Annotated in this window: 158 protein-coding genes, 4 tRNA genes and 3 pseudogenes; 96 read left to right on the top strand and 69 right to left on the bottom strand. The window is 71.6% G+C overall.

The window, feature by feature from the left end; translation table 11 throughout:
- The 13 genes from AB0F38_RS01990 to AB0F38_RS01930 form a co-directional block, all read right to left on the bottom strand.
- A partial coding sequence (locus AB0F38_RS01990; RefSeq protein ID WP_361885174.1) for a hypothetical protein occupies nucleotides 1-242 on the bottom strand: 242 nt, incomplete at its 3' end.
- A gap of 230 nt (nucleotides 243-472) precedes the next feature.
- Nucleotides 473-1,255 carry a TIGR03936 family radical SAM-associated protein gene (locus tag AB0F38_RS01985; protein ID WP_361885172.1) on the bottom strand — a complete coding sequence of 261 codons (783 nt, stop codon included), beginning with the start codon at nucleotides 1,253-1,255 and terminating at the stop codon, nucleotides 473-475.
- Nucleotides 1,256-1,638: 383 nt separating this feature from the next.
- The gene (locus tag AB0F38_RS01980; RefSeq protein ID WP_361885170.1) at nucleotides 1,639-3,564 is read right to left on the bottom strand and encodes a TIGR03960 family B12-binding radical SAM protein; all 1,926 of its coding nucleotides are present in this window, start codon (nucleotides 3,562-3,564) and stop codon (nucleotides 1,639-1,641) included.
- Nucleotides 3,565-3,615: 51 nt separating this feature from the next.
- Nucleotides 3,616-5,142 (bottom strand): CYTH and CHAD domain-containing protein, encoded by a 1,527-nt coding sequence (locus AB0F38_RS01975; RefSeq protein WP_361885168.1) that lies wholly within the window; start codon nucleotides 5,140-5,142, stop codon nucleotides 3,616-3,618.
- A gap of 51 nt (nucleotides 5,143-5,193) precedes the next feature.
- Entirely contained in the window at nucleotides 5,194-6,384 is a 1,191-nt protein-coding gene (rodA, locus tag AB0F38_RS01970) for a rod shape-determining protein RodA (protein WP_361885166.1), read from the bottom strand.
- A complete protein-coding gene (gene mrdA / locus AB0F38_RS01965; RefSeq protein WP_361885164.1) occupies nucleotides 6,384-8,549 on the bottom strand; it encodes a penicillin-binding protein 2 in 2,166 nt (721 codons plus the stop codon). The genes rodA and mrdA overlap by 1 nt, the downstream gene beginning before the upstream one ends.
- A 37-nt stretch (nucleotides 8,550-8,586) precedes the next feature.
- Nucleotides 8,587-9,246 (bottom strand): rod shape-determining protein MreD, encoded by a 660-nt coding sequence (mreD, locus tag AB0F38_RS01960; protein ID WP_361885162.1) that lies wholly within the window; start codon nucleotides 9,244-9,246, stop codon nucleotides 8,587-8,589.
- 11 nt (nucleotides 9,247-9,257) lie between these two features.
- Nucleotides 9,258-10,316 carry a rod shape-determining protein MreC gene (gene mreC / locus AB0F38_RS01955; RefSeq protein WP_361885160.1) on the bottom strand — a complete coding sequence of 353 codons (1,059 nt, stop codon included), beginning with the start codon at nucleotides 10,314-10,316 and terminating at the stop codon, nucleotides 9,258-9,260.
- Nucleotides 10,317-10,413: 97 nt separating this feature from the next.
- Nucleotides 10,414-11,433, bottom strand: a complete 1,020-nt coding sequence (locus AB0F38_RS01950) for a rod shape-determining protein (protein ID WP_361885158.1) — start codon at nucleotides 11,431-11,433, stop codon at nucleotides 10,414-10,416.
- A gap of 291 nt (nucleotides 11,434-11,724) precedes the next feature.
- Nucleotides 11,725-12,138 (bottom strand): nucleoside-diphosphate kinase, encoded by a 414-nt coding sequence (gene ndk / locus AB0F38_RS01945; RefSeq protein WP_033299402.1) that lies wholly within the window; start codon nucleotides 12,136-12,138, stop codon nucleotides 11,725-11,727.
- 85 nt (nucleotides 12,139-12,223) lie between these two features.
- The gene (locus tag AB0F38_RS01940) at nucleotides 12,224-12,580 is read right to left on the bottom strand and encodes a DUF4233 domain-containing protein (protein WP_361885156.1); all 357 of its coding nucleotides are present in this window, start codon (nucleotides 12,578-12,580) and stop codon (nucleotides 12,224-12,226) included.
- A gap of 3 nt (nucleotides 12,581-12,583) precedes the next feature.
- Complete coding sequence (locus AB0F38_RS01935) at nucleotides 12,584-14,107, bottom strand: folylpolyglutamate synthase/dihydrofolate synthase family protein (RefSeq protein ID WP_361885154.1); 1,524 nt, start codon at nucleotides 14,105-14,107, stop codon at nucleotides 12,584-12,586.
- A 124-nt stretch (nucleotides 14,108-14,231) separates the two neighbouring features.
- On the bottom strand, nucleotides 14,232-16,853 hold the full coding sequence (locus AB0F38_RS01930; protein ID WP_361885152.1) for a valine--tRNA ligase: 2,622 nt from the start codon (nucleotides 16,851-16,853) through the stop codon (nucleotides 14,232-14,234).
- A 138-nt stretch (nucleotides 16,854-16,991) separates the two neighbouring features.
- On the opposite strand from AB0F38_RS01930, the gene AB0F38_RS01925 reads away from it, so the two are divergent.
- Nucleotides 16,992-17,984, top strand: coding sequence for a hypothetical protein (locus AB0F38_RS01925; RefSeq protein ID WP_361885150.1), 993 nt, complete (start codon nucleotides 16,992-16,994; stop codon nucleotides 17,982-17,984).
- 73 nt (nucleotides 17,985-18,057) lie between these two features.
- Here AB0F38_RS01925 and clpX read toward each other — a convergent pair whose 3' ends face one another.
- From clpX to AB0F38_RS01900, 5 genes are all read right to left on the bottom strand, one after another.
- The gene (gene clpX / locus AB0F38_RS01920; RefSeq protein WP_056785577.1) at nucleotides 18,058-19,359 is read right to left on the bottom strand and encodes an ATP-dependent Clp protease ATP-binding subunit ClpX; all 1,302 of its coding nucleotides are present in this window, start codon (nucleotides 19,357-19,359) and stop codon (nucleotides 18,058-18,060) included.
- Nucleotides 19,360-19,514: 155 nt separating this feature from the next.
- Complete coding sequence (locus tag AB0F38_RS01915; RefSeq protein ID WP_019992624.1) at nucleotides 19,515-20,198, bottom strand: ATP-dependent Clp protease proteolytic subunit; 684 nt, start codon at nucleotides 20,196-20,198, stop codon at nucleotides 19,515-19,517.
- Nucleotides 20,199-20,286: 88 nt separating this feature from the next.
- On the bottom strand, nucleotides 20,287-20,892 hold the full coding sequence (locus AB0F38_RS01910) for an ATP-dependent Clp protease proteolytic subunit (protein ID WP_164494208.1): 606 nt from the start codon (nucleotides 20,890-20,892) through the stop codon (nucleotides 20,287-20,289).
- A gap of 275 nt (nucleotides 20,893-21,167) precedes the next feature.
- Nucleotides 21,168-22,571 carry a trigger factor gene (gene tig, locus AB0F38_RS01905; RefSeq protein WP_361885147.1) on the bottom strand — a complete coding sequence of 468 codons (1,404 nt, stop codon included), beginning with the start codon at nucleotides 22,569-22,571 and terminating at the stop codon, nucleotides 21,168-21,170.
- A 163-nt stretch (nucleotides 22,572-22,734) separates the two neighbouring features.
- Nucleotides 22,735-22,811 (bottom strand) — tRNA-Pro (locus AB0F38_RS01900).
- 168 nt (nucleotides 22,812-22,979) lie between these two features.
- Between AB0F38_RS01900 and AB0F38_RS01895 the strand changes: the two genes are divergently transcribed.
- Nucleotides 22,980-23,053: transfer RNA gene (locus AB0F38_RS01895), tRNA-Gly, on the top strand.
- Nucleotides 23,054-23,184: 131 nt separating this feature from the next.
- Here the strand turns inward: AB0F38_RS01895 and AB0F38_RS01890 are convergent.
- Complete coding sequence (locus AB0F38_RS01890; protein WP_361885145.1) at nucleotides 23,185-23,379, bottom strand: hypothetical protein; 195 nt, start codon at nucleotides 23,377-23,379, stop codon at nucleotides 23,185-23,187.
- Nucleotides 23,380-23,858: 479 nt separating this feature from the next.
- Here AB0F38_RS01890 and AB0F38_RS01885 point away from each other — a divergent pair, with 479 nt between their 5' ends.
- On the top strand, nucleotides 23,859-25,049 hold the full coding sequence (locus AB0F38_RS01885) for an acyltransferase family protein (protein ID WP_361885143.1): 1,191 nt from the start codon (nucleotides 23,859-23,861) through the stop codon (nucleotides 25,047-25,049).
- Between the two features lie 48 nt (nucleotides 25,050-25,097).
- On the opposite strand, the gene AB0F38_RS01880 is transcribed toward AB0F38_RS01885, so the two are convergent.
- Complete coding sequence (locus tag AB0F38_RS01880) at nucleotides 25,098-25,598, bottom strand: HD domain-containing protein (protein WP_361885141.1); 501 nt, start codon at nucleotides 25,596-25,598, stop codon at nucleotides 25,098-25,100.
- 149 nt (nucleotides 25,599-25,747) lie between these two features.
- On the opposite strand from AB0F38_RS01880, the gene AB0F38_RS01875 reads away from it, so the two are divergent.
- On the top strand, nucleotides 25,748-26,926 hold the full coding sequence (locus AB0F38_RS01875; RefSeq protein ID WP_361886713.1) for a cation:proton antiporter: 1,179 nt from the start codon (nucleotides 25,748-25,750) through the stop codon (nucleotides 26,924-26,926).
- Between the two features lie 116 nt (nucleotides 26,927-27,042).
- Here AB0F38_RS01875 and AB0F38_RS01870 read toward each other — a convergent pair whose 3' ends face one another.
- The 3 genes from AB0F38_RS01870 to AB0F38_RS01860 all read right to left on the bottom strand — a co-directional run bounded on the left by AB0F38_RS01870 (nucleotide 27,043) and on the right by AB0F38_RS01860 (nucleotide 29,816).
- Nucleotides 27,043-28,188, bottom strand: coding sequence for a PP2C family protein-serine/threonine phosphatase (locus AB0F38_RS01870; RefSeq protein ID WP_361885139.1), 1,146 nt, complete (start codon nucleotides 28,186-28,188; stop codon nucleotides 27,043-27,045).
- Between the two features lie 253 nt (nucleotides 28,189-28,441).
- Nucleotides 28,442-29,251 carry a DNA-formamidopyrimidine glycosylase family protein gene (locus AB0F38_RS01865; protein ID WP_361885137.1) on the bottom strand — a complete coding sequence of 270 codons (810 nt, stop codon included), beginning with the start codon at nucleotides 29,249-29,251 and terminating at the stop codon, nucleotides 28,442-28,444.
- Nucleotides 29,252-29,327: 76 nt separating this feature from the next.
- The gene (locus AB0F38_RS01860) at nucleotides 29,328-29,816 is read right to left on the bottom strand and encodes a ribose-5-phosphate isomerase (RefSeq protein ID WP_361885135.1); all 489 of its coding nucleotides are present in this window, start codon (nucleotides 29,814-29,816) and stop codon (nucleotides 29,328-29,330) included.
- A 243-nt stretch (nucleotides 29,817-30,059) separates the two neighbouring features.
- On the opposite strand from AB0F38_RS01860, the gene AB0F38_RS01855 reads away from it, so the two are divergent.
- Nucleotides 30,060-31,499 (top strand): amino acid permease, encoded by a 1,440-nt coding sequence (locus AB0F38_RS01855; protein WP_361885133.1) that lies wholly within the window; start codon nucleotides 30,060-30,062, stop codon nucleotides 31,497-31,499.
- Nucleotides 31,500-31,748: 249 nt separating this feature from the next.
- Here the strand turns inward: AB0F38_RS01855 and AB0F38_RS01850 are convergent, their stop codons facing one another.
- Nucleotides 31,749-32,342 (bottom strand): biotin transporter BioY, encoded by a 594-nt coding sequence (locus tag AB0F38_RS01850; RefSeq protein ID WP_361885131.1) that lies wholly within the window; start codon nucleotides 32,340-32,342, stop codon nucleotides 31,749-31,751.
- 266 nt (nucleotides 32,343-32,608) lie between these two features.
- Between AB0F38_RS01850 and AB0F38_RS01845 the strand changes: the two genes are divergently transcribed.
- The 5 genes from AB0F38_RS01845 to AB0F38_RS01825 all read left to right on the top strand — a co-directional run bounded on the left by AB0F38_RS01845 (nucleotide 32,609) and on the right by AB0F38_RS01825 (nucleotide 37,040).
- Nucleotides 32,609-34,033, top strand: a complete 1,425-nt coding sequence (locus tag AB0F38_RS01845; protein WP_361885129.1) for an amino acid permease — start codon at nucleotides 32,609-32,611, stop codon at nucleotides 34,031-34,033.
- Nucleotides 34,034-34,196: 163 nt separating this feature from the next.
- The gene (locus AB0F38_RS01840) at nucleotides 34,197-34,868 is read left to right on the top strand and encodes a CatB-related O-acetyltransferase (protein ID WP_361885127.1); all 672 of its coding nucleotides are present in this window, start codon (nucleotides 34,197-34,199) and stop codon (nucleotides 34,866-34,868) included.
- Nucleotides 34,865-35,020, top strand: a complete 156-nt coding sequence (locus AB0F38_RS01835) for a hypothetical protein (RefSeq protein WP_361885125.1) — start codon at nucleotides 34,865-34,867, stop codon at nucleotides 35,018-35,020. The genes AB0F38_RS01840 and AB0F38_RS01835 overlap by 4 nt, the downstream gene beginning before the upstream one ends.
- 222 nt (nucleotides 35,021-35,242) lie before the next feature.
- Nucleotides 35,243-36,301: a glycerophosphodiester phosphodiesterase family protein gene (locus AB0F38_RS01830; RefSeq protein WP_361885123.1), complete on the top strand. Its 1,059-nt coding sequence runs from the start codon at nucleotides 35,243-35,245 to the stop codon at nucleotides 36,299-36,301.
- Nucleotides 36,302-36,398: 97 nt separating this feature from the next.
- On the top strand, nucleotides 36,399-37,040 hold the full coding sequence (locus AB0F38_RS01825) for a superoxide dismutase (protein ID WP_361885121.1): 642 nt from the start codon (nucleotides 36,399-36,401) through the stop codon (nucleotides 37,038-37,040).
- 167 nt (nucleotides 37,041-37,207) lie between these two features.
- On the opposite strand, the gene AB0F38_RS01820 is transcribed toward AB0F38_RS01825, so the two are convergent.
- Nucleotides 37,208-37,858 carry a DsbA family protein gene (locus AB0F38_RS01820; RefSeq protein ID WP_361885119.1) on the bottom strand — a complete coding sequence of 217 codons (651 nt, stop codon included), beginning with the start codon at nucleotides 37,856-37,858 and terminating at the stop codon, nucleotides 37,208-37,210.
- A gap of 142 nt (nucleotides 37,859-38,000) precedes the next feature.
- On the opposite strand from AB0F38_RS01820, the gene pepN (AB0F38_RS01815) reads away from it, so the two are divergent.
- The 4 genes from pepN (AB0F38_RS01815) (at nucleotide 38,001) to pepN (AB0F38_RS01800) (ending at nucleotide 48,524) form a co-directional block, all read left to right on the top strand.
- On the top strand, nucleotides 38,001-40,580 hold the full coding sequence (gene pepN / locus AB0F38_RS01815) for an aminopeptidase N (protein ID WP_361885117.1): 2,580 nt from the start codon (nucleotides 38,001-38,003) through the stop codon (nucleotides 40,578-40,580).
- 572 nt (nucleotides 40,581-41,152) lie between these two features.
- Nucleotides 41,153-44,461 (top strand): S8 family serine peptidase, encoded by a 3,309-nt coding sequence (locus AB0F38_RS01810; RefSeq protein ID WP_361885115.1) that lies wholly within the window; start codon nucleotides 41,153-41,155, stop codon nucleotides 44,459-44,461.
- Nucleotides 44,462-44,665: 204 nt separating this feature from the next.
- Nucleotides 44,666-45,694 carry an aspartate-semialdehyde dehydrogenase gene (locus AB0F38_RS01805; RefSeq protein ID WP_361885113.1) on the top strand — a complete coding sequence of 343 codons (1,029 nt, stop codon included), beginning with the start codon at nucleotides 44,666-44,668 and terminating at the stop codon, nucleotides 45,692-45,694.
- Between the two features lie 253 nt (nucleotides 45,695-45,947).
- Nucleotides 45,948-48,524: an aminopeptidase N gene (gene pepN, locus AB0F38_RS01800; RefSeq protein ID WP_361885111.1), complete on the top strand. Its 2,577-nt coding sequence runs from the start codon at nucleotides 45,948-45,950 to the stop codon at nucleotides 48,522-48,524.
- 322 nt (nucleotides 48,525-48,846) lie between these two features.
- Here pepN (AB0F38_RS01800) and AB0F38_RS01795 read toward each other — a convergent pair whose 3' ends face one another.
- The 3 genes from AB0F38_RS01795 to AB0F38_RS01785 all read right to left on the bottom strand — a co-directional run bounded on the left by AB0F38_RS01795 (nucleotide 48,847) and on the right by AB0F38_RS01785 (nucleotide 51,559).
- Nucleotides 48,847-49,056, bottom strand: a complete 210-nt coding sequence (locus AB0F38_RS01795; protein ID WP_361886710.1) for a hypothetical protein — start codon at nucleotides 49,054-49,056, stop codon at nucleotides 48,847-48,849.
- 82 nt (nucleotides 49,057-49,138) lie between these two features.
- Nucleotides 49,139-51,268, bottom strand: a complete 2,130-nt coding sequence (gene malQ / locus AB0F38_RS01790; RefSeq protein WP_361885109.1) for a 4-alpha-glucanotransferase — start codon at nucleotides 51,266-51,268, stop codon at nucleotides 49,139-49,141.
- Entirely contained in the window at nucleotides 51,269-51,559 is a 291-nt protein-coding gene (locus AB0F38_RS01785; protein ID WP_361885107.1) for a hypothetical protein, read from the bottom strand. It abuts the gene before it with no gap.
- 320 nt (nucleotides 51,560-51,879) lie between these two features.
- Here AB0F38_RS01785 and AB0F38_RS01780 point away from each other — a divergent pair, with 320 nt between their 5' ends.
- Nucleotides 51,880-54,873 carry a beta-N-acetylglucosaminidase domain-containing protein gene (locus tag AB0F38_RS01780; protein WP_361885105.1) on the top strand — a complete coding sequence of 998 codons (2,994 nt, stop codon included), beginning with the start codon at nucleotides 51,880-51,882 and terminating at the stop codon, nucleotides 54,871-54,873.
- Here AB0F38_RS01780 and AB0F38_RS01775 read toward each other — a convergent pair.
- Nucleotides 54,855-55,445, bottom strand: coding sequence for an HNH endonuclease (locus AB0F38_RS01775; protein ID WP_361885103.1), 591 nt, complete (start codon nucleotides 55,443-55,445; stop codon nucleotides 54,855-54,857). The genes AB0F38_RS01780 and AB0F38_RS01775 overlap by 19 nt on opposite strands.
- 319 nt (nucleotides 55,446-55,764) lie before the next feature.
- On the opposite strand from AB0F38_RS01775, the gene AB0F38_RS01770 reads away from it, so the two are divergent.
- The 18 genes from AB0F38_RS01770 to AB0F38_RS01685 all read left to right on the top strand — a co-directional run bounded on the left by AB0F38_RS01770 (nucleotide 55,765) and on the right by AB0F38_RS01685 (nucleotide 82,571).
- On the top strand, nucleotides 55,765-56,826 hold the full coding sequence (locus AB0F38_RS01770; RefSeq protein WP_361886707.1) for a mechanosensitive ion channel family protein: 1,062 nt from the start codon (nucleotides 55,765-55,767) through the stop codon (nucleotides 56,824-56,826).
- A gap of 186 nt (nucleotides 56,827-57,012) precedes the next feature.
- A complete protein-coding gene (locus tag AB0F38_RS01765; RefSeq protein WP_361885101.1) occupies nucleotides 57,013-58,227 on the top strand; it encodes an ROK family transcriptional regulator in 1,215 nt (404 codons plus the stop codon).
- A gap of 51 nt (nucleotides 58,228-58,278) precedes the next feature.
- Entirely contained in the window at nucleotides 58,279-59,613 is a 1,335-nt protein-coding gene (locus AB0F38_RS01760; protein WP_361885099.1) for an ABC transporter substrate-binding protein, read from the top strand.
- 6 nt (nucleotides 59,614-59,619) lie between these two features.
- Complete coding sequence (locus tag AB0F38_RS01755) at nucleotides 59,620-60,561, top strand: sugar ABC transporter permease (protein WP_361885097.1); 942 nt, start codon at nucleotides 59,620-59,622, stop codon at nucleotides 60,559-60,561.
- Nucleotides 60,562-60,564: 3 nt separating this feature from the next.
- Nucleotides 60,565-61,464 (top strand): carbohydrate ABC transporter permease, encoded by a 900-nt coding sequence (locus tag AB0F38_RS01750; RefSeq protein WP_361885095.1) that lies wholly within the window; start codon nucleotides 60,565-60,567, stop codon nucleotides 61,462-61,464.
- Nucleotide 61,465: 1 nt separating this feature from the next.
- A complete protein-coding gene (locus AB0F38_RS01745; RefSeq protein ID WP_361885093.1) occupies nucleotides 61,466-62,731 on the top strand; it encodes a 6-phospho-beta-glucosidase in 1,266 nt (421 codons plus the stop codon).
- Entirely contained in the window at nucleotides 62,722-63,696 is a 975-nt protein-coding gene (locus tag AB0F38_RS01740; RefSeq protein ID WP_361885091.1) for a BadF/BadG/BcrA/BcrD ATPase family protein, read from the top strand. Before AB0F38_RS01745 ends, AB0F38_RS01740 begins: the two co-directional genes overlap by 10 nt.
- Nucleotides 63,697-64,004: 308 nt before the next feature.
- Nucleotides 64,005-65,393 carry a hypothetical protein gene (locus tag AB0F38_RS01735; RefSeq protein ID WP_361885089.1) on the top strand — a complete coding sequence of 463 codons (1,389 nt, stop codon included), beginning with the start codon at nucleotides 64,005-64,007 and terminating at the stop codon, nucleotides 65,391-65,393.
- A gap of 11 nt (nucleotides 65,394-65,404) precedes the next feature.
- Nucleotides 65,405-66,436, top strand: coding sequence for a glutamate ABC transporter substrate-binding protein (locus AB0F38_RS01730; RefSeq protein WP_361885087.1), 1,032 nt, complete (start codon nucleotides 65,405-65,407; stop codon nucleotides 66,434-66,436).
- Nucleotides 66,437-66,482: 46 nt separating this feature from the next.
- The gene (locus tag AB0F38_RS01725) at nucleotides 66,483-67,820 is read left to right on the top strand and encodes a hypothetical protein (RefSeq protein ID WP_361885085.1); all 1,338 of its coding nucleotides are present in this window, start codon (nucleotides 66,483-66,485) and stop codon (nucleotides 67,818-67,820) included.
- Nucleotides 67,817-70,585: a tetratricopeptide repeat protein gene (locus AB0F38_RS01720; protein WP_361885083.1), complete on the top strand. Its 2,769-nt coding sequence runs from the start codon at nucleotides 67,817-67,819 to the stop codon at nucleotides 70,583-70,585. The genes AB0F38_RS01725 and AB0F38_RS01720 overlap by 4 nt, the downstream gene beginning before the upstream one ends.
- A gap of 2 nt (nucleotides 70,586-70,587) precedes the next feature.
- Nucleotides 70,588-71,973, top strand: coding sequence for a protein phosphatase 2C domain-containing protein (locus AB0F38_RS01715; RefSeq protein ID WP_361885081.1), 1,386 nt, complete (start codon nucleotides 70,588-70,590; stop codon nucleotides 71,971-71,973).
- A 124-nt stretch (nucleotides 71,974-72,097) separates the two neighbouring features.
- Complete coding sequence (locus AB0F38_RS01710; protein ID WP_361885079.1) at nucleotides 72,098-73,462, top strand: VWA domain-containing protein; 1,365 nt, start codon at nucleotides 72,098-72,100, stop codon at nucleotides 73,460-73,462.
- Between the two features lie 126 nt (nucleotides 73,463-73,588).
- Complete coding sequence (locus tag AB0F38_RS01705) at nucleotides 73,589-74,872, top strand: FHA domain-containing protein (protein ID WP_361885077.1); 1,284 nt, start codon at nucleotides 73,589-73,591, stop codon at nucleotides 74,870-74,872.
- Between the two features lie 74 nt (nucleotides 74,873-74,946).
- Nucleotides 74,947-75,351 carry a globin gene (locus AB0F38_RS01700; protein ID WP_361885075.1) on the top strand — a complete coding sequence of 135 codons (405 nt, stop codon included), beginning with the start codon at nucleotides 74,947-74,949 and terminating at the stop codon, nucleotides 75,349-75,351.
- A gap of 164 nt (nucleotides 75,352-75,515) precedes the next feature.
- Nucleotides 75,516-78,839 carry an ABC transporter permease gene (locus AB0F38_RS01695; RefSeq protein ID WP_361885073.1) on the top strand — a complete coding sequence of 1,108 codons (3,324 nt, stop codon included), beginning with the start codon at nucleotides 75,516-75,518 and terminating at the stop codon, nucleotides 78,837-78,839.
- Between the two features lies 1 nt (nucleotide 78,840).
- Nucleotides 78,841-81,606, top strand: a complete 2,766-nt coding sequence (locus AB0F38_RS01690; protein WP_361885071.1) for an FtsX-like permease family protein — start codon at nucleotides 78,841-78,843, stop codon at nucleotides 81,604-81,606.
- The gene (locus AB0F38_RS01685) at nucleotides 81,603-82,571 is read left to right on the top strand and encodes an ABC transporter ATP-binding protein (protein ID WP_361885069.1); all 969 of its coding nucleotides are present in this window, start codon (nucleotides 81,603-81,605) and stop codon (nucleotides 82,569-82,571) included. Before AB0F38_RS01690 ends, AB0F38_RS01685 begins: the two co-directional genes overlap by 4 nt.
- Nucleotides 82,572-82,581: 10 nt before the next feature.
- Here the strand turns inward: AB0F38_RS01685 and AB0F38_RS01680 are convergent, their stop codons facing one another.
- From AB0F38_RS01680 to AB0F38_RS01650, 7 genes are all read right to left on the bottom strand, one after another.
- Complete coding sequence (locus AB0F38_RS01680; protein ID WP_361885067.1) at nucleotides 82,582-83,268, bottom strand: hypothetical protein; 687 nt, start codon at nucleotides 83,266-83,268, stop codon at nucleotides 82,582-82,584.
- Nucleotides 83,265-83,687, bottom strand: a complete 423-nt coding sequence (locus tag AB0F38_RS01675) for a thioesterase family protein (RefSeq protein ID WP_361885065.1) — start codon at nucleotides 83,685-83,687, stop codon at nucleotides 83,265-83,267. Before AB0F38_RS01675 ends, AB0F38_RS01680 begins: the two co-directional genes overlap by 4 nt.
- Before the next feature lie 2 nt (nucleotides 83,688-83,689).
- Complete coding sequence (ettA, locus tag AB0F38_RS01670) at nucleotides 83,690-85,354, bottom strand: energy-dependent translational throttle protein EttA (protein ID WP_361885063.1); 1,665 nt, start codon at nucleotides 85,352-85,354, stop codon at nucleotides 83,690-83,692.
- Nucleotides 85,355-85,549: 195 nt separating this feature from the next.
- Nucleotides 85,550-86,998, bottom strand: a complete 1,449-nt coding sequence (locus AB0F38_RS01665; RefSeq protein ID WP_361886706.1) for a Cys-Gln thioester bond-forming surface protein — start codon at nucleotides 86,996-86,998, stop codon at nucleotides 85,550-85,552.
- A 243-nt stretch (nucleotides 86,999-87,241) separates the two neighbouring features.
- Entirely contained in the window at nucleotides 87,242-87,667 is a 426-nt protein-coding gene (locus AB0F38_RS01660; RefSeq protein WP_361885061.1) for a single-stranded DNA-binding protein, read from the bottom strand.
- A gap of 216 nt (nucleotides 87,668-87,883) precedes the next feature.
- Nucleotides 87,884-89,797: a GTPase gene (locus tag AB0F38_RS01655; protein WP_361885059.1), complete on the bottom strand. Its 1,914-nt coding sequence runs from the start codon at nucleotides 89,795-89,797 to the stop codon at nucleotides 87,884-87,886.
- Nucleotides 89,794-91,437 (bottom strand): GTPase domain-containing protein, encoded by a 1,644-nt coding sequence (locus AB0F38_RS01650; RefSeq protein ID WP_361885057.1) that lies wholly within the window; start codon nucleotides 91,435-91,437, stop codon nucleotides 89,794-89,796. The genes AB0F38_RS01655 and AB0F38_RS01650 overlap by 4 nt, the downstream gene beginning before the upstream one ends.
- Before the next feature lie 318 nt (nucleotides 91,438-91,755).
- Between AB0F38_RS01650 and AB0F38_RS01645 the strand changes: the two genes are divergently transcribed.
- The 4 genes and pseudogenes from AB0F38_RS01645 to AB0F38_RS01630 all read left to right on the top strand — a co-directional run.
- A tRNA-Arg gene (locus AB0F38_RS01645) sits at nucleotides 91,756-91,828 on the top strand.
- 209 nt (nucleotides 91,829-92,037) lie between these two features.
- Nucleotides 92,038-92,307, top strand: a complete 270-nt coding sequence (locus AB0F38_RS01640; RefSeq protein ID WP_361885055.1) for a type II toxin-antitoxin system prevent-host-death family antitoxin — start codon at nucleotides 92,038-92,040, stop codon at nucleotides 92,305-92,307.
- Entirely contained in the window at nucleotides 92,297-92,755 is a 459-nt protein-coding gene (locus tag AB0F38_RS01635) for a type II toxin-antitoxin system VapC family toxin (RefSeq protein ID WP_361885053.1), read from the top strand. Before AB0F38_RS01640 ends, AB0F38_RS01635 begins: the two co-directional genes overlap by 11 nt.
- A gap of 113 nt (nucleotides 92,756-92,868) precedes the next feature.
- Nucleotides 92,869-93,088 (top strand): annotated as a pseudogene (locus AB0F38_RS01630) (VOC family protein); the annotation flags it as partial.
- 170 nt (nucleotides 93,089-93,258) lie between these two features.
- Here AB0F38_RS01630 and AB0F38_RS01625 read toward each other — a convergent pair.
- Nucleotides 93,259-94,059: an HAD-IIA family hydrolase gene (locus tag AB0F38_RS01625; protein ID WP_361885051.1), complete on the bottom strand. Its 801-nt coding sequence runs from the start codon at nucleotides 94,057-94,059 to the stop codon at nucleotides 93,259-93,261.
- Nucleotides 94,060-94,194: 135 nt separating this feature from the next.
- On the opposite strand from AB0F38_RS01625, the gene AB0F38_RS01620 reads away from it, so the two are divergent.
- From AB0F38_RS01620 to AB0F38_RS01595, 6 genes are all read left to right on the top strand, one after another.
- Nucleotides 94,195-95,481 (top strand): phosphoribosyltransferase, encoded by a 1,287-nt coding sequence (locus AB0F38_RS01620; RefSeq protein WP_361885049.1) that lies wholly within the window; start codon nucleotides 94,195-94,197, stop codon nucleotides 95,479-95,481.
- 542 nt (nucleotides 95,482-96,023) lie between these two features.
- Complete coding sequence (locus AB0F38_RS01615) at nucleotides 96,024-97,547, top strand: sugar ABC transporter ATP-binding protein (RefSeq protein ID WP_361885047.1); 1,524 nt, start codon at nucleotides 96,024-96,026, stop codon at nucleotides 97,545-97,547.
- Nucleotides 97,544-98,596, top strand: coding sequence for an ABC transporter permease (locus AB0F38_RS01610; protein WP_361885045.1), 1,053 nt, complete (start codon nucleotides 97,544-97,546; stop codon nucleotides 98,594-98,596). Before AB0F38_RS01615 ends, AB0F38_RS01610 begins: the two co-directional genes overlap by 4 nt.
- A complete protein-coding gene (locus tag AB0F38_RS01605) occupies nucleotides 98,580-99,623 on the top strand; it encodes an ABC transporter permease (RefSeq protein ID WP_361885043.1) in 1,044 nt (347 codons plus the stop codon). The genes AB0F38_RS01610 and AB0F38_RS01605 overlap by 17 nt, the downstream gene beginning before the upstream one ends.
- Before the next feature lie 40 nt (nucleotides 99,624-99,663).
- Entirely contained in the window at nucleotides 99,664-100,749 is a 1,086-nt protein-coding gene (gene rhaS / locus AB0F38_RS01600; RefSeq protein ID WP_361885040.1) for a rhamnose ABC transporter substrate-binding protein, read from the top strand.
- A gap of 20 nt (nucleotides 100,750-100,769) precedes the next feature.
- The gene (locus AB0F38_RS01595) at nucleotides 100,770-101,084 is read left to right on the top strand and encodes an L-rhamnose mutarotase (RefSeq protein WP_361885038.1); all 315 of its coding nucleotides are present in this window, start codon (nucleotides 100,770-100,772) and stop codon (nucleotides 101,082-101,084) included.
- Nucleotides 101,085-101,265: 181 nt separating this feature from the next.
- Here AB0F38_RS01595 and AB0F38_RS01590 read toward each other — a convergent pair whose 3' ends face one another.
- From AB0F38_RS01590 to iolC, 9 genes are all read right to left on the bottom strand, one after another.
- Nucleotides 101,266-102,858, bottom strand: a complete 1,593-nt coding sequence (locus tag AB0F38_RS01590; RefSeq protein ID WP_361885036.1) for a von Willebrand factor type A domain-containing protein — start codon at nucleotides 102,856-102,858, stop codon at nucleotides 101,266-101,268.
- A 125-nt stretch (nucleotides 102,859-102,983) separates the two neighbouring features.
- Nucleotides 102,984-103,871 carry an ABC transporter permease gene (locus AB0F38_RS01585; RefSeq protein ID WP_361885034.1) on the bottom strand — a complete coding sequence of 296 codons (888 nt, stop codon included), beginning with the start codon at nucleotides 103,869-103,871 and terminating at the stop codon, nucleotides 102,984-102,986.
- Complete coding sequence (locus AB0F38_RS01580; protein ID WP_361885032.1) at nucleotides 103,868-106,522, bottom strand: alpha/beta fold hydrolase; 2,655 nt, start codon at nucleotides 106,520-106,522, stop codon at nucleotides 103,868-103,870. Before AB0F38_RS01580 ends, AB0F38_RS01585 begins: the two co-directional genes overlap by 4 nt.
- A 125-nt stretch (nucleotides 106,523-106,647) precedes the next feature.
- Nucleotides 106,648-107,334 carry a DUF4291 domain-containing protein gene (locus tag AB0F38_RS01575; protein WP_361885030.1) on the bottom strand — a complete coding sequence of 229 codons (687 nt, stop codon included), beginning with the start codon at nucleotides 107,332-107,334 and terminating at the stop codon, nucleotides 106,648-106,650.
- Nucleotides 107,335-107,422: 88 nt separating this feature from the next.
- Entirely contained in the window at nucleotides 107,423-108,922 is a 1,500-nt protein-coding gene (mmsA, locus tag AB0F38_RS01570; protein WP_361885028.1) for a CoA-acylating methylmalonate-semialdehyde dehydrogenase, read from the bottom strand.
- Between the two features lie 13 nt (nucleotides 108,923-108,935).
- Nucleotides 108,936-110,828: a 3D-(3,5/4)-trihydroxycyclohexane-1,2-dione acylhydrolase (decyclizing) gene (gene iolD / locus AB0F38_RS01565; RefSeq protein WP_361886704.1), complete on the bottom strand. Its 1,893-nt coding sequence runs from the start codon at nucleotides 110,826-110,828 to the stop codon at nucleotides 108,936-108,938.
- 53 nt (nucleotides 110,829-110,881) lie between these two features.
- Nucleotides 110,882-111,766, bottom strand: coding sequence for a 5-deoxy-glucuronate isomerase (gene iolB, locus AB0F38_RS01560; RefSeq protein WP_361885026.1), 885 nt, complete (start codon nucleotides 111,764-111,766; stop codon nucleotides 110,882-110,884).
- Between the two features lie 36 nt (nucleotides 111,767-111,802).
- On the bottom strand, nucleotides 111,803-112,690 hold the full coding sequence (locus AB0F38_RS01555) for a deoxyribose-phosphate aldolase (protein ID WP_361885024.1): 888 nt from the start codon (nucleotides 112,688-112,690) through the stop codon (nucleotides 111,803-111,805).
- On the bottom strand, nucleotides 112,687-113,748 hold the full coding sequence (gene iolC / locus AB0F38_RS01550; protein ID WP_361885022.1) for a 5-dehydro-2-deoxygluconokinase: 1,062 nt from the start codon (nucleotides 113,746-113,748) through the stop codon (nucleotides 112,687-112,689). The genes AB0F38_RS01555 and iolC overlap by 4 nt, the downstream gene beginning before the upstream one ends.
- Before the next feature lie 116 nt (nucleotides 113,749-113,864).
- Here iolC and AB0F38_RS01545 point away from each other — a divergent pair, with 116 nt between their 5' ends.
- Entirely contained in the window at nucleotides 113,865-114,791 is a 927-nt protein-coding gene (locus tag AB0F38_RS01545; protein WP_361885020.1) for a sugar phosphate isomerase/epimerase, read from the top strand.
- Nucleotides 114,792-114,971: 180 nt separating this feature from the next.
- Entirely contained in the window at nucleotides 114,972-115,163 is a 192-nt protein-coding gene (locus AB0F38_RS01540; protein WP_361885018.1) for a MerR family transcriptional regulator, read from the top strand.
- A 4-nt stretch (nucleotides 115,164-115,167) separates the two neighbouring features.
- Here AB0F38_RS01540 and AB0F38_RS01535 read toward each other — a convergent pair whose 3' ends face one another.
- Together AB0F38_RS01535 and AB0F38_RS01530 are read right to left on the bottom strand one after the other, a co-directional pair.
- Nucleotides 115,168-116,220 (bottom strand): zinc-dependent alcohol dehydrogenase family protein, encoded by a 1,053-nt coding sequence (locus tag AB0F38_RS01535; protein ID WP_361885016.1) that lies wholly within the window; start codon nucleotides 116,218-116,220, stop codon nucleotides 115,168-115,170.
- A 41-nt stretch (nucleotides 116,221-116,261) separates the two neighbouring features.
- Nucleotides 116,262-118,517 (bottom strand): MMPL family transporter, encoded by a 2,256-nt coding sequence (locus AB0F38_RS01530; protein WP_361885014.1) that lies wholly within the window; start codon nucleotides 118,515-118,517, stop codon nucleotides 116,262-116,264.
- Between the two features lie 159 nt (nucleotides 118,518-118,676).
- Here AB0F38_RS01530 and AB0F38_RS01525 point away from each other — a divergent pair, with 159 nt between their 5' ends.
- The 3 genes from AB0F38_RS01525 to AB0F38_RS01515 all read left to right on the top strand — a co-directional run bounded on the left by AB0F38_RS01525 (nucleotide 118,677) and on the right by AB0F38_RS01515 (nucleotide 122,475).
- Entirely contained in the window at nucleotides 118,677-119,477 is an 801-nt protein-coding gene (locus AB0F38_RS01525) for a TetR/AcrR family transcriptional regulator (RefSeq protein ID WP_361885012.1), read from the top strand.
- 89 nt (nucleotides 119,478-119,566) lie between these two features.
- Complete coding sequence (locus AB0F38_RS01520) at nucleotides 119,567-119,872, top strand: heavy-metal-associated domain-containing protein (RefSeq protein ID WP_361885010.1); 306 nt, start codon at nucleotides 119,567-119,569, stop codon at nucleotides 119,870-119,872.
- Nucleotides 119,873-120,009: 137 nt separating this feature from the next.
- Complete coding sequence (locus tag AB0F38_RS01515; RefSeq protein WP_361885008.1) at nucleotides 120,010-122,475, top strand: heavy metal translocating P-type ATPase; 2,466 nt, start codon at nucleotides 120,010-120,012, stop codon at nucleotides 122,473-122,475.
- Nucleotides 122,476-123,036: 561 nt separating this feature from the next.
- On the opposite strand, the gene AB0F38_RS01510 is transcribed toward AB0F38_RS01515, so the two are convergent.
- Together AB0F38_RS01510 and AB0F38_RS01505 are read right to left on the bottom strand one after the other, a co-directional pair.
- Nucleotides 123,037-124,335, bottom strand: a complete 1,299-nt coding sequence (locus AB0F38_RS01510; protein WP_361885006.1) for a citrate synthase — start codon at nucleotides 124,333-124,335, stop codon at nucleotides 123,037-123,039.
- A gap of 198 nt (nucleotides 124,336-124,533) precedes the next feature.
- On the bottom strand, nucleotides 124,534-126,765 hold the full coding sequence (locus AB0F38_RS01505; protein ID WP_361885004.1) for an ATP-dependent RecD-like DNA helicase: 2,232 nt from the start codon (nucleotides 126,763-126,765) through the stop codon (nucleotides 124,534-124,536).
- A gap of 563 nt (nucleotides 126,766-127,328) precedes the next feature.
- Here AB0F38_RS01505 and AB0F38_RS01500 point away from each other — a divergent pair.
- The 3 genes from AB0F38_RS01500 (at nucleotide 127,329) to AB0F38_RS01490 (ending at nucleotide 129,611) form a co-directional block, all read left to right on the top strand.
- Nucleotides 127,329-128,060, top strand: a complete 732-nt coding sequence (locus AB0F38_RS01500; protein ID WP_361885002.1) for a class I SAM-dependent methyltransferase — start codon at nucleotides 127,329-127,331, stop codon at nucleotides 128,058-128,060.
- Between the two features lie 79 nt (nucleotides 128,061-128,139).
- Nucleotides 128,140-129,012, top strand: coding sequence for a metalloregulator ArsR/SmtB family transcription factor (locus tag AB0F38_RS01495; RefSeq protein WP_361885000.1), 873 nt, complete (start codon nucleotides 128,140-128,142; stop codon nucleotides 129,010-129,012).
- Nucleotides 129,009-129,611 carry a dihydrofolate reductase family protein gene (locus tag AB0F38_RS01490; protein WP_361884998.1) on the top strand — a complete coding sequence of 201 codons (603 nt, stop codon included), beginning with the start codon at nucleotides 129,009-129,011 and terminating at the stop codon, nucleotides 129,609-129,611. Before AB0F38_RS01495 ends, AB0F38_RS01490 begins: the two co-directional genes overlap by 4 nt.
- 113 nt (nucleotides 129,612-129,724) lie before the next feature.
- Here the strand turns inward: AB0F38_RS01490 and AB0F38_RS01485 are convergent, their stop codons facing one another.
- A complete protein-coding gene (locus AB0F38_RS01485) occupies nucleotides 129,725-130,132 on the bottom strand; it encodes a RidA family protein (protein ID WP_361884996.1) in 408 nt (135 codons plus the stop codon).
- A 123-nt stretch (nucleotides 130,133-130,255) separates the two neighbouring features.
- Between AB0F38_RS01485 and AB0F38_RS01480 the strand changes: the two genes are divergently transcribed.
- Complete coding sequence (locus AB0F38_RS01480; protein WP_361884994.1) at nucleotides 130,256-130,639, top strand: helix-turn-helix domain-containing protein; 384 nt, start codon at nucleotides 130,256-130,258, stop codon at nucleotides 130,637-130,639.
- Nucleotides 130,640-130,834: 195 nt separating this feature from the next.
- Here AB0F38_RS01480 and AB0F38_RS01475 read toward each other — a convergent pair whose 3' ends face one another.
- From AB0F38_RS01475 to AB0F38_RS01465, 3 genes are read right to left on the bottom strand one after another with little or no spacing between them, the layout of a single operon-like run.
- A complete protein-coding gene (locus AB0F38_RS01475) occupies nucleotides 130,835-131,668 on the bottom strand; it encodes a sugar phosphate isomerase/epimerase family protein (RefSeq protein ID WP_361884992.1) in 834 nt (277 codons plus the stop codon).
- Nucleotides 131,665-132,807 (bottom strand): dihydrodipicolinate synthase family protein, encoded by a 1,143-nt coding sequence (locus AB0F38_RS01470; RefSeq protein WP_361884990.1) that lies wholly within the window; start codon nucleotides 132,805-132,807, stop codon nucleotides 131,665-131,667. The genes AB0F38_RS01475 and AB0F38_RS01470 overlap by 4 nt, the downstream gene beginning before the upstream one ends.
- Nucleotides 132,804-133,955 carry a Gfo/Idh/MocA family oxidoreductase gene (locus tag AB0F38_RS01465; protein ID WP_361884988.1) on the bottom strand — a complete coding sequence of 384 codons (1,152 nt, stop codon included), beginning with the start codon at nucleotides 133,953-133,955 and terminating at the stop codon, nucleotides 132,804-132,806. The genes AB0F38_RS01470 and AB0F38_RS01465 overlap by 4 nt, the downstream gene beginning before the upstream one ends.
- Nucleotides 133,956-134,066: 111 nt before the next feature.
- Between AB0F38_RS01465 and AB0F38_RS01460 the strand changes: the two genes are divergently transcribed.
- The 5 genes from AB0F38_RS01460 to AB0F38_RS01440 all read left to right on the top strand — a co-directional run bounded on the left by AB0F38_RS01460 (nucleotide 134,067) and on the right by AB0F38_RS01440 (nucleotide 143,770).
- The gene (locus AB0F38_RS01460) at nucleotides 134,067-135,131 is read left to right on the top strand and encodes a LacI family DNA-binding transcriptional regulator (protein WP_361884986.1); all 1,065 of its coding nucleotides are present in this window, start codon (nucleotides 134,067-134,069) and stop codon (nucleotides 135,129-135,131) included.
- Between the two features lie 237 nt (nucleotides 135,132-135,368).
- Nucleotides 135,369-138,554, top strand: a complete 3,186-nt coding sequence (locus AB0F38_RS01455; protein ID WP_361884984.1) for a type 2 lanthipeptide synthetase LanM family protein — start codon at nucleotides 135,369-135,371, stop codon at nucleotides 138,552-138,554.
- An 8-nt stretch (nucleotides 138,555-138,562) separates the two neighbouring features.
- The gene (locus tag AB0F38_RS01450; RefSeq protein ID WP_361886701.1) at nucleotides 138,563-138,757 is read left to right on the top strand and encodes a hypothetical protein; all 195 of its coding nucleotides are present in this window, start codon (nucleotides 138,563-138,565) and stop codon (nucleotides 138,755-138,757) included.
- A gap of 80 nt (nucleotides 138,758-138,837) precedes the next feature.
- Nucleotides 138,838-141,753 carry an AAA family ATPase gene (locus tag AB0F38_RS01445; RefSeq protein WP_361884982.1) on the top strand — a complete coding sequence of 972 codons (2,916 nt, stop codon included), beginning with the start codon at nucleotides 138,838-138,840 and terminating at the stop codon, nucleotides 141,751-141,753.
- A gap of 193 nt (nucleotides 141,754-141,946) precedes the next feature.
- Nucleotides 141,947-143,770, top strand: coding sequence for a BTAD domain-containing putative transcriptional regulator (locus tag AB0F38_RS01440; RefSeq protein ID WP_361884980.1), 1,824 nt, complete (start codon nucleotides 141,947-141,949; stop codon nucleotides 143,768-143,770).
- Here the strand turns inward: AB0F38_RS01440 and lanKC are convergent.
- From lanKC to AB0F38_RS01425, 3 genes are all read right to left on the bottom strand, one after another.
- Nucleotides 143,757-146,345 carry a class III lanthionine synthetase LanKC gene (gene lanKC, locus AB0F38_RS01435; protein ID WP_361884978.1) on the bottom strand — a complete coding sequence of 863 codons (2,589 nt, stop codon included), beginning with the start codon at nucleotides 146,343-146,345 and terminating at the stop codon, nucleotides 143,757-143,759. The genes AB0F38_RS01440 and lanKC overlap by 14 nt on opposite strands.
- A 74-nt stretch (nucleotides 146,346-146,419) precedes the next feature.
- Nucleotides 146,420-147,721 (bottom strand): MFS transporter, encoded by a 1,302-nt coding sequence (locus tag AB0F38_RS01430; protein WP_361884976.1) that lies wholly within the window; start codon nucleotides 147,719-147,721, stop codon nucleotides 146,420-146,422.
- Between the two features lie 183 nt (nucleotides 147,722-147,904).
- Nucleotides 147,905-148,051, bottom strand: coding sequence for a hypothetical protein (locus tag AB0F38_RS01425; protein WP_361884974.1), 147 nt, complete (start codon nucleotides 148,049-148,051; stop codon nucleotides 147,905-147,907).
- 310 nt (nucleotides 148,052-148,361) lie between these two features.
- On the opposite strand from AB0F38_RS01425, the gene AB0F38_RS01420 reads away from it, so the two are divergent.
- The 7 genes from AB0F38_RS01420 (at nucleotide 148,362) to AB0F38_RS01390 (ending at nucleotide 156,277) form a co-directional block, all read left to right on the top strand.
- Nucleotides 148,362-149,462, top strand: a complete 1,101-nt coding sequence (locus tag AB0F38_RS01420; protein WP_361884972.1) for a radical SAM protein — start codon at nucleotides 148,362-148,364, stop codon at nucleotides 149,460-149,462.
- A complete protein-coding gene (locus AB0F38_RS01415; protein WP_361884970.1) occupies nucleotides 149,459-150,193 on the top strand; it encodes an iron-containing redox enzyme family protein in 735 nt (244 codons plus the stop codon). Before AB0F38_RS01420 ends, AB0F38_RS01415 begins: the two co-directional genes overlap by 4 nt.
- Nucleotides 150,190-150,435, top strand: coding sequence for an aroma-sacti cluster domain-containing protein (locus AB0F38_RS01410; protein ID WP_361884968.1), 246 nt, complete (start codon nucleotides 150,190-150,192; stop codon nucleotides 150,433-150,435). Before AB0F38_RS01415 ends, AB0F38_RS01410 begins: the two co-directional genes overlap by 4 nt.
- A gap of 280 nt (nucleotides 150,436-150,715) precedes the next feature.
- Nucleotides 150,716-153,898 (top strand): adenylate/guanylate cyclase domain-containing protein, encoded by a 3,183-nt coding sequence (locus tag AB0F38_RS01405; protein ID WP_361884966.1) that lies wholly within the window; start codon nucleotides 150,716-150,718, stop codon nucleotides 153,896-153,898.
- 3 nt (nucleotides 153,899-153,901) lie between these two features.
- Nucleotides 153,902-154,798 (top strand): S8 family serine peptidase, encoded by an 897-nt coding sequence (locus AB0F38_RS01400; RefSeq protein ID WP_361884964.1) that lies wholly within the window; start codon nucleotides 153,902-153,904, stop codon nucleotides 154,796-154,798.
- Complete coding sequence (locus AB0F38_RS01395; RefSeq protein ID WP_361884962.1) at nucleotides 154,779-155,384, top strand: GAF domain-containing protein; 606 nt, start codon at nucleotides 154,779-154,781, stop codon at nucleotides 155,382-155,384. Before AB0F38_RS01400 ends, AB0F38_RS01395 begins: the two co-directional genes overlap by 20 nt.
- A gap of 107 nt (nucleotides 155,385-155,491) precedes the next feature.
- Nucleotides 155,492-156,277, top strand: a complete 786-nt coding sequence (locus AB0F38_RS01390; protein ID WP_361884960.1) for a sugar phosphate isomerase/epimerase family protein — start codon at nucleotides 155,492-155,494, stop codon at nucleotides 156,275-156,277.
- 78 nt (nucleotides 156,278-156,355) lie between these two features.
- Here the strand turns inward: AB0F38_RS01390 and AB0F38_RS01385 are convergent.
- Nucleotides 156,356-156,552, bottom strand: a pseudogene (locus AB0F38_RS01385) (EamA family transporter); the annotation flags it as partial.
- 87 nt (nucleotides 156,553-156,639) lie between these two features.
- Between AB0F38_RS01385 and AB0F38_RS01380 the strand changes: the two are divergent.
- Nucleotides 156,640-157,548 (top strand): LysR family transcriptional regulator, encoded by a 909-nt coding sequence (locus AB0F38_RS01380; protein ID WP_361884958.1) that lies wholly within the window; start codon nucleotides 156,640-156,642, stop codon nucleotides 157,546-157,548.
- Nucleotides 157,549-157,714: 166 nt separating this feature from the next.
- On the top strand, nucleotides 157,715-159,547 hold the full coding sequence (locus AB0F38_RS01375) for a glycoside hydrolase family 3 protein (protein ID WP_361884956.1): 1,833 nt from the start codon (nucleotides 157,715-157,717) through the stop codon (nucleotides 159,545-159,547).
- Between the two features lie 120 nt (nucleotides 159,548-159,667).
- Here the strand turns inward: AB0F38_RS01375 and AB0F38_RS01370 are convergent, their stop codons facing one another.
- The 5 genes from AB0F38_RS01370 to speB form a co-directional block, all read right to left on the bottom strand.
- On the bottom strand, nucleotides 159,668-161,152 hold the full coding sequence (locus AB0F38_RS01370) for a S28 family serine protease (RefSeq protein ID WP_361884954.1): 1,485 nt from the start codon (nucleotides 161,150-161,152) through the stop codon (nucleotides 159,668-159,670).
- A 77-nt stretch (nucleotides 161,153-161,229) separates the two neighbouring features.
- Complete coding sequence (locus AB0F38_RS01365) at nucleotides 161,230-161,655, bottom strand: hypothetical protein (RefSeq protein ID WP_361884952.1); 426 nt, start codon at nucleotides 161,653-161,655, stop codon at nucleotides 161,230-161,232.
- A gap of 117 nt (nucleotides 161,656-161,772) precedes the next feature.
- Nucleotides 161,773-165,561, bottom strand: coding sequence for an ABC transporter ATP-binding protein (locus AB0F38_RS01360; protein ID WP_361884950.1), 3,789 nt, complete (start codon nucleotides 165,559-165,561; stop codon nucleotides 161,773-161,775).
- Nucleotides 165,562-165,691: 130 nt separating this feature from the next.
- Nucleotides 165,692-167,374 (bottom strand): thiamine pyrophosphate-binding protein, encoded by a 1,683-nt coding sequence (locus tag AB0F38_RS01355; RefSeq protein ID WP_361884948.1) that lies wholly within the window; start codon nucleotides 167,372-167,374, stop codon nucleotides 165,692-165,694.
- Nucleotides 167,371-168,348, bottom strand: coding sequence for an agmatinase (gene speB / locus AB0F38_RS01350; protein WP_361884946.1), 978 nt, complete (start codon nucleotides 168,346-168,348; stop codon nucleotides 167,371-167,373). Before speB ends, AB0F38_RS01355 begins: the two co-directional genes overlap by 4 nt.
- 156 nt (nucleotides 168,349-168,504) lie before the next feature.
- On the opposite strand from speB, the gene AB0F38_RS01345 reads away from it, so the two are divergent.
- From AB0F38_RS01345 to AB0F38_RS01295, 11 genes are all read left to right on the top strand, one after another.
- Nucleotides 168,505-169,953, top strand: coding sequence for a PucR family transcriptional regulator (locus AB0F38_RS01345; RefSeq protein WP_361884944.1), 1,449 nt, complete (start codon nucleotides 168,505-168,507; stop codon nucleotides 169,951-169,953).
- 120 nt (nucleotides 169,954-170,073) lie between these two features.
- Entirely contained in the window at nucleotides 170,074-170,349 is a 276-nt protein-coding gene (locus tag AB0F38_RS01340; protein WP_361884942.1) for a hypothetical protein, read from the top strand.
- A gap of 167 nt (nucleotides 170,350-170,516) precedes the next feature.
- Nucleotides 170,517-171,857 (top strand): type VII secretion integral membrane protein EccD, encoded by a 1,341-nt coding sequence (eccD, locus tag AB0F38_RS01335; protein WP_361886698.1) that lies wholly within the window; start codon nucleotides 170,517-170,519, stop codon nucleotides 171,855-171,857.
- Nucleotides 171,858-171,909: 52 nt separating this feature from the next.
- On the top strand, nucleotides 171,910-173,070 hold the full coding sequence (locus AB0F38_RS01330; RefSeq protein WP_361884940.1) for a MinD/ParA family protein: 1,161 nt from the start codon (nucleotides 171,910-171,912) through the stop codon (nucleotides 173,068-173,070).
- Nucleotides 173,071-173,106: 36 nt separating this feature from the next.
- Entirely contained in the window at nucleotides 173,107-177,081 is a 3,975-nt protein-coding gene (gene eccCa, locus AB0F38_RS01325; RefSeq protein ID WP_361884938.1) for a type VII secretion protein EccCa, read from the top strand.
- 43 nt (nucleotides 177,082-177,124) lie between these two features.
- The gene (locus AB0F38_RS01320) at nucleotides 177,125-178,543 is read left to right on the top strand and encodes a DUF6177 family protein (protein WP_361884936.1); all 1,419 of its coding nucleotides are present in this window, start codon (nucleotides 177,125-177,127) and stop codon (nucleotides 178,541-178,543) included.
- Between the two features lie 119 nt (nucleotides 178,544-178,662).
- Complete coding sequence (locus tag AB0F38_RS01315) at nucleotides 178,663-178,998, top strand: hypothetical protein (protein ID WP_361884934.1); 336 nt, start codon at nucleotides 178,663-178,665, stop codon at nucleotides 178,996-178,998.
- A 54-nt stretch (nucleotides 178,999-179,052) separates the two neighbouring features.
- The gene (locus AB0F38_RS01310; RefSeq protein WP_361884932.1) at nucleotides 179,053-179,364 is read left to right on the top strand and encodes a pore-forming ESAT-6 family protein; all 312 of its coding nucleotides are present in this window, start codon (nucleotides 179,053-179,055) and stop codon (nucleotides 179,362-179,364) included.
- Nucleotides 179,365-179,444: 80 nt separating this feature from the next.
- Complete coding sequence (locus tag AB0F38_RS01305) at nucleotides 179,445-179,876, top strand: DUF6507 family protein (protein ID WP_361884930.1); 432 nt, start codon at nucleotides 179,445-179,447, stop codon at nucleotides 179,874-179,876.
- Nucleotides 179,873-182,350 carry a hypothetical protein gene (locus AB0F38_RS01300; protein ID WP_361884928.1) on the top strand — a complete coding sequence of 826 codons (2,478 nt, stop codon included), beginning with the start codon at nucleotides 179,873-179,875 and terminating at the stop codon, nucleotides 182,348-182,350. The genes AB0F38_RS01305 and AB0F38_RS01300 overlap by 4 nt, the downstream gene beginning before the upstream one ends.
- Complete coding sequence (locus tag AB0F38_RS01295; protein WP_361884926.1) at nucleotides 182,347-183,105, top strand: hypothetical protein; 759 nt, start codon at nucleotides 182,347-182,349, stop codon at nucleotides 183,103-183,105. Before AB0F38_RS01300 ends, AB0F38_RS01295 begins: the two co-directional genes overlap by 4 nt.
- A 363-nt stretch (nucleotides 183,106-183,468) precedes the next feature.
- Here the strand turns inward: AB0F38_RS01295 and AB0F38_RS01290 are convergent, their stop codons facing one another.
- The gene (locus AB0F38_RS01290) at nucleotides 183,469-183,633 is read right to left on the bottom strand and encodes a hypothetical protein (RefSeq protein WP_361884924.1); all 165 of its coding nucleotides are present in this window, start codon (nucleotides 183,631-183,633) and stop codon (nucleotides 183,469-183,471) included.
- Between the two features lie 512 nt (nucleotides 183,634-184,145).
- Here AB0F38_RS01290 and AB0F38_RS01285 point away from each other — a divergent pair.
- The 3 genes and pseudogenes from AB0F38_RS01285 to AB0F38_RS01275 all read left to right on the top strand — a co-directional run.
- Nucleotides 184,146-184,429, top strand: a pseudogene (locus tag AB0F38_RS01285) (type VII secretion integral membrane protein EccD); the annotation flags it as partial.
- A 190-nt stretch (nucleotides 184,430-184,619) separates the two neighbouring features.
- On the top strand, nucleotides 184,620-188,597 hold the full coding sequence (eccCa, locus tag AB0F38_RS01280; RefSeq protein WP_361884922.1) for a type VII secretion protein EccCa: 3,978 nt from the start codon (nucleotides 184,620-184,622) through the stop codon (nucleotides 188,595-188,597).
- Nucleotides 188,598-188,796: 199 nt separating this feature from the next.
- Entirely contained in the window at nucleotides 188,797-189,372 is a 576-nt protein-coding gene (locus tag AB0F38_RS01275) for a M23 family metallopeptidase (RefSeq protein ID WP_361884920.1), read from the top strand.
- A gap of 66 nt (nucleotides 189,373-189,438) precedes the next feature.
- Here AB0F38_RS01275 and AB0F38_RS01270 read toward each other — a convergent pair whose 3' ends face one another.
- Both AB0F38_RS01270 and AB0F38_RS01265 read right to left on the bottom strand, forming a co-directional pair.
- The gene (locus AB0F38_RS01270; protein ID WP_361884918.1) at nucleotides 189,439-192,324 is read right to left on the bottom strand and encodes a BTAD domain-containing putative transcriptional regulator; all 2,886 of its coding nucleotides are present in this window, start codon (nucleotides 192,322-192,324) and stop codon (nucleotides 189,439-189,441) included.
- A 526-nt stretch (nucleotides 192,325-192,850) separates the two neighbouring features.
- The gene (locus AB0F38_RS01265) at nucleotides 192,851-193,312 is read right to left on the bottom strand and encodes an Asp23/Gls24 family envelope stress response protein (protein ID WP_361884916.1); all 462 of its coding nucleotides are present in this window, start codon (nucleotides 193,310-193,312) and stop codon (nucleotides 192,851-192,853) included.
- 317 nt (nucleotides 193,313-193,629) lie between these two features.
- On the opposite strand from AB0F38_RS01265, the gene AB0F38_RS01260 reads away from it, so the two are divergent.
- Both AB0F38_RS01260 and AB0F38_RS01255 read left to right on the top strand, forming a co-directional pair.
- A complete protein-coding gene (locus AB0F38_RS01260) occupies nucleotides 193,630-194,787 on the top strand; it encodes an acyl-CoA dehydrogenase family protein (RefSeq protein ID WP_361884914.1) in 1,158 nt (385 codons plus the stop codon).
- A gap of 20 nt (nucleotides 194,788-194,807) precedes the next feature.
- Nucleotides 194,808-195,713: an acyl-CoA thioesterase II gene (locus tag AB0F38_RS01255; RefSeq protein WP_361884912.1), complete on the top strand. Its 906-nt coding sequence runs from the start codon at nucleotides 194,808-194,810 to the stop codon at nucleotides 195,711-195,713.
- A 138-nt stretch (nucleotides 195,714-195,851) separates the two neighbouring features.
- On the opposite strand, the gene AB0F38_RS01250 is transcribed toward AB0F38_RS01255, so the two are convergent.
- On the bottom strand, nucleotides 195,852-196,649 hold the full coding sequence (locus tag AB0F38_RS01250; protein ID WP_361884910.1) for a phosphatase: 798 nt from the start codon (nucleotides 196,647-196,649) through the stop codon (nucleotides 195,852-195,854).
- 101 nt (nucleotides 196,650-196,750) lie between these two features.
- Nucleotides 196,751-197,395, bottom strand: coding sequence for a TetR/AcrR family transcriptional regulator (locus AB0F38_RS01245; protein ID WP_361884908.1), 645 nt, complete (start codon nucleotides 197,393-197,395; stop codon nucleotides 196,751-196,753).
- 176 nt (nucleotides 197,396-197,571) lie between these two features.
- Here AB0F38_RS01245 and AB0F38_RS01240 point away from each other — a divergent pair, with 176 nt between their 5' ends.
- The 11 genes from AB0F38_RS01240 to glmS all read left to right on the top strand — a co-directional run bounded on the left by AB0F38_RS01240 (nucleotide 197,572) and on the right by glmS (nucleotide 212,564).
- The gene (locus AB0F38_RS01240) at nucleotides 197,572-199,203 is read left to right on the top strand and encodes a carboxyl transferase domain-containing protein (protein WP_361884906.1); all 1,632 of its coding nucleotides are present in this window, start codon (nucleotides 197,572-197,574) and stop codon (nucleotides 199,201-199,203) included.
- A gap of 13 nt (nucleotides 199,204-199,216) precedes the next feature.
- Nucleotides 199,217-201,259, top strand: coding sequence for an acetyl-CoA carboxylase biotin carboxylase subunit (locus AB0F38_RS01235; RefSeq protein WP_361884904.1), 2,043 nt, complete (start codon nucleotides 199,217-199,219; stop codon nucleotides 201,257-201,259).
- 17 nt (nucleotides 201,260-201,276) lie between these two features.
- Entirely contained in the window at nucleotides 201,277-202,206 is a 930-nt protein-coding gene (locus AB0F38_RS01230; RefSeq protein WP_361886695.1) for a hydroxymethylglutaryl-CoA lyase, read from the top strand.
- Nucleotides 202,207-202,213: 7 nt separating this feature from the next.
- Nucleotides 202,214-203,380 (top strand): acyl-CoA dehydrogenase family protein, encoded by a 1,167-nt coding sequence (locus AB0F38_RS01225; protein WP_361884902.1) that lies wholly within the window; start codon nucleotides 202,214-202,216, stop codon nucleotides 203,378-203,380.
- A gap of 189 nt (nucleotides 203,381-203,569) precedes the next feature.
- Entirely contained in the window at nucleotides 203,570-204,592 is a 1,023-nt protein-coding gene (locus AB0F38_RS01220) for an ABC transporter substrate-binding protein (RefSeq protein WP_361884900.1), read from the top strand.
- A 649-nt stretch (nucleotides 204,593-205,241) separates the two neighbouring features.
- Nucleotides 205,242-206,690 carry an aspartate aminotransferase family protein gene (locus AB0F38_RS01215; protein ID WP_361884898.1) on the top strand — a complete coding sequence of 483 codons (1,449 nt, stop codon included), beginning with the start codon at nucleotides 205,242-205,244 and terminating at the stop codon, nucleotides 206,688-206,690.
- Nucleotides 206,674-207,948 (top strand): lysine N(6)-hydroxylase/L-ornithine N(5)-oxygenase family protein, encoded by a 1,275-nt coding sequence (locus AB0F38_RS01210; protein WP_361884896.1) that lies wholly within the window; start codon nucleotides 206,674-206,676, stop codon nucleotides 207,946-207,948. The genes AB0F38_RS01215 and AB0F38_RS01210 overlap by 17 nt, the downstream gene beginning before the upstream one ends.
- Entirely contained in the window at nucleotides 207,945-208,493 is a 549-nt protein-coding gene (locus AB0F38_RS01205) for a GNAT family N-acetyltransferase (RefSeq protein WP_361884894.1), read from the top strand. Before AB0F38_RS01210 ends, AB0F38_RS01205 begins: the two co-directional genes overlap by 4 nt.
- A complete protein-coding gene (locus tag AB0F38_RS01200) occupies nucleotides 208,490-210,271 on the top strand; it encodes an IucA/IucC family siderophore biosynthesis protein (protein WP_361884892.1) in 1,782 nt (593 codons plus the stop codon). Before AB0F38_RS01205 ends, AB0F38_RS01200 begins: the two co-directional genes overlap by 4 nt.
- A gap of 129 nt (nucleotides 210,272-210,400) precedes the next feature.
- Nucleotides 210,401-210,676, top strand: coding sequence for a hypothetical protein (locus AB0F38_RS01195; RefSeq protein WP_361884890.1), 276 nt, complete (start codon nucleotides 210,401-210,403; stop codon nucleotides 210,674-210,676).
- Nucleotides 210,677-210,734: 58 nt separating this feature from the next.
- Nucleotides 210,735-212,564, top strand: coding sequence for a glutamine--fructose-6-phosphate transaminase (isomerizing) (glmS, locus tag AB0F38_RS01190; protein WP_361884888.1), 1,830 nt, complete (start codon nucleotides 210,735-210,737; stop codon nucleotides 212,562-212,564).
- A 223-nt stretch (nucleotides 212,565-212,787) separates the two neighbouring features.
- Here glmS and AB0F38_RS01185 read toward each other — a convergent pair whose 3' ends face one another.
- On the bottom strand, nucleotides 212,788-213,309 hold the full coding sequence (locus AB0F38_RS01185) for a universal stress protein (RefSeq protein WP_361884886.1): 522 nt from the start codon (nucleotides 213,307-213,309) through the stop codon (nucleotides 212,788-212,790).
- 823 nt (nucleotides 213,310-214,132) lie between these two features.
- On the opposite strand from AB0F38_RS01185, the gene AB0F38_RS01180 reads away from it, so the two are divergent.
- The 3 genes from AB0F38_RS01180 to AB0F38_RS01170 all read left to right on the top strand — a co-directional run bounded on the left by AB0F38_RS01180 (nucleotide 214,133) and on the right by AB0F38_RS01170 (nucleotide 216,190).
- Nucleotides 214,133-215,365, top strand: a complete 1,233-nt coding sequence (locus tag AB0F38_RS01180; RefSeq protein WP_361884884.1) for a helix-turn-helix domain-containing protein — start codon at nucleotides 214,133-214,135, stop codon at nucleotides 215,363-215,365.
- 10 nt (nucleotides 215,366-215,375) lie between these two features.
- Nucleotides 215,376-215,981, top strand: a complete 606-nt coding sequence (orn, locus tag AB0F38_RS01175; RefSeq protein WP_361884882.1) for an oligoribonuclease — start codon at nucleotides 215,376-215,378, stop codon at nucleotides 215,979-215,981.
- Between the two features lie 136 nt (nucleotides 215,982-216,117).
- Nucleotides 216,118-216,190 (top strand) — tRNA-His (locus AB0F38_RS01170).
- Nucleotides 216,191-216,436: the final 246 nt, after the last annotated feature.

The raw sequence follows: 216,436 nt of genomic DNA, 5'->3' as shown, positions 1-216,436 counted from the left end.
GCCTTACGGACCGCACGACGACGCGCACGGGCCGGCGGAGCGGCCTCGGTCTCGACAGGCGCCTCGGTGCTCTCGGCCGTTACGGCCGGCGCGGCTTCGGTGGTGGTGGCCTCGTCCGGCGTGCCGGACGGCGGGCCGGCGGGGCGGGAAGCGGCGCGGCGCCTGCGGCGCGGCGGCAGCTTGTCCCCGGGGGTGTTGTCTTCGGTGCTTCCGGCGGTACCGGGTTCGATCTGCTCGGGCATGCGGGCGGTTCTCCCGTCACGCTCCCGGGCGCCGCGCCTGATTCCGGTCCGGCACGGTTCGCTCGATGTGTGCGATACCGCCGTCCGGGGCGCGGGCGCCGCACGGGAGCTGATGTCTGGCTCGCCGGTTCCGTACGCGCTGACGCACGGCCTGGCGAAAGTCTTATGGGGCGGTGCGCGGCCCGACCCCGGTGGCTCCCGGGTCCAGGCGCTGCGCTACAACGACCGCCTTACGCGGAACCTGCACCTTCCGGCGCCGTCGCGACGGCGGGCCGGTCGGCCGTGGAAATTACGGCCGGGGCCGCGTCGCGGTCGGGCGCGAGCGGGTCGGTCACCGTGCCGGACTCCTCGTCGAAGAGCCCCTGCGCCAGCCTGGTCACCGCTGCGGGGACCGGCGGCGCCAGGTCGGCCACAGCTCGGAGACCGGACAGGACGTCGTCGGGTCGCACGGCAGGTGTCACGTGCCGAACAACCAGCCGCAGTATCGCACAGGGCCTGTCCCCGGACCTATCAGGCTGTGGATCAAGGGCCTGCAGATCGACGACGGCGGCACGGGAGTCGAAGCTCCGCATCCCGTTCTTCGCGCGACGCTGGACCTCGACGGTCTCGGCGGCCAGGAATGCGGCCACGGCCTTCCCGGCGTCCTCGACGGTGACCCCGTCCAGCCGCATCTCCCATACGGAGGCGGTCAGCCGGTCGGCGAGACCCGAGGTGCGGGCCTCCACCGCGTCGATGATGTCGAGGCCGTCCGGCATCGACGCGTCGAGCAGCTCGCGCAGTGTTCCCGGGTCCCGCGCCTCGGTGAGGGCGATCTCCAGGAACTCCGCCTCGCTGCCCGTGCCCGTGGGGGCGGCGTTGGCGTACGACACCTTCGGGTGCGGGGTGAAGCCGGCCGAGTAGGCCATGGGCACCGCGGAACGGCGCAGTGCCCGCTCGAAGGCGCGCTGGAAGTCTCGGTGACTGGTGAACCGGAGGCGGCCCCGCTTGGTGTAGCGCAGTCGGATGCGCTGCACCGCCGGTGCGGGCGGCGGGCCTTCGGGCTGTCGCTTGCCCAGTGGTTCTTCTCCTCGGTGCGGGGCGGACGCGGTGGCGTACCGCCCACGAAATACGGGGTGCCCCGGGGTGCCGCTCCGGCTCACCCCCGCTCGCCGGTTTTGTCGGCAGGCAGGGAGATCTCTGGTGCGGGCGCCGCGCTGGGGACAGTCGTTGTCCTACCCAGGGTACGCGCAGCGGACGCTTCGCGTACCCGCCCCTCCCTGACCTGCGCCGGTCCCGCCCTGCGCGCCGGGGACGCGGCGCGTGTCGTGGTCCATGCCGTACAGGACGCGACGGCCCGGCCGGGGGTTCCCGGCCGGGCCGTCGTCACCGGGCTGTCACCCGGACGGTTCCTTCGGCGCTACTTGACCACGGTGAGCGGCAGGAGCTTCTTGCCGGTGGGGCCGATCTGGATGTCCAGGTCGAGCTGCGGGCACACGCCACAGTCGAAGCAGGGGGTCCAGCGGCAGTCCTCGACCTCGGTCTCGTCGAGCGAGTCCTGCCAGTCGTCCCAGAGCCAGTCCTTGTCGAGGCCGGAGTCCAGGTGGTCCCAGGGCAGGACCTCCTCGTACGTCCGCTCGCGGGTGGTGTACCAGTCGACGTCCACACCGAACCCGGGCAGCGTCTTCTCGGCGCTCTTCATCCAGAGGTCGTAGCTGAAGTGCTCGCGCCAGCCGTCGAAGCGGCCGCCCGCCTCGTACACCGCTCGGATGACGGAGCCGACCCGGCGGTCGCCGCGGGAGAGCAGACCCTCGACGATGCCGGGCTTGCCGTCGTGGTAGCGGAAGCCGATGGACCGGCCGTACTTCTTGTCGCCGCGGATCTTGTCACGGAGCTTGGCGAGCCGGGCGTCGGTCTCCTCGACGCCGAGCTGCGGGGCCCACTGGAACGGGGTGTGCGGCTTGGGCACGAAGCCGCCGATGGAGACGGTGCAGCGGATGTCGTTCTGGCCGGACACCTCGCGGCCCTTGGCGATCACGTTGACCGCCATGTCGCCGATCTGGAGGACGTCCTCGTCGGTCTCGGTGGGCAGCCCGCACATGAAGTACAGCTTCACCTGGCGCCAGCCGTTGCCGTACGCGGTGGCGACCGTGCGGATCAGGTCCTCCTCCGAGACCATCTTGTTGATGACCTTGCGCATGCGCTCGGAGCCGCCCTCGGGGGCGAAGGTGAGACCGGACCGGCGGCCGTTGCGGGTCAGCTCGTTGGCCAGGTCGACATTGAACGCGTCGACCCGGGTGGAGGGCAGCGAGAGGCCGATCTTGTCCTCGGTGTACCGGTCCGCGAGGCCCTTGGCGATGTCACCGATCTCGCTGTGGTCCGCGGAGGAGAGCGAGAGGAGACCGACCTCCTCGAAGCCGGTGGCCTTGAGGCCCTTCTCGACCATCTCGCCGATGCCGGTGATGCTTCGCTCCCGCACGGGGCGCGTGATCATGCCGGCCTGGCAGAAACGGCAGCCGCGGGTGCAGCCGCGGAAGATCTCGACGGACATCCGCTCGTGGACGGTCTCGGCGAGGGGCACGAGGGGCTGCTTCGGGTACGGCCATTCGTCGAGGTCCATGACGGTGTGCTTGGACACCCGCCACGGCACGCCGGACTTCTTGGGCACGACGCGGCCGATGCGGCCGTCGGGCAGGTACTCGACGTCGTAGAAGCCGGGGACGTAGACCCCGCCCGTCCTCGCCAGGCGGAAGAGCACCTCCTCGCGGCCACCGGGCCGGCCCTCCGCCTTCCAGGCGCGGACGATCTCGGTGATCTCCAGGACGGCCTGCTCGCCGTCCCCGATGACCGCGCAGTCGATGAAGTCCGCGATCGGCTCGGGGTTGAACGCGGCGTGGCCGCCCGCTAGCACGATCGGGTGATCGACGGTGCGGTCCTTGGACTCCAGCGGGATGCCCGCGAGGTCCAGGGCGGTGAGCATGTTGGTGTAGCCCAGTTCGGTCGAGAAGCTCAGCCCGAACACGTCGAACGCGCCGACGGGACGGTGGCTGTCCACGGTGAACTGGGGCACCTTGTGCTCGCGCATCAGCTCTTCGAGGTCGGGCCAGACGCTGTAGGTGCGCTCGGCGAGGACGCCTTCGCGCTCGTTGAGCACCTCGTACAGGATCATGACGCCCTGGTTGGGCAGTCCGACCTCGTAGGCGTCCGGGTACATGAGTGCCCAGCGGACGTCGCACTCGTCCCACGGCTTGACGGTGGAGTTCAGCTCACCGCCGACGTACTGGATGGGCTTCTGCACATGCGGGAGCAGAGCTTCGAGCTGTGGGAAGACCGACTCGGCAGACATCTGGGGACCTTCGTGAGCTGACAGGGGTGACCATCCAGCCTACCCCGGTGCTCAGCCCCTCAGCGCCGCGCGCAGTCCGGGGTCCGACGCCCGGGCCCACACCTCGGGCAGCTCGCGTTCCCGGCCGGCCGCCGCGGCCTCCTCCTGTCCGTACAGCAGGCCCCAGGTGAAGGCGGACTCCCCCGCCCCGTGGGCCTGGATCGCCAGGGCCCGCAGCGCGTCGCGGGCGACCACGCTGTCCTGGTGGTCGCCGAGGACCTTCTGCACGGCCTTGACGCGCTTGGTGAACCTCTTGGCGGGCTTGCCCAGCGCGGGCCGGGCGGCCTCGCCCGCGTACCGCGCGCGTTTGGCGGCCTTGCGGGCCTCGTGCAGGGCGCGGTCGCGCTCCTCGCCCGGGGGCTGTTCCAGGGCGTGAGCGACACGGGTGGCGAGGCGCGCGTGTTCCTTGGTCACGGCCCGGGCCAGGACGTCTCCCGGCTCCTGTGCGGCTCCGGACCTGAGGGGCGGGTCGGCGAGGAGTGCGTCGAGGGACCGCAGGAGGTCCAGATAGCGCTGCCCTTCCAGCACGGAGATGATCCGGCTCCTCGCCTCGCCGTGCCGCACGGTGGAGGAGACCTTCAGCCGTGCTTCGACGGGGCCGAGGATCAGCGTGCCGGGCAGTGCGCCGGTCCGGGCGCGCAGCCTCTCGTCGAGCACTTCCTGGTCACGGTCGATCCCGAGTTCGGCGGCGAGCCACTTCAGCTCGTCGCCGATCGGGTCGGTGACCGTGCGGTCGAGCACCTTGCGGTACGTCCTGAAGGCGCTGCGCAGCCGGCGGGTGGCCACCCGCATCTGGTGCACGGAGTCGGGGAGGTCGCGGCGCACAGCGGGGTCGAGGTCGACGACGGCCGTGATCTGGTGGCGTACGTAGGCGAGTACGTGGTCGCCCGCGTCGCGCGGGGAAGCCGCCTTCTTCTTCTGCCGCGGCTTCTGCGGGGCGGTCTCGGCCAGTGCCCTGGCCAGCTTGGAGGACGAGGACGAGGGCCGGATGCCGGCCTTGCGCAGCCGGCGTCCGACGGCGTCGAGCACGGCGGGGTCACGGCCGTCGGCCAGCTCGACCTCCAGCTCGGTCCAGGCCGTGGCGGAGCCGCGGTCGTTCTCGGTGAGGCGCTCGGCCCGGACCTCGTCGATGCTCAGCTCGGCGAGCAGGGTGCCGTCCTCGTCGAGGAGGTGGTGGACGTCCCGGGCGGACCGGAGCCGCATCACAGGGACCACACGGGAGTCACGGACCCGGGAACGGACCAGCCCGGCGAGGTCGTCCGGCAGGGTGTCGCCGAGCGGGGCGCGGATCTCGTCGCGGATGCCGGTGGAGACGGGGAACTTGAGATGCCAGCCGGCATCGCCACCGCCGGTTCTGCGCCGGAGCGTCAGGGAACCGGCGGCCAGCCGCAGGTCCTCCGTGTCGTAGTAGACCGCGTCCAGCTCCATGAGGCCGCGGTGCTCGACGGCCGAGACCCCGGCTGCGCGGGTCAGGTCGGGCAGCCGGGTCCCGGGAGTCGTTTCGTACTTGCGCTCGATCTCACGCTTCGAGTCCGCCATACAACGAATCTATCCGTGATCCGCGCGATCATGCGGCCCGGAACGCCGCGCTCACGCCGTTATCGGCCGTTGCACCCGGATCGACTGGAGCAGCCCGATGGCCACCCACACGGCGAACATCGACGATCCTCCGTACGAGACGAACGGCAGCGGCAGGCCCGCCACCGGCATGATGCCGAGCGTCATCCCGATGTTCTCGAAGGACTGGAACGCGAACCAGGCGATGATCCCGGCGGCCACGATCGTCCCGTAGAGCTCCGTCGTCTCGCGGGCGATCCGGCAGGCGCGCCACAGGACGACGCCGAGCAGGACGATGATCAGCCCGGCGCCGAGGAAGCCGAGCTCCTCGCCCGCGACGGTGAAGACGAAGTCGGTCTGCTGTTCGGGCACGAACTGACCGGTGGTCTGGGAGCCCTTGAAGAGTCCCGTTCCTGTGAGTCCGCCGGAGCCGATCGCGATACGGGCCTGGTTGGTGTTGTAGCCGACCCCCGCCGGGTCCAGCGCCGGATTGGCGAACGCGGCGAAGCGGGCGATCTGGTAGTCGTCGAGCAGCCCGAGCTGCCAGATGGCGACGGCGCCCGTCGTGCCCGCGCCGAGCAGTCCGAAGACCCAGCGGTTGGAAGCGCCGGAGGCCAGGAGGACGCCGAGCACGATGACGGCCATGACCATGACGGAGCCGAGGTCGGGCATCAGCATGACGACCGCCATCGGGATGACCGCCAGGCCGAGCGCCTTGGCGACGGTCCGGTGGTCGGGGTGCAGCTGGTCGCCCGCGTCGACGCGGGCGGCGAGCAGCATCGCCATGCCCAGGATGATCGTGATCTTGGTGAACTCGGAGGGCTGGAGGGAGAAGCCGCCGCCGATGATGATCCAGGCGTGCGCCCCGTTGACGGTGGCGCCGAGCGGCGTGAGCACCGCCAGGACCAGCAGGACCGAGAGGCCGTACAGGACCGGGACAGCGCCCCGCAGGGTGCGGTGCCCGAGCCAGACGGTGCCGACCATCAGCGCGAGGCCGATGCCGGTGTTGAGGACGTGCCGGAACAGGAAGTAGTACGGGTCGCCGTCGGTGAGCGAGTCACGGCCGCGGGTCGCCGACCAGACCAGGAGCGAGCCGATGAGTGAGAGCGCGAGCGCCGAGCCGAGCAGCGGCCAGTCCAGCCGCCGGACGACGGAGTCGCGGGCGGTGAGCTTGGCCCAGGAGGAGCGCTCGGGGGCGTAGCGCGAGACGGAGAAGCCTGCCATCAGTCCCGCCTCCCCGGGGCTCCGGCGAGGGCCTGGGTGCCGTCCTCGGCCGGGGGCTCGGGGGTGTACGGCTTGATCTTCGGGGACTCGATCGAACCGTCCGGCTGGATCTTGGGCAGGGCCTTCTGGGGCTTGGGAAGCAGTGCCTTCGACAGGTCCTGCTTCCCGGTGGCGTCGAGCCCGTAGAGCGCGCTGTAGATGTTGCGCACGGCGGGACCGGAGGCGCCGGAGCCCGTACCGCCCTGGGAGATCGTCATGACGATCGAGTAGTCCTCGGTGTACGTGGCGAACCAGGAGGTCGTCTGCTTGCCGTAGACCTCGGCCGTGCCCGTCTTGGCGTGCATCGGGATCTTGTCCTGGGGCCATCCGCCGAATCGCCAGGCGGCGCTGCCCCGGGTCGCGACTCCCGCGAGGGCTTCGTCTATCTCGTCGCGGGTGTCTCCCTTGAAGGGCAGCTTGCCGTGCGCCCGGGGCTTGATCTCCCGGACGGTCCGGCCGTCTCCGCTGACGATGGCCTTGCCGACGGTCGGGTCGTAGAGCGTGCCGCCGTTGGAGATCGCGGCGTAGATGGTCGCCATCTGGATCGGGGTGACGAGTGTGTCGCCCTGCCCGATCGAGTAGTTGACGGAGTCACCGGCGCGCAGCTTGTAGCCCTCGAGGCAGCCTTCGTACGCGATCATCTCGACGTACGTGCCGTCCTTCTTGCCCTGCTTGCACCACGCGGTCTTGTTGGCGTCGTAGAAGTCCTGCTTCCACTGGCGGTCGGGGACGCGGCCGGGGACCTCGTTGGGCAGGTCGATGCCGGTCACCTTGCCGAGGCCGAACTGGTGGGCTGTCTTGTAGAACCAGTCGTCGGCGTTCTTCTTCGGGACGTTGCCGCCGTCCCGCTGCCATTCCTTGTGCGCCAGGCCGTAGTAGACGGTGTCGCAGGAGACCTCCAGGGCGCGGCCGATGCTGATGCTGCCGTAGCCCTGGGACTCGAAGTTCTTGAAGGTCTGGCCGCCGATGGAGTACGAACTGGGGCAGGGGTAGTTGCCGTCGAACGGGTATCCGGCGTTGACCGCGGCGGTCGAGGAGACCACCTTGAAGATCGACCCGGGGGCGGCGGTGCCCTGGATGGCGCGGTTCAGCAGCGGGAAGTTCGATTTCTTGCCGGTGAGCTTCGCGTAGTCCTTGCCCGAGATCCCGCCGACCCAGGCGTTGGGGTCGTACGTCGGCAGGGAGGCCATCGAGACGATGCGGCCGGTCTTGGTCTCCATCACGACGACGGCGCCGGAGTCGGCCTTGTACAGCTCGTTGGTGTTGCGGTCCATCTCCTTGCGGGCCGTCTCCATCGCCTTGTTGAGCTCGTACTCGGCGACGGCCTGGACGCGGGCGTCGATGGAGGTGACGACGCTGGCGCCGGGCTCGGCCTCGTCGTTCTTCGCCTGGCCGATGACGCGGCCGAGGTTGTCGACCTCGTAGCGGGTGACGCCGGCCTTGCCGCGCAACTCCTTGTCGTACGTGCGCTCCAGGCCGGAGCGGCCGACCTGGTCGGAGCGGAGGTAGGGCGAATCGGTGTCCTGGGCCTTGGTCAGCTCGTCGTCGGTGACCGGCGAGAGGTAGCCGAGCACCTGGGCGGTGTTGGCCTTGCCGGGCGCGGCGTAGCGGCGTACGGCGGTGGGCTCGGCGGTGATGCCGGGGAAGTCCTCGGCGCGCTCGCGGATCTGCAGGGCCTGCTGGGTGGTGGCCTCGTCGGTGACCGGGATCGGCTGGTACGGCGAGCCGTTCCAGCAGGGCTGCGGGGTCTCGGAGTCGCAGAGCCGGACCTTGTCCAGGAGGTCCTTGGGCTTCATGTCCAGGACGTCGGCGAGCCGGGTGAGGACACCGACGCCGTCGTCCTTCATCTTCATCAGCTCGGTGCGGCTGGCGGAGACGACGAGACGGGTCTCGTTGTCGGCGAGGGGTACGCCGCGCGCGTCGAGGATGGCGCCGCGGACGGCGGGCTGCACGACCTGCTGGACGTGGTTGTTCTTGGCTTCGTCGGTGTACTCCTGGCCGTTGCGGATCTGGAGGTACCAGAGCCGGCCGCCGAGCGTCAGGAGCAGGGAGAAGACGAGGACCTGGATGACGACGAGACGGATCTGGACCCGTTGGGTCCGGCCCGTCTCAGGAATGTTGCTCACGGGGCACCCCCGGTGGTGTTCCGGTGCTGGTCCAGCCTCACAGTCGCTTGACCCCCTTGATCCTTCCTGCGCGTGCGGCACGGTTGCGGGCGGCCTTGACGCGCAGCCCGCCCCGCTGGCTGCCGATCCGCAGCCCGGTTCCCGAAGCCAGCCAGCCCGCGGCGACGTCGCCGCCGGAGCTCTCGGCGATCGGGTCGTTCTCGGTACGTCTGGCGAGCGCCATGATCAACGGGACGGTGAACGGCGCGAGGAGCAGGTCGTACAGGACCGCGGTGAACAGCAGGCTGCCCAGGCCCACATGGCGGGCGGCCGTGTCGCCGACGAGGGCGCCGACGCCCGCGTACAGCAGGGTCGATCCGATCGCCGCGGCGACGACGAACGCCATCGGGGCGAAGGCCGACTTGAGCTGGCCGTTCTCGGGCCGGGCCAGTCCGGCGACGTACCCGATGAGGCAGAGCACCAGGGCGTAGCGCCCCGCGGCGTGGTCGGCGGGCGGCGCCAGGTCGGCGAGGAGACCCGCGCCGAAGCCGATGAGCGCGCCGCTGACGTGGCCGTACACGAAGGCGAGTCCGAGGACGACGAGGAGCAGCAGGTCGGGGGTGGCGCCCGGGAGCTGGAGGCGGGCGAGTACGGAGACCTGGACGACGAGGGCGACCACGACCAGGGTGGCGGAGAGCAGCGTCCGGTTGAAGCGCATGGGGATCAGCTCTATTCCTGCTCGTTCGCCGCGTCACCGGCGGCGGTGTCGGCGTTGCCGTCCGTGCCGGCGGCGGCGTTCCCGGAGGCGTCCGCGTCGGGCTTCTCGTTGATGTTCCCGACGACCTTGCCGCTGCCGTCGACGAGGTCGCCGTTGGGCTGGACGGTGACAGTGACGGTCGGGGTGGGCTTGGGCTTCTCCGGCTTCTTGGGCTGCTTCGGCAGCACCATGTCGCGGGGGTCCTCGCGGGGCGCCTGGACGACGATGCCGACGATGTCGAGCTTGGTGAAGCCGACGAACGGGCGGACGTAGACGGTCCGGGTGAGGTCGCCGCCGGACGGATCCACCCGCACCACTTCACCGACCGGGACCCCGGGGACGAAGGGCTTGTCCTTGCTGGAGCCGAAGGTGACGAGCCGGTCGCCCTTCTTCACCTTGGCCTTGCCGTTGAGGAACTGGACCGACAGCGGCCGGGAGCCCTGCCCGGTGGCGAAGCCGAGTTCGTCGGTCTTCTCCATACGGGTGCCGACGGTGAAGTCGGGGTCGTTGGCGAGCAGGACGGTCGCGGTGTCAGGGCCGACGGTGGTCACCCGGCCGACGAGTCCCTCCCCGTTCAGTACGGTCATGTCGCGCCGGAGACCGTCGTTCGCCCCCGCGTCGATCGTGATCGTCCAGGAGAAGCCCTGGGCCGCTCCTATGGCGATGACCTCGGCGGCCTTGATGCCGTACTGGCCGGCTCCCGCGGTCTTGAGCATGGTGTCGAGCTGGCGGACCTTGCTGCTGTTGCGGTCGTCGCTGCCGAGCCTGGTCTTCAGCGCGGCGTTCTCGTGCTCCAGGGCCGCGATCCGGTCGTGCCGGTCGTCGGAGTCCCGTACGGCGCCGATGGCGTTGCCCACCGGGTCCACCGCCGCTGCGACGCCGTTCTCGACCGGTCCGAAGACCGTGGCGGCGGCCTGCCGGGCGCCGTCCACCGGCGACTCCTCGCCACCGCGGATGTCCACCGTGATCAAAGCGAAAGCGATGGCGATCAGCAGCACCAGGAGCAGCCGGCTCTCTCGTGTGTCCCTCACGTGCGGCGGCCGTGCCTTCCTCGTCGGAATGTTCGTGCCTGTATATCAACGTTCCGCCGCACGGGGCGGCAGTGCCCGTACGGCGGAACGCCGGGTTCTATCGTCGGGGCTGGGCGTCCAGCACCTGCTGGAGTGCCTCGAACTCCTCGACGCACTTGCCGGATCCGAGCGCCACGGAGTCCAGCGGGTCCTCGGCGATGTGGATGGGCATGCCCGTCTCGTGGCGCAGCCGCTCGTCGAGTCCGCGCAGGAGCGCGCCGCCGCCCGTGAGGACGATGCCGCGGTCCATGACGTCGCCCGAGAGCTCCGGCGGGCACTTGTCGAGCGTCGTCTTCACGGCGTCGACGATCGCGTTGACCGGCTCCTCGATGGCCTTGCGGACCTCGGCGGCCGAGATGACCACGGTCTTGGGCAGTCCGGAGACCAGGTCGCGTCCGCGGATCTCGGTGTGCTCGTCCTTCTTGAGGTCGAAGGCCGAGCCGATCGTGATCTTGATCTGTTCGGCGGTGCGCTCACCGAGGAGGAGTGAGTACTCCTTCTTGATGTGCTGGATGATCGCGTTGTCCAGCTCGTCACCGGCCACCCGGATCGACTGGGCGGTGACGATTCCACCGAGCGAGATCACGGCGACCTCGGTGGTGCCGCCACCGATGTCGACGACCATGTTGCCGGTGGCCTCGTGCACCGGCAGGCCGGAGCCGATGGCCGCGGCCATGGGCTCCTCGATGATGTGCACCTGGCGCGCGCCGGCCTGCGTCGACGCCTCGATGACGGCGCGTCGCTCGACCCCTGTGATGCCGGAGGGCACACAGACGACGACCCGCGGGCGGGCCAGGTAGCGCCGCTTGTGGATCTTGAGGATGAAGTAGCGGAGCATGCGCTCCGTGATCTCGAAGTCGGCGATCACGCCGTCCTTGAGCGGCCGCACGGCAACGATGTTGCCCGGCGTACGGCCGATCATCTTCTTGGCCTCGGAGCCGACCGCGAGGATGCCGCCGGTGTTGGTGTTGATGGCCACGACGGACGGCTCGTTCAGGACGATGCCGCGCCCCCTGACGTACACCAGCGTGTTGGCAGTCCCGAGGTCGATAGCCATGTCACGGCCGATGAACGACATTGAGTTCCCCTTGTTCCCCATGAGGATGCGTCGGGCCTTCCCAAGAAGCGAAAAATGGCTTGTTCCAGGTAGGCGAGGTTGGCGCTGCGGGCGTGGAAGCTTCCATCGTAGTGCCGTATGCACGGACACAGCGCGAGGGTCCTTCGCCATGGGAGCGGAACGGCTGCCCGTTCCACCCTTGGTGACGTTACGTCGGAGGGATGCGTTCCCGCGATACCTGACCCTATGCCGAAGGGCGACCGAATTACTTCGGTCGCCCCAGGTCATCAGCGCTGATTGGCCGAGCCGAAGTCAGGAAAGTCCGGGAAAGAAGAGCTTGAGTTCCCGCTCTGCGGACTCCTCGGAGTCCGAGGCGTGGATGAGGTTCTCCCGGGTGACCGTACCGAAGTCTCCACGGATCGAGCCGGGCGCGGCGGCGATCGGGTCGGTGGGGCCGGCCAGTGCGCGGACGCCCTCGATGACCCGCTCGCCCTCCGCCACCAGGGCGACGACGGGGCCGGAGGCCATGAACTCCACGAGCGGCTCGTAGAACGGGCGGCCCTTGTGCTCGCCGTAGTGCTGCTCCAGGGTCTCCTGGTCGAGCGTGCGCAGCTCCAGCGCGGTGATCGTCCAGCCGGCCTTGCGTTCGATGCGGCCGACGATCTCGCCGATCAGCCCACGCCTGACGGCGTCGGGCTTGAGAAGGACGAGGGTGCGCTGCGTCATGTGCGGCTCCTTGCAGACTTTCGGGTGCGGTGAGGGTGAGATTACAGGGGCAGGCGTACGGCCCATCAGCCGGGTTTACGCTGCGTCATCCTCCGGCCGGAGCCTGTGCGCCGTCCTGCGCCGCCCATCGCGCCTTGGCCTCGTCGATCAAGCGGCCGTAGTGCACCGAGGCCCACCACAGGGCGGCGAAGACCACCCCGAGGATGAACATCATCGGGACGAAGAAGCCGCTCAGCACCAGCGCGATCTGGAACGCCCAGCCGAGCTGCACCCCGCCCGGCCGGGTGATCACACCGCAGAGCAGGACGGACAGCAGCATGCCGATGCCGCACACCGTCCAGACGGTGGTCATGGACAGGCCGTCGGACTTCATCGCCACGAGTCCGGCGAAGCCGATCACGAAGAACTCACCGATCAGCGTCGAAGCACAGAGCGTACGCACGGGTCAGCGCCTTCCCAGGAGCAGCCGGGCCTCGCCGACCGTGATCACGGATCCGGCCACCAGGACTCCGGCGCCCGCGTACTCGGCCTCTTCCTCGGCGAGGGTGATGGCCGCCTCCAGCGCGTCGTCGAGGCGCGGCTCGACCTGCACGCGGTCGTGGCCGAAGATCTCGACGGCCACCGCGGCCAGCTCGTCCGCGTCCATCGCGCGTGCGCTGGAGTTCTGGGTGACGACGACCTCGGCGAAGATCGGCTCGAACGCTTCGAGGAGTCCCCGGACGTCCTTGCCGTCGCTGGCGCCGACGACCCCGATGAGCCGGGAGAAGCTGAACGCCTCGGAGATCCCCTCGGAGGCGGCACGGGCACCCGCCGGGTTGTGGGCCGCGTCCAGGACGACGGTCGGGCTGGACCGCACGACTTCGAGGCGGCCGGGTGAGAGCACCGCGAGGAAGGCCTTGCGGACCGCTTCGATGTCGAGACTGCGGGCCTGCTCGGCTCCGATGCCGAAGAACGCCTCGACGGCCGAGAGTGCTACCGCGGCATTGTGTGCCTGGTGTGCGCCGTACAGCGGGAGGAAGATGTTGTCGTACTCGCCGCCGAGGCCGCGCAGCGTCAGCAGCTGGCCGCCGACCGCGACCTCGCGGGAGACGACGCCGAACTCCATGCCCTCGCGAGCCACCGTGGCGTCCACCTCGACGGCCTTCTTCAGCATGACCTGTGCGGCGTCGACCGGCTGCTGGGCCAGGATCACCGTCGCACCCTGCTTGATCACTCCGGCCTTCTCGCCCGCGATCTCGGCGGGGGTGGAGCCGAGGCGGTCGGTGTGGTCCAGCGAGATGGGGGTGACGACGGCGACCGAGGCGTCGATGACGTTCGTCGCGTCCCAGGTGCCGCCCATGCCGACCTCGACGACCGCCACGTCGACCGGCGCGTCGGCGAAGGCCGCGTACGCCATGCCCGTCAGCACCTCGAAGAACGAGAGCCGGTAGGGCTGCTGGGCGTCGACCATCTCGACGTACGGCTTGATGTCGTTGTACGTCTCGATGAAGCGCTCGGCCTCGATCGGGGCGCCGTCCAGGCTGATCCGCTCGGTGATCGACTGGACGTGCGGGGAGGTGTAGCGGCCGGTGCGCAGCTCGAACGCGTTGAGCAGGGCCTCGATCATGCGGGCCGTGCTGGTCTTGCCGTTCGTCCCCGTGATGTGGATCGAGGGGTAGGCGCGCTGCGGCTCGCCGAGCACGTCCATCAGCGCCGCGATGCGGGTCACCGACGGCTCGAGCTTGGTCTCGCCCCAGCGGCCGGCGAGCTCCTGCTCCACGGCGCGGAGCGCCTGGTCGGTCTCGGGGTCGGTGGGGCGCGCGGGGACCGCGTCGCCCTGGGGCGGTCCCGACTGGGTACGCAGCGTTCGGCTCCCGGCCTCGATCACCGCCAGGTCGGGGTCGCGCTGGGTCGCTTCGTCGACGATCTCCTCGAAGGTGTCGTCGGACTCTGACGCGTCGTGCCGGTCTGAAGGGCGGGGCTCACTCACAGGGCCAGTCTACGGATGGGTACCGGCATCGCGCGCAGCGCCCGGTGCGACGCCCCCGCACGGGCACGGCGAAGCCCCCGCACTCCCGGTCGGTCGGGGATGCGGGGGCTTCGCCCTCAGGTCATCAGCTCTGCGGCAGATTCGCCAGCTGAGCGGTGATCCGCTCGATGTCCGCCTCGGCCTTCGCCAGCCGGCCGCGGATCTTGTCGACCACGTTGTCCGGGGCCTTGGCCAGGAAGGCCTCGTTGCCGAGCTTCCCGTCGGCCTGCGCCTTCTCCTTCTCGGCCGCGCCGAGGTCCTTCGTCAGGCGCTTGCGCTCGGCCTCGACGTCGATCGTGCCCGACAGGTCGAGGGCGACCGTGGCCCCGGCGACGGGCAGGGTCGCCGTGGCGTGGAAGCCCTCGCCGGCCGGCTGCAGGCGCAACAGCTGCCGGATGGCCGCCTCGTGCGGCGCGAGTGCCGTGCCGGTGACGTCCAGCTCGGCCGGGACCTTCTGGCCGGGCTGCAGCCCCTGGTCCGAGCGGAAGCGGCGGACCTCGGTGACGACCTGCTGGACGAGCTGGATCTCCTTCTCCGCCGCGTCGTCGCGGAAGCCGCTGTCCGCGGGCCAGTCGGCGACGACGACCGACTCCTTGCCCGTGAGCGTGGTCCAGAGCGTCTCGGTGACGAACGGGACGATCGGGTGCAGGAGCCGCAGCGTGACGTCCAGGACCTCGCCGAGGACCCGGGCGGACACCTTCGCCTGCTCACCGCCCGCGAAGAACGTCGTCTTGGACAGCTCGACGTACCAGTCGAAGACCTCGTCCCACGCGAAGTGGTAGAGCGACTCGCTGAGCTTGGCGAACTGGAAGTCGTCGTAGTACGCGTCGGCCTCGGCGACGGTCTTGTTGAGCCGGGACAGGATCCACCGGTCGGTCGCCGACAGCTGCTCGACGGGCGGGAGTTCGCCCTCCACGGTCGCGCCGTTCATCAGCGCGAAGCGGGTGGCGTTCCAGATCTTGTTGGCGAAGTTGCGGGATGCCTGGACCCAGTCCTCGCCGATCGGGACGTCGGTGCCGGGGTTGGCGCCCTTGGCGAGGGTGAAGCGGACGGCGTCGGAGCCGTACGTGTCCATCCAGTCCAGCGGATCGACGACGTTGCCGAAGGACTTCGACATCTTCTTGCCGCGCTCGTCGCGGACCAGGCCGGTGAGCGCGATCGTCTTGAACGGGGCCTCACCGTCCATGACGTACAGGCCGAACATCATCATCCGGGCGACCCAGAAGAAGATGATGTCGTGGCCGGTGACGAGGACGTCGGTCGGATAGAACTTCTTGAGGTCCGGGGTCCGTTCCGGCCAGCCCAGCGTGGAGAACGGCCACAGGCCGGAGGAGAACCAGGTGTCCAGGACGTCCGTGTCCTGGGTCCAGCCCTCACCGCTCGGCGGCTGCTCGTCGGGGCCGACGCAGACGACCTCGCCCTCGGGGCCGTACCAGACGGGGATGCGGTGGCCCCACCAGAGCTGGCGCGAGATGCACCAGTCGTTGAGGTTGTCGACCCAGTCGAAGTACCGCTTCTCCATCTCCTTGGGGTGGATCGCGACCCGGCCGTCACGGACCGCGTCACCCGCGGCCGCGGCAAGGGTCTCGACCTTGACCCACCACTGGAGGGAGAGCCTGGGCTCGACCGTCGTGCGGCACCGGGAGCAGTGGCCGACGGAGTGGACGTACGGGCGCTTCTCGGCGACGATCCGGCCCTGCGAGCGGAGCGCGCCGACGATCGTGGCACGTGCCTCGAAACGGTCGAGTCCCTCGAACGGCCCGGGGACCGTGATGACGCCTCGCTCGTCCATGACGGTCATCGACTCCAGGCCGTGGCGCCGGCCGATCGCGAAGTCGTTCGGGTCATGGGCCGGGGTCACCTTGACCGCGCCGGTGCCGAACTCCGGGTCGACGTGGTGATCGGCGACGACCGGGATCGTACGGTCGGTGAGCGGCAGCTTGATCCGCTTGCCGACGAGGTGGGCGTACCGCTCGTCGTCGGGGTGGACGGCGACCGCGGTGTCACCGAGCATCGTCTCGGCGCGGGTGGTGGCGACGACCAGGGTCTCGTCGCCCTCGCCGTACCGGATGGAGACCAGCTCGCCGTCGTCGTCCTGGTAGTCGACCTCGATGTCGGAGATGGCCGTCAGACAGCGCGGGCACCAGTTGATGATGCGCTCGGCGCGGTAGATCAGCTCGTCGTCGTACATCTTCTTGAAGACGGTCTGGACGGCGGCGGACAGCCCTTCGTCCATGGTGAAGCGCTCGCGGGACCAGTCGACGCCGTCACCGAGGCGACGCATCTGGCCGAGGATCTTGCCGCCGTACTCCTCCTTCCACTGCCAGACGCGCTCGACGAACTCCTCGCGCCCCAGGTCGTGGCGGGACTTGCCCTCCTCGCCGAGCTGCTGCTCGACCTTGTTCTGGGTGGCGATCCCGGCGTGGTCCATGCCGGGCAGCCACAGCGTCTCGTAGCCCTGCATCCGCTTGCGGCGGGTGAGGGCGTCCATCAGCGTGTGCTGGAAGGCGTGGCCCAGGTGAAGCGAACCGGTGACGTTGGGCGGCGGGATGACGATCGTGTACGGAGGCTTGTCGCTCTCCGGGTCGGCCGTGAAGTAACCGCGCTCCACCCAGCGCTCGTACAGCTTCCCCTCTACCTCGGCCGGCGCGTACTGGGTCGGCAGTTCGGGGATGCTGGCTGGCTGCTGCGAAGGGTTCTCGGTCACGCGCCATAGTTTAGGCCCGTCACAGTCGTGCACTGAAACCGGTTTGTTCAGTAACGGTGTGCGGCCCGATCCCCCATGTCAGGGCCTCTTCCGTCAGGATGTCGGCAACGCATAAGCATTTCTGGAGGGGACAGCCCAATGAGCTACAACCAGCCGGGCCCGTACGGCAGCCAGCCGCCGCAGGGCCAGCCCGGTCCGTACGGCCAGCAGCCGGGCCCGTACGGCGGCCCGCCGCCGCAGGGTCCGCCGCAGGGCCAGCCCGGGTACGGCTACCCGCAGCAGGCCCCCCAGGGGGTCCCGCCGCAGCAGCCCCCGCAGCCGGGCTACGGCTACCCACAGGCACAGCAGCCGGGCCCGTACGGCCAGCAGCCGCCCGCTCCCCCGTACGGCGGCCAGCCGGCGTATCCCGGGATGCCCCCGCAGCCGGGCGCCCCGAAGAAGAAGACGGGCCTGATCATCGGCGGCGCCGTCGTGGCGCTGGCGGTCATCGCGGGCGGGGTGTACTTCTTCACCGCGGGCGGCAGCAGCAACAGCGACGTCGCGGACTCCACCAAGGGCTACAAGCTGACGCCGGCCGCCTCGGTGGACGACTACAAGCAGGACGGCACCGAGGCGACGCCCTCGAAGCCCATGACGGGCAAGGACAAGGCCGAGGCCGAGGCCATGGGGATCAAGAACCCCAACCAGGTGAGCGCCCAGTACGTGAGCGGCGGCAAGGAGAACCCGCTCACCATGAAGTCGCTCATGCTCATGGGTTTCTGGGGTGAGGTGACCGACCCCGCGAAGGTGGTCGACGGCGCGTTCCGGAACGCCGAGCTGGAGATGGCGAAGGACGAGGACAGCGAGAACGTCTCGCTCGTGGGCAGCCCCGAGGCCGTCAAGCCCGCGGGATTCGAGGGGGCGCTCATGAAGTGCCAGAGCCTCAAGACGATCAACGAGGACGCCGACGGGACGGCGGCGAAGGGCCCTGAGGAGATCATCACGCCGATCTGCGTGTGGACCGACTACAGCACGGTCGGCATCGTCGTGGGCATCGATGTCGGCGCGATGATGACGAACAAGTCCATGCCGCAGAAGGACGTGGCCGACCTCGCCGCCAAGCTCTACAACACCTCGCGCACGAAGATCTGATCCACCGCACCGCACATGCGAAGGGGCGCCCGGCCGGTGGCCGGGCGCCCCTTCGGCGTACCTGTCGCTTCCGCTACGCGGACTTCTCGTGGCGGCCGCCGTCGTCGTTCTTGCCGATCGTGCGCGGCTCGCGCGGGACCAGCGTCGGGTTGACGTTGTTGCGGACGACGTCCGGGGTGATGACCACACGGGCCACGTCCTTGCGGGACGGGACCTCGTACATCACGGACTGGAGGACTTCCTCCATGATGGCGCGCAGACCGCGCGCGCCCGTCTGGCGCAGGATCGCCTGGTCGGCGATGGCCTCCAGGGCCTCGCGCTCGAAGTCCAGCTCCACACCGTCGAGTTCGAACAGCCGTTGGTACTGCTTCACCAGGGCGTTACGCGGCTCGACCAGGATCTGGAGCAACGCCTCGCGGTCCAGGTTGTGCACCGAGGTCAGCACGGGGAGGCGGCCGATGAACTCGGGGATCATCCCGAACTTCACCAGGTCCTCCGGCATGACCTCCTGGAACTGGTCGCTCGCCTGGATCTCCAGCTTCGAGCGGATCGTCGCGCCGAAGCCGATGCCCTTGGCGCCGGCCCGCGACTCGATGATCTTCTCCAGACCGGAGAAGGCTCCGCCCACGATGAACAGCACGTTCGTCGTGTCGATCTGGATGAACTCCTGGTGCGGATGCTTCCGGCCGCCCTGCGGCGGTACGGAGGCGGTGGTGCCCTCCAGGATCTTCAGCAGGGCCTGCTGGACGCCCTCGCCGGAGACATCGCGGGTGATCGACGGGTTCTCGCTCTTGCGGGCGACCTTGTCGATCTCGTCGATGTAGATGATCCCCGTCTCGGCCTTCTTGACGTCGTAGTCCGCGGCCTGGATCAGCTTCAGCAGGATGTTCTCGACGTCCTCGCCGACATAGCCGGCCTCCGTCAGCGCCGTCGCGTCCGCGATGGCGAACGGAACGTTGAGCATGCGGGCCAGCGTCTGAGCGAGGAGCGTCTTGCCGGAGCCCGTGGGGCCCAGCAGGAGGATGTTGGACTTGGCGAGCTCGATCGCGTCGTCACGATTCGCGCCGCCGCCGTTCTCCCCGGCCTGGACCCGCTTGTAATGGTTGTACACCGCGACCGAGAGGGCCTTCTTCGCGGGCTCCTGCCCGACGACGTACCCCTCGAGGAACTCGTAGATCTCGCGCGGCTTGGGGAGCTCCTCCCACCGCACCTCGGAGGTCTCGGCGAGCTCCTCCTCGATGATCTCGTTGCAGAGATCGATGCACTCATCGCAGATGTACACACCGGGTCCCGCGATGAGCTTCTTCACCTGCTTCTGGCTCTTTCCGCAGAACGAGCACTTGAGCAGGTCGCCGCCATCACCGATGCGTGCCACGAGGTGCTTCCCCTTCGCCTGGGAGCAGCCTGGTTCAGCGGCTCCTGTGCCTCTATCCGACGGTACCTTGCCTGGCCCCCCGTTCGGGCCCCCCTTGGCACGGTTCACACGGCCGGGGCCGTGCTACGGGCATGTGCCAAGGGGAAAGACCGACGTCAGACGGACGCGCCGGCTGTGGTCTTGCGGGTGGACACGATCTGGTCCACCAGACCGTACGCCAGTGCGTCGTCGGCGGTAAGGATCTTGTCGCGCTCGATGTCCTCGCTGATCTTCTCCAGCGGGGTGGTGGAGTGCTTGGCCAGCATCTCTTCGAGCTGGGTGCGCATCCGCAGGATCTCGTTGGCCGCGATCTCCAGGTCGGAGAGCTGCTCACGGCCGGTCTGCGAGGACGGCTGGTGGATCAGCACACGGGCGTGCGGGAGCGCCATGCGCTTGCCCGGGGTGCCCGCGGCGAGCAGGACGGCGGCGGCGGAGGCCGCCTGGCCCATGCAGACCGTCTGGATGTCCGGCTTCACGAACTGCATCGTGTCGTAGATCGCGGTGAGCGCGGTGAACGAGCCGCCGGGGCTGTTGATGTAGATCGAGATGTCGCGGTCCGGGTCCATCGACTCCAGGCACAGCAGCTGCGCCATGACGTCGTTGGCCGAGGCGTCGTCGATCTGCACACCGAGGAAGATCACGCGCTCCTCGAAGAGCTTCGCGTACGGGTCGTACTCACGCACACCCTGCGAGGTGCGCTCCACGAAGCGCGGGACGACGTAGCGGTTGTCCACCTGCGGGCCGGTGTAGAGGCCGCTCGCGGAGGCGCCGGGGAAGTTGTTCATGTGGGTGTTCACCATCCTGGTGGCGTTCATGGGGGCTGGGAGTCTCGGCGTACGTCCGGCGTACGAGAGGGTGCGGCGTGGTGCCGGTCCGGGTGGGCCCGGATCAGGCGCCGGTGCCGCCGCCGCCCGGGATGCCCGACGCGACCGTGATGATCTCGTCGATGAGGCCGTAGTCCTTGGCCTCCTCCGCCGTGTACCAGCGGTCGCGGTCGCCGTCGCGGATGATCGTTTCCACGGTCTGGCCGGAGTGGTGAGCGGTGATCTCGGCCATCCGCGTCTTCGTGCGCAGCAGGTACTGCGCCTGGATCTTGATGTCCGAGGCGGTGCCGCCGATGCCGGCCGAGCCCTGGTGCATGAGGATGTCGGTGTTCGGGAGCGCGAAGCGCTTGCCCGCCGTGCCACCGGTGAGCAGGAACTGGCCCATCGAGGCCGCCATGCCCATCCCGATGGTGACCACGTCGTTCGGGATGTACTGCATGGTGTCGTAGACCGCCATGCCTGCCGTCACCGAGCCGCCGGGGCTGTTGATGTAGAGGTAGATGTCCTTGTCCGGGTCGGCGGCAAGGAGCAGAAGCTGTGCGGTGATCTTGTTGGCGATGTCATCGTCGACCTGCTGACCGAGGAAGATGATGCGCTCGCCGAGCAGTCGGCTGTAGACCTGGTCACCGAGGCCTCCACCGAGGGACGGCTCTCCGGCGGCGTAGGGCATCAGATTCGTCACGTATCCACCTGCTCGTCTCTGACGGCTCCGGCCGTCTCAGCGTCTTCGTACCGGGTGGGCCGGGACTACCCGACCCTTCCTCTTCATGGACCCTAACGCGCAGGTGGGACAACGCCATCCCGCTTCCCCAACTGTTCGCTGGGAGCGCAAGGTCAGCAGTCCGCACAAGGGTTCCGGGGCGTGCGGCCGATACGGCGACGGGCTCCGGACGCGATACGTCCGGAGCCCGTCGTGCGAATCGGATCAGCCGATCGGAACGAGGCTCAGGCCTCGGTCTTCTCGTCGGCCTTCTTCTCGTCGGCAGGAGCCTCGGTGGTGCCCTCGGCGGCCTCGACCGTCTCGGTGGCCTCTTCCTCGTCGTCCTCGAGCTCGACGACCTCACCGTTGGTGTCGACGACCTTGGCGGCCTCGACGACGACGGCGAGCGCCTTGCCGCGGGCGACCTCGCCGACGAGCATCGGCACCTGGCCGCCTTCGACGACGGCCTGGGCGAACTGGTCGGGACTCATGCCGGAGGAGGCGGCGCGCCGCATGAGGTGCTCGGTGAGCTCCTCCTGGTTGACGTTCAGCTTCTCCTTGTTGACGAGCTCGTCGAGGATGAACTGGGTCTTGATGCCCTTGATGGCCTGCTCGGAGGTCTCGGCCTCGAACTCCTCGAGCGTCTTGCCCTGGATCTCCAGGTACTTCTCGAGGTCGAGACCCATCTGGCCGAGCTGGTGGTGCTCGAGGTTGTGCTTGCGGGTCTGGACCTCGTCCGCGAGGAGCTTCTCGGGGATCGGGACCTCGGCCAGCTTCAGCAGCTCGTCGAGGACGCGCTCCTGGGCCTGGGTGGCCTGGTCGTACTGCTTGGTGTTCTCGAGGCGCTTGCGGCTGTCCTCGCGGAGCTCGGCGAGCGTGTCGAACTCGCTCGCCATCTGCGCGAAGTCGTCGTCCAGCTCGGGCAGTTCGCGGGAGGCGACGGCGGTGACCTTGACGGTGACCTCCGCTTCCTTGCCCTCGGCGGAGCCGCCCTTCAGCTCGGAGGTGAAGGTGGCCTCGCCACCGGCCTCCAGGCCGGTCACGGCCTCGTCGATGCCCTCGAGGAGCTCGCCGGAACCGATGGTGTACGAGACACCCGCGGCGACGCCGTCCTCCAGGACCTCTCCGTCGACCTTGGCCTCCAGGTCGATCGTCACGACGTCGCCCTCGGCGGCGGCGCGCTCGACCGGGTTGGTGGAGGCGAAGCGCTCGCGCAGCTGCTCCACGGCCTTGTCGACGTCCTCATCGGTGACCTCGAGTGCGTCCACGGTGACCTCGATGCCGGAGTAGTCCGGAATCTCGATCTCGGGACGGACATCCACCTCGGCGGTGAAGGCCAGCAGCTCGCCGTCCTTGAGTTCGGTGATGTCAACCTCGGGCTGGCCCAGAACGTTGAGCTCACCCTCGTTGACAGCCTCGGTGTAGAACTTCGGAAGGGCGTCGTTGACGGCCTCCTCCAGCACAGCACCACGGCCGAACCGCTGGTCGATGACGCGGTTGGGGATCTTGCCCTTACGGAAGCCCTTCACCGTGACCTGCTGGTTGATCTTCTTGTACGCCGCGTCGAGGCTGTCCTTGAGCTCCTCGAAGGGCACCTCGATGCTGAGCCGAACCCGAGTCGGGTTCAGGGTCTCCACGGCGCTCTTCACGGTTCGGTCTCCTTGGTGGCTGACTTCTTGGGGTTCTGCTGGGCCGCCGAGAGGCGGCTTCGCGGATCGAGCCCGGTACATCAGACACACGGGCACGCAATTTGCATAGTAACGGCAAGCGGGATGACTCCCACAACGCGATCTTGCCTGTGGATCCTGCTGGTGGTCGGGGTGGCCGGATTCGAACCGACGACCTTCCGCTCCCAAAGCGGACGCGCTACCAAGCTGCGCCACACCCCGTCGGTGCGACACGTAGGGTACATGCCGGGAAGCAGTGCGTCGGACGCTTTGCGGAACGCGCCTCGAAGGCGGTCATCGGGGGGACGCCGATACGGGTGTGCGCGCACCGTCCACGACCCGCTACGATGCTGTCCGTGCCGCGGTCCCCCGGACTCCGGCGCGTCCCTTGCGGGCGTAGCTCAATGGTAGAGCCCTAGTCTTCCAAACTAGCTACGCGGGTTCGATTCCCGTCGCCCGCTCCACGGAAGGGCCCGGTTCGACAGTCACTCGTCGAACCGGGCCCTTCGCGTATGCCGTGGGCCGCGCGCGCGTGCACGGCCGGCCGCTGGGGACCGGGCGTGCACCGGGGGTGGATCAGGAGCTGATCCCGCGGTCAGAAGCTGATCTGGTTGATCGTGTCGGCTATCGAGTTCATGAATCTGTTGATCGACGGTGCCATGCCCGTCGATGCCAGGAAGAAGCCGAAGAGCACGGCGACGACCGCCGGCCCGCCCTTGAGGGACCCGCCGCGGATGAGGACCACCATGATGATCCCCAGCATCAGCACCACAGACAGTGAAATGGCCACGACTGATCACACCCTTGGTCGGTCCGCCTTGCCGGCCCGGCGGCATGCGGCCGAGCACACCTCCGTCGCGACCATCGTGCCACCAACTCCCCCGTGGGTGCTGCCGGGTGACGCATCGAACTGACCGGATCGCGCCATCCTCACGCCTCCGCACGCCGGGGCGGATCCGGAGACGGGCGGCGCCCGGCAAGGGCGCCGCGACCCCGCCGGCACGCCCGTGGACCCCCTTGGCGCAAAGCAGTTCGAATACCGGCCATCGTGATCGTTTCCATATCCCCACACTTCGTTCACAGGGGTTTGCCAGGAGTTCGTGCGACGTAATTCACTCTCACCAACCGACCGCCGATATGCCCTGTTCAGGGTGGATGAATCACTATGAAACGGTCATTTATTGGTGGTTTCATTTTCGAATGGGCGGGAACACGCGATAACTCTTGGGAGTTTTACGCACACCAATCGACGGGTCTAAGGTGCCTTAGATGTTCAAAGCTCCGAGCGAATTTCAGAGGGCCCCGATCCCCGCGGAGACCCGGGAGTCGGAGCCCGGACACGAGGAAGCCCCGGCAGCCGCGAGGGTCTCCTCCCCGGCTGTCTCCACCCTCCCCAGGGCTCCCGCCCGCTCCGCCGCCCCCGCCCGCCCCGGGGCTGCCGCTCCGGCGAAGCGGCGTGACGCCTACTTCGACAATGTGAAGTATCTCGCGATCGTGCTGGTCGCGGTGGCGCACGCCTGGGAGCCGGTGATGGACGGCAGCCGCACCACGCGAGCGCTGTACATGGTCGTGTACACGTTCCACATGCCCGCCTTCATCCTCATCTCCGGTTACTTCTCACGGTCGTTCGACATGAGCCCGGCCAAGGTGAAGCGCCTGGTGACCGGGGTCGCCGTGCCCTACGTGCTGTTCGAGACGGCGTATTCACTGTTCAAGCGGTACGCCGGCGGTGTGGACGACGTGCCGGTCACCCTGCTCGACCCGCTGTTCCTCACCTGGTTCCTGATCGCCCTGTTCATCTGGCGGGTCACCACGCCGCTGTGGCGGTCGCTGCGCCATCCGCTGGCGGTCGCCCTCACGATCGCCGTGCTCGCCTCGGTGACTCCGGGCATCGGCGACGATCTCGATCTGCAGCGCGTCCTGCAGTTCCTGCCGTTCTTCGTACTCGGCCTCGTGCTGAAGCCCGAGCACTTCCGGATGGTGCGGCGGCGCGAGGTGCGCCTGCTGTCCCTGCCGCTGTTCGCGGGTTCCCTGCTGTTCGCCTACTGGGCCGCCCCGCGCATGCAGTTGGGATGGTTCTATCGCAGCAGCAGCGCACAGGAGCTGGGGGCTCCGTGGTGGTCCGGTGCCGTGATGTCCCTGGCGATGTTCGGGTGCGCGCTGGTGCTCACGGTCGGTTTCCTGGCGTGGGTGCCGCGCCGTCACCTGTGGTTCACCGTGCTGGGCGCGGGGACCATCTGCGGCTACCTGCTGCACGGCTTCCTGGTGAAGGGGGCCGGCTACTTCGGTCTGTTCGACCGCTACGAGTGGCTCTCGGGACCCGCCGGGCTGGTGGCCGTCTCCCTCGTCGCGGCTGTCGCGGTGACCGCGCTCTGCACCCCGCCGGTCCGGCGCGCGCTGCGCTTCGCCACCGAGCCGGACATGAACTGGGCCTTCCGCCGGGACGCCGTCGGGCGCTGACCCTGTCCGGATCGATCCGGTGCCGCCCCGTTCGCGGGCGGCACCGGATCAGTTCGTTCCGGGGTTGGCTTGATCCCGTTGTTCGGAGACCACTTTGCCTCCGGGGAGCCCCAACAACCCACGCACCTGCGCATATTTCTCGCTCAGCCGGGTACGGACGGCCGGTTCCAGGACGGCGAGACGGCCGGGATCCGCGTTGTGGGCAAGATCCGACTCCTTGACCAGCAGGGCGCCGGGAGTGGCGAGAATCCGCCCGGTGTACGCGACGAGGTCCTCGCCGTCCCGCTTGGTGACGGCGAGGACCATGTCCTTCACGTGCTGCGGCAAGGGGGCCTCGTCCAGCCACTGCCGGGAGAGCGCGTCGTCCTCGACGGCGTCGTGCAGCCACGCGGCAGCGATCTGGTCCTCACCGCCGCCCCGCTCGCGCACGCCGCCGGCGACCGCGGCCAGGTGCTCGACGTACGGGCGCCCCGCCTTGTCCGTCTGGGCGCGATGGGCCTCGCGGGCGATCGCCTCGACCTGGGCCAGGGTCAGATACGGGGTCGGCATGCGCCGACTGTACGCCGGGAGGGCGATTCTTCGAAGGCTCCATAGTTGCAGTGTCAATCGTTCGGTAAACTAATTACTGACGATTCCTTGACACGCTCTTGACCGAACGAAGGATCAGGCTCATCGGACACGCAGACACGCTCATCGCCATGGGCGGCGCCTTCCTGGCGGCCGCCGTCCTCGCCCGCGTCGGCGGCCGCATCGGACTGCCGACCATCCCCCTCTTCATCCTGGCCGGGATCCTGCTCGGCCCGCACACCCCCGGAGTCGTCCTCGTGGACGACCCTCACGAGCTGGAGATGCTCTCCGCGCTCGGCCTGGTGCTGCTGCTCTTCTACCTGGGGCTGGAGTTCCACGTCGACGACCTCAAGGCCGGCGGCCGGAAGATGGTGCTCGCGGGCACCGTCTACCTGATCCTCAACGTCGGCGCCGGACTCGGCTTCGGTTTCCTCCTCGGCTGGGGCAACGCCGAGGCGCTGGTCCTGGCGGGCGTGATCGGCATCTCCTCCTCCGCGATCGTCACGAAGATCCTGGTCGACCTGAAGCGGCTGAACAGCCCGGAGACCAAGCCGATCCTCGGCATCATCGTGGTCGACGACGTCTTCCTCGCCCTCTACCTGGCCGCCCTGCAGCCGATCCTGTCCCACTCCGACGGCCTCGGCGCCGCCCTGCGGGACGGTGGCAAAGCGTTCGGCTTCCTGCTGCTGCTGGCTCTCGCGGCCCGTTTCGGCACCAGGATCATCAGCAGGCTGATCAACACACGGGACGACGAGCTGCTGGTCATCTCCTTCCTGGGCGCCGCGGTGCTCGTCGCCGGGGTCTCCGACTGGTTCGGGGTCGCGGACGCGATCGGGGCCTTCATGGTCGGTCTGATGCTCGGCAGCACGACCTCGGGTGACCGCATCATGAAGCTGGTGCATCCGCTGCGGGACGCCTTCGGTGCGATCTTCTTCTTCGCGTTCGGGCTCTCCATCAACCCGGGAGACCTGCCGAGCGTGATGTGGCCGGTGCTCATCGCGGTCGCGCTGACGGTGGCGATGAATGTGCTCTCCGGCGTGTTCTCCGCGCGGGTGTACGGATTCGGCCCGCTGGAGGCGTCGAACATCTCCACCACGCTGATGGCCCGGGGTGAGTTCGCGCTGATCCTCGCCACCATGGCGGCGGGCGCGGGGCTGGACGAACGGCTCTCCCCGTTCATCGCCGGATACGTGCTCGTGCTCGCGGTCCTGGCACCGCTGGCCGCCGGACGATCCCACTGGCTCGCCCGGGTCCTGCCCGGTGGGCGGCCGAGGGACGGGGACCAGGAGAAGGTGCCGGTCCCGGCATGACGGCTCCCGGCTCGGGTGCGGGCGGCCGTCCCCGTGCCCGACACCGGGATCTTCACGTTCGAGTGACGCGGAGACTTGACCTTGACGCCAGCACCTTTTGACCGCTTTCGTGCGGTTCAGGCGCGACGGGACAACAGCAGCAGCGCGCGGTCGTCGTTGACGTCCTTCGCGCATGCCTCGATGAGGTGCCAGGCCGCGCCCTCGAAGCCCGTGGTCACATAGCGGTCGGCCTCGCCGGTGAGCCGGTCGATGCCTTCGGCCATGTCCCGGTCGGACGCCTCCACCAGGCCGTCCGTGAAGAGCATCAGCACATCGCCGGGCTCCAACGACCCCTTGACCGCGTCGAACTGCGCCCCGTCGTACACACCCAGCAGCGGCCCCTCGGCCGCCTTCTCCTCCCACTGGCCCGTGCCGGCGTGGAGTTGCAGGGCGGGTGGGTGCCCGGCCGAGAGGAGCTCGTAGTCGCCCGACTCCAGGTCCAGGACCAGATGGATGGAGGTGGCGAAGCCCTCGTCCCAGTCCTGGCGCAGCAGGTAGCCGTTGGCGGCGGGGAGGAAACCGTGCGGCGGCAGCGAGCCCAGGAGACCGCCGAAGGCGCCGGAGAGCAGCAGGGCGCGGGAGCCCGCGTCCATGCCCTTGCCGGAGACGTCGGTGAGTACGGCTTCCAGGGTGCGGCCGCCGTTGGTGCGGGCCGCGACGACGAAGTCGCCGGAGAAGGACTGGCCGCCCGCCGGGCGGAGCGCCATCTCGCGGTGCCAGCCCTGGGGCAGTCGCGGCAGGGCGCTCTGGACCCGGATCCGCTCGCGCAGGTCGAAGAGCATCGTGCCGCCGCGGCGCCACGGCACCCCCACCCTCGCCCGGAACTGGGCGAGGATCAGCCCGAAGAAGCCGCAGGCGGCGACGACCAGGACGGTGCCCGGGGTGACCCGGGCGGGCCCTTCCGCGTACGGGCCCAGCGCGATGGACTCCACGATCAGGGCGGCGGCGGCGGTCGCGTAGAGGCTCAGCAGACTGGCCGGCCTCAGCAGCAGGCCGCCCGCGACGATCGGCAGGGCCAGGGCCGTGGGCGAGCACCAGACCGGGTTGAGCAGGGTGGCGAAGGTGATCGCCGGGATGATGACCAGCAGACCGGCAAGCGCTATCCAGTCGGACCCGTCACCGCGGAAGTAGTCGACCCCGGACCTGCGCAGGGCGATGCGCGCCCGGTGCACCGATCTTCGCCACCGGGCCGGGTACGCGTCCACTCCTCCGCGACGGGCCATTGTCGGGACCCTATCCACCCGACGGCCTCCGGTGCAGGGGGACCCCTGTGACAATGTGTTCGAAATTGGGTCGCCCTTATGACTTACCCTCGGTAGCCATGGCATATGACGACGGAATCGCTCGCGTCCTCCGCCATCGGGCGGGGCTGCTTCAGGACAACTTCGAGGCCTGCCGCAGACGGTGCCGGGTGCCGGAAGGGCCGACGGGGCCGCGCGACGCCCGACCTGCACGGCGGCTCGCCCCGCGGGCAGGTCAGGCCCGCTGGCAGACAGGACACCAGAAGAGGTTGCGGGCGGCCAGGTCCGCCGTGCGGATCCCGGTGCCGCAGACATGACAGGCTTGGCGGGCCCGGCGATAGACGTAGACCTCGCCGCCGTGGTCGTCGACACGTGGGGGACGCCCCATCGCCTCGGGCAGGTGCTCGGGGCGGACCGTGTCGATCCGGTTCTTCCGCACGCCTTCGCGCATCAGTGCGCGGAGGTCGGCCCAGATGGCGTCCCACTCCCCCCGCGTCAGGTCCTTGCCGAGGCGGTACGGGTCGATGCCGTGCCGGAAGAGGACCTCCGCCCGGTAGACGTTGCCGACGCCGGAGACGACCTTCTGGTCCATCAGCAGGGCGGCCACCGTGACGCGGCTGCGGGAGATCCGCTGCCAGGACCGTTCGCCGTCCTCGTCGGTGCGCAGCGGGTCCGGGCCGAGCCGGTCGTGTATCGCGCGCTTCTCCGGGCCGGTGATCAGCGCACAGGTGGTGGGGCCGCGCAGGTCGGCGTGGTGGGCGTCGTTGGCCAGGCGGAGCCGGACCGTGTCGGTGGGCGGCGGCGCCGGCGCCGTACCGAAGCCGAGCTTGCCGAACAGGCCCAGGTGGATGTGGACCCAGGCCGATCCCTCGAAGCCCAGGAAGAGGTGTTTCCCGTGGGCGTCGACGCCGGTGAAGGTCCGGCCGTCCAGCAGTGCCGCGCTGTCGGAGAACTTCCCCTGCGGGCTGCTCACCCGCACCGGACGGCCCGCGAACCGCTCGCGGTGGTCCGCGGCGAGACGGTGGATCGTATGCCCCTCGGGCACGGCGGATCTCCTCGGTGAACCGACCGTGCCGCCGGGCGGGACCCGGCGGCACGGGAAAGCGGGGGTGCGGGCTGGTTCAGCCCTGCTGCGGGTGGTGGGCCGGGATCGGGGGGAGCTCGCCGGTGCTCTCGTACGCCGACAGCATCTCGATGCGGCGGGTATGCCGCTCCTCGCCCGAGTACGGAGTGTCCAGGAAGATCTCGACGAACCTCGTGCACTCCTCCAGCGAGTGCATCCGGCCACCGATGGCCACCACGTTGGCGTCGTTGTGCTCGCGGCCGAGCGCGGCCGTCTGCTCGCTCCAGGCGAGTGCGGCGCGAACGCCCTTGACCTTGTTCGCGGCGATCTGCTCGCCGTTGCCCGAACCGCCGATGACGATGCCGAGGCTGCCCTTGTCCGCGGCCGTCCGCTCGGCGGCACGGAGGCAGAACGGCGGGTAGTCGTCCTGGGCGTCGTAGATGTGGGGACCACAGTCGACGGCCTCGTGGCCGTGGGCGGTGAGCCACGTGACGAGGTGGTTCTTCAGTTCGTAGCCAGCATGATCGGAGCCGAGGTACACGCGCATGGTGCGAAGTGTGGCATGAACGGGCCGGGGTATCCGCCAGCGGGGTCGGGACCCACCGGACGGTCCGGGGCTCCGGTCCAGGGGCGCTGTGTGCAACGCCACGTGGGCAACGATCGGTCAAAGAAACGGATTAAGGGGTTCCGTTCCAGGTGCCGCTCGGGCTTGAATGCGTGGCCTTGCCTTTGCGGCACTCCCGCGGGGCAGGGCCGACCCACGTGATCAGAGAACGTAAGGATTCGATCCATGACGTCGCAGACGACGCTGACCGAGCCTGGCCCACAGCCCGGCGAGCCGGGCAAGCCGGACTCCCCGGACGGACTCCAGGCCGGCCTGAAGAACCGTCATCTTTCGATGATCGCCATCGGCGGAGTGATCGGCGCGGGCCTCTTCGTCGGCTCCGGCGCCGGTATAGCCGCCGCGGGGCCGGCCATTCTCCTGTCGTACGCGCTGGTCGGCCTCATGGTCGTCTTCGTCATGCGGATGCTCGGTGAGATGGCCGTCGCCCGGCCGAGCTCCGGCTCCTTCTCCGCCTACGCGGACCGGGCCCTGGGCCGCTGGGCCGGCTTCTCGATCGGCTGGCTGTACTGGTTCTTCTGGGTCGTGGTGCTCGCCGTCGAGGCCACGGCGGGTGCCAAGATCCTGGAGGGCTGGATCCCGGGCGTGCCACAGTGGGCCTGGGCCCTGATCGTGATGGTGGTGCTGACGGCGACCAACCTGGTTTCGGTCGGCTCGTACGGCGAGTTCGAGTTCTGGTTCGCCGGGATCAAGGTCGTGGCCATCGGTGCCTTCGTCGTCGTCGGCATGCTCGCCGTCTTCGGCCTGCTGCCGGGCTCGGACAATCCCGGATCGGGCCTCGCCCACCTCACGGACACCGGCGGGTTCTTCCCCGAAGGTCCGGGCGCCATCCTCACGGGTGTGCTGATGGTCGTCTTCTCCTTCATGGGCAGCGAGATCGTGACCCTGGCGGCCGGTGAGTCGCAGGACCCGCAGCGCGCCGTCTCCAAGGCCACCAACAGCGTGATCTGGCGTATCGCCATCTTCTACCTGGGCTCGATCTTCGTCGTCCTGACGCTGCTGCCGTGGAACGACCCGTCGATCGTCAAGGACGGTTCGTACGTCGCGGCGCTGAACGCCATCGGCATCCCGCACGCCGGCCAGGTCATGGACGTCATCGTGCTGACGGCCGTGCTGTCCTGTCTCAACTCCGGCCTCTACACGGCTTCCCGCATGGCCTTCTCGCTCGGTCAGCGGGGGGACGCGCCGAAGGCCTTCGCCCGCGTGAACAGGCGGGGCGTGCCGCAGGCGGCGATCCTCTCCTCCGTCGTGTTCGGCTTCGTGGCGGTCTTCTTCAACTACCGCTGGCCTGACACGGTGTTCCAGTTCCTGCTGAACTCCTCCGGCGCGGTGGCCCTGTTCGTGTGGCTGGTCATCTGCTTCACCCAGCTGCGGATGCGCGGCATCATCCTGCGTGAGTCGCCCGAGAAGCTGGTCGTACGGATGTGGCTCTTCCCGTACCTGACCTGGGCGACGATCGCGATGATCTCGTTCGTGCTGGTCTACATGCTGACCGACGACGCCGGACGCGAGCAGGTGCTGCTCTCGCTGCTGGTCGCGGTGCTGGTGGTGGCCGTCTCGCTGGTGCGCGAGGCACGCAGCCGGAAGGCACCGGCCCCGGTCGAGTGACCACCGCCCAGGCCTGACGACGGGTGTCAGGCACACCCGGGAGGCTCTCCCCCGCCACGCGATCCAGCGAGCGACGGAGGGCCTTCCTCGTGTCCGGCCCACGGGCCGCCGTGCGGACCCGCCCCGCTCAGCGGCGCGTCCCCCGCCCCGTCGCCCTCGACGGGGACGCGGCCCCCGAGGCCCAGGACGCGCGAGAGGCCCGCCGGTCCTGTCGCGGCCCGGCGAGCCTCTTCGGTGGTGCCTGTGGTGTCAGCCGCGGCGGCCGGCGAGCTTCCAGGCAGCGGGCAGCGCACCCATGGCCAGCGCGGCCTTGAGCGCGTCGCCGATCAGGAACGGCACCAGGCCGGCCGCGATCGCGGCGCTCATCGACATCCCGGTGGAGAGCGCCAGGTACGGCACGCCGACCGCGTAGATGATCGCGGAGCCGACGGCCATCGTCCCCGCGGTCCGCAGGACGGAGCGGTCGCCGCCGCGCCGGGCGAGGCCGCCGACGACCGTGGCGGCGAGCAGCATGCCCAGGATGTAGCCGAACGAGGCGCCGCCCGCGCCGGAGCTGCCCTCGGAGAACCACGGCATGCCGGCCATGCCGACCAGCGCGTACAGGGCGAGGGAGAGGAACCCGCGCCGGGCGCCGAGCGCGGTGCCGATGAGCAGCGCGGCGAAGGTCTGCCCGGTGACGGGCACCGGGGAGCCGGGCACGGGCACGGCGATCTGGGCCGCGATGCCGGTGAGGGCGGCGCCGCCGACGACCAGGGCCGTGTCCACGGCGTAGCGGTGCCGGACGGCGGGCAGCAGGTCGGCGAGGACCGCTCCGGAACGGATGGGGGCGGCAGCAGTGCTCATCGGGACTCCGCGGGTGAGGGCAGCAGGACGGGTGGGGACGGACTGAGGGTGACGTTAGCCGACGGAATATCGCTCGATCACCATCAGCCGCCCACAAAGCGGCGGTTGAGGGATTAGTGGGGTTCGAACAAATGGCGCCACGCAATCACTCCTCGGCGTGATGCTTGTCACGGTGGTGAGGATGGTGCGACTCCCCGCACGGGAAGGGCACGGAGGACGTGAGACTGTAGCTTCCCCATAAATGATCCGAGAGTGACCCTCAGCTCATGCACGATGCGTCTCCCCCCGCGCACACCCCCGGCCCGTCCGGCTCCGCTCCGCCGGAACCCGTTCCTTCCGAACCCCTGGCCCACGGCCTGAAGCAGCGCCATCTGACGATGCTCGGACTGGGCGGGGTGATCGGCGCCGGGCTGTTCGTCGGCTCGGGTGCCGGGATCGCGGTCGCCGGACCCGCCATCGTCCTCTCGTACCTGATCGCGGGCACGCTCGCGATGCTGGTGATGCGGATGCTCGGCGAGATGTCGGCGGCGATGCCCGCGTCCGGGTCCTTCTCCGTGCACGCGGAACGCGCCCTGGGCCGCTGGGCCGGATTCAGCGTGGGCTGGCTCTACTGGTTCCTGCTGGTGGTGGTCCTCGCCGTGGAGGCGACGGCCGCCGCGCAGATCGCCCACTCCTGGGTTCCGGCGGTGGATCCGTGGCTCTGGGTGCTGCTCTTCATGGTGGTGTTCACCGTGGCCAACCTGACAGCCGTGAAGAACTTCGGCGAGTTCGAGTTCTGGTTCGCCGCGCTCAAGGTGGCCGCGATCGTGGTCTTCCTGGCGCTCGGCCTGCTGGCCGTCTTCGGGGTCCTCCCCGACAGCGGTCCGGTGGGACTGGTGAACCTCACCGGTCAGGGCGGCTTCCTGCCGAACGGCTGGGCCGGCGTCGTCTCCGGTGTGCTCACGGTGGTGTTCGCCTTCGGCGGGCTGGAGGTGCTGACGATCGCGGCGGCGGAGACCGAGGACCCGGCACGCGCGGTGGGGCGTGCGGTGCGCAGCGCGATGGTGCGCATCCTGTTCTTCTACGTCGGCTCGATGCTGGTGATCGTGACCGTGCTGCCGTGGACCGCGCAGCGGGCGGGGCTGAGCCCGTACGTGAAGGTGCTGGACGCGATCGGGGTGCCGTCGGCCGGGCAGATCATGAACATCGTGGTGTTCGTGGCGCTGCTCTCGGCGCTCAACGCCAACCTGTACGGGTCGTCCCGGATGATCTTCTCGCTCGCCGAGCGCGGCGAGGCGCCGCGCGCACTGCTCAAGGTGTCGGGGAGCGGCGGCAGCGGGGTGCCGCGACGGGCTGTGCTGGCCTCGGTGGCCTTCGGCTTCGTCTCCGTGCTGCTCAACCTGCGCTGGCCTGACTCGGTGTTCCTCTACCTGCTCAACTCGGTCGGCGCGGTCCTGCTGTTCGTGTGGGGTCTGATCGCCGCCTCGCAGCTGCGGCTGCGGCGCAGGCTGGAGCGCGAGGCACCGGGTGCGCCGGCCCTGCGGATGTGGTGCTTCCCGTATCTGACCTGGCTGACGCTGGCCGCCCTGCCGGCCGTCCTGCTGCTGATGCTCACCGATGACGCGGCCCGCCCTCAGGTGCTGTGGTCGGCCGGGGCCACCGGGCTGGTGCTGCTCGTCGCGGCCGCGCGGGAGCTGCGGGCGAAGCCGTAGGCGGGTGCACACCCTTGTGTGAGCCGGGTGACCGTACGGCCCAGCGGTTGCGCGGGTGCGCTGCCTCGCGCACCGCCGTCTGTCGATGATCGCCCGGGCCGGAGCACGGCACGTCGGCCAAAACTGAGTGCATGAGGCACGGTCGTTCTGCGAGGGTGCCCCCATGAATCCCCTCCCCGCCGATCCCACGGTGCTGCACCCGATGCCCGGCCAGCCCCGGGTGGTGCAGCTGAAACCCCTGATCACCTCGGAACTGATCGAGGTCGGTGAGTACTCGTACTACGACGACCCCGATGACGCGACCGCGTTCGAGACCCGCAACGTGCTGTACCACTACGGTCCGGAGAAGCTCGTCATCGGCAGGTTCTGCGCGCTGGGAACCGGGGTGCGGTTCCTCATGAACGGCGCCAACCACCGGATGGACGGCCCGTCCACGTTCCCGTTCCCCACCCTGGGCGGCTCCTGGGCCGACCACTTCGACCTGCTGGCCGGTCTGCCGGGCCGGGGCGACACCGTGGTGGGCCACGACGTGTGGTTCGGCCACCGGTCGACGGTGATGCCGGGCGTACGGATCGGGAACGGCGCGATCATCGCCGCGGGTGCGGTCGTCACCCGTGACGTGCCGGACTACGGCATCGTCGGCGGCAACCCGGCGACGCTGATCCGCACCCGGTACGACGACGCGGACATCGCCCGGCTGCTCGCCGTCGCCTGGTGGGACTGGCCCGCCGAGCACATCACCGAGCACGTCCGCACGATCATGTCCGGCAGCATCGACGAGCTGGAGACGGCCGCGCCCGGGGCCCCGCCCGGCCGGGACGCCGAGCCCCGATGAGCACCTCGCCCGCCTCCGTACGGAGATGGAGCACCGGCCGGCCCGCCCGCCGGCGCCCGGCCAGGCCCGCGTCGAGCAGGACCTTCCACGTGGGACTCCTCTTCGCCTTCGCCGCCCTGGGGATGCTCTTCGGGGACACGATGGCGGGCTGATTCGTCCCGTGGGAGTGGAGAGGCGGCCGGCCACCTCCTGCTCCGGCTGCCCGTGGCACCCCCTCCGCTGTTCGCACCGCGGCCCAGGTCCCCCTGACCCCGGCGTTCCCGATGGCCGCCCAACAGCCGTACACGCGCCCGTACATGAGGCGGCAAGGCCCCGTCCGCACTGCCGTAACCCCTCGTGGCTTTGGTGGGTCTCCCACCACACGAGGAGTCAGCATGTCCCAGCACCCCAGGCGCCGTTCGCTACTCCTGGCCACGGCCGCCGTGTCGGCAGCCGCGGCGGCTCCGGCCGCCGCCGCGGACCGCGGCGAGGGACGGCGCGGTCCGCTGGTCATCGGCCACCGGGGCGCGGCCGGCTGGCGGCCCGAACACACCGCTTCCGCCTACACCTTCGCGGTACGCGCCGGGGCCGACTGGATCGAGCCCGACCTCGTCCCGACGAAGGACCATGTCCTGGTCGTGCGCCACGAGAACGAGATCTCCGGTACGACGGACGTGGCCGCGCACCCGGAGTTCGCGGGCCGCCGCGCCACGAAGACGGTGGACGGCCGTGCCGTCACCAGCTGGTTCACCGAGGACTTCACCCTCGCCGAGCTGAAGACGCTGCGCGCCGTGGAGCGGCTGCCCCTGGTCCGCAACCGCAACACGGTCTTCGACGGACGCGAGCAGGTCCTGACCTTCCAGGAGGTCGTGGATCTGGCCCGGGCGCTGTCGAAGCAGCACGGCCGCCGGATCGCGGTGTTCCCCGAGACGAAGCACCCGACGTACTTCCGCTCGATCGGCCTGCCCCTGGAACCGGAGCTGGTCCGGATCGTCCGCCGCAACCGGCTCACCGCCCGTGACTGCGTCGTCCAGTCCTTCGAGCCCTCCAGCCTGCACCGGGTCGCCGGGGCGCGGCTCGGCCTTCCGCTCTGGCAGGCGCTGGGCACGAGCGGCGGCCCGTTCGGCCACCCGGTCACGTACCGGGAGATGATGACGCCCGCCGGGCTGCGCGAGATCGCCTCGTACGCGCAGTGGATCGGGCCCGACAAGTCCTCGCTCGTGCCGCCGCTCACCCTGCTGGCCGACGCCCACGCGGCGGGGCTGAAGGTCGGCGCGTACACGTTCCGTGCCGAGAACCAGTACCTCCCCGCCGCCTACCGCAGGGGCACCGTGCCGGCCGAATTCGGTGACGCCTTCGCGGAGTACGCCTTCCACTTCGGTCAGGGGGTGGACGCGGTCGTCACGGACTTCCCGGACCTGGCGGCGGCGGCGCGCGAGGGTCTGCGGTCCTAGGTCCAGCGACTGATCACTTCCGCTGTCTCCTCCTGCTAGCCTGCAATTGCGAACGACTTGCAATAACGAAACGTCAGCAGTTGGAGGGTTCGAACCCATGGCCACGTACACGCTTCCGGAACTCCCGTACGACTACGCGGCGCTCGAACCGGTCATCGACCCGCAGATCATCGAGCTCCACCACGACAAGCACCACGCGGCGTACGTCAAGGGCGCGAACGACACCCTGGAGCAGTTGGAAGAGGCCCGCGACAAGGAGGCCTGGGGGGCGGTCAACGGCCTCCAGAAGAACCTCGCCTTCCACCTGTCCGGCCACATCCTGCACTCGATCTACTGGCACAACATGACCGGCGACGGCGGCGGGGAGCCCCTCGCGGCGGACGGTGTGGGCGACCTGGCCGACGCGATCGCCGAGTCCTTCGGCTCGTACGCGGGCTTCAGGTCGCAGCTGACGAAGGCCGCCGCCACCACGCAGGGTTCCGGCTGGGGCGTCCTGGCGTACGAGCCGGTCAGCGGAAGGCTGATCGTCGAGCAGGTCTACGACCACCAGGGCAACGTCGGTCAGGGCTCGGTCCCGATCCTGGTCTTCGACGCCTGGGAGCACGCGTTCTACCTGCAGTACAAGAACCAGAAGGTCGACTTCATCGAGGCGATGTGGCGCGTCGTCGACTGGCAGGACGTGGCGAAGCGGTACGCCGCGGCCAAGGAGCGCGCGGACGTGCTCCTGCTCGCCCCCTGACGGTCCCCGGGCGTCCTGCCCCGTGATCGTCTTCTCAGCCTTCACCCGGCAGGCGGATGGACGGAGAACCCCCGCGAGGACGTGACTCGCGGGGGTTCTCCCCTGCCGGGGCGGCTTCGGGAACGCCGGGCGGGGCGCCCACCCGGCAGCGCACCCCGCGGCGGGGGTCAGTCGAAGACGGGGTCCTGCGTACGGGTGCGCTTGATCTCGTAGAAGCCGGGGACCGACGCCACGAGCAGCGTGCCGTCCCACAGCTTGGCCGCGTCCTCGCCCTTCGGGGCGGGGGTGACGACCGGTCCGAAGAAGGCGATCTGCTCGCCGTCGGGGCCCGGTACGGCGATGACCGGGGTGCCGACGTCCTGGCCGACCTTGTCGATGCCTTCCTGGTGCGAGGCGCGCAGCTCGGCGTCGTACGCGTCGGAATCGGCGTGATCCGCGAGCTCCACCGGCAGGCCGACCTCCTCCAGCGACGCCACGACCGCCTCGCGGGTGGGCCCCTCGCCCTTGTTGTGGAAGCGGGTTCCCATGGCCGTGTACAGGGGGCCGACGACCTCGTCGCCGTGCTTCTCCCGGGCGGCGATCACGACCCGGACCGGGCCCCACGCCTTGGTCGCCAGCATGTCCCGGTACTCCTCGGGCAGCTCGTCCAGCCTGTTCTCGTTCAGGACGGCCAGGCTCATGACGTGCCAGCGGACCTCCACGTCGCGGACCTTCTCCACTTCCAGCATCCAGCGGGAGGTCATCCAGGCCCAGGGACAGAGCGGGTCGAACCAGAAGTCCGCCGGGGTCCTGCTGTTCGACGTGCTGTTCTCGGGCATGTCTCTCCTCATGAGGTCGTCTCGCGCCTGGGGTGGAAACGCCACGGGACGCTCCCGCCATTCCCGCTCACAGGTGCTCGCGGCCGCATGGGAGGATCCACGGTGTTCGAATAAGACATAAATGAGTCACAAAGGAGTGCTCGTGCCCGGTGAGAACCTGTCCCGCGACGAGGCCCGCGAAAGGGCCGAGCTGCTGACCGTCGACGGATACGAGGTCGCTCTCGACCTGCGTTCCGCCGTCGGTGAGTCCGACGGGGAGGCGCCGCGCACCTTCCGCTCGGTGACCACGATCCGTTTCCGTGCCGCGCGCGCGGGTGCCTCGACCTTCGCCGACCTGCTGGCCCCGTCCGTGAGCACGGTGACGCTGAACGGCAAGGCGCTGGACCCGGCGGCCGTCTTCGACGGCACCCGGATCGCACTGGACGGCCTCGCCGAGGGCGAGAACGTCCTGGTGGTCGACGCGCAGTGCGCGTACAGCCGGACCGGCGAGGGCATGCACCGGTTCGTCGACCCCGAGGACGGCGAGGTCTACCTCTACACGCAGTACGAGCCGGCCGACGCACGGCGCGTCTACGCGAACTTCGAACAGCCCGACCTGAAGGCGCCCTACCGCTTCGAGGTGACGGCCCCCGAGAGCTGGACGGTCCGGTCCAACGGCGCGGAGGAGTTCCACGAGGGCGAGGTGTGGCGGTTCGCGGAGACGAAGCCCATCTCGACCTACATCACGGTGGTCGTCGCGGGTCCGTACCACTGCGAGAGCGACCTCTACACCCGTACGTTCGACGACGGTTCGAAGCTGGAGATCCCGCTGGGCGCGATGTGCCGCAAGGGGCTCGCACGGCACTTCGACGCGGACGACATCTTCCTGATCACCAAGCAGGGCCTGGACTTCTTCCACGACCACTTCGACTACCCGTACCCGTTCGGGAAGTACGACCAGGCGTTCGTGCCCGAGTACAACCTCGGCGCCATGGAGAACCCCGGCTGCGTCACCTTCCGCGAGGAGTACATCTACCGCGGCAAGGTCACCTCGGCCTCCTACGAGCGGCGCGCCAACGTCATCCTGCACGAGATGGCGCACATGTGGTTCGGCGACCTGGTCACCATGCGGTGGTGGGACGACCTGTGGCTGAAGGAGTCCTTCGCCGACTTCATGGGGTCGTTCTCGATGGTGGAGGCCACCCGCTTCACCAACGGCTGGATCACCTTCGCCAACAACCGCAAGGCCTGGGCGTACCGCGCCGACCAGCTGCCGTCCACGCACCCGGTCACGGCCGACATCCGTGACCTGGAGGACGCCAAGCTGAACTTCGACGGCATCACGTACGCCAAGGGCGCCTCGGTGCTGAAGCAGCTGGTGGCGTACGTGGGACGGGACGCGTTCCTGGAGGGCGCGCGCCGCTACTTCAAGCAGCACGCGTACGGCAACACCCGGCTGGGCGACCTCCTCTCGGTGCTGGCCGAGACGTCCGGGCGTGACATGACCGCCTGGTCGCGCTCGTGGCTGCAGACCGCGGGCGTCAACGTCCTGACGCCTGTCGTGACGTACGACGCGGCGGGCCGGATCGCCGAACTCGCGGTGATCCAGGAGGCGGCCGACTCCCACCCGGAGCTGCGCCCGCACCGGGTCGCGGTCGGCCTGTACCGGCTCTCCCCGGAAGGTGCGCTGGTGCGGTTCGCGCGCGCCGAGGCGGACGTCGCCGGCGTGCGCACCGTCATCGCGGACCTGGCGGGTGGCGAGCGGCCGGATCTGGTGCTGGTCAACGACGACGACCTCACGTACTGCAAGGTCCGCTTCGACGAGGGGTCCCTCGCCACGCTGCGCGAGCACCTCGGCGACATCACCGACCCGCTGGCCCGGGCGCTGTGCTGGTCCGCGCTGTGGAATCTGACCCGGGACGCGCTGCTGCCGGCCCGCGACTTCGTCTCGCTGGTGCTGGCGTTCGCCGGCCGGGAGTCGGACATCGGCGTGCTCCAGATGCTGCACTCCTGGACGCAGTCGGCGCTCGTGCACTACGCCGCGCCCGCGTGGCGCGAGGAGGGCGGCCGGGTGCTGGCCGAGGGGGCGCTCGGGGAGCTGCGTCTCGCGGAGCCGGGCAGTCAGCACCAGCTGACCTGGGCCCGGTTCTTCGCATCGGTCGCCACCTCGGACGCGGACTTCCAGCTGCTGGGCGGCCTGCTCGACGGCTCGGCCGTGATCGAGGGCCTGGACGTCGACCAGGAGCTGCGCTGGGCTTTCCTGTGCCCGCTGGCAGCGCACGGGGTGGCCGACGAGTCCGTCGTCGACGCCGAACTGGCCCGCGACGACACGGCGTCGGGCAAGCGCCACCACGTGCGGTGCCTGGCCTCGCGCCCCTCGGCGGCGGTCAAGGCACAGGCCTGGGCGGCGGTCGTGGAGTCGGACAAGCTGTCCAACGCGCTCGTCGGGGCGACGATCTCGGGCTTCGTGCAGCCCTCGCAGCGGGAGCTGCTGGCGCCGTACACCGCCTCGTACTTCGAGGCGATCGAGCGGGTGTGGGAGGAGCGGTCCATCCAGATCGGCATGGACGTGGTCAAGGGGCTGTTCCCGGGGCTGCAGGACGATCCCGCGACGCTCGCGGCGGCGGACGCGTGGCTGACCTCGCACCCGGCCGCGGCGCCGGCGCTGCGGCGGCTGGTCCTGGAGGCGCGGGACGATCTGGCCCGGGCCCTGCGGGGCCAGGAGCGCGACGCGGCGGCATGACCCGGCCGGCGCGTGTCCGCGGCTGACGCGGCGACCGCCGGCCCGCGCGCCCCGCACACCCGTGCGGGGCGCGCACTGCCCAGTCCCCGGCCCTGACCGCGGGGCTGCCGGAGCAGCTGTGGAACGTGGGCCTGTGCCCGCCGGGCGGCGCCTTCCTGTACACGGTGGACGCGTACCGGCCGGAGCAGGCCGTCCCCGGGCGCCCCGTGAGGAGCACGTCGGCTTCACCGGGGAGCGGGAGCGTCCGGAGCGGCTCCGGGTCACGGTCATGCGCGTCGGGGCGAAGGGACTGCGCGAAGCGATGGCGCATCAGGCGGTGCCGGTGCGTACGGCGATGAGGCGGCGGAGGACCGCGGATCGGCCGCGCGGGTGGTGGTCCTGCGGTGGTCCTGCCGCGAAGATCGGCGTTTCCACCCCTTTGGTCCCGTGTGGCGTACCGGAAGCGGTGGCGGGTCTACGCCATGTTCGTTTCTCGCCCCCGTCAACTCTCTACAAACCCCTGTCCTTTACGAAAGGCTGAGCGGTCATCGGGTACCGAATTCCGGACTCTCTCTTTCGTTCACAAAACAGGGATGCTGATGACCAAGGAATCCCCCAGCTCCATACCCGGGGCGAGACGCGCCGCGCGCATCGCCGCCGCCGCCGGTCTGGCGGCCGCGCTGGCCGCCTCCGGCGCCGCCCCGGTCTTCGCCGCCGACGACCCGGCGACCGCGCCGGTGAAGCCCGCCGCCACCAGCGACAAGGGCGACAAGCTCGGTGAGGCCGACGCCGATGTGCTGGCGAAGGCCGAGGCCAAGGGCGAGAAGAACATCACGATGATGGTCGCCACCGCGCCCGGTGCGACCGAGCAGGTCGCGGCGCAGCTGGACGCCGTCAAGGGGTCCGTGCTGGGCCGGACGTACGACAAGCTCGGCTACGTCCGGGCGACCGTGCCGACCGCGACGGCCGAGGCCACCATCAAGGCGGCGCAGAAGCTGTCGTCCGTCCACGGCATCGATCTCAAGCAGGAGATCAAGCTGGACGACCCGACGCCCGCGGGCGACCGGGCGGCCGGGGCCGAGCAGACGAAGTCGACGGGCAGTTATCCCGCGCCCGGGAAGAACACCCCGGCGAAGAACCCGTACAACCCGTCCTTCGAGACGGGCGCGGTCGACTTCGTGAAGCAGCACCCGAAGGCCGACGGCCGCGGCATCACCATCGGCGTCCTGGACTCCGGTGTGGACATCGCCCACCCGGCCCTGCAGAAGACCACCACCGGCGAGCGCAAGATCGTCGACTGGGTGACGGCCACCGACCCCGTGAACGACGGCGACGGCACGTGGCTGAAGATGGTCGAAGGTGTGGCGGGCCCCACCTTCACGAGCGCCGGCAAGACGTACTCGGCGCCGGAGGGCACGTACAAGTTCAGCCTGTTCAAGGAGTCCGCCACCCGGGGCGGCGACATGGCGGGCGACCTCAACCGTGACGGTGACACCACCGACGCGTGGGGCGTGCTGTACGACCCGGTCACCGGCACCACGCGGGTCGACCTGAACAGCAACGCCGACTTCGGCGACGACACCGTGCTGAAGCCGTACAAGGACGGGCACCAGGTCGCCTACTTCGGTACGGACGACCCGCGGACCGAGGTCGCCGAGCGCATCCCGTTCGTCGTCGAGAACCGCAAGAACGTCGTCCACAACGCGGCCGGCGACAAGGCCGACTACGTCAGCATCGGTGTCATCGAGGGCTCGCACGGCACACACGTCGCGGGCATCACCGCGGCCAACGGCCTGTTCGGCGGCAAGATGAACGGCGCGGCGCCCGGCGCCAAGGTCGTCTCCTCGCGTGCCTGCACCTGGTCCGGCGGCTGCACCAACATCGCGCTGACCGAGGGCATGATCGACCTCGTCGTGAACCGCGGTGTCGACATCGTCAACATGTCGATCGGCGGCCTGCCGCCGCTCAACGACGGCAACAACGCGCGCGCCGAGCTCTACAAGCGGCTCATCGACATCTACGGCGTCCAGCTGGTCATCTCGGCCGGCAACGAAGGCCCGGGTGTCAACACCATCGGTGACCCCGGCCTGGCCGACCACGTCATCTCGGTGGGCGCGTCGATCTCCAAGGAGACGTGGGCCGCCAACTACGGCTCCCGCGTCACCAAGAAGTACGACATGCTGCCCTTCTCCTCGCGCGGTCCGCGTGAGGACGGCGGCTTCGCGCCGATCCTGACGGCTCCGGGTGCGTCCATCAACACCACCCAGACCTGGTCGGCCGGCGGTCCGGTCAAGGAGGCGGGCTACTCGCTCCCGGCCGGCTACTCCATGCTGCAGGGCACCTCGATGTCCTCGCCGCAGGCCGCGGGCGCCGCCGCGCTGCTCCTGTCCGCCGCGAAGCAGAAGAGCATCGAGCTGCCCCCGGCCGACCTGCGTACCGCGCTGACCAGCACCGCCACCCACATCGCGGGCGTGCCCGCGCACGCCCAGGGTGCCGGTCTGATGAACATCGTCCGTGCGTGGAGCCAGATCGAGAAGAAGGGCGCCGCGGCGCACGAGTACACGGTGAAGGCCCCGGTCGACACCGCGATCGACTTCGCGCTGAAGACCCCGGGCTTCGGCACGGGCCTGTACGACCGTGAGGGCGGCCTGAAGGCCGGCCAGAAGAAGTCGTACGACGTCACCGTCACCCGCACCACGGGTCCGGACCGCGCGGTCGCGCACAAGCTGTCCTGGAAGAACAACGACGGCACCTTCAAGCTGAGCGGTTCGAGCACCGTCTCGCTGCCGCTCGGCAAGCCGGTGACCGTGAAGGTCCAGGCGAAGCCCGGCAGTGCGGGCGTGCACAGTGCGATCCTGCAGGTGGACGACAGGAAGACCGTCGGCGTGGACCAGCAGATCCTCTCCACGGTGATCGTCGCCGAGGAGCTGGTGAAGCCGGCGTACGCGTTCTCGACGACCGGCTCGGTGCAGCGCAACGGCACCACGTCGTACTTCCTGAACGTCCCGGAGGGCGCCGAGACCCTCGAGGTCGCGCTGAGCGCCCTGCGCTCGGGCAGCCAGACGCGGTTCATCTCCATCCACCCCTACGGGGTCGCGGTGGAGGACAGCGCCACGATCTACTGCTACCCGAACTACGAGAGCCCGGCCAACACCTGCCGCCCGGACACGCGCTCCTACAAGGACCCGCAGCCCGGCGTCTGGGAGATCGAGGTCGAGTCCCGCCGTACGTCGCCGCTGCTGGACAACCCGTACAAGCTGGACGTCTCGCTGCTCGGCGCCTCCTTCGACCCGGCGGTGCAGACCATCGCCGAGGCGAAGACCGGCACCCCGGCACCGGTGGACTGGACGGTCACCAACAACGCCGGTGACCTGGAGGGCAAGCTCAAGGGCGGCTCGCTCGGCTCGGCCGACGTCGAGCGTCCGTCGATCTCCACGGGCGGCGAGTACGTCAAGGAGGTCACCATCGGTGAGGGTGTCGAGAAGCTGGACATCGCCATCGGCGGTACCTCGGACGCCAACGCCGACATCGACCTGTACGTCTACAAGGGCGCCACGGAGGTCGGCGCCTCGACGACGGCGGGCTCGGAGGAGTCGGTCAGCCTGGTGAACCCGGCGGCCGGCACGTACACGGTCGTCATCGACGGCTACTCGGTCCCGGCCGGGACCACCGAGTACGACTACCGCGACGTGTACTACGCCTCGTCGCTCGGCACGATCCAGGTCGACGAGTCGGAGGCCGTGAACCTGGCCAACGGCGCGTCCGCCCAGGTCGGTGCCGAGGTCGTGGTCGCCGGAGCGGCTCCCGAGGGCCGGCAGTTCTTCGGCGAGGTCCAGCTGGTGAACTCCCGCGGCACCGCGGCGGGCACCGGCAGCGTCGTCATCGAGAAGGTGGCGCCGTAACCGCACCACGCTGAACATGTGATCCGTACGACAGTGGGGCGGGCGCTCTCCGGAGCTCCCGCCCCACTGCTCTGCCCGGCCCGTCGTCCGGGCGCCCCTCGCGCCCGCTGTCCGCCAGCCGGACAATGGATTGGACAAGAAAGCCGTGGACAGACGCATCATGGAGCGGCAACCGTGCCAGCTCGTACGTGTGAAGGAGTCCCCGTGAAGGTCGGAATCGTCGGCGCCACCGGTCAGGTCGGCACAGTCATGCGCAGGATCCTGGCCGAGCGGAAGTTCCCCGTCGCCGAACTGCGGCTCTTCGCCTCCGCACGCTCCGCGGGCTCCACGATCTCCTACGAGGGCACGGACATCACCGTGGAGGACGCCTCCACCGCGGACTACACCGGGCTGGACATCGTGCTGTTCTCCGCCGGCGGTGCGACCTCGAAGGCGCTGGCCGAGAAGGTCGCGGCCCAGGGCGCCGTCGTGATCGACAACTCCTCCGCCTGGCGCAGGGACCCCGAGGTCCCGCTGGTGGTCTCCGAGGTCAACGCGCACGCGATCGGCGACCGTCCCAAGGGCATCATCGCCAACCCGAACTGCACGACGATGGCCGCCATGCCCGTGCTGCGCCCGCTGCACGCGGAGGCCGGCCTGGAGGCGCTGACCGTGGCCACGTACCAGGCGGTGTCCGGGTCCGGGGTCGCCGGTGTCGCGGAGCTGCACGGCCAGGTCTCCGAGGTCGTGGCCGACGCGGACAAGCTCACGCACGACGGCGGCGCGGTCGACTTCCCCGAGCCGGGTGTCTACAGGCGTCCGATCGCCTTCAACGTACTGCCGCTGGCCGGCTCGATCGTCGACGACGGTTCGTTCGAGACGGACGAGGAGCAGAAGCTCCGCAACGAGTCCCGCAAGATCCTGGAGATCCCGGAGCTCAAGGTGTCCGGGACCTGCGTCCGGGTCCCGGTCTTCTCCGGCCACTCCCTGCAGATCAACGCCCGCTTCGCGCGTCCGCTCAGCGTCGAGCGCGCCCACGAGCTGCTGAAGGACGCCGAGGGCGTCGAGCTCTCCGAGATCCCGACCCCGCTCCAGGCGGCCGGCCGGGACGCCTCGTACGTGGGCCGGATCCGGGTCGACGAGACCGTCGAGCACGGTCTCGCGCTGTTCGTCTCCAACGACAACCTGCGCAAGGGCGCGGCGCTGAACGCGGTCCAGATCGCGGAGCTGGTGGCGGCCGAGCTGAAGGGCTGAACCCTCGTCCACGAAAGGGGGGCGGCCACCGGGTTCCGGTGGCCGCCCCCCTTTCGTGTGCCCGTGCCGGTGGAGGGCGAGGGGCCCGCGCAGAGCCCTGCCGGTCCCGGCCATGCGCCGACGCGGGACCGTACCCACCTGTCCGGGGAGTGGCCCGGCCCCCTTCACGGGCCCGGCGGAAACAGGACATCGCGCTGCGCGTACCCCACGTGGAAGGATGGCCCGAAACATCACAGATCTAGGAGATGACCGCGTGCCTGGCACGAATCTGACCCGCGAAGAGGCACAGGAGCGGGCGCGCCTGCTGACCGTGGACGCGTACGAGATCGATCTCGACCTCTCCGGAGCGCAGGAGGGCGGGACCTACCGGTCCGTCACCACCGTGCGCTTCGACTCCGCCGAAGCCGGTGCGGAGACTTTCATCGACCTGGTCGCCCCGGCCGTCCACGACGTCGTGCTGAACGGCAAGGCGCTGGACGTCGCCGCCGTCTTCCGCGACTCGCGGATCGCGCTGAAGCACCTGCAGGCCGGTACCAACGAGCTGAAGGTCGTCGCCGACTGCTCGTACACGAACACCGGTGAGGGTCTGCACCGGTTCGTCGACCCGGTCGACGAGCAGGCCTACCTGTACACCCAGTTCGAGGTGCCGGACGCCCGCCGGGTGTTCGCGAGCTTCGAGCAGCCCGACCTGAAGGCGGCCTTCCGGTTCACCGTGAAGGCACCGGCCGGCTGGACCGTGATCTCCAACTCGCCGACGCCGGAGCCGAAGGACGACGTCTGGTCCTTCGAGCCGACGCCGCGCATCTCCACGTACATCACGGCCCTGATCGCGGGCCCGTACCACGCGGTGCACAGCAGCTACGAGAAGGACGGCCAGTCGGTGCCGCTCGGCATCTACTGCCGTCCCTCGCTCGCCGAGTACCTCGACGCGGACGAGATCTTCGCGGTCACCCGTCAGGGCTTCGACTGGTTCCAGGAGAAGTTCGACTACGCGTACCCGTTCGCCAAGTACGACCAGCTCTTCGTCCCGGAGTTCAACGCGGGCGCGATGGAGAACGCGGGCGCGGTCACCATCCGCGACCAGTACGTGTTCCGTTCGAAGGTCACGGACGCCGCGTACGAGACGCGGGCCGAGACCATCCTCCACGAGCTGGCCCACATGTGGTTCGGCGACCTGGTCACCATGGAGTGGTGGAACGACCTCTGGCTGAACGAGTCGTTCGCCACGTACACCTCGATCGCCTGCCAGGCGTACGCCGAAGGCTCGAAGTGGCCGCATTCGTGGACCACGTTCGCCAACTCCATGAAGACGTGGGCGTACCGCCAGGACCAGCTGCCCTCCACGCACCCGATCATGGCGGACATCCGCGACCTGGACGACGTCCTGGTGAACTTCGACGGCATCACGTACGCGAAGGGCGCCTCGGTCCTGAAGCAGCTCGTGGCGTACGTGGGCCAGGACGCGTTCTTCAAGGGTGTGCAGGCGTACTTCAAGGCGCACGCGTTCGGGAACACGCGCCTGTCCGACCTGCTGGGCGCGCTGGAGGAGACCTCCGGCCGTGATCTGAAGACCTGGTCGAAGGCGTGGCTGGAGACGGCCGGCATCAACATCCTGCGCCCGGAGATCGAGACGGACGAGAACGGCCACGTCACCTCGTTCACCGTGCTCCAGGAGGCTCCGGCGCTCCCCGCCGGGGCGAAGGGCGAGCCGACGCTGCGTCCGCACCGGATCGCGATCGGCTGCTACGACCTCGACGCGGCCGGGAAGCTGGTCCGTACGAACCGGATCGAGCTGGACGTGGACGGCGAGCGCACGACCGTGGCGTACCCGGCGGGCACGGCCCGCCCGGCGGTCGTCCTGCTCAACGACGACGACCTGTCCTACGCGAAGGTCCGCCTCGACGAGGAGTCGCTGGCCGTCGTCACCGAGCACCTGGGCGATTTCACCGAGTCCCTGCCGCGGGCCCTGAGCTGGGCCTCCGCCTGGGACATGACGCGTGACGGCGAACTGGCGACGCGCGACTACCTGGCGCTGGTCCTCTCCGGGATCGGCAAGGAGTCGGACATCGGCGTCGTCCAGTCACTGCACCGCCAGGTGAAGCTGGCGCTGGACCTGTACGCGGCGCCGGAGTGGCGCGAGGCGGGTCTGACGCAGTGGACCGACGCGACGCTGGCGCACCTGCGCGCGGCGGAGCCGGGCAGCGACCATCAGCTGGCCTGGGCCCGTGCCTTCGCGGCGACGGCGCGCACGCCGCTCCAGCTGGACCTGCTGCAGTCGCTGCTGGACGGCACCGTGGACATCGAGGGCCTCGCCGTCGACACGGAGCTGCGCTGGGCGTTCGTGCAGCGTCTGGCCGCGGCCGGGCTGCTGGACGAGGAGGAGATCGCCGCGGAGTACGAGCGCGACAGGACGGCCGCGGGCGAGCGCCACGCGGCGTCCGCACGCGCGGCGCAGCCCTCCGAGGAGGCGAAGGCCGAGGCGTGGGCCTCGGTCGTGGAGTCCGACAAGCTGCCGAACTCCCTTCAGGAGGCGGTCATCAGCGGCTTCGTGCAGACCGACCAGCGTGAGCTGCTGGCTCCCTACACGGAGAGGTTCTTCGCGGCCGTCAAGGACGTGTGGGACTCGCGCAGCCACGAGATGGCCCAGCAGATCGCGGTCGGCCTGTACCCGGCCCTCCAGGTCTCGCAGGCCACGCTGGACGCGACGGACGCCTGGCTGGCCTCGGCGGAGCCGAGCGCGGCACTGCGCCGGCTGATGTCGGAGTCCCGGGCGGGCGTGGAGCGTGCGCTGAAGGCGCAGGCGGCGGACGCCGCGGCGGCGACCGCGTAGCCGTCCCTCCGTACGGATGAGGGGCGCCTCCTTCGGGGGGTGCCCCTGAGGCGGGACCGGCCGGCCGCGGGCCCGGTTCCCTGGCGAGGCGGTGGCCGGAGAAGGCGTCGGTCCTCACCCGGCCGCCTCGGCGCGCGGAGAGCCGGTGAGCTCCGCGTCCGCCCGCTCCGGCGGGGCACGTGCCGCCTCGGCGTGGCCCCTCCGCAGACGCGGAGCTTCCGCACGTCCCACCCGGTCATGGCCGCACCCGACCGGTGTCCGGACAGGCCGATGCGCCGCGCGGCACTGCGTGCCGGCGGCGCGTCCGTGAAGAGCCGGGCCCCTAGGCCTTCTTGGACCTGTCGAGGACCATGACGAGCCCGGCGATCACCAGGAAGAGGACGATCGGCAGTCCGACGAAGACCCCGAGGGTCTCCCCCACTCCGATCCCCTGACCCGGGTCGTCACCGTCGTCGCGGGTGAGAGCGAGCGCGGGGGACGACATGAGCAGCATCATCAGCGTCGTACCGGCCGCGACGGCACCGGCGCGCATAGCGTTCTTCTTGTCCACGGGACAAACGTAGCGAACGCCCGGGAGCGACGCGCGCCCGGGGGTGCCGTACGGGGCAATGCGCCTAGGGCCGGTCCGCGCCGGGTCTCAGAACCTCCATCAGGCGGTGCAGCCGGGGCGAGGCGGCGATCTGCTCCAGGGTGACGGGGTGTCCCTCGGCATCGGCGACGGGCAGGCGCCAGTTGGGGTACTGGTCCCAGGTGCCCGGGAGGTTCTGCGGGCGGCGGTCGCCCACGGTGTCCGGGAGCCAGACTCCGGCCATCCGGGCCGGGGTGCGCAGCAGGAAGCGGTGGACGGCACGGACGGCGGCCTCCTCGTCGCCGCCGCCCTCGGGCAGCAGCCGGAGCCGGGCCAGGAAGGACAGCCACTCGGCGGTGTCGGCGGCGTCCTCGGCCAGCTCCTGCTCCAGGGGGCGGGTGAGCAGGCCGAGGCGGTGGCGGAGCGTCACGTGGTCGCCCGTCAGCCGGGCGGCCGTGGTCGGCAGGTCGTGGGTGGTGGCCGTGGCCACGCAGCCGCTGCGCCACTTCTCCGGGGGCAGCGGGCGCCCGGTGCCGTCCCAGTCGCGCTCGAACCAGAGGACGGACGTACCGAGCACTCCGCGCCTGGCGAGCGCCTCGCGCACACCGGGCTCGACGGTGCCGAGGTCCTCCCCCATGACGACGGCACCGGCGCGGTGCGCCTCCAGGACGAGGACGGCGAGCATCGCCTCGGCGTCCTGGCTGACGTAGGTGCCCTCGGTGGGCGGCCTGCCCTCGGGCACCCACCAGAGCCGGAAGAGGCCCATGACGTGGTCGATGCGCAGGGCGCCCGCATGGGCGAGGAGGCCGCGCAGGAGCGTGCGGTACGGAGCGTAGGCGGACGCGGCGAGGACGTCGGGGCGCCAGGGGGGCAGCCCCCAGTCCTGGCCGTGCGCGTTGAAGGCGTCCGGGGGCGCGCCGACGGACATGCCGTGGGCGAAGGCGTCCTGCTGGGCCCAGGTGTCGGCCCCGTCGGGGTGGACGCCCACGGCGAGGTCGTGGACGATCCCGACGGCCATCCCGGCGTCCCGCGCGGCGCTCTGGGCGGCGGCGAGCTGGGTGTCCGTCAGCCAGGCGAGCCGGCAGTGGAAGTCGATCCGTCCGAGGAGGTCGGTGCGGGCACGGGCGCTCTGCGGGGAACGCGGGTCGCGCAGTCCGGCGGGCCAGCCACGCCAGTCGGAGCCGTACACCTCGGCCAGGGCGCACCACAGGGCGTGGTCCTCCAGGGCCTGTCCCTGCTCGGCCAGGAAGTCGCAGTACGCGGCGCGGCGCCCCGGGCTGAGCGGCACCTGGGCGATGAGCTCCAGGGCCTGCCTCTTGAGCTCCCAGACGGCGTCCCTGTCGATCAGCGCGCCCTTGTTCAGCACGGCCTCGCTGAGTGCGGCGGCGTCCTGGCGCAGGTCGTCCAGGGCGGCCCGGCCCGGCTCGGGCACGTGCCCGTACTCCGGGACGGACTCGATGTGCAGGTGCACGGGGTCGGGGAAGCGTCGCGAGGAGGGGCGGTACGGGGAGGGGTCGGTGGGCCTGCCCGGTACGGCGGCGTGGAGCGGGTTGACCTGGACGAAGCCGGCCTGCAGGGTCCGGCCCGACCAGGCGGCGAGGTCGGCCAGGTCCCCGAGGTCGCCCATGCCCCAGGAGCGGGCGGAGAGCAGCGAGTAGAGCTGGACGAGGAAGCCGTGCGTGCGGCCGGGCGGCTGGGGTGCGCGGTCCGGCGCGACGACGAGCGTGGCGGTGGCGTAGCGGTGGTCGGGGGCGCGCACGGTCAGCCGGTGGATCCCCAGGGGCGGTGCGGTCCACCAGGACGGTGTGCGCGGCGCACTGCCGTCGGAGGGCTTCGCCCCCGGCGCGGTGACCCGCATCCGCAACTGCGGCGCGTCGGCGCCTCCCGGCTCGCGCTCGGGGTCGACCGTCAGCGTCGCGCCGAACGGCAGCGCGGCCAGGGCCGGCGGCAGCGGCTCTCCCGACCAGGTCACCACCGTCGGCGGGAGCAGCCGGGAGGCCGCCGCCGACTCGGCCGCGGCCAGGGATCTCCGCACCTGCGCGGGGGTGCTCGCGGCCACGCCCAGCGCGGCGAGCACGGCCGTGACCGTGTCGTCGGGGACCGGCACCGTGACATCCGCGGACGGGGCGAAGGAGGTGGCGACGCCGTGCAGTGCGGCGAGCCGGGACAAGCCCATTCAGACTCCTGGGGACTCCATGCCCCCTGCGGTGCCGGGTGCTGTCGGCTCGCTGGTCAGAGGGGCGACGGCGGCGAGCGGAGGCTCGCTCGTGAGAGGTGTGGCGTCGGCGAGCGGGGGCTCGCTGGTCAGCGGAGCGGCATCGGCGGACACGGGTTCACCGATGAGATGGCGCACGTCGGCGAGCGGCAGCTCGCTGATCATCGGGGGTGCTTCGGTCGGGGCGGGACCCGCCGGGCTCGGCACCTGTTCGGAGGGAGCGGAGAGCAGAAGCTGCGCGGAAGCGGGCACGGTGGCCTCCTGGCCGTGGACAACAGGACACAGCAGGCCTACCCCGTGGGTGCGGGAGCAGACATGGGTGTGACATAGGCGTGATGACAACGAGCCCCACGTGCTGTGGGTCACACTACGTTCCCCCGTACGCCAGGTATGGGCTGTTTTCGGTCACTCGGCGGGTCATCCGGTAGCACCCGCGAGTCGCATCGCGTGACACATCAGGCATATCCGCCACAACGGCCACGCGCATTGACACCCTTCCGCCCGGGTGGTGGGCTCGGAGACCACGGGGAGCCAGGGGCATCGGAGCAGGGACCGGAACAAGGGAGAGCGGCGTGCAGCTCGGGCGCAGGAGGCACGCGGCGGCCGTCGCCGTCGCCGTGATCGGCGGACTGCTCGGACCCTTCGCACCGGCCGTGATCGCGGCCCCCGTCGCCCCCGGCACACCCGCCGCGACCACGCCCGGCCGCACCGACGGCACACCGCTGCCCGACGTATGGCCGCGGCCGCAGACGATCAAGGCCTCCGGTCAGTCCGTTCGGCTCGGCACCGAGGTCACCGTCCTCGCCGGCGTGGACACCGATCCGTACGCCGTGGACGCGCTCCGCGCGCTTCTGCGCGACGCGGGGGTACGGACCGTGCACGACGCCCTGCCCGGCCGCGGCGCGGTGATCCGGATGGGCGGTACGGATGCCGGTCAGGCCCTGCGGGCGCTGCGCGCACCCGAGCGCGCCGATCTGCCGTCCGGGGGTTACCGCATGGCCGTGGGCAGGGTCGCCGGCCGGCCCACGGTCGCCCTGGACGGCATCGGGGAGGACGGCCTGTTCCACGGCGTCCAGACGCTGCGTCAGCTCGTCACGGACGGCACCGTCGCCGGTGCCGTGGTCCGCGACTGGCCGGGAACGGCCGTACGCGGCATGGCCGAGGGCTTCTACGGGCAGCCGTGGACCCCCGAGGAGCGGCTGGCCCAGATCGCTTTCATGGGCCGTACGAAGCAGAACCGCTACCTGTACGCGGCCGGCGACGACCCCTACCGCCAGGCCCGCTGGCGCGAGCCGTACCCGGCCGACCGGCGCGCCGACTTCCGGGAGCTGGCCGGGAAGGCGCGGGCCGAGCACGTGACGCTCGGCTGGGCCGTCTCCCCCGGGCAGGCGATGTGCATGGCCTCCGACGCGGACCTGGAGGCGCTGACCCGCAAGCTCGACGCGATGTGGGCGCTGGGCGTCCGGGTGTTCCAGCTGCAGTTCCAGGACGTCAGCTACAGCGAATGGCACTGCGACCTGGACGCCGAGACGTTCGGCAGCGGCCCCGAGGCCGCCGCCAGGGCCCAGGCCCGGGTCGCGAGCGCGGTCGCGCGGCATCTGGCGGACCGCTACCCGGACGCGGAACCGCTGTCGGTGATGCCGACGGAGTTCTACCAGGACGGCGCCACCGACTACCGCACGGCGCTGGCCGCCGAGCTCGACGACCGGGTGCAGGTGGCCTGGACCGGCGTCGGGGTCGTGCCGAGGACCATCACCGGGCGGGAGCTGGCCGGTGCGCGGGCCACCTTCCGCCACCCGCTGGTCACCATGGACAACTACCCGGTCAACGACTACGCCCAGGACCGGATCTTCCTCGGCCCGTACACCGGCCGGGACCCGGCGGTGGCCGTCGGTTCGGCGGCGCTGCTGGCCAACGCCATGGAGCAGTCCTCGGCGTCCCGCATCCCCCTGTTCACGGCCGCGGACTTCGCCTGGAACCCGAAGGGCTACCGGCCGCAGGAGTCCTGGAAGGCGGCGACAGACGATCTGGCGGGCGGCGACGCCGATACCCGGGCCGCGCTGCACGCCCTCGCGGGCAACAGCGCCACCTCGGTGCTCGGGGGCGTCGAGTCGGCCTATCTGCAGCCGCTGTTCTCCGGGTTCTGGGCGTCCCGCGCGACGGGGAACACGGCCGGCCGCGACAACGCGGCGGCCAGGCTGCGGGCGGCGTTCGGGGTGATGCGGCAGGTCCCCGAGCAGCTGAGGACTCCGGCGGACGGGCGGCTGGGGGACGAGGTGCGGCCGTGGTCCGAGCAGCTGGCGCGGTACGGCCGCGCGGGCGAGCTCGCCGTCGATCTCCTGCAGGCACAGGCGCGCGGCGACGGAGCGGCCGCCTGGAAGGCCCAGCTGGCGCTGGAGCCGCTCCGCAAGAAGATCGAGGCGAACGGGGCGACGGTCGGCAAGGGTGTGCTCGACCCGTTCCTGGACCGGGTGCGCGAGGAGGCCGACAGCTGGAACGGCACCGACCGCGAGACCGGCACGGTGCACCGGGACACGAGCAGCTACACGGTCCGCCTCGGCCGGCCCCGCCCGGTCGAGGCCGTCACCACGATGACCCTGCCCGCCGAGGCCGGCGGTGCGGTCCTGGAGGCCCATGTGCCGGGCGAGGGCTGGCGGCGCCTCGGCTCCCTGTCCGCGGCGGGCTGGACCCAGACTCCGGCGAAGGGCCTCAGGGCGGACGCGCTCCGGGTCTCGGTCCCTACCCCCCGCCCGGTCCTCGTCGGCCCGCCGGCTCCCGGTGTCACGGGGGCGCCCCCGCCCGCCACGGGTCCGGGCGCGGCCTCCACCGCGGTGCGCGGGCTCGTCCCGTGGTTCGGCGACGAACCGGCGGCCAGACTCCGTCTCGCACGCGGCGAGACGGACGCCGTGATCGGCGGTGGTACGCAGCGGGTCGAGGCGCGGCTGGCCGGCGGACGTCCCACCGAGGTGAAGGGCGCGCTCACCGCGAAGGCCCCGAAGGGCATCGAGGTGACGGTGCCGAAGCGGACGACGGTACCGCGGGGTGCCCGTACCGACGTGCCCGTGGACATCACCGTGCCCGCGGACACCCCGGCCGGGGAGTACGAGGTGCCGCTGAGCTTCGGCGGCGAGGAGAGCACGCTGACCGTGCGGGCCTTCCCGCGCACCGGGGGCCCCGACCTGGTGCGTACGGCCACGGCGTCCTCGTCCGGCGACGAGACCCCGGACTTCCCGGCCTCCGCGGCCTCGGACGGGGATCCGGAGACCCGCTGGTCCTCGCCCGTCGAGGACAGCGCATGGTGGCAGGCCGAGCTGCCCGGGCCCGTCCGGCTGGGCCAGGTCGTGCTGAGGTGGCAGGACGCCCACGCCTCCCGCTACCGCGTCCAGGTCTCCGCGGACGGACGCACCTGGCGCACCGCGGCGACCGTGCGGGAGGGCCGGGGCGGGCGCGAGTCGGTCCGGATGGACGCGAGGGACACCCGCTTCATCAGGGTTCAGGCCGACAGCCGGGCCACGCGGTACGGGTACTCGCTGTGGGCGGTGGAGGCCTACGCCGTCGCCGAGTAGTGCCGCGTGCCCTCCGACGCCCCGGGCCCGTGCTCCGCGGCGGGAACTCCGTCGATCCGGGCCATCACGTCGTCCGCGCCGAACGGCTGCAGGTAGGGCAGCCAGCGCGGGTCGCGGTGCCCGGTCCCGATGATCCGCCAGGCGAGACCGCTGGGCGGGGCGGGCTGGTGGCGCAGCCGCCAGCCCAGCTCGGGCAGATGCCGGTCGGCCTTGACGTGGTTGCAGCGTCGGCAGGCCGCCACCACGTTGTCCCAGACGTGCTGTCCTCCGCGGCTGCGCGGAATGACGTGGTCGACGCTGGTCGCGGCGGCGCCGCAGTACATGCAGCGCCCGCCGTCCCTGGCGAAGAGCGCCCGGCGGGTCAGCGGGACGGGCCCCCGGTAGGGGACCCGTACGAACCGCTTGAGGCGGACGACGCTGGGCGCGGGCACGGCACGGGTGGCACTGTGCATGAAGGCGCCGGACTCCTCGAGGCAGATGGCCTTGTTCTCGAGGACGAGGACGAGCGCGCGGCGGAGCGGTACGACGCCGAGCGGCTCGTACGACGCGTTGAGAACCAGGACGTGCGGCACGTGGATGCCTCCTTGTACGCCGGCGGCGCGTGGCTCGCGCCGGGACGATCCGCTCTCAGTCTCTCCTCATGCCTGGTCGTGGCGCCACCACGTGCGGGTAACGGGCCGGAGGGATTTTTCTCACCACCCGGCCGGACGCACCCCCGGGACACACCGGAACAGACGCCTCGGCACGGCTGCGGGCCACGATGTGCGAGGGGCCACACCACCCGTCCGCCGCGGGGTGAGACGTGTCTCTCCTCCCGCTACGGCAACGAACCACTCCCTCCGCTTCGTTACTGTGGTTGATCTGCTGTCGCCCCATCTGGAGGTCCCCGCCGTGTCCCTGTCCGCCCTCCTGGCCGCAGCACCGTCACCCGAGCCAGGCTCGCTGGACGAAGCCGCCGAGCGGGCCGGCAACGCCGCGGGCTGGGTGCAGGAGAACTGGTCCACCTGGCTGAACACCGGCCTGCGCATCCTGCTGATCCTCACGATCGCGCTCGTGCTGCGGTACGTGATCCGGCGTTCCCTGACCAACCTCATCGACCGGATGAACCGCAGTGCCCAGGCGGTGGAGGGCACCGCCCTCGGTGGCCTGCTGGTCAACGCCGAACGCCGCCGCCAGCGCTCGGAGGCCATCGGTTCCGTACTCCGTTCGGTTACGTCGTTCCTGATCCTGGGCACGGCCGCGCTGATGATCCTGGGGGCGTTCCAGATCAATCTGGCGCCGTTGCTGGCCTCCGCGGGGGTCGCCGGTGTGGCACTGGGTTTCGGTGCACGCAACCTGGTCACCGACTTCCTCTCCGGCGTCTTCATGATCCTCGAGGACCAGTACGGCGTGGGTGACCAGATCGATGCCGGCGTCGCCTCCGGCGAAGTCATCGAGGTGGGCCTGCGCGTCACCAAGCTGCGCGGCGACAACGGTGAGATCTGGTACGTCCGCAACGGCGAGGTGAAGCGGATCGGCAACCTCAGCCAGGGCTGGTCCACGGCCGGTGTCGACGTCACGGTCCGGCCGGCGGAGGACCTGGACCGGGTCCGCAAGGCGATCACCGAGGCCTCCGAGGCCATGGCCAAGGAAGAGCCCTGGTCGGAGCGCCTGTGGGGCCCGGTGGAGGTCCTCGGCCTGGACGCGGTCCTGCTCGACTCGATGACCGTCCGGGTCACGGCGAAGACGATGCCGGGCAAGGCGCTGGGTGTGGAGCGCGAGCTGCGCTGGCGGATCAAGCAGGCTCTCGACGCGGCCGGCATCCGGATGGTCGGCGCCCTCCCCCTCCAGGCGGACGGCGCGACGTCCCCCGACCCGACGGCCGGCATGGCCGCCCCCTCCGCGTACGCGTCGGCCACGTCACCGCAGTCGCTGGCGGCCACCCCGATCCCGCCGACGAGCATGACGAAGTAGCACCCGGCCGGTCGTCGGCCACGGGCGCCCCGCGCTTGCGCGGGGCGCCCCTTCGTCCTCGGGACCCCACCGGGTAACGCTTTGGCAGCCACAGGCGGGCAGACCATTGACGTTCCGGTGATCTGCGCCATACGGTCCTCCCATCGAATAGGAAACTTTCCTAACAGAGGGCGGGTGCATCTGTTCATGGCGGGAACCACTCCGGGCACGCCGGGGACACCGCGGGTCCTGCGCGCCATGAACGACCGGGCCGCGCTGGACCTCCTCCTGGAACACGGCACCCTTTCCCGTACCCGGATCGGGAAGCTGACGGGTCTGTCCAAGCCCACCGCCTCCCAGCTCCTCGCCCGGCTGGAGGCCGCCGGGCTCGTGGTGGCCACCGGTACGAGCGAGGGGCGCCCCGGCCCCAACGCGCAGCTGTACGCGGTGAACGCGGGGGCCGCCCATGTGGCCGGGCTCGATGTGACCGCGCGGCGGATCGTCGCGGCGGTCGCCGATGTGACCGGACGGACGGTCGGCGAGTACGAGCTGCGTACCCCCGGGAGGCGCGCCGACAGCGTGGTGCGGCAGGTGACGGACGCCCTGGACGGCGCGGTCAAGGAGGCCGGGCTCTCGCGCGTGGACGTGCACCGCGTCGTCATCGGTACGCCGGGCGCCTTCGACCCGGGCACCGGACGGCTGCGCTACGCCTCACACCTGCCCGGCTGGCACTCCCCCACCCTGCTGGACGAGCTGGCCGCGTCCCTGCCGATGCCGGTGGAGTACGAGAACGACGTGAACCTGGTGGCGGTGGCCGAACAGCGGCTCGGCGCGGCCCGGGAGCACGAGGACTTCGTCCTGCTGTGGAACGAGGAGGGCCTCGGCGCCGCCCTCGTCATCAACGGCCGGCTGCACCGCGGGTTCACCGGAGGTGCGGGCGAGGTCGGATTCCTGCCGGTGCCGGGCACCCCCCTCGTACGCCAGGTCGTCAAGGCCAACAGCGGCGGCTTCCAGGAGCTGGCCGGCGCCCAGGCGCTGCCCCGGCTCGCCACCTCGCTCGGCATCGAGACCCCGCACCAGCCGTACGCCGAGGTCGCGGCCGGGCTGCTGGCCCGGGCGGCCGCCGCCTACGACCAGGACCCCGCGCTCACCGAGCTGCTGCGGCAGTACGCCCAGCGGCTCGCCACCGGTCTCGCGTCCGTCATCGCGGTGCTCGACCCGGGCCTGATCGTGCTCTCCGGCGCGCTGGCCGCCTCGGGCGGCGAGCCGCTGCGGTCCCTCATCCAGTCCGAGCTCGCCGAGCTCGCGGCGTCCCGGCCCCGGCTCGTGCTCGGCGAGATCGGCCGGCATCCGGTCCTGCGGGGTGCCCTGGAACGGGCCCTCGCGGACACCCGCGACGAGGTGTTCGACACCTCTCGCTGACCCCGCCCACGCCTGCCTCCTCCTCTTCCGCCTGTCCCTGGGAGCTTTGCCATGCGCAGAAGCCGACCGACCACCACCGCCGCTGTCGCCGTCGCCGCGATCTCGGTCCTCGCCACCGCCTGCACGGGCCAGGCCGAGTCCGGTGCGAACGACGACCCGAACGCGAGGACCACGATCAACTTCTGGCACGGCTGGAGCGCGCCCTCCGAGGTGAAGGCCGTCCAGGAGAACATCGACCGGTTCGAGAAGACCCACCCGAACATCACGGTGAACGTCGTCGGCAACATCAACGACGACAAGCTCAACCAGGCCCTGCGCGCGGGCGGTTCGAACGGCCCGGACGTGGTCTCGTCCTTCACCACCGCCAACGTCGGCAAGTTCTGCTCGTCAGGTGCCTTCGCCGACCTGAAGCCCTTCATCGAGAAGTCGGGGCTGGACCTGGAGAAGACCTTCCCGAAGGTGCTGCTCGACTACACCCAGTTCGAGGGCAGGCGCTGCGCCCTGCCGCTGCTCGCCGACGCCTACGGCCTCTACTACAACAAGGACGCGTTCGAGAAGGCCGGGATCACCGCGCCGCCGAAGACGATGTCCGAGCTGGCCTCGGTCGCGAAGAAGCTGACGGTGAGCAGGGGTGACAGCTACGAACAGCTCGGCTTCATGCCGACGTTCCACGGCTACGAGACGGTCGCCGACCACTACCTGGCCTCGTGGGACCACGCCTACTTCGACGCGGACGGCAGGTCGAACATCGCGAAGGACCCGGCGTTCGCCGAGATGTTCACGTACCAGAGGAAGCTGGTCGAGGACCTCGGCGGCTACGGGAAGCTGGAGAGGTACCGCGGCACGTTCGGTGACGAGTGGGGCGCCAAACACCCGTTCCACACCGGCCAGGTCGCGATGCAGCTGGACGGAGAGTGGCGGCTGGGGATGGCCACCGATGCCGACGTGCCGTTCGAGATCGGTGTGGCACCGATGCCGGTGGCCGACGACGAGGCCGACAGCTACGGGAAGGGCTTCCTGTCCGGCACGATCATGGGGATCGCCCCGGCCGGCAAGAAGCAGAACGCCGCGTGGGAGCTCGTGAAGTTCATGACGAGCGACACGCAGGCCGTGGTTGACTTCGCGAACGGCATCCGCAACGTGCCCTCCACCTTCGCCGCGCTGAAGTCCCCGGACCTGAAGTTCGACCCGCGCTTCAGGACCTTCCTGGACATCGCCCGGCACCCCGGTTCCAGCACCCCCGACGGTGCGGTCAACGGGGCGGCGTACCAGCAGACCATCCAGGACTTCGGCTTCCAGTACGAGAAGGGTGCGGTGAAGGACCTGCAGGCCGGCCTGGAGAAGACCGCGGCGCAGATCGACACCGACATCGCCAAGGCGAAGTAGACCCCGATGACCACGCACACACTCCGCTCCAAGCGCCGCAGGTCGGCGCTGCGGACGGCGGCCTTCATGTCGCCGTGGCTGATCGGGTTCACCGTCTTCTTCGCGTACCCGATGGTCTCGACCGTGTACTTCTCGTTCATGAGGTACGACGGCTTCGGAGCACCGTCCTTCAACGGGCTGACGAACTGGACGTACGTCTTCGGCGACTACCCGATGTTCTGGCCGTCCCTGCGCAACACGCTCTGGCTGGTGCTCGTCATGGTCACCTGCCGGGTCGTGTTCGGCCTCGGGACCGGCATGCTGATCACGAGGATCAAGACGGGCACGGGGCTCTTCCGCACCTTCTTCTACCTGCCCTGCCTGGCCCCGCCGGTGGCCGCGACACTGGCGTTCGTCTTCCTGCTCAACCCTGGTACGGGGCCCGTCAACGCGATCCTCGGCGATCTGGGCCTGCCGGCCCCGGGCTGGTTCAACGACGCGTCCTGGTCGAAGCCTGCGCTCACCATGCTCGCGGTGTGGGGCATCGGCGACCTGATGGTGATCTTCATGGCCGCACTGCTCGACGTACCGCGGGAGCAGTACGAGGCGGCCGAGCTGGACGGCGCCTCCGGGTGGCAGACGTTCCGCTTCGTGACGCTGCCGAACATCTCGCCGATCGTGCTGTTCGCCGTGGTCACCGGGGTGATCCAGGCGATGCAGTACTACACGCAGCCGCTGGTGGCGGGGAAGGTCGCCTCAGGCGTGATCGGCGGCTCCGGGCAGCAGTTCGAACCGGGTTACCCGGACAGGTCGACCCTGACGCTGCCCCAGCTCGTCTACAACCTCGGCTTCCAGCGCTTCGACTACGGCTCCGCCTGTGTCGTCGCCCTCGTCCTGTTCGCCCTGGCCATGGCCTTCACCGCACTGCTGATGCGGGGCCGCAACAGCCTGATCCAGGCCGGTGGCTGAGCCATGACCCAACTCCTCGACCCGCCCCGCCCCGTCACCGCGCAGGACGCGCCCACGCCCGCGGAGCGCACCGCCCGCCGCAAGGCGCTGCTGCACTGGATCGCCGTCCACTCGCTGGGCGTCGCGGCCGCGCTCCTCTTCGTCCTGCCGTTCGTCTTCGTCCTCCTGACCTCGGTGATGAGCGACCAGCAGGCGCTGACCCGGGACCTCACGCCCGACACCTGGGAGTGGGAGAACTACCGGCGGGTCCTCGACACCCCGGGCTTCCTGACCTGGTGGCGCAACACCCTGCTGTACGCGGGCCTGGGCACCGTCCTGACCGTCGTGTCGTCGGTGCCCGTGGCGTACGCGCTGGCGAAGTTCCGCTTCCGGGGCCGCAGGCTCTCGCTGATGCTGGTCGTCTCCATGATGATGCTGCCGCCGCAGGTCGTCATCATCCCGATGTACCTGTTCTGGGCGAAGCAGCTGGACCTGTCCGGGACGCTGTGGCCGCTGATCATTCCGATGGCCTTCGGCGACGCGTTCTCCATCTTCCTGCTGCGGCAGTTCCTCCTCACCATCCCGGACGAGTACCTGGACGCGGCGAAGGTCGACGGCTGCGGTGAACTGCGCACCCTCGTCAGGGTCGTGCTGCCGATGGCGAAGCCCGGCGTCGCGGCGATCGCCCTGTTCCAGTTCTTCGCCGCCTGGAACGACTACTTCGGACCGCAGATCTACGCCTCGGAGAACCCGGCCGCCTGGACGCTCAGTTACGGCCTGGAATCCTTCAAGGGCGCACACCACACCGACTGGAACCTGACCATGGCCGCGACCGTTCTGGTCATGGCCCCCGTGATCGCCGTCTTCTTCCTCGCCCAGAAGGCATTCGTCGAGGGCGTCACGCTGACCGGAGTGAAGGGCTGAAATGAAGCTCGCAGTAGTGGGTGGCGGGTCCACCTACACACCTGAACTGATCGACGGTCTCGCACGGCTGCGGGACACCCTGCCGGTCCAGGAGCTGGTGCTCGTCGACCCGGCGGCCGACCGGCTCGAACTCGTCGGCGGCCTGGCCCGGCGGATCTTCGCCAAGCAGGGCCACCCCGGGCGGATCACCACGACGGCCGACCTGGACGCGGGGGTGGAGGGCGCCGCCGCGGTCCTGCTCCAGCTGCGCGTCGGCGGGCAGGCCGCCCGCGACCAGGACGAGACCTGGCCGCTGGAGTGCGGCTGCGTCGGCCAGGAGACCACCGGGGCCGGCGGCCTCGCCAAGGCCCTGCGCACGGTGCCGGTCGTCCTGGACATAGCCGAACGGGTCCGCCGGACCAGTCCCGATGCCTGGATCATCGACTTCACCAACCCCGTCGGCATCGTGACCAGGGCGCTCCTGCAGGCCGGACACAAGGCCGTCGGTCTGTGCAACGTGGCGATCGGCTTCCAGCGGAAGTTCGCCAGGCTGCTCGACGTCGCCCCCGCCGAGGTGCACCTCGACCATGTCGGGCTCAACCACCTGTCGTGGGAGCTCGGTGTCCGTCTCGGCGGTCCGGACGGGGGGAACGTCCTGCCGGGGCTGCTCGCGGAGCACGGCGACGCCATCGCCGACGACCTGCGCATGCCCCGGCAGATCCTCGACCGGCTCGGCGTCGTCCCCTCGTACTACCTGCGGTACTTCTACGCGCACGACGAGGTCGTCCGGGAGCTCGGCACGAAGCCGTCGCGGGCCGCCGAGGTCGCCGCGATGGAGAAGGAACTCCTGGCCATGTACGGCGATCCGGCGCTGGACGAGAAGCCGGCGCTGCTCGGCAGGCGCGGCGGCGCGTTCTACTCGGAGGCGGCCGTGGACCTGGCGGCCGCGCTGCTCGGCGGGGGCGCCCCGAAGGCCCAGGTGGTCAACACGTACAACAACGGCACGCTGCCGTTCCTGCCGGACGACGCGGTGATCGAGGTGCAGGCCCGGGTGGACGCCACGGGTGCCGCCCCGCTCGCGGCCCCGGTGCTCGACCCGCTCCAGGCGGGGCTGATCGCCAACGTGACGGCGTACGAGGACCTGGCGCTGGAGGCCGCGCTCCGGGGCGGCAGGGACCGGGTGTTCAAGGCGCTGCTGTCGCATCCCCTGATCGGCCAGTACGCGTACGCCGAGGCCCTCACCGACCGGCTGATCGCGCACAACCGGGAGCACCTGGCGTGGGCGTGAACGCTTCGGTCCTCGCCATCGACGCGGGCAACAGCAAGACCGATGTGGCGCTGATAGGCGGGGACGGCTCGGTGCTGGCCACGGCCCGCGGGGGCGGGTTCCAGCCGCCGGTGGTCGGCGTGGAGGCGGCCGTGGACGTGCTGGCCTCCGCGCTCGGACGGGCACTGGCGTCGTCCGGCGTGCGCATGGGGGAGATCGGCCATGTGTCGGCCTGCCTGGCGAACGCCGATCTCCCGGTGGAGGAAGCCGAGTTGACCGAGGCACTGCTCCGCCGGGGGTGGGGTGGCTCGGTGGAGGTGCGCAACGACACCTTCGCGATCCTGCGGGCCGGGGTGGACGAGCCGCGCGGTGTGGCCGTCGTCTGCGGGGCGGGGATCAACTGTGTCGGCATGGTGCCGGACGGGCGCACCGCACGCTTCCCCGCGATCGGCCGGATCTCCGGTGACTGGGGCGGCGGTTCGGGGCTCGCCGAGGAGGCCCTGTGGTTCGCGGCGCGGGCCGAGGACGGCCGCGGCGAACCGACGGAGCTGGTGCGTGCGCTGCCGGGGCACTTCGGTCTCGGCTCGATGTACGAGCTCATCGAGGCGTTGCACCGGGGGCGGATCACGTACGAGTCCCGGCACGAGCTGACCCCGGTGCTGTTCGCGACGAGCGCGGCCGGGGACCCGGTGGCGGCGGGTCTGGTGGACCGGCTGGCGGACGAGGTGGTGGCGCTGGCGTCGGTCGCGCTCGGCCGGCTCGGGCTGCTGGACGAGGAGGTGCCGGTGGTGCTGGGCGGCAGCGTGCTGGCCGCGCGGCACCCCGGGCTGGACGACCGGATCACGCGCCTCCTGGCGGAGCGTGCTCCGAAGGCGGTGATCCGGGTGGTCGCACAGCCCCCGGTGCTGGGGGCCGCGCTGCTGGGCCTGGACCGTACGGGTGCGGCACCCGAGGTGCACAACAGGCTGCGCGCGCAGTACACCTGACACACTGAGGGCGACGGTGGGGCGTTTCGCGGCTTCGGCGCCGCTGAACGCCCCTTCCGCACGGGAACCGATCAGATGTCCCGTACGTGTTCATGGTGGGGAGATCGATGCGCTTCGGGGGATGTCACAGGGCTTGCCCGGGCGATCGCCTTGATCGCCCGGGCAAGCCCTGATCGAATACGGGGATCGACTCAGGATCGAGGCATTCCTGGTGAATGCCGTTCCCCGCGGCCATACTTCTGGCCGGGCACCAGTCCCCCGATCGGCCGGGGGTCCGGGCCACCGTCGGTGACCGAGGGGGAGGTCAAGTGACACACCCGCCGAACGGGGTCTCGCAGCGGGAGCGCGCGCCGGACGGGCCGGCCGTGCCCCTGACCGTACCCGCGCAGCGTCGTGGTGTCCGGTCCGTGGCCGCCGGGCGACTGCGTACCGCGGCGACGACCGAGCCGGGCAGGCTCCAGATCATCGGGGCCGTACTGGCGCTGCTGGTCGTGGCGTTCGGCGCGGTCACGGCTCTGGAGATCTCCGGGCGGGCCTCGGCCGCGGACGACGTGCTGTCGCACAGCCAGCCGCTGAGCGCGGACGCCGCGAGCATCTACCGTTCGCTGGCCGACGCGGACACCATGGCGGCGAGCGGCTTCCTGGCGGGCGCGCAGGAGCCCGAGGACGTGCACGAGCAGTACGAGGAGGACATCAGGGAGGCGTCCCGGCTCCTGGTGAAGGCCGCGGCGAACACCGATGTGTCCTCCTCCTCCTGGGACGAGATCACCACGCTCAACACGCTGCTTCCCGAGTACACGGGCCTGGTCGAGCGTGCGCGTGCCAACAACCGGCAGGGGCTGCCCCTCGGCGGCGCCTACCTCCGGTACGCGAACCAGAAGATGACGGACGAACTCCTGCCGGCCGCGGAGCGGTTGTACGCGGCGGAGACCAGCAGGCTCGGCACCGACTCGACCGACGCCCGGCAGTGGCCGTTCCTCTCGCTGGCCGCCGGGATCGTGGCGCTGGCCGCGCTGGCGTGGACGCAGCGGCGCGACTACCGCCGGACGAACCGCGTCTTCAACCACGGGCTGCTCGCGGCGACCGCCGCGGCCACGGTGGTGCTGTTGTGGCTGGCCGTGGGGCACACGGTGGCCCGCGCCGAACTGCGTGAGGCGATGGCGCAGGGGCAGGAGTCACTCGATGTCCTCAACAAGGCACGGATCAATTCGCTGAAGGCGCGCGCCAATGAGAACCTCACCCTGGTCGCCCGCGGTGCGGTGTTGACGGCGGACGGCACGCGGGACAAGTACGAGACCGACTACGGCACGGGCATGAAGTCACTGGGAGCGCAGCTGAGGAGCGCCGGGAAGCTCGCCGACGGCACCCCGGGGAGCGAGCCGGTGGCGGACGCCGTCCGCGGTGTGTCCGAGTGGCAGGCCCGTCACAGGAAGGCCCGGGCGACGGACGACCAGGGCGACTACCAGGGTGCCCTGAGGCAGATCATCGGCTCGAAGGGCTCCACGGGTGAGTCCTTCGAGCAGGTGGACAGCGCGCTGCGGCAGGCGCTCGCCCATGAGCAGGGCGAGTTCACCGCGGCGGCGAGGAACGGGCGCGGGGCGCTGGGCGGGCTGCCGATCGGGGCAGCAGTCCTCGCCGTACTGGGTGCGGTCGCCGCGATCGTCGGGGTCAGCCGCAGGCTCTCGGAGTACCGGTGAGAGGAGGAGCGATGACCAGGGCCAAGGTCTGGTCCGCGCGCCGCGGGCTGCGCGGCTGGGGCGGTGTGACGGGCATGGCGGTGGCCTGTGCCGTGACGGCCTCACTCACCCTGCTGCCGCTGGCGCACGGGGACGGCACCTTCGGCGGGCAGAACACCGGCCAGGGGGTGACCCCAGCGGTGGCCGCCGAGGCCGAGGAGTGCACGGATCCGGAAGCGAGCCTGGAGCCGTCGACCGCCGACGGCCCGACCATCGAGAAGATCCGGGCCCGCGGGAAACTGATCGCCGGTGTCGACCAGAACAGCTTCCGGTGGGGGTACCGCGATCCGGAGAGCGACACCCTCGAAGGCTTCGACATCGACCTGGTGCGGGCCATCGCCAAGGACCTCCTGGGCGATCCGGAGGCGGTGGTCTACCGGGCCGTTCCCACCAACCAGCGCATCGCCGCGCTGGAGCACGACAAGGTCGACGTCGTCGTACGGACGATGACGATCAACTGCCAGCGCCTGGAGCAGGTCTCGTTCTCCACGGCCTACTTCCAGGCCGGTCAGCAGGTCCTCGCGCCGAAGGAATCGAAGATCACGGGGTACGACGGTTCCCTGGCCGGCAAGCGGGTCTGCACGGCGGAGGGCTCCACGGCGTTCGAGGCGCTGGAGAAGCAGTCGTACGGCGCGATATTCGAGGACGAGCACGAGGGCACCGATCGGGACCGGGACCGGCTGACCGTCCCCAACCAGCTGGACTGCCTGGTGCGGCTTCAGCTCGGCGAGGTCGACGCGGTGGTCACGGACAACGCCTTGGCAGCGGGCCAGGCCGCCCAGGATCCGGCGGTGGAGCTCAAGGGCGAGCCGTTCACCACGGAGTACTACGGGGTCGCGGCGAAGCTCGGCGCCGATGATCTGGTGGCCCGGGTCAACCAGGTGCTGGTCGACTACCGCCGGGGCGGTGACGACAGCCTCTGGATGAAGTCGTACGGGCAGTGGCTGGCGGCCGGACTGCCCGGGATCGAGGCGCCCCCCGCGCCCAAGTACCGGAGCAACTGAACCTGTCCGGACCTTCGGGTCCGGCGGAACGAGCGGAGAGGTGTCGATGGGCGTGGCGGGATCCTTCCCCGGCTTCACGGGGAGGCCCCCCGGCCCGGTCATGGGCCGGGACGAGGCGGACCGTACGCTGGCCCGGCTCGGTGCGGAGCACGAGGCCATCGAGACCTCGCTCCTCGCCCTGGAGGAGCATGCCGGCCACCGGCTCCTGCGGGGCGCCGACCTGACCGGTGTCACCAAGGAACGCTGGGCCTCCGCCCAGCAGTCGATCACGCTGCTCTGGAGGTACTTCGACGCCTACACCGGGGCGCTGGCCTCGGCCCGTGAGATCCGGGCCAGGCGCCGCTACCCAGGCAGGAGCGACCTGGTGGCCCTGACCGAGCTGCTGCGCGGCGACGGTGTGACCGTGGCGAACCAGGGGGCGGCCGGCCCGGGTGCCTCGCTCACCGGTCCGGCCCGGCTCTCCGAGCGGTTCACGCTGGAGGAGCTGGTCGCCCGGATGAACGACCTGTACGCCCACGCGCTGGACATGGTCCTCGCGTCGGACTCCGTATGGTCGGCGTTGCCCGCCCGGATAGACCTGCTGGCCGCCGAGCTGCACCGCACCTGCTCGCTGGCGCACTCCGTCGGTGTGCGGCCCGGGGAGCACCCGGCCGGCGACGACCTGGAGTCGATCGCCCAGGAGCTGACCGCGCTGCGGGCGCAGGTGATCTCCGATCCGCTGGCGTTCTGGTTGCCGGGGCCCGGCAGTGCCGCGCCAGGCGGCGGGCGGCCCGACACCACGCGCTACGACCGGGCGGCCCGCGCCCTGGAGGAGGTGCGCCGGGAGATCGAGGCGGTGCTGGCGGTCCGGCAGGACGCCGAGCAGCGCCTGGTCCGGCTGCGTGACGTGCTGTCGCGCGCGAACCGTACGCTCGCCGAGGCACGGCTGGCGCGCGGCGAGGTGCTGGCGAAGATCGCCGCCTCCGAGGTCCCCGCGGTCAGCGGACCGCCGACCGCGTTGCAGGAGCGGCTTGCCGCGGCGTCGGCGTACCGCAGGCACGCCCGGTGGAACCGGCTGTCACCGCTGCTGGACTCGCTGGAGCGGGAGGCCGAGGAGGAGCTGCTGCGCGCCCGGGAGGCTCTGACGTCCGTCACCGCGCCGCTCGCGGTCCGTGCGGAGCTGCGCGGCAGGCTCGACGCGTACAGGGCGAAGGTGGCCCGGCACGGTCTGGCGGAGGACCCGCTGCTGATCGAACGGTACGACACGGCCCGCCGGATGCTGTGGAGCGCGCCGTGCGATCTGCGCGTCGCGGGACAGGCGGTGCTGCGCTACCAGCAGGCCGCCGCGGACCTGCTGGCACCGCGCGGCCGGGGCGGGTACGGCGAACAGGGGGAGACATCGTGAGCAGGCAGTGCCAGCGCCCGGCGTGCGAGGGAAGTTACGAGGACATGGGCGGCGGTGAGCTGTACTGCGACACGTGCGGTCTCGCACCGGTCGTGTCCTCGACGGGCATGCTGAGCTCGCCGCCCACCGGGATCGCGGCCGGCGGCGGGACGGGCGGGCGGGGCAGCGACAGCACCTCGCGGAGGACGGGTTCGCGGGCCTCGTCGAGGTCCTCGTCCCGTTCGTCGACGTCCAGGCGTTCGGTCTCCGGGCGGCTCTCCCGCTCGCTGTCGGACTCCTCCGCCTCCCGTTCGGTGTCGGTGGTCTCCGCGGGCAGCTCGACGAGCTCCTCGTCCGGGCGGGGCCGGCTGGGCGCGGGCCTGGTGCTCGTCCCCGACGTGCCGCGGCCCGATCCGCAGACCGCGGTGATGGAGAACCCCGAGGTTCCCGAGCGGAAGCGATTCTGCTCGCGCTCCGACTGCGGTGCCCCGGTGGGCCGGGCACGCGGCGAACGACCGGGCCGCACCGAGGGGTTCTGCACCAAGTGCGGTCACCCCTACTCCTTCGTGCCCAAGCTGCGCGGGGGTGACATCGTGCACGGGCAGTACGAGGTGGCGGGCTGCCTGGCGCACGGCGGTCTCGGCTGGGTCTACCTCGCGGTGGACCGTGCGGTCTCCGACCGCTGGGTGGTCCTGAAGGGCCTGCTGGACACCGGGGACCAGGACGCCATGGCGGCGGCCATCTCCGAGCGTCGCTTCCTCGCCGAGATCGAGCACTCCAACATCGTCCGCATCTACAACTTCGTGGAGCACCTGGACCAGCGGACCGGGTCGCTCGACGGCTACATCGTGATGGAGTACGTCGGCGGCAAGGCGCTCAAGGAGATCGCCAACGAGCGCCGTACCCCGGCCGGCAGGCGGGACCCGCTGCCGGTCGAGCAGGCGTGCGCGTACGGGATCGAGGCGCTGGAGGCGATCGGTCACCTGCACAGTCGCAATCTGCTGTACTGCGACTTCAAGGTCGACAACGCGATCCAGACCGAGGACCAGCTCAAGCTGATCGACATGGGCGCGGTGCGCAGGATGGACGACACCGAGTCGGCCATCTACGGCACGGTCGGCTACCAGGCGCCGGAGGTGGCCGATGCCGGGCCGTCCGTCGCCTCCGACCTGTACACCGTCGCGCGGACGCTCGCGGTGCTCACCTTCGACTTCCAGGGGTACACGAACGTCTTCGTGGACTCGCTGCCGGACCCGGACGACATCGACGTCTTCCGGAGGTACGAGTCGTTCTACCGGCTGCTGGTGAGGGCCACGGACCCGGATCCGGCACGGCGGTTCGCCTCGGCCGCGGAGATGGCCGAGCAGCTGACGGGTGTGCTGCGGGAGGTGGTGGCGCTGCAGACGGGGCGCCCGCGCCCGGCGCTCTCGACCCTGTTCGGCACGGAACCGCGGGTGACGGACACGGTGCTGTTCGCGGAGCCGGCCGGCGAGGTGTCGCGGCTCGGCGCCCGCAGGGCTCCGGCGGGGCGCTTCGGAAGCCGGAGGAAGGGGGCGGTGCCGGTGGCTCAGGGCCCGGCAGCCCTGGTTCCGCCGTCCGCCGCCTCCGCGCCGCATGCCGCCGCCTCCCCCATCCCCGCGTACGGCGCTCCGGGCGCGGGCGCCGGTCCGCTGAGCGCCCCGGACACCCACGTCCGGGGCGGCGCCGGCAACCGTACGTCGGGCCGCCCTGCCGCCGGCGCACCGGGGCACGCATCGCACCAGGCGGCCGTTCCGGCCCCGCGTCCGGCGGTCCCCGGCCCGCTCCCGGCCGTTCACCCGGGCCACGTCCCCCGGCTGGTGGCCTTCGACGCACGGGCGGCCTCGCTGGCGCTTCCGGTCCCCCGGGTCGACGCCGACGACCCGAACGCCGGCTTCCTGGCCGGGGTGATGACGTCGGCACCCGCCGAGCTGGTCGCCGCGCTGCAGACCGTGTCCGCGCCCTCGCTGGAGACCTGGCTGCGCGAGCTGCGGGCCCGGCTCGACATGGGCGAACTCGATGCCGGGGTGGCAGCGCTGACAACGGTGGAGACGCAGCACCCGGAGGACTGGCGGGTCGTCTGGTACCGCGGGGTCACCTCCCTGGTCACGGGTGACAAGGAGAACGCGGCGCTGTCCTTCGACGCGGTGTACGACGCCTTCCCCGGCGAGCCCGCGCCCAAGCTGGCGCTGGGCATCTGCGCGGAGGTGCTGGGCCAGCTGGACAACGCCGCCGAGTACTACCGGCTGGTGTGGGCCACGGACCCGGGCTTCGTCAGCGCCGCGTTCGGCCTGGCGCGGGTGCAGATCGCCACCGGCGACCGGATCGGTGCGGTGCGGACGCTGGAGTCCGTACCGGAGTCGTCGATCCACTACACGGCGGCCCGGGTGGCCGCGGTGCGGGCACGGCTGCGCGAGCGCGCCCCGCACGAGCCGCTGATCGACGATCTGACCGCCGCGGCGGACCAGGTGACGGCACTGCGGGACTACGGTCTGGACGCGGTGCGCCGGGAGCGGTTGTCGACCGAGGTGCTGGGTAAGGCACTCGACTGGGTACTCTCCGGTGGTCCGACAGCTCGGCCGCCGGGTCAGGCCTCCCCCGCAGCCGCGGGACCGGCGGCGCTGCTCGGCAGTGAGCTGGACGAACAGGGCCTCCGGTTCGGTCTCGAACGCTCGTACCGGATGCTCGCCCGGCTCGCGCAGCGGGGCGACGAGAGGATCGAACTGGTGGAGCGGGCCAACCGTTTCCGCCCCCGGACCTGGGTGTGAAGATGTCACAGATCCATGAGCAGACCTCTTTGCCGGGATGCCCCGGCTGCGAGGAACCCCTGGAGTCGGGCGACCTGTTCTGCGGCGCGTGCGGGTACGACCTGTCGGCCGTGCCCGCGCCCCCCGGTGACCGTCCGACGGTCGCCCTCACGGTCCCGGCACGGAGCGCGGCCGGACAGGCGCCGGCCCCCGGTCCGGTGGAGTGGCCACCCGCGTCCGAGGCCGACAGCTCCGATCTCCCCGCGCCCACGCACCGTCCCACCGATCTGCCGGGCGTGGACTCGGGCGGCAAGCCCCTGCGGGCGGCCGCCCCTGCCGCTCCGGCCGCGGCCGCCCCTTCAGCGGCTCCTGCGGGGGTCCGCTTCGACGAGCCGGACGGCCCGGCGGGTGCCTCGGGCGACTTCGAGCTGGCAGCGCCCGATCCGCGCACCGCGGAGCAAACCGCGGCCACGGGCGGCAAGATCTGTGTGGCCTGCCGCTCCGGCCGCGTGGACACCGACGGGTACTGCGAGAACTGCGGCCACGCCCAGCCCCGCGAGCGCGACCACATGGAGCAGGAGCTCGGCTCCGTGGCGGCGGTCAGCGACCGGGGTCTGCGCCACCACCGCAACGAGGACGCCTTCGCGGTGTCCTCGACGGCCCTGCCGGACGGCTCACCGGCCGTCGTCGCGATCGTGTGCGACGGCGTCTCGTCCGCGAGCCGTCCCGACGAGGCGTCGGCCGCCGCGGCGACCGCGGCCAACGAGGCGTTGCTGGAGTCGCTGCCGCGCGGCACGCATCCGCAGCAGGCGATGCACGAGGCGATCCTCGCCGCCTCCGAGGCCGTCAACTCCCTGGCGCAGGAGCCGGGTGAGGCGAGGGAGCACGATCCGCACCGCCACCGGAACGCCCCGGCCTGCACCCTGGTCGGTGCGATCACGGCGGGCGAACTGCTGATCGTCGGCTGGGTCGGCGACAGCCGTGTCTACTGGGTGCCCGAGGACCGCACCAGCCCGCCCGTCCGGCTCACGGAGGACGACTCCTGGGCGGAGCAGATGGTGGCGACGGGCCTGATGAACGAGGCGGAGGCGTACGCCGACGAGCGCGCCCACGCCATCACGGGCTGGCTCGGAGCCGACGCGTACGACCTCGAACCGCACACCGCGTCCTTCAAGCCGGACCGGCCGGGGCTGGTCGTGGTGTGCACGGACGGCCTGTGGAACTACGCGGAGGCGGCGGTGGACATGGCCGCCGCGGTGCCGCTCGACGCCTACGAGCGGCCGCTGCACGGAGCCCAGGTGCTGGTCGGCCACGCGCTCGACGGCGGGGGCCACGACAACGTAACAGTGGCTCTGCTGCCGTTCGCCGTGCCGCCCCGAGGGGCAGGATCGGCCTGCGGCCCCGCCTGAGCCGCGTCCTGTCCGCCTCTTCCTCCCTCCTCTTCCTCTTGCTCTTGCTCTTGCTGTTCCTACTCGCCCCTGTCCGCATACCTGTCTTCACCTGACACACGTGGAGCATCGAGGAGCCGATCAGATGGCCAACTTCGCCAAGTCGAACGTGCCGCAGTTCTCCGTCGAGGTGTACCAGAACGCCTATCTGCCCGAGGGCGGCCGCGAGGTCAACGCGATCGTCACCGTCACCTCGACGGGCGGGGGGACCACAGGTGGTGTGCGGCCGGCCGGCGCCTCCCCGACGCCGGCGCGGACATCGGGACGGACGGCACCGCACGCGGCTGTGGTGCTCATGGTCGACTGCTCCGGCTCGATGGACTACCCGCCGACGAAGATGCGCAACGCGCGCGACGCCACGGCGGCGGCCATCGACACCCTGCGCGACGGCACGCGGTTCGCGGTGGTGGCGGGGACGCACATGGCCGAGGACGTGTACCCGGGCAACGGGCGCCTCGCGACCGCCGACGCGCAGACCAAGGCCCAGGCGAAGGGCGCTCTGCGCCGGCTGAGCGCGGGCGGCGGTACGGCGATCGGTACCTGGCTGCGGCTGGCCGACCGGCTGCTCGCGGCGGCCGATGTGGACATCCGGCACGGCATCCTCCTCACCGACGGGCGTAACGAGCACGAGGCCCCGGAGGACCTGCGGGCCGCTCTGGAGTCCTGTGCGGGCCGTTTCACCTGCGACGCCCGTGGGGTCGGCACCGACTGGGAGGTGAAGGAGGTCACAGCCGTCGCCTCCGCCCTGCTCGGCACGGCCGACATCGTCGCCGATCCGGCGGGCCTCGCCGCGGACTTCACGCGGATGATGGAGGGCGCGATGGGCAAGGAGGTCGCGGATGTGGCCCTGCGGCTCTGGACGCCCGTCGGGGTCGAGATCGTGTTCGTGAAGCAGGTCGCACCCGCGGTCACCGATCTGACCGGCCGCCGCACCGAGGCGGGGCCCCGCGCCGGTGACTACCCGACGGGCTCCTGGGGCGACGAGTCCCGGGACTACCACGTGTGCGTACGGGTCCCGGAGGCCGGGATCGGCCAGGAGATGCTGGCGGCCCGCGTTTCACTGATCCTGCCCGCCACCTCGGGCGACCCCGCCCCGCAGACCCTCTCCCAGGGCCTCGTACGGGCGGTGTGGACGGACGACATGGTGGCGTCCACGTCGATCAACCCGCAGGTTGCCCACTACACGGGCCAGGCAGAATTGGCACACGTCATCCAACAAGGCCTGGACGCACGCAAATCGGGAGACTTCGACGGCGCGACCGCGAAGCTGGGCCGCGCGGTGCAGCTCGCCTCGGCCTCCGGAAACGCGGATACCGCGAAACTCCTTTCGAAGGTGGTCGACGTCGTCGACGCGGCGACCGGTACTGTGCGACTGAAAGCGAGGGTGGCGGAAGCGGACGAGATGACACTCGAAACGCGCTCGACCAAGACCGTTCGCGTCAAGAAATAGCGGCACGGACGACAGCCGCGCACAGGACAGCGACACAGCCGTACGAGGGGCCACCCGGTCTGCCGCGCGGCACGCCTACGAGCATGACGGCCTGCGGGCCGGATGAGGAGAGGGGGAAGCGCCGACATGCCGACCTGCCCGAACGGACACCAGTCGGGTTCCGAGGACTGGTGCGAGGTCTGCGGACATCGCATGGCCGGGGCGGGTGCGCCCGCGGGCGCGGTCCCGCCGCCGCCTCCTCCGCCACCCGCGCCCGGTTACGGCTATCCGCAGGGCTCCGGCGAGCCGGCCGCCCAGGCCGAGCTCTGCCCGCAGTGCCGCACCCCGCGTGAGGCGATGGCACCCTTCTGCGAGGAGTGCCGCTGGAACTTCCTCACGAACACGGCGACCTCGTACACCCCGCTGGCACCGCAGGGCGGCGTCGGCGGCCCGGTGCCCGGCCTGAATCTGCCGCCCGGCTTCCAGGCGCAGCAGGGCCCGCCGTCGCCCTCGCAGCAGCGGGACCCCTTGGAGTACCAGGGCTCGCGGCCCTCGCAGATGAACCGGCCGGCGGAGCCGCTCGCGCCGGAGCAGGCGGAGCGGCCGGGTCCGCCGCCGTCGTTCCAGCAGGGGCCGCCGCCCCCGCCCGCCTTCGAGCAGCAGTCGTCGTCCCCCTTCGAGCGCCAGGGACAGCCAGGTCAGCCTTCGCCGTTCGAGCCGCAGAGGCCCGGGCAGCAGCAGGGGCCGGGGCACCAGGGTCCTGGGCAGCAGGGCCCGCCCTCGCCGTTCGAGCCGCAGCGGCAGGGCCCGCCGCCCCCGCCGTCGTTCCAGCAGCAGTCCGCGCCGCCGCAGGCACCGCGGACCGGCGGGGACGACGACTGGATGCTGCCGCCGCCGTCGCAGCAGCAGCCTCCGCAGTCCTTCCAGCAGGGACCGCAGACGCCCCAGGCGCCTCAGCCTCCGCAGCAGCAGTTCCCCGGCCAGGCACCCAACCAGGCACCCGGCCAGGGCCGGGACCGGTCGCCCGGCGGCTGGTCGGCCGTCATCGCCCCGGACCGCGCGTACTTCCTGGCGATGATGCAGCGCAGCGGTCCGGAGGCGACCGGGCTCAACCTGCCCGCGTACTCCCCGGAGCAGCACCTCCCGCTCACCGGCAACCAGATCACCATCGGCCGCCGCCGGCACAGCACCGGCGAGTCCCCCGACATCGATCTGGCCGTGCCGCCGGAGGATCCGGGCGTCTCGCACCAGCACGCCGTGCTGGTGCGGCAGCCGGACGGCACCTGGGCGGTCGTCGACCAGAACTCCACCAACGGCACCACGCTCAACGGCGCCGAGGACCCGATCCAGCCCTATGTCCCCGTCCCGCTCCAGGACGGCGACCAGGTGCACGTCGGGGCCTGGACGACGATCACGGTCCGCCGCGACTGACGCCGTACGCCCGCGCCGGGTACCGGAGTCCTAGGTCTTCGGTACTCGGCCGGTGCGTCTGCGACGATGGACGGGTGACAGAGATTCCGCGCGACACGCTTCAGGAGCAGACCTTCTACGAGCAGGTCGGCGGCGAGGAGACCTTCCGGCGCCTGGTCCACCGCTTCTACCAGGGAGTGGCGGACGACCCGCTGCTGCGGCCGATGTACCCGGAGGAGGATCTGGGTCCGGCCGAGGAGCGCTTCGCGCTGTTCCTGATGCAGTACTGGGGCGGCCCGCGCACCTACAGCGACCGCCGGGGCCATCCCCGGCTGCGGATGCGCCACGCCCCGTTCCAGGTGGACCGCGCGGCGCACGACGCCTGGCTCGCCCACATGCGGGTGGCCCTCGACGAGCTCGGACTGTCGGCCGCGCACGAGCGGCAGCTGTGGGACTACCTCACGTACGCCGCCGCCTCCATGATCAACACTGAGGACTGACCCCGCCCCACCCCGCCCCGCGTGCGGAATCCGGTACTCCGCCGCCGGATATCGGTCACGATCCCGTCAAGCGCGCCCTCAAGGCGTTTCCAGGAGCACGTGCACTCTGAAAGCATCGTGGAAACGTCGGGGGGCGTGCGGCTGCTGAGGGTTCGGGGGATCAGGTGACGGGGTTCGTCCTTCTGCGGGTGCGTGCGCACCGGCTGCTTCTCGCGGCCGCCCTCCTGGCCGTGCTGCTCACCACCTGTGTCCTGGCCGCGCTGACCGCCTTCGCCGGTTCGATCGGGGACGCCGCCCTGCGGCACACGCTGACCCACCGCGCCGCCGGCGCGGCCGCCCTCCTCGTGTCGGCCGAGGTGGAGCGCGACCGGCGCGAGGAGGCCGACGCAGCGGTCCGCCGGGAGGCGCGCGACACGTTCGACGGACTGCCGGTGACCGTACGGAAGCTGGAGACCTCCGGACCGTACGCCCTGCCCCGCGGCCTCCAGGCTCCGGCCGGCCGGCGCGGCGAGCCCGATCTCACGCATCTCGCCTCGCTCGACCGCGGCCTCGTCCGCCTGACCGAGGGGCGCATGCCCCTCGCCGGGGCCGGTGAGGCGGCCGAGCCGGTGCAGGTGGCGCTCCCCCGCGCCGCCGCCGAGGCCCTGAAGGTGGAGCCGGGCACACGGCTCACCCTGGTCGACCGGCTGGGCGGAGCACCGCTCGCGATCGAGATCACCGGTCTGTACGAGGCGTCCGACCAGGCCGACCCGTACTGGCAGTTGGACGCGCTCGGCGGGCGCGGGGTCCGCAAGGTGGTCTTCACGACGTACGGTCCGCTGCTCGCCGACCCGGCGGTGCTGGCTTCCGGCCGGCTCAGTGCCGGCGGAGTGTCATGGCTGGCGGGCGCCGACTTCCGTACGGTGACCACCGGCCGGACCGGGGATCTGCACCGCGCCTCGACGGACGGGCCGAAGGCGCTGTCGGCGGCCCCGGTGTTCGACGGCGAGGTCACGGTGCGGACCTCGCTGCCCACCGTCCTCGAGCAGATCGACCGGTCGCTGCTGGTGTCCCGCTCGACGATCATGATCGTCGCCGTCCAGCTGGTCCTGCTGGCGGGTTACGCCCTGTTGCTCGTGGCCCGGCTGCTGAGCGGCGAGCGGGCCGGCGAGACCGGACTGCTGCGGGCCCGGGGCGGTTCGCGGGGCCGTCTCGCCTCGCTGGCCGCGACCGAGGCGCTGCTGCTCGCGGTGCCCGCCGCCCTCGTCGCCCCGCTGCTCGCCGGACCGTTGACCCGGCTGCTCGCGGACCGGAGCGGGCTCACCCGGATCGGGCTGGAGCTCGGCGGTGGTCTGAACGGCTCGGTGTGGCTGGTGGCCACCGCCGTCGCGCTGGCGTGTGCGCTCGCCGTGGTGGCGCCCGCCCTGGCCGCGAGTACGGGCGGGCGGCGGGGCTCCCGCACCGCCGCGCTGCCCACCCCGGTGCGCGCGGGCGCCGACCTCGGGCTGCTGCTGATCGCCGGGGTGGCCTACTGGCAGCTGGACCGCCGGACCGGGTCCTCGGGCAGCGGCGCGCTCAGTGGTGACCGGGAGGGCGAACTCGGCATCGATCCGCTGCTGGTCGCCGCCCCCGCCCTGGCCCTGCTCGCGGGTACGGTGCTGACGTTGCGCCTGCTGCCCCCGGCGGCCCGGCTCGCGGAGCGCCGTGCGGCGGGCGGCCGGGGGCTGTCCGCGGCTCTGGCCGGCTGGCAGTTCAGCCGTCGCCCGCTGCGCGGTGCGGGTCCGGTGCTGCTGCTGGTGCTGGCCGTGGCGACGGGCATGCTGGCCATCGGCCAGGCCGCTTCCTGGGACCGCTCGCAGAGCGACCAGGCCGACTTCAGGTCCGGCGCTTCGGTACGGGTCGTGGCCGGCCTCGGCAACGACCCGTCGAAGGCCGCGCCCTACACGGATCTGCCCGGCGTGCGTGAGGCGGCTCCGGCGTTCCGCACGACGGCCGACCTGTCCGGCGGGCGGACGGCCGAGGTGCTGGCGCTGGACACCGCGCACGCCGGCGAGCGGATGCTGATGCGCGAGGACCTCGCGGGCTCGGCACCGCACGAGCTGTTCGACGCGATCGCCCCGCCGAAGGCCGCGCGTACCGGGGTGCTGCTGCCGGAGAACAGCACCCGGGCGCTGTTCGATCTGCGGATCCTCGACTCCGCGGCACCGAGGGGCAGGAAGCCTGCCGGTGCGGCTCCGCTGGTCAGCGTGCTGCTGGAGGACCGTTACGGCATCGGCTACCGGATCGGTGCCGGGGCCGTTCCCGTCGACGGGCGTGCACACACCGTCTCCGTCCCCGTGTCCCCGTCGGGTGGGCTGGCCGTGACCGGCTTCGAGGTGGACGGCGACGTGCCCGCGGGCCGCTCCGAGAAGCGGCTGGTCTCGGTGACGGGCCTGAGGGCGCGGACCACGGGGGGCGGCGAACGGCCGGTCCAGGTCGCGGACACGGTGCGCTGGCGGGCCGCGACGACCGTGACCGAGGCCGGGGAGGAGCGGCCGGGCGAGACGCCGCGGACGGTGAGCGGCTCCGGTGCGGAACCCTCCTTCCGGTACGGCACCGGGGCCGTCCTGACGCCGGAGCCGTTCTTCGGCGGCGGCCCGGTCGGCACGCTCCGGATCACCGCGGTCCGTGCGGCGGCGCCCGCGCTCAAGGCGGTGGCGACCGACGCGTATCTGAGGTATTCGGGAGCGAAGCCCGGCCAGGAGATCGACCTCACCCTGTCCGGCCACACGGTCCGGGTGACCCTGGTGAGGTCGGTACGGCAGCTGCCCACCACCGGCGCCGCCGGCTCCTTGGCGGCCGTGGGCGGGACGGAGTCGTCGGCGAAGCCGGGCGGGAGCCTGCTCCTTGATCTCAAGGCGGTCTCCGAGGTGCTCGCCCACCGCTCCGGAGCCACCCTGGCACCCACCGAGTGGTGGCTGAGCACGGCGCCGGGTGAGGGCCCCGACGTGGCGGCGGCGCTGCGCGAGCTGCCGGGTACGGACCCGGCCCAGGTGCTGGTGCGCGACGAGACGGCCCGGGAGCTGGCGGACGACCCGCTGGGGGCGGGGCCGCAGTCCGCGCTGCTGGCGGTCGCCGCGGTGGCCGCCGCACTGGCCGCGGTCGGTCACGCGGTCGGTCTCGTGGGCTCGCAGCGCGAACGGTCCGCCGAGTTCGCCGTGTTGCGGGCTCTGGGCACGCCCCGCCGCAGGCTGGCCCGGATGGTCGCCGCGGAGCAGGGGATCCTGATCGTCCTCGCGGTGCTGATCGGGCTCGCTCTGGGGGCCGTGCTGACCAGGGCCGTCGTGCCGCTCGTGGTGCTGACGGGGCAGGCCGCCAGGCCGGTGCCGGACGTCCTGGTGCTGTTGCCCGCCGGGCAGGTCTCCGTGCTGCTGGCCTCCGTCGCGGCGCTGCCGCTGCTGATCGTGGCCGCCCTCACGCTGAGGCGGGCCGACCCCGCCGTTTCGCTGCGCCACCAGGGGGACCACTGACATGACCGCCGCCAAGATTCCGGCCGCCTGCGCCCCCTGGGTCCGCACGCGGCTGCGTACCGCCCCCGGGATCAGCGCCGCCCTCGCGGTCCTGGTGTTCCTGACGGCGTTCCTCGCCGCCGCGTTCCCGCGCTCCGTGGACGCGTACGAGACGAAGGCGCTGCGCCACGACATCGCGACCGCGTCGCCGGGGCTGAGCGTGCTCGAAGTGACCACGCCCCCGCCCTCGCTGGCGGCTCCGCGCCCGGTGCGTGAGCAGGTCATGCGTGAGGAGGCGCTGGCGGAAGTGGACCGGGCGCTGGTGAAGGATCTTCCCGGACCCCTGCGGGCCGATCTGCCGCTCTCCTCCTACGGGGTGCACACGTCGAAGCCGATCGTCGCGCGGGAGGCCTGGCTGCCGCGTCCTAACGCGATGCCCCCTCAGCTGCACTACGCCGTCCCGTCGGAGCTCGGCGAGCACAGCAGGCTGGCGGCGGGCCGCTGGCCCGCCTCGCGCGGCGAGGTGACCGCCGACACCCGTGAGGTGGAGGCGGCCGTCACGCAGGAGACCGCCGCCGAGCTGAAGATGAGGCCGGGCTCCACGATCGCGGTGCCCACACAGAGCGGGAAGCCGCTGACCGTACGCATCACGGGGCTCGTGACCCCGCTGCACCCGAAGAGCGGCTACTGGGCGGTCGACCCCCTCTACCGCGCCCCGTCCCTGGTCGCGGCCCCGGGTTCCCCCACGCCGGTCTTCTACTGGCAGGCGACGCTGCTCCTGGCGCCCGACACCGGACCGGCGCTGCTGGGCACCACGGGTGAGCCGGAACTCTACTGGCGCATCGCCCCGGACCACTCCGGCCTCACAGCGGCCGACGCCCCCCGCCTGCGGGACGCCGTCGCCTCGCTGGAGAACGGCCCCGGGCTGCTGAAGCTGCGCGCACTGGCCGGGCCCAACACGACACTCACGACGGACCTGGACGCCATTCTCGACGCCTATGCGGCGATGGGCAGGGCGATCGGTCCCGTCGTCACGGTCGCCGCCGTGGGGATCGGCGCGGTGGCCGCCGTGGTCCTGCTGATGACGGGCGGTCTGATCGGCGCCCGCCGCCACCACGAGCTCGCCCTGCTGCGCTCCCGGGGCGGCTCGCTGCCGGGCATCGCCGGACGGCTGCTGGCCGAGACGGCGGTGGCCGTCCTGCCCGCGGCGGCGCTCGGGCTGCTGCTGGCCGTCCTCCTCATCGGCGAGGCCCGGTGGTGGCCCGCCCTCACCGGGGCCGCCTCGGTCGCGGCCCTGGTCTGTGTGGCGTTGCCGCTGCGTACGACGCTGCACCACCGCAGGCCGCTGCTGCACGGCGCCCGCGAGGACGTCGTGCACGCCAGGCCCTCCCGGCGGCGTACGGTCGCCGAGCTGACCCTGCTCGTGCTGGCGACCGGCGCGGTCGCCGCGCTGCGCCGGCGCGGTACGGCGACGGGACCGGACCTGCTGGTCAGCTCCGCCCCCGTCCTGGTGGGGCTGATCGCGGCCCTCGTCCTCGTACGGCTCTATCCGCTGCCGCTCCGGCTGGCGGCCCGTCCCGTCGCGCGACTGCGCGGGGCGGTCGGTTTCCTGGCCCTGGCCCGGGCGGGCCGGGCCGCCACGAGCGGCACCCTGCCGCTGCTCGCCCTGCTGATCGCACTGACCACGGCGGCCTTCGGCGGTTCGGTGCTGGCCGGGGTCGGCGACGCGCGCGACGACGCGGCGCTGCGGACGGTCGGCGCCGACGCCCGGATCAGCGGCGAGAACCTCGGGCCGGCGGGGATCCCGGACGGCCTGGCCCGCACGGTGCGGGCGATGGACGGCGTCGGGAGCGTGACGGCCGTGCGCATCGAGTACAGCGTTCCGCTGGCCGCCGCCCTGGACGTCAGGGGGGACACCGGGCGGGCGACCCTGCTGGGCGTGGAGCCCGGGTCGTACGCGCGGCTGGCCAGGGAGACGGGTCTGCCCGCGCTGCCCGTCGAGCTGCTGAAGGCGGGCGAGGGGCCGGGCGAGGCGCTGCCGGCGATCGCTTCCCCCGAGGTGGCGAAGCTGCTCGGCGACCAGCCGCACACCATCCAGTCGGAGGGCGGGGACATCACGGTGCGGGTCGCCGCCGTCCGCTCACGCACGTCCGCGGTGACGGATTCCGGCTTCCTGATCGTGGACTCCGCGGGGCTCGTCACACGGCGGCCCACGACCCTGATGGTCACGGGCACCGCACCGGACGCCGCGAAGCTGCGGGCCGCCGCGCACGACGCGGGCCGGTTCACCGTCCGGCTGCGGTCACAGGTGCGCGAGGCGTTCGTCGACACCCCGATGCAGTCGGGCGCCGAGCGGATCTACGGGGCGGCTGTCGCGGCGGGCGCCGGATACGCGCTGCTCGCCGTGCTGCTGTCCCTGCTGCAGAGCGCACCGGAGCGCAGGGCGCTGCTGGCCCGGCTGCGCACCATGGGGCTCACCACCCGGCAGGGCCGGCGGCTGCTCGCGTTCGAGGCCATGCCGCAGGCGCTGCTGGCCGCGTTCGGCGGGCTCCTCGTCGGCTGGGCGACCATCGCCCTGCTGGCCCCCGGCATCGACCTGGCCGCGCTGGCGCTGGCGGGCGGGGAGCCGGGATCACCGGACACCGCTTCCCTGCGGGCAGACCTCCGGTCGCTGGCGCTTCCGGCGCTGGGGGTCGTGGTCCTCGCCGGAGCCGTGGCGGGCGTCCAGGCCTGGTGGGCGAGCCGTCGTGGATCGATCAAGGAACTCAGGGCAGGAGACACCCGATGACGTCGTCGACAGAGACCACCCTGGCGGAGCTCGAACAGCGGGCCGCCACCCGCCGCGACCGGCCGTCGTACGGACATGACGCGCTGATCGCCTGCGACCGGCTGGTGCGGGTCTTCTCCGCGGACGGGGTGGAGGTACAGGCCCTGCAGGGGCTCGATCTGCTCGTCACCGAGGGCGAGTTGATGGCGCTGGTCGGCGCCTCGGGCAGTGGGAAGTCCACCCTGATGAACATCCTGGCGGGCCTCGACGTGCCCACGGCGGGCTCGGCGAAGGTGGCCGGCCGCGACCTGCTGGCGATGGGGCCGAAGGAACGCCTGCGCTATCGCCGGGACGTGGTGGGCTTCGTGTGGCAGCAGACCTCCCGGAACCTGCTGTCGTATCTGACCGCCGTACAGAACATCACGCTCCCGATGCAGCTGCGCGGCGGTGGCCGTAATCGTGAGCGGGCCTCGCGTGCGGAGTCGTTGCTGCGGATGCTGGAGGTCGCGGACTGCCGTGACCGCCGCCCGGCGCAGATGTCCGGCGGCCAGCAGCAGCGGGTGGCGATCGCGGTGGCCCTGGCCAACAACCCGTCGGTGCTGCTGGCCGACGAGCCGACCGGTGAGCTGGACTCGGCCACCGGCGAGCAGGTGTTCGCCGCGTTCCGCCGTGCCAACGAGGAGCTCGGCACGACGATCGTGATCGTCACCCATGACCAGGCGGTGGCGAGCGAGGTACGCCGCACGGTGGCGATCCGCGACGGCCGTACGTCCTCCGAGGTGCTGCGGCGCACGGAGGTCGACGCTGCGACGGGGCAGGAGTCCCAGGTGGCGCGGGAGTACGCGATGCTCGACCGGGCGGGCCGGCTGCAGCTGCCCGCCGACTACACCGGGGCGCTGGGCATGGAGCACCGGGTGATGCTGGAGCTGGAGCAGGACCACATCGGGGTGTGGCCGGACGAGCCGAAGGCCACCCCGGCGGAGTAGGGCGGGGGGCTCAGGCGGTCCCGACGGTCACCGCGAGGGTGCCGAGCCCGCCGCCCGCGCCCCGCAGGGCGATCGAGCCGAACGGTGTCCGCAGCCGCAGCCACGCACCGGCCGTGAGCAGCGCGACGGGGAAGGCGGGCGACGGCCGCAGGAAGCCGAGGGACTGGGCGGCGTGTACGGCGCGCAGCGGGAGTCCGGTGTCGCCGACCGTGCGGGACCAGATGTCACGGCCGATCAGGTCGCGTTCCGCGCGGGTGCGCCGGTCCTCGGGAAGGGCCGTGTCACGGGCCCGGAATTCGGCCACGGCGTCGGTGAGCGTGCTGCGCAGGCTCTCCGGTCCCGGGAGCCCGGGGCGTTCCTGCCAGCCGCCGCGCGGCGGCAGCACTCCGGTCCAGGGCGGACCGGTGACGGGCGCGGGCAGGGCACCGGGCCCGGCCGCTTCGTCCGGGTCCAGCGATTCGAGGAGTTCACCGGCCGAGACGGTGGTGTCGAAGTCCTGCGGGCCGGACAGCCGTGCCGTACGGATCGCGAGGACCTCGAACGACGGCGGGCGGCCGAACACCGCCAGGGCGCCGCCGCCCGCCTGGAGGCGGACAGCGGCGGCCCGGTCGTAGTGGAGCAGCCGGCCGAGGAAGGCGGCGAGATCCGCCGCCTCCCTCGCGTCGGCGAACTGCAGCGACCGCACGGGCACCGTCATGCGACAGCCGGCTCCTGGTCCAGGTACGCCTGGAGGAAGTGCTTCTCCTCGGCGGTGATCCGCCGGGGCCGCTCCTCGGCCAGGTCGTAGGGCACGACGATCGTCGACGCCCGTACGTAGACCTGCTCGGGGTCCTTGATCTCATAGGCGATCGTCAGCGACGCGGCACCTATCTTCGTGACCCAGGACTCGACGGTCACCGGCGCGTGCCGGTGGACCAGCGGGCGCACGTAGTCGATCTCGTGCCGGGCGACGACGGACCCGCCGGCGAAGGACGGCGAACCGTCCCCCGGCGCCAGCCGGAACATGAAGTCGATGCGCGCCTCCTCCAGGTAGCGGAGGAAGACCACGTTGTTCACGTGGCCGAAGGCGTCCATGTCCGACCAGCGCAGCGGACAGCTGTAGATGTGACGGGCCACGATCAGCCTCGCGTGAGCTTCTTGTACGTGGCGCGGTGCGGGCGGGCCGCGTCCGCACCGAGGCGCTCGATCTTGTTCTTCTCGTACGACTCGAAGTTGCCCTCGAACCAGTACCACTTGGAGTCGCCCTCGTACGCCAGGATGTGCGTGGCGACGCGGTCCAGGAACCAGCGGTCGTGGGAGATGACCACGGCCGCACCGGGGAACTCCAGCAGCGCGTTCTCGAGCGAGGACAGGGTCTCGACGTCGAGGTCGTTGGTGGGCTCGTCGAGGAGCAGCAGGTTGCCGCCCTCCTTGAGCGTCAGCGCCAGGTTGAGGCGGTTGCGCTCACCACCGGACAGGACACCGGCCGGCTTCTGCTGGTCCGGGCCCTTGAAGCCGAACGCGGAGACGTACGCCCGCGAGGGCATCTCGACCTGGCCGACGTTGATGTAGTCCAGCTCGTCCGACACGACGGCCCAGAGGGTCTTCTTCGGGTCGATGTTGGCGCGGGACTGGTCGACGTAGGAGATCTTGACCGTGTCGCCGACCTTGATGGCGCCGGAGTCCGGCGTCTCCAGGCCCTGGATCATCTTGAACAGCGTGGTCTTGCCCGCACCGTTCGGACCGATGATGCCGACGATGCCGTTGCGCGGGAGCGTGAACGACAGGTCGTCGATGAGGACCTTGTCGCCGAAGGCCTTCGAGAGGTTCTCGACCTCGACGACGATGGAACCGAGCCGCGGGCCCGGCGGGATCTGGATCTCCTCGAAGTCCAGCTTCCGCATCTTGTCCGCCTCGGCCGCCATCTCCTCGTAACGGGCGAGACGGGCCTTGGACTTGGTCTGGCGGCCCTTGGCGTTGGAGCGGACCCACTCCAGCTCTTCCTTGAGCCGCTTCTGACGCTTCTCGTCCTTGCGGCCCTCGACCTTGAGGCGGGTGGCCTTGCGGTCCAGGTACGTGGAGTAGTTGCCCTCGTAGGGGATCGCACGGCCGCGGTCGAGCTCGAGGATCCACTCGGCGACGTTGTTCAGGAAGTACCGGTCGTGGGTGACGGCCACGACGGCGCCCGGGTACTTCGAGAGGTGCTGCTCCAGCCAGTTCACCGACTCGGCGTCGAGGTGGTTGGTGGGCTCGTCGAGGAGGAGCAGGTCCGGGGCCTCGATCAGCAGCTTGCAGAGCGCCACACGGCGCTTCTCGCCGCCGGAGAGGTTGTTGACGGGCCAGTCGCCGGGCGGGCAGCCCAGGGCGTCCATGGCCTGCTCCAGCTGCGCGTCCAGGTCCCACGCGTTGGCGTGGTCCAGGTCCTCCTGGAGCTTGCCCATCTCGTCCATGAGCGCGTCGGAGTAGTCGGTCGCCATGAGCTCGGCGACCTCGTTGAAGCGCTTGAGCTTGCCCATGATCTCGGCGGCGCCGTCCTGGACGTTCTCCAGAACGGTCTTGCTCTCGTCGAGCTTCGGCTCCTGCATGAGGATGCCGACGCTGAAACCGGGAGCCAGGAACGCGTCACCGTTGGACGGCTGCTCCAGGCCCGCCATGATCTTCAGCACCGTGGACTTACCGGCGCCGTTGGGGCCCACCACACCGATCTTCGCACCGGGCAGGAAGTTCAGGGTGACGTCGTCGAGGATCACCTTGTCGCCATGCGCCTTGCGCGTCTTGCGCATGGTGTAGATGTACTCAGCCAAGAGAAACCGTCCGGCAGCAATAGAGGTGTGGGCAGATACACCCATCTTGCCTGACGTCCGCACCCGGACGGAAACCAGTCCGGTCCCGGGTACGCGCCTTCCGGCCGCCGGGAACGCGAAGGGCCCGGTACGGATGTCCGTACCGGGCCCGTCACCGGCGCGTTCTCACGAAGCGCCCGTGGTCACATCAGTCACTCACTGACCGCTGGTCTGCGGCTTCTTCCGGCGGAGCAGGAAGACCGCGCCGCCGCCGAGGACGACGAGGGCGATGGCGACACCCGCGATGACGGGGGTGGCACTGGAGCCGCCGGTCGCGGCGAGGTCGCCCTCGGCGCCGGTGGAGCTGGTGCCGGTCTGGGCGGGCACCGGCTCGGAGCCACTCTGGGTGTCGGTCTCGTCACCCGGCGCCGGGGTGCCTGCGGTCTCGCAGTCCAGGACGCCCTTGAAGTTCTTGCTGAAGCCGCCGGGGCCGGTGATCGTGAAGTCGTAGGCCTGGTCCTCGGCGACCGGGATCGTCACCGTCCGGGTCTCACCGGCGGGGATGGTGTGTTTGGCGCCGGCGAGCTCGAAGGTGAAGGGCTCGTCGCCCTTGTTGCCCGCGGTGATGTCCACGCCGCCCTTGGCGCAGTTCTTCTCGGCGGTGAGCGCGGGGGCAGCGCCCTTCTCGGCCCAGGTGGCGGTCGCCGTCGCGGTGACCGTGGACTCGCTGGAGCCGGCGAGGATCATCGTCTGGCTCTTGATCAGCCCGGTGAAGACCCGGCCGACGGGGACCGAGGTCGTGGCCTGGACGGTCAGCGAGGCGGAGCCGTCGGCGGCGTCCTCGGGGATGTCGAAGTAGAGGCCGGTGCCGTCGACGGCCTCGGTGACGGGCTTGCCGTCCTTGTCGGTGACCGTGACCCCGCTGGCGGCGGCGTCGGCCGGCGGCGAGACGGAGACCTGTTCGGCGTCCGTGTGGACGGTGACCGGGCCGAGCCGCTGACCGGCCTTGCCAGAGACCGCGGCAGGCTCCAGGGCGACGGAGGCCTTGGGCTCCTCGACGACCTGGGCCTGCTTCTCCAGCCAGTCGGCGAGCTTCTCGGCGTTCTCGTCCTTGGCCGTGACGTCGGCCTTGTCCGAGAAGCGCCAGATGGCGACCTGGGTGCCCGCGGCAGCGGTCTTCTCCGTGAGCGGTCCGGTCCCGGCCTCGTCGGCGAGCGCCGCGAAGTCGTTCACCTGCGGGTAGGAGTGCTGCAGGATCCAGCGGATCTTGCCCGCGTTCTCGTTCTTACCGAGCGAGGACTGGTCCCAGGGGGTCTCCTGGTACTTGGCCCCGTCCTTGGTCGGGGTGTGGAAGTCGATGCAGTACGTCTTGATCGTGCCGCCGCCGTCGACCTTCATCTCGAACAGTCCGGCGGGAAGCTCCTGGGACTTGCCGTCGCCCGTGTTGAGCAGCGCGTAGTCATAGGTCTTCAGGTCGTCCAGTACGGCGGTCGCGCCGCCCTGGTGCTGACCGGGCTCCGCGGCCGCCGGCGTCGCGCCGGCGAGGCCGCCGGCCGCGAGGAGGCCGGAGGCCAGCACAGCGGCTGCTGTCCGGGCGAGGCCGCGGCCCCGCCCCGCGCGGCCCGGCTCCTGGTCGTGCCGGCGACCTCCGCTCAGGCTCTGTATGGACTGCTCCGTCGTCGCCCTGGACGACGGAGAGGTTGCTGAAGACACAGAAAACACAGAATTCCCCTCCGGGCGAGACCTTCACGCATGGTGCGCGTGTGGGAGGTGCCTCGCCAGCAAACTCAAGTGCCGCATGAGTACTGGGGAATCGTAAAGAGCAAGTGAAGGACAGTCCCCCGTCATACCGTCAGATAACCATTCCGAATCGCAATCGTTATCGGCAGCTCCGGCGCGCCTGGGTGTTCAGGACACCGAAACCATTTCCGTGGCCGGTTCCTGACGATGCGTGGGGGCTGTGAGCGCCGGGTCGCCTCTGACCACCCGCCGGAACGCGGCCGTGCCTCGGGTCAGATCATGTCCCGCCGCCACGGCCTCGATGTCCACGGAGGTCTTCCACGTCCCGTCGCGCTCCTCCTCGCGCACCTTCAGCCGGCCGTGCACGACGAGGGGTTCTCCCACGGCGACCGATCCGGACAGATTCGATGCCAGGGTCCGCCGGGCCCACACCGTGTAGAAGCTGGTGCGGCCGTCCGCCCAGATCTGCTTCTCGCGATCCCAGCGCCGTGGTGTCACCGCCATGCGGAATCGCGCCATGGGACCCGTCGCCGTTTCCCGGAAGTCCACCGGAGTTGCGGCATTTCCCACCAGCGTCACCCATGTGTCGTTCATTTCCCGTCCCCCGTTTCCGTCCTGTTGTCCGTCCGCGCGTACCGCTGCCCGGCTTCTCCGGCCCGTCCGTCCGGCCGCCGGGCAGGCCGCGGCGGAGCGTGGCCGATAGGGCATCCCGCGCGGTCCGCCGGCGCCCGGCACGATCCGGTGCGATCCCGTGCGGACCGCCGACACCCATGCTGGAGGGAATTCGGGAATGCCGCGGAGGCCTGTGGACTACCGGCCGGTTGTGGAAAACTCCGTCACCGTCACGTACCGCTCCCGCACCTCGCGGTAGCGCGCCAGCTCCGCCGCGACCGGGTCGAGGACCCGGGCCCGGCCGCATCCCGCGGCCGTCTCGCGCAGCCGCCGCTCCGCCTCCTGCCCGTACCGGCGGGCGGGACCACGGGCCGCGGCCGCGCACGACCACTCCACGAGCGGTCCGCCGACGACTCCCGCGAGCATGAGCAGCGCGGGGGTGACCAGCCCGGGTTCGATCACGCCGACGATCTGACCGAGCAGCCACAGTCCGCCGAAGATCTGAAGCAGTGTCATCGAGGCCTGTGCCAGCACGGCGGCGGGCCACCACGCGGGGCGCGGGGGCCTGGCGCCACGACCGCCGGGCGCCCCCGCGACGGGGGTGACGGCCCTGCCCGCGAGCCCGGAACCCCTCACCGCGGCGCCCTTCGCGTCCGGGCCCGTCGTACCGGAGCCCGGGCCGGGCGACCCCGCGCGCCCCCGGCCGCCCGAGGCCTGTGCCTGAGCGTTCCGTGACAGCTCGTCCAGCGCCTCCGGCAGCCCCTTGGCCCCGTTGACCGCCGCCTCACGCACAGCCTGCGCCCAGGGTGTGGGCAGCCCGTCGACGGCGTCGTCCGCCAGCTTCCGTACGGCCTGCTCCACCCGCTGCCGGGCGGTGAGTTCCTCCTCCGGCGGTGCGAGGGCCTGCGCCATGAGGTCCAGGCCGCCGCCACCGAGCTGCCGGGTGGACTCGTACCAGCGCCACAGCCTCAGCCACGGCGTGCCGCAGGCCCGCCCCGCGTTCCTGCGCCACTCGCGCTCGGCCGCCTGCCCCGCGGCCGACGCGCCCACCGCCTCGGCCAGCCGGTCGGTGAACTCCTCACGGGCCCGTTCCCCGAGTCCCGGCCGCCCTTCGGCGACGTACACGGGGCGCAGCCGCGCGGCTGCCGCGTCCACGTCGGCGGACAGGCGGCGGGTCGCCGCCGTACGGTCCTGGACGAACCGGCCGAGCAGCTCGCGCAGGTCACCCACCCCGTGACCGGTGAGGGCGGACAGGGACATGACGGTGGCACCGGGTTCGCCGTGTTCCCCCACCGCCATGCCGTCCTCGTCCAGCAGCCGGCGCAGGTCGTCCAGGACGAGGTCGGCGGCCTCGCCGGGCAGCCGGTCGATCTGGTTGAGGACGACGAAGGTGATCTCGGCGTGCCCTGCGAGCGGCCGCAGGTAGCGTTCGTGAAGGGCCGCGTCGGCGTACTTCTCCGGGTCGACGACCCAGATCACCGCGTCGACCAGCGCCAGCACCCGGTCCACCTGGTCACGGTGGCCGGTCGCCGCCGAGTCGTGGTCGGGCAGATCCACCAGCACGAGCCCCTGCAGCGCCTCGTCGGTGTCCGTGCCCCCCTGCACGGGCCTGCGCCGCAGCCTGCCGGGAATGGCCAGCCGGTCCAGCAGCCCGGCGGCGCCGTCCGTCCAGCTGCAGGCGAGCGGCGCGGAGGTGGTCGGCCTGCGCAGTCCGGTCTCGGAGATCTGTGCGCCCGCCAGTGCGTTGAAGAGGGTGGACTTCCCGCTGCCGGTGGCGCCGGCGATGGCGACGACCGTGTGGCGGGACGAGAGCCGCTGCCGGGCGGAGGCCTCGTCCAGCACCCGTCCCGCCTCGGCGAGGGTGTCGCCGTCGAGCCTGGCCCGGGACAGCCCGACGAGCTCGCGCAGCGCGTCGAGCCGGGGCCGCAGAGGGCTGCCGGGCAGTCCGTACGCCTCCACCTGGGGCCGTACGTCGTCGTCGGACGGGCGTTCCTGCCGCGACCCCTCCTGTGCGGCGTCGGCGGCGCGCCTCGCGATGAGCCCGTCGTCCCAGCTCCGTCCCTGGGGTCCTTCGACACCCTCGGCCCGGTCGCGGTCGGTGACAGCAGTCATCGCTTCCACCTCTCCTTCTGCAGTACGGACAGTGCGGCGATCAGTTCGGCCTGCGGTTCCGGGACCACTTCGAGCGCGTCCAGCGGGGTGAGCCGCCGGTCGCGTTCGGCGTGCATGACCTGGTCCAGGCAGCCCGCGAGGAGTGCCCCACCCTTGTCGCGCAGGCGCAACGCTCCCTGGGCGCCGATCCGTTCGGCGAGCTGCTCCCCGGCGCCCCGGGCACGGCGCCCGCCCAGCAGGACGGCGGCCAGGAGCGCGGCCACCGTCTCGCCGTCGGGCGCGGCGCTGCGTTCCAGCAGCCGCGTCTCCTCCTCGGCCAGTTCCTCCAGGACCCGCCGCCAGCGTCGTACGGCCATGGCGATACGGCCCTGGATGTCCTCGGCCGGTCCCCATCCGCCGGCTTCCCGGCCGGCGTCCTCGTACCGGAAGTCCCCCGCGGCGGGCTCCCGCTGCCAGGTGGTGCGGATCTGTTCGTCGGCGGCGGCCACCGCGCACTGGAGCAGGGCGGCCAGGCTCTCCACGAGCGCGTCGAGCAGTTCCTCGGCGGTGCTGTAGAGCGGGTATCCGCGCCACCGGGTGCGTGCGGCCCCCGCGAGCACGGCACCGTTCTGGAGCCGCCGCCGGACGCGGGCCGACTCCTTGCCGTACGCCTCCTCGACCACCCCTGTCAGCCGGACCGCCGCCGCGTACTGCGCGGACACGGCCCCGGCCAGCTCGGGCATCCGTCTGTTGAGCGAGTCGATGACCCCGGACGCCGTTCGCCCCACGGCCTGCTGACGGGCCGCCGGATCCTGGGCGCGGTGGGTGAGCCACGCGAGCAGCGGTGCGACGGCGGTGGTGGGCAGCAGGCCGCTGCCACCGCCCGCGGACTCGGGCAGTTCCGGGATCGTGAAGCGGGGGACCTCGCCGAGCCCGGCCCGGGTGAGCAGGGCGGCGTACTGGCGCGAGACTTCGGCGATGACCTGGTGCGGCACCCGGTCCAGAACGGTGACCAGGGAGGCGTCGTACTCCCTGGCGGTGCGCAGCAGGTGCCAGGGGACCGCGTCGGCGTACCGGGACGCGGTGGTCACCATGACCCAGATGTCGGCGGCGCAGATGAGTTCGGCGGCCAGGACCCTGTTCCGTACGACGAGCGAGTCGATGTCCGGGGCGTCCAGCAGCGCGAGCCCCCGGGGCAGGGTCGCCGCGGTCTCCACGCGCAGGACGGTGTCGTCCTGGTCCCCGTCCACCCCGAGGTGGTCGAGCCCGTCCGGATCCCGGGCCTGCCCCGGAGGCAGCCACACCCTGGTCAGCTCGGGCAGGACGCGCACCCCGGCGAACCAGTGGTGGTCGTCGGGGTGGCAGACGAGCACCGGGGTCCGCGTGGTCGGGCGGAGCACACCGGCCTCACTGACCCGGCACCCCACCAGCGAGTTGACGAGCGTCGACTTCCCCGCTCCGGTGGATCCGCCGATCACCGCGAGCAGCGGTGCCTCGGGGTCCTTCAGCCGTGGCACCAGGTAGTCGTCGAGCTGGGCGAGCAGTTCGGTCCTCGTCTGCCGGGCACGCGGGGCCCCCGGCAGAGGGAGTGGAAGACGCACGGCAGCGACACGGTCGCGCAGGGCGGAAAGTGCGTCGATGAGCTGGGGCCGTACATCCATGGTTACCACATGTGAAGAATGCCCAATTTTAACGCCTTTTTGAAGCGTATAGGCCCCTCTGCGCGGCGGATCCACCCCAGGGGACAGAGGGGACGAGTGGGGCGCAGGCATAACGAGTGCACAACACCCGGGGCGCGAGGCGCGAAAAGCGGTGCATGAATCGCACCTACCTGCGATTATCGGTTCGCTTCACCGAACCTCCACATCGTGCCACGCAGGTGAAGCAACCGGGACAAGGCGATCGGAGCCCTATCCTTGTCCCGGCAAGGTCACGGATGGCTTGATCCAGCGCCCTCCGGGCCACCGAGGCCGACACCGGCCCCCGTAGCTCAGTGGATAGAGCAGGCGCCTTCTAAGCGCTTGGCCGCAGGTTCGAGTCCTGCCGGGGGCGCAACCAGCCCCTCACCCGTGGAAGCGCGTGAGGGGCTCTTCCGTGTCCGGACGCACATCGCTCCGACGGCAAGCGCCTTCACCTGCCCGTGATCGCGAGCACGGCACCCTTACGTCGCGGCGGCAACGACTCCAGCTGGTGGAGCGCCTCACGACGTGCGATGTGCTACCAGGTAGCACCGAGTGGCGCCCTTTGTTAGCGTGAATACCATGACAGCGCAGCCCGAGATCACCCAGCGCGATCTTCGCACCCGTTCCAAAGAGATCATGGATGCCGTCCAAGGAGGACAGGCATTCACCGTCACCCGCGACGGACACCGTGTCGGCGAGCTGATCCCGCTCCGCCGCCGTCGCCGCTTCGTTCCCCGTGCCGAGTTCGCAGCCATGTCACGCACCGCACCTGACATCTCGCCGGCCGCCTTCCGCGACGACCAGGACGCCGTCATCGAGCAGGAGTTGGACGACCCGTATGCCCGTTGAGTACGAGCAGGGACTGCTCGACACCAACATCATGATCCTGCGCAAGTGGATCGACGCCGACGAGTTGCCCGCCGAGATGGCCATCAGCACCATCACCCTCGCGGAACTCTCTGCAGGCCCTCATCAGGTACGCGGCGGTGCCGAGCAGAGCGACTACGACGAACACGCCGAGCGGGCCCGCCGCATGGACGTCCTGCAGCGCGCCGAGAACGAATTCGACCCCATCCCATTCGACGTGGAGGCGGCTCGCATCTACGGCAGAATCTGCGCCGCAGTCGTTTCCGCGGGCCGCAAGCCCCGTCGCCGCGCGGCCGACCTGATGATCGCCGCCACCGCGGCCGCCGAGGAACTCCCCCTCTTCACCACGAACCCCGACGACTTCAAGGGCCTCGACAAGCTGATCACCATTGTGCCCGTAACCCGGCCCGAGATCCTGCACGACCGGTAGTACCGCGCCCGCGTGACCGCCGCGGCGGCACCGCCCCGGTCAGGGAACCCGCAACCTGAGCGGTGATGTCACGCCGGGATTCTTGGTGAGCATCACACGCCGGTAGTGACCGGATGACGCCGATCAAGAAGTTCCAAGTCACCTTCGACTGCGCAGGACCTGAACACCTCACTCGTCACTGGTGCGAGGTGTCGGAGTAGGTCGTACCGCCGCCGGAGGGGTTGCCACCGGGGACGATCTCAAGCACTCGTCGTCACCTGAGCAGCGGGATTCTTGGTCGCCTGCGGTGATCCCTCAGGTCTGGGCCCGCGACTCTGCTTCCAGCGCGTCCCCGCCCAGGCCTCGCCGTATACGGTGCCGCCGTTGTACGGGGAGAAGGCGGCGAAGCCGGACGTACGGCTGGATTCGCGGTGGGAGGCCGAGACCGTGGGCCCAGTCCCGGACCGGTTTCAGGTTGTTCTCGGGCAGGGAAACGTTTCACGCGTCCCCTCAGGGGGTGCGGGTCAGTGTCCGAGCCGCTCCACCAGAGCGGGAACGTCCGCGAAGGAGTCCAGGACGTGGTCCGGGGTGCCGTCGGCCGCCGCGTGCGTCTCGGGCAGGTACTTGCCTGTCCTCACCAGGACGCCGGTGATGCCATGGCGCTGGGCGGCCAGCACGTCCGACTCGATGTCGTCGCCCACCATCAGCGCCTCGGACGGGGTGGCACCGAGACGGGCCAGGGCCGCGGCGAAGAACGCCCCGGCCGGCTTGCCGGTGACGGCGGCCTCGGTGCCGGCCGCCCGTTCCAGGCCCAGGAGGAAGGCCCCGGTGTCGAGGTCGAGTCCTCCGGCGGTGCGCCAGTACAGACTCCGGTGCATGGCGACGAGCCCGGCACCCTGCTGGACATGGCGGAACGCGCGGTTCAGCGCCGCGTACGTGAACGCGTCGCCCGCTCCGCCGAGCACGACGACGTCCGGCACGGCACCCTCGGCGTCCTCCTCCTCGACGAGCGTCACCCCCGACAGGTCGTCCCGTACGTCCCCCGTGCTGATCAGGAGGCAGCGCGCCTCCGGGTGGTGTTCGCGCAGATACGCGGCGGTGGCGGCGGGCGCGGTGAGGATGTCGTCGGCCTCGACGGGGAAGCCCGTCCCGGCGAGCCGGCCGGCGATCGCGGCGCGGGTCCGTGACGTGGTGTTGGTGACGAGCGCCAGCGGGATGCCCGTGGCGCGCAGCCGCCGCACGGCATCCACCGCGCCGGGCAACGGCTTCCAGGAAACCGTGAGCACGCCGTCGATGTCGATCAGGACCGCTCCGATTCGTTCCATGCTCACGACCGTCCCCGACTTGCCGAACGGGCGCAAATGAGATTGTTTCGAAGGGTGAGGGCGTGCGTGTACGCCGCGGTGCGGCACGATTCGCCGCTCCGCCCGCCCCCGCCCAGACGTTGGAGGTGAACCACTGTGCTGTTCACCGACCGCACGGACGCCGGACGACGGCTCGCCGGGGCACTCGGGCATCTGCGGGCGCGCGACCCCGTCGTCCTGGGACTTCCCCGTGGCGGGGTCCCGGTGGCCTTCGAGGTGGCGCGGGCGCTGGGTGCGCCGCTCGACGTGATCGTGGTCCGCAAGCTGGGCGTCCCGTACCGCCCGGAACTGGGATTCGGTGCGATCGGCGAGGGCGGGGTGCGGGTCATCAGCGATGAGATCGTCCGTCATGCCGGGGTACGGGAGAAGGACCTCGTCTCCGTCGAGCGCGCCGAGGAGGCGGAGCTCCTGCGCCGGGCCCGGGCGTACCGGGAGGGCAGGCCTCGCCTCGCCCTCACCGGCCGGACGGTGGTCGTGGTCGATGACGGGATCGCCACCGGGGCGACCGCCAGGGCCGCGTGCCGGGTCGTACGGGCGCAGGGCGCCGCGCATGTCGTCCTGGCCGTGCCGGTGGCGTCGCCGGATGTCGTCGCACGGCTGAGCGAGGACGTGGACGAGGTCGTGTGCCTGTCCACGCCGAGCCTCTTCTCCGCCGTCGGCGAGTGGTACCGCGACTTCTCCCAGACCTCCGACGAGGAGGTCGTCGCCCTCCTGGCGCGGGCCCCCGAGGGCGGGGGCCCGTCGGCCGGCCAGGCGGAGGAGGTCGAGGTGGACGCGGGTGGGATCGGGCTCACCGGGGACCTCGTACTCCCCCGGGACGCCGGGGCGGCCGTGGTGTTCGCCCATGGCTCCGGCAGCAGCCGCCACAGCCCCCGCAACCGTTCCGTGGCGACGGCCCTCAACAAGGCCGGCCTCGGCACCCTGCTCCTCGACCTCCTCACGCCCGGGGAGGAGGTCGACCGGGCCAATGTGTTCGATATCGGGCTGCTCGCCGGGAGGCTGGCGGGCGCCACCGACTGGCTGCGGCACCGCGTGTCCGTGCCGGTCGGCTCCTTCGGGGCGAGCACCGGGGCGGCGGCGGCGCTGCGGGCCGCCGCCGCGGCCGACTCGGGCGTCGGCGCCGTGGTCTCCCGCGGCGGGCGCCCCGATCTGGCCGGAGCGGACCTGTCCGAGGTGCGGGCGCCGACCCTGCTCATCGTGGGCGGCGACGACACGACGGTGATCGACCTCAACCGGCAGGCGCAGGCGGCGCTCCGCTGCGAGAACCGGCTCGACATCATCCCCGGCGCCACGCATCTGTTCGAGGAGCCGGGCGCCCTGGACCGGGTCGCGGAGCTGGCCCAGGAGTGGTTCACCAGACATCTGGTAGCGGGAGCCGGCTGAGGGCTCCGCGCGGATCGAGCCGGACCCGGTCCTGGGTGTGCAAGGCGGGCCCCGTGCGGCGCGTCCCTGACCGTCGCCCCGAACGGCCTCCGCCCGAAACCTCGTTGCCCGGGACGCCACACCGCCCCCGCCTGCGCGGCCCCCACTACCCTGCCCCCTCCCCCCAGGACGGCCCGCAGCCCGCGGCGCACTGTGAGGGGTCCGTTCCCGGGGCCTGAACCGGCGTGCCGGACAACGATGCCATCTGCACGCCACCGTCCCGGGCGGCGCGAACTCGGAATTCCTGGTGCGCACTTGTAAGAGGAGCGATGCGTGACCGTTATGTGAATCGATTCAAGGCCGGTGAAGATAGTCCGCCGCCCCGAAGACTGTCAAGAGGGCCCACCCATCCCCCCATTCAGGTCGCACAACGCCCTCCTTGAGTGAACTTCTCCCCATCAACCCATTGACTGCGCCCGCAATCCCCCTTTAGCTTCCGAGCAACCTCATTGAAACCTTTCACGGCGAGTGGAGCGACACCTTCCCACCGCTGAGGAGCTCCTATGAACCAGTCCGCCCCGGACCCGGCCCCGGTCCTGGCCCTGAAGGGCGTGAGCAAGTCCTTCGGTGCCGTACGGGCCCTGCAGGACGTGTCCCTGCGGTTGTTCCCCGGCGAGGCCCACGCACTCGCCGGAGAGAACGGCGCGGGCAAGTCCACGCTGATCAAGGCCCTCGCCGGGGTGCACCGTCCGGACAGCGGCGAGGTGCTGCTCGACGGCGAGTCCGTCGTCTTCCACGGTCCGGCAGACGCCCGTGACGCCGGTATCGCCGTCATCTACCAGGAGCCGACGCTCTTCCCCGACCTGTCGATCGCCGAGAACATCTTCATGGGCCGCCAGCCCCGGCGCGCGCTGGGCCGCATCGACCGCAAGGCCGTGCACGCCACCACCGCCGGGCTGATGCGCCGGCTCGGCGTCGATCTGGCCCCCGACCGGCCCGCCCGCGGGCTGTCGATCGCCGACCAGCAGATCGTCGAGATCGCCAAGGCGCTCTCCTTCGACGCCCGTGTCCTGATCATGGACGAGCCGACCGCCGCCCTGACCGGCAGTGAGACGGCCCGGCTGTTCTCCGTCGTCCGGACCCTGCGCGCGGAGGGCGCGGCCGTGCTGTTCATCTCGCACCGCCTCGACGAGATCTTCGAGCTGTGCCAGCGCGTCACGACCCTGCGCGACGGACGCTGGATCTCCTCGGAGCCGCTGGAGGGTCTCACCGAGGACGACCTGGTCCGCAGGATGGTCGGCCGCGACCTCGACGACCTCTATCCGAAGCAGGAGGCCGAGGTCGGCGACGTCGCCCTCTCGGTGCACCGGCTGACCCGCGAGGGCGTCTTCCGCGACGTGTCCTTCGAGGTCCGCCGCGGCGAGATCGTGGCGCTCGCCGGGCTCGTCGGCGCCGGGCGCACCGAGGTCGCGCAGGCGGTCTTCGGTGTCGACCGTGCCGACGCGGGCGAGGTGAAGGTGGCCGGCACGGTGCTGCGGCCCGGTTCGCCGACCGCCGCGATGGCCGCCGGGCTCGCTCTCGTACCCGAGGACCGGCGCCAGCGCGGGCTGGTCATGGATATGTCGATCGAGCGCAACATCGGCCTCACCGGCCTGGCCGAGGTCCGCAAGCGCGGGCTCGTCAGCCGGGCCCTGGAGCACGACCGGGCCGCCGACTGGGCCGTGCGCCTCCAGCTCAAGTACAACCGGCTGGCCGACACCGTGGGTGTGCTGTCCGGCGGCAACCAGCAGAAGGTCGTGCTCGCCAAGTGGCTGGCGACCGGCCCCGAGGTGCTGATCGTCGACGAACCGACCCGCGGCATCGATGTCGGCACCAAGGCCGAGGTCCACCGGCTGCTCTCGTCGCTCGCGGCGGACGGCCTCGCCGTCCTGATGATCTCCTCCGACCTGCCGGAGGTCATCGGCATGGCCGACCGGGTGCTCGTGATGCGCGAGGGCCGGCTCGTCGCCGAGATCCCGCGCGAGAGCGCCACCGAGGAATCGGTCATGGCGGCGGCCACCGGACGCAACGAGAGGGCAGCGGCATGACCACCACCATCGAGAGTCCGCCGGACACCGCGAAGGCGCCGGACCGGAGCGCCTCCTCGCTCGTGGACGCGGTCTTCCGGGCCCGCGAGATCTCCATCGCCGGGGCGCTGGTGCTGCTGATTCTCGGCACCTACCTGGCCAACCCGCTCTTCCTGTCCGACCAGGGCGTCAAGGACCTGCTGCTCAACGCGTCGATCCTGGTGCTGCTCGCGGTCGGCCAGTCCGCCGTGGTGATCACCCGCAACATCGACCTGTCGGTCGGCTCGGTCGTCGGCCTCTCCGCGTTCGCCTGCGGCAAGTTCGTCGCGGGGACGGACCACGGGGTGCTGACCGTGATGCTGCTCGGCATCGCCATCGGCGTGGTCTGCGGACTGGTGTCCGGCGCCCTCGTCAGCTTCGGCAGGGTCCCGGCGCTCGTCGTGACCCTGGGCATGCTCTACATCATCCAGGGCATCGACTACTGGTGGGCGCAGGGCGAGCAGATCAGCGCCTCCGACGTGCCGGAAGCCGTACTGGGGCTCGGCAGCGGCAGCCTGGCCGGCATCCCGTACCTGCCGCTCGTCGCCGTCGTCCTGCTCGCGGCGACCGCGTACTTCCTGCGCAGCTACCGCTCGGGGCGTGAGCTGTACGCGATCGGTTCGAGCCCGGAGGCCGCCCGGCTCGCCGGCATCCCGATCCGCCGCCGGGTGCTGGCCGCCTACGCCTTCTCCGGGGCAGTCGCCGGCTTCGCCGGGGCCCTGTGGCTGGCCCGTTTCGGCACCGTCGTCGCGGACAACGCGCACGGCTGGGAACTGACCGTCGTCAGTGCCGTCGTCGTCGGCGGTGTCGCCATCACCGGCGGCACCGGCACCGTGTGGGGTGCCGCACTCGGCGCCCTGCTGCTCACCACCATCGGCAGTGTCCTGGTCGTCCTGAAGGTGGACTCCTTCTGGCAGGGCGCCATCACCGGTGCGCTCCTCCTGCTGGCCATCAGCGTCGACCGGATCGTGAACCTGCGGATGACCGCCGCACTGAGGAAGAGGAACGCCCGTCATGACCACGGCGCCTGACACGAAGGCGGCTCCCACGCCGCGGGCCTCTCTCGTACGCGGCCTGGCGCTGCGCTGGGACACCGCGGTCGGTGTCCTCCTGGTGGCGGTCCTCGTCGTCGGCCTCGGCAGCACGGAGGGCTTCGGTTCGAGCGAGAACCTCGCGTTCGCCTTCAACGACATCGCCGAAGTCGCCATCATCGCCCTCCCGATGACCCTCCTGGTCGTCGCCGGGCAGGTCGACCTGTCGGTCGCCTCCATGCTGGGCCTGGGCAGTGCGCTGACCGGTGCGCTGTGGGAGGCGGGCTGGGCCTTCGAGGCGATCGTGCCGGTGGTGCTCCTGGTGGGCGTCGCCGGAGGTCTCCTCAACGGCTGGCTGGTCACCAGGGTGGGCCTGCCGTCCCTGGCCGTCACCATCGGCACCCTGGCGCTCTACCGGGGTCTGGCCTCGGTGGCGCTCGGCAGCGACGCGGTGACGGACTTCCCGCAGGCGTACGCCGACTGGGCCGTCGACACCACGACCGTCCCGGGCACGTTCCTCACCTACCCGGTCCTGCTCTTCGTCGTGCTGGCCGCCGTTACCGCGGTGGTGCTGCACGCGACCGGTCTGGGCCGCTCGCTCTTCGCGATCGGCGCCCAGGAGGAGGCCGCGTACTTCGCCGGCATCCGGGTCAAGCGGATCAAGCTGCTGCTCTTCGTCGTGACCGGCCTGTTCTCCGCCTTCGCGGGTGTCGTCTTCACCCTCCGGTACGGAAGTGCCCGCGCGGACAACGGACTCGGCTTCGAGATGCTCGTCATCGCGTCCGTCCTGCTCGGCGGCATCGACTTCGACGGCGGGAAGGGCACGCTCTTCGGCGCGGTCGCCGGTGTCCTGCTGATCGGTGTCCTGAAGAACCTCCTCACCCTCAACGACATCGCCAACGAGGTCCAGGTCATCGTGACCGGCCTGCTGCTCGTGGCGTCCGTCCTCACCCCACGGATCATCGCCGCCGTGGTCGAACGACGGCACCGGCGGGCCGCGAACACCCCCGTGCCCCCTTCGTCGTAACGCCCCTTCCGCCGTACCTCTCCGAAAGGCACACGCCGCCATGATGCTCCGCAATGCCGCTGGGCGCCGCGCCGTCGCGACCGCCGCCACCGCCGTCTCCCTCGCCCTCGCCCTGACCGCCTGTTCCGGCACCACCAAGGACAGCGAGGACACCGGCGGCGAGAACGTCGCCGGCTCCGTGAAGGCCGACCCGGACGCGCCGTTGAAGAAGGGCCTGAAGATCGCCTTCCTGCCCAAGCAGATCAACAACCCGTACGAGAAGATCGTCGACGAGGCGGGCATCGCCGCGGCGAAGGAGTACGGCGGCACAGGCAAGGAGGTCGGTCCGTCCGATGCCAACGCCTCCTCGCAGGTCAGCTACATCAACACGCTCATCCAGCAGCGTCAGGACGCGATCCTGATCGCGGCGAACGACCCGAACGCGGTGTGCGGCCCGCTCAAGCAGGCCATGAAGAAGGACATCAAGGTCGTCGCGTACGACTCGGACACGGCGAAGGACTGCCGTCAGCTCTTCATCAACCAGGCCAGCTCCGAACAGATCGGCCGCAGCCTGGTCCAGCACCTCGGCGAGCAGCTCGGTTACAAGGGCAAGGTCGCGATCCTGTCGGCCACGCAGAACGCGACGAACCAGAACACCTGGATCGAGTTCATGAAGGAGGAGCTGAAGCTCCCGAAGTACAAGGACATGGAGCTGGTCAAGGTCGCGTACGGCGACGACGCCGACCAGAAGTCCTTCCAGCAGACCCAGGGCCTCATGCAGGCCTATCCCGACCTCAAGGGCATCATCTCGCCGACCACGGTCGGCATCGCCGCCGCGGCCCGCTACCTGAGCGACTCCTCGTACAAGGGCAAGGTCGTCCTCAACGGGCTCGGTACGCCGAACCAGATGCGCACGTACGTCAAGGACGGCACCGTCGAGCAGTTCTCGCTGTGGAACCCGGAGGAGCTCGGCTACCTCGGTTCGTACGCTGCCGCCGCGCTGGCGTCGGGGCAAATCACCGGTGCCGAGGGTGAGAAGTTCAAGGCGGGCAAGCTCGGTGAGTACACGATCGGCAAGGACGGCGAGGTCATTCTCGGGGAGCCGACCGTCTTCGACTCCAAGAACATCGACCAGTTCAACTTCTGAGTGCGGGAGCCGGCTTCACCATGCAGCGTGTCTGCTTTCTGCTGAAGGTCCGCGAGGACCGCAAGGACGAGTACCGCGAGCGGCACGCCTCGGTGTGGCCGGAGATGCTGACGGCCCTGTCCGGGGCCGGGTGGCACAACTACTCGCTCTTCCTGCGTGAGGACGGTCTGCTCGTCGGATATCTGGAGACCGACGACTTCGAAGCGGCCCGCGAGGCGATGGCCGCGACGGACGTCAACGACCGGTGGCAGCGGGAGATGGCGGAGTTCTTCGAGCAGCCGGAGGCGCCGGACGAGGCGATGGTCCCGCTGACCGAGGTGTTCCACCTGGCGTAGAGGGCGTTGTGAAGCGATGGGCCGGGTTCCTCGTTCCGGGGGCCCGGCCCTGGGATGCCGGAAGTCGCCAGTATCGTACGGTCGCTGCCGCCGGTCCGCCCGCTCATGCGGCTCGTGCGGCTGCAGATGCGTCTCGCGCGTGCGTCCGTGGGGCCGCCCCGCACGCCGTGCAAGCCTGCGGTCAGCCGATCTCACCCTCGCTCTCGCCGCCCGGCGGCTCGTCCCCGCCGCCGCCCTTGATCCGGTCGGCCTGCTCGATCGCCGTGGCGAGTTTCTCCACCGAGCTGTCCTCGGTGGTGGCCGCCAGCCTCCGTGCGTGGCGGGCGAGTTCGCCGAGCGCCGGGGTGCCCGGCAGGTCGCCGCCGCGCAGGATGTCCGCGAAGTAGGCGGCCACCGCGGTCACCTGGAACCTGTGGTTCTCGCCGTCCCAGAGCCTTCCGTCGACGGCACCGGTGTTCACGGACCCGGTCTCCTCGTGCGCCTTACGGGTCTTCGGGTCCAGCCAGCGCACCGTGGCCGTCGCCACGTGCCCGGAGGCGCCGTCGCGGAGGCGTACGGCGTAGAGCGCGGTGACGGTGTGGCCGGGGCCCACCTCGCCGCCGTCGACGCTGTCGTCGCGGAAGTCCTCGTCGGCGACCTTGCGGTTCTCGTAGCCGATGAGCCTGAACTGCTGGACGGTCTCGCGGTCGAAGGCCACCTGGGCCTTGGCGTCACGGGCCCGCAGCTCCACATGGGCGGGCAGCTGGTCGACGAAGACCTTCCTGGCCTGGGTCTCGTCGCCGATGTAGGTGGTGTTGCCGTCGCCCTTGTTGGTGAGGCGTTCCATCAGCGCGTCGCCGTAGTCGCTGCCGACGCCGACGCCGAACAGGGTGATGCCGTATTCCTCACGCGCGTCGCCGATCCGTTCCAGGATCGCGTCGGCGTCGGTCTCGCCGGTGTTGGCGAGCGCGTCGGAGAGCAGGACGACACGGTTGGTGGCACCCTTGCGGTGGCCCTTGACCGCCTCGTCGTAGCCCCGCTCCACGCCGGCTGCCACATTCGTGGAGTCCGCGGGTTCCAGCTCGTCGACGGCGTCCCGGATCTCGGTTCGGTTGCCGCCGAGCCGGGTCATCTCCAGCCGGGTCTCGGCCTCCCCGCTGAACGTGACGAGAGAGACGGAGTCGTCGTCGCGCAGTTCGTCGGTGAGGATGCCCAGCGACTTCTTCGCGAGGTCGAGGCGGCCGGGCTCGGCCATCGATCCGGAGATGTCGACGACGAAGGTCAGCGCGGCGGGCGGGCGTTCACCGGTGTCATCGGCGGTCCTGGTGGCCAGACCGACGCGTACGAGCGACCACTCGTCCGCCCCTGAGCCGGCCTTCGTGCCGTCGACGGTCACCGAGAACCCGTTGTCCTTCGGCCGCTCGTAACCCTGCCGGAAGCTGTTGACGAACTCCTCGGGCCGTACGGTGTCCGGCGCGGGCAGCCGCCCGTCGCCGAGCGTCCGGCGCGCGTAGCCGTAGCCTGCGGTGTCCACGTCCAGGGCGAAGGTCGACAGATAGTCGGGCGGCACGGTCTCGCGGGCGTCGCCGCTCTCCTTCCGCGGTGCGCCGTCCTCCTGCCGCTCCGGTGCGGCGGAGGGCGCGGCGGGCGCGCGCTTCCCGCCGCTGCCGGTGCTGCGGTCGGCGGACGTCTCGCTGGTCGTACCCCCCGCGGAACATCCGGTGATGAGCATGGCGCCCGCGAGCAGAGCGACCAGCGTCCCGCCGGCCCGGGATGTCGTTGTCCTGCGCTTCATCGGTACCCCCACGTCGTCGACATCTGTGAATGGGACGTGTGGGGCGGCCGGCCGGAGTCGTCGAACGCGTTGCGGATCCGTCTCGATGCGGCAACGGCGAGCAGGGAGGCGGCGGAACACCGCCGTCAGGACACGATGTCCTTCCGGCTGAACCCCCGGAAGGCGAACGCGAACAGGATCAGGGCATACGTCACCGAGACTGCCGCGCCCTTCACCATCCCGCCCCATTCGAGATCGGGCTGGAGGGCGTCCGCCCAGGCGAACTGCCAGTGCGCGGGCAGGAACTCGCGCCAGGTACCGAGGGCCGTGACGGCGTCCAGGACGTTGCCGACGATGGTCAGCCCGACCGCGCCGCCGACCGCGCCGAGCGGTGCGTCGGTCTTGGTCGACAGCCAGAACGCCAGTCCCGCGGTGACGAGTTGGGAGACGAACACGAAGGCGACGACGAGCGCGAGGCGCGGCACCGTGTCGCCGGTTCCGAGGGCGCCGCCGGTGGGCAGCTGGAGCGGTCCCCAGCCGTACGCGGCCGTTCCCGCGGCCAGCGCGACGACCGGCAGCAGCACCATCGCGGCCAGGCTGAAGCCGAGTGCGACGACGAGCTTGCTCCAGAGCAGCCGGGAGCGGGGGACGGGCGCCGCCAGCAGGTAGCGCAGCGAGGACCAGCCGGCCTCGGAGGCGACGGTGTCCCCGCAGAACAGGGCGACCGGGATGACCAGCAGGAAGCCGGCGGAGACGAACAGGCAGGTCGCGGCGAAATTCGCCGCGGACTCCGTCGCGACGTCCATCAGATTGATCCGTGAGCCGCCTCCGCCGCCCCCTTCGCCGCCGCCGGGGGTGCCGCCGATGGCGAAGGCGATGATCAGGATGAACGGCAGGGCGGCCAGCACCCCGCCCATGAGCAGGGTGCGGCGTCTGCGCAGCTGCCGCATCGCTTCGACGCGCAGGGGCAGGGTGCGGCGGGCGTGGTAACCGGGGGCTTCGGCGGGGCCCCGGACTTCGGTGGCGGAGCTCATGCGGATCCTCCGGAGATGAGGGTGAGGAACGCGTCCTCCAGGCGGCGGTACGGCCCGACTCCCGTCACCGGTACGTCGAGACGGACCAGTTCGGCGACCAGCTGGGCGGCGGTGGCACCGTCGAGACGGACCAGCAGCCCGTGGCCGTCGTCCACGCGGACGGCGGAGCCTACGCCGGGCAGCGCCGCCACCTTGTCGACAAGAGGTTCCGGGACCTCGGCCGCGGTGGTGACGAGCAGCATGTCGCCCGAGCCGGTGATCTCGGCGACCGGGCCCGCCTGGACGAGCCGGCCGCGGTCCATGACGACGAGGTGGGTGCAGGACTGCTCGACCTCGGAGAGGAGGTGGCTGGAGACGATCACGGTCCGGCCCGCGGCCGCGTACCGGATCATCACGTCCCGCATCTCGCGGATCTGGGGCGGGTCCAGGCCGTTGGTCGGCTCGTCCAGGATGAGCAGGTCCGGCATGCCGAGCATGGCCTGGGCGATGGCGAGCCGCTGCCGCATGCCCTGGGAGTAGGTCCGCACGGCACGGGCCAGGGCGTCGCCGAGCCCGGCGATCTCCAGGGCCTCGTCGATGTGGGAGTCCCCGGCGGGGCGTCCGGTGGCCTGCCAGTACAGCTCCAGGTTGGCGCGGCCCGACAGGTGTGGCAGGAAGCCCGCCCCTTCGACGAAGGAGCCGACGCGCGACAGCACGGGCGCCCCGGGCCGGATGGCGTGCCCGAAGACCCGGATCTCACCGGCGTCGGGGGTGATGAGGCCCATCAGCATGCGCAGGGTGGTGGTCTTGCCGGCTCCGTTGGGTCCGAGGAGGCCGAGGACCTGGCCCTTCTCGACCCGGAAGCCGAGGTCGCGCACGGCGTAGCGGTCTGCGGACTTGGCGTACTTCTTGGACAGGTCCGTGATCTGCAGCGGTACGCCGGCGAGTGCCGGGTCGGGTGCGGGGGTCGCGGTACGCCGGCGGGCGGTGAGCAGGAGCAGCGCGGCGATGACGGCAGCGGCGGCCGGCAGTCCCCAGGTCCACCACGGCAGTGCGGCGGACGCGGTCTTCACGGCGGGTGCGGTGGGCACGGTCAGCGGGCCGTCGAGGGAGACGGTGTACGTCGCCGGCTCGGCGGGGGACGCGTAGCCGAGGTCGGTCGTGGAGAGCACGAGGCGGAGGCGGTGACCGGCGTCGACCTCGTGGTCGACGGCGGGCAGGGTCAGCTCGACCGGCCTGCCCTGCTCGGAGGGTGCGAGCCGGTACGGGGTGACGAGCTGGGAGGGCAGGACCTGCTGCTTGCCGTCCGGGGAGACGTCGTACACCTTGCCGAACAGCACCGCGTCGCCCTGGGACGCCCGGACGTTCACGCGGACGGTGGGTGAGCCGGTGACGTGCAGGGAGGTGTCCAGCGGGGCGGAGTCGTAGCGCGCGTACTGCCCGGGGAAGTCGAGGGACAGACCGACGCCGAAGGAGGAGAGCTGGGAGAGCCCGCCGCCGACACCGGGCACGGCCGAGATGGAGGGCGGGCTGGCGCCGGCGGGGTTGCTGAAGGTCTGCGTGCGGTTGCTCAGCCGGACCTTCTCGCCCCCGCTGGTCAGTCCCGGGTACGCATCGCTGCTCGCGCCGCGTTTGAGGGCGGCGCCGTCGGTGGAGTCAATTCCTCCGGTCCGGGTCACGCGGAAGGCGGGTCCGGCGTCGGCGCCCTCGTCGTCCTTCAGGTAGCGGTCGAACCAGTCGCCGATCCGGCCCTCGACCCGGTCTCCCTCGTCGTCCCCGCCGTCGTGTCCGCCGGCGATCCAGTCGACGGACACGGGCGCGCCGTTGCCGCTGATGGCCTGGGCCATGGCGTCGGCCTGGCCGAGCGGGAAGAGGGAGTCGCTCTGGCCCTGAACGATGAGTGCGGGTACGTCGATGCGGTCGGCCACGGCGACGGGGGAACGTTCCGTCAGCAGCTCGCGCGCCGCCGCGTCCGGCTTCCCGCTGACCGCGACCCGCTCGTACATCTCGCACAGTCGCTTCTCGAACTTCGCGCAGCCGCCGCCCGAGGTGACGAAGATCCCGGCCCAGAGCTTCTTGAACACTCCGTCCGGGAACAGCGCGTCGGCGAGGTTCCAGTAGCTGATCACCGGGGCGATCGCGTCGACGCGATCGTCGTGCCCGGCGGCGAGCAGCGACACCGCTCCGCCGTACGAGGCGCCGGTGACGCCGACCCGCGGGTCGCCCTTCGCGTCGAGCTCCACCTCGGGCCGGTCCGCCAGCCAGTCGATGAGCCCCGAGACGTCCCTGACCTCGGCGTCGGGGGCGTTGAGCGTGATCTCCCCGCTCGACTTCCCGAACCCGCGGGCGGACCAGGTCATGACGGCGTACCCGTCGGCGGCGAGCTTCTCGGCCTGGGCGCGCACATCGTTCTTGCTGCCGCCGAACCCGTGCCCGATGAGCACGGCGGGCCTGCGCTGCGAACCTCCGGCCGTGAAGTACGAGGTGTCGACGGACACCCCGTTCAACCGCATGATCCGGTCCTCACGGTGCACGGACGGCACGCTGTCGTCCGCGACGGCGGTCCACGTGCCGGCGGCCACCAGCACGGCGAGCGCGGCGGCGACCGAGGCCCGACGGCCACGGGTACGGGGCAGCAGCCGGTGCCGCCACCGGGAAGTCGGTTTCTCCATGACTCGACCCTAGACGGAGTGCGCACTGCCCCGGGATGCCGCAGGTGTGACCTCGGCCGCCTCCCTGAGAGGTACGGCTGGACCGCCCCGTACTCCGTACGCGGTACATCGCCGTCACGAAGGCCTCATACGGGGACATCCGTCCAGGCGTCGGCGGACGAGGGCCTGTCCACGGTGCGGGCCCGGGAGTCCGGCGTCCCCTCCTGGGCGTGTCCGGTCGCGTCCGGCCGGGGAGCCCTGCTGTCCGGCCTCTCGGCGTACGGCCGCTCACGCGGCAGCAGGGCGGCAGCCGCCTCGTCCCGTCCTGCCCGCACCAGTGCGTGGATCTCGCGGGCCAGCGGTGTGACGTCGCGGATGGAGACCGTCCACTCGTCGGCGTAGCGGCGCGAAGCCTCACCGGACAGGCCCAGTTGCAGGGAGCGGTACGGGAGCGGGCTGAGGTGGAGGTCGCGTTCGGGGTCCCACTGGATGCGGGCGGGGGCGCGACGGAGGCCGCGCCGCCAGGTGGCGCGGTCGGGGTGGACGCCCCTGACGTAGTGCGAGAGTTCGGCGCGCGCGAGCGCCTGGTCGAGGCCCTCGCGGGTGATCTCGACGGCCAGGACCGTCTCCTGGCCCTCCTTCGTCGCCCAGCCGCAGCGGTACATCATCCACAGGAAGCTGGGCTTGATCCAGGTCATGCGGTCGCGCTTCCACGCGACGGGGAAGCGCCCGTCACGGGCTGCCGGGAGACCGAGCGCCGGCGAGTAGGCCTGGTAGACGGTGACCGTGGTGGCCGTGTGGAGGGCTCGGATCTGGTGGCGCGGTGTGGACATCCGTCCAGGATGGTCCACGGTCCGTGCCGTCCGCCACCGGCTTTTCGCACGGCGGCCCCGGGCCCGCCCCGGGGCCCGGGGGCGCGGATCAGTGGTTGCGGGGGAAGCCGAGGTCCACGCCGGAGGGGGCGTCGGCCGGGTCGGGCCAACGGGTGGTGACGACCTTTCCGCGGGTGTAGAAGTGCACGCCGTCGTTGCCGTAGATGTGGTGGTCGCCGAAGAGCGAGTCCTTCCAGCCGCCGAAGGAGTGGTAGCCCACCGGCACCGGGATCGGGACGTTGACGCCGACCATGCCGGCCTCGATCTCCATCTGGAAGCGGCGGGCCGCGCCACCGTCGCGGGTGAAGATCGCGGTGCCGTTGCCGAACGGCGAGGCGTTCATGAGAGCGACACCCTCCTCGTACGTGTCCACGCGCAGCACGCACAGGACCGGGCCGAAGATCTCGTCCCGGTAGGCGTCGGAGTCCGTGGAGACGTGGTCGAGGAGGGACAGGCCGATCCAGTGGCCGTCCTCGAAGCCCTCGACCGTGTAGCCGGTGCCGTCGAGGACGACGTCGGCGCCCTGGGCGGCGGCGCCGGTGACGTACGAGGCGACCTTGTCGCGGTGGGCGGCCGTGATGAGGGGGCCCATCTCGGACGCGGGGTCGGTGCCCGGACCGATCTTGATCTGCTCGGCACGGTCCTTGATGCGGGCGACCAGGTCGTCGGCCACGGAACTGACGGCGACGACGGCGGAGATCGCCATGCAGCGCTCACCGGCGGAGCCGTACGCGGCCGAGACGGCGGCGTCGGCCGCGGCGTCCAGGTCGGCGTCCGGGAGGACCAGCATGTGGTTCTTCGCTCCGCCGAGCGCCTGGACGCGCTTGCCGTTCGCGGAGGCCGTGGCGTGGATGTGGCGGGCGATCGGGGTCGAACCCACGAAGGAGACGGCGGCGACGTCGGGGTGGGCCAGCAGGGCGTCGACGGCGACCCGGTCGCCGTGCAGGACGTTCAGGACGCCGTCGGGCAGACCCGCCTCGGCGGCCAGCTCGGCCAGCAGGTTGGCGGCCGACGGGTCCTTCTCACTGGGCTTCAGGACGAACGTGTTGCCGCAGGCGACGGCCAGCGGGAACATCCACATCGGCACCATGGCCGGGAAGTTGAACGGGGTGATGCCCGCGACCACGCCGATCGACTGGCGGATCGAGGAGACGTCGACCCGGCTGGACACCTGGGTGGACAGCTCGCCCTTGAGCTGGGTCGTGATGCCGCAGGCCAGCTCGACGATCTCCAGGCCCCGGGCGACCTCGCCGAGCGCGTCGGAGTGCACCTTGCCGTGCTCGGCGGTGATCAGCGCGGCGATCTCGTCGCGGTGGGCGTCCAGCAGGGCGCGGTATCGGAAGAGGACGGCGGTGCGTGCGGAGAGGGAGGAGGTGCCCCACGTCTCGTACGCGTTCTTCGCGGCGGCGACCGCGGCGTCGACCTCCTCGGCCGAGGCGAGGGCGACCTGCGTGGTCACGGCGCCGGTCGCCGGGTCGGTGACCGGGCCGTAGTTGCCCGACGTGCCCTCGACGGTCTTGCCACCGATCCAGTGGTTGACGGTCTTCATGACGGGGACTCCTTCAGAGATGGGGGCGTCGGTCAGCGGTCTTCCGGTCGTACTCCTCGCGGGCCTCGACCGCAGACGGGCGGGTCGCGGTCTCGGCCACGGGAACATCCCACCACGCCTGTGCCGGAGGGGGCCCCGACACTGTGTCTGGCGTTCGGGTCTCGACATAGACACAAGTGGGACGGTCCGCGCCGCGCGCCTCGGCGAGCGCCCCGCGCAGGTCCCGTACGGACTCCGCGCGCAGCACCCGCATGCCGAGCGAGGCCGCGTTGGCCGCGAGGTCGACGGGCAGCGGCGGCCCGGTGAAACCGCCGTCGGCGTCGCGGTGCCGGTAGGCCGTGCCGAAGCCTTCGCCTCCGACCGACTCGGAGAGGCCGCCGATGGACGCGTACCCGTGGTTCTGCAGGATGACGAGCTTGATGGGCAGGCCCTCCTGCACGGCGGTGACGATCTCGGTGGGGTTCATCAGGTAGGTGCCGTCGCCGACGAGGGCCCAGACGGGCCGGCCGGGGGCGGCGAGCTGGACTCCGAGGGCGGCCGGGATCTCGTACCCCATGCAGGAGTAGCCGTATTCGACGTGGTACTGCCGCGGGGAGCGGGCCCGCCACAGCTTGTGCAGGTCCCCGGGGAGCGAGCCCGCCGCGTTGATCAGGATGTCGTCCTCGGTGACGAGGGCGTCGAGCACTCCGAGGACCTGGGCCTGGGTGGGGCGGGCGTCCGGGTCGGCGGCGGTGAAGGCCGCGTCGACGCGCTGCTCCCAGCGGCCCTTGGCGTCGGTGTACGCGGTCTCGTACGCGGGGTCGACCCGGTGGCCGCGGGCCGCGAGGGCGGCGGCGAGCGCTTCGAGGGAGGTGCGGGCGTCCCCGACGAGCGGGAGGGCCGCGAGCTTGTGGGCGTCGAAGCCGGTGATGTTGAGGTTGAGGAAGCGGACGGACGGGTCGGCGAAGAGGGTGCCGGACGCGGTCGTGAAGTCCGTGTAACGGGTGCCGATCCCGATCACCAGGTCCGCCTCGCGGGCCAGGTCGTCGGCGGTCGCGGTGCCGGTGTGGCCGATGCCGCCCACGTCGGCGGGGTGGTCGTGGCGCAGCGAGCCCTTGCCGGCCTGGGTGGAGGCGACGGGGATCCGGGTGGCGGCGGCGAAGGCGGCGAGCGTCTCCTCGGCGGCGCTGTGGTGGACCCCGCCGCCCGCGACGATCAGGGGGCGGCGGGCGGTGCGGACCGCCCGGACGGCCTGTTCGAGTGCGTACGGGTCGGGGGCGGGCCTGCGTACGTGCCAGACGCGCGCGGCGAAGAACTCCGCCGGCCAGTCGTACGCCTCGGCCTGCACGTCCTGCGGCAGGGCGAGCGTGACGGCGCCGGTCGCCTCCGGGTCGGCGAGCGTCCGCATGGCCTGCAGGGCGGCCGGGATCAGCGCCTCGGGGCGGGTGATCCGGTCGAAGTACCGGGAGACGGGGCGCAGGCAGTCGTTGACCGACACGTCGCCGGCGTGCGGCACTTCCAATTGCTGGAGCACGGGGTCGGCGGGGCGGGTCGCGAAGGTGTCGCCGGGCAGGAGCAGCACCGGGAGGTGGTTGACGGTGGCGAGGGCGGCGCCGGTGACGAGGTTGGTGGCGCCCGGGCCGATGGAGGTGGTGACGGCCTGCGCGGAGAGCCGGCCCGACTGGCGGGCGTATCCGACGGCGGCGTGCACCATGGCCTGCTCGCTGCGGCCCTGGAGGTACGGCATCGCGGGGCCTGACTCGACGAGTGCCTGGCCGATGCCCGCGACGTTGCCGTGGCCGAAAATGCCCCAGGTGGCGTTGATCAGCCGTTGGCGGCGGCCGTCGCGCTCGGTGTACTGGCGGGCCAGGAAGGCGATCAGGGCCTGGGCGGTGGTGAGCCTGCGGGTGGTGTGCGGCGTGGTCAACGGCTTTCCTCCGGGCCGGGGGTGCGGGACATGGTCGGCGGCCTGCTCCGTGGTCACGGGCCGGTCCGCGGGCCCTGGAGCGGGAGCCGGGGGTCTACGGGCTGCGTCGGCCAGGTGTCGCGGATCCAGCGGTGGCCGGGGTGGTCGCGGATGAGCCACTCGCGTGTCTCCCCCGGGCCCGCCATCACGTTCAGGTAGTACAGGGTGCGGCCGGGCGGGGCGATGGACGGGCCGTGCCAGCCGTCGGGGATGAGGACGGCGTCACCGGTGGCGACTTCGGCGAGGACGTCCGTACCGCCCTCGCGGGACGGTGAGACCCGGTGGTAGCCGAGGCCGTCGTCCTCGACCTCGAAGTAGTAGATCTCCTCCAGCTCGGACTCGACGCCGGGCAGGTGCTCGTCGTGCTTGTGCGGCGGGTACGAGGACCAGTTCCCGCCCGGAGTGAGGACCTCGACGGCGATGAGCCGGTCGCAGGCGAACGTGTCGGCGGCCGCGAAGTTGTTCACCTGGCGCGAGCAGGTGCCCGCACCGCGGAGCTCGACCGGTACCTCCGGCGCGGGGCCGTAGCGAGCGGGGAGTCGTCGCTCGCACTTCGCTCCTGCCAGGGCGAAGCGGCCTCCTGCGCCGGAGGCGATCTGTGCGCGGGCATCGCGTGGCAGATAGGCGAAATCCGTCACGGCGCCGAACACGCTTGCCCGGCCCAGCAGTTCAAAGATCTCACCTGCTGCACGCACCGTACAGGCACCGGCCAACGGGAGAACGATCCATTCGCTCTCTCCGGTGACGAAGGTATGAACACCACCGGGCCCGAGCTCCAGTACGCGCAGGCTCGACCGGTCCCATCCGGCCCGCTCCGGGTCGATGTCGAGGGTGTACGGGCCGCCCGCTGAACGGTCGGACCGCAGGTGGTACCGCTGCTGCTCGTCGCGTGTCGTCATGACCGCATCCCTACCCTGTCTCCCGCCCGCGGGTGCTCACAGCAGTCCGACGGCCGTGTCGACCGCGCCCGCCACGTTCCCGTCGGGCGGGTAGAGCAGTGACCGTCCGACGACGAGTCCCCGGACGGTGGGCAGGCGCAGGGCGCCGCGCCACTTCTCGTACGCGCCGTCCAGGTCTCCTTTCACCTCGCCGCCGAGCAGGACGGCGGGGAGGGTCGAAGTCCGCATCACCCGGTCCATGTCCTCGGGGTCCTCGGTGACGGGGACCTTGAGCCAGGTGTACGCGGAGGTGCCGCCGAGCCCCGAGGCCACGGCGATGGAGGTGGTGACGGCGGCTGCCCGCAGGTCGGTGCGGAGCCTGCCGTCGGTGCGGTGGCAGAGGAACGGCTCGATGAAGACGGGCAGTCGACGGGCGGCCATCGCGTTGACGGTGCGGGCGGCGGTGTGGAGGGTGTCCAGGGAGCCGGGGTCGTCGTAGTCGATCCTCAGCAGCAGCTTTCCCGCGTCGAAGCCCTGCCGGGACAGGTCGACGGGGCGGTGGCCGGTGAAGCGGTCGTCGAGCTCGTAGGCGGCTCCCGCGAGGCCGCCGCGGTTCATGGAGCCAATGACGACCTTGTGCTCCAGGGCTCCGAGGAGCAGGAGGTCCTCCAGGACGTCGGCTCCGGCGAGGACTCCGTCGACACCGGGGCGGGAGAGGGCGAGGCAGAGCCGTTCCAGGAGGCCGAACCGGTCGGCCATGGCGAACTCGTCGTCGCCGACCGCCAGGGACCCGCGCGCCGGATGGTCCGCGGCGATGATCATCAGACGTCCGGTGGGGCCGACGAGAGGGCGTCTGCGGCGGGCGGCTGCGGCCTCGGCGACGGCCTCGGGGTGGTGTGCCCGGAGGCGGCCGAGATCGGCGACGGAGGCGGCGGGCGGGGTCATGGGGTGGCTCCGGAGGTTCCGGGTAGCGCTTGTGCCGCCTTGACCGCGCCGTCGGCCAGGGCCTGTTCGACCTCGTACGGGAACGGCATCGCGGACGAACAGGCGAGGCGGGAGGCGACGATGGCCCCGGCGGCGTTCGCGTAGCGCATGATGCGTGCGGTCTCCCAGCCGGCGAGCAGCCCGTGACAGAGGGCGCCGCCGAACGCGTCCCCGGCGCCGAGTCCGTTGACGACCTCCACGGGGAGGGGCGGGATCTCCGCGGTGGTGCCGTCGCGGTGGACGGCGAGGACGCCCGCCGGGCCCTGTTTGACGACGGCGAGCTCGACCCCGGCGGCGAGCAGGGCGTGGGCGGCGGCGTACGGTTCGCGTTCGCCGGTGGCGATCTCGCACTCGTCCAGATTGCCGACGGCGACCGTGGCATGGGCGAGTGCCTCGCGGTACCGGGCGGCGGGGGCGGCCGGCACCCCCGTCCCGCGGTGCCCGTCTCCCCCGTCCCCCTCCTGCCAGAACATGGGGCGCCAGTCGAGGTCGAAGACGGTGGCGCGCGGCCCCTCCGCTTCTCCCGCCCCCTGTGCGGCGCTGCGGGCACGGAGGGCGGCGAGGGTCGCACCGCGGCTGGGTTCCGCGCAGAGTCCGGTGCCGGTCATCCAGAAGACCCGGGCCGCCCGCACCGCGTCCAGGTCGAGCTCCTCGCCGTGGATCTCCAGATCGGGCGCCTTGGGCTGCCGGTAGAAGTAGAGGGGGAAGTCGTCCGGCGGGAAGATCTCGCAGAAGGTGACCGGGGTCGGGTACCGCGCCACGGCCGTCACCCACCGGTCATCCACACCGAATTCGCCGAGCGCCTGGTGGAGGTAGTCACCGAAGGCGTCCCTTCCGGTCCGGGTGATCACAGCGGTCCGGCGGCCCAGCCGGGCGGCGGCGACCGCCACATTGGACGGCGAGCCGCCGAGGAACTTCCCGAAGGTCTCGACCCGGGCCAGCGGTACGCCGGTCTGCAGCGGGTAGATGTCCACCCCGATCCGCCCCATGGTGATCACGTCGTACGGCTGCTCAGGCATGCGCATCCCTTCGGCTGACCCCAGGTCTAGCCCTCCCCCGGAACCCTGTCAACACTTTGTCCGGACATTCGGACGAACCCTTGACACTCCCCTCCGAGGGCTGGAGGGTGGGCGATATGACCTCCTCCGTACCCTCTCCGGCCCGCATCCGCATCGGCTCGGCACCCGACTCGTGGGGGGTGTGGTTCCCCGACGATCCGCAGCAGGTGCCCTGGGAGCGGTTCCTCGACGAGGTGTCCGAGGCGGGCTACGAGTGGATCGAGCTCGGTCCGTACGGCTACCTGCCGACCGACCCCGCCCGGCTCGCGGACGAGACCGCCCGCCGCGGCCTCACCGTCTCCGCGGGCACCGTCTTCACGGGATTGCACCACGGACCGGAGGTCTGGGACCGGACCTGGGCGCATGTCGCCGGGATCGCGGCACTCACCCGGGCCATGGGCGCGGAACACCTGGTGGTCATCCCGTCGTTCTGGCGGGACGACAGGACCGGCGAGGTACTGGAGGACCGCACGCTCACCGCGGCGCAGTGGCGCGACCTCACCACCCAGACGGAACGGCTGGGCCGCGAGGTGCGGGAACGCTACGGGCTGCGGATCGAGGTGCACCCGCACGCCGACACGCACGTCGACACCGAGGAGAACGTCAACCGCTTCCTCGACGCCACCGACCCGGACCTGGTCTCGCTCTGCCTCGACACCGGCCACTACGCGTACTGCGGCGGGGACAGCGTGAAGCTGATCGAGACCTACGCCGAACGCATCGGCTATCTGCACCTCAAGCAGGTCGATCCCGAGATCCTCGCCGATGTCGTGGCGAACGAGGTGCCGTTCGGCCCGGCGGTGGCACGCGGGGTGATGTGCGAGCCGCCCGGCGGGGTCCCCGCGCTGGAGCCCGTACTGGACGCCGCGCGCGCCCTGGGCCGGGATCTGTTCGCCATCGTCGAGCAGGACATGTATCCCTGTCCGCCCGACAAGCCGCTGCCCATCGCCCGCCGCACCCGCGAGTTCCTCCGCATCTGCGGTCCGGCCAGGCCCTCCCTCTGATCCCCTCCTCGCTCTGCGGGCCCACCAGGCACAGCAGTCACCTCTCCGTCACATATGTACGCGTTCCGCATGGCTTGCGTCACAGCCTCGCGACGCCCCCTTGCCCGGCCTGCGGCCTCGTCGTTCAACGGACCAGTGAACGCGGTGCGCAGAGCACGGAGGTACAGAGAGGTGTCATGCATGACGGACAGAAGACTCTGGTCGTACAAGGACATTGCCACGCACATCCGGGTCCAGCCGGACACCGTCCGCTCGTATCGCAAGCACGGGCTCCTTCCCCCTCCTGATGATGTCCAGCACGGAAAGCCCTACTGGTACGTGGACACCGTCCTCGCCTGGATCGCGTCCCGGCCCAGCAACCGGGGCCGTTGAGCGCTCAGGTCTCCTTCGCCGGTTCGATGATCGTGACGCCCGCCCCGGGTGCCCCGCCCATGGCGGCGAGTGCCGCCGGGGCGGCGTCCAGGGTGATGGTGGAAGTCACCAGCAGATCGGGCCGCAGGGTGCCGGCCCGCACCATGTCCATCATCGGCGGGTAGTCGTGCGCGGCCATGCCGTGGCTGCCGAGGATCTGCAGCTCCAGGCCGATCACCCGCGCCATGGGCACGACGGGGTCACCGGCCGCCGACGGCAGCAGTCCGACCTGGACGTGGCGGCCCTGTCTGCGCAGGCTCCGCACGGACGCGGCGCAGGTGACCGGGGAGCCCAGCGCGTCGAGCGACAGGTGCGCACCGCCACCGGTCAGTTCGCGAACGGCCTCGTCCGCGCCGAGGGGGTGCGCGGAGGCGTCCACGCACTCGGCGGCACCGAATGCCCGGGCGAGCTCCAGGGCGTGCGGTGAGACGTCCACCGCCACGACCCGCGCGCCGCACGCCACCGCGATCATCACGGCCGACAGCCCGACCCCGCCGCAGCCGTGCACGGCCACCCACTCCCCCGGCGCGACGCGCCCCTGGCCGACCACGGCCCGGAACGCCGTGGCGAACCGGCATCCGAGCCCGGCCGCCGTGCCGAACGACAGCCCTTCCGGAACGGCGACGAGATTGACGTCGGCCTCCTCCAGCGCCACGTACTCGGCGAACGATCCCCAGTGGGTGAAGCCGGGCTGGGTCTGCCGCTCGCAGACCTGCTGGGCGCCGGCGGCGCAGGCGGCGCAGCGGCCGCAGGCGCAGACGAAGGGCACGGTGACCCGGTCCCCGGGGCGCCAGTTGTGCACTCCGGAGCCCACCGCCTCGACCACTCCCGCCAGTTCGTGGCCGGGCACGTGCGGGAGGACGATGTCCGGGTCGTGGCCCATCCATCCGTGCCAGTCGCTCCGGCACAGCCCGGTCGCCCCGACCCGGACCACGACTCCCCCCGCGGAGGGTGCGGGATCGGGGAGGTCCTGGACGTGGGCCTCCCGCCCGAACTCCTCGAACACCACTGCCCGCATCGGCCCCGCCTCCCGTGGATCGGCTGTCGGATCCGGCGAATCTACGCCTCGGCCATGACCTTGTCCCGCTCCCGGCCCTCGGGCCCGGGAATCTCCCCCGCGGGCCGCGGCTCGGACGGGGCCGCGGCCCGCTCCCCCTCGCTCAGCCCGAACCGCTGGTGGAAGGCGCGCAGCGGCCCGGGCGCCCACCAGGTGACCCGGCCCGTCAGCTTCATCACGGCGGGCACCAGCAGGCTGCGCACGACCATGGCGTCCATCAGCACGGCGAGCGCGATCCCGAGCCCGAGCATCTTCGTGTTCGTCACCCGCGAGGTGCCGATGGCCACCATGACCACCGCCAGGATCACGGCGGCGGCGGTGATCAGTCCGCCGGTGTGCCGCAGCCCGAACGTCACCGAGTGCTCGTGGTCGCCCGTGCGGTCGTGCTCCTCCTTGATCCGGGAGAGCAGGAACACGCCGTAGTCCATGGAAAGGCCGAAGGCGACGCAGAACATCAGCACGGGCAAGGTGGTCTCGATGTCGCCGGTGCTGGTGAAGGAGAGCAGCCCGGAGAGGTGTCCGTCCTGGAAGACCCAGACCACCGCCCCGAACATCGCGGTCAGGCTGAGGGCGTTGAGCACGACGGCCTGGACGGGGATCAGCACACTGCCGGTCAGCAGGAAGACCAGCAGCAGGGTCACGACGACGATGATCCCCACCGCCCACGGCAGCCGGTCGGCGATGGCGTCCTTGGAGTCGACAAGGACCGCGGCCGCGCCGGTCACCGAGGTGTCGAACGGGGCGGTCTCGGCCCGGAGCTCCCGGACCAGCCGCTGGGCCTCCTGCCCTACGGACTCGCCCTCGGGCAGCACGTTGAAGTACGCGGACCCGTCACCGGTGACCGGGCCGTCGACCCGCTGCACTCCGGGGAGCGCGGCGATCCTGGTGCGGAAGTCGGCGTACTGGGCGGGTGTCGCCGCACCTTCGGCGAGCACTTCGAGGCCGCCGCCCGGGCTGCCGGGGAAGGCGTCCCGTATGTGCTCCTGGACGACGCGGGACTCGGCGCTCGCGGGCAGCTGCCGGTCGTCCGCCGTGCCGAACCTCACCCCGAGGAAGGGCAGCCCCAGCAGGACGAGGCCGACCGTGGTGACGACGGCGAAGACCGGCGCCCTGCGCATCACGAGCACCGCGAACCGGGCCCAGCCCCTGCCCGGGCCCTCGGCCGGCTCCGCCGCGGGGGACGGGCCTTCCTCGCGGCGGCGCAGCAGCTTGCGCAGGTCCAGGGAGTTGACCCGCGGTCCGAGCAGCATCAGCGCGGCCGGCAGCAGGATCAGGGCGGCCGCGGCCGCCAGGAGCACCACGGCGATGCCCGCGTAGGCGAACGAGCGCAGGAAGTACTGCGGGAAGACCATCATCGCCGCCAACGACACGGCCACCGTGAGCGCGGAGAAGAGCACCGTACGCCCCGCCGTGCGCAGGGTGGTGCCGATCGCCGCCCGGGTGTCCGCCCCCGCGGCGAGCTCCTCGCGGAACCGGCGCACGATGAACAGGGCGTAGTCGATGGCGAGCCCGAGGCCCAGTGCGGTGGTGAGATTCTGGGCGAAGACCGAGACGTCGGTGAGCTCCGTGATGCCGCGCAGCACCGCGTTGGTCCCCAGGATCGCGACGATGCCGACGCCAAGGGGCAGCAGGGCCGCGATCGCGCTGCCGAAGACCATGACCAGCAGCACCAGGGTCACCGGCAGGGCGATGAGCTCGGCCCGCAGCAGGTCCTCCTGGATGATGGTCTGCATCTCGTGGCGCACGGCGACGGGTCCGCCGACGGAGACCTCCACCGGGCCGTGCACGCCCCGGTAGGCGGGGGCTATCCGGTCGAGGGTCTCCCCGGCGGCCTTCTCGTCGCCCTCGATCCGGGCGGCGACGATCGCTTCCCGCCCGTCCTCGGAGCGCAGGGAGGGAGAGGCCGTCCGCCAGTACGAGCCGACGCCCGTGATCCCCTCCTCACCGGCCAGGCGCTCCGTGAGACGGGCGGCCTCGGCGGCCACGGCCGGGTCGTCGACGGAGACGCCGCCGCTGTCGATCAGCAGCAGCAGATTGGGCTGGGATGCGGGGAACTCACGCTCCAGCACCTGGGTCGTGTACGTCGACTCGGCGTCGGGGGCCTCCCATCCGCCGCTGCCCATGCGGTCCGCCACCCCGCTTCCCGCGAACACCGCGAGCGCCGTGATCACCAGGGCGGCCAGCAGGGAAAGCCGTGGTCGCGCGGTGACGAGGCGGGTCCAGCCCCCGACGCGCTCCGGGCTGTTGACTTCGGACATGGTGCGGTGTCCCCTTCACCCAGACCCGGGCGGCACAAGGCAGCATGGGGTCAGTCGTTGCCACTTACACTGGCAAACACGAGACGTCGCTCGCGTTTCTTTAGAATGCGAGTGACCTCTCGTGTTTGTCAACCGCGTCTCGAAAGCTGGGGATTCACCGTGCCGGAGGCCAGGACAGGAAAAGCCGCTGCGCCCGCACCGAGCAGCGAGCGGGGCGGTGGGGCCCCGGGAGGCGGCGGCGGGGCGGGTCGCGCGGCCGGACCGGGCGAGCACACCGGGGCGGGCGGCGCGACCCCGGCCGGCCCGGGCACCGGCACCACCCGGCCGCGCCGGCGCCAGGCACGAGGCGAGGCCCGCATCGCCCAGCTGCTCGAGGCCGCCGCCGGCGTCTTCTGCGTCAGCGGTTACAACGGGGCCAGCACCAACGCCATCGCCCGCGAGGCCGGCGTCTCACCGGGCACGCTCTACCAGTTCTTCCCCAACAAGGAAGCCATCGCCATCGAGCTCGGCGACCGGCTGATGCACCGCTGGCGGGAGACGTACGGCGCCGCGTTCTCCCCCAGCGACGTCGAGCTCCCCCTGGACCGGATGCTGGACGCGGTCCTGGACCCACTGATCGCCTTCAACTGCGAGAACCCCGCCTTCGCCGTCCTCACCCACGGCTCCGAGATCCCGGGCGTGATCACCCAGGAGCACGACCTCCTGCACGCCGCGATGCTCACCAGGACCGAGCAGCTGCTCAGCACCTACCTGCCGGATCTCCCCGCCGACGAGGCCCACCGCATCGCGAGCATGTCCTTCGTCCTCTTCAAAGCCGGCCTCGATCTGATCATGGCTCACGAGGGGGACGAACGGGAGGCGTACATCAGGGAGTTGAAGGCGGTGATGTATCGCTACCTGGACCCGCTGGTCTGTGACCGCCCCCTCGGGGCGGCACCGCAGGGCATCGATACCCCCTAGGGGTATAGTCTGGGGTACGGGTGGGTGCACCGGGCCTTCCGGTGTCCCCTCGTGCCACGTCCATGTGTGCCTGCGAAGAGGAGAACGACATGACCGCCGAAACCGATACCCCCCGGGCCGCCGGCTCCTGCTGCTCGTCCACCGGTTCCTGCCACGACAAGGCGGCCGAGGTCCAGGTGGGTGGCGTCACCGCCGTGTACGAGGTGAAGGGCATGACCTGCGGACACTGCGAGGGGGCCGTCTCGGAGGAGATCTCCGGGATCGAGGGGGTCACCTCGGTGAAGGCCGAGGCGTCCAGCGGCCGGGTGACCGTGGCATCCGCGGCACCGCTGTCCGAGGACGCCGTGCGCGCCGCCGTCGACGAGGCGGGCTACGAGCTCGTCGGCCTGGCCTGATCCGTCCCGTCCCACCTCGCGGAACAGGCCCGGCCGCCGGACCTGCGCCGCCTTCATCTTCCGTCGGGCCGGTTCGCCACCAGTGGAGCGGATACTGGTGCGGAACGGCCCGACCCGCGTCACCCAGGAGTCCGGACATGGTCAGCACCACGGCAGCCGAGGCCCCGGCGGCGGAGACCTCCCGGGCCGAGCTCACGATCGGCGGGATGACCTGCGCTTCGTGCGCGGCCCGCGTAGAGAAGAAGCTCAACCGGATGGACGGGGTCGCCGCCACCGTCAACTACGCGACCGAGAAGGCCCGCGTCTCCTTCACCGCGGGAACCACACTCGACGACCTCGTCGCCACCGTCGAGAAGACCGGCTACACCGCGCGGCCGGTCGCCCGGGCGGCCCCCGCGCCGCCTCCGTCCGGTTCGTCGCTCCGCTCCGAAGGTGTCGGCGCAGCGGCTCCGGGCGCCGGAACCGACGAACCCACCGGGACCACACAGACGGCGGGGGCAGGGGCGAAGACGGCCGCGATCACGCGACCGGCGGGGCCCCCGTCGGCCGCCGGTGCCACCGCCGTCCGTGAAACGGGCGGCGCGGACGACGCGGACGACGCCATGGAGAGCGCGGCCGGCCGTGCGGCCGCCGACGCGTCGGCCGCACTGCGTCAGCGCCTGGCCGTCTCGGTGACGCTCTCCGTGCCGGTCGTCCTGATGGCCATGATCCCCGCCCTGCAGTTCGACAACTGGCAGTGGCTCTCCCTCACGCTCGCCGCCCCCGTCGTCGTCTGGGGCGGCCTGCCCTTCCACCGCGCCACCTGGACCAATCTGCGTCACGGTGCCGCGACGATGGACACCCTCGTCTCGGTCGGCACCCTCGCCGCGTTCGGCTGGTCCGTGTGGGCGCTGTTCCTGGGCGACGCGGGCATGCCGGGGATGCGGCACGGGTTCGACACCGCCGTCACCCGCTCCGACCCCGCCTCCACCATCTACCTGGAGGTGGCGGCCGGAGTCATCGGCTTCATCCTGCTGGGCCGCTACCTGGAGGCACGGTCCAAGCGGAAGGCGGGCTCCGCCCTGCGTGCGCTCCTGCACCTGGGCGCCAAGGACGTGACCGTGCTGCGCGGCGGGGCGGAGGTACGCATCCCGGTCGGCCGCCTCGTCGTCGGTGACCGCTTCGTCGTCCGCCCCGGCGAGAAGATCGCCACGGACGGCACCGTCGTCGAGGGCTCCTCGGCCGTCGACGCCTCGATGCTCACCGGCGAGTCCGTCCCGCTGGACACCTCCACGGGCGACGCCGTCGCCGGGGCCACGCTCAACGTGTCCGGTCGGCTCGTCGTGGAGGCCACCCGCGTCGGGGCCGAGACCCAGCTGGCCCGGATGGCACGGCTCGTCGAGGACGCCCAGAACGGCAAGGCCGCCGCCCAGCGCCTCGCGGACCGGATCTCCGCGGTGTTCGTCCCCGTGGTGCTGCTGATCGCCCTGGCCACCCTGGTCACCTGGCTGCTCACCACCGACGACATCACGGCCTCGTTCACCGCCGCCGTCGCCGTGCTGATCATCGCCTGCCCCTGCGCCCTGGGGCTCGCCACGCCCACCGCCCTCATGGTCGGCACCGGGCGCGGCGCGCAGCTCGGCATCCTCATCAAGGGCCCCGAAGTCCTGGAGACCACCCGCCGTGTCGACACGATCCTCCTCGACAAGACGGGGACCGTCACCACCGGCCGTATGACCCTGTGCGCCGTCCACACCGTGGCCGGGACGGCCGAGGCCGACGTGCTCCGCCTCGCGGGCGCCCTCGAACATGCCTCCGAACACCCCCTCGCGCAGGCCGTCGCCACCGGGGCCGCCCAACGCACCGCCGCGGGGCTCCCTCCCGTCGCGTCCTTCGGCAACGTCCCCGGCCTCGGGGTACGCGGCACCGTCGAGGGGCACCAGGTCCTGGCCGGCCGGCCAGGACTGCTCGCCGATGCGGGCATCACGCTCCCGCCGTCGCTGGCCGACGCCATGGCGGGCGCCGCGGAGCAGGGCCGTACGGCCGTCGTCGTCGCCTGGGACGGGGAGGCCCGGGGGGTGCTGGAGGTCGCCGACGCGGTGAAGGACAGCAGTGCGGCCGCCGTCGCGGAGCTGCGCGCGCTGGGCCTCAGGCCGATTCTGCTGACCGGCGACAACCGGGCCGTGGCGGAGGCGGTGGCCCGCGCGGTCGGGATCGACGAGGTCCATGCCGAGGTCATGCCCGAGGACAAGGTGGATGTCGTCCGGCGCCTCCAGGCCGAAGGCCGGTCCGTGGCGATGGTGGGTGACGGCGTCAACGACGCGGCGGCGCTCGCCGTGGCCGATCTGGGCCTGTCGATGGGGACCGGGACCGACGCGGCGATCGAAGCGGGCGATCTCACGCTGGTTCGTGGAGATCTCAAGGTGGCCGCTGACGCCATCCGGCTGTCACGGCGTACGCTGTCCACCATCAGAAGCAACCTCTTCTGGGCCTTCGGCTACAACGTGGCCGCACTGCCTTTGGCTGCGTTCGGGCTGCTCAGCCCCATGATCGCAGGTGCGGCTATGGCGTTCTCGTCGGTCTTCGTCGTGACGAACAGCCTGCGGTTGCGCTCCTTCACCTAATTTCCACAAAGAGACTTAGATCACACCGATTCGAGGGTAACCATCTGATGGGTTGGTGAGTCTAAGAGTGCGATGCCAAGGATGTCTTGGGGGACGTCCGATGGAGTGTCTTGGGGGACGCTCCTGGCAAGCGTTGGCCGGGGCGCGTGCACCGGGGAGCTTTGAGCGGCCCTCCCGTGCGTACGTACCCCGGCAGATCGCACTGCGGTACCGAACTGAATACGCACCACCGGAAAAACAACGGGGGCTTCGGCTCCCTGCAGACGCCCGGCCGGATCCCGTGGGGGGAATCCGCTCCGGGATATGGGAAGCGCCCCGTCCGTCGACCCGTGGGGGGATCGGCGGCGGGGCGTTTCTCGCACCGGCGTCCGGGAGCAGGTTCTCGCGGCCGGGAACGGGACGGCATCGCACGGAGCCGGGGACGGCCCCTGCACGCCGGATCGCCCCGGACACCGCGCTCCGGTGAGCGAGCGCGGCATGCGGGGCGAAGGCGGCCGGCCGAAGAGGCCGGGCCCTGCGACAGGTACTTCAGGTGGTGCGCCGGCTCCGGGGGAGCCTGATTCAGCGGCCCTCGACCGGGACGAAGTCGCGCAGGACCTCGCCGGTGTAGATCTGGCGCGGGCGGCCGATGCGGGATCCCGGCTCCTTGATCATCTCGTGCCACTGGGCGATCCAGCCGGGGAGCCGGCCGATCGCGAAGAGCACGGTGAACATCTCGCTCGGGAAGCCCATGGCCCGGTAGATCAGGCCCGTGTAGAAGTCCACGTTGGGGTAGAGGTTGCGCGAGACGAAGTACTCGTCGTTGAGCGCGTGCTCCTCCAGCTTGAGCGCGATGTCGAGCAGCTCGTCCGACTTGCCGAGCGAGGACAGCACGTCGTGGGCCGCGGCCTTGATGATCTTGGCGCGCGGGTCGAAGGACTTGTACACCCGGTGGCCGAAGCCCATCAGGCGGACGCCGTCCTCCTTGTTCTTCACCTTCTGGATGAAGGAGTCCACGTCGCCGCCGTTGGCCTGGATGCCCTCGAGCATCTCCAGCACCGACTGGTTGGCGCCACCGTGCAGCGGGCCCCACAGCGCCGAGATGCCGGCGGAGATCGAGGCGAACATGTTCGCCTGCGAGGAGCCGACCAGACGCACGGTGGAGGTCGAACAGTTCTGCTCGTGGTCCGCGTGCAGGATGAGCAGCTTCTCGAGCGCCGAGACGACGACCGGGTCCGGCACGTACTCCTGGGCCGGGACCGAGAAGGTCATGCGCAGGAAGTTCTCGACGTAGCCGAGGTCGTTGCGCGGGTAGACGAACGGGTGACCGATCGACTTCTTGTACGCGTACGCCGCGATCGTCGGGAGCTTGGCCAGCAGCCGGATCGTGGAGAGGTGGCGCTGCTCCTCGTCGAACGGGTTGTGGCTGTCCTGGTAGAACGTGGACAGCGCGCTGACGACCGAGGACAGCATGGCCATCGGGTGGGCGTCGCGCGGGAAGCCGTCGAAGAACCGCTTGACGTCCTCGTGCAGCAGCGTGTGCTGGGTGATCTCGTTCTTGAAGGCCGACAGCTCGTCGACCTTGGGAAGCTCACCGTTGATCAGCGTGTAGGCGACCTCGAGGAACGTCGAGCTCTCCGCGAGCTGCTCGATCGGGTAGCCGCGGTACCGCAGGATGCCCTGCTCGCCGTCGAGGTAGGTGATGGCGGATTTATACGCGGCCGTGTTGCCGTATCCGCTGTCCAGCGTGACCAGGCCCGTATGGGCCCGGAGCTTCCCGATGTCGAAGCCCTTGTCGCCGACGGTGCTGTCGATCACCGGGTAGGTGTACTCGTCATCGCCGTACCGCAGTACTACAGCGTTGTTGGTGTGCTCGCTCACGTCATCCCTCACCGACGTAGTGCCTCTTCTTCGAGGTGCCCTGACTGTTCTCCACCCTCCCCCATTTGGCTCAGGAGAGTGCACTCGGGGTCGTCCATTGGACCTACCGACGGCACTGAGTGCCGCCAACTTACTCATCCTGCCCGCTGAAATCCGGTTCCGGAAGGCTTCAGTGATGTTTCCCACCGTTTTGATCGATCATTTTTCGGTGAAGTCTTCGACCGACCCGCCACGAAGCCGAAAATCCAGTGCCGTACAGCGTCTGCCTGCGGAAACCGTGCGTACCGCCTGACCGATGGCCTTGCGTGAACCGACCAGTACGACAAGCTTCTTGGCCCTGGTCACAGCCGTGTACAGCAGGTTTCGCTGCAGCATCATCCACGCGCTGGTGGTGACGGGGATGACGACTGCCGGGTACTCGCTGCCCTGGGAACGGTGAATCGTCATCGCGTAGGCGTGCGCGAGCTCGTCGAGCTCGTCGAAGTCGTACACGATCTCCTCGTCCTCGTCCGTGAGGACCGTCAGCTTCTGTTCGTCCGTGTCGAGGGCGGTGACGACGCCGACCGTGCCGTTGAAGACGCCGTTCTCCCCCTTGTCGTAGTTGTTGCGGATCTGGGTGACCTTGTCGCCGACCCGGAAGACCCGGCCGCCGAATCGCTTCTCGGGCAGGTCGGGGCGGCCCGGGGTGATGGCCTGCTGGAGCAGCCCGTTGAGATGGCCGGCGCCTGCCGGACCGCGGTGCATGGGGGCGAGAACCTGCACGTCACGGCGGGGGTTCAGGCCGAACTTGGCGGGGATGCGGCGGGCCGCGACGTCCACGGCGAGCACCCCCGCGTCCTCGGTCTCGTCCTCCACGAAGAGGAAGAAGTCACTCAGCCCCTGGGTGAGCGGCGGGACCCCCGAGTTGATCCGGTGGGCGTTGGTGACGACGCCGGACTGCTGGGCCTGGCGGAAGATCGTGGTCAGCCTGACCGCCGGCACCGGGCCGCCCTCGGCGAGCAGATCCCGCAGCACCTCCCCCGCACCGACCGAGGGCAGCTGGTCGACATCGCCCACCAGCAGGAGGTGGGCACCGGGTGCCACCGCCTTGACCAGCTTGTTGGCGAGCAACAGGTCGAGCATCGACGCCTCGTCGACGACGACCAGGTCCGCGTCCAGCGGCCGGTCCCGGTCGTAGGCGGCGTCCCCGCCCGGCTTCAGCTCCAGCAGCCGGTGCACGGTGGACGCCTCGGCGCCGGTCAGCTCCGAGAGCCGCTTCGCCGCCCGCCCGGTGGGCGCGGCCAGCACCACCTTCGCGTTCTTGGCCCGGGCCAGCTCGACGACGGACCGGACCGTGAAGGACTTGCCGCAGCCGGGACCGCCGGTGAGGACGGCCACCTTCCGGCTGAGCGCGAGCCGGACGGCCGCCTCCTGCTCGGGGGCCAGGGTGGCCCCCGTACACCGCGCGAGCCAGGCCAGCGCCTTGTCCCACGCGACGTCCTGGAAGGCCGGCATCCGGTCCTCCGGCGTCCGCAGCAGGCGCTGGACCTGGGCGGCGAGGGAGATCTCGGCGCGGTGGAACGGCACCAGGTACACGGCGGTGACGGGCTGCCCGTCCTCGGGGCCGGGCACCTTCTCCCGTACGACGCCCTCCGGGTCCTCGGCGAGCTCGGCCAGACAGTCGATGACGAGCCCGGTGTCCACCTGGAGGAGCTTCACCCCGTCCGCGATCAGCCGCTCCTCGGGCAGGAAGCAGTGGCCCTGGTCGGTGGACTGCGACAGCGCGTACTGCAGCCCGGCCTTGACGCGCTCCGGGCTGTCGTGCGGAATGCCGACGGCCTGGGCGATGCGGTCGGCGGTGAGGAACCCGATGCCCCAGACGTCGGCGGCCAGCCGGTAGGGCTGGTTCTTCACGACGGAGATCGAGGCGTCCTCGTACTTCTTGTAGATGCGGACGGCGATGGAGGTGGAGACGCCCACCGTCTGGAGGAAGACCATGACCTCCTTGATCGCCTTCTGCTCCTCCCAGGCCGCGGCAATCATCTTCGTCCGCTTCGGGCCGAGGCCCGGTACTTCGACGAGCCTCTTGGGCTCCTGTTCGATGATGTCCAGGGTGTCGACGCCGAAGTGCGTGGTGATGCGGTCGGCCATGACGGGGCCGATGCCCTTGATCAGGCCGGAGCCGAGGTAGCGGCGGATGCCCTGGATCGTGGCGGGGAGGATCGTCGTGTAGTTCTCGACGGTGAACTGCTTCCCGAACTGCGGATGGGAGCCCCAACGCCCCTCCATCCGGAGGGACTCGCCGGGCTGCGCACCGAGCAGCGAGCCGACGACGGTGAGGAGGTCGTTGCTCCCGCGCCCGGTGTCGACACGGGCGACGGTGTAGCCGTTCTCCTCGTTGGCGTAGGTGATCCGCTCCAGGACACCTTCGAGCACGGCCGTGTTGGACATGTGCCGACGGTACCGGGCGGGGCTGACAGCGAGGCACCCCTGCCCGGAGCCGGCCGCCCCCGGGCGGCGTCGCCGTCGCGGACCGGAAGACGATCGGCGACATGATCGGCGCCGCCTCGTTGCCCCTGAGGAGCGACCGGACCCGGTGGATGCCCTGGCCGTCTTCATCGCGGCCTCTCACGGGGGAGGCAGTGTGCTCACCTCCGACGCCGATGACATCCGGGCGCACGCCGCCACCCTGTCCGGGCGGATGTCCCGGCGGTCACCGTCTGATCCCCGCCCACCGCGCGTGGTCCGTCGGCGCCCCTGTCGCCCAAGCTCATCCGGGCTTTCGGGGCGGAACTCCGAAGCGTGGAGAAAGGGGTCCGCGCGTGCCTCGCGAAGGCCCCATGCAGGCTCTCCAGGCACGTCCGCGCAGGCGTACACCCGCACCCCTGCGCACGGGCCCCGACGCCTCGCCGAGCGCCGTCCGGACGCGCTTCCAGGGCCGTCAGAAACTGACCCTGGCCTGGGCTTTTCCTTGATTCAAACCTACACTTCCGCTCTCGGGAAGGGGGTTCTGGATGGACCGGAACATACGCTCGGTCGAGGACGTGCTGAAGCTCATGGACGGCCTCTTCGCACCGGAGGCGGACCGATGGACCAGCGGGGCGGGGGCGTGGTGGGACGGGTTCTACGAGGACCGGTCGAGGCCCGTGCCGTTCTTCGTGGCGAAGCCCGACGAGAGCCTGGCGTCGTACGTCGACCGGGGTCTGGTCCGCCCGGGCCGGGCGCTCGACCTCGGCTGCGGGCCGGGGCGCAACGCGCTGTACCTCGCCTCGCGGGGCTTCGAGGTGGACGCGGTCGATCTGTCGCCGGGGGCCATCGCCTGGGCGGAGGAACGGGCCCGTGAGGCCGGGGCGGACATCCGTTTCCACTGCGGCGACGCCTTCGCCGAGGACGCCCCCGGAGGGCCGTACGACCTCGTCCACGACTCCGGCTGCTTCCATCACCTGCCGCCCAACCGCCGCGTCAGCTACCTCGCCCTGATGGACCGCGTCCTCGTCCCCGGCGGGCAACTGGCCCTCACCTGCTTCGCCTCCGGCGGCATGGGATCGGAACGGCCCGACGTGGAGCTCTACCGCACGGCGGAACTGCACGGCGGGCTCGCCTATACGCCGGAGTCGCTGCGCTGGATCTTCGCCGAGCTGGAGGAGGTCGAGCTGCGCCGGATGCGGGACGAGCCGGCCGACTCCCCCTGCTTCGGGGAGGCGTTCCTCTGGACCGCGCTGTTCGAGAAGCCGGAGACGCCCTGAGCGGCCGTCACCGGACCGACCGGCCACCGGCCGAATCATTCCTTGACACGAATATTCTCCAGAATGAATACTTCGCTCCATGGACGCACTCCTCACCGCGCTGGCCGACCCGGCCCGCCGGCGGCTCGTGACCCTGCTGGCCGAGCGGCCCCGCTCGGTCGGCGTTCTCGCCCACCTCGCCGAGGCGCGCCAGCCCCAAACGACCAAGCATCTGCAGACCCTTGAGCGGGCCGGGCTCGTCACTTCCCAGCGCACCGGCCAGCGACGCGTCTACGCGCTCCGGTCCGCGCCCCTGCGGGACCTGGCGGCTGCGCTCGACCGGCTCGCCGACACCGCGGACCGGGCCGGCGGCCCGCGCGCGACGTACGACCGCTACGGGCTCGCCCTCCAGGCGGAACGGCTCTCCGCGGCGGAGCCGGGGTGGGCCGACGGCCGCTCGTTCACCTTCCTCCGCTCACTGGCGGGGCGCCCCGAGCTGGTGTGGCGCCACCTGACCGACGCCTCCCTGCTCGCCCGGTGGTGGACGCCCGACGACCTCCGCGTCTCCGAGCTCGTCTTCGAGGCACGTCCGGGCGGGCGGATCGTCCACGAGTACCGCGACATCGAGGACGCCGGGGGTTCCGATCCGGTCGCCGGGCGCGCGGAGGGGGTCGTCGACGTCGTACGCACCGGTGAGCACCTCGCGTACCGGCTCTCCCCCCTTCTTCCCGACGGCAGCGTCGCGTTCACGGCCCACGTAGGCCTGGACCTGCGGCCCACCGGCACCGGGACGGAACTCGACGTCCGCTGGCGGATCACCGACAGCACGGTCGATTCCGCGGACTTCGTCGCAGGCATCGAGATCGGCTTCGGCCAGAGCCTCGACACGCTCGCGGCGGCCCTTGCCGCGGACCGGCACGGAGCCGTCGGCACCGCCCCGGCCGACAGCACCGACACGAGGAGCCCGAAGTGACAGCGCAGACCGCCGCCCGCCGAGTCGTCACCAACATCAGCCTGTCCCTCGACGGCCGTTACGCCGCGCCGGACGACCCGCTGAACATGGGCTGGGTGATGCCGTACGCCCACACCGACGTCGCCCGCGCTCACATGGCCGGTCTTTGGGGGCCGGCGACGACGGCCCTGCTGGGGCGGGTCAACGCCGAGGGATTTCTCGGTTTCTGGCCCACCGTCATCGACTCGGAGGGGGTGGACCCGCGCGACGAGGCCTTCGCCAGGTGGCTCGTGGACACCGACAAGGTGGTCCTCTCCACCACCCTCGGCGAGGCGCCGTGGGAGCGGACGGTGATCGTCGACAGGCCGACCGCCGAAGTGGTCACGGACCTCAGGGCGACCGAAGGCGGCGACATTCTCGTGCTCTCCAGCGCCAGCGTCATCAAGGCGCTGCTCGCGGCCGACCAGGTCGACCGGCTGGCGCTCACGATCTTCCCGGTCTTCCTCGGCGGCGGGCCGCGGCTCTTCGACGACGGCCTGCCCGCGGGACAGTGGGCGCTCGCCGACCAGGCCGCGGGTGAGCACGGCACGCTGTCCCTCGTCTACGACCGAGTCCGCTGAGCCGGGCGGCCGCCGCACCCTTCCCGACCGCCGGTACCGCGGCCGGGGACAACCCCCGGCGGGGAACGCCTGGTCAGACCCGCCCGCAGCGTCACCACGTCACATCCTCACTGTCAGTCGATGACCGCGGTGGCCTCGACCTCGACCAGGTGGTCGGGTACGTCGAGTGTCGCGACGCCCAGCAGCGTGGCCGGCGGCGCGGGGGTGATCCCCAGCTTCGCGGACGCCCGGGAGATCCCCTCCAGGAGCAGCGGCATCTTGTCGGGAGTCCAGTCGACGACGTGGACGTTCAGCTTCGCCACGTCGTCGAACGAGGCGCCGACGCCGGCCAGCGCGGTGGCCACGTTGAGGTAGCACCGCTCGACCTGGGCGGCCAGGTCGCCTTCGCCGACCGTGGCTCCGTCGGCATCCCAGGCGACCTGCCCGGCGACGAAGACCAGTTTCGATCCGGTCGCGACCGACACCTGCCGGTAGACGTCGATCTCCGGCAGTCCGGTGGGGTTCGTCAGGGTGATGGCCATGCTGTCCGCCTCCTTGCCGCGCGGCCCGAACGGCCGGCGCGTGCTCTCTTGTGGTTACTCAGGAACCGTAGGAGAGTGTCCGCCGACATGGAAGAACGCACTTTTCGGTGACGGGGGAACCTTATGGTGACCAAGCAGTTCAAGGGCTCGCGCGAGGAACAGGCGGATCTCAGGCGGGCGGACTCCCTGGCGCGGGAGATCTTCTCCGACGTCGCCAACAAGTGGGCGCTCCTGATCATCGAGGCCCTGGGTGAGCGCACCCTGCGCTTCAGTGAGGTGCGGAGCGAGGTGGAGGGGATCAGCCACAAGATGCTCACCCAGAACCTGCGCATGCTGGAGCGCAACGGCCTGGTCGAGCGGACCGTCCATCCCACGGTCCCGCCGAAGGTCGAGTACACGCTGACGGAGCCGGGGCAGGGGCTGCGGAAGACGGTCGACGTGATGTGCGACTGGACGCACCGGCACCTCGGCCACATCGAGGCGGCCCGCCGCGGTTTCGACGCCTGACGGACCCGCTCCCGGCCCGGAACGCGGAATGGGGCCCGGCCCACAGGCCGGACCCCCCTCGCTCTCCCCCTCCGTCGGGCTTCCCGATCCCCCCGGACCCCTCCCCGGAAGTCCCGACGCCGAGTACGACCGGGGGAGGTGCGCAATGGTTGTACGTCTTGACCTTCTCTTTACCCGAGTCTCCCGGGAGGGCTCTCAGCAGGCATGTTCCAGGTACCGGGAGGCGACCTCGGCCAGCACCTCGGCGCCGTCCCGCGCCCACAGGTCCTCGTTGAAGATCTCGACCTCGATCGGTCCGTCGAACCCGGCGGCCTCGACCTGGCGGCGCAGCGTCCGGAAGTCCACACTCCCGTCGCCCAGTTGGCCCCGGCCCAGCAGGACGCCCGCCGGAAGGGGGGTGATCCAGTCGGCCAGTTGGAAGGAGTGGATCCGGCCGCCCGCGCCGGCCCGGGCGATCTGTGCGGGCGCCTGGTCGTCCCACCAGACGTGGTACGCGTCGACGACCACGCCGACCTGCTCCGCGGGGAAGCGCTCCGCGAGGTCGAGGGCCTGGGACAGGGTGGAGACGACGCAGCGGTCGGAGGCGAACATCGGGTGCAGCGGCTCGATCGCCAGGCGGACGCCCCGCTCCTGCGCGTACGGGCCCAACTCGCCCAGCGCGTCGGCGATCCGCTCCCGGGCGGCGTACAGGTCCTTCTCGCCGGAGGGGAGCCCGCCGGAGACCAGGACCAGGGTGTCGGTGGACAGGGCCGCGGCCTCGTCCACCGCCGCCCGGTTGTCGTCCAGGGCGCGGGCCCGCCCGTCGGGATCGACGGCGGTGAGGAAGCCGCCCCGGCAGAGGCTGGTGACGGTGAGGCCCGCGTCCTTCACCAGGCGGGCGGCGCGCTCGACCCCGTACTCCTGCACGGGGGCCCGCCACAGGCTGACCTGTCCGACGCCCGCCTTGACGCAGCCCTCGGTGAGCTCGGGCAGGGACCACTGCTTGATGGTCTCCTGGTTGAGGGAGAGGCGGGAAAGACCGGTGCTCATCGTGCTCCTCCGTGGACGGCCAGCAGGGCGCGCATCCGGGTCTCGGCCAGCTCGGGGTCGGGGAACAGACCCAGCCGGTCGGCCAGTTCGTACGCCTTCGCCAGGTGCGGCAGCGAGCGCGCGGACTGCAGGCCACCGACCATCGTGAAGTGCTCCTGGTGGCCCGCCAGCCAGGCGAGGAACACGACGCCCGTCTTGTAGTAACGGGTCGGTGCCTGGAACAGGTGGCGGGACAGCTCGACCGTGGGGTCCAGGAGGGCGCGGAAGCCGTCCACGTCGCCGGTGTCCAGGACCCGCACGGCGTGCGCGGCCAGCGGGCCCAGCGGATCGAAGATGCCGAGCAGGGCGTGGCTGAAGCCCCGGTCGTCGCCCGCGATCAGCTCGGGGTAGTTGAAGTCGTCGCCGGTGTAGCAGCGCACCCCGCCGGGGAGGCGACGGCGGACGTCGATCTCGCGTTCGGCGTCCAGGAGCGACATCTTGATGCCGTCGATCTTGTCCGGGTGTTCCGCGATGACCTTCAGGAAGGTGTCGGTGGCGGCGTCGAGGTCCGATGAACCCCAGTAGCCCTCCAGCGCGGGGTCGAACATCGGTCCGAGCCAGTGCAGGACGACCGGTTCGGTGGCCTGGCGCAGGAGGTGCGCGTACGTCTCCAGGTAGTCCTCCGGGCCGTTCGCCGCGGCGGCGAGGGCGCGGGAGGCCATCAGGATGGCCTGGGCGCCGCTCTCCTCGACGAGGGCCAGCTGTTCCTCGTACGCCGCACGCACCTCGGGGAGCGTCGCGGGGCCGGTGAGCTGGTCGGTGCCGACGCCGCAGGCGATGCGGCCGCCGACCGCCCTGGCCTCGGCGGACGACCGGCGGATCAGCTCCGCCGCGCCCGCCCAGTCGAGGCCCATCCCGCGCTGCGCGGTGTCCATGGCCTCGGCGACGCCCAGGCCGTGCGACCAGAGGTGGCGGCGGAAAGCGAGGGTGGCGTCCCAGTCGACGACGGCGGGAGCGTCGGGGCTGACGTCGGCGTACGGATCGGCGACGACGTGGGCGGCGGAGAAGACCGTACGGGAGGCGAGCGCCGCGCCGCCCGGTGCGAGGGCGAGCGGGGTGGTGCGGGGCTCGTACGGCCCCTGCGGGAGGTGGATGGTCACAGGCTCAGCTCCGGTACGTCGAAGCGGCGGCCCTCGGCCGAGGACTTGAGGCCGAGCTCGGCGAGCTGGACGCCGCGGGCGCCGGCCATCAGGTCCCAGGTATAGGGCTCGTCGAGGACGATGTGGCGCAGGAAGAGCTCCCACTGGGCCTTGAAGCCGTTGTCGAAGACGGCGTTGTCGGGGACTTCCTGCCACTGGTCGCGGAACGGCTCGGTGACCGGGAGGTCGGGGTTCCAGACCGGCTTGGGGGTGGCCGAGCGGTGCTGGACGCGGCAGTTGCGGAGGCCCGCGACGGCGGAGCCGTGGGTGCCGTCGACCTGGAACTCGACGAGCTCGTCGCGGTTGACGCGGACCGCCCAGGAGGAGTTGATCTGGGCGACGGCACCGCCCGCCAGCTGGAAGGTGCCGTACGCGGCGTCGTCGGCGGTGGCGGAGTAGGGCTTGCCCTGCTCGTCCCAGCGCTGCGGAATGTGCGTCTGCACGTGCGCGGACACGCTCGTGACCTGGCCGAACAGCTCGTGCAGGACGTACTCCCAGTGCGGGAACATGTCGACGACGATGCCGCCGCCGTCCTCCGCGCGGTAGTTCCAGGACGGCCGCTGGGCGTCCTGCCAGTCACCCTCGAAGACCCAGTAGCCGAACTCCCCGCGCACGGAGAGGATCTCGCCGAAGAAGCCGCCGTCGATGAGGCGCTTCAGCTTCAGCAGACCCGGCAGGAAGATCTTGTCCTGGACGACACCGTGCTTGATTCCGGCGTCGCGGGCGAGACGGGCGAGTTCGAGCGCGCCCTCGACGTCCGTGGCGGTGGGCTTCTCGGTGTAGATGTGCTTGCCCGCGGCGATCGCCTTCTTGATCGCGTCGACGCGGGCGGAGGTGACCTGTGCGTCGAAGTAGATGTCGATCGATTCGTCGGCGAGCACCGCGTCGAGGTCCGTCGACCACTCGGTCAGACCGTGCTGGGCGGCGAGCGCCTCCAGCGCGTGGGCGCGGCGGCCGACGAGGACGGGCTCGGGCCACAGCACCTCGCCGTCACCGAGGTCGAGGCCGCCCTGCTCGCGGATCGCGAGGATCGAGCGCACCAGGTGCTGCCGGTATCCCATGCGTCCCGTGACGCCGTTCATGGCGATGCGCACTGTCCTGCGTGTCACGAAAGTTCCCTCCATACAGCCGTAGCAAGCGCTTTCTACGAGGTATGACGCTAGCCTGCCGACAGCGGCCCGGACAAGAGGGGCCGCTCCACAACTCCTCGGAGGACAGCGATGACAGTCACCCTGGCGGACGTGGCGGCCCGCGCCCGGGTGTCCCCGGCCACCGTGTCCCGCGTGCTGAACGGCAACTACCCGGTGGCCGCGTCCACCCGGGACCGGGTCCTGCGTGCGGTGGACGAGCTGGACTATGTGCTGAACGGCCCGGCCAGCTCCCTCGCCGCCGCCACGTCCGACCTCGTCGGAATCCTCGTCAACGACATCGCCGACCCGTTCTTCGGGATCATGGCGGGCGCCGCGCAGGGCGAGATCGGCGGTCCCGGGGACGGCTCCGGCCGTGGGGGCGGCGAGAAGCTGGCCGTCGTGTGCAACACCGGGGGCTCCCCCGAGCGTGAACTCACGTATCTCACGCTGCTCCAGCGCCAGCGCGCCGCGGCCGTCGTCCTCACCGGCGGGGCCCTGGAGGACCCCGCCCACCAGGCGGCCATGGCCGCGAAGCTGGCGAAGCTCGCGGACGCGGGCACCCGGATCGTCTTCTGCGGTCGCCCGCCGCTGCCGGACACGGACGCGGTCGTGGCGGCACTGGCCTTCGACAACCGGGGCGGCGGCCGGCGCCTCACCGAGCACCTGCTGGAGCTCGGCCACCGGCGGATCGGCTACGTCGCGGGCCCGCTGGAGCGCACCACGACCCGGCACCGCCTGGAGGGCCACCGCGAGGCGATGAAGGCGGCGGGACTGTACGCGGACGAGGAGAGCCTCACCGTCCACGGCCCGTACGACCGGCGCTCCGGATACGACGCGACGCTCGAACTCCTGCGCCGCGCACCGGAGGTGACGGCGGTCGTCGCCGCGAACGACACCGTGGCGCTGGGTGCCGGTGCGGCGGTCCGGGAACGCGGGCTGCGCATCCCGGAGGACGTATCGGTGGCGGGCTTCGACGATCTGCCGTTCTCGGTGGACGCGGTGCCGGCCCTGACGACCGTACGGCTGCCGCTGTTCGAGGCGGGGGCGCGGGCGGGGCGGCTGGCCATGGGCAAGGAGACGCCGCCGCCGGGGGGCATCGCGACGATCGAGGCGGAACTGATGGTGCGGGGGTCGACGGCACCACCGCGGGGGTGAGTACGCCGGCACGGGGGTGAACGCGGCGCCACCGCGGGGGTGAGCGCGCCCCCACGGAGGTGGCGCGGCGCCGGTGCCTCGGCGGGTCCGGGGGCGCCTTGGTCCCCCACGAGCGCGGGGGCGGACGCCGGCACCCGAAAGATGGGGGCGACTCCCCCATGTGCCGGTCCCCTCCCACCCTCCAGGATGGGGTGCGGGAGGACCGGTAGGCCTCCCCGGGCGAGGGAGGTGTGTGCGGTGGCGGAGAAGGATCCGGACGGCGGAGCGAAGCCGGGCGCCTCTCCCCAGGACGTCCCCCGGGCCCTTCCCCATGACGTACCGGCCGGCCCTGCGAGCACCGGTGGCCCGGAGCGGGCCCACACGCCGGACACCCGCGGCCTTCCGGGACCCCGGGAACACGGCGATCCGTGGTGGCTGCCCGGTGTCGTCGGGCAGCCACCCGCCGAGGAGCCCGACTGGGCGGTGTTCGTCCGGGAGGTGGTGGCCGGCGCGCCGCGTGAGGTGGTGGTCCCTGACCAGGAGTACCCGGGGCTGACCGGCTTCGAGCTGGTCGTGGCACCGTTCGCGGACCGGGCGGCCGACCGGGTGGCGGAACGGGCGGCCGACCAGGCAGGCGACCGGGCCGCGGGCCGCGGGACCGTCCCCGCGCAGGACCGCGACGCGGGGTCCGTACCCGTGGCCTGTTCCGCCGCCGTACTGGACGACTTCCGGTGCCACCTGGCGCGTCGCCTGGCCCGGCTCGCGGCCCGGACCCTGGTGCTGGAGCTGCACGAGGCACGGCGACGCGGCCGGCTCGGCGGGGGCGGGACGCGTGAGCGGTTCCGCGACTTCCTCCGGCTGACCGCAGGCCGGTCCGGTCTCGCCTCACTCGTCACCGGATATCCCGTGCTGGCCCGGATCGTGGCACGGGCGAGCATGAACGCGGCCGACGCGTTCGCGGAGATGCTCGGGAGGCTCGCGGCCGACCAGGAACTGCTGCAGGCCTCCGGGGTGCTCGGTGACCGGGGCACGGGGGGCCTCGGTGACCGGGGCACGGGGGGCCTCGGTCACCGGGGGCCCGGGGGGCCGACCGGGGTCGAGGTCGGCGCGGGTGACAGCCACCGCGGGGGCCGGTCGGTGATGCTGCTGCGGTTCGGCGACGGCACCCGGCTGGTGTACAAGCCGCGTCCACTCGCCACCCACCAGCACTTCAACACCCTGGTCGAATGGTTCAACTCGCTGCCCGCGACGCCGGGTCTCCGCGCCCCGCGGGTCCTGGACCGGGGGGCGTACGGCTGGGTCGAGTTCGTCGAGGAGCGGCCCTGCGACTCCGTGGAGGAGACCACCCTCTTCTACCGGCGCCAGGGCGCCCTGCTGGCGCTGCTGCACACGCTGGACGGCACCGATCTGCACCACGAGAACCTGATCGCCTGCGGCCCGCACCCCGTCCTGGTCGACGTGGAGACCCTGTTCCATCCGCCGCTGATCCCGGCCCGTTCCACCGATCCGGCCGCGCGGGCGCTGCACGCCTCGGTCCATCGTGTGGGGCTGCTGCCCCAGTTGCTCGTCGGGGACACGACCGCGCTCGACATGTCCGCCATCGGCGGCGGCCGTGCGGGCTCCTCCCCCATCGAGACTGCCGGCTGGGCGGCGGCGGGGACCGACGGGATGCGATTGGTACGGAGGGCCGGCCGGTTCACCGAATCGGCCAACCGGCCCCGGCTCGGCGGAGTTCCGGCCGACCCTTCCTCGTTCACCGAGGCCCTGTGCGACGGATTCCGCGCGGGGTACACGGCCGTGAGCGACGCCCGGGACGAACTCCTGGGAGCGAAGGGCCTGTTGCGCCTCTTCGCCCAGGACGAGATCCGCGTCGTACCCCGGCCGACCTGGACGTACACCACCCTGCTGGACGAGTCCACCCACCCCGACCTGATGCGGGACGCCACCGAACGGCACCGGATCTTCGCGCTGCTGCGGACCCGGTCCCTGGGCACCACCACGCTGCCCGGCCTGGAGGACGAGGAGATCGCGGAGCTGTGGCACGGGGACGTGCCGGTGTTCACCGCCCGGCCGGACTCCACGGATCTGTGGAGCGGCACCGGACGCCGGGTCCCCGGCCCCGAGGCTGCCTCCGGGCTGGCGCGGGTCGAGGCGAAGGTGCGGGCCCTGGACACGGTGGACCGGCAGGACCAGGAGCGCATCATCCGCGCCGCCATGGTCAGCACCTCCCCCGAGCCCGCGCACCGGGCCGGCACCGGCCACCGGCCGCTGACCGTGGCCACCGCTCCTGAACCGGAGCAGCTGCTGTCCGCCGCACGGTCGGTGGGCGACCAGCTCGTCTCGCTCGCCTACCACCACCAGGGCCGCACCAACTGGGTCGGACTGGAGCTGCTCGGCGAGCGCTACTGGCGGCTCACGCCGATGGCGGCGGACCTCGCGGGCGGTTACACGGGGCCGGCGCTCTTCCTGGCCCAGCTGGCCTCCCTGACCGGGGCCGCGCGGTACGCGGAGGCGGCCCGCGAGGCGCTGGCTCCCGTCCCCGGGCTGCTGGACGCCCTCCACGAACGGGTGGACGACCTCGGACTGCTCGGTTCCGGCGCCTACGCCGGCCTCGGCGGCATCGCGTACGCGCTGACCGAGGTGGGCGTCCTGCTGGAGGACCCCGAGGTACTGGGCTGGGCGGGGCCGGCCACCCGGCTGAGCTGCGCGGCCGGTTCGGCGGAGGACGGGTACGGGGTGCGCGGCGGCGCGGCGGGCGGGCTGGTGTCGCTGCTCGCGGTGCACAGGGCCACCGGCCGGGCCGAGGCCTGGCGGGGCGCCGCGCGGTGCGCGGAGCGGATCGCCGCGGCGCCGCTCCCGGAGGCCGGGGGCTTCGCCGAGGGGGCCGCGGGCATGGGCTGGGCGCTGTCGCGCTTCGCCGGAGCCGGGGGCGGGTCCCGCTACCGCGCCGCCGGGCTGCGGGCCCTGCGCCGCGCGGTCTCCGGCGCGGGCGGCGGGCAGGCCTGGTGCGACGGTGCGGCCGGGATCGCCCTCGCGGTCGCCGACAGCCCCGACGCGCTGGCAGATCCGGAGCTGTCCGGCTGGCTGTCGGGCCGGGCCGGTGAGCTGGCACAGGCCGCGCCGCCCGCCAACGACAGCCTCTGCCACGGCGAGCTGGGTGTTCTGGAACTCCTCGGTCACAGCGCACTCCCGGGCGTCCGTGCCCACTGGGTGCGCCGGACCGGCGCCCTGCTGGCCGCCGCGGACCGGGCGGGGCCGCGCTGCGGAACGCCCGGGAACGTGGCGCACCCCGGGCTGCTCACCGGTCTTTCGGGTATCGGACACGGGCTGTTGCGGGCGGGGTTCCCCGACCGGATCGGCTCGGCGCTGCTCATGCGCCCCTCCACCGGGGCCACCACGGGGACGACGTCCCCTTCCACCCTCCGTTGTCGACCAGTCAAGTGAGGCAGATGATGACGCAGATCAGCGAATCGGCCATGCAGGCAGCCGTCACGGCGCACGAGGGCGCCCCCGAGCACCCCGCCGGGCAGATATCCCTCGGCTCCGGCGGAGCACTCGGCCTGCGCAGCCGGCTTCTGAGCGTTTCGGAGGGCGACATCGGCTACACCCATGACCTGCCGTGGACGACCATGACGAACCCGTTGTGACCCCAACACCGGGTAGCGCACCGTGATCCACCGAATGCGGCCCACTGCCGCGTGCTGTGCGGCTCCAGTAGCCTGCGGCCATGCGAGCCACTTCGCCGGTCACGGTCGGACGAGACGATGAGATCGGCCTGCTGAGCAGCGCCCTGGACGCCGTTCAACGGCGTTCGGGGCGCGCGCTGTTCCTCCTCGGTGAAGCGGGGATCGGCAAGTCCCGGCTGGTGGGCGAGTGCGCCTACCGGGCCTACAAGCTGGGCATGCCGGTGCTGCGGGGGCGGGCCGGCTCGACCGGTCTCGTCGTACCGTTCCGCCCGCTGGTGGAGGCGCTCTCGTCCCACTTCCGGGCGGCCGGGACACCGACCGATCCGGAACTGGCTCCCTATCACCCGGCGTTGGCCAGGCTGGTGCCGGAGTGGCGGCGCGGAACCTCCCCGGGCTACCCGGAGACGGTGGTCGAGCTCGCGGAGGCGCTGCTGCGACTGCTGTCCGTGCTGGGCAGGGACACGGGCTGCGTGATCCTGCTGGAGGACCTGCACGACTCCGACACGGAGACCGTCGCGGTCGTCGAGTACGTCATCGACAATCTGGCGGACCTGCCGATCCTGCTGCTGGGCACCCTGCGGCCGGAGGCGGGGACCGCGCTGGACCTCGTACGCTCCGCCGAGCAGCGTCACACCGCGGTGGTGCGGGAGCTGCGGGTGCTCGGGGACGAACAGGTGCGGCTGCTGACCGGCGCCTGTCTGGAGACCCCGGCCGAGCGCATACCGCCCGTGGTCCAGCGGCGGCTGGCCGAGCGCGCCGCGGGCAACCCGTACCTGGTGGAGCTGCTGCTGGCCGATCTTCTCGACACCGGCCGGCTGCGCCGGACGGACGGCGGCTGGGAGGTGGCGGAACAGCCGGACGGGGCCCTTCCGTCGGGGATCCTCCGGAGCTGGGCCCGCAGGCTCGACCGGCTGGACGAGCCGGTGCGGGACCTTCTGCTGACGGCGGCCACCCTGGGCAGCCAGTTCTCGGTGAACGTGCTCCAGACCGTCACGGGTTTCGAGGACCGGGCCCTGTTCACCCACCTGAGATCCGCCGTCGAGGCGGGCGTGATCGCCCCCGACGGTGCGGCCCCCGACCGCTACACCTTCCGGCACGCGCTGACCGCCGAGGCCCTGGTCTCCTCGCTCGCTCCCGCCGAACGCGCCGCCCTCGCCCGCCGTGCCGCCGCGGCCGTCGAACACTCCGGTCAGCCGCTCGACGAGGACAGACGGCAGCTCGTCGCCTCCCTGGAACTGGCGGCGGGCAACCGTACGGGGGCGGCCCTCCAGTTCGCCGAGGCGGGGAGACGGATGCTCGCTTCGGGATCCCACGGCTCGGCCGTGGTGCTGCTGGAGCGGGCGCACTCCCTGGCCGCCGAGTCCGACCGGGCCGCCGTCGCCGAGGCCCTCGCGGTGGCCCGTGCGGAGAGCGGGGATCTGGACGGCGCCCTGGCGCTGACGGACACACTGCCACCGGTACCGGCGCGGTCCGAAGCCGCCGCCCGGCGGGGCGACGCCCACATCAAGATCGCCTGGGTGGCGGTCATGGCGGAGCGGGCCGCCGACGCGGCCCGCCAGATCGGCGCGGCGCACGTTCTGCTCGGCCCGGCGCCCTCCCCGGCCCGGCGCGCGGCCCTCGTCGTCGTCGACGGCCACCTCTCGCTGCTCCCGGGTGAGGACCGCGGGGATCCCGAGGCGGCCGAGCGGGCCGCCCTCCGCGCCGCGGAGACCGCCGAGGCCGAGGGCCTTCCCGTCGTCGCCTGCCAGGCCTGGCAGTTGCTGGCCCTGCTCTCCCGGGAGAAGGGTTTCGACGCGGCCGACGCGTGCCTGGAGCGGATGCTCACGCTGTCCACCGAGCACTCCCTGCCGTTGTGGCGGGTGGAGGCACTGGTGCGGCTGGGGGCGAACAGCTTCATGCGGACCGGTGACGCGGCCCGGCTGCACTCCGCGCGGGCGGCGGCCACGGAGCTGGGCGCGCTGCTGCTGACGCGGACGGTCGACGGGCTCCTCGCGATGAACGCGGTGATGTGCGCCCGGTGGGGCGAGGCGCAGGAGATCATCGACCGCTCGGCGGATGCCAGTGCCAGGGTCGGCAATCTGTCCGCCCATCGCTATCTGCTGCTGGCCGGGGCGACGATGGCCGCGCACCGCGGCCGCCGGCGGGAGATGGACCGGGCCCTCGCCGCGTTCCGCCGGGCGGGCGGCGAGCAGTCCTTGCTGGTGCCCCTGCGCCTGGGGCTCTGCCGCGCGATCGGCGCGCTGCTGGACGAGGACCGGGGCCGTGCCCTGTCCGACCTGGACGCCGCACTGGCGTGGGAGCGGGACCACCCGAGCTACTTCTACCTGAGCGGCCGCTACGGGCTGCGTCCGCTGCTGCGGGTGCTGTCGGGAGAGGCGGACCGGCGGGAGTACGAGGCGGCGACGGCCTCGCCCGGTGCCGGCCTGGCCTGGAACAGGCAGTTCCTGGACCTGGCGGAAGCGGTGCTGCTGGGCCGGGACGGCGACCGGGCCGGCGCCGCCCGGCTGGTGGCCGCCTTCGAGGCCCGGGCCGCGGCGTTCCCGGTGGCCCGCCACCTGGGCCTGCGACTGGTCGCGGACGCCGCCCGGGCCGACGGCTGGGGGCAGCCGGTGGCATGGCTGCGCACGGCCGAGGAGTTCTTCTACGGGGCCGGGGTGCAGCCGGTGGCGGCCGCGTGCCGGGCCGCCCTGCGGCAGGCGGGGGCGAGCGTCACCCAGCACCGCGGCGGCCGGGACCGGATCCCCTCGTCGCTGCGCACCGACGGGGTCACACCACGCGAGTACGAGGTGTTCGTGCTGCTGGCCGAGCGGCCGGGCAATCAGCAGATCGCCCGGCGGCTGTCCATCTCGCCGCGCACGGTGGAGAAGCACATGGCCAGTCTGCTCAGCAAGACGGGCCGGGCGAACCGGGCCGCCCTGTGCGAGTACGCCGCCGAGTACGCCGTCGAGCACGCCTGAAGTCCCCCTGGGCGGCGGGGTACCGCCCGGCCGGATGGGGGACGGCGACGGCGGCATGGGGGCACGGGCCGTTTTGGGTCGGGTGCGTACCCGGAAGATGCGGGCGGATCACCGATGTCCGCCGGTCGCCGGCGCGGCAGGATCGGCGGGGTACGGCAGCCTGCCGCTCGTCCCCACCCCAGGAGGCCCGCTGATGACCCGTCCTCCCGCCCGTCCCGGTCCCACCGGTGCGGTGTACTTCTCCCTCCTCGGTCCGCTCACGGCCGCGGTGGACGGCAGGCCGCTGCCGCTCGGCCCGCGCAAGCAGCGCCTCGTCCTCGCCACGCTGCTCTCCCGTCCCAACACCCCGGTGCCGGTCGACGTGCTGACCGACGTGGTGTGGCCGGACGCGCCGCCCCGGACCGCGCGCAAGAACCTGCAGGTCTACATCAGCGCGGCCCGCACCCTGTTCGGTGGCGACGTCGACCGGGACCGGGTGGTGCACGGCTGCGGCGGCTACCGGCTGCGGATCGGCGAGGGCGAGCTGGACACCCTGCGCTTCGGGGCACTGGCCCGTGCGGGCCGGGCGGCCGGCGAGCGGGGCGACCTGCGCACCGCCGCACGGCTGCTGCGGGAGGCGCTCGACCTGTGGGGGGAACGCCAGCCGCTGCACGACCTCCGGGACTCCGCCGGGGTGGCGGAGGAGGCCGAGCGTCTGGAGTCCCGGTGTCTGACGGTCTACGAGGACTGGGCCGAGGCCGAGATCGAGACCGGCCGGGCGGCCGTCGCGGTGGACGGCCTGCGGGACCTGGTGGAGCGCCACCCGCTGCGGGAGCGGCTCCGGGCGGCCTGGATGAACTCCCTGCACCAGTCCGGCCGGCAGGCGGAGGCACTGGCGGTGTACGACGACTACCGGCAGCTGCTCGCCCGGGAGCTGGGGCTGGAACCCAGCCCGGCGATGGCGGCCCTCTACGCGGACATGCTCGGCCGGGGCCGCGCCGCGAGGGCCACCCCGCCCCGGGAGACCTCCTGCGGGGTGTCGCTGCCCGCCGCCCCACGGGACTTCACCGGGCGCCGCGACGAGCTGCGCGAGGTGCTGGACGAGTCGGGCCGCGCGGCGGGAGGGGTGCTGATCGTCTCCGGCCCCGCCGGGTCCGGGAAGTCGGCGCTGGCCGTACGGGCGGCCCACCTCCTCGCGGACGGGTTCCCCGACGGGCGGGTCCACGTCCGGGTGCGGCGGGAGGACGGCGTGGCCCGCACCCGGGCCGACGTGCTGGGCGAGCTGGGGCGGCTGTGCGGGGTGCGCGTCCCGCCGGACGGGACGGAGGCCGAGGAGGCCTGGCAGGGCTGGCTGTCACAGCACCGGGCCCTGGTCGTCCTGGACGACGTACCCGACGAGGCCTCGGTGCGCGGGCTGCTGCCGCGGTCCGGGCGGTGTTCGGTGATCCTCACCGCACGCGGTCAGCTGGCCGGACTGGCCCCGGCGCACCGCGTCGGGCTGACCGCGCTCGCGTCCGGGGAGGCGCTGGAGCTGCTGGGCAGGCTGATCGGGACGGGCCGGGTGCGGACGGACCCGGCGTCGGCGCTGCGCATCGTGCGTGCCTGCGGTGCACTGCCGCTGGCGGTGGCGGTGAGCGGCATGCGGCTGGCGGTGCTGCGGCACCTGCCGCTCGCGGAGTACGCGGACCGGCTCGACGACCCGTCGGCGGCGCTGGACGAGCTGGTCGCCGGGGACGTGTCCGTACGGTCGCGGATCGCTTCGGGCTGGCAGGACCTGACCGAGGGGAACCGGGGGGCGCTGGCCCGGCTCGCCGGACTCGCGCAGGACGGCGGCTTCACCCTGGACAGCGCGATGGACGTGCTGGAATGCGGGGAACGGGTGGCGATCCGCACCGTCGAGTCGCTCATCGACTCCGGTGCGGTGACCTCCCCGGCCGGGGAGGTCACCGCACACGCCGCCCTGTACGAGGTGCCGCGCCTGCTCTGTCTGTACGCCCGCGAGCGGACCGGACCGGTGCTGCCGCTCATCCGAGGGTGAGCAGCTCCAGCAGGCCGGGGGGCGCCGCCCGTTCACCGGGCCGCGCGCCTTCGCCGCCGGACAGGAAGTGCAGGGCCAGCAGCAGACCCGCCGCGCCCGTGGCGAGGTCGGCGGAGCAGCGCCGCAGCCGCGCCCCGGGGACCAGCAGCCGGTCCTCGTCGGCGATCAGGTGCCAGGACAGATTGCGTACGGAGGCGAGCACCTCGGCACCCGTGCGGTCGTCCCCGCCCAGCTGGCCGGCGGTGGCGACGAGTCCGGCGCGGCCGGTGAACAGGCCTGGTTCGCGGACGAATTCGAGGGCGCAGCCCTTGCGGACCCCGGGGAGCAGGGCCGCGAGGCCGGGCGCTTCGCGCCGGGCGAGGTACGCCTGCGCCACCAGGGCGAAGCCGCCGCTGCCCTGGTCGAGGTAGAGCAGATGGCGCCGCCCGTCCTTCACCTGGACGGTGCCGTCGGGCATCGTGACGCAGTGCCCGGCCTCCCGGTCCAGGACGGTGCGGGCCGCGTCCAGGAGCCAGTCCTCACCGGTCAGGGCGTGGAGTTCCAGGTGCAGCAGGGCGATGCCGCTCAGCCCGCGCAGCAGTCCGGCCGAGGCGGGGACCTGCGGACCGTCGGCGTCGCCCCGGACGAGGCAGTCGAGGCTCCAGGCGGTGCGTACGGCCGATTCGAGGAGCTCGGGGTCGGGTGCCGAGCCGCCCGTGCGGGCCATGCGCAGCGCTGCGAGCGCGATGCCGGCGCGGCCGGTGAGCAGGTCGGCCGAGGCGGCCGGGGGTGCGGCGGCCGAGGCCCGTTCGAGGATCTCCCTGCCCTCCGCCCGGCGGCCCAGCCCGGCCAGCACCACGGCTGTGCCCGGCAGTCCGTCGAAGAGCCCGCCCGCCGCCGCGGGGTCGCGGCGGCGGGCGGCGGCGGCGAGCCAGTCCGTCCACGCGTCCGGGACGGGGGCGCCGACCCGGTGCAGGGCGTAGAGCACCCCGGCCGCACCGTGCGCGAGATCCGTCCCGCCGGTGGCGAACGCCTTGGGGTCCCCGGGGAAGAGGCGGTCGGAGCGGTCGGGGGTCGCTGCCGCGTGGATGCCGGCCAGCAGGCGGGCGCGGAGCTCCTGCCAGTCGGGGGCGGGGCCGCCGAGGAGGGCCGCGATCTCGCCCTCCCGGCTGTGCGGTCCGGACACGGCCCGCAGGGCGGCCGGGCGGTGCGGTCCGGCGCCGGGCGCCAGGCCGTAGCGCGTGCGGGCCCACCGTTCGAGCGTGACGGCCTTGGCCCGGTCGTGTCCGGCCATTTCCATGAGGGGCATGAGCATGGTGAGCCAGGTCGCCCACAGCGCGTAGGCGTCGGCCTCGGCACCGGGTGTGCCGCTCGGCGCCTGGAGGCCCGGTGCGCCGGCCAGCGGGGTGTCCTGGTCGTCGAGGGCGGTGGCGTACTCGAAGTCGATGAGGGCCACGCGGCCGTCGGGCCTGACGATGATGTTGGAGGGGTGCAGGTCGCCGAAGCGCAGACCGCGTTCGTGAACCGCCGCCAGCGCGCGTGTGAGCCCGTCGGTCACGGAGTCCACCCAGGCGGTGTAGGCGGCGAGTCCGGCGGGCGATCCGGCCCCGCGCACCAGGGCGAAGCGAGCGACGATCTCGTCGAAGAGGGTGGTTCCCTCGATGTGTTCCTCGATCAGGAAGTGGTGCTCCCACACGGTCCGCACCCCGTACACCTCGGGCACGCAGTCCAGCCCGGCCAGCGCGGTCAGCGCCCGGTGCTCGCGGTGCAGCCGCAGCACCGCGTCGTCGCCCGCCGCGTCGAGGCCGCAGTGCGGGCGGGCCTCGCGCAGCACCACCTGCCGGCCGGTGTCCCGGTGCCGGGCCAGGTAGATCCCGCCGGCGTTGGAGAACTGGAGGGCTTCGGTGACGGTGTAGGGGAAGGTGGTGTCGCCGGCGGCGGCACGGGCGGCGAGGTGCGGGCGGAGCGCCTCGGGGACGGTGACCCATGCGGGCATCCGGAACACCACACCGCGTGTGTCGGGCACGAGTTCGCCCGACGGGTGCCGCAGGGCGGGCACACGCGCGCCTTCCGCGTCGCGGCACCAGCGTGCGACGAACGCCCCGTAGCGGACGTAGACGGGGGCGTCGCCGATGCGCAGGTCGCTGAGGATGTACGGGCCCCGGCGCCCGTGCAGGGCCCGGGACAGCTCGTCGGCCAGCGTCAGGAAGACGGTCTCGTCCGGCGGGTAGAGCGTGAGGAACTTCCCGGCGCCGCTGCGGGCCATGTACTTGCCGGACATCAGCAGGAGTGCCTGCTCACTGCGCAGGAACTTGAACGGCACACCGTGGCGGAGGCAGATCCGGGCGGTGTCGCGCAGGGTCGCGGCGGCCTCCTCGGGCACGGTGGAGACGTGGATCTTCCAGCCCTGCTCGGCCGGTTCGCGGTCCTCGGGCAGCAGCGAGGTCCACAGGCCCGCGGCGGCGCGCCGCCATCCGGCCGGTGGCGGTGCGGCGTCGAGCGGGTAGCGGGTCGCCTCGTCCGGCAGCCGTGCCGGGGTCTCGTAGTACGTACGGTCGGCGAGGCAATAGAGCTGGGTCTCCTGGATGCCGGGCACGGCTTTCCTCCTCGGGGCGCGCCGGGACCGGCGGCGTCGTGGGTCGGTCGGGCTGGCCGCGCGACCGTTCTTCGTCAGTCCCCCGGGCGGGCGAGGGCCGCTCCCGCCGGTTCGGGGCCGGCGCCGTCGGAGGCCTTCGTGTCCTCGGTGTCCTCGCCTGCCCCGCCGGCCGCCGGGGCCGCCCCGGCACGGACCGAGGGGGCGAGCGTCACCACGGCCGCCGACACGGCCAGCACGCAGCCGATCGCGCCGAAGGCGGCGCGGCTGCCCAGGGCGGTCAGCAGGGCGCCGCCCGCGAGCGGCCCGAACGGCTGGACGATCGAGGACAGGAAGGTCGCCGCGCTCTGCACCCTGCCGACACGGTCCTCCGGGGTGACGGTCAGCAGGGTGGACAGGAATCCGATGCTGGCGACCGTTGCCAGGCACATGCAGACCGCGCACAGCACGCCGGCCACCAGCGGGCTGCGGAGCCAGGCCAGCGCCGCGGCCGTCAGCACGCAGGTCCAGCAGGTGGCGACGATGAGGGCCCGGCCGTACCGGTCGGGACCGATCCGGGGCGCGAGCAGCGCGCCGAGGAGTGCGCCCGCGGACACGCAGGTGATGACGAAGCCGCCGCCGAGACCGGACTTCCCGTGTTCGGAGAAGACGCTGAGCGCCGTGAACGTGAGCGCGCCGAACGCGAAGTTCATGCCCAGGCCGAAGACGAGCAGCACCGTACGCAGATAGGGCAGCTGCCACAGGAAGGTGAGCCCGGCGGTGAGTTCCCGGCGGCTGAACACCGAACCGGCCTTGGTCCTGGCCTTGGAGCGGGTGCGTACGAGGGCGACGCAGACGGTCGACAGGAGCAGGCCGAGGGCCTGGGCCGCGAAGGGCAGGGCGGGGTGGACACCGAACAGCGCACCGCCGACGAGAGGGCCGGCCAGCCGGACCGTGGAGGTGCGCGCCTGGAGCCGCGCGGTGGCCGTGCCCATCTGGTCGGGCGGCACGACCGCGCGCATCAGGCCGAAGGCGGCGGGGGCGTAGACACTGTTGAGGACGGCGCCGGCGGTCGCGACCAGCAGGACGAGCGCCAGGGGGGCGTGCCCGTACCAGACGGCGAGGCTGAGGGCGGTGACCGCCGCGAGGCTCCCCGCGTCGCACAGCCGCATCAGGCGGCGGCGTTCGACCCGGTCGGCCATGACTCCGCCCGGCAGCATCGTGATCAGCACGGCGCCGACGGACACCGTTCCCACGGCGCCTGCCTGCACCGCGGATCCCGTCTCCTTGAGGACCAGCAGGGGCAGGGCCAGGGCGCCCGTCTGGGCGCCCAGAACGGCGAAGAGGCCGCTCATCCAGAGCAGCCGGAAATCCCGGTTGGAGCGGAGCGGCGTGGCCATCGGGAGCTCCCTGTGTACGTCGGGGCGGCTGGAGCGGAGGGGCGGCCCGTGGGAGGAACCGGGCCGGACAGCGGGGCGGGGCGGCCTCCGTGAACCACGGAGGCCGCCCCGTCTCCGGCCGGCCGGGCGCCACGGCGCCGAGGTGTCGGCCTCGGACGGACGTGGCACGCGGCCGGTAGCCGGTCAGTTCTCGACGACGCTCAGCAGGCTGATGCAGTTGCCGGGCGGCTGCTCGCGGTCGATCGTCGCCGACTCCTGGAGGTCCAGGACGGAGTGCGCCTCGACCTCGGGGGTCTCGTTGTCGTCGGCGGGCTTGGTGTTCTCGGACATGGTGGTCTCCGTCCACTCGTCGCTGTGCCGGCCCGGATCCTGCGGCTGTCCGCCGCGGCCCGGTGCCTGCCGTTGCCGAGAAAGTTAGGAAGGGTGGCCTGGCGAACGCTTCGGCGCCGGTATGGCGCCGGTATGGGACCAGTTCGCCGTGGCCGGACGGCCGGTTCCCGGGCGGCACGGCGGGCTCCGAACCCCTGGCGACCTGCGCACATACCGCTCCTGAAGCGGTTGTGGACCGTCGCCGAACCGCCGCGGCGCACCCTGGGTACGCGCCCGACGTGCCTCAGCCCTCTGAAGGAGGCGGCCCCGCATGGAACTCGGCGAACTCGTCGGACATCGGCCCTTCCCCGCCGCCGGTCTGCTGCTCGGCCTCACCCGGCGCTGCCCTCTGCGGTGCTCCCACTGTTCCACCGGATCGGCCATGACCGTGCGGGAGGAGCCGGACGCCGGCCAACTGCTGCGCTTCGTGGGCTCCTTCACCGAGCGGAACCGTCCCGAGGTCGTGATGCTGACCGGCGGGGAGCCACTGCTGCTGCCCGAGCTCGCCGGGGAGCTGAGCACCCTCGCCCGCCGGGCCGGCTCGCGTACCGCGCTGCTCAGCGGCATGTTCTTCGCCCGTTCCCGGGAGATTCCCCCGGCGGTCCTGCGTGCGATCGGCCGGGTCGACCACTTCTCCGCCAGCCTGGACGTCCACCACGAGCGGGAGGTCCCGCGGGCCGACGTGTTCCGTGCCGTGCACCGGATCCGGGAGACGGGCGTGGCCGTGAGCTTCCATCTCACCGGGACGGGCGCGGACGACCCCTATCTCGCGGACATCACCCGGGCCGTCGACGAGGAGTTCGACGGCCGGGTGCCCTGCCTCGTCAACGAGGTGCGGCCGTTCGGGCGGGCCGCGTCCTGGGCGCGGCCCGCCCGTACCGCGCCGGACGCGGGCGCGGCGTCGCCGTGCGCGATGGCAGCCTGGCCCGTGGTCGCCTTCGACGGCAGGGTGCTGGCCTGCTGCAACCAGGACACCGTCGACCTGCGGCCCGTCCCCGCCCACCTGGACCTCGGGCACATCGCGGTCGACGACTGGGCGGCCGTACGCCGGCGCGCCCAGGAGTCCCCGGTGCTCCGCATGATCCGTACGGTCGGACCCACGCATCTGTCCGCCAGGTCATCCGTGTCCCGGCCCGGTTCGTACTGCGAGGGCTGCCGGGCGCTGGGCGCCGACGAGGAGGCGGCGGCCGGGGCACTGGCGGCCGGGGCGGCGGGGGCGCTGCTGGACCTGGCGGCGGCCCACCGGGGCGCGGCGGACGGTCCGGAGGGAGTCGTCCGGCGGCACGGCTGCGCGGCGTACGCACCACTCGTCGTCGCGGGCGGACCGGCCGCCGGCTCCGTCACCGGCGCTGCCCGGCGGAGCCCCCGGTGAGCGCCACCGGACCGAGCCCGTCGGCGCGGCTGCGGATCACCCTGCGGCTGGGGGACAGCGGTCTGCGGGGCGCGCTGGACCACATGTGGCGTGCCGAGGACCTGTTGCCCCGCTACCGGAGGTATCTGTGCGCCATGCACGCCGTGGTGCGGGCCTCCGTCCCCCTGATGCTCAGGGCCCGGGAGCGCGCCCGGCTGCTGGACACCTGCGGCGACCCGCTGGGCGCTCCGCTGGCCGACTACCTGGCGGAGCACGTCCAGGAGGAGGACGGACACGACACCTGGCTGCTGGAGGACCTCCGCTCGGCGGGCTGGGTCCCCGCGGACGCCCTCGGCCCGATGCCGTCACCGGACGTCGCCGGACTCGCCGGCGCCCAGTACTACTGGATCGAGCACCACCACCCGGTGACGCTGCTCGGCTACATCGCGGTGCTGGAGGGCTACGCCCCCTCCCCCGGCCTGACGCCCCGCGTCGCCCGGCTGACGGGACTGCCCGACGCCGCACTGCGGACCGTACGGGAACACGCCACGCTCGACACGGGCCACCTGGACGAGCTGTACGCACTGCTGGACCGGCTGCCGCTGACCCGGGACCAGGAGGCGGCCGTGACGGTCAGCGCACTGCACTCCCTCGACGCGCTCACCCAGCTGTTCGTCCGGCTCGGGCGCTCCGCTGCGGCGCCGTCGCCGCGGGGAGCCGGACCTTCCTCACCGATCGGAGTCACACCATGACCGGACCGTCCGGGAGCAGCGGAGCTCCTCGCCCGGCCGAGGGCGGGCAACGGCCCGCCCTGCCCGCCGCGTTGTACGAGGCCGGGCTGCCCGTGGACCTGCTCACCGACGAGCAGCGCCTCGTGCTCAGCGAGCTGACCGCGCAGGAGCTCGCCGTGCTCCTCGACATCAAGAGCAGGCTCGACGCCGTGGAACCCGAGGTCCGGGCACACGGCGAGATAGCCGGCGGGGCCCTGTTCTAGGGGGCTTCCGTTCGGACAGGGCCGGAATCAGGGAGCGGGCTCCGGTACGTGCGACGGGGTCTCCCCTGCTCGGCGGAGCCGAGCAGGGGGAGGTTTCGGCGACTGACGGCAACGCCCCGGACGCGCGTGCCGGGGCCGCGAGCCCGGCACGGTCCGAACGAGCGGCCCCAGGACCCTCGGAGAGGCCGGCCGGGGCCCGGTGCGGCCGGTACGCCACGGCCGCACCGGCCGACCACCCCGGCCGGGCAGCACTGCCCGATCCCGGAGACAAGGACTCCTCATGACCTGCCCCTCGTGCCGCCAGGGCCTGCCGCCGGCTGCCCGGTTCTGCTCCTTCTGCGGAACGCCGTGCGCCGTCGCCGCCGCGCCGGCCGACGACGAACGCAAGCCGGTGACGGTGCTCTTCTGTGACCTCGTCGGCTCCACGGCGCTGTCCGGCGTGCTGGATCCGGAGACACTGCGCACGGTGACGCTGCGGTACTTCGAGGCGATGAGCGCGGAGATCGTGGCACGGGGCGGCACCCCGGAGAAGTTCATCGGGGACGCCGTCATGGCGGTGTTCGGTGTGCCGGTGGTCCGGGAGGACGATGCCCGCCGCGCGCTGGCCGCCGCACTGGGGATGCGGAACGCGCTGGCCCGCCTCAACGAGGAGCTGCACACCACGCTCGGCATCAGGCTGGCCACCCGGATCGGCGTCAACACCGGCCAGGTGGTGGCCGGCGGCGACGCGACGGCCCGCCAGGCCCTGGTGTCCGGGGAGACCGTCAACATCGCCGCCCGCCTGGAGCAGAACGCGGGCCCCGGTGAGATCCTCATCGGTCCCGACACCCTGCGCGCCGCCGGGCCGACGGTGTCGGCACAGGCCACCGGACCGCTCCGGCTGAAGGGCAAGCAGGACAGCGTGGACGCCTACCGGCTGCTCGCCCTGGGCACGGACGATCCCGAGCAGCTGCGCCGCTTCGACGTCCCGTTCGTCGGGCGCCGGGCCGAACAGGACGCCCTGGACACGGCCTTGGAGGACACCGTGCGGAGCGGATGCGCGGGCTTGCTGCGGATCACCGGGGAGGCGGGCATCGGCAAGACCCGGCTGGTACGGGAGTGGCTGGTGCGGCGCTCGGCCGAGGGCATCCTCACGTACGGCGCGGGCCGGTGCCGCAGTTACGGGGACCACGGCACGCTCACCCCGCTCGCCGACGCCCTGCGCTCCCTGCCGGCCCCCGCCCGGACGCACCGGTACGAGGACGGGGCAGACGGGGACGCCCGGGCGCTGCTCTCCGGGGGCCTGCTGCGCGACGGGACCCCGAACGCGCCCTTCGAGGACATGTGCGCGGCGCTGACCACGGTGCTGGACCGGGCCGCCCGGATCCGCCCGGTCCTCCTGGTCCTCGACGACTGGCACGCTGCGGAGCCCCTCCTGGTGCGCACGGTGGAGCGGCTGACGAACCGTGCGGGACCCGCGGGCGTGCTGGTGGTCTGTGTGGGCCGTCCGGACGCGGCGGACATCGGTCCGGGCGGGCCGGGCCGGGACGCGGGGCATCTCCAGCTCACCGGTCTGCCGCCGGAGGAGGCCGCCCTGCTCGCCGCCGGGCTGGCCGGGATCGACGGCCGGCCGGGCCCGGTGGACGAACGGCTCGTGGCGCGTTCCGAGGGCAATCCGCTCTACCTGGAACAGCTGCTGGTCGGCACACCGGACGGGGCGCCGGGAGCCGGGCGGCCGGACGTGGAGCTGCCCCCGACGCTGCAGGCCCTGCTCGGTGCCCGGATCGGGGCGCTGGCCAGGGCGGAGCGGAACGTGGTCGACCTGGCGGCCGTGATCGGCCGGGAGTTCACCGCCGCGGAGCTGGTGCTGCTGGAGCTGTCCACGCGGACGGCCGAGCGGCCCGCGTCCGGGCCGGTGGCCGTCGGCCACCGGGCGCGGGACCTGCGGCGCGTCGAGGAAGCGCTGACGGTGCTGGGCCGGCGGCGCCTGGTGGAGCCGGCCCCACCGGCCTCGGACCTGCCCGCGTACCGGTTCAGCAGCGGGCTGGTGCACGAGGTGACGTACGCCTCGCTGTCCAAGCGGGCCAAGGCGGACCGGCACGCCTGGGCTGCCGAGCTGCCCAGTGTGCTGCGGGCCGGGGACGGCGCCGTCGGCGGCCACCTGGAGCGGGCCCACCGCTACCGCGCCGAGCTGGGGCTGCTCGACGACCGCACCCGGCAGCTGCGGGACCGCGCCGCCACGGCCCTGGGCCGGGCCGGGGCGCAGGCCGCGGCCCGGTCCGACCTGCCCTGGGCGCACAGCCTGCTGGAGCGGGCGGTGGACCTGGACCCGGGCGGTGCGGGCTCCGTTCGCCGGCTCGGCGAGGTACGGGTGGCGCTCGGGCACACCGAGGCCGGGGCCGGACTGCTGCGCCGGGTGCGGGATCTGGAGTCCGCCCCGGTGGAGGCGGCGCACGCCCGGCTGGCCCTCGCGGTCCTGGATCCCCGGGGCCCGGGGCCCGGCCCCGCGGCCACGGCCCGGGCGGTGCTGCCGGTCTTCGAGGCGGCCGGGGACTCGGTCGGCCGGGCGCGGGCGCACCTGCGGCTCGCCCAGCAGCTCCAGCGTTCGGGCCGGCACGAGGAGGCGGAACGCGACCAGGCGCGGGCCCTGGAGCAGGCGGTGCTCGCCGGGGCGGAACCGGAGCGGGCCGGGGCCCTCGGGGCCATCGGGATCTCCCTGTGGCGCGGCCCGGTCCCGGCGCCCCGGGCGGTGACCCGCTGCCGCGCCCTGCTGGCGGCGCACGGCGGGGGCAGGCCCACGGTGCGGCTCACCCTCAACTGCCCGCTGGCGGTGCTGTACGCGCTCCAGGACCGGCCCCGCGAGGCACACGGCGCCCTGGCCGAGGCGGAGACGCTGGCCCGGCAGCTCGGGTTCGCCGAGGCGGACGTCTTCCTCCCGGTGTTCCGGGCGGCGGTGGAGTCGCTGCTCGGGCACGGCTCCGCCGCGCTCGCCCTGCTGGCCCGGGCGGACGAGGCGGCCCGGCGCTCCGGTGGGACGGGGATGCGGACGGCCGTCGCGCTGGACGCGGCCCGGCTCGAACTCGACGACGGCCGGACGCAGCGGGCCGCGGCCTGGGTCGCCTCCGTCGGCGAGGCATCGGACCTGAGCCATGCCGACGCCGTCGACCTGGAGGGCCTGCGGGGCCGGCTGGCGGCGGCCCGGGAGCGTCCGGCGGAGGCGGTCGCCCACGCGGACCGGGCGGTGCGGGCCTCGCTGCTCACCGACTCCCCGCTGGTCCAGGCGACGGCCGAGCTGGACCGGGCCCGCACCCTGTCCGCGCTGGGCCGACGGGCCGATGCCCTGGTCTGCGCACGGGCCGCGCGGGACCACTTCGCGAGCAAGGGGCACCTGCCGGGGGTCCGCCGGGCCGCCGGCCTCACCCGGGACGGGGCCGGGGACGGGGCCGGGGCCGGGCCCGTGGTCACGACGACGGAAAGGAGCTGACCGATGGGAACCACGGGAACGGGCACGGGAACGGGCACGGCACCGGGGCAGGGACTGACCTGGAGCCTGCGGGGGCGCAGCCCCGAGGACGTGCCCGTGCTGGCGGACGCGGGGCCGCCGGGCGGTCGGCCCGAGGAATCCGCCACGGGGCGGGGCGTACGGGTGTGCGTGGTGGATTCGGGGGTGGAGCGCGACCATCCGCAGGTCGGCCCGCTCGCCGGGTCCTGGGTGGTGGTCAAGGACGGGGAGACCGGCGAGATCACGGTCGAGCCGACCACCACCGGGGACACCTGCGGGCACGGGACGGCGTGCGCGGGCATCATCCGCCGGACCGCCCCCGACTGCGAGATCCACAGCGTCCGGGTGCTCGGCGAACGCTTCTCCGGGACGGGCGATGTGCTGATGGCCGGGCTGCGCTGGGCCGTGGAGCAACGCTTCGACGTGGTGAACCTGAGCCTGTCGACCACCCGCACCCGGTTCGCCCAGGAGCTGCACAGCCTGGCCGACGACGCCTACTTCGCCCGTACGGTCATCGTGGCCTCGGCCCACAACACCCCGGTGGAGAGCTTCCCCTGGCGGTTCGCCTCGGTGATCTCCGTCGGCAGCCACCAGGAGGACGACCCCGGACTCCACCTGTACAACCCCGACCCCCCGGTGGAGTTCTTCGGGCCGGGTCAGAACGTGTCCGTGCCGTGGCTGGGCGGCAGGACGATCCGGACCACCGGCAACAGCTTCGCCACGCCGTACATCGCCGGGCTGTGCACCCGCATCCTCTCCGCGCACCCCGGCGTGACGGTCTTCCAGCTCAAGAACGCCCTCTATCTGTCCGCGGCCAACGTGCACCACGGCCCGCGTCCTTCCACAGCGGCAGGAGACATCCGTGACGACTCCGAGAACTGACTCCCCCCTCGCGTCCGCGGCCACCCCGGCCGACGGTCCCCGGCGCGAACTGCTCCAGTCCGTCGTCGACGTGGCGCGCGCGATCTTCGGCGCCGCGGCCAGCTCGGTCTTCCTGCTCGACGAGGAGGCGGACGAACTGGTCTTCCAGGCGGTCTCCGGGGAGGGCGAGGAGTTCCTCGTGGGCCGCCGCTTCCCGGCCGGGCGCGGCATCGCCGGCTGGGTGGCGACCTCGGGCGAGCCGATGGTGGTGGACGACCTGACCACCGATTCCTCCTTCGACCGCTCGCTGGCGGAGTCCACCGCCTATGTGCCGAACGCGCTGATGGCGGCCCCGCTGATCAGCGAATCACGGATCCTGGGGGTGCTGGAGGTGCTGGACCCCTCGCCCCAGGCCCGGTCGGGCGTGCGCGAGCTGGACCTGCTGGCGATGTTCGCCCGGCAGGCCGCCGCGGCCCTGCGGGTGATCACCCCGGAACGCGCCGTGGGCAGCCCGGTTCCCGTCGGCCGGTCTCTGGACGGGGCGCAGCGCGAGGACGCGCTGAGGCTGCTCGGCAGTCTGGAGCAGGTGCTGCGGGGTACCGGCTGACGGCGGCGCCGGGCAGCCGCTCGCAGGAGTGCCGACCGGCCCGGCGGGCAGGAGCCGGTGAGGGCGCCGGACCGGGCTCCCGCAGCTGACCAGAGGAAGGACACCACGTGAAGCTCGCTTTCTCGACCCTCGGAGTGCCGGGTATGCCCGTGGCCGAGGTGGTGCGACTGGCCGCCGGTCACGGGTACCAGGGCGTGGAGCTGCGCACCCATCCCGAGGAGCCCGTGCATCCGGGCCTCACTCCGCGCGAACGGGCGGCGGTGGTCGAGGAGTTCACGAGGGGCGGGGTCGAGATCCTGGCCCTCGCCGGGTATGTGCGGGTCGCCGCCGAGGGTGAGGACGCGCCCGTGCTGGCCGAGCTCGCCGGGCTGGTGGAGCTGGCCCGCGACCTGGGGGCGGCCTACGTCCGGGTGTTCCCGGGGGGCGGCCGGGACCTCGCCGAGGCCGACGCGACGGCCGCCCGGCGGCTGGGCGCCGCGGCTCCGCACGCCGCCGACATGGGCGTACGGATCCTCCTGGAGACCCATGACTCGCACCGCGCCGGGGCCGACGTGGCCCGGGTGGTGGGGACGGTCGGGCACGGGCAGATCGGCGCGCTCTGGGATGTCATGCACACCTGGCTGGCGGGCGAGGAGCCGGTGACCGGCCATGCGGTGCTCGCCCCGCACCTCGGATACGTACAGGTGAAGGACATCGCGTCGGCCCAGGACACCGCGCCGCTGGCCCTCGGGGAGGGGGTGCTGCCGCTGAAGGCCTGTCTGGACGTGCTGGACACCGACACGTGGGTGTGCTGGGAGTACGAGAAGCGCTGGCACCCCGGCGCGCCGGAGCTGCCGGGGCTGCTGGCCGCGGGGCGGGAGCACCTGCTGCGGCTCGGCGCGCCGAAGCAGTAGGCCTCAGACCCGCCTCGCCCGCGCCTCGGCGGGCGAGGGCGTCCGCGGGGCGGTGGTCCGGGGGCCGGACAGGGAGGTCAGCGCCGCGGCGCACCACCGCGGCGGGCTGATGTCCTCGCCGAGGGACAGCGCCGCCGAGGACATCCCGAAGACCGGCACGAGCAGGGTGAACGGGGCGACGGACGTGGCCGGGTGGTGACGGAGCAGGAAGCCCCGGCCCCGAAGCCGAAGACCGTGGTGACCCGGGCGACGTGGACGATGATGCCGGTCCCGCTGGACCGATCGCGGGGACCATGGAGCACCAGCGCGGATTTCCTCATGGTTGGATCAACCATTCCTCATGCTTCCGCTCGGAGGTTCCGGTGCTCGACCTGTCCCGGCTGCGCGCGCTGCACGCCGTCTCCGTCCACGGTTCCGTCGCCGGTGCGGCGACCGCGCTCGGCTACACCGCGTCGGCGGTCTCCCAGCAGATCACCAAGCTGGAGCGGGAGACCCGGACGACCCTGCTCGAACGGCGGGGACGCGGAGTGGCGCTCACCGAGGAGGCGCTCCATCTCGCCGCCACGGCACAGCAGTTGCTGGCGATCGTGGAGCGGGCGGAGACGAGCCTGGAGGAGCGCAGGGGGCTGCCCACCGGACGGCTGTCGATCGGCGCGTTCCCGTCGGCGGCGCGGGGGCTGCTGCCGGGTGTGCTGGCGGAGTTGGAGCGCCGCCATCCGGATCTGGACGCACGGCTGAGCGAGGTCGATCCACACCTCTCGGTCGATCTGGTGGCGAAGGGCGTGATCGATCTCGCGGTCGCGCACGACTGGGACATCGCGCCGCTGCCCGCGCCGGAGGGGGTGGCGCAGGCGGTGATCGGTGACGACCGGTGCGATCTGCTGGTGCCGGAGGGGCACGCGCTCATGGGGCGCACGGCCGTGCGGCGGGAGGAGCTGGCGCGGGAGCGGTGGGTGTGCCAGCCGCCGGGCACGGTGTGCCACGACTGGCTCGTACGGACCTTGCGGGCGGCGGGGTACGAGCCGGACATCCGGCACCAGGCCGAGGAGAACCACACCCAGCTGGCCCTGGTCGCCGCCGGGCTCGGCGTGGCGATGATCCCGCGGCTGGGGCGGGGGCCGCTGCCACCGGGTGTGGCGGCGGTGCGACTGGATCCCGTACCGGTGCGGCGGCTGTACGCGCTGTGGCGCTCGGGGGCGGCGCGGCGGCCGGCGATCACGGCGGCGGTGACGGCGCTCGAGGAGCACGGCGCGGCGGTACTGACCGCGTAACGGCGCACCGGCGGCGCCGTGCGGCGCGGGTGTGGGCCATGTCCGGGCATGTCCATCCGCTCTCCCGCGTGTCACCCCCTTTCTCGGGCGGCACTCTTGACTGGTAGTTACTTTCCATATATCCGTACCTTCTTGGAAGTTTCTTTCAGCACCGGAAGGGGCTCACGTGCACCACCGCACCTCCAGACGCACCCTCCTCACCGCCACCGCAGCCACCGCCGTCGCGGCCGCGACCGGCGTCGTCGCCGTCCCCGGCGCCGCTCAGGCGTCCGGCACCTCCACGGACAGCCGCCTCAAGCGGCTCATCGCCCGGATGAGCCTGGAGGAGAAGGTCGGCCAGCTCTTCGTGATGCGGGTGTACGGGCACTCCGCCACCGCGCCCGACCAGGCGGACATCGACGCCAACCTCAGCGAGATCGGGGTCCGCACCGCCGCCGAGCTGATCTCCACGTACCACGTCGGCGGGATCATCTACTTCGCCTGGGCGCACAACACCCGCGACCCGCACCAGATCGCCGCTCTCTCCAACGGCATCCAGCGGGCCGGGCTCGCCGGGCCGACGCCCCTGCCGCTCCTCGTCTCCACGGACCAGGAGCACGGGATCGTCTGCCGCGTCGGCGAGCCCGCCACGCTGCTCCCGGGCGCGATGGCCCTGGGCGCGGGCGGCTCGCGCTCCGACGCGCGCGCGGCGGGCCGCATCGCGGGGGCCGAACTGGCTGCCGTCGGCATCAACCAGAACTACGCCCCGGTCGCCGACGTCAACGTCAACCCGGCCAACCCGGTCATCGGGGTGCGCTCCTTCGGCTCCGACCCCGACTCGGTGGCGGGCCTGGTCGCCGCCCAGGTGAAGGGCTATCAGGGCGCCGGGATCGCCGCCACGGCCAAGCACTTCCCCGGCCACGGCGACACGAACACCGACAGCCACACCGGGCTGCCCTACATCCACCACACCCGCGAGCAGTGGGCCGAGCTGGACGCCCCGCCCTTCCGGGCGGCCGTCGCCGCGGGCATCGACTCGATCATGACGGCGCACATCGTGGTCCCGGCCCTGGACCCCTCGGAGGACCCGGCCACGCTGTCCCGCCCGATCCTCACCGGCATCCTGCGCGAGGAGCTCGGCTACGACGGTGTCGTGGTCACCGACTCCCTCGGCATGGAGGGGGTCCGCACGAAGTACGGAGACGATCGCGTCCCCGTACTCGCGCTGCAGGCCGGCGTCGACCAGCTGCTCAACCCGCCGAATCTGTCCGTGGCCTGGAACGCCGTCCTGGAGGCCGTGAAGAGCGGTGAGATCAGCGTGGCCCGCGTCGAGGAATCGGTCCTGCGCATCCTGCGGCTGAAGGCGAAGCTGGGCCTCTTCCGCGACCCCTACGTCACGGCCCGGGGTGTGGACCGCACCGTCGGCGTCCCCGCCCATCTGGCCGCCGCCGACCGGATCGCCGAGCACACGACCACGCTGCTCGCCAACACCGGTTCGCTGCTGCCGCTGTCCCGCCGGTCCCACCGGAACCTGCTCGTGGTCGGCGCGGACCCGGCCTCCCCGTCCGGCACGACGGGGCCGCCGACCACCACACTCGCCGGGGCCTTCGAGGAGCTGGGGTTCACGGCGACCGTCCTGTCCACCGGCACGGCCCCCTCCCAGGCGAAGATCGCCGAGGCGGTGGCCGCCGCACAGGGCAAGGACGCCGTGATCGTGGGCACGTACAACGTCTCGGCGACCAGCTCCCAGCGCACCCTGGTCAGCGCCCTCGCGGCGACCGGGGTCCCGGTGGTCACGGTGGCGATCCGCAACCCCTACGACATCGCCCGGCTGGCCGGCACCGGTTACACCGCGAGCCTTGCCACGTACTCCTGGACGGACGTCGAACTACGGGCCGCCGCCCGTGTGATCGCCGGACGGGCGGAGCCGGAGGGCAGGCTGCCGGTGCCGGTGCAGCGCGCGGACGCACCCACGCAGACGCTGTACCCGGTCGGCTACGGACTGTCGTACCGGACGTAGCCGGCCTGGGGGGGCGAACCGGCATCGGGAAGGGCGTGCGCCGCGCGCACCGGGTGTGGATCCACCCGGTGCGCGCGGCCGGACGACCGGTCAGGACCCGGCCCGGTCCGGACGGGAGCCCTACGGCCGCAGTGTGCCGCCGTTCCGCTCCAGCTCCGCGTCCCGCTTGTCGAGGCGCGCGTCGAACTTCGCGAGCGGTTTCGCCTTGGCCGGGTCGGCCTCGACGGCCGCCGGGGCCACGCCGGCCCAGCGCAGGATGGCCGCGGTGGCCTTCGCCTTCTCGTCGTCGACGAGACCGGAGACCTTGGCGCCGTGGTTGCCGCCCGGCACCGTGTAGACGTAGCTGTCACGGGCGCCCTTGCCCAGGCGGAAGGGCTCGGCACCCCACGGGTCGTTCTGCCCGTAGACGTACATCATGCGCCGGGCGTTGTTCCTGACCCAGCTGTCGACGTCCCGCATCGCCGAGGGCTGGAACGTCATCGGGATGGAGCGCGGGACGAAGGAGCGCGGCGGCTGGTAGCCGTAGCGGCTCAGGTCGCCCAGCCAGGGCTGGGCGATGTCGGGCGAACCGAGCTGGGTGCCCGCCTGGTAGTAGTACGGCGTGTACGCCTCCAGGCCCTGGTCGGCGTAGGCGGAGAAGCCGGAGATGGCGTCGACCGAGTCCCAGATCTCCTCGTCGGTGGCGTACGGGGCGTCGGCCGGCAGGGACGCGCAGTCGGCGACCTTGCTGTACTGCCAGAACGCCCAGACGTAGTCCATGACGACGGCTTCGTAGGCCTTGTCGAGCGACCCGACGGTGTCGAAGGTGTAGCCGTTCTCGGCGGCGTACGCCTCGTACTTCTTCCCCAGCTGCTCGCGCCGGACGAGGGCCTCGCGCTGGACTCCGGTCAGCCGGTCGCGGCACTCCTGGGTGCCGACCTTCGCGAAGAACCGGTCGTACGCCGAGTCCTCCTTGTTCACCACGTCGTTGGGCGCGACATAGGCGACGACGCCGTCCATGTCCTTCGGGTAGAAGCGCTCGAAGTAGGTGGCGGTCATGCCGCCCTTGGAGCCGCCGGTGGTCAGCCAGTTCTCGGAGTAGATCTTCTTCAGCGCGGTGAAGACGCGGTGCTGGTCGCTGGCGGCCTGCCAGATGTCGAGCTTCGACCAGTCGGCGGGCTCCGGGCGGGACGGGGTGAAGAAACGGTACTCCAGGGAGACCTGGTTACCGTCGATGATCTGCGTCGGCTCACTGCGGCTGGGATTGGTGGAGACGTGGTAGCCGCTCGTGAAGAAGACCGTCGGACGGGTCGTGTCCTTGTGCAGCAGGGTGATCCGCTGCTGGAAGGTGCCCTTGGACGGCTGCTTGTGGTCGATCGGCTGGGTGTACTCGAGGACGAAGAAGCGGTAGCCGGGGTAAGGCTTCTCCTGGATCAGACTCATTCCCGGGATGGCCAGGATGCGGTCCTTGATGTCCTCGCTACTGCTCTCGCTGCTGCTGGTGAAGCCGCTGCTCTGCTTCGCGGTCGGTTCCGCGGCGGTAGCCGCACCGGCCGAGGCTCCCGTCGCACTCACCGTGCCTATGAGCACCGCGAGCGACAGAACCCCTCTGAGCGCCTTGCGCATGCACCCTCCCCTTGATTCACGACAGACGCCGTGAACCTAGCGGGGGTAACACCTGCCACGCCAGACCCGGCCGGATCTCAGCACAGGATCCACCCGGTGGATCCGGACACCCCGGCGACGGAACCGGACGCGCGGACGCAGCGGTTCAGCGCGTGGACCGTGACCGGCCCGGCCAGTTTCGTGAAGTTCCCGCTGTCGACGGCCGCCCGGCCGCCGCGCGGCTGCAGCGACACCCGCATCGCGCGGCGCGTGCCCGGCTTCTTGGCGACGGTGACGGCGCACGCGTAGGCGCGGCTCTCGTAGACGCGCAGCGAACCGGTGGAGAACGTCACCTTCTTGACCAGCCGTCCGGAACACGCCGACGCGGCGTGCGCCTGAGTCGCCCCGGAGGTGCCCTGGACCAGGCCGACCGCCCCGAGCAGGGGCAGGACGAGCAGTCCGGCGCCCACCCGCCTGGCGACGGATCCTCCCGACGGTCGCGACGACCTCAGCGGTCTCACCATCCCGGCCACCCCACCTGTTCCATCGGACCTCCGGCCTTCGTGCACACATAGGTACGCATGTGCGTACGACGCGCGGGGCGGGCGGAAAGGTTCCCTCCGGCGGGCGGACGCCGGGCGTCACACACCCGCCGGGGCGTCCTCTCCTACGTCCTCTCCTACGAAGGTGCGCCACAGCCGCGCGTACCGGCCTTCCCTGGCGAGGAGTTCGTCATGCGTGCCGTCCTCGGCGACCCTGCCGTGGGCCATCACCACGACCCGGTCGGCGCGGGCCGCCGTCGTCAGCCGGTGGGCGACGACGAGCGTGGTGCGGCGGCCGGTGAGCCGGTCGGTGGCCTGGTTGACCAGGGCCTCGCTGGCGAGGTCCAGGGAGGCGGTCGCCTCGTCGAGCAGCAGGATGTCGGGGTCGACCAGCTCGGCGCGGGCGAGGGCGATCAGCTGGCGCTGGCCGGCCGAGAGGTTGCGGCCGCGTTCGGCGACCTCGTGCAGGTAGCCGTCCTCCAGGGTGGCGATCATCTCGTGCGCCCCGACCGCCCGGGCCGCCGCCTCCACCTGGGCGTCGGTGGCCTCGGGCCGCCCGTAGGCGATGGCGTCACGGACCGTGCCCGCGAAGAGGTAGGCCTCCTGCGGTACGACGCCGAGCCGGTGCCGGTACGCGGTCATGTCGAGGGTGCGCAGATCCGTACCGTCCACGGTGACGCGCCCGTCCGTCGGGTCGTAGAACCGGGCGACGAGCTTGACCAGGGTGGACTTGCCGGCGCCCGTCTCACCGACGAAGGCGACCGTCTGGCCGGCCGGGATCCGCAGGTCGATGCCGGTGAGGGCCTCCTCCTTCACGGTCGCGTCGTCGAGCGATCCGTACGCGAACGACACGTCCTCGAACGCGATGTCGCCGTGCAGCGACGTCACGTCCTGCGGCCGGTCGTGGTCGGCCGTGGACGTCGGCTCCCGGAGGAGCTCCTGGATCCGGCCGAGCGAGACGGTGGCCTGCTGGTAGCCGTCGAAGACCTGGGACAGCTGCTGCACGGGGGCGAAGAACAGCTCGATGTAGAGCAGGTAGGCGACCAGCGCACCCGTCGTCAGCGTGCCGTCGTCGACGCGTCCCGCACCGACGATCAGCACGGCGGCCGCCGCGACCGAGGCCAGCAGCTGCACGAACGGGAAGTAGACGGAGATCAGCCACTGCCCGCGCACCCGGGCCTGGCGGTAGTGGTCGCTGCGCGTCGCGAACCGCTCGGCGCCGTCGTGCTCGCGCCGGAACGCCTGCACGATCCGCAGCCCGGAGACGGACTCCTGGAGGTCGGCGTTGACGACGCTGATGCGTTCACGCGCGAGCTCGTACGCCTGGACGCTCTTGCGGCGGAAGAAGAACGTGCCGACGACCAGCACCGGCAGCGTCGCGAAGACGACCAGGGCCAGCTGGACGTCGAGGGCGAGGAGCACGACCGAGATGCCGAAGAAGGTGACGACGGAGACGAAGGCGGTGACCAGACCGGTCTGCAGGAAGGTCGACAGCGCGTCGACGTCCGTCGTCATGCGGGTCATGATCCGGCCGGTCAGCTCGCGCTCGTAGTAGTCGAGGCCGAGGCGCTGGAGCTGCGCGAAGATCTTGAGGCGCAGGGAGTACAGGACGCGTTCGCCGGTACGGCCCGTCATGCGGGTCTCCCCGATCTGCGCCGCCCACTGGACGAGGACGGCCAGCAGACCGAGTCCCGCCGCCGCCCAGACCGCGCCGAGCGCCATCTGGGTGACGCCGTCGTCGATGCCGTGCCGGATCAGCACGGGCAGGAGCAGGCCCATGCCCGCGTCCACGGCGACCAGGCCCAGGCTCACCAGCAGCGGCAGCCCGAAGCCGCGCAGCAGCCTGCGCAGCCCGTACGACTCCTCCGGCCGGACGGCGCTCGCCTCGTCGATGCCGGGGGTGTCGGTGGCGGGAGGCAGCGCTTCGACCTGCGCGAGCAGCTCCGGGGTGGCGGGCATCCCGGCCGCCGCCGCGTCACGCGGCTCCTCCTTGCGGATCCACAGCTCGGGGGTGATGCCGCGCTCGGCGTCGAACTCGGCGTCCAGCTCCTCGTGGAGCGCGCGGTCGTCGTCCTCGGGCAGCCCGGCCGTGACCGCCTGGTGGCCCGGTGAGGTGCCGCCCAGCTCGTCCGGGTCGGTGAGCAGCCGCCGGTAGAGCGCGGAGCGCTCCTCCAGCTCCGCGTGCGTGCCGATGTCGGCGAGCCGTCCCCGGTCGAGGACGGCGATGCGGTCCGCGAGGCCGAGGGTGGAGCGGCGGTGCGCTATCAGCAGGGTGGTGCGGCCGGCCATGACCTGCGCCAGGGCCTCGTGGATCTCGTGCTCCACCCGGGCGTCGACGGCGGAGGTGGCGTCGTCGAGGAGGAGCAGCCGGGGGTCGGTGAGGATGGCGCGGGCCAGCGAGACACGCTGGCGCTGGCCGCCGGAGAGGGTGAGCCCGTGCTCACCGACCTTGGTGTCGTACCCGTCGGGCAGCTCGGAGATGAAGCCGTGGGCCTGGGCGGCGCGTGCGGCCCGCTCGATCTGCTCCCGGGTGGCTCCGGGGACCCCGTAAGCGATGTTGGCGCCGACCGACTCGGAGAAGAGGAAGCTGTCCTCCGGGACGAGTCCGATCGCGGCCCGGAGCGAGTCCTGGGTCAGCTCGCGGACGTCGTGGCCGCCGACCAGGACGGCGCCGTGCGTCACGTCGTAGAAGCGGGGCAGCAGGAGCGAGACGGTGGACTTGCCGCTGCCGGAGGCACCGACGACGGCGACGGTCTCGCCGGGCTCGATGGTGAGGGAGAACCCGTCGAGCACGGGGCGGTCGGCGGCGTACCCGAAACGGACGTCCTCGAACTCGACTCTCGCCGGGGCGTCGGCGGGGAGCTCCTTCGTGCCGTCGCGCATGGACGGCTCGGTGTCGATCAGCTCCAGGACGCGCTCCACTCCGGCGCGGGCCTGCTGGCCGACGGTGAGGACCAGGGCGAGCATCCGGACGGGGCCGACGAGCTGGGCGAGGTAGGTGGAGAAGGCGACGAACGTACCGAGGGTGATCTCGCCGCGGGTGGCGAGCCAGCCGCCCAGCGCCAGCATCGCGACCTGGCCGAGGGCGGGGACGGACTGGAGGGCGGGGGTGTAGCGGGAGTTCAGCCTGATGGTGCGCATCCGGCCCGCGAAGAGCCTGCGGCCGACCTCACGGAGCTTGCCGGTCTCCTGCTCCTCCTGCCCGAACCCCTTGACGACCCGCACCCCGGAGACGGCCCCGTCGACCACTCCGGCTACGGCGGCGGCCTGGCCCTGGGCGTACCAGGTGGCGGGGAAGAGGCGGGTGCGGGAGCGGCGGGCGATGAACCAGAGGGCGGGGGCGACGGCGAGGGCGACGAGGGTCAGGGGCAGCGACAGCCACGCCATGATCACCAGGGAGATGAGGAAGAGCAGGATGTTCCCGATGGTCATCGGGAGCATGAAGAGGAGCCCTTGGATCAGCTGCAGGTCGCTGGTGGCCCGCCCGACGACCTGCCCGGTGGACAGCTCGTCCTGCCGCTTCCCGTCCAGCCGGGTGAGGGTCGTGTAGATGTCCGTCCGCAGGTCGTGCTGGACGTCGAGGGCGAGCCGGCCGCCGTAGTAGCGGCGGATGTACGTGGCGACGTAGACGAGGACGGCCGCCCCGATGAGCAGCCCGGTCCAGACGCCGAGGGAGCGGGTGTGGTCGACGACGACGTCGTCGATGATCACCTTGGTGATGAGCGGTACGAGGGCCATCACGGCCATGCCGGCGAGCGACGAGCCCAGGGCCAGCAGGACGTTGCGCCGGTAGCGCCAGGCGTACCCCGTCAGCCGCCGGCCCCAGCTCTGCGGCTCCGCGCCTTGTTCCGGGCCCTGTTTCGCGCCCTGTTCCTTCGCGACCGCCACCCCGTGCCTCCCGTTCGCCCCACCACATCGCCGGACCTACCGCACGACACCAACACGCTCAGCTGCGGATTTCATCCCGCCGCAACGATTCCGGGCCCATGGCCGGGCGCCGGGCGGGCCGCCGACCCGGCTACAGGTGCGTCGGCTCGAACATCTTCAGCAGCGCGGGAAGCACCACGACCGACGGCCCCGGAGCCGCCAGGGCCTTGCCCAGGTCGGTGGCCAGGGTCTCCGGTGTCGTGCGGACGGCGGGGACGCCGAAGGACCCGGCCAGGGCCACGAAGTCCGGGCGGGAGAGCTCCGTCGCCGTGGCCTCGCCGAAGGCGCCCGTCATGTACTCGCGCAGGATGCCGTAACCGCCGTCGTCGACGATCAGCCAGGTGACGGCCAGGTCGTGCTGCCGGGCGGTGGCGAGCTCGGCGATCGAGTACATCGCGCCGCCGTCCCCGGAGACCGCGAGGACCGGCTTCGTGGGGTCGGCCACCGCGGCGCCGAGCGCGGCCGGGAAGGCGTAGCCGAGGCCGCCCGCGCCCTGTGCCGAGTGCATGGTGTTCGGGTGGCGGGCGTCGAAGGCGGACCAGGCCCAGTAGGCGAGGATCGTCATGTCCCAGAAGCTGGGCGAGGTGTCGGGCAGCGCCTCCCGGACGGACGCGAGCACCTGCTGTTCCAGGGTGAGGTCCTGGGCGGCGATCCGGTCGTGGACGGCCCGCAGCACCGTCCGGACGCGCTCGGCGGCGGTGTCGTCCGGGCGGGCCTCCACCGTGTCGAGGAGGTCGGAGAGGGCCTCGCGGGCATCGGAGTGGATGCCGAGTGCGGGGTGGTTGGACTCCAGCTTCCCGGCGTCCGCCTCGATCTGGACGACCCGGCCGCGCGGCGCGAACGTGTGGTAGTTCGAGGAGAGTTCACCGAGCCCGGAGCCGACGACCAGCAGCACGTCCGCGGACTCCAGGAAGTCCGTGGTGTGCCGGTCCTCCAGCCAGGACCGGAGCGAGAGCGGGTGCTCCCAGGGGAAGGCGCCCTTGCCGCCGAAGGTGGTGACGACGGGGGCGTTGATCCTCTCGGCGAGCGCGCGCAGCTTGCCGCTCGCGTCGGACCGTACGACGCCGCCGCCCGCGATGATCGCGGGCCGCTCGGCGTGCGACAGCAGACGGGCCGCGACGAGGGTCAGCTCCGGGCGCGGGTACACCTCGCGCGGGGTTGCGTCGAGGGCGCTGACGGGCGGCAGGACCGTCTCGGCGAGCAGCACGTCCTGCGGGATCTCCACCCAGACGGGCCCGTGCGGGGCGGTGAGCGCGGACTCCCAGGCGGCGGCGATCGCGGACGGGATCTGCGAGGCCGTGCGCACGGTGTGCACGGATTTCACGATGTCGCGGAACGAGGACCGCTGGTCGCGCAGTTCGTGCAGATAGCCGTGGCGCCCGCCGCCGAGCCCGGCGGTCGGGATCTGGCTGCAGACCGCCAGCACGGGCGCGGACGCCGCCGCCGCCTCCTGGAGCGCGGCCAGCGAGGTCAGCGCACCGGGTCCGGTGGACAGGAGCAGCGGGGCGACCTCGCCGGTGATCCGGCCGTAGGCGTCGGCGGCGAAGCCGGCGTTGTTCTCGACGCGCAGACCGACGTACGTGAGGCAGGAGCGGCGCAGTGCGTCGAACATGCCCAGCGCGTGCTGGCCGGGCAGTCCGAAGACGGTGGTGGCGCCGAGGCCTTGGAGGGTCTCGGTCACGAGGTCGCCGCCGTTGCGTCCGGGCGGGGTGTTCAACGCCGCCTCGGCCTGTGCGGGGGTGAGCCGCGGCCGGTCGTCGTGGTCGTGGCTCACCTGCCCCGCGCTCCCTTCTCGGCCGCGATCTGGCGGGCCATGATCGTCGTCAGCTCGTAGGCGGTGTGGGAGGCGGCGACGGAGGTGATCTCCGCGTGGTCGTAGGCGGGGGCCACCTCGACCAGGTCGGCCGAGACCAGGTGGCAGGAGGTCAGGCCGCGCAGGATCTCCAGGAGCTCGCGCGAGGTGAGGCCGCCGGCCTCGGGGGTGCCGGTGCCGGGGGCGTGCGCCGGGTCCAGGACGTCGATGTCGATGGAGATGTAGAGCGGCCGGTCGCCGATGCGCTGCCGCAGTTGGTCGGCGATCTCGTCGACGCCGCGCCGCATGACGTCGGCGGAGGTGACGATGCCGAAGCCCATCCTGGCGTCGTCGGTGAGGTCCTTCTTGCCGTACAGCGGGCCGCGCGTACCGACGTGGGAGAGGGCCTCGGTGTCGAGGATGCCCTCCTCGACGGCCCGGCGGAACGGGGTGCCGTGGGTGTACTCGGCGCCGAAGTAGGTGTCCCAGGTGTCCAGGTGCGCGTCGAAGTGGAGCAGGGCGACGGGACCGTGCTTCTTGGCGACGGAACGCAGCAGGGGCAGCGCGATGGTGTGGTCGCCGCCGAGCGTCATCAGGCGGGCGCCGGTGGAGAGCAGGTCGTCGGCGGCGGCCTCGACCGTGTCGACGGCCTCGTTGATGTCGAACGGGTTCGCGGCGATGTCCCCGGCGTCGGCGACCTGGGCGAGGGCGAAGGGGGAGGCGTCCTGAGCCGGGTTGTAGGGGCGCAGGAGCCGGGAGGCCTCACGGATGGCGTTGCCGCCGAAGCGGGCGCCGGGGCGGTAGGAGACGCCGCTGTCGAAGGGCACGCCGACGACGGCGACATCGGCGGAGCCGACCTCGTCGAGCCGGGGCAGCCGGGCGAACGTCGCGGGACCGGCGTACCGCGGGATGCGGGAGGAGTCGACGGGGCCGCGCGGCGCTTCGTTGCTGCTCATGGGGCGGGGTGCCTTTCCTTCGGGCTCTACGGGTGGTGCGCCGCGTGGGGGCGCCCCGGGCACGGGTCGTGCCCGGTGAAGACGGTAGGTGGCGGGAAGCCCACGCTGAAGTGTACGTTTCATCCACTCTCGGCCCACCGAACGGATGGAACATCCATGCCGGACTCCGCCGCCGGACCTCCGGCGCCGCCGACCCCGCCGGTCCCGCTGACCGAGCTGCTGGCCCGGGAGGAGCTGGGGCTGCGCAGGATCGCCGGACCGGACCGGGCGGACCTGCTGTGGGTGCACACCTCCGAGATGGCCGATCCGTATCCGTATCTGCTCGGCGGTGAGCTGCTGCTGAGCGCCGGGGTGCTGCTCACCGACGCGGACACGTATGTGGCCCGGCTGGTGGAGGCGGGGGCGGCGGCGCTCGGTTTCGGGGTGGCGCCGGTGCACGACGCGGTGCCGGCCGCGCTGGTGGAGGCCTGCGACCGGCACGGGCTGCCGCTGCTGGAAGTGCCCCCGCAGACCCCCTTCACCGCGATCGCGCGCGCGGTGTGGCGGCTGATGGCACAGGCCCGTCACCGCGAGCTGCGCCGGGTGACCCGCGCCCAGCAGGCCCTGGCCGCCGCCGCGGCGCGCCCCGACCCGGTGCCCGCGGTGCTGCACCAGCTCGCCGTACAGCTGGAGGGCCGGGTGGTGCTGCTCACGGCGCGGGGCGAGGAGCTGCACGCGGCGGGCGGCGCTCCGCCGCCACAGGAGCGTGCCGCCCTGGCCCGGCTGTCCCGGGTGGTCTCCTCCGGCCGACGGGCCTCGCCCGCCTCCGCGACCGACACCCTGGACGGCGCGCAGCTGGCCGCCTACGCGCTGGGCGGCGGCCAGGGCCTGGCTCTGGGCCTGGCCACCCGCCGGCGCGGTCCCGGCGACCACACCGTCGCCCAGATCGCCGTCGTCCTGCTCGCCCTGCTGACCGCCCCGCACCAGGGCGTGGACGCGGCGGGCCGCTCGGCGGCGCTCGTACGGATGCTGCTGGGGGCGTCCCCGGGGGAGGCGGCCCCGCTCCTGGCCGACGACGGCGCTCCCTGGACGGTGGTGCATGCCCGCCGCGCGGACGGCGCGGTCCCCGACCCGCTCACCGCCGGGTCCCTCGGTACGTCGCTGGGCTCCGCCCTGGTCGACGCGGACCGCGAAACGGTACGGGTCCTGCTCACCGGCCCTCGCGAGGTGACGGCGCGGACGGGCTGGGTCCTCGGTGCCTCCGCCCCCTCCCCCGTCACGGCCCTGCCCACGGCCGACACCCAGGCGGCCCGCGCCCTGGGCCGCGCGGAGGCCACCCGTTCCCCGCTGGCCACGCACCGTCCGGGCGTCGGAGGCCTGGCCGGCCTGATCCCCGCCGACCGGGCGGAGGCGCACGCCCGCACCCTGCTGGCCCCGCTCACCGGACCCCTGGCCGAGACCCTGCGCTGCTGGCTGAGCCTGCACGGCAGCTGGGACCGGACGGCCGTGGCCCTCAGGGTCCACCGCAACACGGTCCGCCAGCGCATCGCCCGGTGCGCGGCGCTGCTGGACGCGGATCTGGACGACATGGACGTACGGACGGAGCTGTGGTTCGCGCTGCGCTGACGAAGGGCCGGGCCATGGGCGACGGAGCCTCGGACGGCTGGAAAGCAGGCGCCCCTGAGGTGCACCGCCTCGTACCGATGCCTTATGTTGCACAGGCAAAGCGAGGGGGGCGGAAGCGGAATGGCACGGGATTACGACAGCCAACTGCTGGAATCGGTGGGGGTACGCCGCCGGCGGATGCGGGACGCGCTCCTGTTCGGTGCGCAGCGGGCACGGCGTACGGCGGACGAACGGCTCGGGAAGGCATTCGCGGGGGTCGCTGTCGCGGCTGTCCTGTGCGCGGGATGCGTGGGGTGGTCCTTTCTCCAGCACACCCTGGCGGAACAGCAGGCGGAGCAGCAGCGTCGGACCCAGGAGTACGAGCAGCCCGCGACCGCGCCGGAACCGGCGAAATAGCCCTGCCCGAGGGGGATCCGGAAAGAAGCCGGACAGGTCGCCAGGTTTCCCGGGCCCGCGGCGAGCCTTCTCCGGGAATGGTGGAGAACGACCCTACCGCTGTACGCAGTTGGCCCGGAATCTCCCTACATCGCGATGATAGGTTGCCGTAAGTGGCGAGCACAGCAATGACATCCCGGACGGAACTGAGCCGGGTGACCCTGGTCGGCGAACGGCGTCGGGCCGACATCGTCCTGCCCTCCGACACACCGATCGGGCAATTGCTGCCGGACATTCTCCAGTTGCTCGACGACCGGGTCGCCTCGCGCCCGCTGACCCGGCAGTTGCTGACGTCCGACGGCTCGGCACTGCCGCACGACAGCACTCTGGCGTCGGCCGGGATATCCGACGGCGCCGTGCTCCGGCTCGTCAGGTCCCATGCCGCGCCCCCCGCCCCCGTCGTGCATGACGTCACGGACCAGGTGGCCGACGACCTCGATCTGCGGGCCTGGCGCTGGCGTCCGGTCGCACGCCGGACCAGTGCGGGTGTGGCGACCACCGTCTTCGCGGTGATCGCCGCGCTGCTCGCTCGCCAGGAGTTCTCGCTCGGCGCCCTCGCCGGTGTCCTCGCCCTGGTCACGTTCGTTCTCCTGACCGCTGGTGCGCTCGCCGCCAGGGCGAAGCAGGGCAACCTCGGGCTGGCCACCGCGCTGCTGTCCGTCTCCGGCGGTCTCGGGGTGCTCACCGCCTGGACCGCGGCCGACGCGTACGACTGGGCGGGAGCCGTTCGTCTGGCCGCCGTCGCGGGCGCGCTGGTCCTGACGCTGGTGCTGCTCGGATATTTCTCGCCGCTCGGCCGCGGCGGGCTGATCGGCGCCGCGGCGACCGCCTCGATCACCGTGGTGTGGGAATGCGCTGCCGCCCTCCAGCAGGACCCGGTCCGGCTGGGAGCCGCCATGGCGGTCTTCTCCGTCGTGCTGCTCGGAGTGCTGCCGAGAATCGCCCTGATGGCGTCCGGACTCACCGCACTCGACGACCGCCGCTCCGGCGGCGTCTCCGTCAGCCGTCACGAGGTGGGCAACGCCCTCGCGGCCACGCACCGGGGACTGGCACTCGCGACGCTGGTCACCGCCGTCTCGGCGGCCGCGGCCGGCTGGCTGCTCGCCTCGGCCGGGCAGCCGACCGCGTGGACGGTGGTGCTGGCCTCGGTGGTCGCCGTGGTGCTTCTGTCGAGGGCACGTGCGTTCCCCCTGGTCGTGGAGGTGGTGGCGCTCGTAGCCGCCGCCGGAGTCCTCCTCGTACGCCTGATGACGCTGTGGACGCAGCATGCCGGGGGCGCGGGGGCGATCGCCGTGCTCGGTGCGGCAGCGCTGCTGCCCCTGCTGGTGCTGGCGTTCGAGCCGCCGGAGCATGTGCGGGTCCGGCTGCGCCGCACCGCGGATCTGGTCGAATCGATCGGCATGGTGGCCCTCTTCCCGCTCGCTGTGGGTGTGTTCGGTGTGTTCGGACAGCTGCTCGACAAGTTCTGAGTCAACGTGCGGGCGCTCCGCTGAGGCGGGGCGGTGGAGGGGAAAGACGGACATGCCGAACACGGACAACTGGCAGGGCGACGTACTGCGCGACCTGAGGGGCGCGGCCGCGCCCACCGGGCGGGGCGGCACCGGCCCCGCCCCCGGCAGCGACACTCCCGCGTCGGGGCCCGGTCTGTCCCCGCCGCCGGACGCCGCTCGTGCGGTCGCTCCGCCCGAGCACCCGGGCGGGCAGGGCAGGGAACAGCCGGCTGCCTCCCCCTCCACCCCCGCCGGCAGGCCGCCCCGTACCGCCCCCGACTCCCGGCCCGTGACGGACGACGGCCTGGCCGGAGCGGTGCGCACGCCGCGGCACGGCGAGCCCTTCGCGTCCCGGGCGGTGCGCGGTTTGCGCCGAATCGTTTCCTCGTCAGCGGCGCGCGAGGTGGCCGAGATCACCCGCACCGCCGAGCGCCTCCAGCACCCCGTGACGACCGGCCGACAGATCGCCGTCACCTCGATCAGGGGTGGCGCCGGCAAGTCGACCGTCGCCGCGCTGCTCGGCACCACGTACGCGCACTACAGGCAGGACCCCGTCCTGCTCGTCGAGGCGGACCCGGCACTCGGCTCGCTGCCGCTGCGGCTCGGCGCCCAGTCGTTGCGCTGGACCACCGGCGACATGGCGGGCATCGTCGAGCCACAGATGTCCCTGCTCGACGTCACCGGCTATCTCGTCCAACTCCCCGGCAAGGCCTGGCTGCTGCCCGGCAGTCAGGGCCGGATCGGCGCGATGCTGGACACCAGGGCCTACGAGCGGGTGATGGTCTCCCTGCGGCGCTACTTCGGCGTGACGGTCGTCGACTGCGAGACGCTGCCCGCCGAGGTCGCCCGGGTCGCGCTCTCCGCGTCCCAGGCCCGTGTACTGACCGCCCCGGCCACGCTGGAGGGCATCACGAGCACCCACAACGTGCTCGAGTGGATCCAGGCGCTGCCCCGCCATGTGATCGAGGGCACGGTCGTCGTACTCACCGAACAGACGCCCCGGCCGGGAATCGACCTCGACAAGGCCGCGCGGAAGCTCGCGTCCACCGGGGCGAGCGTCCAGGTCCTCCCGTTCGACCGCCATCTGGCCGCCGGCGGGGCGATCCGTACCGAGCTGCTCGCGCACGCGACGCGGCAGGCCGTCACCCGGCTCGCCGCGGACGTGTTCGAACTGTCGCAGAAGCGTCGCTGACCCCATGCCGAGCCCGACCGTGAGTGACGGACGTCCATGAGCACCCGCCTGATACACCGTCCGGCCAGGACCATCCGGCCGCCGGCCGCCACACCGGCACGCACCATCGAGGCCCCGCCCAACCTTCCCGAGGGGAAGGCGGGCAACATCGCGATGTCGCTGCTCCCCGTCGCCGGGGTCATGTCGTCCGTCGTGATGATGACCGTCGTACGCAACAGCCAGTTCGCCGCGCTGGGCGCGATCATCCTCGTCGTGACCGTCGTCGGTTCCGTCGCGCTCCTCCTCTCCCAGCGCGGCAAGGCCCAGCGCACCCGCCGCACCCAGAGGGAGGCCTATCTCGCCTACGTCGAGGACCTGCGTGAGGAGCTCGCCGCGGAGGAGCGAGCGCGCCGCGAGCGCGCCGATGTACTCAACCCGCCCCCGCACGCCCTGTACGACATCGCGCGGGACCCCGCACGTCTGTGGGAACGCCGCCGTGTCGACGCGGACTTCCTGCGTGTGCGGGCCGGCACCGGGGAGATGCCCGTACGTGACCTGAGCATCGCCGATCAGGGCTCCTCCGTCCTCACTCCGCCGGACCTCTTCATGCTCAACGAGGCGTCGGCGCTGATGAAGCGCTTCCGCACGGGGACCGAGCTGCCCCTCACGGTGCCGCTCGACCGGGTCGGGAACATCAGCGTCATCGGCCCCCGCGAGGACTGCCTGCGGGTGGTCCGCGCCCTGCTCGTCCAGACCGCCGCGACGCATGCCCCCGACGACGTGGCGATGGCGCTCGCCGTGCCCGGCGACCGGATCGCCGACTGGGAGTGGGCGAAGTGGCTGCCCCATCTCCTGGACGTCGAGCAGCTCGACGGTCCGGTCGCCGCCCGGCGCATCGCCCCGTCGGCCCTTCAGCTCGCCCGGCGGCTCGGCGCCGACCTGCGCCGCCGCGCGTCCTACGCGGCCGAGGTGCGCCGAGGCCTGGCCGGGCGCGATGCCCTGTCCATGTCCTCCCGTCTCCTCGTCGTGACCGACAGACACGGCGAGGATGCCGTCGACCTGCCGCTCCCCGACGACGCGGTCGGCCTGCGTGACATGGGTGTCACCGTCCTGCACCTGCTCGAACAGCGCGTCCAGGAGCCGGGACACGTCGGCATCCGGATCACCGTCGAGGGCACCCGGGTACGCATCGAGGACCTGCGCGACCCCGAGCCTGTCAGCGCGCACGGCACCGTCGACGAGGTCGGCATCCCCTTCGCCGAGGGCCTGGCCCGGATGCTGGCCCCGCTGCGGCTGTCCGCCGAGTCGCTGGTGGACGCCCCTCTGTCGGGTCCCGTCGGCTTCGCCGGTCTGCTCGGGATCGACGACGTCGCGCACCTCGACCTGGCACGGCTGTGGGCCCCGCGCGGCGAACGCGCCTTCCTGCGCGTGCCCATCGGCGTCAGCGACACGCACGAACCGGTGCTGCTCGACCTCAAGGAGTCCTCGGAGCTCGGCATGGGCCCGCACGGCCTGTGTGTCGGCGCCACCGGTTCGGGAAAGTCAGAGCTGCTGCGCTCCCTGGTCCTCGCCCTGGTCGCCACGCACCCGCCCGATGACCTCGCCCTGGTACTCGTCGACTACAAGGGCGGTGCGACTTTCGCGCCGTTCGCGAAGCTGCCCCACGTCGCCGGGGTCATCACCAACCTGGAGAACCAGGCAGGCCTCGTCGAGCGTGTCCACGCCTCCCTCGCCGGTGAGGTGAAGCGCCGCCAGCAGACACTCAAGGACGCGGGCAACGTCGCCGACATCGGTGACTACGCCGCGCTGCGTGCCGAGAAGCGGCCCGACCTGGACCCACTGCCGCACCTGTTCGTCGTCATCGACGAGTTCGGGGAACTCCTCACCGCCAAGCCCGACTTCATCGATCTGTTCCTGTCCATCGGCCGTATCGGGCGCTCCATCGGCGTGCATCTGCTGCTGTCCAGCCAGCGCATCGAGGGCGGCAGACTCAAGGGTCTGGACACCTACCTCTCGTACCGGCTCGGCCTGCGCACCTTCTCCGCCGACGAGTCGCGAACCGTCCTGGACACCACGGACGCGTTCCACCTGCCCCCGCTGCCCGGTTTCGGCTACCTCAAGGTCGACACCAGTCATTACGAGCGTTTCAAGGCCAGTTACGTCTCCGGCGGCTACCGGGGCCCCGTACCGCGCGCGGACGAGGCGGAGACCGGACCGCTCGCCCTGGAGTACGAAGCGTTCAACACCCTGACAGCACCGAACGGCTCCGGCCCGCAGGAGCCCTCGTCGCGGCGCCGGGAGACGGGGCCGACCGAGATGGGCGTCGTCGTCGGACAGCTGGAGGGGGCCGCCGGACCGGTGCGGAGCATCTGGCTGCCCCCGCTGCCCGGCGCGGTCACCCTGGACAAGGTCGCGGGGCCGCTGGACGCCGGTCCGCGCGGTATGCGGCTCGCCGGTCGGCAGGGCCCGCTGCAGATTCCGCTCGGTCTGCTCGACGACCCCACGAAGCAGTGGCAGGGCCCGTGGTACCTGGACCTCACGGTGGCGGGCGGGCATGCCGCCGTCATCGGCGGGCCGCAGTCCGGCAAGACGACGCTCCTGCGCACGCTCGTCCTCTCGCTCGCGCTGACGCACACCCCGCAGGAGGTCGGCGTCTACGGCCTCGACCTGGTCGGCGGCGGCCTCCAGGCCCTGTCGGGCCTGCCGCACGTGGGCGGCATCGCCGGCCGCGCCGACCGCGAGCGTGCGGCCCGCACGGTCGAGGAGGTGCGGAACATGCTCGGGGCGCGGGAACACCTCTTCCGTGAGCACGGCATCGACTCCGTCGGGCAACTGCGCACCCTGCACGCGGCGGGACGGCTGCCCGGGCTGGCCTCCGCCGAGATCGTGCTGGTCCTCGACGGGTTCGGCGCGCTGCGCGACGACTTCGAGGAGCTGGACGACGCGGTCGTCGACATCCTCAAGCGCGGCGGCGGTTACGGCATCCACGTCGTCGCGGGCATGCTCCGCTGGAACGACGTGCGCATCGCCACCCAGTCGGCCTTCGGCACCCGGGTCGAGCTGCGGCTGAACGACCCCGCCGAGTCCAGCATCGATCGCAAGCTCGCCGAGACGCTGTCACCCGACGAGCCCGGCCGTGCCCTGACCGACGGCAAGCTCTTCGCCCAGACCGCGCTCCCGCGTACGGACGGACGCGCGGACGCCACCGGTCTGGGGGCCGTCCTCGACCGCACGGCCCGTACGGTCCGCGCCACCTGGAGCGGTGAGGTCGCCCAGCCGGTACGGGTCCTGCCGTCGGTCCTGGAACCTCATCTCCTGCCGGGCCCGGCAGCCGAACCCCACCGGGTGCCGATCGGCCTGGACCAGACGGCGCTCGCCCCTGTTCTGCTCGATCTCTTCCACCATGACCAGCACCTGCTGGTCATGGGTGACAGCGAGTGCGGCAAGACGAATCTCCTCAGGACCGTCGCCCACGGACTCATCGACCGCTACGGGGAGGACGAGCTGGTCTTCGCCGTCATGGACCCGAGACGGAGCCTGCGCGGCGCGATCCCGAAGGAGTTCAACGGCGGCTACGCGTACAACACCAGACTGTGCGCGGGCCTCTCCGCCGGAATCGCCACCGAACTGGAGAAGCGGCTGCCCGACGAGAACGCGGACATCGAGGACGTGGAGCCCGGCAGCTGGGGCGGCGGGCCGCGCATCGTGGTCCTCGTCGACGACTACGACGTGCTGACCACGGCCGGTCAGTCGCCGCTCTCCCCCTTCATGCCCTACATCCCGTCAGCGGTCGACATCGGTCTCCACTTCGTCCTGACCCGCCGGGTCGCGGGCGCGTCGCGCGGGATGTACGAGCCGCTGGTGCAGGGTCTGCGCGAGTCGGGGGCCTCGGGCGTCCTCATGGACGGTGACCGCAGCGAAGGCCAGCTGTTCCCCGGCGTGTACGCGAACCGGCAGCCGGCGGGACGCGGTGTGCTGATCCGCAGGGGCCAGGCGAACCGCCTGATCCAGACGGTGTACACGCCCGGATGACACTCGGCACACCGCTACGAACGACGAAGGACCGAACGATCCCATGACGAAGGACGTCATCGCCCTCACCACCCGTATGCCCGACCCGTGGAGTGTGCTCGTGGGGCTGCTCTCCGGCGGCCCCGACAAGCTGGTGGGCACCCACGGCGACGGAGCCGTCGTGCAGCTCTGCGACCCGGAGGGGCGTCCGCTGGTCTCCGTCGAGGCGCCGCTGCTCGTCCACGTGGCCGGCGAGGCGGAACGCCTCCTCGGAGCGAAGGCGCCGCCGGTCCCCTTCTGGTGGACAGAGGCCCGCGCCACCACCGGTGTCGCGGAGGCCGAGCAGCTCGCGGGCACGTTCGCCGCCCGGCTCGCCCACCTGGCCGGTGGCTCCGCCTGGCCCGCGGAGGCCGCCCGTTCACTGGCCGTGGTGCCCTCCGACGGTGTGAGCGTCGCCCCCACCCCTGCCGCCGCGGTCCCCGCCGTCGACGTACTCACCGAGAAGGTCGCCGTCGTCATCCAGGACCGTCCGGTGGTCGCCCTGACGGCCTGGCTCGCGGATGCCTACCGGGCGGCCACGGAGGCCGGGCTCGGACTCCAGGTCGTCGCACCACCCGGGACCACGCTCTCCCCCGCCGTACGCCACCTGCTGGGGACGTGGCCGTCCCGATGGATCGTCCAGGACGAACGGGACGGCTACTACGACGGGCTCTCGGGAGCCGTGCTGCGCTGGCAGGACGGCATCTTCGCGCCGGTCGCAGGACCCGCTGCGACCGACGGCGAACCACAGAGCCTGGTCGCCGCGTCCTACGGGGAGGTGTCGGACACCGGCGAGCGGCAGCTGGCGGTGACGTTCCGCTCGGTCCACCCAGCAGACGACCGCCTGGTGCTCGGCGGCGGCCTGGAGTCGGTGTGGCGCGAGCTCACCGGTGCGCCTCCGGCGGGCTGGGGGACGGCGGAACCCGCGAACCTCCCCTGGTCACCGCGGCGCCTCACGGACCTCGCCTTCGACCGCGCCCCCCGACCGACCTGGGCCGTGGTCGTCGGCGGTCCGGACCGGCCCGGCCTCGCCACCGTGCGGGTCACCCGCACGCCCGCGGGGGTGGAGGAGGAGGTGACGCTCGCGTTCGGCTACGGAGCTGACGAGAAGATGCCGCTGGACACGCTGCCCCGGGCCGCCGAGGTGCTCGCCACCCGCCACCGGCTCCAGTCGATGCTCGTACAACTGCGCAAAGCCCGCCGCGATCTCGCCGTGCCGCCCCGCTTCGAAGGCCCCGGCGTCCCGCTCGCCTTCGTACTGGGCGCCGACGAGGTCCGCGCGCTACCGGGCGACCGCGCCCGGCGTACTCCCCTGTCCGCAGCGCCTGTTCAGCTCGGCCCCAGATCGCGTCCCGCGTGGTACTACCCCCTGCCGGGTGATCCGTCCGACCTGTCGGGCTGGCAGGACTTCGAGCGGCTGACGCGGCATCTGAAGGGTGCGTGACGAGGGCTGCCGGACCGTCCGGGGATGGTCACAGTGACCTGATTGCTGATTGCATCAGCGATGTGCGAGTTGATAGACATGATCATTCGTACGGCTGTTCAGCCTGGTGGGGGAACCTGATGAAGTTCGATATGGGGGCATCGGTTCTGTCGAACCTGATGTCGCGTTCCACGGAGTCGAGCACGGACCTGGGCACGCTGATCAATCAGCTGATCCAGGCGGCGCAGCCGCTGGAGGGGAAGTTCAACGGTGCCGGCAAGGTGGCGTTCGACTCGTTCAAGGCGCGTTCGGACGAGATCACCGCGGCACTGAACGGATCGCTGGCCGCGCTGCTCGGCGGTCAGTCCGGGATGGACGCGGCGTTCGGCGAGGGCGACCAGGAGCAGGGCGAGAACGCGAAGTCGCAGATGGCGTCGGCGAACTTCGACGCGGCCCGCTTCTCCGGTCGCGGCTGACCATCCCTCATTTCACGACAGGCTCGGATCTCATTCCACGGGGAGTAATCGACCATGGCCACGGACAGTGACCGCCGTTCGTACGACACGGGCGCGTCCTCGGAGGCGCAGGGCAACATCCAGGCGGTCATCGCCCGCCTGGAGCAGGTGATCCAGGCGCGGGACGCCCAGGTGAAGGCGGCGATGGCGGACTTCGCCGCCGACGGGGTGGCGGACGAGTACCACGCCAAGGAACTGCGCTGGAACAACACCTCGAACGAGGTCAGGAACATCATCCAGTTGCTGAGGACGACGCTGGAGAAGAACGACGGCACGGCGCAGCAGACGCTCGCGCGCGCGAAGGCCGCGGTCGACAACATCGGCTGAGCCATGCGTGCCTGCCACAGGAGGAACGATCCTGCGGGCGGGCGACGACGGTGCGGAAACTCGGTTACGCGGGGGGCGTTATGACGGCATGGGACATCAAGCCGCAGGGGGTGCAGGGCCAGTTGCAGGTCACCGGCACACATGCGGGTGACCTGGAGAAGGCTCTGACGGCTCTGGTCACGACGATGTCGGAGGCGGCGACGGCTGCGGGGACGGCCGTTCCGGGCACGGAGGCCTCGGCGCCGGTGCAGGGCCCGGTTCCGGTGGGGGCGGCCCCGTTGGCGCAGAAGGCCACGCTGGGGCCGGTGGCCTCGGCGCTGAGCCAGTACCTGGAACAGCGCGAGGGCTATCTGAAGTCGATGGCGGAGCGCATCCAGGCCGCTGTGCTGGGGGCGGCGAAGGCCACCAACGAGTACGTGGCGGGCGACCTGGACGCGGCGAAGCACGCGCAGGACGCGGCCAGGGCCGTGCGGCTGGACCTGCTGAAGGACGCTCCCGGGGGGCACGGATGAGCGACGACCAGCCCATCCGCCTGGAAGGCATACCGGTCTTCACCGGAAACCTGGCGACACTGGATGTGAAGGTCACCGAGCTGACCTCGGCCGCGGAAACCATCGCGGCGACCACCGGTGACGTCCACAGCAGCTTCGGCGGCCTCCAGGCCTTCTACCGGGCGCCCGAGGCGGATCAGCTGTTCGCGACGACGAAGCCGGTCGCGGACAGCGGGCAGACGCTGAAGTCCGACCTCAGGACCATCGCCGGTGCGCTGAGCACGTACTCCGACGAGGTCCACCCGCTGGTCGAGAAACTCAAGCAGATCAAACGGGACGCCGGTGCGTTCCTCGTGAAGGTCGACGCCGACGACAAGTGGCGCGAGGACGGCGACCTCATCGAGGAGAACAACCACCGCCGCGACGAGATCGTCGAAACCCTTTCCGCGTTCCAGGACGCGGAGATCGCCTGCTACAACAAGATCACCGCCCTGGTCTGTCTGCTTCCTCTGAAGAAGAGCGACGGCTCCGACAGCTCGCACCAGTACGGCTACGACGCCGAAACCCTCAAGCAGGCCGAAGGCCTGCCCTGGGGTGACCCGCTCGTCGAGTCCACCCCGGGCTGGCAGGTGTGGGAACACGCCTGGGACTTCACCAAGGGCTTCTTCGTCGACGGGGTCTGGGGCACGATCAAGGGCCTGGGCACCCTGGTGGGCTACGACGGCTTCGAGGCGGCCGGTCAGGCGTGGAAGGGCCTGGCCCAGCTCGGTACCGGCCTGTTGGTCACCGTGGTGGCGGGACCCGCCTACTGGACGGCGAAGGACGACGAACTCCCTTCCTGGCTGCGTGACTCCCGTACGGCGATGAAGGAGACGGGCAAGGCGCTGGTGGCCTGGGACCAATGGGGCGAGAACCCCTCCCGGGCAGCGGGCGCGGTCACCTTCAACGTCGTCACCACCGTCTTCACCGGCGGCACCGGCGGCGCGGTCGCCGGTGGCGGCAAGGCCGCCCTCGCCGCCAAGGCCCTGTCCACGGCGGGCAAGGTGGGCCGCTTCGTCGACCCGATGACCTACGTCTTCAAGGGCGCGGGCTTCGGCATGTCGAAGATCGGCGACGCCATGACCGGCCTCAAGGGCCTGGGCGCCGTCGAGATACCACCCCTGCCCGACAACGTCTTCACCCTCCCCGAAGGCGCCGTACGCCTGGCCGACGGCACAATCGACCTCCCCGCGGGCGCGACCCTCCCGGAGGGGGCGGTCCGGCTCGCCGACGGCACGGTCAGACTCCCCGAGGGGGTGATCGCCCTCCCGGAAGGCACGGTCAAGAACCCCTTCGACGAGGGCGCCGCCTACGCCGACCGCAAGGGCAACCTCTACGACGAGAGCGGCAACCTCGTCCAGCGCGCCGAGTCCGCCCGTACGGAAGCCGGCAAGACCGACACCGACACGAGCACCCCGGACCACGCCCGCGTGGAAACCCCGGTACGGCAACCGGTGCTGGCCGGTGCGGGGGCGCATATCACCGGACAAAACGGCGGCAATCCGATCCGCGCAGACTCGGGCACTTCGAAACCCGCCCATGCCAGCGATCACCTCTCGACGGGGCACTCGGGCACTAATCCGGGCGCCCACGCCGACGGCTTCAGCGGGGGCCGAGCCGGCAACCTCGACCCTCATGGTGGTAGCCATACCGATGGCCGTGGCGGCACGGGCCATACGGACGGCACGCCCGTCGGCGGCAGCCACGAGCCCCCTGCCACGTCGACCAGACACAGTGGCGATACTCCTACCGATCTCCGCAGTGACTACGACAGGCCCGGCCAGAGCGACCAGCAAGGCGGCCCGCCTGGCGATCCGGCCCTCCCTGGAGGATCCGGACCGAGGCCAGACGGTGCCCGCTACGTCGAGGAGCCCACAGCCGAGCACGCAGCGGCAGCACAATTCTACGATCAGGTGCGCGCCAATCCAGAATCTCTGAACATTCGAAGCATTTCAGAGAACACCGGAATTGACACTGCCGTGCTGGATCGCGTTCGCACTCACTTCTTCCTTACCGAGCATATAGTGACGGAAGGACCGGGCCTCTCACGCCGAGCCTATTTTACGCCACGAAACGACATCGCCGACATTTGGGAAGCGGCAAGCCAGCGTAACCTTTCCCCTGCCGAGACTCAGAAATTCGAGCGGTACATCGGTCATGAATACACGGAAAGTTATTTCATTGAGGCCGGGCTGCCATACTTGCGCGACGCGGATCACCTCTGGGAATATTACCGCAACTCGGACGAGTCCGGGTACTATCACAACTGGCCCCAGAGCTATCGAGATGCTGGCGCACACGAACTGGCACTGAATGAAAACCGCGGCGGGTTCGGCCAGTGGCGCGCGCTAGGCCTCGACCTCCCGGAGATCGATCTGGCACCCGGCCTGACCAACATTGAAGAAGTGACGGCAGCCCTCTTGGAGGAGCTGCGATCGAAGGGAATGACGAAGTGACCGACGGGACATCACGCGCCATGTTGGAGCGTTTGCGCGCGGTGATCTGGACGGGCGATTGGGATGACGCCGTAGCGCACGTCATGTCTCGCCGCATCCTGATGCGAGAATACCTCCGACGCGCTGGAATGTGGGCCCAGGCATATTCAGCTGAGGCTGCATGGCCATTCTTCGATGTAACTGAGTACATGGACTCACAATTCACGCTTCCCTCGGAATTGGCTAAAGATCTCCAGACCTACCTGAACCAACTGACTGGAGATTACGCCATCAAGCGCACCTGCTCAGGTGCGGTACGCATTGCTGAGTTCAGGGAACAGGATCCTGCGTTCGGTGCTGATTTGCCGGATCTCTACGAACCACTCGTCCTTTTCTACGAGCGGGGCGGAGAATTCCTCCGAGACAACGCCGGTTTTATCGACCTCACCGGTGTGTCGCTACGCCCCGGCACTCTGCAGGGCCACCTGAGCACGCCGCGCCTTGATTCCCTTGATGACGCGGTGCTCGACGCGGTGGATGCAGAGGGGCGCATCACCTACTACACGGCAGCGAACGGGCAGGGAACGCTGATGCGGAAACGCGCCGTACAGGATGCTCAGCACAACGAGGCATTCAACCGGGGCACCCAGCGCTGGGAGCCCGCAGGCACGCTCCCAGCGTCCGCGGACACCGCTGCAGACTTCGGGCTGATCTGGCTGGATGAAGTGGAGGCCGCGAACCTCATTGCAAGAACGGTGGCCACGAGCAGCTCATGAGCGGCCCACTCGCTACTTCCGGCCGGCGCGTAGCATCGCTGAAGGGCTGGATGATCTGACCAACTTCGGCAAGCCGACCGAATTTGGCGTCGATAACTACTTCGATCACGGCGGCACAGCGTCCGATGTGTGGTCAAGCTTCGAAGTTCCCTACCGGTACAGCAAGTTCACGCACGCACCCGGGTTTGGTCGCCTCGGATACAAGCGCCCTGCAGAGGGCCTAGTGCAATACGTACCGATACGGGAAAGGACAGAGTACTGGGATTCCTCTGGGCCTCTGACGCAGCGAAGGCGGCAAGCTTCGATCCTCGGGACGTCGGGGACGATGAGGCGTACGTGTCCGGACTTCAATGGCTGGATCTCCTACGCTCCGCTTACGATCGCGGCCTCTCCCCCAGCGAAGCCCTGGAAGTCCCACGGCTCGTCGGCCAGCGCGGACACGGTAAGTATGAGCACGTCCACGAACACCGACGTGCCGCCGTTGGTCCCCTCCAGGTGCAGGCCGCCGCCTCCGTGAAACACGTTCATGTCTGGAGAGCAGAAGAGGGTGCCACAACCGGTCTCGGCCAATTCGCTCAGCCCCGCAACGCCCCGTCCCGGCCGCGCGGCTTCAGCAAGGGCGTGACCCCAGCCTTCCGGAAAGTCGGTGAACTCAGCGAAGTCTTCGACATCTTCCCAAATCGACGACCTGCTCGGGGAAGGCCGCCCGCAACCCACGAGCCGAGGCTCAACCCGCCGCCGGTACGGCAAGGCACCTCGGCCTACCGGGCGGCGAAGGTCGACGAACACCCCAGCTGGCTGCGTGACAATGCCGGCCTCAGGCACAGACTGCCCGGACAGCACCAAGTCCGGGGCCAAGCGGAACTCGTCGCGGAGACGCGCCGCTTCTTCCGAAGACACCGGTGTCGGCCTGGCATCGTCCGCGGCTACTTCGGTGGTCCGCGTGCCCACTCCGCACTGGACGAGAACCCCATGAGTTTCTGATCAATATGCACAGTTAGCCCGGAATCTCCCTGCATCGCGATGATAGGTTTCCGTAAGTGGCGAGCACGGCAACGACATCCCGGACGGAACTGAGCCGGTGACCCTGGTCGGCGAACGGCATCGGGCCGACATCGTCCTGCCCTCGCGTACGCCCGTTGGCCATTTGCTGCCGGATATGCACCAGTTGCTCAACGATCGAATCTCATCGCGTTCGCTGGTTCGGCAGTTGCCGACGTCCGACGGTGCCGCACTCCCCCTACTCGTCAGGTTCCGTTCCGCGCCTCCCGCCCTCGTCATGCACAACGTCGCGGACCAGGTGGCCGACGGCCTCCCCCTGCAGACCTCGCACCGGCGCCCCGTCGCCCGCCGGGAACGGTGGCGGGGCGAGCCCTTCGCGTCGCGGACGGTGCGCGGTTTGCGCCGAATCGTTTCCTCGTCAGCGGCGCGCGAGGTGGCCGGCAGGCGTCTTCCAACTGTCGCAGAAGCATCGCTGACCCCATGCCGAGCCCGAGCGTGAGTGACGGACGTCCATGAGCACCCGACTGATACACCGTCCGGCCAGAACCATCCGGCCGCCGGTCGCCACACCGGCACGCACCATCGAGGCCCCGCCCGATCTGCCCGAGGGGATGACGGGCACCATCGCGATGTCGCTGCTCCCCGTCGCCGGGGTCATGTCCTCCCTCGTGATGATGACCGTCGTACGCGACAACCGGTTGGCCGCGCTGGGCGCGATCATCCTCGTCGTCACGGTCATCGGCACCGTCGCGCTCCTCCTCTCCCCGTACGGCAAGGCCCAGCGCACTCGCCGCACCCGGCGGAAGGCCTACCTCGCCTACGTCGAGGACCTGCGTGAGAAGCTCGCCTCGGAGGAGCGCGCGCGCCGGGAGCGTGCCGATGTGCTCGATCCGCCGCCGTACGCCCTGTACGACATCGTGCGGGACCCCGCGCGCCTGTGGGAACGTCGCCGGGGCGACGCGGACTTCCTGCGGGTGCGGGCCGGCATCGGGGAGGTGACCGTGTGCGACCTGAAAATCGCCGAGGGGAGCTCGTCCGTCCTCACTCCGCCGGATCTCTTCATGCTCAACGAGGCGTCGGCGCTGATGAAGCGCTTCCGCACGGGGATCGACCTGCCCCTCACGGTGCCGCTGGGCCAGGTCGGCAACATCAGCTTGATCGGCCCCCGCGAGGACTGCCTGCGGGTGGTCCGCGCCCTGCTCGTCCAGACCGCCGCGACGCATGCCCCCGTCGACGTGGCGATGGCGCTCGCCGTGCCCGGCGACCGGATCGCCGACTGGGGGTGGGCGATGTGGCTCCCGCACCTCCTGGACGTCGAGCAGCTCGACGGTCCGGTCGCCGCCCGGCGCATCGCCCCGTCGGCCCCCCAGCTCGCCCGGCGGCTCGGCGCCGACCTGCGCCGCCGCGCGTCCTACGCGGCCGAGGCGCGCCGGGGCCCGGCCGGACAGGACGCCCTGTCCATGGCTCCCCCGCTCCTCGTCGTCACCGACGGACACGGCGAGGATGCCGTCGATCTACCCCGTCCCGACAACACGGTCGGCCTGTCCGACATGGGCGTCACCGTCCTGCACCTGCTCGAACAGCGCGTCCAGGAGCCGGGACACGTCGGCATCCGGATCACCGTCAAGGGCTTCGAGCTGCTCGTCGAGGACCTCCGCGAAGCCGAGCCCGTCAGCGCCCACGGGACCGTCGACGAGATCAGCAGCCTTTTCGCCGAGAGCCTGGCCCGGATGCTGGCCCCGCTGCGGCTGTCCGCCGAAGCGCTGATGGAGGCCCCTCTGCCGGGCACCGTCGGCTTCGCCGGTCTGCTCGGGATCGACGACGTCGCGCACCTCGACCTGGCACGGCTGTGGGCCCCACGTGACGAACGCGCCTTCCTGCGCGTGCCCATCGGCGTCAGCGACACGCACGAACCGGTGCTGCTCGACCTCAAGGACTCCTCGGAGCTCGGCATGGGCCCGCACGGCCTGTGTGTCGGCGCCAGCGGTTCGGGGAGGGCGGAGTTGCTGCGCTCCCTCGTCCTCGCCCTGGTGACGACGCACCCGCCCGAGGACCTCTCCCTGATCCTCGTCGACCACCAGGGCGGTACGACCTTCGCGCCGCTCTCGATGCTTCCCCACGTCGCCGGTGCCCTGACCGACCTGGAGAACGAGGCAGGCCTTATCGAGCGCCTCCACGCCTCCCTCACCGGTGAGGTGGAGCACCGCCTGCGGGTCCTCGAAGACGCGGGCGACGTCGCCGACATCGGTGCATACGCCGCACTGCGCGCCGAGGAGCGGCCCGAGCTGGACCCTCTGCCGCACTTGTTCGTCGTGGTCGAGGAGTTCGCTGAACTCCTGGCTGCCAAACCCGACTTCATCGACCTGTTCCATTCCGTCGGCCGCCTCGGACACTCCATCGGCGTGCATCTGCTCCTGTCCGGCGAACGTATCGAGGACGGCAGCCTCGAGGGTCTGGACACCTACCTCTCGTACCGGATCGGCCTGCGCACCTCCTCCGCCGACGAGTCGCGCGCGGTCCTGGACACCACGGACGCGTTCCACCTGCCACCGCTGCCGGGCTTCGGATACCTCAAGACCGATACCGGTCGCTACGAGCGCTTCAAGGCCGGCTGTGTCTCCGGCGGCTACCGGGGACCCTCGCCGCATGCGGACGAGGTGGAGAGCCCGCCTCTCGCCCTGGAGTACGAGGCGTACGACACCCTGCCCGCACCGGACGAGTCGGGCCGAAGGGAACCGGTGCCGTCCGGGCACCGGGAGCCCGGTCCGACGGAGCTGGACATCGTGGTCGAACAGCTGGAGGACGCCGCAGCGGCGGTACGCAGCATCTGGCTGCCCCCGCTGCCCGCCGCGCTCGCCCTCGACAAGGCCGCCGGTCCGCTGGAAGCCGGCCCGCGCGGAATGCGGCTCGCCGGTCGGCAGGGCCCGCTGCAGGTTCCGCTCGGTCTGCTCGACGACCCGGCCGGACAGAGCCAGGGCCCGTGGTACCTGGACCTCACGGTGGCGGGCGGGCATGCCGCCGTCATCGGCGGGCCGCAGTCCGGCAGGACGACCCTCCTGCGCACACTGGTCCTCTCGCTCGCGCTGACGCACACCCCGCAGGAGGTCGGCGTCTACGGCCTCGACCTGGTCGGGGACGATCTCCAGGTCCTCTCCGGGCTGCCGCACGTCGGCGGCATCGCGAGCCGGTCGGAACCCGAGCGCGTGGTCCGTACGGTCGAGATGGTGCGGAGCATGCTCGAAGCACGCGAGGAACTCTTCCGTGAGCACGCCATCGCCTCCCTCGAGCAACTGCGCACCCTGCACACGGCGGGACGGCTGCCCGAGCTGGCGTCCGCCGAGATCGTGCTGGTCCTCGACGGGTTCGACGCACTGCGCGACGGCTTCGACGAGCTGTACGACACGGTCGTCGACCTCCTGGAGCGCGGCGGCGGTTACGGCATCCACGTCGTGGCCGGGTTGCTCAGTCGGAGAGACGTGCACACCACCACACAGGCGCCGTTCGGCACCCGGGTCGAGCTGCGCCTGAGCGACCCCGGGGAATCCGGCATCGACCGCACACTCGCCGAGACGCTGTCACCCCACGAACCGGGCCGCGTCCTGACCGACCGCGGGCTCTTCGCCCAGACCGCGCTCCCGCGTACGGACGGACGCGCGGACACGACCGATCTGGAGGCGGTCCTCGACCGCACGGCTCGTGCGGTCCGCGCCGCCTGGAGCGGTGAGGTCGCCCAGCCCGTCCTGGTGCTGCCCCACCTTCTGGAACCGCACCTGCTCCCGGGCCCGGCGGCCGAGCCCCGGCGGGTGCCGATCGGTCTGGACCAGGAGGCGCTCGCCCCCGTTCTGCTGGACCTCTTCCACCAGGACCAGCACCTGCTGGTCCTGGGCGACAGCGGGTGCGGCAAGACGAATCTCCTCAGGACCGTCGCCCGCGGCCTCATCGACCGCTACGGCGAGGACGAGCTGGTCTTCGCCGTCATAGACCCGAGGCAGGGTCTGCGCGGCGCGATCCCCGAGGAGTTCGACGGCGGTTACGCGTACAACGCCAAACTGTGCGAGGGTCTCGCCGCCGGTATCGCCACCGAGCTGGAGAAGCGGCTGCCCGACGACAGCGCCTCTCCCGAGGACCTGGCTTCCGAGGGCTGGGGCACCGGCCCGCGGATCGTGGTGCTCGTCGAGGACTACGACGTACTGATGGAGGACGGCTATTCGCCGCTCGCGCCGTTCCTGCCGTACATCCACTCGGCGGCGGACATCGGACTCCACTTCATCCTGTCGCGCCAGGTGGCGGGCGCGTCGTGGGGCATGTACGAGCCGCTGGTCCACGGTCTGCGCGAGTCGGGGGCCTCGGCCGTCCTCATGGACGGTGACCGCAGCGAGGGCCGGCTGTTCCCCGGCGTGTACGCGAGCCGGCAGCCGGCGGGACGCGGTGTGCTCATCCGCAAGGGCCGGCCGAACCGGCTGATCCAGACGGTCCACACGCCCGAATGACACGGGGCGTACCGCTGCGGAGGACGAGAGTCCCGGACGACTCCGTGACCACGTATGTCATCGCCCCCACCATCCGTATGCCCGACCCGTGGAGTGTGCTCGCGGGGCTCGGCGGGCGGAATGTATCCGCCGTGTATGCCCGCCTCCTTGAATCGCCGTGTCACCCGACGCCGTGTCACCCGACGACAAGGGGAGAACCATGCACAGGAATGTTCGCCGGTCGCTGATCACCATGGCCGCGTTCGCGGCAGTCACGCTCATCGCTCCGGTCGCTGTGGCGGCGCCGGTCGTGGACGCGTCGGAAGCCGCCGTGGCCGCACGGCCCGCCTTCAAGATGCCCTTCGAGTGCAACCAGACATGGCTCGGCAGCAACTGGTCCGGGCACAGTCCCGCACACTCGATCGACTGGAACCACTACGACGCGAACGGCAACCCCGACGACCTGGGACGCCGGGTGTTCGCCAGCGCCGGTGGCACGGTCCTCGAGTCGTACTACTCGACGGGCGCCGGGTACGGCAACACGATAGTCATCGGTCACGGGGGTGGCTGGCAGACGCGGTACGCCCATCTGAACACGCGTTCGGTGAGCGCGGGCCAGACGGTGACGATGGGCCAGAAGATCGGCGAGGTCGGCAACACGTCCGCCCTCTACAACATCACCCCGCACCTGCACTACGAGCAGAAGCTCGACGGAGCGGTCGTGGTCGCGGTCGTCCAGGGTGTCACCTGGAGCGACTACCTCAAGCGCAACCAGACCAGCACCAACAGATGCTGACCTACCGCCGGGTGACGGGTGCCGGTGCGACGCGGTCGCACCGGCACCCGTCTCCGTCTTCGCCGCTCAGCGCATCGAGCGGAGCTTGGCGTCCACCCGTCCGGCCTCGTCGGGCAGGCCCAGGCGGCGCCAGGTCGCGAGGGAGCGGTGGAAGTAGTGCCGCGCGGTCTGCTTGCGGCCGGTCGCGTCGTGCAACTCACCCAGCAGGCCGGCCACCCGGGCCTCGGCACGGCGGTCCCCGAGCTGCTGCTGGACAGCGAGTGCCCCGATCAACAGCGCCGAGGCCTCACCGGCGTCGCCCTGCCGCAGGCACAGTTCCGCGATGCTCTGCTGCACGTACGCGGCGCAGTGCAGATCGGCCAGCTCGTCGAAGATGCCGAGGGCACGCTCCAGCTCGCCACGGGCCGACTGCGATTCGCCGCGCAGTTCGTGCAGTACGGCGACCCTGCGGCGCACCTGTGCCTCGCGGTGCCGGTCCCCGTCGGCACGGGACAGCTCCAGTGCCCCGCGCAGCCAGCCGGCCGCGGTCTCCGGGTCCTTGCGTTCCAGCCAGACGGAGGCGATCGCGTTGCGTGCCACCGCCTCCCCGTGCCGGTCGCCGGCCGCGGCGAAGTCCTGGAGCGCGGCGGTGAACGTCTCCAACGCGGTACCGAGTTCACCCATGACCCGGTGGACCGAGCCGGACCCCACCGCGGCGACCGCCTCTCCCGTCCGGTGACCGAGCTCGGCGAAGAGCGCCCTGGCCCGGTCGAAGGAGACGAGCGCGTCCGCGTACCGGTCCTGGTAGAGATGGAGCTGGCCGAGGTTGCGCAGCAGAGCCGCCGCCCTGACGTCGTCGTGACGGGGCATGGCGTCGAGCACGAGCCGGTGGGTCCGCAGCCAGTCCCCGTAGTAGCCGCGCATGTCGAAGAAGCCCGCCAGTTCGATCGCGAGGTCGGCGGCCCGGTCGGTCCGCCCGAGCCGGACGGCCGCGTCGACGGCGGCGACGAGGTTGCGGTGCTCACTCTCGAACCAGTCCACGGGACGGGCGCGCACCGTGGGGGCGACGGCGTGCGCCGGCCCCTCGGTCAGGCCCCTCGCGTCGGGCTCGCCCAGCACGCCGAGGAAGCGGGTGGGCATGGCCGCGTTGGCGCAGCGGGCGAGGGCGATGAGCGCGTCTATGACGTGGAGACGCCGCCGCAGCCGGGTCTCCTGATCGCCCGTCAAGGCCAGTTCCCGGGCGTAGGACCGCAGCAGGTCGTGCATGCGGTAGCGGTTCAGCCCGAGATGATCCCTGCCCACGACTTCGACGAGGTGTTCGTCCAGCAGGGTCTCCAGACCTCCCGCGGTCTCGCTGTCGCACCCCGTCGCGACGGCGACGAGCCAGCCCGGGACCGGGTCGTCGGGCAGGTCGCCGAAGGTGCGGAAGGCGTGGGCGGCGGGCTCGGGCAGATGGCGGTAGCTGAGTTCGACACCGGCCCGCACCTCCAGCTCACCGGGGCGGACCGCCCCGAGGCGACCACGCTCGTCGCGCAGCGAGTCGGCCAGCGTGCCGACGCTCCAGCCGGGCCGGTTCACGAGCCGCGCGGCCGCGATCCGTACCGCCAGCGGCAGTGACCCGCACTCGGCGAGGACACGGTCGGCGTCAGCGCCCTCCCGGCGCAGCCGGTCCGCGCCGACGATGGCCGCGAAAAGGGCGCGGGCGTCGTCGTGCCGCATCAGCCCGAGCGCGCAGGCGTACGCCGGCAGGCCGGGCATCCGGCGCCGCGAGCTGACCAGCACCGCCGAGCCACCGGTGCCCGGGAGCAGCGGACTCACCTGTGCGCCGTCCACGGCGTCGTCGAGCACGATGAGGAAGCGCCGCTGGGCGAGACGGGCACGGAACATCGCGGCGCGTTCGCCCGGTTCGCCGGGTATCGCACTGTCGATGACGCCCAGGCCACGCAGCATCTCGGCCAGGACGTCCGTCGACTCGCGGGGGCACTCGCTCGTTCCGGCCAGGTCGACGAAGAGCTGCCCGTCGGGGAACGCGTCACGCACCCGGTGGGCGACATGCACGGCCAGCGTGGACTTGCCGGCACCCGGCGGCCCCGACACCGCCGCGACCACCGGCTGCCGCCCGGCGGTGGACAGCAGCTGCTCCAGGTCGGCGACCTCGACGGCGCGGCCGGTGAAGTCAGGAATGTCCATCGGCAGTTGGCAGACGGGCACGGCCATCGCCGCACGGCGGCGGCCGGCGTAACCGTTGACCTCGGCGCCGATGGCCCGCAGCGGTTCGCTCGGCTCGATCCCGAGCTCGGCTGCGATCACCCGCTCCGCCTCGGCGTAGGCGGACCGCGCCTCGGCGCTGCGGCCCGCGTCGTCGAGCGCGTGCACCAGCATCCGCCACAGGTCCTCCCGCAGAGGGCTCTCGGTCAGCCGGGACCGCAGGCCGGAGACCAGGTGGGCGTAGTCCCCCAACCGGAGCCGCAACTCCAGGCACTCGTCGGCCGCGACCGACCGCAGCCCCTCCATGCGCGTGATGGCCGGATCCCACACCACGCTGGAGGGCACGTCCTGGAGCACCCCGCCGCGCCACAGCCCCAGGGCCGATTCGTAGGCACGCAGTGCGGCGGCGTCCTCTCCCCGGGCGCGGGCGGCACGGGCAGCCGCGAGCCGCTGCTCGAAGAGCAGCATGTCCACCTCCCCGGGTACGACGTCCAGCGAGTAACCGGAGGGCTCGGTGCGCAGTCCCGCGACGGCGGCAGGGGGCAGCCGCAGCGCCCTCACATAGGTGCGCACGTTGGCGACCGCGGACCGAGGTGCGCCACCGGGCCACAGCACCTCCGTCAGCAGATCCAGCGAGACGAAGCCGTTCGGCTGGAGCAGCAAGGTCGCCAGTACGGCCCGGGGCTTGGCCCCGCCGATCCGCACCGGAACACCCTGCGCCCTCACCTGGAGCGGTCCCAGGACTCCGAATGTCGGCTCCCCCACCGCAGGCCTCCGCGTTGTCGACAACTGCGGTGCAGCGTAACGATGTTCAAATCCTCTCGACATGAAATCCGGGTGACGACTCCCACCCGATTCGTGTCGCACCCGCCGCCGATCCCGACGCCGGGGTCAGGTGCCGGTCCGGGGTGCCGAGGACTTCCGCCGGCCGGTCAGCTCCGTGGTGTCAGGATGGTTCGCTCACTCACGGCGTCCGTGATCCCCCGCCGTTGCCCGCAGTATCCGCGACTCCGAGTCACCCCGGGTCCCGCCCCGCTGATACCGGCCGCAGGCCGGCCCTCGTTCGTCGCCGCCGTCAAGGCTGGGCGCTTGTGCGCCTGAGCGGTGCGCGCGGACGGAATGCCGCGCACACAGACCGGAGCGGCGGCGGCGATCCGGTTCGATGACGCCGAGCCCCGCCGGCACCCTGACCGCGGCCGACTTCGCCGCGCCGCGGGCCGGCCGTGAAGGGTGCCGGGGTGTCGGGATTCGAGGTGTCCGGCGCCCGGGGCTCACCGCACCGGGAGGCTGCTCACTGCACGCGTGAGGACTGACCGCGCGAACTCTTGCCCTCGTCGTCGTCATCATCGTCGCCCGGTACGTGGACGTCGAAGACGTTGATGTTGATCTCGACGACCTCCAGGCCCGTCATCATCTCCACCGCGTCCGTCACCCGGCTCCTCATCCGGTCGGCGAGTTCGTGGATCGGGACGCCGTAGTCCACCTTGACGTCGACGTCGATCGCCGTCTGCTTCTCACCCACTTCCACCTTGACGGAGCGGCCCGCCGACGAGGACCCGGACATGCGGCCCGTGACCGCGCCCATCGCCTTGGACGCCCCCCGGCCAACGGCGTGCACACCGTCCGTCTCGCGGATGGCGATTCCGGCGATGGTGGCCACCACGCTGTCGGCGATGGTGGTCGTGCCACGTGGGGCCCCACCCCCGCTCCGGCCCGTTGCTGAACTCCTGTCCAGGGACTCGACATCAACCATGGCTGCCTCACAGACGGTTGTTGCTCGTTGCGACGAGGCGGCTCTCCTCCTCGCCGGCTCCTCATTTCACTGTGCGCCTGCCCTCCGCCCTCCGCCATCGGGGTATACGCAGCGCTCGGGCACGGCACTCTCCGTGTCGCACGAGGGACGGGCGGCCCCGAAGCAGCGGGCGCGCCCGGCATCACCCGGGGAGCCGGCAAGGCGTGCTCAGCATCACCCTGGACAGCCGCCGTGACCCCCGGGTAACTTTTGACCAGGACTGAGCAAGCGCTTAGCCAGACCCCGCCCGATGCTGAAGCTCACTGAGGAGGCACCCCGTGCGCCGTACGGTTTACAACGAGGACCACGAGGCGTTCCGGGAGACCCTGCGCGCCTTCATCGAGGCCGAGGTCGTCCCCGTCTACGACGAGTGGTACGCGGCGGGCCAGGCGCCCCGCGACTTCTACTACAAGCTCGCCGAGCTGGGCATCTTCGGCATCGAGGTGCCCGAGGAGTTCGGCGGCGCGGGTGAGGAGTCGTTCAAGTTCGAGGCGATCCTGTACGAGGAGACCGCCCGCGCGGGTGTGTCCTTCGGCGGCTCGGGTGTGCACGTCCTGCTCTGCCTGCCCTACCTCAAGGCGTACGCCACCGAGGAGCAGAAGAAGCGCTGGCTGCCCGACTTCGTCTCCGGCAGGACCATGTACGCGATAGCCATGACCGAGCCGGGCACCGGTTCGGACCTGGCCGGCATGAAGACGACCGCCAAGCTCTCCGAGGACGGCACGCACTACGTCCTCAACGGCGCCAAGACCTTCATCACCGGCGGCGTCCACGCCGACAAGGTCATCGTCTGCGCCCGCACCGACGCCCCGAGGGCCGACGACCGCCGCCACGGCATCTCGCTGCTCGTCGTCGACACCAAGTCCGAGGGCTACTCGGTCGGCCGCAAGCTCGACAAGCTGGGCCTGAAGGTCTCCGACACCGCCGAGCTGTCCTTCGTGGACGTCAAGGTGCCCGTCGAGGACCTGCTGGGCGAGGAGAACAAGGGCTTCTCCTACCTCGGCCAGAACCTCCCGCAGGAGCGTCTCGGCATCGCCGTCGGCGCGTACGCGCAGGCCGCCGCCGCCGTGCGGTTCGCCCAGCAGTACACGCAGGACCGCACGGTCTTCGGCAAGAGCGTCGCCTCGTTCCAGAACACGAAGTTCGAGCTGGCCGCCTGCAAGGCCGAGGTCGACGCGGCCGAGGCCGTCTGCGACCGGGCGATCGAGGCCCTCGACGCCGGTGAGCTCACCCCCGCCGAGGCCGCGTCCGCGAAGCTGTTCTGCACCGAGGTCGCGCACCGCGTGATCGACCGCTGCCTCCAGCTGCACGGCGGCTACGGCTACATGAACGAGTACCCGATCGCCCGCCTGTACGCGGACAACCGGGTCAACCGCATCTACGGCGGCACCAGCGAGGTCATGAAGTCGATCATCGCCAAGTCCATGGGCCTCTGAGAGCGGCTACGTTCTCCTCCATGAGCGCAGCACTCGAATCCCTGCTCGATCTGCTCGACCTGGAGCGGATCGAGCAGGACATCTTCCGGGGCATGAGCCGCAGCGCGGTCGTGCCCCGGGTCTTCGGCGGCCAGGTCGCGGCACAGGCCCTGGTCGCCGCGGGCCGCACGGTCCCCTCCGGGGACTCCGGCGCGGCCGGGGCCGGGCGGACACCGTCGGCCCACTCCCTGCACGCGTACTTCCTGCGCCCCGGGGATCCGGGCGCGCCGATCGTCTACACCGTGGACCGCATCCGCGACGGGCGGTCCTTCACCACCCGCCGGGTCGTCGCGGTCCAGCACGGCAAGCCGATCTTCCACCTCTCGGCGTCCTTCCAGGTGCACGAGGAGGGCATGGACCACCAGGCGCCCATGCCGTACGCCCCGGACCCGGAGACGCTGCCCACGGCCGCGCAGATGCTGCCCCGCTACGCGGACCGCTTCGCCGATCCGCTCATGGTGGACCGGCTGCTCGAGGCGCGGGCGGCGGTCGATCTGCGGTACGTGGACGCCCCGCCGTTCGCCACCGCCGGCGAACCGCGCGAGCCGCGGTCCCAGGTGTGGTTCCGGACGAACGGCAAGCTGGCGGACGATCCGCTGCTGCACGTGTGCATGGCGACGTACGTCTCCGACATGACCCTGCTCGACTCGGTGCTGCTCGCCCACGGGCGCGGCGGCTGGGCGGTCGGTGACGTGGTGGGCGCCAGCCTGGACCACGCGATGTGGTTCCACCGGCCCTTCCGGGCGGACGAATGGCTCCTGTACGACCAGGAGTCACCCTCGGCGTCGGGCGGGCGCGGTCTCGGCCAGGCCCGGATCTGGACGGCGGACGGGCAGCTGGCCATCACGGTCATCCAGGAGGGCGTGGTCCGCGTCCCGCGGGACTGACGCCGCCGTCGCCCGGGAGACGTCCGTCCCGGACGCCGGGGCCGGCCCACCGGAGCGCCCCGCGGTGCGTCCGGGCACGACCGGCCACGGCTCCACCGTGGCGGAGCCGCTCGCGCACCCGCGGGAGCCACCGGCCCGTCACGCCGGTCCGACGGATCCGAGCAGTCCGGCGGCGTCCAGCAGGTAGCGCGTCATCGGGTCGTAGAACCGCGGGTCGGTGACGTGGTCGTCCAGCGGCACGGTGACCTGGAGGGTTCCCTCCGCCTCGCCCAGGAACAGCGCGGGGTCGTTGGAGTCCGCGTAGCCGACGGAGTCGATCCCGCGCTGTCCGGCGCACCCGGCCCACCCGTGGTCGGCCACGACCAGGTCCGGCTGCGGCCTGCCCTCGCGCTCCAGGCCGTCCAGGATGGCGGCCATCGGCACCGGGGAGTGCGTGTGCCACAGGGTGGCCCCCCGCTCCAGCACGGCCACGTCCGCGAACTGGAAGACCATCCCCTCGTCCGCCATGAGGCCCCCGGGGATCCGGACGATCTCACATCCGGCCCTCCGCAGCGCGTCGGCCGTCTGCCGGTGCACGTCGAGCAGACCGCCCGGGTGCCCGGTCGCGAACAGCACCCGCTCCCGGTCCGCCGCGGCCTTCCTCAGCCGGGCCGCCATCCGGTCCAGGGCGTCGACCGTGAGCTCGGGGTCGATGGTGTCCTGCCCCTGCCGGTGCTCCGGGTCGTCGTTGACCCCGCACCTCTCGGCCATCACGGCGAGCACGTCCTGCTCGTCGCGCCACCGGTCGCCGAGCTCCAGCCCCAGCCAGTAGTGGCGGTCACCGTTGGCGAGCTTGCGGTAGTGGTCGAGGTTGTTGTCGCGGGGAGTGGCGACATCGCCCGCGATACGGGTGCGGACGAGGTGCTCGACGAGGGCGGCGCGGCTGGGTATCGGCATGAACCCATTGTGCCGTGAGGCACGCGCAGTGTGCCGATGGTCCTGCCCCCTGGACGGCCCGGGCCCGGCCGGGCCCCGCGGACCCCGTCGTGGCCGGACCGTCAGCCGGGGCCGGCCGCCGCTTCGAACGCCCCGCGTGCGAGCCGGTGCAGCAGGGCGGCCGTGGCCTCGCGGCCGGGGAGCGCCTCGGGGCGGGCGAGGTGCGGGGTGGAGTTGAGCAGGCCGAACACGGCGTGGACGGTGACCCGGGCCTCGTCCTCCGCGAGGGCCGGGTAGCGGGCACGGACGACCTCGACCCAGACCTCGACGTACTGCCGCTGGAGCTGGCGGACCCGCTTGCGGTCGGTGTCGCGCAGACGGTCCAGCTCGCGGTCGTGGAGCGTGATCAGGGGACGGTCGTCCAGGGCGAAGTCGATGTGGCCCTCGATGAGGGCGTCCAGGAGGGCCTGGGGGGAACTGTCCGGGGACTCCGCGTCCTCGGTGACGCGGAGTCTGCCGCCCGCGAGCAGCCGCTCGCTGATGCCGACGAGCAGCTCGGCGAGCATGGCGTCCTTGCCGGGGAAGTGGCGGTAGAGGCCGGGGCCGCTGATGCCGACCGCCGCCCCTATCTCGTCCACCCCGACCCCGTGGAAGCCGCGCTCGGCGAAGAGGCGGGCGGCCTCCCGGAGGATCTGCTCACGGCGGGTGGGAGCCGCGACACGGGAGACGGCACGTGCGGCGGTGCGGTCGGCGGCATGGGTGCTCATGAAGATTCATTCTAGACAGGCGGGTTAGCGCTCGTTAACCTGAACGCAATGTGTTAACGCTCATTAACGGTGTCCCCCGCGACGATGCCACAAGCAGGGTCGCGGGACGTCCGAAGTCCGCGCTCCGTCGCGGGGACACCGTGACTCATGCGGTACGGGCAAGGGGGCTCGACACGATGCAGCAGGCACCGGTCCTGGCGAGCGCGGCCGATCCCGCCTCGGAGGCCTGGCAGGCCAATGAGGCGGCGCATCACGCGCTCGCCGAGGAGCTGCGCACGCGGCTCGCCACGGCACGGCTCGGCGGGGGTGAGAAGGCCCGCGCCCGGCATGTGGCGCGCGGCAAGCTGCTGCCCCGGGAGCGGGTGGACACGCTGCTGGACCCGGGTTCGCCGTTCCTGGAGCTCGCGCCGCTGGCGGCCGAGGGGCTGTACGGGGGCGCCGCACCGGCCGCCGGGGTGATCGCCGGAATCGGGCGGGTCAGCGGTCGCGAGTGCGTGATCGTCGCCAATGACGCGACCGTCAAGGGCGGCACGTACTACCCGATGACGGTGAAGAAGCACCTGCGCGCCCAGGAGGTGGCGCTGGAGAACCGGCTGCCCTGCCTGTACCTGGTGGACTCCGGGGGCGCGTTCCTCCCGATGCAGGACGAGGTGTTCCCCGACCGGGACCACTTCGGGCGCATCTTCTACAACCAGGCCCGGATGTCCGGGGCCGGCATCCCGCAGATCGCGGCGGTGCTGGGCTCCTGCACCGCGGGCGGGGCGTACGTCCCGGCGATGAGCGACGAGGCGGTCATCGTCCGGAACCAGGGGACGATCTTCCTGGGCGGCCCGCCGCTGGTGAAGGCCGCCACGGGCGAGGTCGTCACGGCGGAGGAGCTCGGCGGCGGTGAGGTCCACTCCCGTGTCTCCGGGGTCACCGACCACCTCGCCGAGGACGACGCGCACGCGCTGCGGATCGTCCGGAACATCGTGGCGACGCTCCCGGACCGCGGGGCGCTCCCCTGGTCCGTCGAGCCGGCCGACGAGCCCGAGGTCGATCCCGCCGGGCTGTACGGAGCGGTGCCCGTCGACTCACGGACGCCGTACGACGTACGCGAGGTGATCGCCCGGGTGGTGGACGGCTCGCGGTTCGCCGAGTTCAAGTCGGAGTACGGCCAGACCCTGATCACGGGCTTCGCCCGGATCCACGGGCATCCGGTCGGCATCGTCGCCAACAACGGGATCCTGTTCGCCGAGTCCGCCCAGAAGGGCGCCCATTTCATCGAGCTGTGCGACCAGCGCGGCATCCCTCTGGTGTTCCTGCAGAACATCTCCGGGTTCATGGTCGGCCGGGACTACGAGGCCGGCGGGATCGCCAAGCACGGCGCCAAGATGGTGACGGCCGTGGCGTGCACCCGGGTGCCGAAGCTGACCGTCGTCGTCGGCGGTTCGTACGGCGCGGGCAATTACTCCATGTGCGGCCGGGCGTATTCGCCGCGCTTCCTGTGGATGTGGCCCAACGCCAAGATCTCCGTCATGGGCGGCGAGCAGGCCGCCTCCGTGCTGGCCACGGTCAAGCGGGACCAGATCGAGGGGCGCGGCGAGCAGTGGCCCGCGCAGGACGAGGAGGCCTTCAAGGATCCGGTCCGCGCGCAGTACGAACAGCAGGGCAACGCCTACTACGCCACCGCCCGGCTCTGGGACGACGGAGTGATCGACCCGATGGAGACCCGGCGGGTGCTGGGGCTCGCCCTGACGGCCTGTGCCAACGCCCCGCTGCCCCAGAAGGATCCCAACGGCCCGGGCTTCGGCGTCTTCCGGATGTGATGTGAGGACTTCCATGTTCAGCACTGTTCTGGTCGCCAACCGTGGCGAGATCGCGGTCCGGGTCATCCGGACCCTGCGCGAGCTCGGCGTACGGTCGGTCGCCGTCTTCAGCGACGCGGATGCGGACGCCCGGCATGTCCGGGAGGCCGACACGGCCGTACGGATCGGGCCCGCGCCCGCCTCGATGAGCTATCTGTCCGTGGAGCGGATCCTGGACGCGGCCCGCCGCACCGGGGCCGAGGCCGTCCATCCGGGATACGGATTCCTCGCGGAGAACGCCCACTTCGCGCAGGCCTGCGCGGACGCCGGGCTGGCCTTCATCGGCCCGCCCGCCTCGGCGATCTCGCTGATGGGCGACAAGATCCGCGCCAAGGAAACGGTCGCGGCGGCCGGGGTTCCGGTGGTTCCCGGGTCCTCCGGCAGCGGCCTCACGGACGAGCAACTGGCCCGGTCCGCCCGGGAGATCGGGATGCCCGTCCTGCTGAAGCCGTCCGCGGGCGGTGGCGGCAAGGGCATGCGGCTGGTGCGCGAGGCGGCGCTCCTCGCGGACGAGATCGCGGCGGCCCGGCGCGAGGCGCGCGCCTCGTTCGGCGACGACACGCTCCTGGTGGAGCGGTGGATCGACCGGCCGCGCCACATCGAGATCCAGGTCCTGGCCGACGGACACGGCCAGGTGGTGCATCTCGGCGAGCGCGAGTGCTCGCTCCAGCGCCGCCACCAGAAGATCATCGAGGAGGCGCCCTCGGTCCTGCTCGACGAGCGGATCCGGGCGGGGATGGGCGAGGCGGCCGTCCAGGCTGCCCGGTCCTGCGGGTACGTGGGCGCAGGCACGGTGGAGTTCATCGTCCCGGGCGGCGACCCCTCCTCGTACTACTTCATGGAGATGAACACCCGCCTCCAGGTCGAGCACCCGGTCACCGAGCTGATCACCGGTCTCGACCTGGTGGAGTGGCAGCTGCGGGTCGCCTCCGGCGAGCGGCTCACGTACACCCAGGCCGATGTCACGCTCACCGGGCATGCGATCGAGGCCCGGATCTGCGCGGAGGACCCGGCGCGCGGCTTCCTGCCGTCCGGTGGCACCGTGCTCGCGCTGCACGAGCCGCAGGGCGGCGGGGTGCGGACCGACTCGGGGCTCAGCGAGGGCGTCCCGGTCGGCAGCACCTACGACCCGATGCTCTCGAAGGTCATCGCGTACGGCCCCGACCGCGCCACGGCGGTGCGCCGGCTGCGGGCTGCGCTGGCGGGCACGGTGGTGCTGGGCGTCCCGACGAACGCCGGGTTCCTGCGACGGCTGCTGGCCCATCCGGCAGTGGTCGCGGGTGATCTGGACACCGGGCTGGTGGAGCGCGAGGCGGACGGCCTGGTGCCGGACGGCGTGCCGGAGGAGGTCTACGCGGCGGCGGCCCTGCTGCGGCGGCCGGCCGGGAGGGCCCCGGGCTGGGCCGACCCGTTCTCCGCGGCCGACGGATGGCGGCTGGGCGGCACGCCCGCCGAAACCTTCCACCACTTCCGTGTCCCGGGCCACGACCCGGTGCGCGTGGGCCTGCGCGCGGGTGCGCGGGGTGCGGCCGAGCTGACGTTCGGGCACGCCGGGGACCGGGACGAGCGGGCGGACGCCTGCGGTCCGATGCCCTCGGGGCCCGGCGGACAGCCGGCGCGGCTCGCCGGGGTGTCCGTGCGGCACCTCACCGTCGAGCTGGACGGCCTCACCCACACGTTCAGCCACGTCGCCTCCCCGGAGGGCGTCTGGCTCGGCCGGGACGGGGACACCTGGCACGTCCAGGACCACGACCCGGTGGCGTCCTCGCTCAGCGGCGCCGCCGCCGGGGCCGACACCCTGGCCGCTCCGATGCCGGGGACGGTCACGGTGGTGAAGGTGGCTGTCGGGGACGAGGTCGCGGCCGGGCAGAGCCTGCTGGTCGTGGAGGCGATGAAGATGGAGCACGTCATCTCCGCCCCGCACGCCGGAACGGTCACCGAGCTGGACGTCACCGCCGGTGCCACGGTCGCCATGGACCAGATCCTGGCCGTGGTGACCCCGAGGGAGGAATCGTGACCGACACCCGACTGCCCATGACCGTGCCCGTGGCGGGGCTGCCCGCCCGGGTCCGCATCCATGAGGTCGGGGCCCGCGACGGGCTGCAGAACGAGAAGTCCGTCGTGCCGACGGAGGTGAAGGCGGAGTTCATCCGCCGACTGGCCGTCGCCGGGCTCTCCACGATCGAGGCGACCAGCTTCGTCCACCCGAAGTGGGTGCCCCAGCTCGCCGACGCGGAGCAGCTGTTCCCGCTGCTGGGGGAGATCGCGGACGTCGGGGACGTGGCGCTGCCCGTCCTCGTGCCGAACGAACGCGGTCTGGACCGGGCGCTGGCGCTCGGTGTCCGGTCGGTCGCGGTGTTCGGGTCGGCGACGGAGACGTTCGCCGCCCGCAACCTCAACCGCACCGTGGACGAGTCGCTCGCCATGTTCGAGCCGGTCGTGGCCCGGGCCAGGGCGGCGGGGACGCACGTGCGCGGCTATCTGTCGATGTGCTTCGGCGACCCGTGGGAGGGTGCCGTGCCGCTCGCCCAGGTCGTCCGGGTCGCGAAGGCGCTGAGGGACCTCGGCTGCGACGAGCTCTCCCTGGGGGACACGATCGGCGTCGCCACCCCGGGCCATGTGGTGGCCCTGCTCGCCGCGCTGAACGGGGCGGGGGTGCCCACCGACACGATCGGGGTGCACTTCCACGACACGTACGGCCAGGCGCTCTCCAACACCCTGGCCGCGCTCCAGCAGGGGGTGACGACGGTGGACGCCTCGGCGGGCGGCCTCGGCGGCTGCCCGTACGCGAAGAGCGCGACCGGCAATCTCGCCACCGAGGACCTCGTGTGGATGCTCGACGGCCTCGGTGTCGATACCGGGGTCGATCTCGGCGCACTCACCGCCACGAGCGTGTGGATGGCCGAACAACTGGGCCGACCGAGCCCGTCCCGTACCGTCCGTGCGCTGTCCCACAAGGAGTGAAGCACCCATGTCCCTTGACCACCGGCTGACCGCCGAGCACGAGGAACTACGCCGTACCGTAGAGGAGTTCGCCCACGATGTGATCGCCCCGAAGATCGGCGACTTCTACGAGCGGCACGAGTTCCCGTACGAGATCGTGCGGGAGATGGGGCGGATGGGCCTGTTCGGCCTTCCGTTCCCGGAGGAGTACGGCGGCATGGGGGGCGACTACCTCGCCCTCGGGATCGCCCTGGAGGAGCTGGCCCGGGTCGACTCCTCGGTGGCCATCACCCTGGAGGCCGGGGTCTCGCTGGGCGCCATGCCCGTCTACCGCTTCGGCACGGAGGAGCAGAAGCAGCGGTGGCTGCCGAAGCTCTGCTCGGGCGAGGCACTGGGGGCGTTCGGGCTGACGGAGCCGGACGGCGGGTCGGACGCGGGCGGTACCCGGACGACGGCGGTGCTGGACGAGGCCACGGACGAGTGGGTGATCAACGGTTCCAAGTGCTTCATCACCAACTCGGGTACGGACATCACCGAGCTGGTCACGGTCACGGCGGTGACCGGCCGCAAGGAGAACGGCGCACCGCGCATCTCCTCCATCATCGTCCCGTCGGGCACCCCGGGCTTCACGGTCGCCGCCCCGTACTCCAAGGTCGGATGGAACGCCTCGGACACCCGTGAGCTGTCCTTCTCCGACGTGCGCGTCCCGGCGGGGAACCTGCTGGGCGAGGAGGGCCGTGGATACGCGCAGTTCCTGCGGATCCTGGACGAGGGCCGGATCGCGATCTCGGCCCTCTCGACGGGCCTGGCCCAGGGCTGTGTGGACGAGTCGGTCAAGTACGCGAGGGAGCGGCACGCCTTCGGGAAGCCGATCGGCGCCAACCAGGCCATCCAGTTCAAGATCGCCGACATGGAGATGCGCGCCCACATGGCCCGGATCGGCTGGCGGGACGCGGCCTCGCGGCTGCTGGCGGGCGAGCCGTTCAAGAAGGAGGCGGCGATCGCGAAGCTGTACTCGTCGACGGTGGCGGTGGACAACGCGCGGGAGGCGACCCAGATCCACGGCGGATACGGCTTCATGAACGAGTACCCGGTGGCCCGGATGTGGCGCGACTCCAAGATCCTGGAGATCGGCGAGGGCACGAGCGAGGTCCAGCGGATGTTGATCGCACGGGAGTTGGGGATGTCCGCCTGACGGCGGGCGGCTGACCGCCGCGCCGGTCATGCGTCCCGGACGCGGCTCCGGGCCGGCTCGGGCCGCCCTCGTTCCGGCAACGGGAGGGCGGCCTTCCGCACCCCCTCCACCCTGCTGTCTGAGGTTAGGCTAACCTACCTTTCGAATCGTCGGCGGCCAGCCAAGACCCCGCAGGAAAGCAGACAGCCCATGCCCAACGTCCGGACCACCTCACTCTCCCGCCGCGGCCTGCTGGCCGCGGGCGGAGCCGTCGGCCTCGGCGCGGTGCTCGCCGCCTGCGGCGACAGCGACCCCGCGAAGGAGTCGTCCGGCGCCGCCGCGTCCGGTCCGTGGACCTTCAAGGACGACCGCGGTCTGACCGCGAAGGCCGGCTCCACCCCGAAGAACATCGTCGCGTTCATCGGTGTCGCCGCCGCGCTCCACGACTACGGCATCGAGTGCAAGGGTGTCTTCGGCCCGACGAAGACCGCCGACGGCAAGGCCGATGTGCAGGCCGGTGACCTCGACATCAGCAAGGTCGAGGTGCTGGGCAACGTCTGGGGCGAGTTCAACGTCGAGAAGTACGCCGGCCTCGCGCCGGAACTGCTCGTCACCGCCATGTGGGAGAAGGACGCCCTCTGGTACGTGCCGGACGAGTCCAAGGACAAGATCCTCAAGCTGGCCCCGAGCGCGGCCCTGTGGGCGGCCCGGACGACGGTCCCCAAGGCGATCCAGCGCCACGAGGACCTCGCCGCCTCGCTCGGCGCCGACGTCAAGGCCACGAAGATCACCGAGGCCAGGACCCGCTTCGAGGCGGCGGCGGCCCGGCTCCGCGCCGCCGCCAAGTCCCAGCCGAACATCAAGGTCATGGTCGGCTCGGCGAGCCAGGACCTCTTCTACGTCTCGCTCGCCAAGACCTCCGCTGACACCCTGTACTTCCAGGAGCTCGGCGTGCGGTTCGTCGAGCCCGAGGTCAACGCGGCCGGCTTCTTCGAGGAGCTGAGCTGGGAGAACGTGGACAAGTACGAGGCCGACATCATCATGATGGACAACCGGTCCTCGGCCCTGCAGCCCGACGCCCTGACCTCCAAGCCGACGTGGGCCCGGCTGCCCGCCGTCAAGGCCGGCCAGGTCGTCCCGCGTACGACGGAGCCCATCTACTCCTACGACAAGTGCGCACCGATCCTCGAGGACCTGGCCGAGGCCATCGAGAAGGCCAAGAAGGTCAGTTGACGAACAGGCCCGGCCCGGAGCGACTCCGGGCCGGGCCGCCGCCCTCGCCTCCGCCCGCCGCCCGCTGCCCTCCACCCGCCGCCCTCGTGCGGCGCGCCGCCTCCGCCCGCCGCGGGACACCGGCCGGGTGCCGGCCCTGGCCCGGCCACCCCTCCCCGCCGCCTCCGCCGCGCGGGGGCGGCTGCCCTCCGGGACGAAGGCCGGGGGCCGGCCGGACGTCCCGCACGCCCGGGACCGCCCGGAGCTCCGCACGGCGGCCTGCGCCGCCCGGATCAGCCGGCCCGTACGGGAGGAGAGCGCGGTCGGCCGTGGAGGCCGTGCGTGCCGCCGAACCGCCCGGGGGACGCCGGCCTCCTGATCACGGGCGAGTCGTCCGAGGCGCGGGCCACCCGCCGCCCCCTCGCCCAGGAAGCGGCCGTGGGACCGCGGGCGGGTCGCGTTCGCCGGCCAGCGCGACGCGAGCTCGGCGAGGGGCGTTCGGCCGGCCTCCCGCGCGACGGCGTGGAGCCGGACCGCCACCGCCTTCCCGGGGGCGAAGGGACGGAATGAGGAAAGTTAGGTTAGGCTAACCTAACTGTTGATCCCTCGTCACCCTTCTTCCTGCCCGGAGGGTTCCGATGTCACCGCCCTCACCCGGAGGCCCTTTCTGATGCGTGCGCACCTGCTCAACAACACGACTGCGGAGCACTACCGACGCTCCGTCACCGCAGGCGTCGAACGGGTCGCGGCCACCCTCGCAGCCACCGAGCGCCCGTTCAGCGGCATCGGTGTGGACGAGCTCTCCCCCACCGTCGACGCCATCGACCTGGACCGGCCGCTCGGCGACGTGACAGCAGCCCTGGACGAGCTCGCCGAGGTCTACCTCCGTGACGCCGTCTACTTCCACCACCCCCGCTACCTGGGCCACCTCAACTGCCCGGTGGTGATTCCCGCCGTGGTCGGCGAGGCGGTGCTCTCGGCGGTCAACTCCTCCCTGGACACCTGGGACCAGAGTGCGGGCGGCACCCTCATCGAGCGCCGGCTGATCGACTGGACGGCCGACCGCATCGGGCTCGGCCCGGCGGCCGACGGCATCTTCACCAGCGGCGGCACGCAGTCCAACCTGCAGGCCCTGCTGCTGGCCCGGGAGGAGGCCAAGTCCCGCCCCGAGAAGTTCACCCGGCTGCGTGTCTTCACCTCCGAGTGCAGCCACTTCAGCGTCCAGAAGTCGGCGAAACTCCTCGGTCTGGGGCCCGACGCCGTCGTCTCCGTCCCCGTCGACGGCGACAGGCGCATGCGGACCGTCGCCCTGGCCGCCGCGCTGGAGCGCTGCGTGGCCGAGGGCGCGGTCCCCATGGCGGTCGTCGCCACGGCGGGCACCACGGACTTCGGGTCCATCGACCCGCTGCCCGAGATCGCCGCCCTCTGCGAGCAGTTCGCCACCTGGATGCACGTCGACGCCGCGTACGGCTGCGGGCTGCTCACCTCACGGACCCGCCGCGCGCTCCTCGACGGCATCGAGCACGCCGACTCGGTCACCGTGGACTACCACAAGTCCTTCTTCCAGCCCGTGAGTTCGTCCGCCGTACTCGTCCGCGACCGGGCCACGCTGCGGCATGCCACCTACCACGCGGAGTACCTGAACCCGCAGCGGATGGCCGAGGAGCGGATCCCCAACCAGGTGGACAAGTCACTCCAGACCACCCGCCGGTTCGACGCGCTGAAGCTCTGGATGACGCTGCGCACCATGGGCTCCGACGGGATCGGCGAACTGTTCGACGAGGTCTGCGACCTGGCCGGGGAAGGCTGGCGGCTGCTGGCCGCCGACCCGCGCTACGACGTCGTCGTACGGCCGCAGCTGTCCACGCTGGTGTTCCGCTACGTCCCGGCCACCGTCACGTCGCCCGACACCGTCGACCGGATCAATCTCCACGCCCGTAAGGCCCTGTTCGCCTCGGGCGAGGCCGTCGTCGCCGGTACGAAGGTCGGCGGCCGCCAGTACCTGAAGTTCACCCTGCTCAACCCCGAAACGACCGCGCAGGACATCCGCGCGGTACTCGATCTGATCGCCGGCCACGCCGAGCAGTACCTGGGAGAATCCCTTGACCGCGCTTCCTGACCCCCACGACTTCATCGGGATCGGACTCGGCCCGTTCAACCTCGGGCTCGCCTGCCTGACCGAGCCGATCGACGAACTGAACGGCGTCTTCCTGGAGTCCAAGCCGGACTTCGAGTGGCACGCGGGGATGTTCCTCGAAGGGGCCCACCTCCAGACCCCGTTCATGTCGGACCTGGTGACGATGGCCGACCCGACCTCGCCGTACTCCTTCCTGAACTATCTGAAGGAACGGGGAAGGCTCTACTCGTTCTACATCCGGGAGAACTTCTACCCGCTGCGGACGGAGTACAACGACTACTGCCGCTGGGCCGCCGCCAAGCTGGACAGCATCAGGTTCAACCAGACCGTTCAGTCGGTTACCCATGACGAGGCCGACGGCCTGTACACGGTCCGCACCGCCGACAGCACCTTCCGCGCCCGCCACCTCGTGCTGGGCACCGGCACCCCCGCGTACGTCCCCGAGGCCTGCCGGGACCTGGGCGGCGATTTCCTGCACAACTCCCGCTACCTGGAGAACAGGGCGGCCCTGCAGGCGAAGCGCTCCATCACGCTGGTGGGCAGCGGGCAGAGCGCGGCGGAGATCTACTACGACCTGCTCTCCGAGATCGACGTACACGGCTACCGGCTGAACTGGGTGACGCGCTCCCCCAGGTTCTTCCCGCTGGAGTACACCAAGCTCACCCTGGAGATGACCTCGCCGGAGTACGTGGACTACTTCCACGCCCTGCCCGAGGACACCCGCTACCGGCTCGAGTCCGGGCAGAAGGGCCTCTTCAAGGGGATCGACGGCGAGCTGATCGACGCGATCTTCGATCTGCTCTACCGGAAGAGCCTGTCGGGGCCCGTCCCCACCCGCCTGCTCACCAACTCCGCCCTGCACAGCGCACGGTACGAGCCCGCGACCGGCACGTACACGCTGGGGCTGCGCCAGGGGGAGCAGGGCAAGGACTACGAGCTGGACACCGAGGGCCTGATCCTCGCCACCGGCTACCGCTACACCGCGCCGGCGTTCCTGGAGCCCGTCACCGACCGGCTCCGTCACGACAGCCGGGGCAGGTTCGACGTCGCCCGCAACTACAGCATCGACACCACGGGGCGCGGGATCTTCCTGCAGAACGCCGGGGTGCACACCCACTCGGTCACCTCGCCCGACCTGGGCATGGGCGCCTACCGCAACGCGTACATCATCGGCGAACTGCTCGGCCGTGAGTACTACCCGGTCGAGAAGTCCATCGCCTTCCAGGAGTTCGCCGTATGACCCGCACGCCCGGATCCTTCACCGTCCGTCCCCTGGATCCGGTCGCCGACGCCGCACTGGTGCACGGCTGGGTCACCCACCCCAAGGCGGCCTTCTGGATGATGGGAGACGCCCGGCCCGAGGACGTCGAGCGCGAGTACCTGGCGATAGCCGCCCATCCGCACCACGACGCCTTCATCGGGCTGCACGACGGGGAACCCGCCTTCCTCATGGAGCGGTACGACCCCACCGAGGTCGAGCTCAAGGGGCTGTACGCGGCCGAGCCCGGCGACGTCGGGATGCACTTCCTGGTCGCCCCGTCCGACACCCCCGTGCACGGCTTCACCCGGGCCGTGATCACCACGGTGATGGAGACGCTCTTCGCCGATCCGGATGTGCGCAGGGTCGTGGTCGAACCCGATGTGACCAACACCGCGGTGCAGGCCCTGAACAGGGCCGTCGGCTTCGAGGTGATCCGGGAGATCACCAAGCCGGAGAAGGAGGCGCTGCTCAGCGCCTGCACCAGGGAGCAGTTCGAGGACGCGATCACAGGAGCCCACCGATGACCCCCCAGACCCCCGCCGACAGCGTCGCCCACCTCACCCCCGAGCGCTGGGCCGCCGCCGACCGGCTGCTGATCCGCAAGGCCCTGGCCGAGTTCTCCCACGAACGGCTGCTGGTCCCCACCCCGCTCGGCGGCGACCGCTACGCCGTGCACAGCGACGACGGGGCGACCGAGTACCGCTTCACCGCCCGCCGCTTCGCCCTGGACCACTGGCAGGTCGACGCGGAGTCCGTCACCCGCCGCCGGCACGGCTCGGACGTCCCGCTGGACGCGCTGGAGTTCTTCGTCGAGCTGCGCACGGCGCTCGGCCTGTCCGCGGAGATCCTCCCGGTGTACCTGGAGGAGATCTCGTCCACGCTGGCCGGAACCGCATACAAGCTGACCAGGAAACCGACCACCGCCGCCGAGCTGGTAGCGGCCGGATTCCAGCCCATCGAGACGGGGGTGACCGAGGGTCACCCCTGCTTCGTCGCCAACAACGGGCGGCTGGGTTTCGCGGTGGACGAATACCGCGCGTACGCCCCCGAGGCGGGGGCCGCGATCCGGCTGGTCTGGCTGGCCGCCCGACGCGATCGAGCCACTTTCACGGCGGGCACCGGACTCGACTACGACACGCTGATCGCCGGCGAGCTGAGCGAGGCGGTCCTCGGCCGGTTCGCGGCCCGGATGGCGGACCTCGGACTCGACCTCGACGACTACCTGCTGATCCCGGTCCACCCCTGGCAGTGGTGGAACAAACTCGCCGTGACCTTCGCCGGGGAGCTGGCCCGACGGCATCTGGTCTGCCTGGGCGAGGGCGAGGACGCCTACCTCGCCCAGCAGTCGATCCGTACGTTCTTCAACGCCGACCACCCGGAGAAGCACTACGTGAAGACGGCCCTGTCCGTCCTCAACATGGGCTTCATGCGAGGGCTCTCGGCCGCGTACATGGAGGCCACGCCCGCGATCAACGACTGGCTCGCCGGTCTCGTCGGGAGTGACACCCTGCTGCGCGAGGCCCGGTTCTCGATCATCCGGGAGCGGGCGGCGATCGGCTACCACCACCGGGCGTACGAGGCCGCCACCGCCAAGGGCTCCCCCTATCTGAAGATGCTCGCCGCGCTCTGGCGGGAGAGCCCCGTACCGGCGCTGGAACCGGGCGAGCGGCTCGCGACGATGGCCTCGCTGATCCACACCGATCACGAGGGCAGCTCGGTGGCGGGCGCGCTGATCGCCGAGTCGGGACTGGACCCGGCCGACTGGCTGCGGCACTACCTGGACGCCTATCTGGTGCCGGTGCTGCACTGCTTCTACGCCTACGACCTGGTGTTCATGCCGCACGGCGAGAACGTGATCCTGGTCATCGAGGACGGAGTCGTACGGCGCACGGTCTTCAAGGACATCGCCGAGGAGATCGCGGTCCTGGACCCGGACGCGGTGCTGCCGCCCCAGGTCGAGCGGATCCGCGCCGAGGTCCCCGAGGACATGAGGCTCCTGTCGGTCCTCACGGACGTCTTCGACTGCTTCCTGCGCTTCATGGGCGCGGGCCTGGCCACGGAGGGCGTCCTCGACGAGGAGACGTTCTGGCGGACGGTCGGCGCGTGCGTCAAGGGCTACCAGGAGTCGGTGCCGTACCTGGCGGACAAGTTCGCGCGGTACGACATGTTCACGGAGGAGTTCGCGCTGTCCTGCCTGAACCGGCTGCAGCTGCGGAACAACCAGCAGATGGTCGACCTCGCCGACCCGTCGGGCGCGCTGCAGCTGATCGGCACCCTGCGGAACCCGATCGCGGGGTGCTGACCCGCCCCCGGTCCCGTCCGCCCCACGGGACGGGACCGGCGGATGCGCATGGCCCCGCATTTCTGTGATCCCTGCCCGATATCGGGCAGATTTCTTGCACTATGCGCCCGCGGCACGCAATATCGACGGGTGCTCGAACGCCGCCCGTCGCATGACGACCTCATCGACCACCTCGTACGCTCCACCGCGCTCCAGCGCGGCGAGGCCGCCAGGGTGATCCTCGAGGTGCTGGCGTACTTCGACGAGACGACCGAGGACTTCGTCCGCCGCCGCCACCGCGAACTGCAGTCCGGTGGTCTGGTGAACACGGAGATCTTCGAGCGGATCGCGGCCGAGCTGCCGCACCGCGCTGTGGCGCCGCAGGAGCTCTCGCTCCGCCAGCTGCGCCGCATCGTCTACGGCTGAGCCGGGCCCGGGCGGGCCGAGCACTCATTGTGTACGTCGATGGAGGGGCAGAGACTCTATGTGCGGAATCGTCGGTTACATCGGAAAGCGTGACGTGGCTCCACTGCTGCTGGAAGGCCTGCAGCGGCTGGAGTACCGGGGGTACGACTCGGCGGGCATCGTCATCACGGGCAAGGCCGCCGCGGGCAAGCCGGGCACCCTGAGGACGGTCAAGGCCAAGGGCCGGGTCCGCGAGCTGGAGGCCCGCGTGCCCAAGCGGTTCGCCGGCACCACCGGCATCGCCCACACCCGCTGGGCCACCCACGGCGCCCCGAGCGACGAGAACGCCCACCCGCACCTGGACGCGGAGAACAACGTCGCCGTCGTCCACAACGGCATCATCGACAACGCCTCCGAGCTCCGCGCGAAGCTCGTCGCCGACGGGGTCGTCTTCCTCTCCGAGACCGACACCGAGGTGCTGGTCCACCTGATCTCCCGCTCGCAGGCCGTCACCCTGGAGGAGAAGGTCCGCGAGGCGCTGAAGTCCGTCGAGGGCACGTACGGCATCGCCGTCCTGCACGCCGACTTCAACGACCGCATCGTCGTCGCCCGCAACGGCTCCCCGGTCGTGCTCGGCATCGGCGAGAAGGAGATGTTCGTCGCCTCCGACGTCGCGGCCCTCGTCACGCACACCCGCCAGATCGTCACCCTGGATGACGGCGAGATGGCCACCCTCAAGGCCGACGACTTCCGTACGTACACCACCGAGGGCTCGACCACGACGGCCACGCCCACCACGGTGGAGTGGGAGGCCGAGTCGTACGACATGGGCGGCCACGACACGTACATGCACAAGGAGATCTCCGAGCAGGCCGACGCCGTGGACCGCGTGCTGCGCGGCCGCATCGACGACCGCTTCTCCACCGTGCACCTGGGCGGTCTGAACCTGGACGCCCGTGAGGCCCGCGGGGTCCGCCGGATCAAGATCCTGGGCTGCGGCACCTCGTACCACGCGGGAATGATCGGCGCCGGACTCATCGAGGAGCTGGCCCGCATCCCCGCGGACGCCGAGCCCGCGTCCGAGTTCCGCTACCGCAACCCGGTCGTGGACCCCGACACCCTGTACGTCGCCGTCTCCCAGTCCGGTGAGACGTACGACGTGCTGGCCGCGGTCCAGGAGCTCAAGCGCAAGGGTGCCCGCGTCCTCGGCGTCGTGAACGTCGTCGGCTCGGCGATCGCCCGCGAGGCCGACGGCGGGATGTACGTCCACGCGGGCCCCGAGGTCTGCGTCGTCTCCACCAAGTGCTTCACCAACACCGTGGTCGCCTTCGCGCTGCTCGCCCTGCACCTGGGCCGCATCCGCGACCTGTCCGTCTCCGACGGCAAGCGGATCATCGAGGGACTGCGCAAGCTGCCCGAGCAGATCGGCCGGATCCTCGAGTCGGAGGACGAGATCAAGAAGCTGGCCGAGGAGTACGCGGGCGCGCAGTCGATGATGTTCATCGGCCGCGTCCGGGGCTACCCCGTCGCGCTGGAGGCCTCCCTGAAGCTCAAGGAGATCTCGTACATCCACGCCGAGGCCTATCCCGCCTCGGAGCTGAAGCACGGCCCGCTCGCGCTCATCGAGCCGGCGCTCCCCACGGTCGCGATCGTCCCGGACGACGACCTGCTGGAGAAGAACCGCGCCGCGCTGGAGGAGATCAAGGCCCGCAGCGGCCGCATCCTCGCCGTGGCGCACCGCGAGCAGGAGAAGGCCGACCACACGATCCTCGTCCCCAAGAACGAGAACGAGCTGGACCCGATCCTGATGGGCATCCCGCTGCAGCTGTTCGCGTACCACACGGCGCTGGCCATGGGCCGTGACATCGACAAGCCGCGCAACCTGGCGAAGTCGGTCACCGTCGAGTAGACCCGCGTTCCGCACCGGGGAGCGGCCCTCGCGTCACGCCATCGCGGACGCGGGGGCCGTTCTCCGTCGGGGGCCGCTCCCGGTACCGGTGGCGGCTCAACTCATGGGCACACGCGGGCGCTGACGGCCCCTCAGAGGCTTCGCGTACGCCAGGGGCATGGGGGAACGGCAGGGACGCCCGCCCAGGGGCGCAGGTGTCCACCCAGGGACGGCGGGTGCCTGTTCAGGGGATGACGATGACGGGGCGCTGGGCGCGACGCGCGAGACGGCCGGCCACCGAGCCGAAGATCCGGCCCACGATGCCGTGGGTGGAGCCGACCACGATCGCGTCGGCCGAGTACTCCCGACCGACCTCCTCCAGCTCGTGACAGATGTCCCCGCCGCGCTCGACGAGCACCCACGGCACCTCGGCCAGATAGTCCGCGCAGGCCAGCTCCAAGCCGAGGACCTCGGTGCGGTGATCGGGTACGTCGACGAAGACGGGCGGCTCGCAGCCCGCCCAGACGGTGGTGGGCAGCCGGTTCGCCACATGGACGATGATCAGCCCGGAACCCAGCCTGCTCGCCATGCCGATGGCGTACGCGAGGGCTCGCTCGCTGGACATGGAGCCGTCGAAACCGACCACGACTCCGTGCCGGAAGGCAGGATCGCATGAAGGGCTCGACTCTTCGACCGTCCGAGGGTCCGACCGTGGGTCGGTTACCTGCTTGCGGTCTGCGGGTTCAGGGATTTCGTGACCGGCCATCGGTGTCTCGGCGAAGAGAGTCCTCGTGAGGAGAGAGCGGTGTGGACGTGTGTCTGCGAGCGGTGAAGCTGTGTCCGGGAACCATCTTCCCAACCCCCTACCCTCAAGGGTACGGCGCCACGCCTCCACCGCCCAGCCCTCGCACAGCGCATGCGGCAATGGAGGGAGCATGCCGGACACGGCCCCGTATGGCAATGCCGGTTGTGTCCTACATCCAGCTCACTCGGACCGGCGGCCCTCACCTCACCGCCTCCTGCCGGCCGCAGGACCGGACCCGGGGCCAGGCGGCCGAAAGAACAACGGGCCCCGCGGGCCCGGCCGTCACGCCGCGCCATCGCTCGACTCCGCTTCGCACCCGTCCCGGGTCGGAGTGGCCCGCGGGGGCACAGGGGCGCATGGAAGCGGTCCGTCATCGAGGTGGTGCGCCGGTCACATGACTGGAATACGCGCACGCAACCGCTGGTTTTCAGCCAACTTCGCACAGACCCCTGTTTCCTGGCGTTCCGGCCGACCAACCCACGTGCCAGCAGGCAGGAATAGACCGCGCGGTACGCTTTGAACCAACACGGACGGGCCATGATCGTCAGGCGCACTTCCCTGAGGGGCCCGCGAGTGGAACGCTTCGTGATCGAATGCTTCGCGCCAAGTTGCCTTGTCGACATAGTGCCGGTGGGGGAACGTGTCACGTCGGCACCACGGAACGCAGTAGATTCGATCATGAGTGTCGAAGACTGGGGACGCGTGCGAGACCGAGGGGAAACGTGCAGGAGCGACAGGCCCGTAGGGACCAGGGAGACGCGAACACCGAGGGGGGCTTAGCGTCATGAGCCAGGACTCCGCCACCGCAACGGAGGCCGCCCGGAAACTGACCGGGCGGCGACGCCGGGAAGTCGTAGCCGTACTGCTGTTCAGCGGCGGCCCTATCTTCGAGAGCTCCATCCCGCTCTCCGTTTTCGGAATCGACCGGCAGGACGCGGGAGTTCCGCGCTACCGCCTGCTGGTCTGCGGCGGCGAGGAGGGGCCGCTGCGCACCACGGGCGGGCTCGAACTCAGCGCGCCGTACGGCCTGGAGGCCATCAGCAGGGCCGGCACGGTGGTGGTACCCGCCTGGCGGTCCATCACATCGCCGCCGCCCGCCGAGGCACTGGACGCGCTGAGGCGTGCCCACGAGGAGGGCGCACGCATCGTCGGACTGTGCACGGGGGCCTTCGTGCTCGCGGCGGCCGGCCTGCTGGACGGCCGCCCGGCCACCACGCACTGGATGTACGCACCGACGCTGGCCAAGCGCTACCCGTCGGTGCACGTCGATCCGCGTGAGCTGTTCGTCGACGACGGCGATGTGCTCACCTCGGCCGGGACCGCGGCCGGAATCGACCTGTGCCTCCACATAGTCCGTACCGACCACGGCACGGAGGCGGCCGGCGCGCTGGCACGCCGGCTCGTCGTACCGCCGCGGCGCAGTGGCGGTCAGGAGCGCTACCTGGACAGGTCTTTACCTGAAGAGATCGGCTCCGACCCGCTCGCCGAGGTCGTGGCCTGGGCCCTGGAGCACCTCCACGAGCAGTTCGACGTGGAGACGCTGGCCGCGCGTGCCTATATGAGCAGGCGGACCTTCGACCGCAGGTTCCGTTCGCTCACGGGCAGCGCACCGCTCCAGTGGCTCATCACCCAGCGCGTGCTGCAGGCGCAGCGTCTGCTCGAGACCTCCGACTACTCGGTCGACGAGGTGGCGGGCCGCTGCGGCTTCCGCTCGCCGGTCGCGCTGCGCGGGCACTTCCGCCGCCAGCTGGGCTCCTCCCCCGCCGCGTACCGGGCCGCCTACCGGGCCCGCCGTCCGCAGGGCGGGGTACTGGAGAGCGCCACCACGGTGATCGAGGCGTCCGTGCCCGCCCAGGGCACGGCATCGGGCCGGCGGGCCGCCACGGCGGCCTCCTCCGGCCCGTCCCCGGTCATCGCGGCGGCGGCCTCCGGTGGTGCGACGGAGCACCTCAGGGCGGATCCCGAGGCGTACGTTCCCGGGCGCCCGGCCCTGCCGGGGCAGCGGAGTGCCCCGTAGGGTGGGGCCCATGAACGACCGCATGGTGTGGATCGACTGCGAGATGACCGGGCTCTCGCTGGCGGACGACGCACTCATCGAGGTGGCCGCACTGGTCACCGACTCGGAACTGAACGTGCTCGGCGAAGGGGTGGACATCGTGATCCGCCCGCCGGACGCGGCCCTGGAGACCATGCCCGAGGTGGTGCGGCAGATGCACACCGCCTCGGGCCTCCTCGACGAGCTGGCCGGGGGCACGACCCTGGCCGACGCGGAGGAGCGGGTCCTGGCCTACGTGCGCGAACACGTGAAGGAGCCGGGCAAGGCCCCGCTGTGCGGGAATTCGGTCGGCACCGACCGCGGCTTCCTGTCGCGGGACATGCCGTCGCTGGAGGGCTACCTCCACTACCGGATCGTCGATGTGTCCTCGGTCAAGGAGCTGGCGCGCCGCTGGTACCCGAGGGCGTACTTCAACAGCCCGGACAAGAACGGTAACCACCGGGCGCTGGCGGACATCCGTGACTCCATCACGGAGCTGCGCTACTACCGGGACGCGGTCTTCGTGCCGCAGCCCGGCCCGGACTCCGCCCGTGCCAAGGAGATCGCCGCGCGGCACGCCGAATCCGCCGGGCAGTAGCGGCGACACCCCTGGTCACGGCCCTGTTAGGGGCCGCCCGGGGGCGCCTGACCGGCCCAGGGGAAAGGGGTGCGCGAGCACCCTCCCGGACCCTGTACACTTTTTCTCGGCCGGTCGGAAACGACCGGGCGACATGGTGGGTATAGCTCAGCTGGCAGAGCACCTGGTTGTGGTCCAGGATGTCGCGGGTTCAAGTCCCGTTACTCACCCTCATCGACGAAGGCCCGACCTGCGAAAACAGGTCGGGCCTTCTCGCGTTCCGGGGACGCCGCGGACTTCTCCGGGGTGTCAGCAGCGTGTCAGTGTGGTGACAGAGCGCTCTGTCATAGTTGTTCTCAGAACGGAACGGCGCACCACCAGGGAGAGGTTCCCGTAGCGGCCCAACGGGATCCCGGCGTCAGCCAGGAGGAGCCTCACAGCTCACGCAGGTTCGAATCCTGCCCTCTCCGCTCCAA

The organism is Streptomyces sp. NPDC025273 (assembly GCF_040638585.1).
GTDB lineage: Bacteria > Actinomycetota > Actinomycetes > Streptomycetales > Streptomycetaceae > Streptomyces > Streptomyces cinereorectus.
This window is presented reverse-complemented; position numbering and strand designations above follow the sequence as displayed.

What these genes read in the sequence shown, in the direction of transcription:
- AB0F38_RS01205 (WP_361884894.1), top strand. Translation starts at nt 207,945, where the DNA reads ATGACCCGCACGCCCGGATCCTTCACCGTCCGTCCCCTGGATCCGGTC.
- AB0F38_RS01760 (WP_361885099.1), top strand. Translation starts at nt 58,279, where the DNA reads ATGCGCAGAAGCCGACCGACCACCACCGCCGCTGTCGCCGTCGCCGCG.
- AB0F38_RS01480 (WP_361884994.1), top strand. Translation starts at nt 130,256, where the DNA reads ATGGTGACCAAGCAGTTCAAGGGCTCGCGCGAGGAACAGGCGGATCTC.
- AB0F38_RS01215 (WP_361884898.1), top strand. Translation starts at nt 205,242, where the DNA reads ATGCGTGCGCACCTGCTCAACAACACGACTGCGGAGCACTACCGACGC.
- AB0F38_RS01255 (WP_361884912.1), top strand. Translation starts at nt 194,808, where the DNA reads ATGAGCGCAGCACTCGAATCCCTGCTCGATCTGCTCGACCTGGAGCGG.
- AB0F38_RS01875 (WP_361886713.1), top strand. Translation starts at nt 25,748, where the DNA reads ATGGGCGGCGCCTTCCTGGCGGCCGCCGTCCTCGCCCGCGTCGGCGGC.
- AB0F38_RS01725 (WP_361885085.1), top strand. Translation starts at nt 66,483, where the DNA reads ATGGGCGTGGCGGGATCCTTCCCCGGCTTCACGGGGAGGCCCCCCGGC.
- AB0F38_RS01405 (WP_361884966.1), top strand. Translation starts at nt 150,716, where the DNA reads ATGACCTGCCCCTCGTGCCGCCAGGGCCTGCCGCCGGCTGCCCGGTTC.
- AB0F38_RS01925 (WP_361885150.1), top strand. Translation starts at nt 16,992, where the DNA reads ATGAGCTACAACCAGCCGGGCCCGTACGGCAGCCAGCCGCCGCAGGGC.
- AB0F38_RS01590 (WP_361885036.1), bottom strand. Translation starts at nt 102,858, where the DNA reads ATGAAGCGCAGGACAACGACATCCCGGGCCGGCGGGACGCTGGTCGCT.
- AB0F38_RS01555 (WP_361885024.1), bottom strand. Translation starts at nt 112,690, where the DNA reads ATGACCCCGCCCGCCGCCTCCGTCGCCGATCTCGGCCGCCTCCGGGCA.
- AB0F38_RS01185 (WP_361884886.1), bottom strand. Translation starts at nt 213,309, where the DNA reads ATGGCCGGTCACGAAATCCCTGAACCCGCAGACCGCAAGCAGGTAACC.
- AB0F38_RS01660 (WP_361885061.1), bottom strand. Translation starts at nt 87,667, where the DNA reads ATGAACGACACATGGGTGACGCTGGTGGGAAATGCCGCAACTCCGGTG.
- AB0F38_RS01475 (WP_361884992.1), bottom strand. Translation starts at nt 131,668, where the DNA reads ATGAGCACCGGTCTTTCCCGCCTCTCCCTCAACCAGGAGACCATCAAG.
- AB0F38_RS01635 (WP_361885053.1), top strand. Translation starts at nt 92,297, where the DNA reads ATGCCCGTTGAGTACGAGCAGGGACTGCTCGACACCAACATCATGATC.
- AB0F38_RS01410 (WP_361884968.1), top strand. Translation starts at nt 150,190, where the DNA reads ATGACCGGACCGTCCGGGAGCAGCGGAGCTCCTCGCCCGGCCGAGGGC.
- AB0F38_RS01585 (WP_361885034.1), bottom strand. Translation starts at nt 103,871, where the DNA reads ATGAGCTCCGCCACCGAAGTCCGGGGCCCCGCCGAAGCCCCCGGTTAC.
- AB0F38_RS01235 (WP_361884904.1), top strand. Translation starts at nt 199,217, where the DNA reads ATGTTCAGCACTGTTCTGGTCGCCAACCGTGGCGAGATCGCGGTCCGG.
- AB0F38_RS01980 (WP_361885170.1), bottom strand. Translation starts at nt 3,564, where the DNA reads ATGTCTGCCGAGTCGGTCTTCCCACAGCTCGAAGCTCTGCTCCCGCAT.
- AB0F38_RS01885 (WP_361885143.1), top strand. Translation starts at nt 23,859, where the DNA reads ATGTTCAAAGCTCCGAGCGAATTTCAGAGGGCCCCGATCCCCGCGGAG.
- AB0F38_RS01220 (WP_361884900.1), top strand. Translation starts at nt 203,570, where the DNA reads ATGCCCAACGTCCGGACCACCTCACTCTCCCGCCGCGGCCTGCTGGCC.
- speB (WP_361884946.1), bottom strand. Translation starts at nt 168,348, where the DNA reads ATGAGCAGCAACGAAGCGCCGCGCGGCCCCGTCGACTCCTCCCGCATC.
- AB0F38_RS01755 (WP_361885097.1), top strand. Translation starts at nt 59,620, where the DNA reads ATGACCACGCACACACTCCGCTCCAAGCGCCGCAGGTCGGCGCTGCGG.
- AB0F38_RS01655 (WP_361885059.1), bottom strand. Translation starts at nt 89,797, where the DNA reads ATGACTGCTGTCACCGACCGCGACCGGGCCGAGGGTGTCGAAGGACCC.
- AB0F38_RS01795 (WP_361886710.1), bottom strand. Translation starts at nt 49,056, where the DNA reads ATGCGCGCCGGTGCCGTCGCGGCCGGTACGACGCTGATGATGCTGCTC.
- AB0F38_RS01365 (WP_361884952.1), bottom strand. Translation starts at nt 161,655, where the DNA reads ATGGTGAGACCGCTGAGGTCGTCGCGACCGTCGGGAGGATCCGTCGCC.
- rodA (WP_361885166.1), bottom strand. Translation starts at nt 6,384, where the DNA reads ATGGCAGGCTTCTCCGTCTCGCGCTACGCCCCCGAGCGCTCCTCCTGG.
- AB0F38_RS01540 (WP_361885018.1), top strand. Translation starts at nt 114,972, where the DNA reads ATGACGGACAGAAGACTCTGGTCGTACAAGGACATTGCCACGCACATC.
- AB0F38_RS01460 (WP_361884986.1), top strand. Translation starts at nt 134,067, where the DNA reads ATGACAGTCACCCTGGCGGACGTGGCGGCCCGCGCCCGGGTGTCCCCG.
- AB0F38_RS01200 (WP_361884892.1), top strand. Translation starts at nt 208,490, where the DNA reads ATGACCCCCCAGACCCCCGCCGACAGCGTCGCCCACCTCACCCCCGAG.
- AB0F38_RS01500 (WP_361885002.1), top strand. Translation starts at nt 127,329, where the DNA reads ATGGACCGGAACATACGCTCGGTCGAGGACGTGCTGAAGCTCATGGAC.
- AB0F38_RS01730 (WP_361885087.1), top strand. Translation starts at nt 65,405, where the DNA reads ATGACCAGGGCCAAGGTCTGGTCCGCGCGCCGCGGGCTGCGCGGCTGG.
- AB0F38_RS01245 (WP_361884908.1), bottom strand. Translation starts at nt 197,395, where the DNA reads ATGAGCACCCATGCCGCCGACCGCACCGCCGCACGTGCCGTCTCCCGT.
- AB0F38_RS01750 (WP_361885095.1), top strand. Translation starts at nt 60,565, where the DNA reads ATGACCCAACTCCTCGACCCGCCCCGCCCCGTCACCGCGCAGGACGCG.
- AB0F38_RS01810 (WP_361885115.1), top strand. Translation starts at nt 41,153, where the DNA reads ATGCTGATGACCAAGGAATCCCCCAGCTCCATACCCGGGGCGAGACGC.
- AB0F38_RS01180 (WP_361884884.1), top strand. Translation starts at nt 214,133, where the DNA reads ATGAGCCAGGACTCCGCCACCGCAACGGAGGCCGCCCGGAAACTGACC.
- ndk (WP_033299402.1), bottom strand. Translation starts at nt 12,138, where the DNA reads ATGACGCAGCGCACCCTCGTCCTTCTCAAGCCCGACGCCGTCAGGCGT.
- AB0F38_RS01765 (WP_361885101.1), top strand. Translation starts at nt 57,013, where the DNA reads ATGGCGGGAACCACTCCGGGCACGCCGGGGACACCGCGGGTCCTGCGC.
- AB0F38_RS01425 (WP_361884974.1), bottom strand. Translation starts at nt 148,051, where the DNA reads ATGTCCGAGAACACCAAGCCCGCCGACGACAACGAGACCCCCGAGGTC.
- AB0F38_RS01240 (WP_361884906.1), top strand. Translation starts at nt 197,572, where the DNA reads ATGCAGCAGGCACCGGTCCTGGCGAGCGCGGCCGATCCCGCCTCGGAG.
- AB0F38_RS01440 (WP_361884980.1), top strand. Translation starts at nt 141,947, where the DNA reads ATGACCCGTCCTCCCGCCCGTCCCGGTCCCACCGGTGCGGTGTACTTC.
- AB0F38_RS01745 (WP_361885093.1), top strand. Translation starts at nt 61,466, where the DNA reads ATGAAGCTCGCAGTAGTGGGTGGCGGGTCCACCTACACACCTGAACTG.
- AB0F38_RS01855 (WP_361885133.1), top strand. Translation starts at nt 30,060, where the DNA reads ATGACGTCGCAGACGACGCTGACCGAGCCTGGCCCACAGCCCGGCGAG.
- mmsA (WP_361885028.1), bottom strand. Translation starts at nt 108,922, where the DNA reads ATGAAGACCGTCAACCACTGGATCGGTGGCAAGACCGTCGAGGGCACG.
- eccCa (WP_361884938.1), top strand. Translation starts at nt 173,107, where the DNA reads ATGAGCACCCGCCTGATACACCGTCCGGCCAGGACCATCCGGCCGCCG.
- malQ (WP_361885109.1), bottom strand. Translation starts at nt 51,268, where the DNA reads ATGGGCTTGTCCCGGCTCGCCGCACTGCACGGCGTCGCCACCTCCTTC.
- AB0F38_RS01950 (WP_361885158.1), bottom strand. Translation starts at nt 11,433, where the DNA reads ATGTCGTTCATCGGCCGTGACATGGCTATCGACCTCGGGACTGCCAAC.
- AB0F38_RS01225 (WP_361884902.1), top strand. Translation starts at nt 202,214, where the DNA reads ATGTCCCTTGACCACCGGCTGACCGCCGAGCACGAGGAACTACGCCGT.
- AB0F38_RS01715 (WP_361885081.1), top strand. Translation starts at nt 70,588, where the DNA reads ATGTCACAGATCCATGAGCAGACCTCTTTGCCGGGATGCCCCGGCTGC.
- AB0F38_RS01340 (WP_361884942.1), top strand. Translation starts at nt 170,074, where the DNA reads ATGGCACGGGATTACGACAGCCAACTGCTGGAATCGGTGGGGGTACGC.
- AB0F38_RS01625 (WP_361885051.1), bottom strand. Translation starts at nt 94,059, where the DNA reads ATGGAACGAATCGGAGCGGTCCTGATCGACATCGACGGCGTGCTCACG.
- AB0F38_RS01420 (WP_361884972.1), top strand. Translation starts at nt 148,362, where the DNA reads ATGGAACTCGGCGAACTCGTCGGACATCGGCCCTTCCCCGCCGCCGGT.
- eccD (WP_361886698.1), top strand. Translation starts at nt 170,517, where the DNA reads ATGACATCCCGGACGGAACTGAGCCGGGTGACCCTGGTCGGCGAACGG.
- AB0F38_RS01820 (WP_361885119.1), bottom strand. Translation starts at nt 37,858, where the DNA reads ATGCCCGAGAACAGCACGTCGAACAGCAGGACCCCGGCGGACTTCTGG.
- AB0F38_RS01495 (WP_361885000.1), top strand. Translation starts at nt 128,140, where the DNA reads ATGGACGCACTCCTCACCGCGCTGGCCGACCCGGCCCGCCGGCGGCTC.
- AB0F38_RS01860 (WP_361885135.1), bottom strand. Translation starts at nt 29,816, where the DNA reads ATGCGCGTGTACCTCGGCTCCGATCATGCTGGCTACGAACTGAAGAAC.
- AB0F38_RS01680 (WP_361885067.1), bottom strand. Translation starts at nt 83,268, where the DNA reads ATGACGGTGCCCGTGCGGTCGCTGCAGTTCGCCGACGCGAGGGAGGCG.
- AB0F38_RS01315 (WP_361884934.1), top strand. Translation starts at nt 178,663, where the DNA reads ATGAAGTTCGATATGGGGGCATCGGTTCTGTCGAACCTGATGTCGCGT.
- AB0F38_RS01910 (WP_164494208.1), bottom strand. Translation starts at nt 20,892, where the DNA reads ATGCCCTACGCCGCCGGAGAGCCGTCCCTCGGTGGAGGCCTCGGTGAC.
- AB0F38_RS01870 (WP_361885139.1), bottom strand. Translation starts at nt 28,188, where the DNA reads ATGGCCCGTCGCGGAGGAGTGGACGCGTACCCGGCCCGGTGGCGAAGA.
- AB0F38_RS01610 (WP_361885045.1), top strand. Translation starts at nt 97,544, where the DNA reads ATGACCACCACCATCGAGAGTCCGCCGGACACCGCGAAGGCGCCGGAC.
- AB0F38_RS01705 (WP_361885077.1), top strand. Translation starts at nt 73,589, where the DNA reads ATGCCGACCTGCCCGAACGGACACCAGTCGGGTTCCGAGGACTGGTGC.
- AB0F38_RS01605 (WP_361885043.1), top strand. Translation starts at nt 98,580, where the DNA reads ATGACCACGGCGCCTGACACGAAGGCGGCTCCCACGCCGCGGGCCTCT.
- eccCa (WP_361884922.1), top strand. Translation starts at nt 184,620, where the DNA reads ATGAGCACCCGACTGATACACCGTCCGGCCAGAACCATCCGGCCGCCG.
- rhaS (WP_361885040.1), top strand. Translation starts at nt 99,664, where the DNA reads ATGATGCTCCGCAATGCCGCTGGGCGCCGCGCCGTCGCGACCGCCGCC.
- AB0F38_RS01275 (WP_361884920.1), top strand. Translation starts at nt 188,797, where the DNA reads ATGCACAGGAATGTTCGCCGGTCGCTGATCACCATGGCCGCGTTCGCG.
- iolB (WP_361885026.1), bottom strand. Translation starts at nt 111,766, where the DNA reads ATGACGACACGCGACGAGCAGCAGCGGTACCACCTGCGGTCCGACCGT.
- AB0F38_RS01290 (WP_361884924.1), bottom strand. Translation starts at nt 183,633, where the DNA reads ATGAACGTGTTTCACGGAGGCGGCGGCCTGCACCTGGAGGGGACCAAC.
- AB0F38_RS01845 (WP_361885129.1), top strand. Translation starts at nt 32,609, where the DNA reads ATGCACGATGCGTCTCCCCCCGCGCACACCCCCGGCCCGTCCGGCTCC.
- AB0F38_RS01520 (WP_361885010.1), top strand. Translation starts at nt 119,567, where the DNA reads ATGACCGCCGAAACCGATACCCCCCGGGCCGCCGGCTCCTGCTGCTCG.
- AB0F38_RS01650 (WP_361885057.1), bottom strand. Translation starts at nt 91,437, where the DNA reads ATGGATGTACGGCCCCAGCTCATCGACGCACTTTCCGCCCTGCGCGAC.
- AB0F38_RS01345 (WP_361884944.1), top strand. Translation starts at nt 168,505, where the DNA reads ATGCCGGACTCCGCCGCCGGACCTCCGGCGCCGCCGACCCCGCCGGTC.
- AB0F38_RS01400 (WP_361884964.1), top strand. Translation starts at nt 153,902, where the DNA reads ATGGGAACCACGGGAACGGGCACGGGAACGGGCACGGCACCGGGGCAG.
- AB0F38_RS01505 (WP_361885004.1), bottom strand. Translation starts at nt 126,765, where the DNA reads ATGTCCAACACGGCCGTGCTCGAAGGTGTCCTGGAGCGGATCACCTAC.
- AB0F38_RS01320 (WP_361884936.1), top strand. Translation starts at nt 177,125, where the DNA reads ATGACGAAGGACGTCATCGCCCTCACCACCCGTATGCCCGACCCGTGG.
- AB0F38_RS01685 (WP_361885069.1), top strand. Translation starts at nt 81,603, where the DNA reads ATGACGTCGTCGACAGAGACCACCCTGGCGGAGCTCGAACAGCGGGCC.
- AB0F38_RS01835 (WP_361885125.1), top strand. Translation starts at nt 34,865, where the DNA reads ATGAGCACCTCGCCCGCCTCCGTACGGAGATGGAGCACCGGCCGGCCC.
- AB0F38_RS01975 (WP_361885168.1), bottom strand. Translation starts at nt 5,142, where the DNA reads ATGGCGGACTCGAAGCGTGAGATCGAGCGCAAGTACGAAACGACTCCC.
- AB0F38_RS01840 (WP_361885127.1), top strand. Translation starts at nt 34,197, where the DNA reads ATGAATCCCCTCCCCGCCGATCCCACGGTGCTGCACCCGATGCCCGGC.
- AB0F38_RS01710 (WP_361885079.1), top strand. Translation starts at nt 72,098, where the DNA reads ATGGCCAACTTCGCCAAGTCGAACGTGCCGCAGTTCTCCGTCGAGGTG.
- AB0F38_RS01915 (WP_019992624.1), bottom strand. Translation starts at nt 20,198, where the DNA reads ATGGTGAACACCCACATGAACAACTTCCCCGGCGCCTCCGCGAGCGGC.
- iolC (WP_361885022.1), bottom strand. Translation starts at nt 113,748, where the DNA reads ATGCCTGAGCAGCCGTACGACGTGATCACCATGGGGCGGATCGGGGTG.
- AB0F38_RS01265 (WP_361884916.1), bottom strand. Translation starts at nt 193,312, where the DNA reads ATGGTTGATGTCGAGTCCCTGGACAGGAGTTCAGCAACGGGCCGGAGC.
- AB0F38_RS01830 (WP_361885123.1), top strand. Translation starts at nt 35,243, where the DNA reads ATGTCCCAGCACCCCAGGCGCCGTTCGCTACTCCTGGCCACGGCCGCC.
- mreD (WP_361885162.1), bottom strand. Translation starts at nt 9,246, where the DNA reads ATGCGCTTCAACCGGACGCTGCTCTCCGCCACCCTGGTCGTGGTCGCC.
- AB0F38_RS01640 (WP_361885055.1), top strand. Translation starts at nt 92,038, where the DNA reads ATGACAGCGCAGCCCGAGATCACCCAGCGCGATCTTCGCACCCGTTCC.
- AB0F38_RS01515 (WP_361885008.1), top strand. Translation starts at nt 120,010, where the DNA reads ATGGTCAGCACCACGGCAGCCGAGGCCCCGGCGGCGGAGACCTCCCGG.
- AB0F38_RS01230 (WP_361886695.1), top strand. Translation starts at nt 201,277, where the DNA reads ATGACCGTGCCCGTGGCGGGGCTGCCCGCCCGGGTCCGCATCCATGAG.
- glmS (WP_361884888.1), top strand. Translation starts at nt 210,735, where the DNA reads ATGTGCGGAATCGTCGGTTACATCGGAAAGCGTGACGTGGCTCCACTG.
- AB0F38_RS01370 (WP_361884954.1), bottom strand. Translation starts at nt 161,152, where the DNA reads ATGCGCAAGGCGCTCAGAGGGGTTCTGTCGCTCGCGGTGCTCATAGGC.
- AB0F38_RS01530 (WP_361885014.1), bottom strand. Translation starts at nt 118,517, where the DNA reads ATGTCCGAAGTCAACAGCCCGGAGCGCGTCGGGGGCTGGACCCGCCTC.
- AB0F38_RS01430 (WP_361884976.1), bottom strand. Translation starts at nt 147,721, where the DNA reads ATGGCCACGCCGCTCCGCTCCAACCGGGATTTCCGGCTGCTCTGGATG.
- AB0F38_RS01545 (WP_361885020.1), top strand. Translation starts at nt 113,865, where the DNA reads ATGACCTCCTCCGTACCCTCTCCGGCCCGCATCCGCATCGGCTCGGCA.
- AB0F38_RS01250 (WP_361884910.1), bottom strand. Translation starts at nt 196,649, where the DNA reads ATGCCGATACCCAGCCGCGCCGCCCTCGTCGAGCACCTCGTCCGCACC.
- AB0F38_RS01615 (WP_361885047.1), top strand. Translation starts at nt 96,024, where the DNA reads ATGAACCAGTCCGCCCCGGACCCGGCCCCGGTCCTGGCCCTGAAGGGC.
- AB0F38_RS01825 (WP_361885121.1), top strand. Translation starts at nt 36,399, where the DNA reads ATGGCCACGTACACGCTTCCGGAACTCCCGTACGACTACGCGGCGCTC.
- AB0F38_RS01850 (WP_361885131.1), bottom strand. Translation starts at nt 32,342, where the DNA reads ATGAGCACTGCTGCCGCCCCCATCCGTTCCGGAGCGGTCCTCGCCGAC.
- AB0F38_RS01595 (WP_361885038.1), top strand. Translation starts at nt 100,770, where the DNA reads ATGCAGCGTGTCTGCTTTCTGCTGAAGGTCCGCGAGGACCGCAAGGAC.
- AB0F38_RS01880 (WP_361885141.1), bottom strand. Translation starts at nt 25,598, where the DNA reads ATGCCGACCCCGTATCTGACCCTGGCCCAGGTCGAGGCGATCGCCCGC.
- AB0F38_RS01310 (WP_361884932.1), top strand. Translation starts at nt 179,053, where the DNA reads ATGGCCACGGACAGTGACCGCCGTTCGTACGACACGGGCGCGTCCTCG.
- AB0F38_RS01485 (WP_361884996.1), bottom strand. Translation starts at nt 130,132, where the DNA reads ATGGCCATCACCCTGACGAACCCCACCGGACTGCCGGAGATCGACGTC.
- AB0F38_RS01445 (WP_361884982.1), top strand. Translation starts at nt 138,838, where the DNA reads ATGCGAGCCACTTCGCCGGTCACGGTCGGACGAGACGATGAGATCGGC.
- AB0F38_RS01300 (WP_361884928.1), top strand. Translation starts at nt 179,873, where the DNA reads ATGAGCGACGACCAGCCCATCCGCCTGGAAGGCATACCGGTCTTCACC.
- AB0F38_RS01690 (WP_361885071.1), top strand. Translation starts at nt 78,841, where the DNA reads ATGACCGCCGCCAAGATTCCGGCCGCCTGCGCCCCCTGGGTCCGCACG.
- AB0F38_RS01330 (WP_361884940.1), top strand. Translation starts at nt 171,910, where the DNA reads ATGCCGAACACGGACAACTGGCAGGGCGACGTACTGCGCGACCTGAGG.
- AB0F38_RS01535 (WP_361885016.1), bottom strand. Translation starts at nt 116,220, where the DNA reads ATGCGGGCAGTGGTGTTCGAGGAGTTCGGGCGGGAGGCCCACGTCCAG.
- orn (WP_361884882.1), top strand. Translation starts at nt 215,376, where the DNA reads ATGAACGACCGCATGGTGTGGATCGACTGCGAGATGACCGGGCTCTCG.
- AB0F38_RS01305 (WP_361884930.1), top strand. Translation starts at nt 179,445, where the DNA reads ATGACGGCATGGGACATCAAGCCGCAGGGGGTGCAGGGCCAGTTGCAG.
- AB0F38_RS01575 (WP_361885030.1), bottom strand. Translation starts at nt 107,334, where the DNA reads ATGTCCACACCGCGCCACCAGATCCGAGCCCTCCACACGGCCACCACG.
- AB0F38_RS01580 (WP_361885032.1), bottom strand. Translation starts at nt 106,522, where the DNA reads ATGGAGAAACCGACTTCCCGGTGGCGGCACCGGCTGCTGCCCCGTACC.
- AB0F38_RS01450 (WP_361886701.1), top strand. Translation starts at nt 138,563, where the DNA reads ATGACGCAGATCAGCGAATCGGCCATGCAGGCAGCCGTCACGGCGCAC.